The organism is Mesorhizobium sp. CO1-1-7 (genome assembly GCF_020164885.1).
In the GTDB taxonomy this organism is placed as follows: Bacteria; Pseudomonadota; Alphaproteobacteria; order Rhizobiales; family Rhizobiaceae; genus Mesorhizobium; species Mesorhizobium australicum.
The window spans coordinates 167,295-389,841 of the sequence record NZ_JAIUHA010000006.1 but is presented as its reverse complement, the minus strand read 5'-3'; the positions used below and the strand labels follow the sequence as shown (position 1 = coordinate 389,841).

General features: G+C 64.5%; 224 protein-coding genes and 5 pseudogenes (2 of these 229 only partly in view). 120 read left to right on the top strand and 109 right to left on the bottom strand.

Annotated features, from left to right (window positions below; all coding sequences use genetic code 11):
• The 7 genes from LB516_RS15855 to LB516_RS15825 form a co-directional block, all read right to left on the bottom strand.
• A protein-coding gene (locus tag LB516_RS15855) for a glycoside hydrolase family 127 protein (protein WP_224719919.1) crosses the window boundary here: on the bottom strand, positions 1–1,369 show its 5' portion. 614 nt of this gene lie to the left of the window's left edge; 1,369 of the gene's 1,983 nt are visible here — the first part of the coding sequence; the start codon lies at positions 1,367–1,369; its stop codon lies off the left edge, out of view.
• An 85-nt stretch (positions 1,370–1,454) separates the two neighbouring features.
• Positions 1,455–2,312, bottom strand: coding sequence for a carbohydrate ABC transporter permease (locus LB516_RS15850; protein ID WP_140617877.1), 858 nt, complete (start codon positions 2,310–2,312; stop codon positions 1,455–1,457).
• On the bottom strand, positions 2,312–3,241 hold the full coding sequence (locus LB516_RS15845; protein ID WP_140876526.1) for a carbohydrate ABC transporter permease: 930 nt from the start codon (positions 3,239–3,241) through the stop codon (positions 2,312–2,314). Before LB516_RS15845 ends, LB516_RS15850 begins: the two co-directional genes overlap by 1 nt.
• Positions 3,242–3,413: 172 nt before the next feature.
• Positions 3,414–4,691: an ABC transporter substrate-binding protein gene (locus LB516_RS15840; RefSeq protein ID WP_140716548.1), complete on the bottom strand. Its 1,278-nt coding sequence runs from the start codon at positions 4,689–4,691 to the stop codon at positions 3,414–3,416.
• A gap of 74 nt (positions 4,692–4,765) precedes the next feature.
• Positions 4,766–5,809, bottom strand: coding sequence for a LacI family DNA-binding transcriptional regulator (locus LB516_RS15835; RefSeq protein WP_224719918.1), 1,044 nt, complete (start codon positions 5,807–5,809; stop codon positions 4,766–4,768).
• Between the two features lie 383 nt (positions 5,810–6,192).
• Complete coding sequence (locus tag LB516_RS15830) at positions 6,193–6,426, bottom strand: hypothetical protein (protein WP_015316770.1); 234 nt, start codon at positions 6,424–6,426, stop codon at positions 6,193–6,195.
• The gene (locus LB516_RS15825) at positions 6,389–6,769 is read right to left on the bottom strand and encodes a hypothetical protein (protein ID WP_140824329.1); all 381 of its coding nucleotides are present in this window, start codon (positions 6,767–6,769) and stop codon (positions 6,389–6,391) included. The genes LB516_RS15830 and LB516_RS15825 overlap by 38 nt, the downstream gene beginning before the upstream one ends.
• Between LB516_RS15825 and LB516_RS15820 the strand changes: the two genes are divergently transcribed.
• The gene (locus tag LB516_RS15820) at positions 6,750–7,247 is read left to right on the top strand and encodes a GAF domain-containing protein (protein WP_224719917.1); all 498 of its coding nucleotides are present in this window, start codon (positions 6,750–6,752) and stop codon (positions 7,245–7,247) included. The genes LB516_RS15825 and LB516_RS15820 overlap by 20 nt on opposite strands.
• Here LB516_RS15820 and LB516_RS15815 read toward each other — a convergent pair whose 3' ends face one another.
• The 4 genes from LB516_RS15815 to LB516_RS15800 all read right to left on the bottom strand — a co-directional run bounded on the left by LB516_RS15815 (position 7,248) and on the right by LB516_RS15800 (position 11,340).
• Positions 7,248–8,312 carry a YeiH family protein gene (locus LB516_RS15815; RefSeq protein ID WP_224719916.1) on the bottom strand — a complete coding sequence of 355 codons (1,065 nt, stop codon included), beginning with the start codon at positions 8,310–8,312 and terminating at the stop codon, positions 7,248–7,250.
• Between the two features lie 133 nt (positions 8,313–8,445).
• Positions 8,446–8,832: an ester cyclase gene (locus tag LB516_RS15810; RefSeq protein WP_224719915.1), complete on the bottom strand. Its 387-nt coding sequence runs from the start codon at positions 8,830–8,832 to the stop codon at positions 8,446–8,448.
• 111 nt (positions 8,833–8,943) lie between these two features.
• A complete protein-coding gene (locus LB516_RS15805; RefSeq protein ID WP_224719914.1) occupies positions 8,944–10,383 on the bottom strand; it encodes a PAS domain S-box protein in 1,440 nt (479 codons plus the stop codon).
• 63 nt (positions 10,384–10,446) lie between these two features.
• Positions 10,447–11,340, bottom strand: coding sequence for a LysR family transcriptional regulator (locus LB516_RS15800; RefSeq protein ID WP_140876518.1), 894 nt, complete (start codon positions 11,338–11,340; stop codon positions 10,447–10,449).
• Positions 11,341–11,485: 145 nt separating this feature from the next.
• Here LB516_RS15800 and LB516_RS15795 point away from each other — a divergent pair, with 145 nt between their 5' ends.
• The 6 genes from LB516_RS15795 (at position 11,486) to LB516_RS15770 (ending at position 15,979) form a co-directional block, all read left to right on the top strand.
• Positions 11,486–11,881: a cupin domain-containing protein gene (locus LB516_RS15795; protein ID WP_224622602.1), complete on the top strand. Its 396-nt coding sequence runs from the start codon at positions 11,486–11,488 to the stop codon at positions 11,879–11,881.
• 45 nt (positions 11,882–11,926) lie between these two features.
• Positions 11,927–12,268 (top strand): carboxymuconolactone decarboxylase family protein, encoded by a 342-nt coding sequence (locus tag LB516_RS15790; protein WP_224719913.1) that lies wholly within the window; start codon positions 11,927–11,929, stop codon positions 12,266–12,268.
• 2 nt (positions 12,269–12,270) lie between these two features.
• Positions 12,271–13,260 carry an aldo/keto reductase gene (locus LB516_RS15785; protein ID WP_140617884.1) on the top strand — a complete coding sequence of 330 codons (990 nt, stop codon included), beginning with the start codon at positions 12,271–12,273 and terminating at the stop codon, positions 13,258–13,260.
• 269 nt (positions 13,261–13,529) lie between these two features.
• A complete protein-coding gene (locus LB516_RS15780) occupies positions 13,530–13,994 on the top strand; it encodes a GNAT family N-acetyltransferase (RefSeq protein WP_224622598.1) in 465 nt (154 codons plus the stop codon).
• Positions 13,995–14,010: 16 nt separating this feature from the next.
• Positions 14,011–14,394 (top strand): ACT domain-containing protein, encoded by a 384-nt coding sequence (locus LB516_RS15775; RefSeq protein ID WP_140824338.1) that lies wholly within the window; start codon positions 14,011–14,013, stop codon positions 14,392–14,394.
• 151 nt (positions 14,395–14,545) lie between these two features.
• Entirely contained in the window at positions 14,546–15,979 is a 1,434-nt protein-coding gene (locus LB516_RS15770) for an aldehyde dehydrogenase family protein (protein ID WP_140716529.1), read from the top strand.
• A 64-nt stretch (positions 15,980–16,043) separates the two neighbouring features.
• Here the strand turns inward: LB516_RS15770 and LB516_RS15765 are convergent, their stop codons facing one another.
• Complete coding sequence (locus tag LB516_RS15765) at positions 16,044–16,928, bottom strand: GyrI-like domain-containing protein (RefSeq protein ID WP_140618069.1); 885 nt, start codon at positions 16,926–16,928, stop codon at positions 16,044–16,046.
• A 282-nt stretch (positions 16,929–17,210) separates the two neighbouring features.
• Between LB516_RS15765 and LB516_RS15760 the strand changes: the two genes are divergently transcribed.
• Positions 17,211–17,621, top strand: a complete 411-nt coding sequence (locus LB516_RS15760) for an MbcA/ParS/Xre antitoxin family protein (RefSeq protein WP_015316785.1) — start codon at positions 17,211–17,213, stop codon at positions 17,619–17,621.
• Positions 17,615–18,313: an RES family NAD+ phosphorylase gene (locus LB516_RS15755; RefSeq protein ID WP_140663555.1), complete on the top strand. Its 699-nt coding sequence runs from the start codon at positions 17,615–17,617 to the stop codon at positions 18,311–18,313. The genes LB516_RS15760 and LB516_RS15755 overlap by 7 nt, the downstream gene beginning before the upstream one ends.
• Before the next feature lie 33 nt (positions 18,314–18,346).
• Here LB516_RS15755 and LB516_RS15750 read toward each other — a convergent pair whose 3' ends face one another.
• Positions 18,347–18,913 (bottom strand): DUF308 domain-containing protein, encoded by a 567-nt coding sequence (locus tag LB516_RS15750; RefSeq protein ID WP_224719912.1) that lies wholly within the window; start codon positions 18,911–18,913, stop codon positions 18,347–18,349.
• Between the two features lie 204 nt (positions 18,914–19,117).
• On the opposite strand from LB516_RS15750, the gene LB516_RS15745 reads away from it, so the two are divergent.
• On the top strand, positions 19,118–20,029 hold the full coding sequence (locus LB516_RS15745; RefSeq protein ID WP_224719911.1) for an AraC family transcriptional regulator: 912 nt from the start codon (positions 19,118–19,120) through the stop codon (positions 20,027–20,029).
• A gap of 37 nt (positions 20,030–20,066) precedes the next feature.
• On the opposite strand, the gene LB516_RS15740 is transcribed toward LB516_RS15745, so the two are convergent.
• Positions 20,067–20,516, bottom strand: a complete 450-nt coding sequence (locus LB516_RS15740) for a universal stress protein (RefSeq protein WP_140716523.1) — start codon at positions 20,514–20,516, stop codon at positions 20,067–20,069.
• Between the two features lie 171 nt (positions 20,517–20,687).
• Here LB516_RS15740 and LB516_RS15735 point away from each other — a divergent pair, with 171 nt between their 5' ends.
• Positions 20,688–21,269 (top strand): histidine phosphatase family protein, encoded by a 582-nt coding sequence (locus LB516_RS15735; RefSeq protein WP_140876506.1) that lies wholly within the window; start codon positions 20,688–20,690, stop codon positions 21,267–21,269.
• A 268-nt stretch (positions 21,270–21,537) separates the two neighbouring features.
• Here the strand turns inward: LB516_RS15735 and LB516_RS15730 are convergent, their stop codons facing one another.
• Positions 21,538–21,939 carry a VOC family protein gene (locus LB516_RS15730; RefSeq protein ID WP_015316791.1) on the bottom strand — a complete coding sequence of 134 codons (402 nt, stop codon included), beginning with the start codon at positions 21,937–21,939 and terminating at the stop codon, positions 21,538–21,540.
• A gap of 425 nt (positions 21,940–22,364) precedes the next feature.
• Between LB516_RS15730 and LB516_RS15725 the strand changes: the two genes are divergently transcribed.
• Together LB516_RS15725 and LB516_RS15720 are read left to right on the top strand one after the other, a co-directional pair.
• On the top strand, positions 22,365–22,754 hold the full coding sequence (locus tag LB516_RS15725; protein WP_224719910.1) for a hypothetical protein: 390 nt from the start codon (positions 22,365–22,367) through the stop codon (positions 22,752–22,754).
• A gap of 100 nt (positions 22,755–22,854) precedes the next feature.
• Positions 22,855–23,256: a hypothetical protein gene (locus LB516_RS15720; RefSeq protein ID WP_015316793.1), complete on the top strand. Its 402-nt coding sequence runs from the start codon at positions 22,855–22,857 to the stop codon at positions 23,254–23,256.
• Between the two features lie 17 nt (positions 23,257–23,273).
• Here LB516_RS15720 and LB516_RS15715 read toward each other — a convergent pair whose 3' ends face one another.
• Positions 23,274–24,047 carry a pseudouridine synthase gene (locus tag LB516_RS15715; protein WP_015316794.1) on the bottom strand — a complete coding sequence of 258 codons (774 nt, stop codon included), beginning with the start codon at positions 24,045–24,047 and terminating at the stop codon, positions 23,274–23,276.
• Positions 24,048–24,188: 141 nt separating this feature from the next.
• On the bottom strand, positions 24,189–25,073 hold the full coding sequence (locus LB516_RS15710) for an aldo/keto reductase family oxidoreductase (RefSeq protein ID WP_015316795.1): 885 nt from the start codon (positions 25,071–25,073) through the stop codon (positions 24,189–24,191).
• 95 nt (positions 25,074–25,168) lie between these two features.
• Here LB516_RS15710 and LB516_RS15705 point away from each other — a divergent pair, with 95 nt between their 5' ends.
• On the top strand, positions 25,169–26,071 hold the full coding sequence (locus LB516_RS15705) for a LysR family transcriptional regulator (protein ID WP_224719909.1): 903 nt from the start codon (positions 25,169–25,171) through the stop codon (positions 26,069–26,071).
• Between the two features lie 120 nt (positions 26,072–26,191).
• Positions 26,192–28,108, top strand: coding sequence for a diguanylate cyclase (locus LB516_RS15700; RefSeq protein ID WP_224719908.1), 1,917 nt, complete (start codon positions 26,192–26,194; stop codon positions 28,106–28,108).
• A gap of 99 nt (positions 28,109–28,207) precedes the next feature.
• Here the strand turns inward: LB516_RS15700 and LB516_RS15695 are convergent, their stop codons facing one another.
• Positions 28,208–28,429 (bottom strand): hypothetical protein, encoded by a 222-nt coding sequence (locus LB516_RS15695; RefSeq protein ID WP_015316798.1) that lies wholly within the window; start codon positions 28,427–28,429, stop codon positions 28,208–28,210.
• A gap of 281 nt (positions 28,430–28,710) precedes the next feature.
• Between LB516_RS15695 and LB516_RS15690 the strand changes: the two genes are divergently transcribed.
• Entirely contained in the window at positions 28,711–28,950 is a 240-nt protein-coding gene (locus LB516_RS15690) for a hypothetical protein (protein WP_015316799.1), read from the top strand.
• 61 nt (positions 28,951–29,011) lie between these two features.
• Here the strand turns inward: LB516_RS15690 and LB516_RS15685 are convergent, their stop codons facing one another.
• Entirely contained in the window at positions 29,012–29,239 is a 228-nt protein-coding gene (locus tag LB516_RS15685; protein WP_015316800.1) for a hypothetical protein, read from the bottom strand.
• A gap of 905 nt (positions 29,240–30,144) precedes the next feature.
• Between LB516_RS15685 and LB516_RS15680 the strand changes: the two genes are divergently transcribed.
• The gene (locus LB516_RS15680) at positions 30,145–30,441 is read left to right on the top strand and encodes a DUF1236 domain-containing protein (RefSeq protein WP_140716509.1); all 297 of its coding nucleotides are present in this window, start codon (positions 30,145–30,147) and stop codon (positions 30,439–30,441) included.
• A 137-nt stretch (positions 30,442–30,578) separates the two neighbouring features.
• Here LB516_RS15680 and LB516_RS15675 read toward each other — a convergent pair whose 3' ends face one another.
• Positions 30,579–31,427: a helix-turn-helix transcriptional regulator gene (locus LB516_RS15675; RefSeq protein WP_224583961.1), complete on the bottom strand. Its 849-nt coding sequence runs from the start codon at positions 31,425–31,427 to the stop codon at positions 30,579–30,581.
• 90 nt (positions 31,428–31,517) lie between these two features.
• Here LB516_RS15675 and LB516_RS15670 point away from each other — a divergent pair, with 90 nt between their 5' ends.
• A complete protein-coding gene (locus LB516_RS15670) occupies positions 31,518–32,402 on the top strand; it encodes an SDR family oxidoreductase (protein WP_224719907.1) in 885 nt (294 codons plus the stop codon).
• 18 nt (positions 32,403–32,420) lie between these two features.
• Here the strand turns inward: LB516_RS15670 and LB516_RS15665 are convergent, their stop codons facing one another.
• The gene (locus tag LB516_RS15665; protein ID WP_140725018.1) at positions 32,421–33,119 is read right to left on the bottom strand and encodes a RibD family protein; all 699 of its coding nucleotides are present in this window, start codon (positions 33,117–33,119) and stop codon (positions 32,421–32,423) included.
• Between the two features lie 140 nt (positions 33,120–33,259).
• Here LB516_RS15665 and LB516_RS15660 point away from each other — a divergent pair, with 140 nt between their 5' ends.
• The 5 genes from LB516_RS15660 to LB516_RS15640 all read left to right on the top strand — a co-directional run bounded on the left by LB516_RS15660 (position 33,260) and on the right by LB516_RS15640 (position 39,293).
• On the top strand, positions 33,260–33,820 hold the full coding sequence (locus tag LB516_RS15660; protein ID WP_224719906.1) for a dienelactone hydrolase family protein: 561 nt from the start codon (positions 33,260–33,262) through the stop codon (positions 33,818–33,820).
• Positions 33,821–34,083: 263 nt separating this feature from the next.
• Positions 34,084–35,031, top strand: a complete 948-nt coding sequence (locus LB516_RS15655) for a substrate-binding domain-containing protein (protein ID WP_140663528.1) — start codon at positions 34,084–34,086, stop codon at positions 35,029–35,031.
• 235 nt (positions 35,032–35,266) lie between these two features.
• Entirely contained in the window at positions 35,267–36,853 is a 1,587-nt protein-coding gene (locus tag LB516_RS15650; protein ID WP_263492549.1) for a sugar ABC transporter ATP-binding protein, read from the top strand.
• Entirely contained in the window at positions 36,850–37,866 is a 1,017-nt protein-coding gene (locus LB516_RS15645; RefSeq protein WP_023774610.1) for an ABC transporter permease, read from the top strand. The genes LB516_RS15650 and LB516_RS15645 overlap by 4 nt, the downstream gene beginning before the upstream one ends.
• 113 nt (positions 37,867–37,979) lie before the next feature.
• Entirely contained in the window at positions 37,980–39,293 is a 1,314-nt protein-coding gene (locus LB516_RS15640) for a hypothetical protein (RefSeq protein WP_224719905.1), read from the top strand.
• 45 nt (positions 39,294–39,338) lie between these two features.
• Here LB516_RS15640 and LB516_RS15635 read toward each other — a convergent pair whose 3' ends face one another.
• The 4 genes from LB516_RS15635 to LB516_RS15620 all read right to left on the bottom strand — a co-directional run bounded on the left by LB516_RS15635 (position 39,339) and on the right by LB516_RS15620 (position 41,617).
• On the bottom strand, positions 39,339–39,911 hold the full coding sequence (locus LB516_RS15635) for a hypothetical protein (RefSeq protein WP_224719904.1): 573 nt from the start codon (positions 39,909–39,911) through the stop codon (positions 39,339–39,341).
• Positions 39,908–40,528 carry a hypothetical protein gene (locus LB516_RS15630; RefSeq protein WP_224719903.1) on the bottom strand — a complete coding sequence of 207 codons (621 nt, stop codon included), beginning with the start codon at positions 40,526–40,528 and terminating at the stop codon, positions 39,908–39,910. Before LB516_RS15630 ends, LB516_RS15635 begins: the two co-directional genes overlap by 4 nt.
• A complete protein-coding gene (locus LB516_RS15625; RefSeq protein ID WP_140788388.1) occupies positions 40,525–41,151 on the bottom strand; it encodes a hypothetical protein in 627 nt (208 codons plus the stop codon). Before LB516_RS15625 ends, LB516_RS15630 begins: the two co-directional genes overlap by 4 nt.
• A 103-nt stretch (positions 41,152–41,254) precedes the next feature.
• Positions 41,255–41,617 carry a hypothetical protein gene (locus tag LB516_RS15620; protein WP_140725034.1) on the bottom strand — a complete coding sequence of 121 codons (363 nt, stop codon included), beginning with the start codon at positions 41,615–41,617 and terminating at the stop codon, positions 41,255–41,257.
• Between the two features lie 182 nt (positions 41,618–41,799).
• On the opposite strand from LB516_RS15620, the gene LB516_RS15615 reads away from it, so the two are divergent.
• Positions 41,800–42,102 (top strand): hypothetical protein, encoded by a 303-nt coding sequence (locus tag LB516_RS15615; protein WP_224719902.1) that lies wholly within the window; start codon positions 41,800–41,802, stop codon positions 42,100–42,102.
• Between the two features lie 160 nt (positions 42,103–42,262).
• On the opposite strand, the gene LB516_RS15610 is transcribed toward LB516_RS15615, so the two are convergent.
• On the bottom strand, positions 42,263–42,958 hold the full coding sequence (locus LB516_RS15610; protein WP_181166485.1) for an XRE family transcriptional regulator: 696 nt from the start codon (positions 42,956–42,958) through the stop codon (positions 42,263–42,265).
• A gap of 579 nt (positions 42,959–43,537) precedes the next feature.
• On the opposite strand from LB516_RS15610, the gene LB516_RS15605 reads away from it, so the two are divergent.
• Positions 43,538–44,176, top strand: a complete 639-nt coding sequence (locus LB516_RS15605) for a GcrA family cell cycle regulator (RefSeq protein ID WP_224719901.1) — start codon at positions 43,538–43,540, stop codon at positions 44,174–44,176.
• Between the two features lie 117 nt (positions 44,177–44,293).
• Here LB516_RS15605 and LB516_RS15600 read toward each other — a convergent pair whose 3' ends face one another.
• Together LB516_RS15600 and LB516_RS15595 are read right to left on the bottom strand one after the other, a co-directional pair.
• A complete protein-coding gene (locus tag LB516_RS15600; protein WP_140788394.1) occupies positions 44,294–44,650 on the bottom strand; it encodes a DUF982 domain-containing protein in 357 nt (118 codons plus the stop codon).
• 39 nt (positions 44,651–44,689) lie between these two features.
• Entirely contained in the window at positions 44,690–44,971 is a 282-nt protein-coding gene (locus LB516_RS15595) for a DUF982 domain-containing protein (RefSeq protein ID WP_140617911.1), read from the bottom strand.
• 81 nt (positions 44,972–45,052) lie between these two features.
• Here LB516_RS15595 and LB516_RS15590 point away from each other — a divergent pair, with 81 nt between their 5' ends.
• Genes LB516_RS15590 through LB516_RS15580 form a run of 3 tightly spaced genes read left to right on the top strand, consistent with a single transcriptional unit; the run spans position 45,053 to position 46,603 of the window.
• Entirely contained in the window at positions 45,053–45,679 is a 627-nt protein-coding gene (locus LB516_RS15590) for a YdaU family protein (RefSeq protein WP_224719900.1), read from the top strand.
• The gene (locus LB516_RS15585; protein ID WP_224719899.1) at positions 45,600–45,971 is read left to right on the top strand and encodes a hypothetical protein; all 372 of its coding nucleotides are present in this window, start codon (positions 45,600–45,602) and stop codon (positions 45,969–45,971) included. The genes LB516_RS15590 and LB516_RS15585 overlap by 80 nt, the downstream gene beginning before the upstream one ends.
• A 38-nt stretch (positions 45,972–46,009) precedes the next feature.
• Positions 46,010–46,603, top strand: coding sequence for a DUF6456 domain-containing protein (locus LB516_RS15580; protein ID WP_224719898.1), 594 nt, complete (start codon positions 46,010–46,012; stop codon positions 46,601–46,603).
• 33 nt (positions 46,604–46,636) lie between these two features.
• On the opposite strand, the gene LB516_RS15575 is transcribed toward LB516_RS15580, so the two are convergent.
• Genes LB516_RS15575 through LB516_RS15565 form a run of 3 tightly spaced genes read right to left on the bottom strand, consistent with a single transcriptional unit; the run spans position 46,637 to position 48,973 of the window.
• Complete coding sequence (locus tag LB516_RS15575; protein ID WP_224719897.1) at positions 46,637–47,380, bottom strand: GIY-YIG nuclease family protein; 744 nt, start codon at positions 47,378–47,380, stop codon at positions 46,637–46,639.
• A complete protein-coding gene (locus LB516_RS15570; protein ID WP_140725046.1) occupies positions 47,377–48,558 on the bottom strand; it encodes a DNA cytosine methyltransferase in 1,182 nt (393 codons plus the stop codon). Before LB516_RS15570 ends, LB516_RS15575 begins: the two co-directional genes overlap by 4 nt.
• Before the next feature lies 1 nt (position 48,559).
• Positions 48,560–48,973, bottom strand: a complete 414-nt coding sequence (locus LB516_RS15565) for a very short patch repair endonuclease (protein WP_140725049.1) — start codon at positions 48,971–48,973, stop codon at positions 48,560–48,562.
• A gap of 147 nt (positions 48,974–49,120) precedes the next feature.
• On the opposite strand from LB516_RS15565, the gene LB516_RS15560 reads away from it, so the two are divergent.
• Positions 49,121–50,047, top strand: coding sequence for an HNH endonuclease (locus tag LB516_RS15560; RefSeq protein WP_140725052.1), 927 nt, complete (start codon positions 49,121–49,123; stop codon positions 50,045–50,047).
• 63 nt (positions 50,048–50,110) lie between these two features.
• Here the strand turns inward: LB516_RS15560 and LB516_RS15555 are convergent, their stop codons facing one another.
• From LB516_RS15555 to LB516_RS15540, 4 genes are all read right to left on the bottom strand, one after another.
• Positions 50,111–50,464, bottom strand: coding sequence for a hypothetical protein (locus tag LB516_RS15555; RefSeq protein WP_224719896.1), 354 nt, complete (start codon positions 50,462–50,464; stop codon positions 50,111–50,113).
• Positions 50,465–50,715: 251 nt separating this feature from the next.
• Entirely contained in the window at positions 50,716–52,743 is a 2,028-nt protein-coding gene (locus LB516_RS15550; protein WP_224719895.1) for an acyltransferase family protein, read from the bottom strand.
• 268 nt (positions 52,744–53,011) lie between these two features.
• On the bottom strand, positions 53,012–53,314 hold the full coding sequence (locus LB516_RS15545) for a hypothetical protein (RefSeq protein ID WP_015316825.1): 303 nt from the start codon (positions 53,312–53,314) through the stop codon (positions 53,012–53,014).
• A 512-nt stretch (positions 53,315–53,826) separates the two neighbouring features.
• Positions 53,827–54,411, bottom strand: a complete 585-nt coding sequence (locus tag LB516_RS15540; protein ID WP_140824360.1) for a TetR/AcrR family transcriptional regulator — start codon at positions 54,409–54,411, stop codon at positions 53,827–53,829.
• A 103-nt stretch (positions 54,412–54,514) separates the two neighbouring features.
• Here LB516_RS15540 and LB516_RS15535 point away from each other — a divergent pair, with 103 nt between their 5' ends.
• Both LB516_RS15535 and LB516_RS15530 read left to right on the top strand, forming a co-directional pair.
• Complete coding sequence (locus tag LB516_RS15535) at positions 54,515–55,330, top strand: oxidoreductase (protein WP_140824361.1); 816 nt, start codon at positions 54,515–54,517, stop codon at positions 55,328–55,330.
• 27 nt (positions 55,331–55,357) lie between these two features.
• A pseudogene (locus LB516_RS15530) lies at positions 55,358–56,358 on the top strand (NADP-dependent oxidoreductase).
• Positions 56,359–56,411: 53 nt separating this feature from the next.
• Here LB516_RS15530 and LB516_RS15525 read toward each other — a convergent pair.
• The 9 genes from LB516_RS15525 to LB516_RS15485 form a co-directional block, all read right to left on the bottom strand.
• Positions 56,412–57,089, bottom strand: a complete 678-nt coding sequence (locus LB516_RS15525) for a GntR family transcriptional regulator (RefSeq protein WP_224719894.1) — start codon at positions 57,087–57,089, stop codon at positions 56,412–56,414.
• 48 nt (positions 57,090–57,137) lie between these two features.
• Positions 57,138–57,332, bottom strand: coding sequence for a hypothetical protein (locus LB516_RS15520; protein WP_224596980.1), 195 nt, complete (start codon positions 57,330–57,332; stop codon positions 57,138–57,140).
• A 190-nt stretch (positions 57,333–57,522) separates the two neighbouring features.
• Entirely contained in the window at positions 57,523–57,906 is a 384-nt protein-coding gene (locus LB516_RS15515; protein WP_224719893.1) for an FAD-dependent oxidoreductase, read from the bottom strand.
• Between the two features lie 113 nt (positions 57,907–58,019).
• Entirely contained in the window at positions 58,020–59,051 is a 1,032-nt protein-coding gene (locus LB516_RS15510; RefSeq protein WP_224719892.1) for a hydroxyacid dehydrogenase, read from the bottom strand.
• 46 nt (positions 59,052–59,097) lie between these two features.
• A complete protein-coding gene (locus LB516_RS15505; protein WP_140788408.1) occupies positions 59,098–59,298 on the bottom strand; it encodes a hypothetical protein in 201 nt (66 codons plus the stop codon).
• A gap of 118 nt (positions 59,299–59,416) precedes the next feature.
• Positions 59,417–59,623: a hypothetical protein gene (locus tag LB516_RS15500; RefSeq protein ID WP_041163398.1), complete on the bottom strand. Its 207-nt coding sequence runs from the start codon at positions 59,621–59,623 to the stop codon at positions 59,417–59,419.
• Between the two features lie 52 nt (positions 59,624–59,675).
• The gene (locus tag LB516_RS15495; RefSeq protein ID WP_140617918.1) at positions 59,676–59,879 is read right to left on the bottom strand and encodes a hypothetical protein; all 204 of its coding nucleotides are present in this window, start codon (positions 59,877–59,879) and stop codon (positions 59,676–59,678) included.
• 196 nt (positions 59,880–60,075) lie between these two features.
• Positions 60,076–61,284, bottom strand: a complete 1,209-nt coding sequence (locus tag LB516_RS15490; RefSeq protein WP_181166486.1) for an FAD-dependent oxidoreductase — start codon at positions 61,282–61,284, stop codon at positions 60,076–60,078.
• Between the two features lie 95 nt (positions 61,285–61,379).
• Complete coding sequence (locus tag LB516_RS15485) at positions 61,380–62,903, bottom strand: formyl transferase (protein WP_140824364.1); 1,524 nt, start codon at positions 62,901–62,903, stop codon at positions 61,380–61,382.
• A 282-nt stretch (positions 62,904–63,185) separates the two neighbouring features.
• Between LB516_RS15485 and LB516_RS15480 the strand changes: the two genes are divergently transcribed.
• Together LB516_RS15480 and LB516_RS15475 are read left to right on the top strand one after the other, a co-directional pair.
• Complete coding sequence (locus LB516_RS15480; RefSeq protein WP_140617920.1) at positions 63,186–65,318, top strand: GumC family protein; 2,133 nt, start codon at positions 63,186–63,188, stop codon at positions 65,316–65,318.
• Position 65,319: 1 nt separating this feature from the next.
• The gene (locus tag LB516_RS15475) at positions 65,320–66,666 is read left to right on the top strand and encodes a VpsF family polysaccharide biosynthesis protein (protein WP_224719891.1); all 1,347 of its coding nucleotides are present in this window, start codon (positions 65,320–65,322) and stop codon (positions 66,664–66,666) included.
• Positions 66,667–66,711: 45 nt separating this feature from the next.
• On the opposite strand, the gene LB516_RS15470 is transcribed toward LB516_RS15475, so the two are convergent.
• Together LB516_RS15470 and LB516_RS15465 are read right to left on the bottom strand one after the other, a co-directional pair.
• Complete coding sequence (locus tag LB516_RS15470) at positions 66,712–67,980, bottom strand: glycoside hydrolase family 5 protein (protein WP_224719890.1); 1,269 nt, start codon at positions 67,978–67,980, stop codon at positions 66,712–66,714.
• On the bottom strand, positions 67,977–69,146 hold the full coding sequence (locus tag LB516_RS15465) for a DUF1972 domain-containing protein (protein WP_140716463.1): 1,170 nt from the start codon (positions 69,144–69,146) through the stop codon (positions 67,977–67,979). Before LB516_RS15465 ends, LB516_RS15470 begins: the two co-directional genes overlap by 4 nt.
• A 440-nt stretch (positions 69,147–69,586) precedes the next feature.
• Here LB516_RS15465 and LB516_RS15460 point away from each other — a divergent pair, with 440 nt between their 5' ends.
• The 11 genes and pseudogenes from LB516_RS15460 (at position 69,587) to LB516_RS15410 (ending at position 81,723) form a co-directional block, all read left to right on the top strand.
• Positions 69,587–70,756, top strand: a complete 1,170-nt coding sequence (locus LB516_RS15460) for a glycosyltransferase family 4 protein (RefSeq protein WP_083883006.1) — start codon at positions 69,587–69,589, stop codon at positions 70,754–70,756.
• Positions 70,753–72,054, top strand: a complete 1,302-nt coding sequence (locus tag LB516_RS15455; RefSeq protein WP_224719889.1) for a hypothetical protein — start codon at positions 70,753–70,755, stop codon at positions 72,052–72,054. Before LB516_RS15460 ends, LB516_RS15455 begins: the two co-directional genes overlap by 4 nt.
• Positions 72,055–72,063: 9 nt before the next feature.
• Positions 72,064–73,284, top strand: coding sequence for a GNAT family N-acetyltransferase (locus LB516_RS15450; RefSeq protein WP_224719888.1), 1,221 nt, complete (start codon positions 72,064–72,066; stop codon positions 73,282–73,284).
• A gap of 34 nt (positions 73,285–73,318) precedes the next feature.
• Complete coding sequence (locus LB516_RS15445; RefSeq protein WP_224719887.1) at positions 73,319–74,542, top strand: GNAT family N-acetyltransferase; 1,224 nt, start codon at positions 73,319–73,321, stop codon at positions 74,540–74,542.
• Positions 74,543–74,654: 112 nt separating this feature from the next.
• Positions 74,655–74,879 (top strand): hypothetical protein, encoded by a 225-nt coding sequence (locus LB516_RS15440; RefSeq protein WP_015316844.1) that lies wholly within the window; start codon positions 74,655–74,657, stop codon positions 74,877–74,879.
• Between the two features lie 94 nt (positions 74,880–74,973).
• A complete protein-coding gene (ligD, locus tag LB516_RS15435) occupies positions 74,974–77,481 on the top strand; it encodes a DNA ligase D (protein WP_224719886.1) in 2,508 nt (835 codons plus the stop codon).
• A gap of 122 nt (positions 77,482–77,603) precedes the next feature.
• Positions 77,604–77,892, top strand: a pseudogene (locus tag LB516_RS15430) (GIY-YIG nuclease family protein).
• A 322-nt stretch (positions 77,893–78,214) separates the two neighbouring features.
• The gene (locus tag LB516_RS15425) at positions 78,215–79,120 is read left to right on the top strand and encodes a Ku protein (protein WP_015316846.1); all 906 of its coding nucleotides are present in this window, start codon (positions 78,215–78,217) and stop codon (positions 79,118–79,120) included.
• Entirely contained in the window at positions 79,117–80,253 is a 1,137-nt protein-coding gene (locus tag LB516_RS15420; RefSeq protein ID WP_224719885.1) for a tetratricopeptide repeat protein, read from the top strand. Before LB516_RS15425 ends, LB516_RS15420 begins: the two co-directional genes overlap by 4 nt.
• Positions 80,254–80,303: 50 nt before the next feature.
• The gene (locus LB516_RS15415; protein ID WP_224622565.1) at positions 80,304–80,948 is read left to right on the top strand and encodes an alpha/beta family hydrolase; all 645 of its coding nucleotides are present in this window, start codon (positions 80,304–80,306) and stop codon (positions 80,946–80,948) included.
• A 4-nt stretch (positions 80,949–80,952) separates the two neighbouring features.
• Entirely contained in the window at positions 80,953–81,723 is a 771-nt protein-coding gene (locus LB516_RS15410) for an exodeoxyribonuclease III (RefSeq protein ID WP_224719884.1), read from the top strand.
• Between the two features lie 134 nt (positions 81,724–81,857).
• On the opposite strand, the gene LB516_RS15405 is transcribed toward LB516_RS15410, so the two are convergent.
• The gene (locus LB516_RS15405; RefSeq protein ID WP_140617931.1) at positions 81,858–81,950 is read right to left on the bottom strand and encodes a lasso RiPP family leader peptide-containing protein; all 93 of its coding nucleotides are present in this window, start codon (positions 81,948–81,950) and stop codon (positions 81,858–81,860) included.
• Positions 81,951–82,195: 245 nt separating this feature from the next.
• On the opposite strand from LB516_RS15405, the gene LB516_RS15400 reads away from it, so the two are divergent.
• Positions 82,196–83,752, top strand: coding sequence for a WD40 repeat domain-containing protein (locus tag LB516_RS15400; RefSeq protein ID WP_224719883.1), 1,557 nt, complete (start codon positions 82,196–82,198; stop codon positions 83,750–83,752).
• Between the two features lie 687 nt (positions 83,753–84,439).
• On the opposite strand, the gene LB516_RS15395 is transcribed toward LB516_RS15400, so the two are convergent.
• On the bottom strand, positions 84,440–85,180 hold the full coding sequence (locus tag LB516_RS15395) for a sulfotransferase family protein (protein WP_140617933.1): 741 nt from the start codon (positions 85,178–85,180) through the stop codon (positions 84,440–84,442).
• A gap of 211 nt (positions 85,181–85,391) precedes the next feature.
• Here LB516_RS15395 and LB516_RS15390 point away from each other — a divergent pair, with 211 nt between their 5' ends.
• Entirely contained in the window at positions 85,392–85,637 is a 246-nt protein-coding gene (locus LB516_RS15390) for a hypothetical protein (protein ID WP_015316854.1), read from the top strand.
• A 477-nt stretch (positions 85,638–86,114) separates the two neighbouring features.
• The gene (locus LB516_RS15385) at positions 86,115–86,414 is read left to right on the top strand and encodes a DUF1236 domain-containing protein (protein WP_015316855.1); all 300 of its coding nucleotides are present in this window, start codon (positions 86,115–86,117) and stop codon (positions 86,412–86,414) included.
• Between the two features lie 85 nt (positions 86,415–86,499).
• On the opposite strand, the gene yghU is transcribed toward LB516_RS15385, so the two are convergent.
• The gene (yghU, locus tag LB516_RS15380) at positions 86,500–87,366 is read right to left on the bottom strand and encodes a glutathione-dependent disulfide-bond oxidoreductase (RefSeq protein WP_015316856.1); all 867 of its coding nucleotides are present in this window, start codon (positions 87,364–87,366) and stop codon (positions 86,500–86,502) included.
• Positions 87,367–87,612: 246 nt separating this feature from the next.
• On the opposite strand from yghU, the gene LB516_RS15375 reads away from it, so the two are divergent.
• On the top strand, positions 87,613–88,518 hold the full coding sequence (locus LB516_RS15375) for a S1C family serine protease (protein WP_023775064.1): 906 nt from the start codon (positions 87,613–87,615) through the stop codon (positions 88,516–88,518).
• 22 nt (positions 88,519–88,540) lie between these two features.
• A complete protein-coding gene (locus LB516_RS15370) occupies positions 88,541–89,497 on the top strand; it encodes a LysR family transcriptional regulator (protein WP_224527197.1) in 957 nt (318 codons plus the stop codon).
• Positions 89,498–89,521: 24 nt separating this feature from the next.
• On the opposite strand, the gene LB516_RS15365 is transcribed toward LB516_RS15370, so the two are convergent.
• Both LB516_RS15365 and LB516_RS15360 read right to left on the bottom strand, forming a co-directional pair.
• A complete protein-coding gene (locus tag LB516_RS15365; protein WP_224719882.1) occupies positions 89,522–90,250 on the bottom strand; it encodes an SDR family oxidoreductase in 729 nt (242 codons plus the stop codon).
• A gap of 153 nt (positions 90,251–90,403) precedes the next feature.
• Entirely contained in the window at positions 90,404–90,859 is a 456-nt protein-coding gene (locus tag LB516_RS15360; RefSeq protein ID WP_224719881.1) for a MarR family winged helix-turn-helix transcriptional regulator, read from the bottom strand.
• A gap of 65 nt (positions 90,860–90,924) precedes the next feature.
• Between LB516_RS15360 and LB516_RS15355 the strand changes: the two genes are divergently transcribed.
• A complete protein-coding gene (locus tag LB516_RS15355) occupies positions 90,925–91,398 on the top strand; it encodes a cupin domain-containing protein (protein WP_140617937.1) in 474 nt (157 codons plus the stop codon).
• A 24-nt stretch (positions 91,399–91,422) separates the two neighbouring features.
• Here the strand turns inward: LB516_RS15355 and LB516_RS15350 are convergent, their stop codons facing one another.
• Entirely contained in the window at positions 91,423–92,034 is a 612-nt protein-coding gene (locus LB516_RS15350) for a hypothetical protein (RefSeq protein WP_224719880.1), read from the bottom strand.
• A 258-nt stretch (positions 92,035–92,292) separates the two neighbouring features.
• On the opposite strand from LB516_RS15350, the gene LB516_RS15345 reads away from it, so the two are divergent.
• Positions 92,293–92,892: a YdeI/OmpD-associated family protein gene (locus tag LB516_RS15345; protein WP_140725121.1), complete on the top strand. Its 600-nt coding sequence runs from the start codon at positions 92,293–92,295 to the stop codon at positions 92,890–92,892.
• On the opposite strand, the gene LB516_RS15340 is transcribed toward LB516_RS15345, so the two are convergent.
• The gene (locus LB516_RS15340; protein ID WP_224719879.1) at positions 92,871–93,848 is read right to left on the bottom strand and encodes a LysR family transcriptional regulator; all 978 of its coding nucleotides are present in this window, start codon (positions 93,846–93,848) and stop codon (positions 92,871–92,873) included. The genes LB516_RS15345 and LB516_RS15340 overlap by 22 nt on opposite strands.
• A gap of 125 nt (positions 93,849–93,973) precedes the next feature.
• Between LB516_RS15340 and LB516_RS15335 the strand changes: the two genes are divergently transcribed.
• The 4 genes and pseudogenes from LB516_RS15335 to LB516_RS15320 form a co-directional block, all read left to right on the top strand.
• Positions 93,974–94,453, top strand: a complete 480-nt coding sequence (locus LB516_RS15335) for a carboxymuconolactone decarboxylase family protein (RefSeq protein WP_015316865.1) — start codon at positions 93,974–93,976, stop codon at positions 94,451–94,453.
• A 55-nt stretch (positions 94,454–94,508) separates the two neighbouring features.
• Positions 94,509–95,261: an SDR family oxidoreductase gene (locus LB516_RS15330; protein WP_140788450.1), complete on the top strand. Its 753-nt coding sequence runs from the start codon at positions 94,509–94,511 to the stop codon at positions 95,259–95,261.
• Between the two features lie 43 nt (positions 95,262–95,304).
• On the top strand, positions 95,305–95,733 hold the full coding sequence (locus LB516_RS15325; RefSeq protein ID WP_224719878.1) for a cupin domain-containing protein: 429 nt from the start codon (positions 95,305–95,307) through the stop codon (positions 95,731–95,733).
• 68 nt (positions 95,734–95,801) lie between these two features.
• Positions 95,802–95,986, top strand: a pseudogene (locus LB516_RS15320) (hypothetical protein); the annotation flags it as partial.
• Positions 95,987–96,068: 82 nt separating this feature from the next.
• Here LB516_RS15320 and LB516_RS15315 read toward each other — a convergent pair.
• Together LB516_RS15315 and LB516_RS15310 are read right to left on the bottom strand one after the other, a co-directional pair.
• Positions 96,069–96,557, bottom strand: a complete 489-nt coding sequence (locus tag LB516_RS15315) for an RrF2 family transcriptional regulator (protein WP_015316869.1) — start codon at positions 96,555–96,557, stop codon at positions 96,069–96,071.
• Positions 96,558–96,673: 116 nt separating this feature from the next.
• The gene (locus LB516_RS15310; RefSeq protein ID WP_224719877.1) at positions 96,674–97,303 is read right to left on the bottom strand and encodes a glutathione S-transferase family protein; all 630 of its coding nucleotides are present in this window, start codon (positions 97,301–97,303) and stop codon (positions 96,674–96,676) included.
• A 177-nt stretch (positions 97,304–97,480) separates the two neighbouring features.
• Between LB516_RS15310 and LB516_RS15305 the strand changes: the two genes are divergently transcribed.
• A complete protein-coding gene (locus LB516_RS15305) occupies positions 97,481–98,179 on the top strand; it encodes an SDR family NAD(P)-dependent oxidoreductase (RefSeq protein ID WP_224719876.1) in 699 nt (232 codons plus the stop codon).
• Between the two features lie 198 nt (positions 98,180–98,377).
• Here LB516_RS15305 and LB516_RS15300 read toward each other — a convergent pair whose 3' ends face one another.
• On the bottom strand, positions 98,378–98,665 hold the full coding sequence (locus LB516_RS15300; protein WP_140716425.1) for a hypothetical protein: 288 nt from the start codon (positions 98,663–98,665) through the stop codon (positions 98,378–98,380).
• 155 nt (positions 98,666–98,820) lie between these two features.
• A complete protein-coding gene (locus LB516_RS15295) occupies positions 98,821–99,135 on the bottom strand; it encodes an EthD family reductase (protein WP_015316871.1) in 315 nt (104 codons plus the stop codon).
• Positions 99,136–99,411: 276 nt separating this feature from the next.
• On the opposite strand from LB516_RS15295, the gene LB516_RS15290 reads away from it, so the two are divergent.
• Positions 99,412–101,034, top strand: a complete 1,623-nt coding sequence (locus tag LB516_RS15290; RefSeq protein WP_224719875.1) for an ABC-F family ATP-binding cassette domain-containing protein — start codon at positions 99,412–99,414, stop codon at positions 101,032–101,034.
• Positions 101,035–101,102: 68 nt separating this feature from the next.
• On the opposite strand, the gene LB516_RS15285 is transcribed toward LB516_RS15290, so the two are convergent.
• Positions 101,103–101,543 carry a hypothetical protein gene (locus LB516_RS15285; RefSeq protein ID WP_140663452.1) on the bottom strand — a complete coding sequence of 147 codons (441 nt, stop codon included), beginning with the start codon at positions 101,541–101,543 and terminating at the stop codon, positions 101,103–101,105.
• Between the two features lie 222 nt (positions 101,544–101,765).
• On the opposite strand from LB516_RS15285, the gene LB516_RS15280 reads away from it, so the two are divergent.
• On the top strand, positions 101,766–102,131 hold the full coding sequence (locus tag LB516_RS15280) for a hypothetical protein (protein ID WP_224719960.1): 366 nt from the start codon (positions 101,766–101,768) through the stop codon (positions 102,129–102,131).
• A gap of 55 nt (positions 102,132–102,186) precedes the next feature.
• Here LB516_RS15280 and LB516_RS15275 read toward each other — a convergent pair whose 3' ends face one another.
• Together LB516_RS15275 and LB516_RS15270 are read right to left on the bottom strand one after the other, a co-directional pair.
• On the bottom strand, positions 102,187–102,897 hold the full coding sequence (locus LB516_RS15275) for a hypothetical protein (protein WP_140663448.1): 711 nt from the start codon (positions 102,895–102,897) through the stop codon (positions 102,187–102,189).
• A gap of 153 nt (positions 102,898–103,050) precedes the next feature.
• On the bottom strand, positions 103,051–103,191 hold the full coding sequence (locus tag LB516_RS15270; RefSeq protein WP_224719874.1) for a hypothetical protein: 141 nt from the start codon (positions 103,189–103,191) through the stop codon (positions 103,051–103,053).
• A gap of 322 nt (positions 103,192–103,513) precedes the next feature.
• Here LB516_RS15270 and LB516_RS15265 point away from each other — a divergent pair, with 322 nt between their 5' ends.
• From LB516_RS15265 to LB516_RS15255, 3 genes are all read left to right on the top strand, one after another.
• Positions 103,514–104,488, top strand: a complete 975-nt coding sequence (locus LB516_RS15265) for a GlxA family transcriptional regulator (protein ID WP_015316877.1) — start codon at positions 103,514–103,516, stop codon at positions 104,486–104,488.
• Positions 104,489–104,618: 130 nt separating this feature from the next.
• Positions 104,619–105,947 (top strand): aspartate aminotransferase family protein, encoded by a 1,329-nt coding sequence (locus LB516_RS15260; protein WP_224719873.1) that lies wholly within the window; start codon positions 104,619–104,621, stop codon positions 105,945–105,947.
• A gap of 86 nt (positions 105,948–106,033) precedes the next feature.
• Positions 106,034–107,191: an NAD(P)/FAD-dependent oxidoreductase gene (locus tag LB516_RS15255; RefSeq protein ID WP_140788466.1), complete on the top strand. Its 1,158-nt coding sequence runs from the start codon at positions 106,034–106,036 to the stop codon at positions 107,189–107,191.
• Positions 107,192–107,363: 172 nt separating this feature from the next.
• On the opposite strand, the gene LB516_RS15250 is transcribed toward LB516_RS15255, so the two are convergent.
• The 6 genes from LB516_RS15250 to LB516_RS15225 all read right to left on the bottom strand — a co-directional run bounded on the left by LB516_RS15250 (position 107,364) and on the right by LB516_RS15225 (position 114,607).
• A complete protein-coding gene (locus LB516_RS15250) occupies positions 107,364–108,527 on the bottom strand; it encodes an ABC transporter ATP-binding protein (RefSeq protein WP_224719872.1) in 1,164 nt (387 codons plus the stop codon).
• Positions 108,520–109,662 carry an ABC transporter substrate-binding protein gene (locus LB516_RS15245; protein ID WP_224719871.1) on the bottom strand — a complete coding sequence of 381 codons (1,143 nt, stop codon included), beginning with the start codon at positions 109,660–109,662 and terminating at the stop codon, positions 108,520–108,522. Before LB516_RS15245 ends, LB516_RS15250 begins: the two co-directional genes overlap by 8 nt.
• Positions 109,659–110,501 (bottom strand): ABC transporter permease, encoded by an 843-nt coding sequence (locus LB516_RS15240; RefSeq protein WP_015316882.1) that lies wholly within the window; start codon positions 110,499–110,501, stop codon positions 109,659–109,661. The genes LB516_RS15245 and LB516_RS15240 overlap by 4 nt, the downstream gene beginning before the upstream one ends.
• A 13-nt stretch (positions 110,502–110,514) precedes the next feature.
• Complete coding sequence (locus LB516_RS15235; RefSeq protein WP_224719870.1) at positions 110,515–111,393, bottom strand: ABC transporter permease; 879 nt, start codon at positions 111,391–111,393, stop codon at positions 110,515–110,517.
• A 209-nt stretch (positions 111,394–111,602) separates the two neighbouring features.
• Positions 111,603–113,495: a molecular chaperone HtpG gene (gene htpG / locus LB516_RS15230; protein ID WP_224719869.1), complete on the bottom strand. Its 1,893-nt coding sequence runs from the start codon at positions 113,493–113,495 to the stop codon at positions 111,603–111,605.
• 227 nt (positions 113,496–113,722) lie between these two features.
• A complete protein-coding gene (locus LB516_RS15225; RefSeq protein WP_224719868.1) occupies positions 113,723–114,607 on the bottom strand; it encodes a hypothetical protein in 885 nt (294 codons plus the stop codon).
• 154 nt (positions 114,608–114,761) lie between these two features.
• Between LB516_RS15225 and LB516_RS15220 the strand changes: the two genes are divergently transcribed.
• Positions 114,762–116,780: an ABC transporter ATP-binding protein/permease gene (locus tag LB516_RS15220; protein ID WP_263492547.1), complete on the top strand. Its 2,019-nt coding sequence runs from the start codon at positions 114,762–114,764 to the stop codon at positions 116,778–116,780.
• Positions 116,781–116,826: 46 nt separating this feature from the next.
• On the opposite strand, the gene LB516_RS15215 is transcribed toward LB516_RS15220, so the two are convergent.
• Both LB516_RS15215 and LB516_RS15210 read right to left on the bottom strand, forming a co-directional pair.
• Complete coding sequence (locus LB516_RS15215; protein WP_224642923.1) at positions 116,827–117,549, bottom strand: haloacid dehalogenase type II; 723 nt, start codon at positions 117,547–117,549, stop codon at positions 116,827–116,829.
• Positions 117,550–117,599: 50 nt separating this feature from the next.
• Positions 117,600–118,535 carry a DMT family transporter gene (locus LB516_RS15210; RefSeq protein ID WP_224719867.1) on the bottom strand — a complete coding sequence of 312 codons (936 nt, stop codon included), beginning with the start codon at positions 118,533–118,535 and terminating at the stop codon, positions 117,600–117,602.
• A 205-nt stretch (positions 118,536–118,740) separates the two neighbouring features.
• Here LB516_RS15210 and LB516_RS15205 point away from each other — a divergent pair.
• Positions 118,741–119,607: pseudogene (locus LB516_RS15205) on the top strand (LysR family transcriptional regulator); the annotation flags it as partial.
• On the opposite strand, the gene LB516_RS15200 reads toward LB516_RS15205, so the two are convergent.
• The 3 genes from LB516_RS15200 to LB516_RS15190 all read right to left on the bottom strand — a co-directional run bounded on the left by LB516_RS15200 (position 119,523) and on the right by LB516_RS15190 (position 122,744).
• A complete protein-coding gene (locus LB516_RS15200) occupies positions 119,523–119,933 on the bottom strand; it encodes a DUF2200 domain-containing protein (protein WP_224719866.1) in 411 nt (136 codons plus the stop codon). The pseudogene LB516_RS15205 and the gene LB516_RS15200 sit on opposite strands and share 85 nt — an antisense overlap.
• Positions 119,934–120,037: 104 nt before the next feature.
• Positions 120,038–121,696 carry an acyl-CoA synthetase gene (locus LB516_RS15195; protein WP_224719865.1) on the bottom strand — a complete coding sequence of 553 codons (1,659 nt, stop codon included), beginning with the start codon at positions 121,694–121,696 and terminating at the stop codon, positions 120,038–120,040.
• A gap of 154 nt (positions 121,697–121,850) precedes the next feature.
• Complete coding sequence (locus tag LB516_RS15190; RefSeq protein WP_224719864.1) at positions 121,851–122,744, bottom strand: LysR family transcriptional regulator; 894 nt, start codon at positions 122,742–122,744, stop codon at positions 121,851–121,853.
• Positions 122,745–122,847: 103 nt separating this feature from the next.
• Here LB516_RS15190 and LB516_RS15185 point away from each other — a divergent pair, with 103 nt between their 5' ends.
• Together LB516_RS15185 and LB516_RS15180 are read left to right on the top strand one after the other, a co-directional pair.
• Complete coding sequence (locus LB516_RS15185; RefSeq protein ID WP_224583882.1) at positions 122,848–123,603, top strand: SDR family oxidoreductase; 756 nt, start codon at positions 122,848–122,850, stop codon at positions 123,601–123,603.
• 87 nt (positions 123,604–123,690) lie between these two features.
• Positions 123,691–123,903 carry a tautomerase family protein gene (locus LB516_RS15180; protein ID WP_015316894.1) on the top strand — a complete coding sequence of 71 codons (213 nt, stop codon included), beginning with the start codon at positions 123,691–123,693 and terminating at the stop codon, positions 123,901–123,903.
• A gap of 77 nt (positions 123,904–123,980) precedes the next feature.
• Here LB516_RS15180 and LB516_RS15175 read toward each other — a convergent pair whose 3' ends face one another.
• On the bottom strand, positions 123,981–124,511 hold the full coding sequence (locus LB516_RS15175; protein ID WP_411969393.1) for a DUF6428 family protein: 531 nt from the start codon (positions 124,509–124,511) through the stop codon (positions 123,981–123,983).
• A 42-nt stretch (positions 124,512–124,553) separates the two neighbouring features.
• Here LB516_RS15175 and LB516_RS15170 point away from each other — a divergent pair, with 42 nt between their 5' ends.
• From LB516_RS15170 to arsK, 4 genes are read left to right on the top strand one after another with little or no spacing between them, the layout of a single operon-like run.
• The gene (locus LB516_RS15170) at positions 124,554–124,907 is read left to right on the top strand and encodes an ArsR/SmtB family transcription factor (RefSeq protein WP_224719863.1); all 354 of its coding nucleotides are present in this window, start codon (positions 124,554–124,556) and stop codon (positions 124,905–124,907) included.
• Entirely contained in the window at positions 124,904–125,641 is a 738-nt protein-coding gene (locus LB516_RS15165) for an aquaporin (RefSeq protein WP_224719862.1), read from the top strand. Before LB516_RS15170 ends, LB516_RS15165 begins: the two co-directional genes overlap by 4 nt.
• Complete coding sequence (gene arsC, locus LB516_RS15160) at positions 125,638–126,051, top strand: arsenate reductase (glutaredoxin) (RefSeq protein WP_140617965.1); 414 nt, start codon at positions 125,638–125,640, stop codon at positions 126,049–126,051. Before LB516_RS15165 ends, arsC begins: the two co-directional genes overlap by 4 nt.
• A complete protein-coding gene (gene arsK / locus LB516_RS15155) occupies positions 126,032–127,258 on the top strand; it encodes an arsenite efflux MFS transporter ArsK (protein ID WP_224719861.1) in 1,227 nt (408 codons plus the stop codon). The genes arsC and arsK overlap by 20 nt, the downstream gene beginning before the upstream one ends.
• A gap of 163 nt (positions 127,259–127,421) precedes the next feature.
• Here arsK and LB516_RS15150 read toward each other — a convergent pair whose 3' ends face one another.
• Both LB516_RS15150 and LB516_RS15145 read right to left on the bottom strand, forming a co-directional pair.
• Positions 127,422–128,237: an oxidoreductase gene (locus LB516_RS15150; RefSeq protein ID WP_224719860.1), complete on the bottom strand. Its 816-nt coding sequence runs from the start codon at positions 128,235–128,237 to the stop codon at positions 127,422–127,424.
• Positions 128,238–128,288: 51 nt separating this feature from the next.
• Positions 128,289–128,585, bottom strand: coding sequence for a YciI family protein (locus tag LB516_RS15145; protein ID WP_015316901.1), 297 nt, complete (start codon positions 128,583–128,585; stop codon positions 128,289–128,291).
• Positions 128,586–128,699: 114 nt separating this feature from the next.
• Here LB516_RS15145 and LB516_RS15140 point away from each other — a divergent pair, with 114 nt between their 5' ends.
• Entirely contained in the window at positions 128,700–129,152 is a 453-nt protein-coding gene (locus tag LB516_RS15140) for a winged helix-turn-helix transcriptional regulator (RefSeq protein ID WP_140876400.1), read from the top strand.
• Between the two features lie 69 nt (positions 129,153–129,221).
• Here LB516_RS15140 and LB516_RS15135 read toward each other — a convergent pair whose 3' ends face one another.
• A complete protein-coding gene (locus LB516_RS15135) occupies positions 129,222–130,133 on the bottom strand; it encodes a transcriptional regulator GcvA (RefSeq protein ID WP_224642916.1) in 912 nt (303 codons plus the stop codon).
• Between the two features lie 216 nt (positions 130,134–130,349).
• Between LB516_RS15135 and LB516_RS15130 the strand changes: the two genes are divergently transcribed.
• The 3 genes from LB516_RS15130 (at position 130,350) to LB516_RS15120 (ending at position 132,627) form a co-directional block, all read left to right on the top strand.
• A complete protein-coding gene (locus LB516_RS15130; protein WP_140663408.1) occupies positions 130,350–130,547 on the top strand; it encodes a DUF1127 domain-containing protein in 198 nt (65 codons plus the stop codon).
• Positions 130,544–131,440 (top strand): NmrA family NAD(P)-binding protein, encoded by an 897-nt coding sequence (locus tag LB516_RS15125; RefSeq protein WP_224719859.1) that lies wholly within the window; start codon positions 130,544–130,546, stop codon positions 131,438–131,440. The genes LB516_RS15130 and LB516_RS15125 overlap by 4 nt, the downstream gene beginning before the upstream one ends.
• An 86-nt stretch (positions 131,441–131,526) precedes the next feature.
• Positions 131,527–132,627 carry a KamA family radical SAM protein gene (locus tag LB516_RS15120; protein WP_224719858.1) on the top strand — a complete coding sequence of 367 codons (1,101 nt, stop codon included), beginning with the start codon at positions 131,527–131,529 and terminating at the stop codon, positions 132,625–132,627.
• Between the two features lie 8 nt (positions 132,628–132,635).
• On the opposite strand, the gene LB516_RS15115 is transcribed toward LB516_RS15120, so the two are convergent.
• The 3 genes from LB516_RS15115 to LB516_RS15105 are packed head-to-tail and all read right to left on the bottom strand — an operon-like array spanning position 132,636 to position 137,901.
• The gene (locus tag LB516_RS15115) at positions 132,636–133,280 is read right to left on the bottom strand and encodes a 4'-phosphopantetheinyl transferase (protein ID WP_224719857.1); all 645 of its coding nucleotides are present in this window, start codon (positions 133,278–133,280) and stop codon (positions 132,636–132,638) included.
• On the bottom strand, positions 133,277–133,753 hold the full coding sequence (locus LB516_RS15110; protein ID WP_224683837.1) for a GNAT family N-acetyltransferase: 477 nt from the start codon (positions 133,751–133,753) through the stop codon (positions 133,277–133,279). Before LB516_RS15110 ends, LB516_RS15115 begins: the two co-directional genes overlap by 4 nt.
• A 29-nt stretch (positions 133,754–133,782) precedes the next feature.
• Entirely contained in the window at positions 133,783–137,901 is a 4,119-nt protein-coding gene (locus tag LB516_RS15105; RefSeq protein ID WP_181166448.1) for a Pls/PosA family non-ribosomal peptide synthetase, read from the bottom strand.
• Between the two features lie 628 nt (positions 137,902–138,529).
• On the opposite strand from LB516_RS15105, the gene LB516_RS15100 reads away from it, so the two are divergent.
• The 13 genes from LB516_RS15100 (at position 138,530) to minE (ending at position 153,311) form a co-directional block, all read left to right on the top strand.
• Positions 138,530–138,775: a DUF680 domain-containing protein gene (locus tag LB516_RS15100; RefSeq protein ID WP_224719856.1), complete on the top strand. Its 246-nt coding sequence runs from the start codon at positions 138,530–138,532 to the stop codon at positions 138,773–138,775.
• Between the two features lie 130 nt (positions 138,776–138,905).
• Positions 138,906–139,877, top strand: coding sequence for an MBL fold metallo-hydrolase (locus LB516_RS15095; RefSeq protein WP_140663398.1), 972 nt, complete (start codon positions 138,906–138,908; stop codon positions 139,875–139,877).
• Between the two features lie 31 nt (positions 139,878–139,908).
• Positions 139,909–140,388: a tetratricopeptide repeat protein gene (locus LB516_RS15090; RefSeq protein ID WP_140617977.1), complete on the top strand. Its 480-nt coding sequence runs from the start codon at positions 139,909–139,911 to the stop codon at positions 140,386–140,388.
• A 293-nt stretch (positions 140,389–140,681) separates the two neighbouring features.
• Positions 140,682–141,188 (top strand): DoxX family protein, encoded by a 507-nt coding sequence (locus tag LB516_RS15085; RefSeq protein ID WP_140725199.1) that lies wholly within the window; start codon positions 140,682–140,684, stop codon positions 141,186–141,188.
• A gap of 120 nt (positions 141,189–141,308) precedes the next feature.
• Positions 141,309–141,908, top strand: a complete 600-nt coding sequence (locus LB516_RS15080; protein WP_140663394.1) for a BA14K family protein — start codon at positions 141,309–141,311, stop codon at positions 141,906–141,908.
• A 120-nt stretch (positions 141,909–142,028) separates the two neighbouring features.
• Positions 142,029–142,352, top strand: coding sequence for a DUF2934 domain-containing protein (locus tag LB516_RS15075; RefSeq protein WP_015316915.1), 324 nt, complete (start codon positions 142,029–142,031; stop codon positions 142,350–142,352).
• A 194-nt stretch (positions 142,353–142,546) separates the two neighbouring features.
• Positions 142,547–142,834, top strand: a complete 288-nt coding sequence (locus LB516_RS15070) for a hypothetical protein (RefSeq protein ID WP_015316916.1) — start codon at positions 142,547–142,549, stop codon at positions 142,832–142,834.
• Positions 142,835–142,890: 56 nt separating this feature from the next.
• Positions 142,891–143,040 carry a hypothetical protein gene (locus tag LB516_RS15065; protein ID WP_224719855.1) on the top strand — a complete coding sequence of 50 codons (150 nt, stop codon included), beginning with the start codon at positions 142,891–142,893 and terminating at the stop codon, positions 143,038–143,040.
• Between the two features lie 181 nt (positions 143,041–143,221).
• Positions 143,222–148,972 (top strand): HAMP domain-containing protein, encoded by a 5,751-nt coding sequence (locus tag LB516_RS15060; protein WP_224719854.1) that lies wholly within the window; start codon positions 143,222–143,224, stop codon positions 148,970–148,972.
• A 2-nt stretch (positions 148,973–148,974) separates the two neighbouring features.
• Positions 148,975–151,032 carry a response regulator gene (locus LB516_RS15055; RefSeq protein WP_224719853.1) on the top strand — a complete coding sequence of 686 codons (2,058 nt, stop codon included), beginning with the start codon at positions 148,975–148,977 and terminating at the stop codon, positions 151,030–151,032.
• Between the two features lie 160 nt (positions 151,033–151,192).
• On the top strand, positions 151,193–152,056 hold the full coding sequence (minC, locus tag LB516_RS15050) for a septum site-determining protein MinC (protein WP_224719852.1): 864 nt from the start codon (positions 151,193–151,195) through the stop codon (positions 152,054–152,056).
• Between the two features lie 170 nt (positions 152,057–152,226).
• Entirely contained in the window at positions 152,227–153,042 is an 816-nt protein-coding gene (gene minD, locus LB516_RS15045; RefSeq protein WP_015316922.1) for a septum site-determining protein MinD, read from the top strand.
• Positions 153,039–153,311 carry a cell division topological specificity factor MinE gene (gene minE / locus LB516_RS15040; RefSeq protein ID WP_023774842.1) on the top strand — a complete coding sequence of 91 codons (273 nt, stop codon included), beginning with the start codon at positions 153,039–153,041 and terminating at the stop codon, positions 153,309–153,311. The genes minD and minE overlap by 4 nt, the downstream gene beginning before the upstream one ends.
• Positions 153,312–153,396: 85 nt before the next feature.
• Here the strand turns inward: minE and LB516_RS15035 are convergent, their stop codons facing one another.
• Positions 153,397–153,999: a sulfotransferase family protein gene (locus tag LB516_RS15035; protein ID WP_224719851.1), complete on the bottom strand. Its 603-nt coding sequence runs from the start codon at positions 153,997–153,999 to the stop codon at positions 153,397–153,399.
• Between the two features lie 271 nt (positions 154,000–154,270).
• Between LB516_RS15035 and LB516_RS15030 the strand changes: the two genes are divergently transcribed.
• Positions 154,271–155,731, top strand: a complete 1,461-nt coding sequence (locus LB516_RS15030) for a hypothetical protein (RefSeq protein WP_224719850.1) — start codon at positions 154,271–154,273, stop codon at positions 155,729–155,731.
• Between the two features lie 75 nt (positions 155,732–155,806).
• On the opposite strand, the gene LB516_RS15025 is transcribed toward LB516_RS15030, so the two are convergent.
• Together LB516_RS15025 and LB516_RS15020 are read right to left on the bottom strand one after the other, a co-directional pair.
• On the bottom strand, positions 155,807–157,048 hold the full coding sequence (locus LB516_RS15025; protein WP_224719849.1) for an ATP-binding protein: 1,242 nt from the start codon (positions 157,046–157,048) through the stop codon (positions 155,807–155,809).
• Positions 157,045–157,773: a response regulator gene (locus LB516_RS15020; protein ID WP_224719848.1), complete on the bottom strand. Its 729-nt coding sequence runs from the start codon at positions 157,771–157,773 to the stop codon at positions 157,045–157,047. Before LB516_RS15020 ends, LB516_RS15025 begins: the two co-directional genes overlap by 4 nt.
• A gap of 220 nt (positions 157,774–157,993) precedes the next feature.
• Here LB516_RS15020 and LB516_RS15015 point away from each other — a divergent pair, with 220 nt between their 5' ends.
• The 7 genes and pseudogenes from LB516_RS15015 to LB516_RS14985 all read left to right on the top strand — a co-directional run bounded on the left by LB516_RS15015 (position 157,994) and on the right by LB516_RS14985 (position 166,579).
• Positions 157,994–158,695 carry a hypothetical protein gene (locus LB516_RS15015; RefSeq protein WP_224719847.1) on the top strand — a complete coding sequence of 234 codons (702 nt, stop codon included), beginning with the start codon at positions 157,994–157,996 and terminating at the stop codon, positions 158,693–158,695.
• A gap of 103 nt (positions 158,696–158,798) precedes the next feature.
• Entirely contained in the window at positions 158,799–159,029 is a 231-nt protein-coding gene (locus tag LB516_RS15010) for a hypothetical protein (protein ID WP_224527071.1), read from the top strand.
• Positions 159,030–159,307: 278 nt separating this feature from the next.
• Complete coding sequence (locus tag LB516_RS15005; RefSeq protein WP_140617987.1) at positions 159,308–160,582, top strand: efflux RND transporter periplasmic adaptor subunit; 1,275 nt, start codon at positions 159,308–159,310, stop codon at positions 160,580–160,582.
• Between the two features lie 4 nt (positions 160,583–160,586).
• Positions 160,587–163,742, top strand: a complete 3,156-nt coding sequence (locus LB516_RS15000; protein ID WP_224719846.1) for an efflux RND transporter permease subunit — start codon at positions 160,587–160,589, stop codon at positions 163,740–163,742.
• Positions 163,743–163,784: 42 nt separating this feature from the next.
• A pseudogene (locus LB516_RS14995) lies at positions 163,785–163,973 on the top strand (RND transporter); the annotation flags it as partial.
• A gap of 230 nt (positions 163,974–164,203) precedes the next feature.
• Positions 164,204–165,286 carry a sensor histidine kinase gene (locus tag LB516_RS14990; protein WP_140792425.1) on the top strand — a complete coding sequence of 361 codons (1,083 nt, stop codon included), beginning with the start codon at positions 164,204–164,206 and terminating at the stop codon, positions 165,284–165,286.
• A 411-nt stretch (positions 165,287–165,697) separates the two neighbouring features.
• Complete coding sequence (locus LB516_RS14985) at positions 165,698–166,579, top strand: EamA family transporter (RefSeq protein ID WP_224719845.1); 882 nt, start codon at positions 165,698–165,700, stop codon at positions 166,577–166,579.
• A gap of 61 nt (positions 166,580–166,640) precedes the next feature.
• Here the strand turns inward: LB516_RS14985 and LB516_RS14980 are convergent, their stop codons facing one another.
• Together LB516_RS14980 and LB516_RS14975 are read right to left on the bottom strand one after the other, a co-directional pair.
• Positions 166,641–171,050, bottom strand: a complete 4,410-nt coding sequence (locus tag LB516_RS14980; protein WP_224719844.1) for an autotransporter outer membrane beta-barrel domain-containing protein — start codon at positions 171,048–171,050, stop codon at positions 166,641–166,643.
• Positions 171,051–171,257: 207 nt separating this feature from the next.
• Entirely contained in the window at positions 171,258–172,214 is a 957-nt protein-coding gene (locus tag LB516_RS14975; RefSeq protein WP_224527034.1) for an AraC family transcriptional regulator, read from the bottom strand.
• 46 nt (positions 172,215–172,260) lie between these two features.
• Between LB516_RS14975 and LB516_RS14970 the strand changes: the two genes are divergently transcribed.
• Complete coding sequence (locus LB516_RS14970) at positions 172,261–173,562, top strand: helix-turn-helix transcriptional regulator (RefSeq protein WP_224719843.1); 1,302 nt, start codon at positions 172,261–172,263, stop codon at positions 173,560–173,562.
• A 35-nt stretch (positions 173,563–173,597) separates the two neighbouring features.
• Here LB516_RS14970 and LB516_RS14965 read toward each other — a convergent pair whose 3' ends face one another.
• The gene (locus LB516_RS14965) at positions 173,598–174,524 is read right to left on the bottom strand and encodes a LysR family transcriptional regulator (RefSeq protein WP_224719957.1); all 927 of its coding nucleotides are present in this window, start codon (positions 174,522–174,524) and stop codon (positions 173,598–173,600) included.
• Positions 174,525–174,619: 95 nt separating this feature from the next.
• Here LB516_RS14965 and LB516_RS14960 point away from each other — a divergent pair, with 95 nt between their 5' ends.
• Positions 174,620–175,630, top strand: a complete 1,011-nt coding sequence (locus tag LB516_RS14960; protein WP_140617994.1) for a zinc-dependent alcohol dehydrogenase family protein — start codon at positions 174,620–174,622, stop codon at positions 175,628–175,630.
• Positions 175,631–175,724: 94 nt separating this feature from the next.
• Here the strand turns inward: LB516_RS14960 and LB516_RS14955 are convergent, their stop codons facing one another.
• The 6 genes from LB516_RS14955 to LB516_RS14930 form a co-directional block, all read right to left on the bottom strand.
• Entirely contained in the window at positions 175,725–178,040 is a 2,316-nt protein-coding gene (locus tag LB516_RS14955) for a xanthine dehydrogenase family protein molybdopterin-binding subunit (protein ID WP_224719842.1), read from the bottom strand.
• Complete coding sequence (locus LB516_RS14950) at positions 178,037–179,020, bottom strand: FAD binding domain-containing protein (protein ID WP_140617996.1); 984 nt, start codon at positions 179,018–179,020, stop codon at positions 178,037–178,039. Before LB516_RS14950 ends, LB516_RS14955 begins: the two co-directional genes overlap by 4 nt.
• Positions 179,017–179,499: a (2Fe-2S)-binding protein gene (locus LB516_RS14945; protein WP_015316943.1), complete on the bottom strand. Its 483-nt coding sequence runs from the start codon at positions 179,497–179,499 to the stop codon at positions 179,017–179,019. Before LB516_RS14945 ends, LB516_RS14950 begins: the two co-directional genes overlap by 4 nt.
• A gap of 229 nt (positions 179,500–179,728) precedes the next feature.
• Positions 179,729–181,987, bottom strand: coding sequence for a xanthine dehydrogenase family protein molybdopterin-binding subunit (locus LB516_RS14940; RefSeq protein WP_224719841.1), 2,259 nt, complete (start codon positions 181,985–181,987; stop codon positions 179,729–179,731).
• Entirely contained in the window at positions 181,977–183,035 is a 1,059-nt protein-coding gene (locus LB516_RS14935; RefSeq protein ID WP_224719840.1) for an FAD binding domain-containing protein, read from the bottom strand. The genes LB516_RS14940 and LB516_RS14935 overlap by 11 nt, the downstream gene beginning before the upstream one ends.
• Positions 183,032–183,562: a (2Fe-2S)-binding protein gene (locus LB516_RS14930; protein ID WP_140663361.1), complete on the bottom strand. Its 531-nt coding sequence runs from the start codon at positions 183,560–183,562 to the stop codon at positions 183,032–183,034. Before LB516_RS14930 ends, LB516_RS14935 begins: the two co-directional genes overlap by 4 nt.
• A 252-nt stretch (positions 183,563–183,814) precedes the next feature.
• Here LB516_RS14930 and LB516_RS14925 point away from each other — a divergent pair, with 252 nt between their 5' ends.
• Positions 183,815–184,432: a TetR/AcrR family transcriptional regulator gene (locus LB516_RS14925; protein ID WP_224719839.1), complete on the top strand. Its 618-nt coding sequence runs from the start codon at positions 183,815–183,817 to the stop codon at positions 184,430–184,432.
• A gap of 130 nt (positions 184,433–184,562) precedes the next feature.
• Here the strand turns inward: LB516_RS14925 and LB516_RS14920 are convergent, their stop codons facing one another.
• On the bottom strand, positions 184,563–185,516 hold the full coding sequence (locus LB516_RS14920) for a LysR family transcriptional regulator (RefSeq protein WP_224719838.1): 954 nt from the start codon (positions 185,514–185,516) through the stop codon (positions 184,563–184,565).
• 197 nt (positions 185,517–185,713) lie between these two features.
• Between LB516_RS14920 and LB516_RS14915 the strand changes: the two genes are divergently transcribed.
• The 3 genes from LB516_RS14915 (at position 185,714) to LB516_RS14905 (ending at position 188,500) form a co-directional block, all read left to right on the top strand.
• Positions 185,714–187,006 (top strand): MFS transporter, encoded by a 1,293-nt coding sequence (locus LB516_RS14915; RefSeq protein WP_411969397.1) that lies wholly within the window; start codon positions 185,714–185,716, stop codon positions 187,004–187,006.
• Positions 187,007–187,036: 30 nt separating this feature from the next.
• Positions 187,037–187,342 (top strand): hypothetical protein, encoded by a 306-nt coding sequence (locus tag LB516_RS14910; RefSeq protein WP_224719836.1) that lies wholly within the window; start codon positions 187,037–187,039, stop codon positions 187,340–187,342.
• A gap of 159 nt (positions 187,343–187,501) precedes the next feature.
• Complete coding sequence (locus LB516_RS14905; RefSeq protein ID WP_140716327.1) at positions 187,502–188,500, top strand: bestrophin family protein; 999 nt, start codon at positions 187,502–187,504, stop codon at positions 188,498–188,500.
• A 42-nt stretch (positions 188,501–188,542) separates the two neighbouring features.
• On the opposite strand, the gene LB516_RS14900 is transcribed toward LB516_RS14905, so the two are convergent.
• The gene (locus LB516_RS14900; RefSeq protein WP_140663353.1) at positions 188,543–188,806 is read right to left on the bottom strand and encodes a hypothetical protein; all 264 of its coding nucleotides are present in this window, start codon (positions 188,804–188,806) and stop codon (positions 188,543–188,545) included.
• A 99-nt stretch (positions 188,807–188,905) separates the two neighbouring features.
• Positions 188,906–189,652, bottom strand: coding sequence for a DUF899 domain-containing protein (locus LB516_RS14895; protein ID WP_140824076.1), 747 nt, complete (start codon positions 189,650–189,652; stop codon positions 188,906–188,908).
• Positions 189,653–189,942: 290 nt separating this feature from the next.
• Between LB516_RS14895 and LB516_RS14890 the strand changes: the two genes are divergently transcribed.
• The 3 genes from LB516_RS14890 to LB516_RS14880 all read left to right on the top strand — a co-directional run bounded on the left by LB516_RS14890 (position 189,943) and on the right by LB516_RS14880 (position 192,749).
• Positions 189,943–191,163 (top strand): helix-turn-helix domain-containing protein, encoded by a 1,221-nt coding sequence (locus LB516_RS14890; RefSeq protein ID WP_140824077.1) that lies wholly within the window; start codon positions 189,943–189,945, stop codon positions 191,161–191,163.
• Positions 191,164–191,197: 34 nt separating this feature from the next.
• Positions 191,198–191,830, top strand: coding sequence for a PQQ-binding-like beta-propeller repeat protein (locus LB516_RS14885; protein ID WP_140663347.1), 633 nt, complete (start codon positions 191,198–191,200; stop codon positions 191,828–191,830).
• A gap of 88 nt (positions 191,831–191,918) precedes the next feature.
• Positions 191,919–192,749: an aldo/keto reductase gene (locus LB516_RS14880; protein ID WP_015316957.1), complete on the top strand. Its 831-nt coding sequence runs from the start codon at positions 191,919–191,921 to the stop codon at positions 192,747–192,749.
• Between the two features lie 21 nt (positions 192,750–192,770).
• On the opposite strand, the gene LB516_RS14875 is transcribed toward LB516_RS14880, so the two are convergent.
• On the bottom strand, positions 192,771–193,079 hold the full coding sequence (locus tag LB516_RS14875) for a hypothetical protein (protein ID WP_015316958.1): 309 nt from the start codon (positions 193,077–193,079) through the stop codon (positions 192,771–192,773).
• Between the two features lie 198 nt (positions 193,080–193,277).
• On the opposite strand from LB516_RS14875, the gene LB516_RS14870 reads away from it, so the two are divergent.
• On the top strand, positions 193,278–193,985 hold the full coding sequence (locus LB516_RS14870) for a glutathione S-transferase family protein (protein WP_224719835.1): 708 nt from the start codon (positions 193,278–193,280) through the stop codon (positions 193,983–193,985).
• Between the two features lie 335 nt (positions 193,986–194,320).
• Complete coding sequence (locus tag LB516_RS14865; RefSeq protein WP_224719834.1) at positions 194,321–195,823, top strand: ATP-binding protein; 1,503 nt, start codon at positions 194,321–194,323, stop codon at positions 195,821–195,823.
• 134 nt (positions 195,824–195,957) lie between these two features.
• Here LB516_RS14865 and LB516_RS14860 read toward each other — a convergent pair whose 3' ends face one another.
• Entirely contained in the window at positions 195,958–196,236 is a 279-nt protein-coding gene (locus tag LB516_RS14860; protein ID WP_015316961.1) for an usg protein, read from the bottom strand.
• A gap of 391 nt (positions 196,237–196,627) precedes the next feature.
• Here LB516_RS14860 and LB516_RS14855 point away from each other — a divergent pair, with 391 nt between their 5' ends.
• The 7 genes from LB516_RS14855 to LB516_RS14825 all read left to right on the top strand — a co-directional run bounded on the left by LB516_RS14855 (position 196,628) and on the right by LB516_RS14825 (position 201,377).
• Positions 196,628–196,942 (top strand): co-chaperone GroES, encoded by a 315-nt coding sequence (locus LB516_RS14855; RefSeq protein ID WP_015316962.1) that lies wholly within the window; start codon positions 196,628–196,630, stop codon positions 196,940–196,942.
• A gap of 59 nt (positions 196,943–197,001) precedes the next feature.
• Positions 197,002–198,633, top strand: a complete 1,632-nt coding sequence (gene groL, locus LB516_RS14850) for a chaperonin GroEL (RefSeq protein ID WP_224719833.1) — start codon at positions 197,002–197,004, stop codon at positions 198,631–198,633.
• 61 nt (positions 198,634–198,694) lie between these two features.
• Positions 198,695–198,919 carry a hypothetical protein gene (locus LB516_RS14845; RefSeq protein ID WP_015316964.1) on the top strand — a complete coding sequence of 75 codons (225 nt, stop codon included), beginning with the start codon at positions 198,695–198,697 and terminating at the stop codon, positions 198,917–198,919.
• 116 nt (positions 198,920–199,035) lie between these two features.
• On the top strand, positions 199,036–199,344 hold the full coding sequence (locus LB516_RS14840; protein ID WP_140663343.1) for a DUF982 domain-containing protein: 309 nt from the start codon (positions 199,036–199,038) through the stop codon (positions 199,342–199,344).
• Between the two features lie 105 nt (positions 199,345–199,449).
• Entirely contained in the window at positions 199,450–200,052 is a 603-nt protein-coding gene (locus tag LB516_RS14835) for a cupin domain-containing protein (protein WP_224719832.1), read from the top strand.
• Between the two features lie 722 nt (positions 200,053–200,774).
• Entirely contained in the window at positions 200,775–200,999 is a 225-nt protein-coding gene (locus tag LB516_RS14830) for a hypothetical protein (protein WP_023782864.1), read from the top strand.
• 69 nt (positions 201,000–201,068) lie between these two features.
• Positions 201,069–201,377, top strand: a complete 309-nt coding sequence (locus tag LB516_RS14825; RefSeq protein WP_015316968.1) for a DUF1236 domain-containing protein — start codon at positions 201,069–201,071, stop codon at positions 201,375–201,377.
• Positions 201,378–201,493: 116 nt separating this feature from the next.
• Here LB516_RS14825 and LB516_RS14820 read toward each other — a convergent pair whose 3' ends face one another.
• The 9 genes from LB516_RS14820 to LB516_RS14780 form a co-directional block, all read right to left on the bottom strand.
• The gene (locus tag LB516_RS14820; protein WP_224583792.1) at positions 201,494–202,468 is read right to left on the bottom strand and encodes a nucleoside hydrolase; all 975 of its coding nucleotides are present in this window, start codon (positions 202,466–202,468) and stop codon (positions 201,494–201,496) included.
• 58 nt (positions 202,469–202,526) lie between these two features.
• Positions 202,527–203,525 carry an ABC transporter permease gene (locus LB516_RS14815; protein WP_224642224.1) on the bottom strand — a complete coding sequence of 333 codons (999 nt, stop codon included), beginning with the start codon at positions 203,523–203,525 and terminating at the stop codon, positions 202,527–202,529.
• A gap of 91 nt (positions 203,526–203,616) precedes the next feature.
• A complete protein-coding gene (locus LB516_RS14810; protein WP_224719831.1) occupies positions 203,617–204,591 on the bottom strand; it encodes an ABC transporter permease in 975 nt (324 codons plus the stop codon).
• The gene (locus LB516_RS14805; protein ID WP_015316971.1) at positions 204,588–206,135 is read right to left on the bottom strand and encodes a sugar ABC transporter ATP-binding protein; all 1,548 of its coding nucleotides are present in this window, start codon (positions 206,133–206,135) and stop codon (positions 204,588–204,590) included. Before LB516_RS14805 ends, LB516_RS14810 begins: the two co-directional genes overlap by 4 nt.
• A gap of 208 nt (positions 206,136–206,343) precedes the next feature.
• Positions 206,344–207,378: an ABC transporter substrate-binding protein gene (locus LB516_RS14800; protein ID WP_015316972.1), complete on the bottom strand. Its 1,035-nt coding sequence runs from the start codon at positions 207,376–207,378 to the stop codon at positions 206,344–206,346.
• Between the two features lie 89 nt (positions 207,379–207,467).
• Complete coding sequence (locus tag LB516_RS14795; protein WP_224642222.1) at positions 207,468–208,382, bottom strand: sugar phosphate isomerase/epimerase family protein; 915 nt, start codon at positions 208,380–208,382, stop codon at positions 207,468–207,470.
• Positions 208,383–208,417: 35 nt separating this feature from the next.
• On the bottom strand, positions 208,418–209,953 hold the full coding sequence (locus LB516_RS14790; RefSeq protein WP_224719830.1) for a mannitol dehydrogenase family protein: 1,536 nt from the start codon (positions 209,951–209,953) through the stop codon (positions 208,418–208,420).
• Positions 209,950–210,732, bottom strand: coding sequence for an SDR family oxidoreductase (locus tag LB516_RS14785; RefSeq protein ID WP_224642218.1), 783 nt, complete (start codon positions 210,730–210,732; stop codon positions 209,950–209,952). Before LB516_RS14785 ends, LB516_RS14790 begins: the two co-directional genes overlap by 4 nt.
• Positions 210,733–210,810: 78 nt before the next feature.
• Positions 210,811–211,704 carry a MurR/RpiR family transcriptional regulator gene (locus LB516_RS14780; protein WP_224719829.1) on the bottom strand — a complete coding sequence of 298 codons (894 nt, stop codon included), beginning with the start codon at positions 211,702–211,704 and terminating at the stop codon, positions 210,811–210,813.
• A gap of 201 nt (positions 211,705–211,905) precedes the next feature.
• On the opposite strand from LB516_RS14780, the gene LB516_RS14775 reads away from it, so the two are divergent.
• Positions 211,906–213,093, top strand: coding sequence for a Gfo/Idh/MocA family protein (locus tag LB516_RS14775; protein WP_224719828.1), 1,188 nt, complete (start codon positions 211,906–211,908; stop codon positions 213,091–213,093).
• Positions 213,094–213,138: 45 nt separating this feature from the next.
• Here the strand turns inward: LB516_RS14775 and LB516_RS14770 are convergent, their stop codons facing one another.
• The gene (locus LB516_RS14770) at positions 213,139–213,603 is read right to left on the bottom strand and encodes an NUDIX domain-containing protein (protein WP_015316978.1); all 465 of its coding nucleotides are present in this window, start codon (positions 213,601–213,603) and stop codon (positions 213,139–213,141) included.
• A 184-nt stretch (positions 213,604–213,787) separates the two neighbouring features.
• On the opposite strand from LB516_RS14770, the gene LB516_RS14765 reads away from it, so the two are divergent.
• Positions 213,788–214,321, top strand: a complete 534-nt coding sequence (locus LB516_RS14765) for a sterol desaturase family protein (RefSeq protein WP_224719827.1) — start codon at positions 213,788–213,790, stop codon at positions 214,319–214,321.
• An 80-nt stretch (positions 214,322–214,401) separates the two neighbouring features.
• Here LB516_RS14765 and LB516_RS14760 read toward each other — a convergent pair whose 3' ends face one another.
• The 3 genes from LB516_RS14760 to LB516_RS14750 all read right to left on the bottom strand — a co-directional run bounded on the left by LB516_RS14760 (position 214,402) and on the right by LB516_RS14750 (position 216,823).
• Positions 214,402–214,731: a YkvA family protein gene (locus tag LB516_RS14760; protein ID WP_263492545.1), complete on the bottom strand. Its 330-nt coding sequence runs from the start codon at positions 214,729–214,731 to the stop codon at positions 214,402–214,404.
• A 267-nt stretch (positions 214,732–214,998) separates the two neighbouring features.
• Positions 214,999–216,246 carry a DNA polymerase IV gene (gene dinB / locus LB516_RS14755; protein ID WP_140791310.1) on the bottom strand — a complete coding sequence of 416 codons (1,248 nt, stop codon included), beginning with the start codon at positions 216,244–216,246 and terminating at the stop codon, positions 214,999–215,001.
• A 160-nt stretch (positions 216,247–216,406) separates the two neighbouring features.
• A complete protein-coding gene (locus LB516_RS14750; protein WP_015316982.1) occupies positions 216,407–216,823 on the bottom strand; it encodes a winged helix-turn-helix transcriptional regulator in 417 nt (138 codons plus the stop codon).
• Positions 216,824–216,933: 110 nt separating this feature from the next.
• On the opposite strand from LB516_RS14750, the gene LB516_RS14745 reads away from it, so the two are divergent.
• The 6 genes from LB516_RS14745 to LB516_RS14720 all read left to right on the top strand — a co-directional run bounded on the left by LB516_RS14745 (position 216,934) and on the right by LB516_RS14720 (position 222,013).
• Positions 216,934–217,812: an NmrA family NAD(P)-binding protein gene (locus LB516_RS14745; RefSeq protein WP_224719825.1), complete on the top strand. Its 879-nt coding sequence runs from the start codon at positions 216,934–216,936 to the stop codon at positions 217,810–217,812.
• A gap of 37 nt (positions 217,813–217,849) precedes the next feature.
• A complete protein-coding gene (locus LB516_RS14740; protein WP_015316984.1) occupies positions 217,850–218,437 on the top strand; it encodes a dihydrofolate reductase family protein in 588 nt (195 codons plus the stop codon).
• Positions 218,438–218,560: 123 nt separating this feature from the next.
• On the top strand, positions 218,561–219,442 hold the full coding sequence (locus LB516_RS14735) for an SDR family oxidoreductase (protein WP_224719824.1): 882 nt from the start codon (positions 218,561–218,563) through the stop codon (positions 219,440–219,442).
• 104 nt (positions 219,443–219,546) lie between these two features.
• Positions 219,547–220,485 (top strand): alpha/beta hydrolase, encoded by a 939-nt coding sequence (locus tag LB516_RS14730; RefSeq protein ID WP_015316986.1) that lies wholly within the window; start codon positions 219,547–219,549, stop codon positions 220,483–220,485.
• A gap of 2 nt (positions 220,486–220,487) precedes the next feature.
• On the top strand, positions 220,488–221,165 hold the full coding sequence (locus LB516_RS14725; protein ID WP_224719823.1) for a dihydrofolate reductase family protein: 678 nt from the start codon (positions 220,488–220,490) through the stop codon (positions 221,163–221,165).
• Entirely contained in the window at positions 221,057–222,013 is a 957-nt protein-coding gene (locus LB516_RS14720; protein WP_224719822.1) for a sigma-70 family RNA polymerase sigma factor, read from the top strand. The genes LB516_RS14725 and LB516_RS14720 overlap by 109 nt, the downstream gene beginning before the upstream one ends.
• On the opposite strand, the gene LB516_RS14715 is transcribed toward LB516_RS14720, so the two are convergent.
• Positions 221,982–222,547 carry the 3' portion of an alpha/beta fold hydrolase gene (locus LB516_RS14715; protein ID WP_224719821.1) on the bottom strand. It continues 196 nt past the right edge of the window, so only the last 566 of its 762 coding nucleotides appear in the window; its start codon lies beyond the right edge, outside the window — the gene reads right to left on this strand; its stop codon occupies positions 221,982–221,984. The genes LB516_RS14720 and LB516_RS14715 overlap by 32 nt on opposite strands.

Below are 222,547 nucleotides of genomic sequence, written 5' to 3'. Positions count from 1 at the left end.
TGGAATCGCCATAGAGATGAACCGCCAGCGCGTCGTCCGCCAGGCTGTAGAAATAGCTGCCGATCGAGGCGACCATGCGCCCGATATTGGGCGGGCAGCAAGGGCAGCGGTGCCATTTCCAGCGGTTATGCTTGCCCCGGCTTTCCAGCGGGTTCTCGTAGAAGAACAGCGAACCGTCGAGCGACAGGCCCGAGATCGAGCCGTTGTAGAGCGCGCGCTCCATCATGTCGGCGTAGCGCGCGTTCGGCCCCATGCCGAGCATGCGGCTCGCCCAGAACACCAGCCCGACCGACGCACAGGTCTCGGCATAGGCGGTTTCGTTGGGCAGGTCGTAGTCGCTGGTGAAGCCCTCATTGTGCGCCGACGGGCCGAGCCCGCCGGTGATGTAGAGGTTCTTGGTGGTGAGGTCGTCCCACAGCCGGTCGAGCGCCACCCGCAGCGTGTCGTCGCCATATTCGGTCGCGATGTCGGCCATCCCCGAATAGAGGTACATGGCCCGCACCGCGTGGCCAACGACCTTGTCCTGCTCGCGAACCGGTATGTGCGACTGGCTGTATTCGTAGGTCTTGAAATGATAGGCCTTTGGGTCGGCGCCACGGGCGCGCGCCTCCTCGTCGAAATAGTGCGGCTGCTGCCCGCGCTGGTCGATGAAATATTTGGCCAATTCCATGTACTTTTGTTCGCCCGTCACCCGCGCCAGCTTGACCAGCGCCAGTTCGATCTCCTCATGGCCGCAATAGCCTTTTTTCTTGCCGGGCTCGGGTCCCAGCACCGAAGCGATGTGGTCGGCATAGCGGCACATGATGTCGAGCAGCTTGCGCTTGCCCGTCGCCTGGTAGTAGGCGACCGCGCCCTCGATGAGGTGGCCGGCGCAATAAAGCTCATGGCAGTCGCGCAGATTGGTCCAGCGCTTGCCCGGCTGGATGCGCTGGTACCAGCTGGAGAGATAGCCGTCCTCCTGCTGCAGCCTGCCGTACATGTCGATGACGGCGTCGATCTTCTTCTCCAGTTCGGGATTCTTGCGCCGGTAGAGCGAATAGGCCGCGGTCTCGATCGTCTTGCCGAGATCGGAATCCCAGAACATCTGCGTGGTCACCGTCGAGCCGGTGAAGCCGGCGGAGGCCGCCTCGTCGGGCGAGGGCGAGTGGAACGGAATGACGACGCCCGGCGAGGGCCGGTCCGGATCGATCTGCTCCAGCATGCGCGCCGCCACGCAACGGTCGTAAAGGATGTCGGCGGTGCGTGTGGCAACCGCCTCGGCGCGGTCGCCCCAGAAGCCGCGCACGTCGACCTGCGGCACCGGCAGCGGGCGGAAGGCGAGCTTCGGCTTGCCCGTCTTAGCCGTTTTTGCGGTTTGCGATCCGGTCATGAACTCACTCCATTCGATCTGACGTCTGTCTCTTGTTGGTGCATGATCTTTCCGAAAACCGGTTCCCACTTTTCGGGACCATGCTCTATTTGACGGCCCCGGCCATCAGGCCGCGGATGTAGAAGCGCTGCAAAGCCAGGAACAGGATCAGGCACGGCACCATCATCACGGTGACGCCCGCCTGCACCGCGCCCCAGTCGATGGCGCCGAAGCGGCCGGACTGAAGTGCGGTCATCATCACCGGCAGCGTGAACTTGGACTGGTCGGTCATCAGCACCAGGGCAGCAAGGAATTCGTTCCAGGCGCCGAGGAAGGCAAACAGCGCGATGGTGACGACACCAGGCCAGACCAGCGGCAGCATGACCTTTATGAGCATGGTGGCGTTGCCGGCGCCGTCCATGCGCGCGGCCTCCTCGATCTCGCGCGGCACCGCGTCGAAGGCGTTGCGCATCATGAAGATCGAGAACGGCAGCTGCAGCGTCACATAGACGCCGACCAGGCCGGTCAACGTGTTGTGCAGGCCAAGCTTGGTCAGCACCAGGAAGATCGGCGTCAGGATCGACTGGAACGGGATCATGATCGTCGACAGTATGAGGACGAAGAACAAGTCCTTGAACGGGAACCGAAACCGCGAAAAACCGTAGCCGGCGAGCACGCTGACGATGACCGACAGCATGACCGTCATCACCGAGACATAGATGCTGTTCTGCGCCGAGGCCCACAGGCCGTCGCCGAAACTGTTCAGCGTTTGATAGTTCTCCAGCGAGAAGCCCGTCGTCGGCCAGGGCGGCAGCGGCGGCAGGCGCGCCTCCTGCGCCGGCTTGAAGGCCGACAGCACCGTCCACACGATCGGCGCCACGAACAGCACCGAGGCGACGATGCCGGTGGAATGCCTGGCCAAGCGCGCGGCAAGCTTGCCTGTGCCCGATATCGCCTGCGCCATCAGTCGAGCCCCTCGGGTTTGCGCAGCAACCAGAGCTGGACGAGGCTGAGCGCCACCAGGATGACCAGCAGCACCATCGAGAGTGCCGCGCCATAGCCGAGCTTGAACGAGACGAAGGACTGGTTGAAGATCCAGTACACCGCCGTCAGCGTCTGGTTGCGCGGGCCGCCGCGCAGGATGATGTAGAACTGGTCGAAGGCAAGGATGGAGCCCGCGACCGACAGGATCAGCGCCAGCGCCAGGGTGCGGCGCATCAGCGGCAAGGTGATCGCCCGGAACCTGGCGAACGGCCCGGCGCCGTCGATGACGGCGGCCTCCTGCAGATCCTGCGGGATCGACTGCAGGCCGGTCATCAGGATGATCATGGTGAAGCCAGCGACCTTCCACACCACCATGGCGATGATCGACCAGAAGGCCGGTTGGAAGGTGGCGAGCAGGTTGAACTTCTTGTCGATCAGGCCGAGATCGTAGGCGGCGGGGCTGAACAGGCCGGAATCGACGTTGAGCAGCCACGACCACAAAAGGCTCGCCGAGGCAAAGCCGACCACCGCCGGCATGAAGAACATGGTGCGGTAGAGGTTGGTGAACGGGCGCGGCCGCTCGATGAAGATCGCCAGCGGAAAGGCGACGGCGAAGATCGCGATGGTGACGATCAGCGTGTAGTAGCCGGTGAATCTCAGCGCGTTCCAGAACCTGGTGTCGCGCAGGATTGCCCAGTAATTGCCGAGGCCGATGAAGGAGTGCTCGCCCATCAAGGGCCAGTTGTGCAGCGACATCCAGGCCGTCATGCCGAGCGGAATGACGAAGAACAGCATGACCAGCGCCACCGCCGGCGCCACATAGAGCAGGCCAATCCATTGCCGGCGGCCGACGCCGACCAGCCTTCGGGCGCGGGGCGGGGCGGTGGTTGAGGCTGTGATGGTGGTCATGGCTGTTTCCCTGGCGCTGCGTCCCCTCCTCCTCAAGGGGAGGGTCCGGCCGAAGGCCGGGGGTGGGGTCCTCCGCCAAGCGCGCCGACATCAAGGAACGTCGGAGCACTGCCGAGACGACCCACCCGGACCTGCGGTCCGACCTCCCCTCAAGGGGGAGGTGGAGGCGGCGCTACTTCTGCGGCGCCTGGTCGATGATCGACTGCATGGTCTCCTGCGCGTTTGCTATGGCGCCATCGACGTCGTCGCCGAAGAACACCTCGTTGATCATCTGCGTCCACGGGCCGTTGGCGGAGTTGATCAGGTCGTTGAACACCACCGAATACGGCGTCTTGCCCTTGGCCATCGCCTCGGCGGCGATCTGGTAGCGCGGGTCGAGCTCCTTCAGCGCGTCCTTGGCGATGTCGCCGCGCACCGGCAGGCTGCCGTATTTGGCGAGGATCGTCTGGCCTTCGAGCGAATAGGCGAAGTCCAGGAACTCCTTCACCACGGCGAGTTTCTTGGTGCCCTTGGTGACGACGAAATTGTCGCCGCCGGCAAAGGACGACCAGTTGCCATCCTTGCCCGGCAGGAAGGTGACGCCGTAGTCGACATCAGGATATTGCGTGTTGAGCGCGCCGATGGCGAAGGCGCCGGAGGGCGAGATGCCGATATTGCCGGCGGCGAAGGCGGCAAAGAAATTGGCGCCGGTGTCGGTCTGCGCGCCCGCCGGCACCAAATCCTTCTTGACCATCGAGCGGTAGAGATCGATGGCGCCGCGCAATTGCGGGCTGTCCAGCGTCGCCTTGGAGCCGTCCTCCGACAGGATGTCGCCGCCCGAGGCCCAGATCAGCGGCGTGAAGGTGAAGATGTTGCAGCCACCGCAATTGCCGGAGAAGTAGAAGCCCTTGATGTTGCCGCCAAGCGCGTTGACCTTCTCGGCGTCGGCTTCGATCTCGGCCCAGTTGGCCGGGCCTTTTTCAGGGTCGAGGCCTGCCTGCTTGAACAGCTTCTTGTTCCAGATCAGCACCGAGGCGTCGGCCGAGAAGGGCAGGCCGTAAATGCGGTCCTTGTAGGTGCCGGTCTTCACATGCGCGGGCGACAGGCTGGCGAAATAGGGAAGCGACTTCGCCCAGTCGGTGATGTCCTCCAACTGGCCGGCGGCCGCGAAGGAGGGCGTGTAGATCAGGTCGAGCGACAGCGCGTCGGGCGCCGTGCCGCCGGCCGCGGCCGCGCCATATTTCGGGATGATCTCGGCATTGGGGATGATGTCGAGCTTGACCTGGTCCTTGTTCGCCTTGTTGAAGGCGTCGACGATCCTCGGCATGAAGTTCGAGCCGTCGGCGCGTACCCAGATGTTGGCGGTTTCGGCGGCGGCAAATTGCAGGCCGCAACCCAGAACGGCAGCCGTCAACGTCAATTTGGTCAGGGCCAATTTGGTCGGGGCCAGTTTGGCAATCAAAGTCCTCATGTTCTCCTCCTCCTCATTTGGCCGCGATGCGCGGCTTGCCGCCGATCGCGGCGCTTCGTTTCTCAGCCGTCTTTTCAGCCGTCGGGCAGGCGGCCGCAGGACTGCCGCACCACCAGCCGGCACGGCAGTTTCCGGATGCCCGGCGCGGCGGGCTTGCCGCCGACCAGGGAAAGCAGGGTCAGCCCGGCCTCGCGGCCGAGTGCTGTCAGGTTCATGTCGACCGAGGTCAGCGGCGGACGGGTCGCCTCGGCCACGATCTCCCAATTGTCGAAGCCGATGACGCCGACATCGCCGGGAACGCTCAAGCCACGCTCGCGCAGGGCATCGATGACGCCGCGCGCGATCTGGTCGTTGCCGCAGAAGACGGCGTCTGGCTTTTCTCCCCCGCCATCGAAAAGGATCGTCACCGCCTCATGTCCCCAGGCTTCCGACCAGGCGCCGAGCATGGGTTCGATGACGGGCAGGCCGTTCTCGATCAGCGCGGCGCGATAGGCCAGCGCCCGTTCATGCACCACGGCAAAGCTGGCCGGGCCGGTGACATGGGCGATGCGCTTGCGGCCGAGCCGGCAGAAATGCTCGACGGCCAGCCGCGCCCCCCCGGCATCGTCGGAAACGAAGGCGACGGCGTCGGGATCGGGCTGGGTGAAGGCGTAGATCACCGGGATGCGCAAATTGGCGAGATCGATGGGCAGATGGCGGTCGATGCGCTTGCCGGTGGCGATGATGCCGTCGACGCGCTTGTCGAGCATGGCCTCGACATGGAGCTGGCCGAGGCGGGGATCCTCCTCGACATTGCACAGGAACACCGAAACGCCGGCATCGACCAGCGCATCCGAAATGCCCGACATCAGCGGCAGCGAGAATCGGCCATAGGTGTCGTTGGTGAGCAGGCCGACAGTGAAGGAGCGGCGCCTCAGCAAGCTCTGCGCCAGGCTGTTAGGCCGGAAGCCAAGGCTGCGCGCCGTCTCGCGAATGCGCTCGCGGGTCTCGGCGGTCATGCGCCCCTGGTCGTTGAGCGCCTTGGATGCGGTGGCAACGCTGACGCCGGCCCGCGCGGCCACGTCACGCAAGGTGACGGGTTTGGGAAAGACCGGAACTGGCTGATCGTCCGATGCCATCGCGGCAAAAATCCTTGGTTGGGAAAAGGTTTTCCCTTACCGACCGAAATAAAGCCCGGCCAACGGCCGAACCCCATCGGGACTGTCTGGAAAAACCTTTTCTCAACTTGAAGGCTAGGCCAGAACGGGGGACCGATCAAGAGGAAAATGGCCAGATCAGGGTTCCTCGGTACCATCCGCTATTTCGCGCGCGGCCGCGACGTTTCGCATCTTCGAGGCCGAAAGGCAGGTGAAAGGGAACGCGCCGCGGTGTGGAGCTGGACGCTCTTGCCCTTGGTCGGCAGGATCATTGCATGGCTGGAACGTCAGACGTGGCTTGAGCCGCCGCATTCCTTGACTTGGTGCAAGCCCAGCGGAAGACCGCTCACGTCCTTGGAGTGACTCTATGCCTTCTTGGCCACACGCTTCTTTTTCGGCGCCGGGTTCAGCGCTTCTGCCACGCGATCGGCTTCTTCCTTGGCCAGGCGCAATTCCCTCAGCCTTGCCGTCTTGATCTCCCTGGCCCTCGCCTCGGACATGTATTCGGCGGTTGCCTTGTTGCGCTCCGCGGTTTTCTTCTGCTTGTCGACAAAGCGGGCTTCAGCTTTTTGCATGATCGTCTGATTGCCGTCGGCCATTGAAGAAATCTCCTTCGCGCGTGAAATCGTGAAAATGAACTTCTCGATAAATAGGCGCGCGGAAGGAAAAATTCAATCTTTCGAATAATTTGGCCTCCTTGTCGGCGTCAGGAGACCGCGCTTCGAAATAATACTTTTGAAATTTTTCTCCCGCCGGAATCAAATCTTGCGCCGGGAATGGAGATAGCGCCAAGGCGCCAACGGACAGAATTTCGAACGGAAAACCGTTTCGCATTTTCCTGGAATTGCCTAGGATGGTCCGGTGGTCGTTTGGTGCAGGGTTTGCGGAAACGGAACCGCGATTCCCAGTTTGGAGACAAATCATGTTCGCGGCCCAGGCCATCGATATCTCAGACAAGGCCGCGTTCTACCGCGACCTTGCCAAGCAATTGAAGGCGCTGCTCGAGGGCGAGCACGATTCGATCGCCAACGCCGCCAACACCGCGGCGCTGATCTTCCAGATGGTGCCCGACCTCAACTGGGCCGGCTTCTATTTCCTGGCGTCGGACGAAGAGTTGGTGCTGGGACCCTTCCAGGGCAAGCCGGCCTGCGTGCGCATTGCCGTCGGCCAAGGCGTATGCGGAACGGCGGTCGAGCTCGGCACCTCGATGCTGATCAAGGACGTGCATGATTTCCCCGGCCACATCGCCTGCGACGCCGCCTCGCGCTCCGAGCTGGTCGTGCTGCTTGTGGACGAGGAGGGCGTTTTCGGCGTGCTCGATCTCGACAGCCCGCTGCCCGGCCGCTTCGACAGTGCCGACCAGGCCGGCATCGAGGCGCTGGCGGCGATCTATGTCGCGGCGAGTTCGTTCCAGGATTAGTTACCCTGAGACCTTCACCAGCATCAGGCTGAAGCCGCCGATGAACAGGAAGGCGCAGAAGGCGAGCGCCAGCGGGCGCAGGCCGCGCGAGCGCAGTTGCGAAATGTCCGCCTGCAGGCCCATGGCGGCCAGCCCCATGGTGAGCATGATGGTGGTGGCCAGCACTACCGCCTGCTTCACTTCGGCTGGTATCGTAACCAGGCTGTTCAATGCCACGACGGCGACAAAGGCGGCGACGAACCACGGCATGGGCGGGCGTGCAGCCGACTGGTCGTCACTTTTGCGGCGCGCCATCAGGCCGAGCGCGATGACCATCGGCGCAAGCATGGCGACGCGGGTCAGCTTGGCGACGGTGGCGATCTCGCCGGATTGGGTGCCGTTCTGGAAACCGGCGCCGATGACTTGCGCCACCTCATGGATGGAGGCGCCGGCCCACAGTCCGAAGGCGTGCTGGTCGAGGCCGAGCAGCGGCGCTAGCAGCGGGAAGCCGAGCATGGCGATGGTGCCGAACAAGGTGATCGAGGCGACGGCATAGGTGACGTCCTCGTCGCGCGCATCGGTGACGATGTTGGTGGCGACGATCGCCGAGGCACCGCAGATCGAGGTGCCGGCGGCGATCAACTGGGTGAGCTTGGCGTCGACGCCGATCAGCCGGCCGAGCGTGATGGTGAAGACGAAGGTGGCGCCAAGGGTCAGTGCGACGATGCCGACGCCGCCGGCGCCGATCGAGACGACCTGGCCAAGCGTCAGCTGGAAGCCGAGCAGCACGATGGCGAAGCGCAGCAGGCGCTTTTGCGAAAAGGCGATGCCCGCCTTCGCGTGCACCGGTGTGCCGAGCACGTTGGAATAGACCATGCCAGCGACGACGGCCAGGATCATCGGGCTGAACAGGGCAAAACCGGAGACATTGCGGGCCGAGAAGGCGACGGCCGTGATCATCGCCACCAGCACGATGCCGGGAATGATGCCGTTCCTCACGAAATCGAGGCGCTTGCGACCCTGCGCCAGCTCGGCGGAAATCAGGCCCTTCGGAATACCGTTCGCGGCGTGGGTCAGGGACGACAATGCAATTCTCCGTGCGAGGATGCCGGAGAAATGTCATTCCAAGACTAATCTTTCCAACGAATTATTTTCGTTAGAATGATCGATTTTTACGAACGGTCTTGGCCGCGCCTCGAAAGCTGAGGAAGGGGCCGGCCTAAAGCTGCGCTTCGATCGCCGCCTTGTCGATCACCGACCAGACGTGCCTGATCCTGCCGTCGAGAAACTCGTAGAAGACGTTCTCGCTGAAGGACACTTTCCTGCCGTTGACCGGCAGGCCGAGAAAAATTTCCTTCGGCGTGCAGTTGAATTGAAGGCGGCTCGCTATGAAGGGCGTATCGGCGATCAGCAGCTGGATGTCGAAATAGAGATCGGGAATTTCGCGAAAATCCCGCTCCAGCATGTCGCGGTAACCCGACAGGCCGACCCGGTCGCCATTGTAGTGCACCTCCTGGTGTACGAAGCGGTCTAGGCTCCGCCAGTCCTGGGCGTTGAGGCAGGCGATGTAACCACGATAGCTATTGGCAAGATCTTCATCGGTCATAGCATGCTCCGGTGCTTTGCCAACCGCATGTCTTCCACGACTGTTCCGGACGGCGAGAAATGCTTGTTCGGGGAAGACATAGAGCGGAGATGCCGGAATGCGAGTGCGGCATCAGGGAAGGACTTCGAATTCCGGTCCGCCGATCACCTCGTCGATCGCCTGTGGGTCGACGTGCTCGCTGTCGACCGAGGCTTCGAGCTGCGACAAGGGGGCTTCAAGGGTCCAGGTGACGCCGTGGCTGTCATATTCGAGAATGCCGGTGCCACTTACAGCTGCTGGAGCGACGCGCTGGAGCACGACGGTGCCGAAACCGCCATGGCCGATGTTCTGCACCTGAGGACCATCGCGCTCTTTCCAGATCAGCTGGAACCGTTTCAGGGCGCCTGCCTGGCTCACCTTCCATTGCACCGATATCGTTCCCTCGGCGGCCGAAAGCACGCCATATTTGGCGGAGTTGGTCGCCAGTTCATGAAAGGCGATGCCGAGATACTGGACGGCATTGGGGTTCAGCGTCAGGGAAGGGCCAGCCATGGAAATCCGTTCCTCGTTGCCGAACGGTTTGGCTTGTGCCAGGAGCAGCTCGAAAATCGTCGCGCCTCGCCAGTCGCCGGACACCAGCAGGTCGTGCGAGAGCGACAGCGCCATGATGCGCTCGCGCACCTGGCGTTCGAACTCCGCCGGTGTCGAGGACCTCTTGCTGGTCTCGCGGATCATAGAGATGATGACGGAATACTGGTTCTTGACCCGATGGTTGACCTCGCGCATCAGCATGCGGATGCGATATTCGCTCTCCTTGGCTATCGAGATGTCGCGGGCGATCTTGGAGGCGCCGATGATCCGGCCGACGGCATTGCGTACGGGCGAGATCGTCAGGGATACGGGCACTAGGCTGCCGTCCTTGCGGCGGCGGATGGTCTCGTAGGTCTCGACCCGCTCGCCTTTGCGGATGCGCTCCAATATGCGCGGCTCCTCGTCCAGGTGGTCATCGGGTATCAGCATCGTCACGGACCTGCCGACCGCTTCGTCGGCGGTGTAACCGAACAGGCGCTGGGCGCCTGAGTTCCAGCTCTTGATGACGCCGTTCAAATCCTTGCTGACGATTGCATCGAAGGAGGATTCCACGATGGCCGACAGATGATGCCTGGCCTCGTCGGCAAGATGCCGGTCGGTGAGGTCGAACAGCATGTTGACGGCCCCGACCAGCCTGCCTTGGTCGTCATGGAGCGGCGTGGGATAGGGAAGGAAGGGCACGCGCGTGCCGTCGGGACGCTGCGAGATGGCCGACTGGTTTCTGACCGGCCGGTTCTCCCGCAACGCAACGGCCATCGGGCATTGGTCGTGCGGCAACACCTGCCCGTCGGTCGTGAACAGCTTGTGCGTTACGCACCACTGGTCTTTTCCGAGCTCGGGCTCGCGCCCGGCAAAATCGGCCGCGGCCCGGTTGAAATAGGTGATCCTGCCTTCGCTATCGGTCGTGTAGATGGCGACAGGAAGATTATCGAGGATTTGATGGGATAGATCGAGTGTCGAACTGTTCGACAGGTCCGTCATGCGCAAGGTTCCATTTAACCACCGTGAACGCTGTCCGGCTGAATTGGTTCCTGGACCCGTAGGCTAGCCGCGATAACGCAGCGCATCAACCAGCAGCGTAAAGGCGGGCGTCGCCTGGCGGCGGCTGGGATAGTAGAGGTGGTAGCCGGGAAACGGCGGGCACCAGTCGGCCATGAGCCGCAACAAACGGCCATCGGCGAGATGCGCCGTCACTTGATCCTCCGGGAGATAGGCGAGGCCGACGCCGGCCAACACGGCATTCATGCGCAGCCCCGCCGTGTTGAAGATCAACTGGCCGTCGACGCGCACCTTCAGCTCGCGTCCGGCCTTCTCGAATTCCCAGGCATAGAGCCCGCCATGGGTCGGCAGGCGCAGGTTGATGCAATTGTGATCGGTCAGGTCCTGCGGCGTGCGCGGCTTCGGCCGGCTTGCGAAATAGGCCGGAGATCCGACCACCGCCATGCGCATGTCCGGCCCGATGCGCACCGCGATCATGTCGCGCGCCACCTGTTCGCCCAGCCGTACGCCGGCGTCGTAACGCCCGGCGACGATGTCGGTCAGGCCGTAGTCGACGACGATCTCGATCCGGATGTCGGGATATTGCGGCAACAGCCGGGCAATGGCCGGCCATAGGACCGTGTTGGCCGAATGTTCGCCGGCGGTGATGCGGATGGTTCCGGCGGGCTTTTCTCGCAATGCGCTCAAGGCGGCGAGCTCACTCTCGATCTCGTCGAGCCTCGGTCCGACGGTGCGGGCCAGGCGTTCGCCGGCTTCGGTCGGCGAGACACTGCGCGTGGTGCGGGTCAAAAGCCGTACGCCCAGCCGCTCTTCCAACGTGCGCAAGGCATGGCTGAGCGCCGATTGGGATACGCCAAGCTTGGCCGCCGCCCTGGTGAAGCTCTTCTCGCGCGCGACGGCGAGGAAGGCGGTCAACTCATTCAGATTGTCGCGTGGCATTGATGAATTTCTCTCATAAGTACATGCCGGATATAGCAGCTACTCATGACCATCGCAGCCCCTAAATAGAACGCAATCGGCCCAACAAGCCGGCGCTCCTGGCCTGGCGGCAATGTCCTCCCGGCATGACGAAAGGACGGAAAACGTGGAGATCACACGAAGCGGCTCGCAGCCCTCGGCGAAGGGGCCCGCCGAATATTTCACCGGGGCGGTGCGCATCGATGCACCCTTCAAGGGCAGCGACCTCGCGCGCGTCGGCGGGGCCACCGTGACCTTCGAGCCCGGCGCGCGCACGGCCTGGCACACGCACCCGCTCGGCCAGACGCTTATCGTTCTGTCGGGCGCCGGTCTGGTGCAATGCGAAGGCGGGCCGATCCAACAGATCCGTCCCGGCGACATCATCTGGTTCGCGCCGGGCGAAAAGCATTGGCATGGGGCGTCGCCGACAACGGCGATGAGCCATATCGCCATTGCCGAAGCGCTCGACGGCAAGGTCGTCGACTGGATGGAGCATGTCACCGACGAACAATACGGGATTTGACCGACCAGGCCGCGCACCCACCGATAGCACAAGAAGGAGACCCTCATGACCGATGCCCCAGCGCCTCCCAAAAGCCCGTTTTCCGACATCGCTCCAGCACTCGGCACCTATACCGACGAGGTGCTTTTCGGCGACGTCTGGAAACGCCCCGGCCTCTCGCCGCGCGACCGCAGCCTGGTCACCGTCGCCAGCCTGGTCTCGGGCTACCGGATCAACGAGATGCCGTTCCACATGAAGCGGGCGCTCGAGAATGGCGTAACCCCTGACGAGCTCATCGAGGCCATCACGCATCTTGCCTTCTATGCTGGATGGCCGCCGGCAAGCACCGCGATCGGCATCGCCCGCAACGTCTTCGAACAGGCCGACGCCGAGAAGAAGGGACACTGACGATGCAAAAGCGCACACTTGGAAACAGCGGCCTCGAAGTCTCGGCCATCGGCCTTGGCTGCATGGGCATGAGCCAGTCCTACGGGCAGCCGATGGAGACGCCGGATGCGGTCCGTCTGATCCGGGCGGCATTCGAGCGCGGTGTCACCTTCTTCGACACGGCGGAGGTCTACGGACCGTTCAGGAACGAAGAGGTCGTCGGCGAGGCGTTGCAGCCAATCCGCGACCAGGTGGTGATCGCCACCAAATTCGGCATCGACATCGCCGGTGCGGCCGGACATCAGGGCATGGACAGCCGGCCGCAGCATATTCGCGACGTCGTCGAGGCCTCTCTCAAGCGGCTGAGGACGGACTACATCGATCTTCTCTACCAGCATCGGGTCGATCCGGTCGTGCCGATCGAAGAGGTGGCTGGCGTGGTGAAGGACTTGATCAGCCAAGGCAAGGTGAAGCATTTCGGCCTCTCGGAAGCGGGCGTGCGCACCATCCGCCGCGCTCATGCGGTGCAGCCGGTCGCCGCGCTTCAGAGCGAATATTCACTCTGGTGGCGTGAACCCGAGGAGGCGATCCTGCCGGTCCTCGAGGAACTGGGAATCGGCTTCGTGCCTTTCAGTCCGCTGGGCAAGGGTTTCCTCACCGGCGCCATCAACGCCGGGACGACGTTCGATGCCAACGATTTCCGCAACAGCGTTCCGCGGTTCACGGAGGAAGCCCGCCAGGCAAACCAGGCACTGGTCGACGCCATCGTCGCGATCGCGGCTGACAAGAACGCGACATCGGCACAGGTCGCGCTTGCCTGGCTGCTGGCGCGCAAGCCCTGGATCGTTCCCATCCCAGGCACGACCAAGCTAAACCGCCTTGAGGAAAACATCGGATCTCTCGCCGTTGCCCTGACCGCGGACGATCTTCGCGATATCGAGAACGCGGTCTCCGCGATTGCCGTCCAGGGAGAACGATACTCCCCGCAACAGGCGGCGAGGATCGATCGCTGAGGGTCCCAGCCGTATCAGGCCAAGGCGTTGCCGACGGTTTGGCCCAATGACAGGCCGAGGCGTTGTCTTGACGCGGGAACGTTGCTGCTCCAGCTTGCCGCGATGTTCGTTCCCGCGCCCGTCATCGCCAAGCGACGCCGCTTCCGCCCAGCGTGGAGCGGCACGCTGATTGCGCGACGACAAAGGCCGGCAGGATAAATCCGCTTCGCTCGTTTCCAGCCCCGCCCGCGACAACAGCCGGCGGGGTTTTTCATGCCTGGAGCACTGTCATGACCATCGAGTCCGCCATCCGGTTTCGGCCGGCCGAACCCGCCGATGCCGCCGCCATCCGCGACATCGTGCGTGCCGCCTATGCCAAATGGGTGCCGGTGATCGGCCGCGAGCCGCTGCCGATGCGCGCCGACTACGAAAAGGCCGTCGCCGAGCATCCGTTCGACCTCGCCGTCGAGGACGGCCGCATCGTCGGCATGATCGAGACCACGCTGGCCGACGATCACCTGTGGATCGAGAACGTCTGCGTCGCGCCGGGAGCGCAGGGCAGGGGTATCGGCCGGCTCCTGCTGGAGCGTGCGGAAATCAAGGCGCGCGAGGCGGGCCGCAACGAGCTTCGCCTGTTGACCAACGGCGCCTTCGAAGCCAACGTGTCGCTCTACAAGCGGCACGGCTATACGGTCGACCGGGAAGAGCCGTTCATGAATGGCGTGACGGTCTATATGAGCAAGAGGTTGGCATGACGATCGGAGCGCGACGATGGCTGCGAGGATAACGCTGAAGCAACTGTCCGGGCTCTACGCGATTTCGCGGCTTCAGGCCGCTGACGGCATCCCTGGCTGGGCGGACGGACCAGGTTTCGTCAGCATCACCAGGACCGACGACGAGCTCTCGATCACCTGCCTTCAGGATCGCGTGCCCGATGCCGTCAAGCATGACCGCGACTGGGTCGCCTTCAAATTGCAGGGGCCGTTCGCGTTCGACGAAACCGGCATCGTGCTGTCCGTCATCAGGCCGCTGTCGGAAAACGGTTTGGGCATCTTCCTGGTATCGACTTTCGATGGCGATCACCTGCTGGTGAAAGCGGCTGACGAGCCTGCGGCAAGAGGTTTGCTGGGCGAAGCCGGGCATACGCTGCTATAGTCCGCTCATCGCTGGTCCAGCCCTCTGGCTCAACCACTGCCGCGTTGGCTCAACCAGTTCGGGGGTTGCGTTTGACAGCGCCGTTTGCGCATCGTTATTTCTAGCCAGATATCACGGCCTGACCGGCCATGCGGCACCCCAAGGAGAGACCATGTCACACGATCTGCAGTTCTACATCGATGGCGCGTGGGTCGATCCTGTCGTGCCCAACACGCTCGACGTCATCGATCCATCGAACGAGGACGCTTTCGCGCGGATTTCGCTCGGCTCCAGGGCCGATGTCGATAAGGCGGTGGCCGCCGCCAAGCGCGCCTTCAACACATATGGCTTCACCTCGGTCGAGGAGCGCCTCGACATCCTCAACCGCGTCATCGAGGTCTACAAGAAGCGCAGCAAGGACCTGGCGGTCGCCGTGTCGCGCGAGATGGGCGCGCCGCGCCAGATGGCGCTCGACAGCCAGGTCGGCATCGGCCTGGCGCATCTGGCCAAAATGGCCGAGACGCTGAAGAATTTCCAGTTCCGCCACGTCAAGGGCAACCATCTCGTGGTCAAGGAGCCGATCGGCGTCGTCGGCCTGATCACGCCCTGGAACTGGCCGCTGAACCAGATCACCTGCAAGGTCGGTCCGGCACTCGCCGCCGGCTGCACCATGGTGCTGAAGCCGTCGGAAATCGCGCCGCTCAACGCCATCATCTTCGCCGAGATCATCGACGAGGCCGGCGTGCCGAAGGGCGTGTTCAACCTCGTCAATGGCGACGGCCCTGGCGTCGGCCAGGCGCTGTCCAGCCATCCCGACATCGACATGATGTCGTTCACCGGTTCGACCCGGGCAGGCATATTGGTGGCCAAGGCTGCCGCCGACACCGTCAAGCGCGTGCATCAGGAGCTTGGCGGCAAGTCGGCCAACATCCTGTTCCCGGATGTCGACCTCGCCACCGCCGTTAGCAAGGGCGTCGCCGGCTGCTTCAGCAACAGCGGCCAGTCCTGCAACGCGCCGACGCGCATGTTCGTGCCGCGCGACCGCCACGACGAGGCCGCGGGATATGCCAGGACGGCGGCGGAAAGGTTCACGGTCGGTCCGGCCGACGGCGCCAACACCAAGCTCGGCCCAGTCGTCAGCCAGGTCCAGTTCGACAAGATCCAGGACCTGATCCAGAGCGGCATCGACGAGGGTGCCAGGCTGGTCGCCGGCGGCCCCGGCCGCCCTGCCGAACTCAATCGCGGCTACTATGTCAGGCCGACCGTGTTCGCCGACGTCACCCACGACATGCGCATCGCGCGCGAGGAGGTTTTCGGGCCGGTGTTGGCGATCCTGCCCTACGACACGGTCGAGCAGGCTGTCGAGCAGGCCAACGACACCGTCTACGGCCTTGCCTCCTACATCCAGGCCAAGGACCTACAGAAGGCGCGCGAGGTCGCGGCCCGCATGCGCTCGGGCAATGTCTACATCAACTATCCCCAATGGGACGCCGGCCTGCCCTTCGGCGGCTACAAGCAGTCGGGCAACGGCCGCGAATACGCCGAATACGGGCTCGAGGATTTCCTCGAGATCAAGGGCATCGCGGGGTACGAGGCGGCGGAGTAGTGCAGGACTTTCGGGCCGGCGCAACGCCGGCCCGGTCAGAAGGGACAGGTCCCGTCAGAAGGCCCTATTTCAGCGGCAGAAACAATTCGCAGACCACATCAGGCACCGGCACATTCGGGAACATCGAAAAGTGCCGTTGGCAATAGATCGGGAAGTCACGCGCTTCCTCGCCGCTGGCAGGAAGCCAGTCGCGATAAAGGTAGAGCGCGGCTGGCTCCAGGTTGTTGGTATTGTGGACGACGCGCAACACCGCGCAGCGTCCGCCGGGGATCACGCCAGCCATCATCTGCCCGTCATCAGCGTCGATCGGCAGGTCAGTCCCGACACACAGGTCCATGCTGTAATCGGCTGGGTTGGCGGGGATCCTCTCGGAACGGAAGACGTTGAAGGTCGGGCTCGTCTCCGGTGACAGGCCGGCGGCCTTGCGCCAGGCGATGAACCGCTGGATGGTGTCGCCGAGTGTCGCCCGGTCGCCTCGATGTTCCATGATCGCCACCGGCGTCGGGGGCACATCGCGGATCGTCACGTCGTCGTGGTCATAGGTAATGTGCATGAGCTTGCTCCTTGCATTGTCCATAGGCCCGAAGGCCGCAAGCCACGGTGCCCAGTCGGGCGACTTCCGGAACGATGAAGGAGACTGCCCGAACCGTTGCCGAAAGGCGCGGGCGAAGGCGTCCGGTGCATCGTAACCGGCATCCATCGCTATGTCCGTGACGCTTTCGGCATCCCTGAAGGCCAGCCGGTATGAAGCGCGCTTCATGCGGGCAAGCTGGACATAGCGATGCACGGACAGCCCGAAGGTCGCCGTGAACTGCCGGTGGAAATGGTATTTGGAAAATGCCGCGATGCCGCTCAAAGCATCCAGGTCCAGATTGCCGTTCAAATGCTGGTCGATATGATCCAACACTCTCTGCATCCGGGCATGGTAGTTTTGAAGCGCCGCCTTCATCATTCCGTTCTCCGTGGCAGCACCAGCTAAAGCGTATGCGGACATGACGCGCTCGACCGATCTTGCGGTTTGTCACGGGTCGCGGAACCGCGCCAAGGACCGTTTAGGGGCACGCGCGACCTTAGTTGGAAATCCAACTACCGGGAAATTCGACCGTAATTGTTGATGCAATATTGTTCGGACCATCTAATCGCCATCAGTGCGGTCTTCACTGGCAATGGCTCCCCGCCTTGCCAATTGGCATATACATGCTATATATCTGCCAATTAGCGAGGTCTAAACATGCAGCTTCAAGCCATCACCGCCACACCGGCCACTGTCGGCTCAGCCATTTCGGATGAAGAGGCAGGCGCTTTGGCGCGCACCACGGTCAACCTGTTCAAGGCCTGGAACCTCACCGACTTCGAGGCCTGCGTCCTGCTTGGCGGCATTTCGGCGCGCACCTGGGCGCGCTGGAAGGAGGGTGGCATCGGCCGGATCGACCGCGACCTGCGCACCCGCATGGCGCATCTGATGGGCATCCACAAGGGGCTGCGCTACCTCTTCACCGAGCCGGCGCGCGGCTATGCCTGGATACGCAAGCCCAATGCCACCTTTGGCGGGCAGTCGGCGCTCGACGTGATGCTGCGCGGCGACATTTCCGATCTCGCGGCGATGCGCGAATGGCTCGACGCGGAGCGTGGTGCATGGTGAGTGGGCTCGCGGTCCGGCGCCGCGTCCACTGGCCCCAGACCTATCGCATCATCCGCTCCATCCATCCGCCGATCGATCTGTTCGAGGACATCGCCGATCCGCGCGACTGGGAGGCGCTCGCCGCCGTCGAGGAGAAGACCAACCCGCGCATCCGGCTGGAGCTTGGCGATCTCGGCAAGGTGCCGGCCGCAAGGCGGGTTTCCGGTCCTGGCGCCAGCTTCGTCATGGCACCTTTCGTGCATTGTTCCGTCCTTCGGCCCGGCCGTTTTTCGGACGGCAGCTACGGCATTTACTACGCCGGCGACAGCGAGGACGTGGCGCTGGCCGAAACCATCCACCATCATCAGAAATTCATGCGTGCCACCAACGAGGCGCCCGGCTGGACGGCCGATTTCCGCGTGCTGATCGGCAGCGTCGATCGCGACCTCGACGACGTCAACGCCGTGCCCGGCGTGCTCGATCCCGACGACTACACGGCGTCGCAGGCGGAAGGGCGGGCGCTGCGGGCCGCCGGCAGCGACGGGCTGGTGTGGAACAGCGTGCGCATGCCCGATGGGGAGTGCATCGGCATCTTCTGGCCCGACGCCATCGGTGTCCCGGTTCAGGGCCGCCACTACAGCTACCACTGGGACGGCGGCCGCGTCGATTTCGTGCGCCAGCACGACACGGGCAAGGTGCTGGAAGTGGTTTGAGCGAAGGCCGCCGCGGCAACCAGTCCCAGGCCTTTACGTGGGCTTGCGTGCCTGCGTGACGGCCAGCCATACGGCCGAGACGAGGAAATAGAAGGCGCCGAACGCGGCATAGGGCGCGATGTCGGTGATGCCAGGCGTCGCGGTGCCGATTGCCTGTTTGATGAAGAAGCTACCGGCCAGCGCTGACTGCGCACCGCTCAGCACCATCGCCCATTGCGCGCCTGCCCGCCAACGGCGCACGCCGGTCGCAAGCTGGAACAGGCCGGCGAGAACCGCCCACGCACCGAACACCGCCAGAACCGCGTGCGGGCCCTGCTCAAGTGCGATGACGACGGCAATGGCCGTGATCGTGCTGACCGCAGCGTTGAGCGCCTGGCTGGGATTGGCTTTCAGGCCGCCGCTGCGCTGCGCGTCCAGAATATTGGCGATAGCGTCCCACAAGGGATAGGCGACCAGGAGTAGCGCCGCGACCGGCGGCACGCTTTTGCCAAGGGTGAAGGCCGCCGCCACCCAGGCGACCGAAAAGCCGGCCCGGAGGAAATAATAGGATTTCAGCCACTGCGATGCGGCGCCGGGCGCCTGGATGGTTTGAGTGCTCATTGGAATTTCCTGTCTTGTTGTTGGACGGTGATTGATCCGCTTGATCGATTTGGAATCACGCCCGCCGGGTTGGATGATTGGAACAGCCCGTTCTCGCAGCCTTGGCTGCGGGATTGGTTTTGATCCAACGAAAAAACGGCGCATAATCAGCACGAAAATGCGTTATCGTCGTAAAGAATGTAGGGGAGCCGGCCGGCCGCATCCATGATGGAATCGCCTGAAAATTTGACCATTCTTCCGGATGGAGGGCCGCGTGCCGGTGTCTCCGGGGACCTTCTCTCGCATGTGCTGGCGCAGATCAGGCTTACCGGCGACGAGGTTTTTTCACGCGCGCTGGCACAGGCGGAGCAACTCGATCTCGACGAGGGCCAAGCCCATATCGTCGTGGTGACCGTCGGCGCGCTGCGCATGGAGAGTGGGGATCAGGCCCCTGTCGTCATAGAGGCCGGCGACCTCGTGCTCCTGCCTCGTGGTCCCGGCGCGTTGCGGCTGGTGGCGTCGCATCCGCAGGTGGCGATCGTCGCCTGCCGCTTCTGGTTCGATCCTGACAGCCTGCGGGGAATGATCTTCGCCTTGCCACGATGCATCCATATCGAGCGTGCCCAGGGGGCAGGGTGGGTCGATGGAATGCTGCCTTTCCTGATGGTCGAAACCAGCGACGCCCAGCCCGGGGCGGCTTTGATGATTTCCCGCATCATCGATCTCATGGTCATCCGCACCTTGCGCAGTTGGGTCCACGAAGGACGCGCCACGGGCTGGCTCGGCGGGCTTTCGGATGCACGCATCGCCCGTTCCCTGAAAGCCATTCACGAAAGGCCGCTGCAGCGGTGGAGCATCAATGAACTGGCCGACAAGGCCGGCATGTCCCGTTCCAGCTTCTGCGAGCGCTTCGCCGCGCTCGTCGGGCGCTCGCCGCTGCGCTACCAGAATGAATGGCGGCTGGGCCTGGCCCGCGATCTGCTGGCCAGGCGAGACGCACGCGTGGGTGAGATCGGCTTGCGCATCGGCTACGAGTCCGAAGCCGCTTTCAGCCGCGCCTACAAACAGCTCTTCGGGCATCCGCCACGGGTTGAATATGCCCTGGCGAATGAAGCCGCACCGGTGAAACCGCGCTGACCGATGGCGCCAGCTTGAAAATATCGGGTTGTGGCCGCTACCGCACCACCAGCACCGGGATCTCGGTGTAGGACAGCACTTCCGCCGTCTGGCTGCCCAGAAGCAGCCTGCCGAGGCCCCGGCGGCCGTGCGAGGCCATGACGATCAGGTCGCAGCCTTGCGCCCGCGACAGTTCCAGGATCGCTTCGGCCGGCCTTTTGTCCTCGACATGGACCAGCGTGGCGGACACGCCGGCGGCGTCGGCGGATGCCTTGCACTTGTCGAGCACTTCCTTGCCATAGCGGCGCGCTTCCTCCCGATAGGTGACCAGTTCGTCGCCGGCGGCATAGCCGGCCATGGCGCCGCCCCAGGCGAAGATCGGGAATTGTTCCGAGACGGTAACGAAGGTGACGGCGGCGCCGATGCCCTTGGCCAGTGTGAGGCCCTGGGCGACACCCTTGCCGGCCAGGTCAGAACCGTCGGTGGCGATGAGCAGATGTTTGTACATGATGGTGTTGCCTGTCGTGCCTGATGACTATCCAGCAGAGATAGTTATGCCGCACGCTCAATCATTGTGCCAATGCGGCGGGAATCAGGGCCAGGCGAGGTTTCGCCAGTACCCCGGATTCCCCTTTGCCGCATCGTCCTCTAAGGTGCCGCCGACATCGAAAGGTACCCCATGAGCAGTGCGTTCCCCCAAATCCATCTGGTCCGGCATGGCGAGACGGCATGGAGCCTTTCGGGGCAGCATACCGGGCGCACCGACATGCCGCTGACGCCGGCCGGCGAGGCGGCCGCGCGGGGTGTTGCGGAGCGGTTGAAAGGCCTACCGTTCTCAGCCGTCTGGTCGAGCCCCTCGCAGCGCGCCTACAACACCAGCGTGCTTGCCGGCTTTGGCGCGACAAGCGTCAAGATGGACGATCTGCAGGAGTGGGACTACGGCGCCTATGAAGGGCGCACGACGAAAGAGATCCTGGCCGAGCGGCCGGGCTGGAACGTGTTTCGCGACGGCTGTCCGCAAGGCGAGCTGGCGGCCGATGTCGGCAACCGCGCCGACGGGATCATCGAGCGCCTGCGCAAGGCCAATGCCGACATACTGATCTTTTCCAGCGCGCACTTCCTGCGCGTGCTGGCCGCCCGCTGGCTCGGCCTGCCGCCGGAAGGCGGGGCGCTGTTCGTGCTCGACACGGCCAGCATCAGCGTGCTCGGCTACGAGCATGATTTCGGTGAGCCGGTCGTGCGCAAATGGAACGGGAAGTAGGGCGGGCACCGGCTCGGCGCGGAAGCGCCGTCTTTTCGTCATCCACGGGCGGAGCAAGGAGCGTAGCGACGCCGCGCAGACCCGAGGATCCATGCCGCGACCTCCGAGCGCGGCCACGGTGCGGAATCTGCTCCGCTGCACTCCACGGCCAGCATCGCGGCATGGATCCCAGGGTCTCCGCGACGCCGCTTTCGCGGCTGCTCCGCCCTGGGATGACGAACGCGGGGAGGCTTCGGCAATTCCAAACCCTAGCCAATCCCGACCGTCTCTATCTGTCAAACTTCCGGATCGCCTCGGCGCTGACGGGCTGGAAGAAATTCACCAGATTGCCGTCGGGGTCGCGGAACAGCAGCGAGCGGTTCCCCCAGGGCATGGTGGTCGGCTGCTGCACGGTCGTGCTCTTGATGAGGTCCGACAGCCGGGCGAATTCGGCATCGACGTCGCCGACGCGGAATTCGAGGATGGCCGTGTGGTTGTCGGCGGGGCGGGCGATGTCGCCGCCGAACAGCATCAAGGTGCGCGTGCTGCCGATCGCCAGCGTGCAGGCTGGCGTCGTCAGTTCGGCGAAGTCTTCGGTATAGACCGTCACCGGCATGCCGGTGACCTCACCGTAGAAGCGCACGAGGCGCTGGACATCCGATGTGATGATGCGGACTGAGACGAAATTCATCGCTTAGGTTCCTTGGTCGCTGAAGCCCGGGCCGGGCTTCCCAGCCGATGCATAGCCCAGGCCTCCTGACAGCTTTCTGTCAGGAGAGGGGGGTGCGATGGTCTATTCGGGCCTGAGCGACTCCTGGACGGCGCGAGGGAGAAATCATCGGCAGGTGTCAAACAGCGCAATCGGCAATCTGTTCTTGGCAAAGTTTATGGCTTGACGATTTTCATGGCGTTGTTTCGACAGGAATACTCCATTTCATTCGGCAGAGTGTTGATAAGGGCGATCGCCGGGCCTTTACTCGATTTTGTTCTGATAACCATGAATTGATTGGTATGGCTGTTTCCGTGATTTGAGCCTGGATTTGTGCCGTCATAAAATCGCCGGTGGGAAATTTCTGAAACGGGGGAAAAAACATGTCTCACCGCGCGACAAGCATCATGGCCGGCCTGGCGCTTCTGGCTTTTGCGGTTAGTCCGGCGGCTGCTTCCAACCGCATGTTCACCTCCCAAAAGACAGCGCTTTCGGGCCGCGATGTCTATTTCTTCGGCGGAGCGAGCCTGAACGTGGATTGTTCCAGCGCGGGCAGGGACGATGTGAGGGTGGTCTCGGGTCCAAGCCACGGAAATGTAAAACTCGTCCATGACGGGGTGTTTACGCATTACAACAAGTCGAACGACCGGGCAAAATGCAATTCCCACAAGGTGAATGGCATCAAGGCGCTTTACAGGTCGAGCCCTGGCTTCAAGGGCTGGGATCAGGTGACGATCTCGGTTCACACCTATGACGGCGACGCGTTCAAATACGTCACCAACATCAAGGTGGAGTAGTGCTCGCCCGAACGCTTTGTTTTACGCAATTCCGGACGGAAAACCATTACGCACTTTTCCTGGAATTGCCCTAAATCGCACAAGCAGGAGGATCGTTGAAATGAAGCGTCGGACGACAGGTGCGATAACGGCATTGGCGGTTCTGGGATGTGCCGCCTGGCCGGCGGCGGCGGAAAGCTATGGAAAGGTGGCGCTCTCCGGACAGGAGATCTATATTTTCAGGGATGCCAGCCTGAATGCCGACTGTTCCAGTGCCGGCGCGAACGATGTCAGGATCGTCGCGGGCCCAAGCCACGGGAAGATCAGGCTCGTGCATGCCAAGCTCTATACCGGTTTCAGCAAATCGAACGAGCGCTGGAAATGCAATGCCCACAAAGTGGACGGCATCAAGGGGTTTTACCGGTCGAACCCCGGATACAAGGGGCGCGACCAGGTCACGTTTTCGGTCCACACCTATATGGGCAATGCCCATCAGACCGTCGTCAGCATCAACGTCGAATAGTGGGCTTCGTCGCCCACTCACTGCGCCAGCAGCGCCAGTTCCTCCGGCGTGAGGTGCCGCGCGGCGCCCTTGGCGAGGTCGCCGAGGGGCAGGCGGCCGATGGCGACGCGGATCAGGCGCTTGACCTCGATGCCGTGAGCGGCGAGCAGGCGGCGGATGTGGCGGTTCTTGCCTTCGTCGAGCACGATCTCCAGCCAGGCCGTGCGACCGCCGCTGCGCAGGAATTCGATCGAATTGGCCGCCAAGGCCTCGCCGTCGATGGTGGCGCCCGCGCGGAGTTTGTCCAGCAGCGTTTCATCCGGCACCGTGGCGACCTGCACGTGATAGGTCTTGGGCAGATGCGAGGCCGGGTCCATCAGCCGGTTGGCGAAGCGTGTGTCGTTGGTCATCAGCAGCAGGCCTTCGCTGGCCTTGTCCAGCCGGCCGACCGGCGAAACGAAGGGCAGGTCGAGCCCTTCGAGACAGGCATAGACGGTGTCGCGCTCGAGCGGGTCGTGGCGAGTGGTGACCAGCCCACGCGGCTTGTTCACCATCAGATAGACCTTGCGCTCGGCAACCACCTCGACGCCATCGACGACGATCCTGTCGCGGTTCATGTCGACGCGCAGCGCGGCATCGCGCACCACCTTGCCGCCGACGCGCACGCGGCCTTGCGCGATCAGCGCCTCGCCCTGCGTGCGCGAGCACAGGCCGAGTTTTGAGAGCGCGCGGTTCAGGCTGACGCCGGGAGGGCCGGCGCTGCGTGGCTTGCCGGGTGGCGGCCTGCCGGGCGGTGGTGGTCGTGCTGCCATGCTGCTTGGGTCGATCCGTGGTATAGGACAGATGCCATGGGCAGCGTCAGCTTAGCAAGCTGCCGCCGAGGCCGCATCGAGGCCCCCGGCGGCAAGCGGCCAAACAGCAATGGTATATCCGGCAAGGGGCCTTTCGACGCGTCACGCAGCCTGCTCGGTCTCGCCTGCTATGCCGTTCAAGACCTGGACGGCATCCGCCGGCAGCTTAAGCTCGGCCGCCGCCAGGTTCTCCCTGAGATGCCCGACCGACGAGGTGCCGGGGATAAGCAGGATGTTGGGCGAGCGCTGCAACAGCCAGGCGAGCGCCACCTGCATGGGGGTAGCGCCGAGCTTTTGCGCGACGTCGGCAAGCGTGCTCGACTGCAGCGGCGTGAAGCCGCCGAGCGGGAAGAACGGCACATAGGCGATGCCGTCGGCGGCAAGCTCGTCGATCAGCGCGTCATCCTGGCGATGCGCGATGTTGTATTGGTTCTGCACGCAGACGATGTCGGCCATGCCGCGTCCCTGCGCGATCTGCTTGCGGGTGACGTTGCTCAGGCCGATATGGCGCACAAGTCCTTGGCGTTGCAGTTCGGCGAGCGTGTCGAGTTGCGGCTCGAGCGAGCCTTCGGTGGGCCCGTGGATGCCATGCATCGAGCGCAGGTTCACGACCTCGATCGCATCCACCCCGAGATTGCGCAGGTTGTCATGCACGGCCTGCGTCAGCTCCTGCGGTGACATCGCCGGGATCCACGAAGCATCCGCGCCGCGCCGCGCACTGATCTTGGTGACGATGGTGAGGTCCGCGGGATAGGGGTGCAGCGCCTCGCGGATGATCTGGTTGGTAACGTGCGGACCATAGAAATCCGATGTGTCGATATGGTCGACGCCGCTGACAACGGCCTCGCGCAGCACGGCTATCGCCGCGTCGCGGTCCTTCGGCGGGCCGAAGACGCCGGGTCCGGCCAGTTGCATGGCGCCATAGCCCAGGCGCTTCACGGTGCGGTCGCCGAGCTTGAAAGTTCCGGCCTTGCTGATGTCGGTCATGGGTCTCGATCTCCTTTGGATCGGCTCGATATAGACAGTCCCCGCCCGCGCGATAATATGGCGCAATCGGCACAGGCTGTGCGGAAAGGTGAACAATGGCATCGGATCTGGGTGACCTCCAGGCATTCATGGCGGTGGCGCGCGCCGGCGGGTTTCGGCAGGCGGCGCGGACGACCGGCTTCAGCGCCTCCAGCCTGAGCGAGACGGTGCGACGGCTGGAGAGCGGGCTCGGCGTGCGGCTCCTCAACCGCACCACGCGCAGCGTCGCGCCCACCGAAGCCGGCGCGCGCCTGCTGGAGCGGCTCGGTCCCGCGCTCGGCGAGGTCGAGGCGGCGCTCGACGTGGTCAACGGGTTTCGCGGCCGTCCGGCCGGCACGCTACGGCTCAACGTGCCGGCGGTGGCGGCGAAACTGGTGCTGCCGCGCCTTCTGCCGCCCTTCCTCGCGGCCTATCCCGACATCCGCGTCGAAGTAACGGCCGAGGACAGTTTCGTCGACATACTGGCGAGCGGTTGCGATGCCGGCATCCGCTATGACGAACGGCTGGAGCAGGACATGATCGCGGTGCCGATTGGCCCCCGCCGGCAGCGCTTCGCCACCGCCGCCGCACCGGCCTATCTCGATCGGCGCGGCCGGCCCGGCCATCCACGCGACCTGCTCGATCACGCCTGCCTGCGCGGCCGCTTCGTCAGCGGCTCCATGCCGCCCTGGGATTTCGAACGCAACGGCGAGACGGTGAGCGTCGACCCGACCGGCCCGCTGCTGGTCAGCACCGGCACGGCGATGGACCTCGCTGTCAGCGTGGCGGTCGACGGCGGCGGTATCGTCTCATTGTTCGAGGACTGGCTGCGCCCCTATTTCGACGATGGCAGGCTCGAGCCCGTGCTGGAGCCCTGGTGGCAGGAATTCTCGGGTCCGTTCCTTTACTACCCCGGCCGCCGCCTGACGCCAGCGCCGCTGCGGGCATTCATCGATTTTGTCGACGGGATGCGGTGGTGAGGGGGGCGCGACGGCCTGGCTCCTTCGACCAAAGGCAATCCCTGATGTAACACTTTGTTGTCATTGAGGGTCTATCGAGGAGGCGGTACGGCGAAAGCCCGGTAACAGGAAAGGCGCCCAATGGGTTCGCCCTGGTCCGAATTGCTGGCCAATCTGGCGGTCGTGGCGATGTTCGTGTCGGTCTGGATCCACACCCATGTGTGGCTGGACCGCTGGGCGCCCGCCGCAAAGGCGGCGACCTTCGGCCTGCTGATGGGCGCCGGAGCCATCATCCTGATGCTCACACCAATGCAGCTGCAGCCTGGCGTGCTCGCCGATCTCAGGGCGACGATGATTGCCGTTGCCGGCTTCTTCGGCGGTCCCGTCGCCGGCGTCGTCGCCGGGGTTATGGCCGGTGCGTTCCGGACTTTCGAGGGTGGCATCGGCGCCTTCGCCGGCGCGGTGGGGATCGCGGCCGCCATGCTGGTCGGTGTTGCCGGAAACCTTGCCCTTAGGGGCCGCCGGCCCACCATGGTCGACATCATGACCCTCGGCGCGGCGGCAGCGGCGGCGTCGCTGCTTGGCCTCAGCGTCCTGCCGCGGGATGTGCTGCAAACAGTCCTGCCGAAGGTTGCGCTGCCTTCCTCCCTGCTCATCTTCGTCTCGGTGGTGCTGTCGGGGCTTACGCTTTACCAGGAGCGGCGGCGCCTCGAGGCGCTGCAGTCGCGGCGCATCTACAAGGCCGTGGTGGAGACGCTGCCGGATTGCCTGAACGTCAAGGACCTCGACGGGCGGTTCATCGCGGCCAATCCGGCAACGGCCGAACTGATGCAGGCGCCAGACGCCAAGGCGCTGATCGGCAAGACGGACTTCGACTTCTATCCGCGCGAGACGGCGAAAGGTTTCCGCGAGGACGAGCTTGCCGTGCTGGCGTCGGGCGTCTCGTCCACCATCGAACAGCACCTTCATCACGAGGATGGAACCGAAGGCTGGCTGGCGACCTTGAAGGCGCCCTTTCGCGACAGGAGCGGGGCCGTCGTCGGCCTGATCACGCACAATCGCGACATCACGGCGCGCAAGCAGCTCGAGACCGAGCTGGCGGAAAGTCGGGTCCGGCTCGGAGACGCCTTGACACACATGGCCGACGGTCTGGTGATGTTCGACCCGGACGGCAGGCTGGTGCTGTGCAACGACCAGTATCGCGCCATGTTTCCTAAGACGGCTGAGATGAGGGTGCCCGGGGCCGACTATCGCGACATCCTGCGCGCCTCGGCGGCGCGCGGCGAGGGGACCACACCGCCAGACGCGGTCGAGGGCTGGATCGACGGCATCATGGCCTCGCAGAAGCTTGTCAGCCACCGCCAGGTCCGGCTCGCCGACGGCCGCTGGCTCGACGTACGCACCCGGCCGACAGGCGACGGCGGCAGCCTCAGCGTGTTTTCCGACATCACCGAGGCCAAGCAGGTCGAGGCCGAACTGCTGGCCGTCAACGAGAAGCTGAACCTTCTGGCGCACCGCGACGGGCTGACCGAACTGTGGACGCGCCGCGCCTTCGATGAAGCGCTGGCGCGCGAATTCTCGCGCGCCAGGCGCAATGCGGCGCCGCTCAGCCTGGTGATCATCGATGTCGACTGGTTTAAGCGGTTCAACGACCATTACGGCCATCCGGCGGGCGATGATTGCCTGCGCGCCGTGAGCCGCTGCATCCAGGCGACTGCCCGCCGTCCGGCCGACGCGGCGGCCCGCTACGGCGGCGAGGAGTTCGCGCTCATCCTGCCGGAGACCGACGCCCGGGGCGCCTTCGTCATCGCCGAGACCCTCAGGAGCAAGGTGCGCGACCTTGCCATGGCGCATGCCGGCAGCGAAAAGGGTATCGTCACGGTCAGCATTGGGGTGAGCACCCTCGATGCGGACGGCGCCGCGATGGAGATTGCCGATCTTCTGAGACGCGCCGACGAGGCGCTTTACGGCGCCAAGGCCGCCGGGCGGGACCGGGTGCATGGCTGGCGCCCGCATCTCAGCGACCAACGCTCGACCGCTTCCCGGCGCAAGATATGAGACTTGCGAGGCCACTGCCGGTGGATTTGGATCAAGGCTGAGCTTGCGATTGCCTGAACGAGGGTCCGGGCGGGAAGCTCTCTCGGTGGCGCGTAAGCTTCAGCCGGAGTGAACTGAATCCGTGCTGGCGCGGTCGAGCTTCACAAGACGAGCCTTCGCTTCGCCGACGCGTTGTTGCGCGGATCTTATCCTGTCACAAAGCCGCAGATTGATACCGACGCCACAGTCTTCGTCCAGCATAGCGTTTGCGCGTTCAAGGGCGAGTTCCGCCCGGTTAAGTCGCTGCCTCGCCCTGGCAAGTTCCAAGGTCAAAAGTTCCATTGCTGCTTCCGTGGTTTGCGGTCCCTTCCATTGGGAAACCGCTGCCGGGTGGTTTGGTTCCGGGCCGTTCGTGAAGCTGTATTCGCTGCCGGGGTCAGGCGTCTGCCTGGAGATGCGGCGGCCGCCACGCTTCCAGGATTGGGCTGGTGATTGGCAGTCATGTCTTTGTTTATTGACCCCGCCAATGGCTGGCGTAACTTGTCAAAGGCCGTCCGCGACGCGAAGACACGTGGGCGCTTGGGAGCGATCATCCTGCTTCCACCCAAATCCAGGAGGAAGCTGTGCGCAGGCTATTACAGACGCGCCCTGGCGAATATCTCGATCACCGATTGGAGTGCCCTTTTTGCGGCACCATCCGCCTGCAAATCCCGGCCGATGCGACACCATCGACGCGGATCAGTTGCGCCGAGTGCGGCAGATATCTTGGTATCTGGGATGAGCTGCAGACCGACTTCGAGCAACAAGGCGGCAACGATGGCGTGTTCCGTCTCGACAAAGGGCGCATCCAGAAGCTCGACTAGGCTTGCCGCGAGCAGCGCTCGATAGCGCCGGCCAGGGTCGGCTCACCATCGCCGATGCCCATCAGGACGGCCTTGGATGGGCAAGGCCGGTGTCGAAGGTGCCTGGCAACACAGGTGGGCCACTGCGGCTGGTCGAGGCTGTCGCCATCGCGTCAACCGGCACGATGATGATCATGCGGGCATGCTGCTCCGGCCACAATGGCTTTCCGAAAAGGAAGAATGTGCTGGCGAGAAAACAGACCAGCAAGAGGATGGCCAAGGTGTTGGCGATGATCTCACCAAGCTGCATTGCTCTTCTCCAATTCACGCGTCCCTCTCGGCAACGAGCGCCAGCAAACTATGTTCAATGTTTGGGACCAATGCGCCTGGTTCGCAGGACTTCAGTCCGAGTTGCGGGTCGAGCGATAAACGCACAACCTGCCTTTGCACCGGCCCGAGCCTCCGCCAAGTGTGGCAGCCGGAGCATAGCCCGGCCTGCTCGCAACGTGCCGAGCCCTCCGCCAAAGCAGGCCGGGCTCCTTTCTCGAAAGCGGAAAGCGCGCCGGTGCCGTCCGCCTTGCTCCACGGCGACAAAGGCGCGATTCTCCTCCCTTTGGCGGCTAGCCAGCATAGTCAGATTGGGCCAGCATGGTCAGATTGGGATTGTATGGACGGATTGGGATTGTATGGACGGATCTGTGGTCCCATAGCCAACTCGACCCCACGATTGGCGGTAAAGGCAGCAGGGCTGCTACCAGTTCAAAGTAAGGCTGACGAGCAGGACGGCGATCAAGGCCGACAACGGGACCGCCATCACCAGCGCCGCTTCCATAAGGCGGGTTTCCTTGTCGCTGAACATTAAACCTCCTCACTTATCGGCTGACGCCGAGGGTTTAGGGTTCGCTCACCGCCTGAAGCAGTGAGCGAACCCTATTGGCGCAGGAAGGGACGTAGCTGCGCCAATTCGCAAAAAACACACCCGCAGTACTGCCCGACATCCGTCAGGTATCCGCGATGAACTTGCAGCGAACAACGAGCGCGAAAGACGGCCGTTCCCGGCGGCGGCGCCGGCAGGACTATTGCGTTTTTCGATGGGACCTAAGTCCGGTGCTGGCCGGACCGAAGCCCAAGCCTGGAACATTCAATCATGCCTGAAGTTCGATCCGGCAGCGCGGTGACAATGTTGCGCTGTGCAGGTTTCAGATGGAGGTACTCATGAAAAAAGATCTTGCCGCCGTAGCCGCGGTTCTGTTGCTCGCAGGTGTCGGCGCAGCCGCTGCCGAGGACGTCGTCATCCAGCCCGAGCAGGAAACAGTGATCAAGGAGTATGTGCATAAGCAGCCGCTGGCTTCGGTCAAGCTTCCCGGCGTGGAACTCAACGTCGGCACGGCCTTGCCCGATACCGTCGAACTCCACGAAGTCCCCAACGTCAAGTATCGCTACACCGTGGTCGACAACCGGACCGTGATCGTGGATCCAAGCACCCGCAAGATCGTCAAGATCATCCAGTAGCGGCGCCTGGCCCGCTGCCGGCTGGCGGCGGGCCAACCGTGCAAATGCATTGCCTGACAATCAGAATTTGTGTGGGTGGATGCCGACCTTGCGCAAGCTGAACGGGTGTGCGAACGCCCGTTCAATGGGATCCAGAGTCAACGCGACAGGTCCGCCTCTCGCTCCTTGTGCCGCCGGGCGAGATCGCGGATCCGGTCGGCGACCTTGCTGTCCACCGGATTGTAGACGGTCAGGCTCAGATCCGGCCGCCCATCCACCGCGAAGGCTGAATATTCCAGCTCGATGTCGCCGAGTTCGGGATGCTTCAGGCGCTTTGTCCCGTCGCCATGGCTGAGCACGTCGTTTTCCCGCCACAGCGCGTCGAATTCCGGGCTGGCGCTGCAAAGCTCCTCCACCAGTTGGGCGACCTCTGACACAGCGCCGGCGCGCGCCGCATCGGCCCGGAACGCGCCGACCACGAAACGGGCGAGGTTCTCCCAATCGTGCTGCTTGGCGCGGATGGTGGGGCTCAGGAACATAAACCGCAGGATGTTGCGCTGGCCAGCGGGCAAGGTGCTGTAATCGGTCATCACGACTTGCGCGGCGCGGTTCCAGGCGACGACATCCCAGGTCGCCGTCTTGATCAGGGCCGGGCTTGCCTCGAGCGTGTCGATAAGGCGCTGCAGCCTGGGGCTGACGCCGTCGGCGCCGATGTAGCGGACCTCGGGCGGGCGCCCGAGCCCCAGCATGAAAAGATGTTCGCGCTCGGCCTCGGTCAGCAGCAGGCCCTTGGCGATCCGGTTCAGCACGTCGGCCGAAGGCGCGCCGCCGCGTCCCTGTTCCAGCCATGTGTACCAGGTCGGGCTGATGTTGGCGCGTTGCGCGACCTCTTCCCGGCGCAGTCCCGGCGTGCGCCTGCGCCCGGAAAAGCCGAACGAAGATGGGTCGAGCCGGGTGCGTCTGTCTTTCAGGAATGCCGCGAGCGAACCGGCGGAAGTGTTGGACATCCTGTTAGCCATTATACCATGATAAGATCACTACTTTAATGGAATAATAGAGCAGCGATAGTACGCAGGCAACTGTGCAGGAGATTTTGCATGCGTATCTTTTTAACCGGCGCGACCGGTTTCATCGGTTCGGCCATCGTTCCCGAACTTCTTCAGGCCGGCCATCAGGTCGTCGGCGTCACCCGCTCCGATGCCGGTGCCGAGGCGTTGGCCGCCGCCGGCGCCGAGGTGTACCGCGGAACCCTCGAGGATCCCCAAGGCCTGCGCGACGGCGCGGCGGAGGCGGAAGCCGTGATCCACACCGCGTTCGACCATGATTTTTCGCGGTTCGCCGAGAATTGCGAAAAGGACAGCCGTGTCATCGCCGCGCTCGGCCAGGCACTCGCCGGCTCCGACCGGCCGCTGGTGATCACCTCGGGCGTCGGCATGGGCAGTCCCGGCCATGGCCAACTGGCCGTCGAGGATGTCTTCAACCCCGATCACCCCAATCCGCGCATCGCCTCGGAACTCGCCGGGAATGCGTTGCTGGAGGCGGGCATCAACCTGTCGGTGATGCGCCTGCCGCAGGTCCACAACACCCTTAAGCAGGGGCTGATTTCGCCGCTCATCGAGATCGCGCGCCAGAAGGGCACCTCGGCCTATGTCGGCGAGGGCCGCAACCGCTATTCGGCCGGCCATGTCGCGGACGCCGCGCGTCTTTATCGGCTCGCGGTGGAGAAGCGGCAGCCCGGCGCGCGCTATCACGCCGTCGGCGAGGAAGGCGTCGAGGTGCGCGCGATCGCCGAGGCGCTTGGCCGGGGACTGAACCTGCCGGTGGTTTCGATCGCGCCGGAAAAGGCGGCGGAGCATTTCGGCTGGATGGCGATGTTCGCCCCCATGGACCTGCCGGCCTCCAGCGCGCTGACCCAGGCGCGGCTCGGCTGGCGTCCGACCGGCCCGACGCTGATCGCCGATCTGGACGCGATGCGATACTGAGGCGCGCAAGACGCGGCCTTAGCCAGGGGTGACGGCATAGCGCAAATGGACGAGCCCATGCGCGAGGGCTTTGCAATCCTTGAGCGACAACCGCACCTTGTCGGCAAGGCCGCTTTCACCGAACTCGACAAAGCCCTGGTTTGCCGCCCGCGCGTCGAGCGCGGGGGCAATGAGAAGGCTGAGTTCATCGACCAGCCCCGCCGCCAGGAAGGAGCCGTTGATGCCGGCGCCGCCTTCGAGCAGCAGACGGCGGATGCCGAGCTCACGGGCAAGCACGTCCAGCATGGCGGCGAGATCGATGCCGGGCGTTTGCGACACGATATAAGACACGCCGTCAGTGGCGAGCTCGGCCAGATGGCTGTCGGCCACATCATACCCGAGCAGCACCACGACATGGTCGCCGCCGATATCGGGTTTGGCGAAGTGCAGCTTGCCCGAGGCATCGAGCGCCACGGCAAAGCTGCCCGCGTCGCGCCGCGCGAAATGATGCGGCCGATCGACCTTGCCCACATGCTCGGGCGGATGCGCGGCGGCCTTGCTCATCTCGGCCATGGTGACGCGGCCGACGATCCAGGCGTCACCTTCGAGGTCGTTGTGGATCTTTTCATAGAGGCCCGACCACTCCGCCCGGCTGCCGTCGGGGCTTTCAGTATAGCGGCTTGGATGAAGGCTGCCGTCGAGCGAGGCAAGCATGTGGCAGATGATGCGCGGCTTCATATGGTGTCTCCATTTCGTCGGCCTAGCCGTCCCAAAGGTAGTGGCGCACCGGGAAAATGGAAGCCGCTGCGGTGTGCCTTGAGGCTGCACGCCCCGGCAGGTAAAAAATGACTGGATCTGCGCGACCTAGGGGCCGGTGCATGACGGACATCATCCTGTTTCACTCGGTTCTTGGCCTTCGCCCGATCGAGCGTCATCTTGCGGAATGCCTTCGCGCCTGCGGCCATGCGGTCGCACTGCCAGACCTCTATCAGGGTGCGGCGACGGATGATCTCGATGAAGGTTTCGCGATCAAGGCGCGGATCGGCTGGGATGCCATCTGCCTGAAGGCGCGAGAGGCTCTGGCCGCGATGCCGGGCGATGCGGTGCTGGCGGGGATCTCGATGGGAGCCGGCGTGGTGGCGGAATTCTGGGAGTCGCGGCCGCTGGCAGCGGGTGTTCTGCTGTTGCATGGTTTGGCGACCGTGCCTGCCAACACACGACCCGGCTTGCCCATCCAACTGCATGTCGCGGACACCGATCCACTGTTCCCCGAGCCCGACGTCAGCGCCTGGCAGGAAAGCGCGGAGGCAGCGAGAGCGGATGTGCAGGTTTTCCGCTATCCAAACGCGGGACATTATTTTTCCGACCCGGCACTGTCCGATTACAATGCAACGGCGGCCGCGCAGCTCTGGAGCCGCTCCTTGGCGTTCCTGACGTAGAAGGCCTTCGGACCGAAGAGTCCAAAATTCAGACAATTCCGACAAGTTGCTGTCCTGGCTGTTATATCGATGTTGCACAAATGGTTGACCCTGGGTTAGCATCCTCTTGTTGACGCCGATTGGAGGAATTTAGGCGGCTGTCAGCTGGAGCGGCATGCGTTCTTGGCGCAAGGAGGATGCTCCAACACTTTAACCGGCGCATGATCCTTCCTGAAACCGGTCCCGGTTTTTAGGGGCCGTGCGCTTCTGTGGAGGAGGAACCCATGAACAGACGCGAATTCCTGATGACGTCCGTGGCCGCGGGCGCCATGATGCTCGCCGCACGCTCGGCTTTCGCCGAGGACAAACTCACCATACTGGGCTCGGTGCCCAGTCTCGGCTTTCCGTTCTTCGTGCACATGCTGAACGAGATCAAGGCCGAAGCGCAGGCGCAAGGCGTCAACCTGACCGAGAGCGACGGCCAGAACTCGGCCACCAAGCAGACCGCCGACATCGAGGCGGCGCTGGTGCAGAAGGTCAACGCCATCGTCATCTCGCCGCTCGACGTGAACGCGCTGGCGCCAGCCATCGAGGAAGCGGTCAAGGCCGGCGTTCCCGTGGTGACGATCGACCGCCGCGTCGACGGTGTCCAGGGCATTCTGGCCCATGTCGGCGCCGATAATGTCAAGGGCGGCGAGGCGGAAGCCCAGGCCGTGGTGGCGGCGTTCCCCAATGGCGCCAAGCTGTTCCACCTGCAGGGCCAGCCGGGCGCGGGTCCCGCGATCGACCGCAACAAGGGCGTGCACAATGTGCTCGATCCGCTGAAGGACAAGTACCAGATCGTCTACGAGCAGACCGCCAACTTCGCCCGCGCCGAGGCGCTGACGGTGACGGAAGCCGGCCTTGCCGCCAACGGCAAGCCGGACGCCATCATCTGCGCCAATGACGACATGGCGCTCGGCGCGCTCGAAGCGTGTGCCGCGCGCAATTTCAGCGACGTCAAGATCTACGGCTTCGACGCGCTGCCGGAAGCGCTGGTGGCCGTGCGCGACGGCAAGCTCGCCGGCACGGTCGAACAGTTCCCAGGCAAGCAGTCGCGCACCGCCGTGCAGATCGCGGTCGCCTACGCCAAGGACAAGACGGAGCCGAAGGAGAAGCTGGTGCTGCTGACGCCCATCGTCATCGGCAAGGACAATCTCGACAAGGCGGAGAGGCTGAACGAGACGAAGTAGGGGCGGGTGGACATCGGCCGATTGGCGAGGCGGGCAGGACAGCACCCCCCTCTGTCCTGCCCGACATCTCCCCCGCAAGGGGGGAGATTGACTGTTCGTCTCCTTTCGCCAACCTCAAACGTTGCAGGAAAAGCGCGGTCAGAGACACTGGTGATCTCCCCCCTTGCGGGGGAGATGGCCGGCAGGCCAGAGGGGGGTGTTCAAGCACAGCCTGAACCGCATCAAGGAGCACTCCTTGTCTCCATCTGAAGCCGCATCCCCCGTCCTGCTTTCCGTCGAAGGCCTCACCAAGCATTTCGCCGGCGTCACCGCGCTGAGCGATGTCTCGCTCGATGTCCGCGCCGGCGAAATCCTTGGCCTGCTTGGCGAAAACGGCGCGGGGAAATCGACGCTTCTGAAAATCCTGTCGGGCGTCATGCCACCGTCCGGCGGCCGCATCACCTTCGACGGCGCCGACTACCAGCCGGTGAGCCCGCAGGAGGCCAAGCGGCTGGGCATCGTCACCATCTACCAGGAACTCAGCCTGATCCCGACGCTGACGGTGGCGGAGAACATTTTCATCGGCCGCGCGCCGATCGGTCGGCTTGGGCTGGTGAGCTGGCGCAAGATGGAACAGGATTCCCGCGCCATCATTGCCCGTGTCGGCCTTACCATCGATCCGATGACGCCGGTTTCGGCGCTGTCGGTGGCCGAGCAGCAGCTGGTCGAGATCGCCCGCGCGTTGTCCTTGAAAAGCCGGCTGATCATCATGGACGAGCCGACCTCGGCGCTGACCGAGACGGAGGTGCAGAGGCTGCTGTCTATCATGGACCGGCTGCGCAAGGACCATGTTGCCATCATGTTCGTCACCCACCGGCTGGAAGAGGCATCCGCCATCTGCGACCGCATGACGGTGCTGCGCGACGGCAGGCTTGCGGGGCATCTCGAGCGTCCGGGCGGGCCGATCAAGCTGCCCGCCATTATCGAAAAGATGGTCGGCCGCGCCGCTTCCGAACTTTACGCCCGTCCGGCGCAACGCGCGGCGGCCGGCGATGTGGTGCTGTCGGTTCGGGGCTTGCGCACCGTGCGCGATCCCGAAGCGCCGCACGCCATCGTGCTCGACGGTGTCGATATCGACCTCAAGGCGGGCGAGATCCTCGGCGTCGCCGGTCTTGTCGGCTCCGGCCGCACGGAACTGGCGCGCGCCATTTTCGGCGCCGATCGCATCGCGGCGGGAATGATCACGCTCGACGGCAAGCAGATCGCGCCCGCATCGCCGGCCGACGCCATCGCGCTCGGCATTGGGCTGGTGCCGGAAGACCGCAAGCACCAAGCGATCTTTGCAGCCCTTGGTATCCTGCCGAATTTCTCCGTCGCCTCCCTCGGGCGCTTCAGCAACGGCTTCGGCTTCATGGCCGAGCGGCGCGAGCGCGACGCGCTGTCAGGGTTCAGGAAGATGCTATCGATCCGCATGGCTTCGGCCGAGCAGGCGATTGAGGGCCTGTCGGGCGGCAACCAGCAGAAGGTGATCCTGGCGCGCTGGCTGGCGCGCGACCCGAAAGTGCTGATCGTCGACGAGCCGACGCGCGGCGTCGATGTCGGCGCCAAGGCGGAGGTGCACCAGATTCTGGTGCAGCTGGCGGCGCGCGGCATCGCGGTGATGATGATCTCGTCCGAGCTGCCCGAGGTGCTGGCGGTGTCGGACCGCATCGTCACCATGCGCAAGGGGCGTATCACCGGCGAAATGCCGGGCGTCGAGGCAAACGAGGAAAGATTGATGGAACTGATGGCGCTCGACAGGCAGGATACGCCGGCACAGGATGCGGAGGGGCAGGCACGATGAGCATCGCCGAGGAACAGAGCCAGCGCGGCGGCGTGACGATCGCGCGGCTTTTGATGAGCTTTGGGCCGCTGCTGTTCCTGGCGGCGCTGGTCGTCGTCTTCACCGTGCTGAAGCCGAGCTTCATCGACCCGATCAACCTGTTCAACATCACCAGGCAGATCTCGATCACCGGGCTGATCGCGCTCGGCATGACCTTCGTCATCCTCACCGCAGGCATCGATCTTTCGGTCGGCTCGCTGCTCGCCTTCTGTGGCATGGTCGCGGCCGTGGTCGCCAAGGGCGGCACCGCCAACACGCTGTCGCTGTCGACGTCAGGCACGCAAGGTTTTGGCTGGTTCGCGGCGTTGCTCGCCGCTGTCGTGGTCGGTGCGCTCGCCGGCGGCGTGCAGGGGTTCGCCATCACAAGGCTGAAAGTGCCGCCCTTCGTTGTCACGCTGGGTGGACTGACGGTGTTCCGCGGGCTGACGCTGACCATTTCAAACGGCGGCCCGATCTCCGGCTTCGACGCCTCGATGCGCTGGTTCGGCACGGGGCTGATCGGTCCGGTGCCGGTGCCGGCGATCATCTTCGCCATCGCCGCCATCCTGTGTCATATCGTGCTGCGCTACACCCGCTATGGCAGGGCCGTCTATGCCGTCGGCGGCAATGCCGAGGCCGCGCGGCTGTCGGGCCTCCGCGTAGACCGTATCCTGGTCTCGGTCTATGTCATCGTCGGCTTCTTCGCCGGGCTCGCCGCCTTCGTGCTGTCGGCCAGGCTGAATTCTTCCGAAGCGGTCGCCGGCATCGGCTACGAATTGACGGTGATCTCCGCTGTCGTCATCGGCGGCACCTCGCTGTTCGGCGGCATCGGCTCGGTCGGCGGCACGGTGGTGGGGGCTGCCCTGATCGGGGTGCTGCAGAACGGCCTGCAGTTCAACAACGTCTCGTCCTACACGCAAAGCATCGTCATCGGGCTGATCCTGATCCTGGCGGTGGCGTTCGACCGCTGGCTGAAGTCGCGGGTGAGGCGATAGGAGCGAGAGGTTGTGCGCTCACCCTAGCCATTTGCCAGGAAGCTGCCCCATTTCTTGCAAAACATCCGCGCCTTGCTAGAAAGGCTTCGCGCGGGGCAGCGTGAAAGAATCTCATGGTTGCCGACATCATCGGGCCGATCAGCTTGAGTTTTTCGCTGCTGCGGCGCTTCTGGCCGCAGCTCGTGGCACTGGTGCTGGCCGGGGTGCTGGCCGGCGATCTCCTGCTTCAGCTGGCTGCCAGGGTGGCGCTCGCCAACCATTTCGCCGGGCTTGCCATGCTGACGCTGGTGGCGCTGGCGCAGCTGGTGGTGACGGTTGCGATGTTCCATGTGCTGCGGCCGGGCCTGCCCAATGTGCTGGCCGCGCAGCGCGGCGCGGACAAGGCCGCGGCCTCCGAGAGCGAAGTCGCTGGCAAGGAGGCGAAAGGTACTGACCGGCGCGGCTCGCGGCTGGTGCGCATGATCACCATCGCGCTGCTGCCGTTCTTTGCCTATTACGCCGCCTGGGGGTTCCTCGGCGATATCGTGCGCCAATATTCGCGCGCCTCGCTCGAACAGGCCGATTTCGGCCAGAGCGGCAATGTGCTCGACGTGCTCGATTCGCGCTGGCTGCTGATTTCGGTCGCCGTGTCATGGCTGATCCGCCGGTTGGCCAAGTTCATGCAGACGAAGACGACGGCAACGTCGTTCTGGCAGATCGTGGTGGTGATCTGCGAGACCAACTGGATCTTCGTCGGTCTCTACGTCATCAGCCGCTGGAAGGACAGCGCGCTGCACTGGCTGATGAGCCGCAATCTCTGGTCCGTGCTGCAGGCGTCCATCGACGGGCTGGCGAGCCCGGTGACGGCGACGAGCGCCGCATCTGTGGTGCCGGTCGAGATCACCTCGATCGCGCCCTCGACGGTGGCGGTCAATCTGTTTTTCTACATGCTTTTGCCGCTGATCTGGCTGGTGATGGCGGCGCTGATCTATGGCTATGATGTGCGCGACGACGCGGCGTTGATGCGGGTCGACAGCCGCGTCGAGCGGTTCGGCCGGCGCTATGCCGGACTGCCGAAATTCCTGCGCGATTTCGTCGAGCATTTCATCGCCGGCTACCGTTCGCGCTACCTGCCGATCGCCAATGGCGTGCGGCTGACGGTGAGTTCCAGCCTGGTGCTTTTGTGCACGCTGATCGTCGGCTACCGCCTGCTCGACTGGGGCGCGGCCTGGCTGTGGCTTGGCGCGACGCGGCTGATTGGCCCGCACGAGCTCGATGTCTGGCAGATTTTCTCGCATGGACTGACGCTGCTGTTCGGCAGCCCGTTCCAGGATTCCTCCACCGGCATTTTGATCGAGCCGATCAGGATATGTTTTCTCGCCGCCGTGCTGGAGACGGCGTTCTCGCTGCCCAAGCGGGTGACCGGGACTGTCGAAGCGCGGAAGTAGAGGATTTGTTGGCGCCGGCCTTGCAGAGCCGAGCCTGGGGCGCTGTCACTTCGGCGGCCGCTGGAAACGCAGATACCACGGCCGTTCGCTGCCCAGCCCGACGGCGGGGCGAATGGTTTTCACCGCGTCCTCGGGCACGATGAAGGTGTCGCCGACGGTGATGACATCGCCTTTTTTGGCGCCGGAGAAGATGGCCGAAGCGCAATTCATCACGCCGTCGGGCAGGCTGACGCCGCTGATGAACTCGGGCAGCCATCGGCGCCCGGCGGCGTCTGTCAGCATCAGCTTGCAGCCCAGCCATTGTTTCTGCAGGTCTGGGTCGCCAATGGTCACGGTGAAGGTAGCGATGACGGCGAAGGCGTGGTTGGGCAGGCGGCCGGCCTTGCCGCCGCGCAAATCGGCCAGTTTCCAGCCGCTGCCGCCGAACGGCACGGATTGGCCGAACTCGACATCCCTGGCGATAAGGTCCTCGCCATGCAGCCATTCGCGGACGCTGTCATGGCTGGTCTCGGCCAGTGTCAGCGGCAGCAGGATGGCGAGCGCCATCAAGCCGCGCCGGCGCCATCGTCGCTCGGATTGCCGGTCCACGGTCGGGGTGTCTGTCGAAACGGCGCTCATGTCTTGCCCTGCGGTGTCTTGTCCTGCGGTGTCAGACCCGGCGCCGCGTCGAGGTCGAATTCCGGCAGGATGTCGGCCGGCTGGCCGTCAGCGCCGGTCGGCAGCGCGTCGAGGCTGATGCGGGCCTGCCCGTCGAGCGGGCCGAACTGGCGCGCCGATATCAGCAGCCTGGCGCCGCGGATCTGGTCCGGTGGTACCTCGAAAACGAACAGGCTACGCTTGTCCAGGCCCGGATCGACGCCGTGCGGCGGCATGTCGGGGCGGTAGCCCAGCCGCTCCGTCTGGTGATAACGCAGCCCGGTCGGGCCTTGCCAGAAGCCGTCGGCGACCGCGGTGGAGGTGCTGGTCGCGGTGAGGTTTGTTGTTACCACCGCCCATAGGCCGCTGGTCGTCAAAAGCTTCTCCTGGCCGAACTGATTGGTCTTGAGCTGGCGCGCGAAGATCACCTTGTCCAAGCTGACAGCGAAGCTGCGCGCGCGCACCGTGTCATGCATCGAACCATCGATGGGGATAGGTGCGGTGAGGTCGGCATAATGCGGCTTCGTCACCTGCATGCCGTAGCTCAGCACCACGGCGGCGCAAAGGATCGCGAGATTGCCAAGCACGCGTATCCTCATGGGCCGCTTTCCGGCTGCCCACTCTGAGACTGCCCACTCTGCGACTGCCCGGCCGCCGGCAGGTCGGCGACCGGCAAGGTGACGGTGCCGAGCCGGTAGGGGTTGTACCAGCCTGGTGTGCCATAAAGATTGTCGCGCGGCTTGAAGATCTCGGCGGTGACGCCGAAGGCGAGGCTTGCCGGCACGGCGGCGTCCCCGGCAAGCGGCCAGACATAGGCCATGCGCTCGGTCATGCCGGGATGCAGTTCCGGCGTCATCGTGGGATCGCGTGTCAACACGATCATCGGCACGGGATCGGACAGGATGACGCCGTCCGGCGCGAAGACGTTGAAATAGCCCTTATCGGATTGCGCGGTGCGGTTGGTCATGTCGACTTCCAGCACCAGCGCCTTCTGGCCCGGCTTCAGCGGCACGCCGTGGACCCTGGCATGGCCGACATAGGCGCGCACCGGCTGCAGGCGCCAGCGACCGGCCTCGATGACGGCATCTGGCGGCAATTGTGGTGGGCCATGGGCGGGCAGGGCGCCGAATGCCCCCATCAGGCCGGCGACGAACAAGGCGGCAATGGTTCCCGCGCCGGCCGTTATCCAGGTCTGAACTTTTGAGCGGGCAGTCTTGAACATTCCAAATTATGTGCGTCGAACGAACAGGCACCCCAGACGCAATCTAGAAAGAAAAATCAGGGATTGAAACCCGCAAATGGCTCGGTCCAGCCGTGCTCGGGCCTCAGGCTGCTTCAAGTGCCCAAAGACGATGGCCGAAACGGCGGAAGAAGCGCGCCACGAGCCGCTGCTGCTTCGCCCTGGCGAGATCGGCCAGGCGCCGTTCCTGGCGCCAGCGCGGCATGTTGCGCCAGCCGGCGATAAAACGGGCTGTATCCTCGACAGCCTCGTGCGCCGACAGCGCCGGGCCGATCGCGGCCAGGAACAGCGGCTCGGCGCGCTTCAACTCGTCGATGACGGCCTTGCGCCTGAAATGATCCAGGCGGGCCTGCGCGATGCCGGTGCGGCGGATCGCCTCGAAGGCTTCGAGCAAGGCGGGACTGTCGCCGGTGTAGCCGCAGGCGCGGGCGAAATCGGCGGCATCCATTCTTGCTCCCGGATCTGGCGCGAGGTGATCCCGCACCGACTCACATTTGCAAGTGTGATATAAGCATAACTCAAACATACATAGAAGGGAGACTTTTGGAGGAGTTTGGAAACTGCGACTCGACTCCTGCTTCGAAACACGGGAAGATAAGAACAAAGCACGAACAGAAGGACGGAGAAGTGATGGCGTTGCCAGGCAGGGAAGCAGTGATCGCGCAGGTCGCCTCGCTGTCGGTCGAGTGCGCCGACTGCGGCCGCAACAGGTGGTGGCGGCCCGATCAGTTGAAGCGCTTCGGTGTGAATGGGGGCACGCCGCTGGCCGCGCTGTCGGGCCGCATTGTCTGCTCGGCCTGCCGGGCCGACGGGCTGCCTGGCACGGCGATCTCGATCCAGGCCGCTTTCATCGACGAGCGCCAGCGCGTACGCTCGGAAGCGCGCATGCTGAGCGGCCGCGACGTGCCGCTGGAGGGGTCGAGGCGGGCTTGAGGGGCGCGCCGGCTGGCGAAGTCGTCAGCAGACGTCGTCTTCGTCGAAGAGGGCAACGTCTCGCCCGCCGTGAAAGGCTTGCAAGACCGTCACGGTGTTGTCCTTGACGCTGAATGCTATCGTGGCTCGCCGGCGATAGCCCGCGGTACGCAGGCCCGGTCTAGTATCCCAGCAGTTCCTTCAGCGGAATCACCCGCCAGACGTGCTTGATGGCGTAGCGGTTGAAGGTCAGCGTCTTGGGCGGATTGTACTGCTCGACCACCAGCTCGCCCGCCGTGCGCCGGACCAGTTTCTTGATGAAGGCCTTGCCGTTCTTCTCGTTCTCGTCCGGAAAGGTCTCGATCACCACATGGTCGCCCGGCACCGCGTCGCGGCCGCCGCAATAGATCATGTCGCCGGGTTCGTAGCGCGGCACCATGGAATCCGAGAGGACATGGAGCGCGAATACTCTCGGCAGGTTGCGGACCCCTGGCGGGCGCTGCACGTATCCTGCCGGCTCGCCGTTGAAGGTGAAGTCGCCGTCGTCGCCGCCGACGGCGGCGCCCAGCACCGGAATGTCCATCGCTCCGGCCGGCAGCGGGCCGGCGTCGGTGACGATCTCGGCGTCCGCCACCGGGCCGGCATCGTCGAGGAAGACAACCTGCCCTTGGCCCAGCGCCACGGGGTCGACGCGCAGGAAGGCGGCGGTCTTTAGCAAGTTCTCGGTCTTGGGCAGGTTGCGCCCGGTTTCCCAGTTGCCGACGGCGGCGACATCGGTATCGTTGTGCTCGGCGATGTGGCGCATGACCAGGCCACGCTGCTTGCGTGCCTGGCGGATCGCGGCCCCGACCCTGATCGACAGTTGCGTTTTCACCATGGCCTCATGTGAGCGGCAAGTCCTGCTTTCGTCCATGAAAGAATGGCTTGCATCAATTTTTGAGTTATGCTTATATCAACTCATGCAAAAGCTCAACCCTCTCAGAGTCGACAGCACCTCCAGACCGGCCTTGCCGGCCTGCCCTTTCCCTTCCGCCCCGGCCGCCTCCTCCCCGGCCGGGGCGAAGCGCGAAGCCGATTGCCTTGGTGCATCGGCCTTGCGTCCGGTCCGCCCGTTCCCGGCGGCCGGAACGGCCGGAGCCGCCGCTCCCCGCGGCTCCGGCCCCCCATTCGACCCGGCCGCGGGTGTTGCCTGTCGCACGCAGAACGGCACCGTAGATCCTGTACGAGCCGATGACGGGCAGGGCTGGTTCGGCCCCCCGATAGAGACCTGGCGCGGGCGCGGCTTGCGCGCCTCGCCGCAGGTCGCCCGGCGAGGCTGAGAGCCGGCTCGTCCACAGCAATCCCAGCGGCCGACAGGCCGACCAGGCCCGACAGCGCCCATGACGGCCGCAGGCAAACCGACGCTTGCCTGACGGCGCCGTCCACGGTGGCCGCTGGCCGCGCAATGGAGACGGACATGGCAAGCTACAGTGACAGCGAATTGCAGGCGATTGCCGCCTGGCTCGGGGATGGGCTTTCGGCCTCCAGGATCGCGGCGGCGTTCAGCGCACAGCGCGGCAGCCCAGTATCGCGCAACGCCATTATCGGCATCGTCCATCGCAATGCCATGCTGGGCGCGATCGGCTTCGCCAATGGCAAGGGCCCGTCGGCAGCCGGCACGGCGATGGCCAAGGCGGCGAGCCGAGCCGCCAAGGCGGAACCTCCAACGAGCCGTGCCGGCGCCATCCCGCAGCCGGGGAGCACACCGGCCGTGCGGCCGAAGCAGGCCCCTTCGCCCGTCCGGCCACGGCTTTTCCAACGCGAGGCGGGCGTGCTGATCGCTGATGGGCAAACCTACCGCTTCAAGGTGCCGGCGTCGCCGCGCGGTCCTATCGGCCGGCAGCCGCATGGCGTGGCCATGCGCTTCATCGATTGCCTGTTCACCCGCTGCCGTGCTCCGCTCGACCCAGCGCCGGAGGAAGATGCTAAAAATGGTCAGCCCGGCGGACAGCCCGGCCAGGACATGCTGTGCTGCGGCATGCGCACCACGGCGTTGAAAAGCTACTGCAGCTATCATCAGGCGCGCTTTCACCGCCCTGTTTGCGAAGCCGGGTGAAGCTCGGTCCCTTCTCCCCGTTGAATGGAGGAAAAGGCGCTTCTCACGCCGCCGTCACCAGTTTCGATCGCCGCCAATACCGGGAGAATTACCGTGAACGCCTATCGCGCCGCACCGCTATTTCGGCATCTGGCGCCCTTGTTTGGGCGGCTGCACCGCCCGTCGCTCCAGCATCGTCGCCGGGCCGCCGCCGGCAACCAGAATGCCGGCAACCCGGGCAAAGCCGGTGAACACTTTCATCGCATCGGATTGCGAGATCTGCGCCGCGATGGCGGCGCTGCAGGCGTTGAGGGCGCTGCGATAGACGTGGCCCCGCCGCTCGATCGGCCAGCGCTGCAGGAAATCGGCGGCCTCGCTGACAGTCTCGATCTCCTCGACATGGCCGTCCAGGGAGACTTTGAGCGGCACTCCGGTCTTCATCGTACCCACGGCATTCACCTTCGGTCCGGGCGCGGCGTTCGAGCCGACGCTCATAAACGCACAAGGCCTGCCGCCGGTTGCATCGCGGCCGTCTCAGGGGCTCGCCGCCGCGTCGAGCCACTCATGCGCGCGGCTTCTTGGCTTGGCCACCAATATGCCTTGTTGCCTGGCCGCCTCGCGGAAGGCCTCGAAGGCGGGGCGTGGACAGCAAGTACCCTCGACCGCGAGCCGGACGAGCCGCGCCGCCTCGAGATAGCCGGGCGCGGTTTTGTCGGGCCATTGGTGACGAAGCGCTGTCGCCGCATCGGCCACCGAGCCGACCAGCATGGTCTTGTTGTCGCAGAAACGCAGGGTCACCGGCATGAAAGCCGTCATGGGCAATCCTCCCCTTGGGCATGGACGCGTCACAACGTCCGGACCGGCGGCGGGTTCCATTAGCGCGGCTGTAAGAACGAGGTGGTGCGCGGCATGAGCGAACGGCCCTTCATGCAGCTCTACGTCTCCGATTTCGTCGGCGACACGCTGCAACTCTCGACCGAGCAGATCGGCGCCTACATGCTGCTGCTGATGGCGATGTGGAACGCCGGGGGAAGCCTGCCCGAGGATGACGCGAGGCTGGCGCGCGTGGCGCGCCTGCCGTTGAAGCGATGGCGCGCGATCAGCGCCGAGCTGCTCGCCTTCTTCGAGCGCGAGGGCGACGAGATCGGACACAAGAGACTGACGAAGGAGCTGCGCAAGGCGCGGCTCAAGAGCGAGGCGAGAGCGGCCGCCGGGGCGCGCGGCGGAGCCGCCACCGCCTTCAAAACAAAGGCGCATACCCAAGCAAACGCCGATGTTTTGACGCGGCATTCTCCAGAGTCCAGAAACCAGATGGAAAAAGCTTCGGCTTTTTCAGCGCGCGAAGGGCGCGAAAGACCGGGCCGGCTCAAAAAGCCGCCGGGCTGGACCAGGCCGAAAACCCACGGGGACGCCGCCAACGCCATCATCGAGGAGATCCGCGGATATGACCACGGCCGAACTGCAGCAGGCAACGAAGGCGCTGGCGGCAATGTTCTCCTGCTTCCCGCAATCCGCCCTGACTGACGTCGAGATGCAACTGCGCGGCTACCTCGGCGCGATCAGGGATGCCGAACTGGGCGACCTGCAGGCCGCCATCCAGCGCTTCGTGCGCGGCGAGGTGAGGAGCGGCAACGCGCAGTTCTGCCCTTCGAGCGCGCAGCTCTGCATCGAAGTGCGCGAGCGGCGGGTGATGCGGGAGTTGCTGGCGCGGAGGGGCGCCGGCCTGGTTTCCTCGCCTGTGCGAAGCGGCGGGCAGGTGGCCCGGCGAAGCCGGGACGGAGAGGGGGACGCCCTCGGCCACGCCAGAGCCGACTGAGAATTGGCCACCACTCGAACACAACCAAGGAGCCACCCATGCCCAAAAAAACCAAGGCCGCCAGGCCGCAAGCGCCGAAACTGCCGAGAGGCGAGGCCGAGCAGGTGCGCATCCGCCGCGAGGTCGGCCATGATTTCGCGCTGAAGGACGATGCCTTCGGCCGCAAGCGGCTGACACCGGGCACGGCCGAGGCGCGGCGCGTCTACGAGGTGTCGAATGACGGCCACACTTCCACCGGCGGCATCGTGCGGGTGCGCAATGTCGACCCGCTGCTGGGCATCACCTCGCTGACCCGCCAACAGCGCGAGGCCGGCATGCGCTACCGCGAGCACTTCCGGTGCAGCCAGCAGGCCGATATGAAGCCGATGCGCTGGACGGAGCGCGTCGACGGCGGCCGCATCGGCGGCGGCATCGCCGACAGCGTGCTCAACGCCGGCCGCGCGCACGCCGCCGCGACACGGGCCCTCGGGCATTGGGATGTGGCGGCAATCGTGCATAAGGTCGTGTGCCTGGAACAGCCGGTGAAGACCGTGGCCGAACAGGATGGCGAAGGCCGCGACGTGGTGACGAGGCTGCTGAAGGTAGGGCTCGACCTGCTGGCCGTGCACTATGGGATGATGATGGGACGGTGAGCAGCGAAGGGCGCGGCTGTTTGATAGGCCCTTCTACCCCTTTGAAACCGCGATTACTTCAGCCTGGGGGTAATCACGTTTCTCTTTGTAGAGGATGATGTAACCGGGCAGGGCGGTTGCCTGCCATCCTTGAGGCAAGGGATTCACGATATGACGGATCGCTGCCCTTGGAGTTATAGGGCCGCTCAACGCCGCCAGCTTGGTTGCATCGAAATCCGAGTCAGCTTTCTGGAAACGGAACGTGTACGGCAAGGCCTCTTTGAGCCGAGCGAGGGCGCTTGACGCGGTCTCGCCATGGTCGATGGCGAACGCCATTTGCCGGTCAATGTCGATCGGGAACTTAGCGTCATAGTTCTTGGATTTGACCTTAGTGGTGTCGCGCTGCCTGCCTGGATCGTTGGAGCCGAACCCGCTTCCATTCCAATCTATGGCCTTTACGCCGCCATAGTGGCGTATGAGATTCGCCTCCAGATCCATGGCTGTGAACACGAAAATGCGCACGGCCTTGAAGCTAACGCGCACTGGATCCAGGTCAACCCGATGCATGATCTTGCGGGCATGGCGGGACAGGCGCTTCTGTAGTCCGGCCTCGGCGTCAGTCTTGCCCACATAGACGAGCTGACCATCAAGCAGGAGTTGATAGACGCCCTGTTCCTCGGGGACCGCCTGCAAGCTCGCGGTGTTGAGCGGGGCAGTATCAAGCCTGTCAAGCACGTCGATAAGTCGTGCCAACAGTGCGCCTGGAAGGTCGAATTCGAATTCGACATAACCCTTCATTTCAAGAAATCCGACCCACCGAAGTCGAGATGGCGTTTCACGCTGCGCGCGACGATGTTCGCCAGTTCCACCGGGACAGCATTGCCGAGCTGACGCATGGTTTCGGACCATGCGCCATGGAAACGGAAATTATCCGGGAATGTCTGCAAGCGCGCGCTTTCGCGCACGGTGAAGTAGCGCACGCTGCCATCTGGCCGTAGCAGCATGTTCTCGCCACCCGGAACGCCATGGACACCTGCTTTCAGCGTCTTGGCCGGTTCGTCGAGTGGGCTTCCGGTGTGCCCGGGATAGGATCGCGCTCCCGGTTGGAACCGGTGGTTGTTATGGTTCGCGGCTTTTCGCAACTCATGCTCGGGATCGGGCAGATCGCCTATCGCGTCTCGCGTTGTCCGCCACGGCGCGGTTTTGGGTTTGACGTCGAGTCGTGCCGCGCGCTCGGAATGCCTATCGCCAACCTTGCGATCAGCATTGCGGACCTTGTGTCGATCCCAGTAGTCCCCTTTTTCCTGATCCCACAGCAAGGCCTCGAGAGAGTGCGTCTCCAACGGGAAAGCCCATTTGATGTCGAGGTCGGCTCGGAAGCCCACGAAAATTACCCGCTCCCGACGCTGCGGGATACCGTAGTTCGCCGCGTTTAACGATCGTGGAACAACCCGATATTCAAGGCCTCTTGGTCCACGACGGCCGGTATGATGCTTTTCAAGCCGCCGCAGATGGCTTTCCCAACCCTCGTCGGATTCGGCGACCAGCTCCGGGTAGGTCATTTGCAGCACGATGTGCGAAAAATACGTCGCGAAGGTTTCGCGAGTCAGCCCTTTGACATTCTCGAAGATGAAGGCGCGTGGCTTGGCTTCCCGAACCGCCCGGACCGCTTCCGGCCACATATCACGCGAATCCAGATGGGCGCGATGCTTGCCGCCCAACGAGAATGGTTGGCAGGGCGGGCCGCCTGTCACCAGATCTATCTTGCCCTCGTGTGCCCGAAAATCCACGCCGCGAACATCGCCCTCGATAGGCTCCGGCCAATCACCGACCAGGCCGAGGCCATCGGCCCGGTTTTCGCGAATGGTGTCGCAGCACCACCGGTCCCACTCGATTACGGCTTCCGGCGTGAATCCGGCACGGCTCACACCCATGCCAAGCCCGCCAGCGCCCGCGAACAGCTCGATCGATTTCATGCTATTCCCCCACGAATTGGCGCAGCTTGTTCTCTAATTGTTCACTTTGCCGCAATTCGCATTCCCAGACAACCAGGACGTTCCAGCCGAGCCGCTTTAGTGCATCCTGTTTGAGCGCGTCGCGCTCCGCGTTCGCCGACAATTTAGGTTCCCAGAAATCCAACCGGGACTTTGGAAGACGGGCGAGCCGGCACGCCGGATCGTCGTGACGATGCCAAAAGCACCCATGAATGAAAATCGCTTTTTTGCGTTTTCCAAAAACAATGTCCGGTTTTCCAGGCAGGTCGCCACGGTGGAGCCGGTAACGATAGCCCATCCCGTGGAGTAGCCGGCGCACGACCATCTCCGGCTTCGTATCCCTGCCATGGATACGCGCCATCCGTTCACTTCGTTCGGTGGTCGAGAGGGTGTCCACTTTTCATCGTCTCATGATTCGGGAAGATGGTGTTGCGTTTTGGCACGAAAGTGAAGGGCCAGAGGTGCAACCATTGTTGGAAGGAGCCATCTCGCACGATGTTCGAAACGCGGCTAAATTCCAGTCCGTGTAGTGCCGAGGGGAATCGTGAAAGCCATTTTCGATTTGAAATCGGGGTCTGGTTATAAGGATGGCCAAGGCCATTATCACTTTCCGGCTCGCTATCTGGAAGTGGCTCGAAATTCGGTTGGTGATTGGGTGCTTTACCGTGAACCTCGACGCAATAATGGTAGCCAAGCTTATATTGCCGTCGCTCGGGTGGCCGATATTGAGCCGGATCTGGAACTGGCCGGCCACTACTATGCCAATGTGACGGACTACCTGGACTTTCCGACACCTGTGCCTTTCAAGAAGGACGGCCGCTACGCAGAGACAGCGCTACGCCATGTCGGTGACCCGCGCCGCGTTGGTCGGGAGATACAAGGCAGATCGATACGGTTGATCCCGCAGGAGGATTTCGACGAGATCGTCCTGGCTGGCTTGCGGGAACCACTCGACCCCGCAAATGCCAGAAGACTTAGCCCTGATATGCTTCCGCTCGACGTTCCATGGTCGATGCAGCCTCGTTTCGGTGGACAATCCGGTTTTGCCGAGACAGTCGATCGTCGGGTCGAGCGGATTTTGCTAAACCGCAAAGTCCGTGACGCGACTTTCCGGCTGGAGGTCTGTCGCGCCTACGAGGATACCTGCGCCGTCACCGGCTTGCGCATCATCAATGGTGGTGGTCGAGCTGAGGTTCAGGCCGCACATATCAAGCCGGTCGCGGCTGGTGGTCCCGATGTTGTGCGCAATGGCATCGCGCTATCAGCCACCGTGCACTGGCTATTTGACCGACACCTGATTTCGATAGACGAGAACCATCGGCTGCTGGTCGCTCATAATCGGGTCCCCAGTGAATTGAGAAATCTCTTTCGCCCTGAATCCCAAGGTTTGCACTGGCCCAAGGATTCGCGATTGATGCCCCATCCGGCGTTCTTGGCTCACCACCGAGAGCGGTTCGCGGGCGTGCACTGATCTTGAGGCACACTCCTTTATCCGCCACCGGCCGGCTAACGCCGGCCGGGCCAAATCCCAAGGTCAGTAGCCGCAGACCCGCACTCTCTCGATTACACGGTGGTGGTGGCGCCAATGCTTCACCACCTCGGTGTGGCAGCGGCGATGGTACATGCCGTAATAGCGCGGCCGGTAGCCGTCGTCGTACACGCCATAACGATAGTGGTGACGGCGGTAATAGGCTCCATCGTCGGAGTAGCCACCGTAATAGTCGCTATCGTCGGAGTAGTGACGGTAATAGTCGCGATGTCTGGGAACGTAGTAGTCGTCATCATAGCCGTTCCCGATGCCGAGCGTGATGCTGGCGGCATTTGCCGGAGCGATCACCGCCACCGCCGAAGCGACCGCGATCACGGATGCAAGCAAGAGCTTTTTCATGACAACCTCCTTCTTAAGGTGTGCCTAATAAACGCTGCAGCCGCGGCCCTGTTCCCATAAATCGGTGGATCGATCGTTCGAGCTGTTTGCCGGGACGCGAAAGGACCTGTCCGGCGATGCCGCCCTGGCCATACCTTCAACATGGTGGGGCGCGTTTTGAACCTTGGCCGCCGCTGTCCATTTCCCCTGGATGCAACGGGGGCCGAGTAAGCGGGCGCCTCTTCTTTCTTCCGCAGGAGAAAGGAAACCCTCTAGAACAGCGCCTTTTCCAGCGGTGCTGTCAGTGTCTCGGCAAAGGCCGTCGCCAGATGATGCCTGTCGCGGAAGGCGAGTTTGCCGTCGATGAAGACGTGGCATTCGGTCGGGCCGCAGAAGCGGTCGGTGAGGTCGACATAGAGCGTGTCGGGGATGCTTTTCACCACCGCGCGCTCGGCGGCGGCCACGTCGTCATTGGCGGCCTCGGCCCTCGGCGTGTCGCACAGCGACGGCGCCTCGCGCCACCACAGCGCGCGGGCGACGCAGGCGTTCGCGAAGCTGTCGCCGATCGGCGTGTCGCGGATGACGGCGGCCTCGACGCCGGCCTGGCTGAAGGCCTCCAAGGTGGAGCGCAGGCCAGCCTGCCAGCGAGCTATCTCGGCCTTGCGGCTGGCGGCGGACATGTCGCGTGTCAGATTGCCGATCGAGAACTCCGAGATCACCACCAGGCGCGGCTTGCTGCGGATAATGTCTGAAATCGCCTGTTCGCGCCAGGCGTCGCATTCGGTGTAGTCGCGCTTGAGCACGGCGTTGAAGGTCGACAGGCGTGAAGCGCGGCACGAGGATTTGAGGTAGGTGATCACTTTGGTGTCGTTGCGTTTTGCTGCCTCGACCAGCGGCGTCGACCAGTGGTCGGCATGCGAATCGCCGAACAGCACGATGGTGTGGGCGGCGTCGGCCGGCCCGAAGGTGCAAGGTTTCGGCTCCACCGTGTGAAAATCGAGCAGGCAGTCCTTGTCGACGGCGCGCGCGATGGACGGCTGTTCGGCGGCCTCTTCGATGCCGCGCTGGGTGGGGTCGATGTTGCGCGTGGCCAGATGCGCGTTGGCGTAGGCCGCAGCCACGCCGGCGGCGGTCAGCACGAGGGCCGGGGCGAGGGCAAGCCCGGGGAAAAGCCGAAGCAGTCCTGCGGCCGGGCTGGCGTCGAAGCGAAAGGCTCTGGCTGTCGCCGCCAGCCAGTCGCCGCGCCGCGCGGGGTTTTCGATCAGCCGGTAGGTGGCCGCCGACAGCGCCAGCGCCAGCACGGCGCAGCCGATGCGCTGCGCCACGCCGAGGTCGGGCTGCAACATGGTGGCATAGACGATGACGGGCCAATGCCAGAGATAGAGCGAATAGGAGAGCGTGCCGACCCACTGCAAGGGCGGCAGCGAGAGCATGGCGGCGGGCGCCAAGGCCCGCCAGCGAGTCCTGGCCGGGGCATCGCCCTGCTCGCCGGCGCCGTTCAACAGCACCAGCACGGAGCCGGCAACCGGCAGCAGCGCGTACCAGCCGGGGAAGGGCAGGTCTTCGCTCAAACAGAGATAGGCGACGGCGATCAGCGCCAAGCCCAGCCATCCCTGTGCCGCCCGCAGCCAGGACTGATGCCGCCACAAGATTGGCGCGGCAAAGGTCGCCAGGCCGCCGGCGGCGAATTCCCAGGCCCGCAGCGGCGAGAAATAGAAAGCCCAGGCCGGCGAGAGACTGGTGAGCCAGAGACAAGCCGCGAAGGAGGCGAGGCCGACGGTACCGATCACGACCACCGTCATGCGCCGGCCCCGATGCAGCCAGGCGGCGAAGACAAGCAGTGCCGGCCAGACGAGATAGAACTGCTCCTCCACCGACAGCGACCAGAAGTGGATGAAGGGGTTGCTCAAGGCATCGGCGGCGAAATAGTCGAACGACCAGCGCAGCAGCCACAGATTGATGGTATAGGCCGCGGCATACATGGCGCCGCGCGAATAGAGCGCCTGTTCCTGCGGCGCCATGATGAAGGTGCCGACGGCGAGCGTGACCAGGATGACGAAGATGGCGGCCGGCAGAAGGCGCCGTGCGCGCCTAGCATAGAAGCGCCAGAGGTCGAGCCGGCCGGTCTCGGTGATCTCCTGCATCAGATGCGTGGTGATCAGCCAGCCGGAAATGACAAAGAAGATGTCGACCCCGGCAAAGCCGCCAGGCAGCGCCGTCAGGCCGAAATGGTAGGCGACGACGCCGCCAACCGCCAGCGCGCGCAAGCCCTGTATGTCAGGCCGAAACGATGCCGCCACGACAGCTCCTTCGTTTGCGCCCAGCCGTCACCTGTCCGGCCGGGTAGCCGATATTGCAATGCAGCATATATTTCGCAGTGCAACATGGCCAGAGCAAGGACGCTGTTTTTTCCTCTTCTTGAAAAAAGCGGGAAATGTGTTGATCGAGGCAAAAACTCGTGGGATCAGGCACTTGGAGTGGGGGCCGAATGAGTAGCGGCAGGGCAAAGCACGGCGGTCACGAAAACAGCCCCGCGAAAGGGGCTGTTTTCACGGCTGCGGCGCGTTATCAACTGCCACCGTTCAATTTCACGCTGCTGCAGAACTCCGGATGCGTGTTGGTCGGGTTGGCGTTCTTGGCCTCGTCGGCGCAGGCGGTCTTCATGGCGGTCTGGTCCTCGGGCGTGAGGGCCTTCCAGGCTTTGACGAAGTCATCATTGCCGACCATCTTCTTCATGCCTGAGTCCGTGTAGAACGGCTTCATCTTGGCAGGATCGTCGAGAGCGGATGTTCCCGTGCTGCCTCCCGCGAGAGCCGAACCGGTGGCCATCGAAAGCGCCATCGCGCCAAGACAGATCATCTTGATGTTCATGACTGGATCCTTCCCTGTTGCTTTGTGATCGTCGAAGCAACGATCAAGGTTATAACGAAACAGTTTGCCCGAAAGTTCCGGTTTATCAGACCAAAATTCCCTAATTCCGCCAAAATGTGTTCTGTCTAGCCTTAGAAATATTTGCAATATTTGGAACGCGAGCCACGGCTCCAGGCGACTGCTTGGTTTTCAGCAATCTTCCCCGCTGCTGCTCATCGCCGCTGACGCTGGACGACCAGGCTTCAGGTCGTCTGGACAACTTCGCGGCTCGCGGATGGTTCCGGGTTCCGGCAGGACGGCCTTGTCGCCGCACAAAAAAGGCCTCGCGGGCGCAGCCAGCGAGGCATTGATTGGAGGGACTTGTCATCGCCTCAGGAAGCGATTGCGCAGCAACGAGGCCGGCTTGCGGAAAGTTTCAGCGCCCAGCGACCGTCAAGCGCCTCTGCTACGAGAGCCGAGATCAGCTTGCCGGCACCTTGCAGACTTCGTCTGAGCTACAGCTTCGCTCGAACCTAGGAGGAAGCCTCGCTATCCCGCTGGATCAGCGTGCGCGCCGCGTCTGCCCCTGCCGCGAGGATGCGTTCCGAGAGTTCCGTTCCGTCCACGGCGCGGGCCATCTGAAGGGCGCCGATAAGGGTCGCAAAGATGCCCAGCGCAACGCTTTCCCGATTCCGGGTCCGCGGCGGCAGTTCCGCCGCCACTTGGCGCACCTGGGTCAGCAAGCGCTCGGTATAGAGTTGACGTGTTTCGGAAGGCTCGCGTGCGATCTCCGGCAGCAATGCGGCGGACGCGCAGCCCTGTCCCGGATTATCCCGGTGTGCCGTCGACAGATAAGTGTCGATGGCCATATCCAGGCCGCCGGCAGCCAAAGCTTCGCGGATCTGGTCCGACTGATCCTCCAAGGCCGCTGCCACGGTTTCACGGACAAGCGCCGCCTTGGATTGAAAGTGCGGATAGAAGGCCCCGTTGGTCAGGCCGGCGTCTTTCATGATGGTTGCGAGCCCGGACGCGGCGATACCGTCACCGCGAAAACGGTTGGCGGCAACCTCCATGATCCGGCTGCGCGAGGCGTCCTTCCGGCCTTTTTCATAGCGCATGGCTGCGATTCCTTTCTTCTATTGCATTATGAGTGTAATATGATATTACGAGCATAATTCTAACGAGGCGAAAAAGCTAGCCCTCATGATTTTGGAGCACCAAATGAACAGGAATTCGGGAAAGACCGCGCTCGTCACGGGAGCCTCCTCGGGCATCGGCCGCGCCAGCGCGGAAGCGCTGGCGCGAGCGGGATTTACCGTGTTCGGCACAAGCCGCCGCAAGCTCGGCGACAGCCCGAACGGAGTAACCATGCTGGTTTGCGATGTGACCGACGACAAGGCCATCGATGCACTCGTTTCAACCATACACGCGCAGACCGGCCGCATCGATCTGCTGGTCAACAATGCCGGCGTCGGCATGTTTGGAGGAGCCGAAGAATCCTCGATCTCGCAGGTGCAGGCGCTGTTCGACGTCAATCTGTTCGGCGTCATGCGCGTGACCAATGCGGTGTTGCCGTCGATGCGGCGGCAGGGCGTAGGACGCATCATAAATATCGGCTCGATCCTGGGATTGGTACCCGCGCCATATTCGGCGCATTACTCCGCGGTCAAGCACGCGCTCGAAGGTTATTCGGAATCGCTCGATCATGAGATTCGTGCTTTCAATATTCGCGTCTCGGTCATCGAGCCGGCATTCGTGCGCACCGTCTTCGACCAGAATGGAATAGAACCGGATTCCGTGCTGAAGGAATACGATCGGGCGCGAGCCGGCTTCAAGGCGTTGCTTGCCGATGTGATGCCCAAAGCCGATCGGCCGGAAGTGGTGGCGGATGTGGTCGTCAAAGCGGCGACCGCCAGCCAGCCGCGCCGGCGCTACACCGCGGGCAAGGCGGCCCGGCAGGTCAGCCTGCTGCGTCGCTTCGCGCCCGCCGGGATGTTCGACAAGATCTTGCGCAAGCAGTTCCGCTTGCCTGCCTGAGCAAACGATTTTCAGAAAGTGACCATGATGAAAGCCTTTGTCGTCGACAAATATCAGAAGAAGGGCGCCCTGCGGCTGGCCGAAATGCCAGAGCCGGATCCGCGGGACGATGATGTCCTGGTCGAGATCCATGCCGCCGCCGTGAACCTCCTGGATGCCAAAGTCCGGGACGGAGAGTTCAAACCCATCCTGCCCTATCGCCCGCCCTTCCTTCTGGGCCACGACGTGGCAGGGATCGTCGTGCGGGTCGGATCGAAAGTCCGCGGCTTCAAGCCAGGCGACGAAGTCTATGCCGGCCGCGCGATGGCCGGATCGGGACATTCGCGCAATCCATAGCCATGAACGAAGCCGACGTGGCTCTGAAGCCAAAAAACCTCAGCATGGAAGAGGCCGCCTCGATCCCGCTCGTCGGCCTGACTGCCTGGCAGGTGCTGGTCGAGAAAGCCAAACTGAGGAAGGGGCAGAAAGTCTTCATCCAGGCCGGTTCCGGCGGGGTGGGGACCTTCGCCATCCAGCTGGCGAAGCATCTCGGCGCGACGGTCGCGACAACAGCGAGCGCGGCGAGCACCGATCTGGTCAAAAGTCTCGGCGCCGATATCGTCGTCGATTACAAGAAGGATGATTTCGAAAACGTCCTGCAGGGCTACGACGTTGTCCTGAACAGCCAGGACGCCAAGACGCTCGAAAAATCGCTGCGCGTTCTGAAGCCGGGCGGCAAGCTGATCTCCATCTCCGGCCCCCCGGATTCCGACTTTGCCAGGAAACAAGGCCTCAACATCGTCCTGAGGCTGATCGTGGGCCTGCTCAGCCGTGGCATACGCCGCAAGGCAAAACGCGCCGGTGTCGACTATTCGTTCCTGTTCATGTGGGCGCAGGGCGACCAGCTGGGCAAGATCACGTCGCTCATCGAATCCGGCGCCGTACGCCCCGTCGTCGATCGGGTCTTCCCATTCGAACAGACCAACGAAGCATTGGCCTATGTCGGGACCGGACGGACAAAAGGCAAGGTCGTCATCAAGGTCAGATAGAATGGCGCGGCAGCGGCGCGTCACCTGTACCCCGGCACTGTCCGTCATCATCCTTAGCCGGCGTCGCGGCCCACCCGTCCCATCTCGACCTCCCTGAGATAAAACGCCTTGCTCGGCTGCAGGTGGTCGACGCAGAGCTGCGCCAGCACCCAATTGTCGCTGCGTTTCAGCGCCTCGATCATCATCAGATGATGCTGGCGCGAGATTTCGAGCTTGTCCCGGTCGGCCAGCGAATTCGCCCGTACCGGCAGGCTGAGGCGCATATAGTGCTCGATCGAGGACACGAGATAGGCGTTGCCGCAGGCCGAGAACATGGTGAGGTGGAAGCGGTCGTTGGCCTCATGGATGCCTCTGAGGTAGCCGGCGTCGACATGGGTGCTGTAGACGCGGTGGATCTCGATCAACTCGGCGATCAGCGCCTCGCTCGCCGGCAGCCGGATCATCAGCGCGGCCTGGCGCTGCAGCATCTCGCGCACCTCATATATCTGGCGGACTTCCTCGGGGGCGAGCCGGCGCACCGTGGCGCCCTTGTTGCGCTCGCGCGTGGCGACGCCAAGCCTTTCCAGCTGGTAGAGGGCCTGGCGGATGGTGTGGCGCGAGACCGGGAAGCGGGCCAGCAGCACGTCCTCGACCAGCCGCGTGCCGGGCGCCAGCCGGCCAAAGATGATGTCTTCCTCCAGCGCATGGACGATATCGGCTTCCTTGCCGCCATAGTCGACCGTGTTGAGCATCGCGATCCTCTTGCTGGCCCGGCCAAATCGTCATTGGCCCAGACCACTCTAGCGTTCGCGCGCGAGGCTGGCCACAAGCTGGTCGAGGCTGACGACGCCGCACATCCGCATCGCGTGGCGCAGGCTGATCCTGCCGACTTGCTGGCGCATGATGACCGGCAGGCAGGCCTGCCCCGCTCCGGTCAGCACGAAGGCCTGGCCGACCAGGACCGGTTCGGAGAAGGGCGCCCACTGCACGGCCACGAATGGGACCTTCGGCCAATATCGCTGCTGGACATGGAAAGGCCCGCCACCGACGCGACTCGTGACGGGCCTTCCGAGTACGCCGGGCTTCCCACCGCCCGGCCATTTGCAAAACCAGCCGGCGGCGCGATCGTTCCATCAGGAAGCGCGGGCGTCTCTGGGAGACGGGCTCACGGACCTTTGCGGGTCACTATTTGTGGATGAGCCATTCTATCAAGCCGGTCTCGACCAGCTCGCAGCCGGTAAACTCGTGAACCAGGCTTTTGGCCAGATCGCGCCATTGACACTCGGGCACGTTCGCTTCGGAGACCAGATCTCGAAACACAGCGCGCAGAATGTCGGCATCGAACGCTGAGACGGCAAAGGGAACCGGGTCTGTAGCTTCCCAAGCTCGACTGTTGCCACCGCGCTGGCGTTGGCGAAGGCGTTTCAGAAGCTCGCGCGATTGCGCGATCGCGCGCCTGGAATGGTCCATTTCGCGGCGAAAGGCGATGTTTCCAGCAATGGAACGATGTCGTAGCAGGAAGCTGGCTTCGATAGCTGCCCGCGCCACGTCTATATGGCTTCCAACCATCGCTACCTCCCTGAGGTTGTTTTTTACGCCTCCGAAGGTGCATCTCAAAGGGGATTCAGCGTACGGTTTGGTACAAAACCCGCCTATGCGGTTGAGCACACCCGCGCGGTTGCTCAATTCCTGTCGGACGGCTTCGAGCGCATCCTCGACACCGTCTCGCGCTCGGCGCGTTTGGAGCGCAGCGGCGGCAGGCCACGGTCGATCAGGTCCATGTCCTCCAGCACCATGTCGCCCATTCGTTTGAAGGCGATGTCGAGGGCGCCGGCGCGATGGGCGGAGCGCAGGAAGCCGGGCAGCGCGCGCACGGGATGGTCGACTGCCAGCGGCTCCTCGGGAAAGACATCGCTGGCGGCAAGGATGTGGCCGCTCTTCACAGCCGCCATCAAGGCGGGGAAATCGACCACGCCGGCACGGCTGAGCAGGATGAAGGCGGCTCCCTTGCGCATCTTGCCAAAAGCATCGGCGCCCAGAAACCCTTGATTCTCGGAGGTTACCGAGGCGACGACGAAGACGAAGTCGCTTGATGACAGCACCTCGTCCAGCGAGGCCGGCTCGACGCCGTTTTCCCTCAGGATCGACGGCGGCAGCCAGGGGTCGAACACCTTCGTGTGGGTGCGGAAGCCCGACAGCAGGCGGTTGAGGGCGCGGCCGAGATCGCCAAAGCCGATGATGCCGACATCGGCTCCTGAAAGCAGCCGCGCCGTCTGGTTGCCGTCGCCGCCCCACAGTTCCCCGCCTTTGCGGAAAGCAAGGTCGGCATCGACGATGCCGCGGGCAAGGTTGAGCGCCATGGCCAGGCCGAGCTCGGCTACCGGCTCGGCGAAGACCAGGCCCGTCGTGACGACATGGACACCCCGGGCGAACAGTGTTTCGTAGGGCATGTTGTCGAGGAGGTTGCTCTCGACATTGAAGACGCAGCGCAGCGCCTTCATCGCTTCAAGCGTCCGCGGCGAGATCGGCGGCTGGCCGACGATGTAGCGGGCCTCGGCCAGCACCTGGGCCGGCAGCCGCGCCACGCCGTCCGGCGTCGTCTCGACGATGCGATAATGCGCCTTGAGGCGCGCCAGCTGCGGCGGCGTGAAGATCAGTTCGAGCGTGCGCGGCTCGGGCGCGCTGATCACCAGTGGCAAGGCGGTGTCTGACATGGCAAAGTCCTCCCAGGCGGCTTGTGGCGCTTTCTCGATCCTAAATCTATCCCGTGCCGGCGGATTTGAAAGCACGGTAGACCAATTCACCCGGCGCAGGCGTTCGAACAATCACCACGGCCATCCTGGTACGATTGACATTGGCGGCGAAGCCGGTGTTCTCTACGGTTTCCAACAAGGGGAGATGGCTGGTGAAGAAATACGAGAAGCCAACCTGGCAGAAGCGCGAACGGCTTTCGGCCGTCACTGCTCTCGCTGGACCTTCAGGGTTACCGACCACGCTCTGAATGGGCTAGTGCATTCGCCGGTCGAACAAAGGCGCGATCGACCGATCGCGCCTTTTGCCTTTGCGAACGAGCAGGCCGTCACCCGCGCCGCTTCGGCGGTGCGGGCTTCTGTCGCTCGCCGCTTGGCTCGGCGGACAGCCGCTGCTTGCGAAGGCGCTCGGTCTTTGCGTCGCGGGCCTGCCGTTCGGCGTCGAGGATGAGCCGCGACTCGCGATCGGCTCTCTCAAGCTTATGCTTGTCGACCAATCGGGCCACTTTGTCCTCCGGCAGCGTGTCGCATTCCATGAAACCAACGCCGTTCGGCAAGGTTCCGTTGGGTCCGAGCTTTGAGATCGCGTCAGGATTCTGCGTGGTCCGACCGCTCGGCGCGATGACCGGTCTGCCAACTGGTGAGTTGGCGCTCGGCCTCCGATATGGTCACGCTCATCAAGCCGTCAAATTCGGCCATGGCTTCCATATGCCCATGATCAATGATGGATTTGCGAAGAATGCGCATTGCCAGAATAGCATCCTGCAACGCGCGGTCGATATTCTTGACCATGACAGGATCTCCTGCGGGAATAACCTGTCGGCAAGCCGCTTGTTCCCACCGAACGGCACTGGATCTGCTTTTTGAGCGCCCGGTGAAGCGCTCCGGCGGTTTCCTTCTCCGGGAGGGGTGGAGGCCGGTAGGGGTGCTGCCTCTGGAGCATAACCACGGAAAGTGCCTTTGATGACGATAAAGGGTGGAAAGCCCCTCACGCCATGCCCGGCTCCCGCCGCATTCCCAAATGGCGCACCTTGCGGCCGATGATCATCAGCCTGCGTGCCGTATTGTTGCGCAGGCGCCGCGCGCGCCATTCCAGCCCGGTTTCGGTGGTGATCCGCCTGGCGTAGACACTCACACGCATGCCGGCCTCATCGGAGGCCAGCTTGACCGGATCGTCATAGAAAGCGGCAATCTTGTCCGCCGCCATGCCTGGCGTTTCCAGCCAGCGTGGAATGTGAACGGAATGGAGCTGATCGACGTCGATCATGACCCGCCCTATGCCGACGCCCGGCGTCGGGCATGTCGTCCAGAACGCGTCACCGATGAAGACGACCCCGTCGCGGCGATGGCCTTGCGTCGTGGTCAGGTTGATCTGCCGGACCTCGACGGGACTTGAGACAGCGAAGTTGCCGCATTGCGCCGATATTTCAGGCATCAATTCGCAAAGCATTTTCTGCGGATTGGCCCGAAAGTCCCTCGTCCATTGTTCGGCCACGGTGCGATAGACGAACATGTTGGCCCGCATCTTGTCGCCGAGAGGAAAGACGGTGATGTAGGCGACGCGGTCGCTGGCCCGCCTGCCGTAGCAGGTGACGGCCTGGTAGCCGCATTCGCGCGGCGGAATGGCGAGGTCGAAACCCATCGACAGCGAATGAGCTTTCGATTGCTCGACCCGCTCGACGCCGATGGCGCGCCGCACCGCTTCGCTGTGACCGGTGGCGACCACCAGCAGGCGAGCCGTGATGACCCTGCCGTCGTTCAGCACAAGGCGCTGCCGGTCCGGTCCGGTCGAGACCTCGGCGACCTTGCCGACCGTTATCGGCACTTGCGGGGGAAGGGCATCGCGCAGCCCGTTGATCAACGCTCCATAGGAAAATGCGTATTCGGGCCTGCGCTCACGCGCGAACAACTGGCCAAGGCGGAAGACATGAATGTCGTCAAACGGCGTGACGAGCCGCATGATCGTTTTGTCGAGGCCGAGCTTCTCGAACAGCCGTATCTGATCGGTACCGATTTTTTCGGCCCGGAACTCGTCGTGATGAACGCGGTGCGGATCGATCAGTGCCACCTTGCGGCCGGCTTTTGCCAACACGGTTGCCAGCGTGGTGCCGGCCATTCCGGCGCCAACGATCGCCACGTCGACTTCGATGGGGTCAGCGTCGGCGGGGGTGATTTCGCTGCCCTTCATGCTGGTCATCTTCTGTCTCCACAATCCGTGGTGGAAAATATCTTCCGGACCATAATCAACCTCAAGCAACCAGCGCGGGTGGCCGGTAGTAACAAACGTTTAGGTTAACCACCGCCACCTCTTTTCCAGCGCGGCGCGATCGCCGAGCCGTCGATGAACTCCAGGCCGCCCGCCTCGTTGAGCGTGTGCAGCTTACGCCCACTCCATAGCGCGCCGGGGGTTAAGATCGTCTCGACACGCTGCTCCATGCCGTTCAAATCAAGGTGAGTGACGCGTGCGATGCCAAGGGCGCCGCCGTAGCTCCTGCGGCAGTCCTGTACCGGACGCAGCAACTGGCCGTCACGTTCGACCATGCGTCCGGCCGGCCGCGCCGAGGCGATGTCGATCAGCACCGGATTCCTGGGATGCGGCGTCCAGGGGCCGCGAAAGTCAGGCGCCGACCACAGATGCAGCGCGTCCGAGAAGGCCCCGCCGCCGTCCCGGGCGCTGCCTTCACCGTCCCGGACGGTGGCGAACAGCCACCACGAGCCGCCATGCTCGACCAAGGTGGCGTCGCTGGCGACGATGTCGGACAGCAGCGTCGCTTCCTTGACCCATCCGCCCGGGAAGGCCGTGGCGCGGTAGAGATCCACCGTCCGGTTGGCGCAGCTTTCCGGCACCATCCAAACCTCGCCATCACGCTCGAAGACGAAGGGGTAGGAGAGATGGTAGGGCAGATCGAGCACCGGCTCCGGACGGCCGATCGGCCCCGACGGACCAAACGGCACGGCGGAAATGATGGCTCGGCCCAGGCGGTGGATATAGTCCTCGACGAACAGGGTTACCTGTCCCTGATGAAGGATCGGGAACGGATCGGCGTAGAAGCGGCTGCCGTCGTCGGGCAATTCTCGCCAGCCAGAGGCCGGATGCGCGCGCAGGTCGAACAGATCCCGCCCGCCGGTCTGGCGCCAGCCGACCTTCCAGTGCGGGGCGTTGTAGCAGAGATGGTAGATCTTCTGGACGACGCGGCGCGCCAATGCCTTGCCCGCCCTGACGCCGAGCTTGCCGGCCGAGGGCAGCGATGGCGGCCCCCTGCCGTCCTCCGGCTCGGGCAGGGCGGGCAGGGCGCCCCGCGCCGCGCCCGTCACCGCCGCCAGGATCAGGCTTGCCGTGCGCGCCAGCATGTCTTGGAACGAGGCGAGCGCGATGCCGCCATATTCGGTGCCCAGGCGTCCTTCGGCGACGACGGCGCCGTTCTCCTCGATGCAGGCCCGCGGGGTCCGGCCATCGAGGATCGACGCCAGCAGGGCCGCTTCGCCGCCGGCGCCATCATAGGTCACATGCCAGACGCGTGTTCCTTCCATTCGCACATCGCCGCAGAGGTCGAGCACGAGGTCGGGCGCGGCGGCGGGCTGCGTGCGGTAGGGTGCCAGCGCCGACAACGGCAGGCGCTTGGCCAGTCCGTCCGCGGGCAAGCCATGGATGACCGTTTCAAGCTGGAACAGTGCCGCGACGCTGCCTGGAATGCCGCTCCCGGCTGGGCGTGCGTCGACGCTGACCGCGACCTCGGCGAGCGCGGCCAGGCGCTGCAGCAGCAGCAGGTGAAAGGCACGGAGGCAGTCGCTGTCCAGGCGCAGGCTCACCTGCATGTCGCACCCCTAGAATTCTGATATTCGGTATTGGCCGGTGTTCGATTTTTAGGCACGATCGGTGGGCGACGGTCGGACTGGAGGAAGATGTTGCTCCATTCCATTCGTTTCCCGCTCGCTCGCGCCCTGTCAACACGGCCCATGCCTCTGCTACGCAAACTCCGTGCCAAAAATCAGAAGAGCTCCCAACATAATTAACAGTGTTTTAACAGTTGGAGTAATAGCTAAGCTTAAGCCGCAATTTAAGCTTTTGGGGCACATGGAGTGTTGTCGGAGCGACCTTTGCAATCATCCCTGCTCTCGTTGCCGCAACAACACGCTCCAGAGGTGATGCAATATGCGCCGGAGCCACCGCCGGCCGCGTCCTATCCGTCCTCGACCGTCGAGCTGGGTGACCTGAAGCGCATTCTGGTGCGCCGCCGTTTCCTGATCCTCGCCACCGCCGCGCTGCTGACCCTCGGGGCGCTGCTCTATGGACTGTTCACGCCGGCGCTTTACAGCTCGGTGGCGGAGATCATCGTCGATCCGCAGGACCTGCAGGTGGTCACCAACGACGTCAATCCGAGCCGCGTTCCGCCTGATGGCGGCATCACCATGGTGGAAAGCCAGGTTGCCGTCGTCCAGTCGAGCGGCGTGCTGCTCAGGGCAATCGCGGCGACCAACCTGACCGAGGACCCGGAATTCAACGGGCAGGGCGGGTTGTTGAGCCGCCTGCTCGGCGGCGTGCTGGGCTCGGGCTCGGCCGAAACCGACAAGGCGGGCAAGACGCTCGATGCGCTGCGCCGGCGGCTTGCGGTCAAGCGGGCCGACAAGGTGCTGGTCCTCGACGTGATCGTTACCGCCAAGAGCGCCGACAAGGCGGCGAAGCTCGCCAATGCCATCGCGCAGGCTTACCTGGCGGATCAGGCGAGCGCGCGCGCGAAGATGGCCACGGATGCTTCCGACTCGATCACGGCGCGGCTGGACGAGCAGCGCAAGCGCGTCCAGCGGGCCGAGAATGCGGTCGAGGCCTACAGGTCGGCCAACAACATGGTCATGGCCGCCGGCAATCTGGTCAGTGACCAGGAACTGACCGAGATCAACACGCAGCTCGCCGCCGCGCAGAGCCGCACCGCGACGCTGAAGGCGCAGGTCGACCAGTTGCGCCGGTCCGGCGGCGCGCCGGACGCGACCTCGGAAGCGATGCGCTCGGCGGTGATTTCGAGCCTGCGGGCGCAGGAGGCGACACTTGTCGACCAGGTTTCGCAGCTCGGCACGGAGCTCGGGCCGCGCCATCCTTCGATGATGGCGGCCCAGCAGCAATTGCGCGACACGCGCGCGCTCATCGCGCGCGAACTCGGTCGAATCGCCGCCGCCGCCGAAACCGACTACGAGCGCGCGCTGGCCAACCAGCAGGCGCTGGAAGCGAAGGTCGCGGGCATGAAGAGCAAGTCGCTCGACACCGACCAGGCCTCGGTCAAGCTGCGCGAACTGCAACGCGATCTCGAGGCGGTGCGCTCCGTCTATGCCACTTATCTGCAACGGGCGCAGGAAACGCGCGAGCAGGTCAATGTCGACAGCACCAATGCGCGCATCATCTCCGACGCCATGCCGGCCCTGAAGAAAAGCTGGCCGCCGCTGTTGCTGCTGGTGTTCGGCGCGTTCTTCGGCGGGCTGGGGCTCGGCACCGGCATGGCGCTGATCGCGGAATATTCATCGCCGACGGTGCTTTCCAGCGCGCAGATGCAATCGGCCATCGACGCGCCCGTGGTGGGCGTGCTGCCGGCAAAATCAGCGCGCCGCCGCTGGTGGCCTTTCGGCGGCGCCGCCGCGCCGGCCGGACAGAAGATGGACGCCGTCGCCGGCCTGGCGTTGAGACGCCTGTTCTCCTCCAGCCGGCGTCCGCCGAACTGGCCACTGGTACCGTCGATCCTGGTGACGTCGGCGCCAGAGGACGCCGCGCAGCGGGGCCGGGTGGCGCGCCTGCTGGCCAACGCGGCGGCTGCCAGGGGCAGCCGTGTCCTGTTCATCGACACCAACAATGCCGGCGGCAGCCAGAAGGAGCCGCAGCCAGGTCTCCTCGACGTGCTGCGCGGCGAATACGCCTTCGAAGCGCTCAGCCAATACGCGCCCGGCAGCAACGTCGCGCTTCTCGGCAAGGGTCGGCCGAAGGCTGCTTTTTCCGAGGCGCAGGGCGTCTATTTCACACAGCATATGCTGGCCCAGGCGAGCCGCAATTTCGAACTCGTCGTCGTCGATGGCGGCGCGCTGGCCGACAATCTCAACGCCTCACCGCTGGTCGCCATGGTCGACGAGATAGTGCTCGTCGCCACGCTGAACGCGACGCCGATGCGCGACGTCACGGCGGCCTCGCAAGCCATTTCGGTCATGGGGCGGTTGCCGACCGGCGCCTTGCTGGTCGACGAGGCGGCCTGACATGGCTGCCATCCGGGGCGCCGCCCGGTCCGCCACCCCGGCGGCCGGCTGGGCTGGCCAGGGTCAAGCCCCGACCGCGCCCCGCACCGGCAATTCCGTCGACTGGGTGACCGGCTACGGCCTGGTCGCGGTGGTGGCGCTGCTGTTCAGCATTTCGGGCGGCATGCTGTGGCTGGTGGGCTACAATTACGACGGCCTGACCGGCAATCCGGCGACCAAGATCCATCCTTCCACCTATCTGCTCGTGCTGATGTTTGCCTGGCGCGCCTGCACGCTCGGCAACCCGGTAGGCTATACGCTGGCCATCGCCGACAGGCGGCCTGCCAGCGCGCTGCTAGCCGTCATGTCGATCATGCTGCTGGTCGTCGTCATCGTCAGGCAGCGCCCCGGCATGGCCGGCATGATCGACACGTTCGTGGCGGCGGCGCTGCTGGCGATGATGCTGGCCGAGGCCGACGAAAAGACGTTCGCCCGCATGCAAACCGTGGTGCACGCGGTGATGACGGTCAACGCGCTGCTGGCGCTGTTCGAGTTCGCCACCAAGACGCTGGTCTTTCCCTACCGGCTCGACGGCGAGGTGTTCATGAACGACCTGCGCTCGACGGCGCTCCAGGGCCATCCTCTGTCCAACGCCACGATCACCTCGATCTATGTGCTGGCGCTGCTCTCCGGTTCGAAATCCCTGTCCATGCCGCTGCGGCTCGGGCTGATCGGCCTGCAATGCGCGGCGCTGGTGGTATTTGGCGGGCGCTCGGCGATGGTGACGACGATCGCGCTCGGCGGCATCTATCTGCTTTTCAGTGGCGTGGCTTATCTGCGGCGAGGACGCATCAGCCTGCCGGGTGCCGCCCTTGCCGTCATGCTCGCCTCGCTGCTGCCGGTCGTGGTGGTCATGCTGTTCTCCTACGGCTTCTTCGACGCGCTGCTGGAGCGCTTTGTGTCCGACAGCGGCAGCGCCAATGCCCGCGTCGAAATGTTCGAGTTGTTCAAGCATTTCGAACTGCGCGACTTGATCGTGGGGCCCGACATCGATCTCATCGAAAGCCTGCGCCGCATCAACGGCCTCGAACAGGGTATCGAGAACCCGATCATCCGCCTGCTCCTCTATCAGGGCGCCTTCTTCACCCTGCTGTTGTTTTTCGGCTTCGCGCTGTTCATGCACGAAGTGGCACGCCGCTGCCATCCCGGCATCTGGCTGCCGATGCTGGGCTGGCTGATCCTGCTCAACACCTCCGAAAGCCTGGCGTCCAAGACGACGCTGATGACCAAGTTCGTGGTGATCGCGCTGGCGCTTTACAGGCCGGTGAAGGTGGCGGGGCGTCCGGGCGCACAAGGGGTGCCGAGGTAGCGCTGCTCTACGGCGACAAGGAACTCGGCCGCATTTGGAAGGCGGTTATTCCGGCATCCTCAACCCGAGTGCATCCACCATCGCCGGGTCGAGCGAGCGGGTTTTGTCGTCCATCATGCCCATGCCGTCGAACAGGTCCCAGAAGGCCCAGGGGAAGCCGGATGCCTCGGCGCTCTGCCTGACATCGGCGATGTAGCGGGCGCGGTCGGGATTGGGGGCGGCGACGTAGCGGGCGTCGGTGCGCAGCGCGCCGAATTCGCCCATGATGACGCGCGTCGGGGCGATGCCGTGGCTGTCGGCCCAATCGCGCGCCTGGCCGATATATTTGTCGACGAACCAGCGATCTGGCCTGGCGTCGAAATAGACCTTCAGCACGCGTTCGGTTTCGGCATAGGCGGCCTGCTTGTCCGCTTCCGAGGTTTCGGTGTCCCCGGCCATGCGGGCCCTGACCGAGGCCAGCGTCCGTTCGAGCGAACCGGCGGAGGCTGGCCATGGCACGTTGTTGAGCGCGCGGTAGACCGGCTCGCGCATCCAGGGTGCGCCCTGATGGCTGAACAGATAGGGTTCGTAGAAATGGAAGGTGAACAGGATCGGCTCGAAGGCCACCAGCGGTTCCGGATCGAGCGCGGCAAGCCCGCTCACCATCGAGCCGCAGCCGCCGGTGACGACCAGCGGCAACGTCTGGGATGACGCCCTGGCCGCCGTCAGGAGGGCCGCCTGGACGTTCGACCAGACGTTGGAGGAGCAGGATTGCGGCGGTTCGTTGACCGGCTCCAGTGCTACCATGCCCGACGGGAACCGCTGCAGCCTGCCGGCAAGCGTGCCGACCAGCGCGCGATAGGCTTCGAATTCGGGCGCGGCCGTGCTGGAGACCATGCGGTCGGGATTCCAGTAATGTGTGGCGCCGTTGGCCTGCACGTTGACGATGATGCCGAGATCCGCATCGATGACTGCCGCGACGGCATCGTCCAGCATCGCCAGCAATTTTGTGCGCGTGGCGGCATCGGCGGCCAGGAACGGGCCGGGATCGACCGGCAGGCGGACGAAGTCGAGCCCGGTCCGGCGCAGCCGGCGAAGGTCGTCCGGTGTCGGCACCGGCCGCTGCGACTGGAAGGGCGGCCAGTCATAGTCGGTGCGCGGCGCGGGAAACTCACGCGTCAGCGCGAACCAGGGCCAGGCGTTGACGCCGCGGCGAAAACGCCGTTCGCCGGTGGCGGCCAGCGCGGGCGATGCGGACGAGAGTGCTGCCGTTGCGGGCACCAGCGCCGTCGACAGCGCGGTCCTCAGCAGCCGCCGTCGCGACCAGCCCGTCATACGGCGCCGGGCGAGGGACGGTCGACCGGCTGGGCTGCGGCGGCGCTCACGCCCAGAAGCCGGTAGGCTTCGGTTTCATAGGCAAGCAGGACATCGTCCCAGCGGAAAGCTTCGTTGGCGCGGGCTCTCGCGGCCGCGCCGCAGGTCCTGACCAACGCGTCATCCTCCATCGCCTGCCGCATCCGCTCGGCGCAACTCTGCCGGTCGGTGAAATAGATGGCGGCCGCGCCGGCGGTCCATCTGTTATAGGGGTTGTCGTGGGCGATCACCATGTTGCCGGCGGCCAACGCCTCGACCAGCGACGGGTTGGTGCCGCCGACGGTGTGGCCATGCAGATAGGCGCGCGCGTGAAAACGCAGCGCCTTCACCGCCGCCTGGTCGTAGATGGCGCCGGGCAGCACCACCGAGGCGTTCGCCGCCTTGCGGACGGCGACATGGTAAGGGATATCGGGGGAAAGCGTGCCCAGGACCACCAGCTTCATGTCGCGCTTCTGGCTGCAGAAGGCTTCGACCATGGGCAGAATGTTGTTGTCGGGCTCGATACGCGCGATCGAGATCAGGTAGGCGCCAGGCTCAAGGCCGAGCGCGCGCACCGGCGCCTCCGGTGCCGATGTCACCGGGTCGGCGCCATAGGTGATGGTGGCGATGGCGCTGCGCGGCCGGCGCGTCGCCAGGTGATCCGCGATCACCGGATGGTCGGCGACCAGGCGGTGCGAGGCCCAGGCGCCGATCCATTCGTTTAGCCAGAACCATGTGCGCGCAGCCATACCCCATTTTGGCCGGCGCCACTCGATGCCGTCCATGTTGGTGATGATCTTGCGCCGCATCAGCCTCAGCCAGGTCAGGAAGACCGCGCCATTATAGCCGAGCACCAGGCAGATGCCGGGCCGCCGGGCGGCGTCGAGCACGCATTGCCAGTCGAATTCCAGCGTCGCGCGGGGACCTTTCGAGGCGACCTGGACATGGATGAGATCGATGCCGTTCCAGGTGTCGACACGCACCCTTTGGTCGACCCGCTCGACCTCCTCCTGGCAATAGACGCCGACCTTCCAGCCGCGCCCGGCAAGAAACAGCGCCAGCCTCTCGGCGAAGGTTTCAAAGCCACCATGGGCCGCTGGAATGCCGCGCGTCCCGAGGATCAGGATGGTGGGCATTTCAGGTTTCATGGCTGCTGGCGCTTTCAAGTCCGCTCGATTCCGCAATGCGCGGCCGTCCCTCTGGAAACACAGCCCAGCGAATACCCGTGCCAGACTCAGTTCCAGCCATCATCGCACCGGGGTGTAAAATATTTCTTCCAGCGGCCGGAGTTGTTTCACTATCGGTCAACTATCCCAGCGTATGTGTATCGAAACAAGGCAATGCCGCGACCGGGCGACCTGCAGACGGAGAAATCAGGGCCGGCATGATCCTTGCTCATGGACTTCTGTGCGCCACACCGGCGGAGGACGTGCAGCATTTGGTATGGTGATCCGGGTTCTACATCCGCTCGTCACCATGCCGGCAACAAGTGAAGTCCAAAGGGGTGTTGGGCTTGAAGTCTCCAGTCGCCTGTTCTGTCAGGCGGCGGGATCGTCAAACTACCCCTGGCAGAAAGATGCATGGGAATATGCGGATTGCATGCGTCCATCAGGGCTATGAACTCTATGGTTCCGATCGCAGCTTCGCGGAGAGCGTCGCCGCGTTGCGCGCCGCGTTTCCTTCAGCCGATATCGAGGTCGTCCTGCCGCGCAGCGGACCGATCGTGCGGATCCTCGAACCGCATGCGACCCGGATCGTCTTCGAGCCGCTCTGGGTGCTGAGGCGCCAGGCGATTGCGCGCCTTGCCACCATCGAGATGGCGCGGCTGCCGGTCGCGGTGCTGAGGGCCTGGCGGCGGCTCCGGGATTGCGATCTCACCTATGTCAACACCTCGATCGTGGCCGACTATGCGCTGGCCGCGCGCCTGCTGCCGCACAAGGCCGTGCTGCACATCCACGAAATTCCCGAAGGCGCCATGCGCAGGATCCTAGTCGGCCTGATGCACTGGAGCCATGCCGATCTCATCTTCAACTCGCGCGCCACACGCGCCGCGTTCGGCGAGCCCAGATACGCGCGCTCCCATGTGGTCTATAACGGCGTTGCCGGCCCGGCCGCGGCCGAAGCGACGACCTATGACGGCAAGCGGCCGCTCAAGGTGCTGCTGCTTGGCCGCATCAACAGGATCAAGGGCCAGGAAGTGCTTTTGGAGGCGATCGCCTCGTTGCCGGCGGAACTCAAGTCGAGGATCGAGGTGCGGCTGGTCGGCGGCGCCTTCGAAAGTACCGAGCGCGAACGCGCGCTCGCCGAACTGGTCGGCAGCATGGGGCTCGGCGGACGCGTCAGCGTGCTGCCCTTCATCCCCGATCCCTCCGAGCATTATCGCTGGGCCGATATCGTCACCGTGCCCTCGCGGCGTCCCGAATCGCTCGGCCGCGTCGCCATCGAGGCGATGGCCTACGGCCGGCCGCCGCTGGTGTCGGCGATCGGCGGGCTGGTCGAGGTGGTGAGCGACGGTGAGACCGGCTGGCATGTTCCGCCCGGCGATGCCGCCGCCCTTGCGGCCAAACTCGAGGAGATCATCCTGCGGCCCGAGGCCTGGCGCTCCTTTGTCGCTGCCGGGCGGGCGCGCTACGAGGCGGTCTTCAGCGAACCGGTCGCGGCGGCGGCGATCGCGGCGATAGCCGCCGACAAGCTGAAGACAGCCATCGCCAGGCCGGGGCGGACGGCAACCACCCGCCAGGCGGAGACACGGCCGTGAAACTTCCTGGCCATCTGGTGCGGCGTCTCGTGCTGATGATCGGCGGCGAGGCGATGCAGAGCGGCTTCCACTTCGCCCTCAACATCGCGCTGCTGCATATGCTTTCGGCGCAAGGCTACGGCCTCTTTGCCATCGGCATGGTGATGGGCGGCGTCGGCCTGTCCTACATCAGGTCGCTCACCGCCGTTCCGGCCTCGATATGGATGGGCAAGAGCACCAACAGCGCCGGCGTCGATGCCTATGACGTTGCCTTCGGGACGGCGGCGCTGGTTGTTGCCTTGCTGATGGCCGTCGGCACGGCGATCGTGATGCGTCTCTTGGGCGACCCCAGCGGAATTGCCGCGGGCTGTTTCGTCGGCGCATGGTCACTGCGCAGCCACATGCGCACGGCCTTCTTCGCGCGCCGCCAGCAGGTGATCGTTTCCGTCAGCGATGCCGCCTTCACGATCGCCGGCACGGTCATGGCCGGCCTGGCGATCTGGCTGGCCAAGGACGCGCTGCAGACCGTGTTCTATGCGCTCGCGGCGGCCAATGTGTTTGGCATCTTCGTCCTGGTCAGGCTGGCGCGCCGCACGATGCGCATCAGCTTCCGCATACCGACACGGCGGCGCTATGCTAGGCTGTGGTCCCAGCTCTGCTGGTCGGCATTCAGCGCCACCACCACCAACATCCAGGGGCAATGCCTGGCGCTGCTGGTCGCGGGCATTGCCGGGCCGGCCGCCTATGCGCCGCTGGCGGCGGTGCTGGTGCTGTTCGCGCCGCTGCGCATCAGCAGTCTTGCCTTCGTGAACATGACGCAGCCCGAACTCGCCAAGCTGATGCGCAACAACGAAACGCGCCGTGTCTGGGCGCAGGCAAAGCTGTGGGCCGTTGTCATGGGCCTTGGCGCGGTTGTCTATGGATGCGCCATCCTGTTCGTCCTGCCGATGATAAAGTCCCAGGCTCTCCAGGACGCGTCGGTGGGATTCATCGGGTTTTTCGTGATCGCGAATTTCGTTCCGATCATGCTCTACATCATGCCCCGCATCGTGCTCGAGATAATGGGTGACTTCCGCATCGTCGCCTTCATCACCCTGGGCGGCGCCATCGTCGGGCTGGCGTTGATCGCCATCCTGCTGTCGATCGCCTCCCCGCCATGGGCGCTGCTGGGTTCGGCGGTGTCCGAGATCTTCGTGCTCGTGGCATCATGGTATTTCGTGCATCACCGCATGTGGAACATCGAACACCCGGACCAGCAGCGCGACAGCCGCCTGGGCTCCTGGCGACGGGCGGTTTCGTTCGCCGCGGTCAAGCGATAGGAGAAGGATGTGACAGGCCACGCAGTGCAAATTGCCGCGATGACCGACTTGCCTGGCGGGCAGGTCTCGCATCCCACCTCCGTCGCGGCGAACGACGCCTATACGGCAAAACTGCACACCAGCCTCGAGGCGGTCAGGCCACTCTGGCTGCGCCTCCAGGAAAGCGGTGTGTGCACCGGCCACCAGAATTACGCCTGGGCGGAAGGGATCGCCACGCGGCTGCTGCCGGAAGGCGCCGAACTCCTCATCGTCGAGGTGGGCGACGCCACGACTGGCGAACCCAGGATGCTGGTGCCGCTGATGCGGCGCAGGGCCTTCCAGCATTGGGTGGTCGAATGGTTGAGCTGTGGCGTCTGCGACTATTCGGCACCGCTGCTGGCCGATGCCAGCCCGTGGACGCGACAATCCGCCCAGGCTGCGTGGGCGGCGGTGCGCTCGGCGCTGCCGCCGGCGGACCGCGTCCACATCGTGGGGATTCCCCGACAGATTCAGGGCGTCGCCAATCCGCTGGCCTTGCTGTCGGCCACACGCGATTCCATCCAGACCACTTTCGGCCTCGCCATCGACGGCGATCCCGAAACAGTGCTCAAGCGTCTCTGCAGGCCATCCTTCGTCAAGGAATTCGGCAAGGACTGGCGCCGCCTCGAACGGCTTGGCAGCGTGGAACTGGTCGAGGCCGGGGCGCCGGCCGAGGTTGACCGTATCTTCGGCGAACTGGTGCGGATGCGGCTCGACCGCTTTCGCGAGCTTGGTCGCTTCGATCTGCTGACCCAGGAGAACATCGTCGATTTCTACCGGAACGCGGCTATTCAGGGCCTGTTGGACGGCTCTGTACGGCTTTTCGGGCTGCTCGTCGGCGAGGCTCTGATCGCGGTACAATATCTGCTCGTGCATCAAGGGACTGTTCATGCTCTGCTGATAGCAATGGACCAGGGCGTCGTGCCCAATGTCTCGCCGGGGCTTGCAATCATGGGCAGGTTGATCGGCTGGGCGCGCGAACGAGGCTTTGGATATTTCGACCTGTCGGTCGGCAACCAGAGCTACAAGGAACATATGGGCGCCAAGGGTTCGGTATTGGTCGAACTCTGCCATGGGTTCACGATGCGGGGCAGTGTGGCGACCACCGCCATCGAGTTCCGCAGGCGGGCCGAGGCTTTCGTACGGTCCAGCCCAAGGCTGCTCAACGCGGTCCAGGGAACAATGCGGGGTTTTCGGCGCTTGCGTGGATAATGCCCATGCGCCCCAGAACGAATGGGAGAGGCATGTGGCAAGCCAGGCAGTGCGGTTGGTCGCGACGGCGGATGCACCGGTTCAACCGATTTCGCCGGTTAGAGCAGGCATGGGCGCCACCGCGCACTATACGGCGCGGCTGCACACCAGCTTCGACACCGTAAGGCAGCTCTGGCAGCGTCTTGAGGAGACCGGTTTGTGCACCGGCCACCAGGGCCTTGCCTGGGTGGAAGGGATCGCCGGGCGGCTGATGCCCAAAAGCGCCGAGCTGCTCGTCGTTGAGGTCAATGATGCCGCCACGGGCGCGCATGTCATGCTGCTGCCGCTGATGCGGCGCCGGGCGCTCGGCCACTCCGTGATCGAATGGCTGAGCTGCGGCGTGTGCGATTATTCGGCGCCGCTGCTGGCCGATGCCAGGCCTTGGATCAGGCAAAACGCCGACGCCGCCTGGGCCGCGGTCCGCGCCGTGCTGCCGCCGGCCGACCGCATCCATATTGCGGGGATTCCGCGGGAAATCCACGGCGTGGCCAATCCGCTGGCGCTGCTTTCGGCGGCGCGCGACTCCATTCAGATCGCCTCGGGTCTCGTCATGGATGGCGAGCCGGAGACGCTGGTCAAGCGTATCTGCAAATCCTCCTTCACCAAGAATTTCAACAAGCACTGCCGCCGCTTCGAACAACTCGGAGGCCTCGCACTGGTCGAAGCCGAGACGCCTGAGATGATCGAGGAGCAGTTCGGCAGACTGCTCGACCTCAGGCTCAACCGCTTTCGCGAACTCGGGCGCTTCGACCTTTTGACGCAGGCGCCGATCGTGGAGTTCTACCGCAACGCCGCCCTGCAGGGGCTTTCCGACGGCTCGGTGCGGCTGTTCGGGCTGCGCGTCGGCCAGGCCTATCTCGCTGTCATGTACGTGCTGGTCATGAAGGGCACCTTGCACGCCCTGCTGCTCGGGATCGACCAGGACGCGGTGGCCAACGTCGCGCCGGGCCTGACGATGATCGGCAAGCTGATGGTGTGGGCACGGGCGCAAGGGCTCGGCTATTTCGACCTCTCGGTCGGCGGACAGGGATACAAGCAGCATATCGGCGCCTCGAACTCGGTGCTGGCCGAACTGTGCGAGGCGATGACGCTGAAGGGCAGGGGCTCGACCGCCTATATCAGGCTGCGCTGCAAGGCCGAGCTGTTTGTGCGCTCCAAGCCGCGGCTTTACAAGGCCGTGCAGGGCGTGATGCGCCGTTTCCGGCGGTTGAAGACCTGAAGGACGCCGCCCGCGAAATTGACAGGCGCGCGTGTCTCCGCCATCCTTGGGGCCAGTCGCCGGGCCGCCAAAAGCGGCCGAGTTCCGTGTCAGGCGACCGAGGGCGAAGCGCATGTCCACTGCCGTGAACGGCCAGAACTCCAAGCGCGCCGCGGTGCGCAAGGCACTTGACCGCCACAAGGTCTACGTCACCGCGCAGCGTTTCTCAGGCGGCACCTACAGTGCGCGCGTGCTGGTCGACGGCGAGGCCTACTGGGTGGATGAGTTCCGGCTGAGCCAGTTGCAGCAGGGTTTGTCGCCGGCCGAGCTGGAGCTGACGCCGGCGACGGACGACTGAGACCACGTGATAAATCGCGAGCGGTGCCAAGATAGCGCCCCACGGCGCGAAGGAACGAGGCGGTTGTTGGTTTCCGCCAGGCTCGGCTTTTGACATGCCGCCCGCCAAGCTCGGATCCTATCGCGCCAAGCGCGAATTCTCGAAGACGCCGGAGCCGGCCGGCGGGCTGATGACTGGGGGCGGCAACCGCTTCGTCATCCATAAGCATCACGCCACGGCGGACCACTACGATCTGCGCCTGCAGGTTGGCGATGTCTTGAAAAGCTGGGCGGTGCCGCGCGGGCCATCGCTCAACCCAGCCGACAAAAGGCTGGCGGTGGAGACCGAGGACCATCCGCTCGAATACATCGATTTCGAGGGCGTCATTCCCGAAGGCGAATATGGCGGCGGGCCGATGATCGTCTGGGACACCGGCAGCTGGGCGCCGATGGACGACGTCGACAAAAGCCTGCTCACCGGCGCCTTCAAGTTCCGGCTGGCCGGCGAAAAGCTCAATGGTGGCTGGATGTTGACCCGGCTGAAGCCAAAGCCCGGCGAAGACGAGAACAAGAAGAACTGGCTGCTGTTCAAGGAGCGCGACCTCGCCGCCGACACGGGGCTGAATATCCTCGAAGCGCGGCCGGAAAGCGTGAAATCCGGCTTGCGCATCGAGGAGCTGGCAGCGCCACCTAAGCCGGCCGCGAAGTCCGCGCAAAAGCCCGGTTCGCTGAAGCCGGGCGACCTGCCGGGCGCGGCCAAGGCGCCAGCGCTGAGCCGCATCGAGCCGCAACTGGCGAGCCAGGTGCCGAAGCCGCCGGGCGGCGAAGGCCTTGCCGAGAATACGAACGAGCTCTGGCTGCACGAGATCAAATTCGACGGCTACCGCACCATGGCGCATATCTCCGACGGGCAGGTGCGGCTGATCACGCGCGGTGGCATCGACTGGACGAGACGCTATGGCGACTTGCCACATGCGTTCGCCAAGCTGCCGTGCCGCGAGACGATCATCGACGGTGAGATCGTCGTGCTCGATGCCAAGGGCATTTCCCGCTTTGCGCTGTTGCAGGACGCGCTGGCAGCGGGCGCCGGCAGCAAGCTGCATTTCTACGCCTTCGACCTGTTGCATCTCGAGGGCTGGGATCTGATGAAGGTGCCGCTCATCCGGCGCAAGGCGCTGTTGGCCGAACTGCTTGGCGGGCTTGGCGCCAACTCCGCGATCCAGTTCTCCGACCATGTCGAGGGTTCCGGGCAAGCGCTTTACGACCAGGTGACGGAACTCGGCCTGGAGGGCGTGGTCTCCAAGCGCGCCACCGCGATCTATCAGAGCGGCCGCACCAAGAGCTGGACCAAGACCAAGGCGCTCGAAAAGGACGATTTCGTCATCGCCGGCTACACCATTTCGGACGCGGCCGAGGGGCTGGCCGCGCTCGGCATGGCCGAGTGGGTGGATGGCGAACTGCACTATCGCGGCAAGGTCGGCACCGGCTTCGATGCCGGGACCGCGGCAGACCTGCTGGCCCGGCTTGAGCCGCTCACATCCGGCGCCACGCCGCCGGAAGGCGTGCCGCGCGAAATCATGCGCGAGATGCACTGGGTCAAGCCGCTGTTTTCGGCGCGCATCCATTTTGCCAACCGAACCGCGGACAATTCGTTGCGCCACGGTGTGTTCCGGGGCCTCAGGGATGTCGGCCTGTCGACGCCGGTGTCGGCCAAGCGCAAACGGCTGATCTCCGAGGCCGACCTCGCCACCATCTGGGTGACCAACCCGACGCGTCGGCTGTTCGGCAAGACCGGCCCGACCAAGCTCGACATCGCCGTCTATTACGCGCTGGTCGGCGACTTCATGCTGCCGCACATCCTTGGCCGCCCGGTGTCGCTGGTGCGCTGCCCGACCGGCCTGCCCAAGGACTGCTTCTTCCAGCGTCATGCGTTCACCGGCATGCCGCCTTCGGTGGTGACGTTCCAGGCGACCAATTCCGAGGGCGAGACCAAGTCCTATCTCTCGGTCGAGGGCGCGAAAGGATACCTGGCGCTGGCGCAGTTCGGCGTCGTCGAGTTCCACACCTGGGGCACGCATCGCTCGAGCCTCGACAAGCCCGACCAGATCGTCCTCGACCTCGACCCGGGCGAGGGGATTTCCTGGCGCGAGGTGGTGGAGGCCGCCGTGCACATCAAGGGCGAGCTGGAGGGGCTTGGCCTGGTGCCGTTCGCAAAAACCTCCGGCGGCAGCGGTATCCACATCACCGTGCCGGTGACGCAAAAGCAGAACTGGAAGAAGCTGCATCAGGCAACCAGCGCCATATCAACGCATCTAGCGGCCACCGCGCCCGACACCTTCACCACCACAATGGGCAAGGAAAACCGCAAGCGGCGCATCTTCATCGACTATCACCGCAACGCGCGTGGCCACACCTCGGCCGCGCCCTATTCGCTGCGCGCCCGAACCAACCTGCCGGCCTCGACACCGGTGAGCTGGGCCGATCTGGAGGCGATCGATGCACCGCAGGATTTAAATTATGCGTCGCTGCCGGGGTTGCTGGAGACGTCGGGCGATCCGTGGGCTGAGATCGATGACTTCGCCAGGGATCTGCCGGTGGTCTCGGGAAAGGTAAACGGGCTTTGAGGCGCCCTTCGACGACCAGGGTTCCTGAACTTCGTCATCCTAGGGCGAAGCAGGAGCGAAGCTCCGTCGCGAAGACCCTAGGATCCATGCCGCGACCGTTGTTGTAGAATGCACCTGTTCAGATGACCGGATACGTCTACATGACCGCGAGCCAGAAGCGTGGCACAATCTATATCGGTGTCACCAATGACCTCGGTCGCCGTATGCCAGAACACAAGTCGGGCCAAGGCTCGCGTTTCACCAGCCAATACGGCGTGCAACGGCTGGTCTGGTACGAGGAATATTTTCGACATTACCGATGCAATCCAGCGCGAGAAGTCACTTAAGCGCTGGCCGCGCCTATGGAAAGTTGAACTGATCGAGAAGGCCAATCCAGACTGGTTCGAACTCTTTCGCGGGACTGGATGGTGAGCTTTCCTTCACCACGGCAACGCTTGTAGGTCACGGCATGGATCCTAGGGTCTGCGCGCGGCGCTTCGCTCCTTGCTACGCCCTAGGATGACGAAGCGTGGAGCGTTCGCTGTGGTCGCCGGCGTGTCGGCTCAAACGCCATCGACGCTTTCGACAATTTGAATTATCTTGTCGCCGGTCCTCTCGCAGCCCCGGCGGGAAGATTTCGTCAGGGATTTGTCGGTATTGTGCGGGGTCGGTGTAGGATTCGCGCAGCGTTGTTCGTCCTTCGGACGAAGCGCTGCGAAGCAACAGTCAGTGCATGGCCGCGTAGGAGTTCATCATGGCGCCCAGGGCAAGTTGGAAGGGTTACCTCAAACTCAGTCTCGTCAGCTGTCCGGTGCGGCTATACCCCGCCACCAGCGCCAGCGAGCGCATCTCGTTCAACCAGCTGCACAAGAAGACCCACAACCGCATCAACATGAAGCCGGTCGACCCTGAACTGGGGCTCGTCGAGCGGGCGGATCTGGTCAAGGGCTACGAGTACGAGGACAAGCAGTACATCATCATCGACGATGCCGACCTCGACGCGGTGCGCATCGAATCCAACCACACGATGAACATCGAAGCCTTCGTCGATGAGGACGAGGTCGACGTCATCTACCAGGACGCGCCCTATTACATGGCGCCGGACGGGGCGATGGCGGAAGAGACTTTCGCCGTGCTGCGCGAAGCGATGCGCAAATCCGGCAAGCTCGCCATCGCCAGGCTGGTGCTGTCCAGCCGCGAGCGCGTGGTGACGATCGGCGCGCGCGAGAACGGGATGTTCGTGTGCACGTTGAGGAACCCGAACGAAGTGCGTGGCACGGCTGAATATTTCGGCAACATTCCAGCCGGCAAGCCTGACCCGGAAATGCTGCAGCTTGCCGAAGCGCTGATCAAGCAGAAGGAAACCACCTTCGATCCGAAGAATTACGAGGACCGCTACGAGGTCGCGCTGATGACGATGATCCGCGAGAAGCTGAAGGGCCACAAGCCGATCATCGCGGCGGCACCGGAGCGCGGCAACGTCATCAACCTGATGGATGCGCTGAAGGCCAGCCTGTCTCAGTCGAAGCCGCCGGCCAAGTCGAAGAGCAAGGCCGACGAGCCCGCCAAGCCCGCCGCGAAGAAGGCGGCCGCGGGTGGTGCGCCTGAAAATCCGCTCAAGGCCAACCTGCTCAAGGCGGTCGGCAAGAGCAAGAAATGACGGCTCCGGCCGTTCCGGGCGCTGTCTTCGGCACGATCGGCGCACTGGCGGCGTTTCCGCTCAGGCTTGCCGCCCGCGAGGTGGAGCGCCAGCACGGCCAGCTCAGGCGCGGCGTCACCCGGCGCACCACGCATGTCGTGTTCGGACGCGCATTGTTGGTCAAGGCGGGACTAACCAAGGCCGGACTCACCAAAAATAGCGATAGCGAGATCGAACGCCGCCTCGGCGCCGAGCGCGCGGCCGGGCGCATTCTCATGAGCGAGAACGGTTTCCTGCGGCTGCTCGGGCTGATGAAGGCGCCCGAGGCCTCTTCGCTGTCGCGCCAATCGCTGATCGATCAGTCAAAGCTGTCCGGCGCCGATCTCGACAGGCTCAGCCTGTTCGACGCCTTCGAGCATGATGGCGAGCCCTTTTCCTTCCGCGACCTGATCCTGGCGCGCAAATATGCGGGGCTGATCGCCGGGGGCGCGACATGGGGCGCGATCGCGCGCTCCGTCCACCGCTCCGGCCCGGTGGCTTCGCTGACCGCCAAGTCGCTCAATGTCGGCTCGCAGCACGGCCGCCCCGACGCGATCTACCTCGAAGGCGGCCAGAGCGAGCTCGACGGGCAGCTGCTGTTCGATCTCGGCGCCGCGGCACAAGGCGACGACACGCTGGAAGATTTGTTCGCCGAGGCGGAAGCCGCCGAGGAGGGCGGCGACCATGACGGGGCCGCCGCACTCTACCAGCGCTGCCTCGCCATCGATCCCACCGACGCCATCGCCGCCTTCAACCGCGCCAACTGTTTGCGCGGGTCCGGGCGCGTGGCGGAAGCCGCGCATGATTATGCCAGGGCGATCAAGCTCGATCCGGTCTTCGTCGAAGCCTGGTTCAACCTGGCCGGGCTGATGAGCGAGCAAGGGCGCGACGCTTCGGCGCGAAGGCATTTGCAGAAGGCGATCGCGCTCGACAAGACTTATGCCGACCCGGTGTTCAATCTGGCGCGGCTGGAGTTTGACGCCGGCAATCTGCTTGAGGCGCGGCGGCTGTGGTCTCGTTATCTGGAACTCGACTCCAAGTCCGAGTGGGCCGGGGTCGCCGCCAAAGGCGTGCAGTTCGTGGATATGGAGCTGGCGCAGAAGTCGGCGGGCTGAAATGTTTGCGCTTGAACACCGGGAACTCGGCCTTCATGAGGAAGACACCCATGACCAGCTTCCTCTTTGACGGCCACGACACCGCTCCCGTCACCATCCTGCTTGCCCATGGCGCCGGCGCTTCAATGGACTCTCCTTCCATGACAGCCACCGCAAAGGCGCTGGCCGCCGCTGGCTTCCAGGTCGTGCGCTTCGAGTTCCACTATATGGCCGCGCGCCGCTACGGCCAGCGCAAGCCGCCACCGCGTGCCGAAACGGTGAACCCGGAATACATCAACGCGATCGCCGACCTCAGGGCGAAGGGCGTGACGGGCAAGCTCATCATCGGCGGCAAGTCGATGGGCGGGCGGGTCGCGTCGATGATCGCCGACGAGATGTTTTCCAAGGGCGAAATATTAGGACTGGTCTGCCTCGGCTATCCCTTCCATCCGCCTGGCAAGCCCGAGCAATTGCGGACAAAACATCTCGCCGGGCTGAAGACGCCGACGCTGATCTTCCAAGGCACGCGCGACGAGTTCGGCACGAAGGACGAGGTTGCGACCTACAACCTTTCCAATGCAATCGAAGTGATCTGGCTGGAGGACGGCGACCATGATTTGAAGCCGCGCAAGAGTATTTCGGGTTTCTCGATCGCGGATCATCTGACGACGCTGGCGGAGACGGTGAAGGCTTGGATGGGCAGGATCGCGCCCTGATCCAATGAAGATCGCCAGCTTCAACATCAACAACATCAACAGCAGGCTGGACAACCTGCTGGCGTGGCTCGGCTCCGCAAAACCCGATGTCGTCTGCCTGCAGGAACTGAAGGCGCGCGACATGCAGTTTCCGCGCACCGCGCTTGCCGATGCCGGCTATGGCGCGGTGTGGAAAGGCGAGCCGACCTGGAACGGCGTCGCCATACTCGCGCGCGGTGCCGAGCCGGTGCTGACCCGCGATGTGTTGCCCGGCGACGATGCCGACCGGCAGAGCCGCTACATCGAGGCTGCGGTCAACGGCATCGTCATCGCCTGCCTTTATGCACCGAACGGCAACCCGCGGCCGGGACCGAAATTCACCTACAAGCTCGCCTGGCACGCAAGGCTGGAAGCGCATGCCGAACAACTCATCGACACCGGCCTGCCCGTGGTGCTGGCCGGCGACTACAACATCGTGCCCGAGCCGCGCGACATCTACGCCACACGCTCCTATGACGACAACGCGCTGGTGCAGCCGGAAAGCCGCGCCGCCTTCGCCGCGCTGCTCGAACAAGGCTGGACCGATGCGTTGCGCAAGAAATACCCGAAGGAAACGCTCTACACCTTCTGGGATTACCGCCGGAACCGCTGGCCACGCAACGCGGGCCTGCGGCTCGACCACATCCTGTTGTCGACAACGCTGGTGCGCAAGCTCAGGGCCGCCGGCATCGATCGTGACGTGCGCGGGCAAGATGGGGCCAGCGACCACGCGCCGGTCTGGGTGGAATTGGGGTGAAGGCCGTCGCGACAGTCTTCGCGTAAACCACGCGACGGCAACGCTGTCACGGCCTCAAGAAAGACAGAGCATCCCTGCCTGCCGATCGGACAGTGCCCCCAACATTATTGGCGGATATGTTCCGGGTACTGAAATCAGCCCGGCAGTATCGGCGCCGAGGGCCCGGCCGTGACCGACTTCAGATTACCCTTCTTGACCAGGACGGGTCGTTCATAAATCTTCTTCATAGTGCAAGCTCTCCACTATATCCCGTCGCGATAGTGACACATTACGGTCATCTGTCAATGTTGTGAGGGCGATAGTCGAGGTTATCCCACCGAAGCATCGCGGACTCTGGGCTCCAGGAGGCCGGGTGCCCTGGCGCAAATCCGAATCCTGCGATCGGTATACATCAGGGCAGGAAACAAGAGCGGCGCTTTGCGGCATCCACCGACGCTGATAATCTTGTCCAGATCGGCGGGCGGAGGGCGCGATGAACAGGTTGGCTGACAGGTCGCTGGCGCTTGTCCTGGCTGTGGTCGCGGCCGCCTGTCTGGCCCCTGTCTATCCGCTGATCGACATCCTGGCCGGGCGTGGCCTTGCCGGGCTCGACGTTGCCATGCTGCGGCCGGCGGCATATTCGGCGGCGGCACTTGCCTGTTTCATCGGTGCGTTGCTGTTCCTGGCGGGCCAATTGCCCGGCCGGCCCGTGCACGCGGCCGGGGTGCCGCTGTTCGGCAGGGACGCCGAATTGGAGCCGGCGGGCCGCCCACGCCTGCGCCAAACTTTCCTGGTGCTGCCAGTGGTTGTCTTGCTGGCGCTGCTTGGCGACGGGTTCGGCTCGTGGCGGCCGCATGAGGGTGGCGAGCATGTCGCCAGCGCGCCGCCCATGGAATCCGTGCCAAAGCCGGAATCGCCGGCGCCGGTTGCTCGGACACCGCCCTTGCCGCCGGCCCTGCCGCCCGAGCAGGCGGCCACGCCGCCAGCCGCTGCAAACCCGCCGGCTTTGCCGGTGCAACCAGCTCCGCCGGTGGCCGAGCCTGCTGTTCCGCCGGCGTCTACGGCCCCGATGCCGCCGGAGGTCACGGTCATTCCGCCGCCGACGGTGGCGCCGTTGCCGCCGTCGCCGCCGGCGGCACCAACGCAGCCCGACGGCCATCGCGATGCGGTCGTCTGGCTGGCGGTGGCGCCGGATGGGCGTTCGATCATGAGCGCCAGCACCGACCACACGATCAAGCTCTGGGACATGGGCGGCAAGCACCTGATGCGCAATCTCGGCGTTCACAAGGACATGGCGCGCACCGCGCTCTACATGCCCGACGGCGTCAGTGCGCTGACGGCCGGCGACGACGGTGAGATCGTGCAGCGAAAACTCGCCGACGGGGCGGTGCTGCACGTCTTCCAATCCGGCCAGAATGGTGGCGTCAACAAGCTGGCGATCAGCCCGGACGGCAGGCGCGCCGTCAGCGGGCACGACACCGGCAACGTCATTATCTGGGACCTCGTCAACGGGTCCGTGCTGCATGTGCTGACCGGCCACGACTGGTCGATCAGCGCGGTCGCCGTCTCGCCCGATGGCAAGCAGGCCCTCTCGGGCAGCATCGACGGGACGCTGAAACTCTGGGACATCGACAGCGGCAAGCAGTTGCGCAGCTGGCACGGCCATGAGCAAGGCACCTATGGCGCTGTCTTCACCGCCGACGGGCATCATCTGATCACCGGTAGCGGCGACCTGACGATCAAGGTCTGGGACGTCGACAGCGGCCGCGAGGTGAAGCGCTTCGAGGGCCACGAGGGCACGGTCTACGCGCTGGTGCTATCGGCCGACGGCAAACACCTGCTGTCCGGATCGCTCGACGGCACTGCAAGGCTGTGGGACATGGCAAGCGGCAACCAGATCGCCATGTTCGACAGCCAGACCGGACCGATCTACGCAGTCGCCTTCGCCGCCGATGGCACGGTGCTGACCGGCGGCTCCGACCGCACCATCAGGGATTGGCCGGCGGCCGGTGGTGACGGCGTCGTGCTGTTTGCAGGGGCGCCGGGGTGAGTGCCTGGAGAGGCTGGGCCGGGGCATGGACGCTGGTCAAGTAATCGGGGCGCTTGCCATGGTCGACGCGGACGAGGGGGCGCATTGTTGGGGTGTGCTCGGCGCCCGCGCCAACCAGGGCGGCTCGTACCGCCGCAACAACACCATCGCACATCGCCCACACGTCGGAAACTTCCGCGAAAGCGGAATAGGCAGGGGCTGCAAGACCCGGCATTCTAGCCGGGCATGATCGGCCAACCCCAGGCGGCTGGCGAGGCGGTAACGCAGTATGGCAAAGTGCTGGTCCATGGATTGACCGGGGACGTTGCGTTGCTATCTGACTCGATGGGCTGCGGCCTGCGGATCGAACTGATCGGTTTTCCTTGTAGGACCAAGGTCTTGTTTCGTGCGCCCGAAAGTCCGAGAGGCCCCGTTCGGTTCCGGCAATGTCCATTGGACGTTCCGCTATTTTATCCAATCGAGATATGATCATCCGGCCTCGCCGCCAGGTTCAAGAACGGTAGCCTGCTCGGACAGGCATGGGCTGGTGGCTGCCCGGCAGGCAAAGACAAGCGCAAAATTCCGGCGAGAGCCGCTTGTCAGCCAGCCTGCCCGCGTGAAAGCGGGTAGCTCTTGAGGTCGTTTGTTTCGGAGCGAAAAACTTGACCGCTCCATGCAGGCAAGGGATCGAACTGCCTGGGCTTGCCGTTACCCCAGCCACCACCACAATGCCGCGATCACCGCCGCGATGGCGGCCATCGTCAGCCCCAGCATGATGTAGGAGCCTTTGATGATGTCGCGGATGATCTTCTTGATCGTTTCGCGGTCGTTCAGGTTGGGGAAGGTTTCGTTTGGCTGGGCGACGTCGAGGAAATGGCAGAGCGGCCCCCAGCCTTCGCTGACGTTGAACACCAGCAGCTTTTCCGGCGGCACGGCTGCTCTCACTTCGTCGACATAGCTGGCGTAGCGGGCAACCGCCTTGTCGCGGTCACCCATGACGCCGGCCAATGTGCGGCCCCAGATGAGCTTGCGCGACATGTCGCCGAACTTGCGGCCGAACGGTGTGAGCCATTCCAGGACCTTGAACTGCCACAGGTTCTCGGTGAAGTAGATCGTGTCGATGGTGCTTTCATACCAGGCCTCGGCGCCGCGTGGGTGTAATGTCAGCAGCACCTTGGCGTCGGGGTAGGCAGCCATCAATTCCTTCCAGACGCAGCAGCCTGGATTGTCGACGGTGGCCGTATAGCTTGCGAACACGCGGTTCCAGTCGTGCTGGGTGCCGGGCGGGCTGTTGGCCACCGCGCGCCAGAAATCAAGATGGCCCTTATTGGCCTTGTTCATGATCACTTCCTGCATGTGATAGCAGGGCAGGCCGAGCCTGTTAAGCGCTGCAAAGGTCGACCATGTGCCGGTGCGGCCGAAACCGGCGCCGATAAGCTTGAGCGTCATTTCCAATCCCCACCGGACTTCTTTTCCCTGATATCGCGGTCCGTGAGCATCAAACTGCTCCTGCCGGGGCCGCCCCGCAACAAACTTCTACATGGATGCCTAGGCGGACGCCATACTTGCGTAGTTGCTAAAATAATGAAAGCCTGTGCGCGGGTGTGGAGATGGGCAGGGAGTCGCCGGACCGGAATCGGTTCGGCGATCTTGATGGTCGATGTATTTTGGGTCTTTTCTCGTCGGGATGTCGGCGACCACGATCGTTGTCGCAGTGTGGACCTATATTGCTACCGGTTCGTTCTGGGTGGCGCTTGGCTGGACAGTGGTGGTCCTGGTCGTCCTGCAGGTCGGCTATTTCGTGCTCGTCGTGGGGCTGATCTACAGGCGCGCGCAAAACGTCGCGATGAGCCCGGATGCAGTCAACCCGGTGCCGCCGCTCCATCGGGACGGCGTCCGATTCTGACGAAGAGCTCCCGCTCCGGTATCGAGCGTTGCGCACCTTCCGCCAAATCGCGGCGGCCGGTGGAACGAAGCTGTGATGCGTGCGTTTTTCCTGCCTCGATCGGTGAGGCGCCACCTCCACCGGTCCGTTGAAGGCCCGTTCTGCTCCCGGCAGGGCGGGCCTTTTTTGGAGGCCCGGTAGAGCATTTGGAACGACACTCTTCGCTATACGTTAGTTGTTCCTAAGGAGCGGGTAATCCGAGAAAGAGGCGACATTGCTTGCGCTGCAACGCGCGATGCTTTTGCTATTTCCGCAAATTAGAAGAAGTTTCTTCAGAAAAGCAAAGCATACCATTGCTTATCTTCACATGTGTGCATAATAAAATGTGGCATGTTTCTGGTTGCGCGCCACATTTATTTCACAAACAAGGATGGAACCTCCCAGTTGCGTGAGAGTTTCCCCTGAGGCGGAGCGAAATACCCAATCATGGAGGTTGTTATGAAGCATTATCTTACGAGCGCCGCGGCTGCCATCGTCCTGCTGGGCGGCGTCGGAGCGGCCCTGGCGGACACGATCGTGGTCCAGCCGGAACAGGAGACGGTGGTTCGCGAATACATCAAGAAGGAGCCGCTAGCGTCGGTGAACCTTCTGGGCGTCGAGCTCAAGCTCGGCTCGTCCGTGCCGGACAAGGTCGAACTGCGCGAGGTCCCCAACGTCAAGTATCGCGTTGCGGTGATCAACGATCAGACCGTGCTGGTCGACCCGGACACCCGTCAGATCGTGGAAGTTCTTCACTGATCCGTCTCATGCATCAAGCAAAAAGCCCATCACCGATTTAATCCGGTGATGGGCTTTTGTTTGTCGCCCGCCAGTTCTCCAGAATTTACTCGGCGGCCAGCTTGTCCTGCGTCCTGGTGTCGAAGTCGCTGGCGTCATGGCGTTCGTGCAGTTGCATGGACGGTTCGCCAAAGGCGCGGTTGACCATGCGGCCACGCTGGACAGCGGGCCGTTCGTCGATCGCCTTTGCCCAGCGCTGAACGTGCTTGTAATCCTGAACCGACAGGAATTCGGCGGAATCATTGTACATCCGGCCGAGCGCCAACCCGCCATACCAGGGCCAGACCGCCATATCGGCGACCGAATAGTCCTTGCCACCGAGATACTCGACCTCGGCCAACCGGCGGTCGAGTACGTCCATCTGCCGCTTCACCTCCATCGAGAAGCGGTCGATGGCGTATTCGAACTTCTCCGGCGCATAGGCGTAGAAATGGCCAAAACCGCCGCCGAGATAAGGCGCAGAACCCATCTGCCAAAACAGCCAGGACAGCACTTCCGCCCGGGCCGGCTGTTCAGTGGGCAGGAATTCACCGAATTTTTCGGCGAGATAGACCAGGATCGAGCCGGATTCGAAGACGCGCAGCGGGGTCTTGCCGCTGCGATCCATCAGGGCGGGGATCTTGGAATTGGGATTGACCTCGACAAAGCCGCTGCCGAACTGGTCGCCATCGTTGATCCGGATCAGCCAGGCGTCGTATTCGGCGCCCTTGTGGCCAAGCGCCAGAAGCTCCTCCAGCATCACCGTCACCTTGACGCCGTTCGGCGTCGCCAGCGAATAAAGCTGCAGCGGGTGCTTGCCGACGGGTAGGTCCTTGTCATGCGTCGGACCGGCGATCGGCCGGTTTATGCTGGCAAAGGTGCCGCCATTGGCCTTGTTCCAGGTCCATACTTTCGGCGGGGTGTATTCAGTCATTGCGCGGCCTCGTGTCGTGGGAAGGATGGATAGGCGTTTATAGGTAGGGCTGTGGAGGGGGAAGTTCAACTTGTGTTGAACTATGTTAATCTTGGGCCGCCGCATTGTCCTGCCGGGCGTTCGAACCTCGAAAGGCCAAGTGATTGGCTTCGTGGTCCATGGCCACCGTTCTCACCCCTTGCGCCTTCTCCCGCGTGGCATACCTATACAACAAGCCGCCAGGCATTCGCATCGCAGGACAAAATCATGACCATCAATCCCAATCCGCGCTCCGTGGTTGCCGTGCGGGCGACCGTTCCGGAGGATGCCTTCACGGCCGGGGCCCTCGGCACGCTCAGGGAAGGCAGCGGCGTCGTCATCCGCGATGACGGGCTGGTGCTGACCATCGGCTATCTCATCACCGAGGCGGAAGAGGTCTGGCTGACCTCGCATGACGGCCGTGTCATCCCCGCGCACGCGCTGGCCTACGACCAGGAATCAGGCTTTGGCCTCGTCCAGGCGCTGGCTCCGACGGGCCTGCCGGCCGTGGCGCTGGGCGATGCCGGCAAGGCCAGGATCGGCGACGCGGTGGTGCTTGCCGACGGCATCGGCCGGGCAGTCGAGGCCAAGATCGTCACCAAGCAGGAATTCGCCGGCTATTGGGAGTATCTGCTCGACGAGGCGATCTTCATCGCGCCGGCGCATCCGTCCTGGGGCGGCGCGCCCTTGTTCAGCGCCGAGGGCGCACTGCTCGGCATCGGTTCGCTGCGCCTGCAGATGAGCCGCGCCGGCGAGGTGGCCGATATCAACATGGTGGTGCCGATCGACCTGTTGCCGCCGATCCTCGACGATCTGCTGACGCGTGGCCAGGTGGCCAAGCCGCCGCGCCCGTGGCTCGGGGCGCTGTCGGCCGAAAGCGACGGTAAGGTGGTGGTGATGAGCGTGACCGAGGGCGGCCCGGCCGCCAAGGCCGGCCTGCGCGAAGGCGACGTCATCTCCGAGGTTCGCGACGGCGCGGTCGACGGGCTCGCCGATTTCTATCGCAAGCTGTGGGAAAGCGGTTCGGCCGGTGCCGAGATCCCGATGCGGGTGGTGCGCGACGGCCGCGAAACGTGGCTGCGTGTGAAATCCGCCGACCGCGGCAGTTTCCTGAAAAAGCCGCAGCTGCAGTAGGCCGGGCGATTTCGGCCAGCCGATGCATCCAAGACTGCTCAAGACCTTCCTCGCGGTGGCGCGCTGCCGTACCGTCACGCGCGCCGCCGAGACGGTTCATCTCGCCCAGTCGAGTGTGAGCGACCAGGTCCAGTCGCTGGAGGCCGAGCTTGGCGCTGTCTTGTTCACGCGCTCGAAGTCGGGCCTGGAACTGACGCCGGCGGGACTGGTGTTGAAGCCTATCGCCGAGGAATTGCTGCGGCTCGATGCCGAAGCGCGGGCGGCGGTGCTCGCTGTGGCGGGACAGACCAGCGGAGCGCTGACCATCGGCGCGCTGGAGACGATCGCCTCGGCCCGGCTGGCGCCCTGGCTGCCGGGGTTCCAGGCCAGTTATCCTGATATCGCCGTGCGCATGAAAGTGACTGATAGCGGCGCGCTGCTGCGCCTGCTGGAGGAGGGCGACATCGATGTCGCCTTCTGTTTCGAGCGCCGCGATATGTCCAACGGCGGCGCCAATCAGCGCTTCGCCAGGCGCACGATTTTGGCCGAACCGCTGGCGCTGGTCACCGCGCCGGGGCAGAAGCCGGTTCCGTGCGACCTGGCCGCCCTTGCCGCGCTGCGCTTCGTGGCAACGGAGCCTGGATGCATCTACCGGCACATGTTCGACACCGCCTTTGCCGAGGCGGGCACTGGTACGCCTGAACTTGCCGCCGAAGTCGGCAGCATCGGTGCCATTGCCCGGCTGGTGGCGGCCGGCGCGGGGCTGGGCCTCATTCCACGTCTGGCGGTCAGCGACGCGCTCAAGCGTCGTGAGCTGATCGAACTGCCTTGGCCTGGCCCGGAACAGGCGGCGCCGCTGACGATGATCTGGCGGCGTCGGCGCGTCCAGCCGCCGGCATTGCGCCGACTGCTCGCCGCCGCGCGCGACATGCAGGCGCCGGCATCCTCGAAAGCCAGTTCAGACGCTGAATCCTCAAGCCGCTCCAAGGCCCTGCTTTAACAGCATTTCGCAGAGCCGTCCGTTTTAGACGAGACGATGTCCGCCCTCGACGTGGAGCGTCGTGCCGGTGGCAAAGCCATTGCCGATGAGGAAGGCGATCGCGTCGGCGATGTCCTCGGGCTGGCCGATCCTGCCGACCGGCAGCCGCTCGGCCATCGCCGCAAGCATGTCTGCCTTCCTGTCGCCCGCCACTTGCGCCCAAATTTCGGTATCGACCCAGCCGGGTGACACCGCGTTGACGCGGAGCGGCGCGAGTTCTATGGCCAACGCCCGCACCAGCCCTTCGAGCGCGGCATTGACGGCGGCGACGACCGAGCCGCGCGCGGCCGGCCGGTAGGCGGCGATGCCGGAGACGAAGGTCATCGATCCAGCCACTGCCAGCCGTGGCGCACCATGCTTGGCAAGCAGCAGCGGGCCGAAGAGCTTGCTGTCGACCACGCGTTGCGCCGCCTCGAGGTCGAGCTCCGGCAGCAGCCGGTAGGCGCCTTCGATGTCGGCGGCGGTGCTGACGATATGGTCGAGGCCGCCGATCCCGGCGAACAACGCCCCGACCTGGTCTTCCCGCGTAATGTCGACAGTGGCCATCCCCAGCCCTGCGGGATTGCCCAGCGCCTCACGCGCCTGCCGCAGCCTGTTCTCGCCGCGCCCGGCGATGATGACTTCGGCCCCGGCTGCCAGGCAGCGCCTTGCAAGCGCGAGGCCCATGCCGGATCCGCCGCCGACGATCAGGATTCTCTGGTTCGAAATGCTCATTCCGCTCTGCCTTCGTTGGTTGGACAAGGGCAGGGAATTGGCAGCTCGATGCGGTGAGGGGAAACGGAAGAAACCGATGGTGCTATCGGAGATGCCGATTGGTCCGACGCCGTGCGGTTTGGAAACCCGATTGCCTCGATGGCCGGAGCTTGGTCAACGGGCCAGCGGGCTATCCCAGACTGCGAACAAGAGCGCCTTAAGTTCGGCGAAGCGCTTCGGCCCAAGTTCGGTGCGCCAGTCCACCTCGATGTCGCGCAATATGTCGACCATTTTCCAGAAAGCGGCGTGGCCGCGCTCGGTGGACCGCACCACGCGCGCGCTGCCTTCGCCGTCGGAGCGGACGAGATAACCGTAGCCTTCCAGACTGGTGAGCAGCTGGTTGATGGCCTGCTTGCTCATGCCGGCACGCTCGGCGATCGTGCCGGGCCGCGCGCCGTCCGGGCCGGGAAACTGCAGCACGGCCATATGCGGCAGACGCAGTTCGTCGAAGCCGGCGGCATTGAGCTCCCTGATCAGCCGGCGCTGGATCGCCTGGGCTGGCACGCGCAGCAGGGCGCCGATCAAAAGGTCCTCGGTCTTGGTCTGCAGAACTTCGGTGGAGGTGGCCATTGACGATCCGGTAAATTGAATTTACTGATAGCTAGTAAATGTAATTTACCGGAGGGGTTTGCGCAATGTCATCCATGAATCCTGGGGTCAACCCAGCCGATGAAACCATCGGCACCAAGGGGCTGTCGGTCCGTTTCCTGGTGTCGGGCGAAAATTCGAACGGCAGCGTCGCCGCTTTCGAACTGATGGTGCCAAGCGCGCAGCGCTTGCCCGCGCCGGCGCACAGCCACGACCATTACGAGGAAACGATCTACGGCATTGACGGGGTTTTGACCTGGACCGTGAACGGCAAGCCGATCGAGGTTGGGCCGGGGGAGGCGCTGTGCATTCCACGCGGCGCCGTCCACCGCTTCGACAATAACGGCACCCGGGATGCCAAGACGCTGTGCGTCATCACGCCGGCGGCAATTGGTCCGGACTATTTCCGCGAGGCATTCGGTCTGCTTAACGCCGCTGCCGGCGGGCCGCCCGACAAAGCTGCCATGATGGAGATCATGCGCCGCCATGGCCTGACGCCGGCAATGCCGCCACCGGCCTGATGCCGGCCGAAGCCCAGCGAGCCATTATTCCTGGCAAGCAGCGAAGGCGTCGCCCGAGTTCCAGTCCCGGAATGCGATGGTCTTGCCTTCCGCCGACACGGTCTTGTGCTTCGTGCTGCCGTCCGGCTGCTGCTTCGAGCTGGTGCCCTTGCCGGTCAGCACATTGTAGTCACAGGCGCTGGCGGCATTCTCCTGCAGGTAATCATCGGAATCGTAGGCGAAGCCGGCAACGATGAAGGCGCCGTTGCGGTAGGCGACGGTCAGCGTCTGGTTGGTGCGCTCGCTGCCGATCTCCGGCGCCGGCAGATGGAATTTGATCGACCCGTTGGGCAGCATTGTCAGCTCCGGCTCGGCGTCGGAGTTTTCGTAGCCCGGCCGGTCGTAGCCGTTCCACTCGCCACCGATCTGTTCGCGCACGATCTCGACAGGCTTGAGGTAATTGTGCTCCTTGTCCCCGAGGAAGAAATGGATGTCCATCGGGTCGGTCGGGCCGGTCTCGACCACCATGGCAAGGTCGGGAGCGCCGTCGCCGTTGAAGTCGCCGGTCAGCGCGGTGATGATCTTGCGGGTTTCGATCGGTTCGGCCAGCGCCACGCCCGGCAGCAACAAGGCAAGGCCGAAGAGCAGAGATTTCATTGCGGCATATCCCCCCGCGTGGCATTTGTGGTCCTATAGCACGGTGGGGAAGCGTCGTGCTCCTCCATCTGGTCGGGCGCGCTTCAGCCGCAACGCGGCAATCCATGGTGTGTTTCCAACTTCATGACAGCGTCTCCACTGCTGACGGGAATTGGGTGTGATGCCATGATGCCGGGCCGCAGGATGACGGAGGCAAGATGACGGAGGCAAGATGACAGGGGCCCCAGCGACAACAATTCTGAACCGGCAGGCCCGCTGATGGCTCCGGTCAAGGTCGATCCCGAAAAGGTCAGGGAATTTCCCGACGCGGCCAGTTTCCATACCTGGCTCGGCCAGCACCACGCCACGGAAACCGAAGTGTGGATCAAGGTTCACAAGGTAGGCTCGGGACTGAAGTCGATCACACCGAAGGAAGCCATCGACGTCGCGCTGTGCTTCGGCTGGATCGACGCCGTGCGCAAGGGGCTGGACGAGAACAGTTTCCTGCAGCGCTACACGCCGCGCGGCAAAAAAAGCATCTGGAGCAAGATCAACATCGACAATGTCGCGCGGCTCATCGAGGAGGGCCGCATGACCGAGCACGGGCTGAAACAGGTCGAGGCGGCCAAGGCCGACGGGCGCTGGGCACGTGCCTATGGCAGCGGCAAGGAAATGAAAATCCCCGATGATTTGCAAGCGGCGATCGATGCCGAGCCGGCGGCCAAGGCGATGTTGGAAAAGCTCAGCGCGCAGAACCGCTTCTCGCTCGCCTTCCGCACCCACAACATGAAGACCGAAGCCGGGCGCAAGAAGAAGATCGAAGCCTTCGTGGCGATGCTGAAGCGCGGCGAGACGATCTATCCGCAGGGAAAGAAATAGGAGCCTTCAGACGCGGTAGTGTGGGTCAAGGGTCCGGGAATTGTCCGCACGGGCGCCGACGACGCCATCAAGACATCGCCGCGGACGGCCTGGATAAGAAAGTCGAGCACCGTTGTCACACGCAGCGGGATATTCCGGCGGGACGGGTAGACGACATTGATCGGCAGGCGCGTCGGCGGAAAATTCGGCATCAGCTTGACCAGCCTGCCCGCTTCGATGTCCGATCCGGCGAGGATGTGGGAAAGCACCGCAAGCCCGGCTCCCGCCAGGGTCGCGCGATGGACGGCCATCGAATTGTTGGCGACGAGGCGGGGCTCAATCCGCAGAACCACTTCCTCCGCTCCGCTGGAGAACGACCACGACCGGCCGTCCCCGCCACGGCTGTAGCAAATGCAGGAGTGATCCTTGATGTCTTGCGGCGTTCGCGGTGTGTCGCGTCCCTCGATGTAGGCTGGCGAGGCCACGAGAAAGGCTGTTGTCCAGCCGATCCGGCGGCAGATCAGGCTGCTGTCACAGACCGGCCCGAGGCGTACCTCTAGATCGATCGCATTCGCGACCACGTCCGACGGTTCATCCCGAAGGAGCAGTTCGACCTGAAGTGCCGGATGGCGCTCCAACAGCCCTGCCAGACGGTCGCTGAGGAAGAAGCCGAGGGGCGTCGGCAGGCTGAGCCTAACCTTTCCGGATATGGCTGCCGCTTCGGCGCCGCTGGCTTCGCCGAGCGCTTCGACCGCTTCGATGACGCGCAGCGCCATCGGCAGCATCCGTTCACCCTCCGCCGTCAAGGCGAGCGCGCTCGTCGTGCGATGCAGGAGGCGCGTCTTGAGATGCGATTCCAGCGCGGAGACCTGCCGGGATACAGCCGGCTGCGTCAGATTGAGGTCGATGGCGGCCGCTGAGAAGGATTTTGTCTGCGCCACCCGCAGGAACGTTCGCAACGCCGATACGACGTCCATCCTCGCCCTCATACTTTTCGACATAAGCCTTATGTTCGCATCGTAGGCGGGTGGCGCTTTACTGTCCAGTCATTATGGATATTAATTGTCCTTAAGGACACAAGATATCCAAAAAAGGAAAAGCCATGACGCAGCGCCTGAACGCCGCCCAGCAATCGCCTGAACTCTTCAAGAAGCTCCTCGATTTCAGCATGGCCGAGACACATGGCGCGATCGAAGAGAAGCTCCGCGATCTGGTCCACGTCAGGGCATCCCAGATCAATGGCTGCGCCTTCTGCCTCGACATGCACGTCAAGGAAGCAAAGATCCACGGCGAGAGCGAGCTGCGGCTGTACCATCTCGCCGTCTGGCGCGAATCGATCCTATTCATTCCCCGAGAACGTGCCGCCCTTGCCTGGACCGAAGCCGTCACCAAACTCCCCGAAGGCGGTATCCCGGACGAGCTCTATGAACGCGTGCGCGGGCAGCTTTCGGAGAAGGAAATCTCCGACCTCACCTTCTCGATCATGGCCATCAACGCCTGGAACCGTGTCAGCGTCGCCTTCAAGACCGTGCCCGGCTCCGCGGACAAGCTCTATGGCCTCGACAAGGCCGGCCTGAACTGACCTCTCCCTCAACGAAACCAGCAACGACGCGGCGCGACCGCGAACGGAGACTATCATGAAAATCGTCATCATCGGGGGCACCGGGCTTATCGGCTCCAAGACGGTCGAACGGCTGCGCAAGCAGGGCTGCGAGGTGGTTGCCGCCGCCCCGAATACCGGCGTCAACACCATCACGGGCGAAGGCCTGGAGGCGGCGCTGGCTGGCGCCGAGGTCGTCATCGACCTCGCCAATTCACCTTCGTTCGAGGACCAGCCCGCCATGGATTTCTTCACCACTTCGGGCCGCAACCTGCTCGCCGCGGGCAAAGTTGCCGGGGTCAGGCACCACATCGCGCTCTCGGTTGTCGGGACCGAACGCCTGCAGGACTGCGGCTATTTTCGCGCCAAGCTCGTCCAGGAAGAGCTGATCAAGGCCTCCGGCATCCCCTACACCATCGTTCATTCGACGCAGTTCATGGAATTCCTGGCCAGCATCGCCAAGTCCGGCACGGTCGGCGAGGCCGTGCACCTGTCGCCGGCCTATGTGCAGCCTATCGCATCGGACGACGTCGCCGATGCGATGGCCGGGATCGCGCTCGGCGCGCCGATCAACGGCATGATCGAGATTTCCGGTCCGGAGCGTGCGCGCATGAGCGAACTCGTCGCCCGCTACCTCAAGGCTGTCGGCGATCCCCGCGAGGTCGTGGCTGATCCGGAGGCGCTCTACTTCGGCGCGAGGCTGAACGACACTTCGCTCGTCTCCGACAACAATCCGCGCCTTGGCCGCATCACCTTCGAACAATGGTTCGCCACCGCGGCGCGGAAATGACCGGCAGGATGCGCCGTAGCTCAACACACAAAGGAGTTTTCGAATGATCAAGTCAATCGCCATCGCGCTCGCCCTGACGGCGGCACTGGCCGGCCCGGTTGGAGCCAAGGAGACCCATCGCGCCGGCGAGAAGGCCGCCAAGGTCACCCTCGTCTATGAGCATGAACTGCCGAATGCCCCCGGCAAGAGCATCAAGGGCATCCTCGTCGAATATGGCCCGGGCGGCTATTCGGAGGCGCATACGCATCCAAGCTCCGCCTTCATCTATGCCACCGTTCTGGAAGGCTCCATCCGCAGCCAGGTCAACGACGACCCGGTCAAGGTCTACAAGGCCGGCGAGAGCTTTTCGGAGATGCCGGGTGATCGCCACAGTGTTAGCGAAAACGGCAGCGAGACGAAGCCCGCGAAGCTGCTGGCGGTGTTCGTGGTCGATAGCGCCCAGAAGGAATTGACCTATCCGGCCAAGAAATAGGGGCGCAAGGCCGGTCGCCCTTCCTCGCGTCCGGCCCTGCCGCCAGCCAAAATACTGTCGGTGAGCCCATGTTCGGCGATCATCATTTCCTGGCTCTGGTCTTGATCAACCTTCTCGGGCTTGCCGGCATCGTGTCTGGTATTTCCAGGGCCGTGGGCGTCCCATGGCACGCCTGAGGCCGCGAGAAGCGCGCCTGCTCCAGGACCTGGTGGTCGCCGCCATCTATCTCGGCGTGGCGCTGTCGATAACGGGTGCCCGGAACGATGCGGGCATGACTAGCCGCCTGCATGCCGGCGACGGGAGACCGGCCGCCCGCGACGGTCATGCGGCCACGTTCATCCGGCGCGCTCTAGCACCCATTCGAAGCTGTTTTTCCAAAGCTCCGCGGGGATGTCGAGCGCCAACGCTTCGGTGAGGTCGGAAAGCCTGACGGCGCGCAATTTTGCGCGCCAGGCCTCATCGGCCTCCCACATGATGCGCGCCACCGGGCAAGGATTGCTTTCGCAATAGCCCTGGGGACGACACGGATTGTTCTCGCGGATATTGTTGCAGACAAACGTCCGCGCCTTGCCCTCAACCGCCTCCACGATGTCGAGGAAGGTCAGCTCTGCCGGCGTCCGCGCCAACCGGTATCCACCCGACGGCCCCAGCGTCGTGTGCACCAGTCCCGCCTGCGACAGGCTTTGCAGTGCCTTGGAGAGATATTCCTTGGGAAGGCCGTGGAACTCGGCAAGCGCTTTTGTGGAGAGATACCGCCCCTCGGGCAGACCGGCGAGAATGGCGCAGCAGTGCAGTGCCCATTCGACTTGGCTTTTCAGGATCATCCACGGGTTCCCGGGTCGGTACCGACCGACTTATTAAGGATAAAAAGTATCCCTATTCCACCGTGGTGTAAACAGAGACGGATTCTGGCGGGAGCCAGATCCGTCAGCACATGCGCTCAGGCTCCGGAATGCGGATCGATACCGTAGGGATGGACGGGGTAGCCGGGTCCGATGGCATCGCGCACGCGGTCCGTCCATGCGGCGAACGCTGGATAGTCAGGCAGCGAAAAGCCGCAATCCCCGGCGCGATGGCTGTAGGCATAGACGGCGATGTCGGCGACGGTGAAGTCGCTGCCGGCGAGGAACGGCGTCTCGCCGAGGCTGCGGTCCAGGGCGGCGAGCGTACGGGCTGCGGCTTCGCGTTTTCCGGCAACCATGGCCTGGTTGCGCTCGAGCCGTCCCGTCAAGGTCCAGAAGCGCAGCGAGCCGATGACGGGCTCGATATTGTACTGTTCGAAGAACAGCCATTGCATGACCTTGGCACGCCGATAGCGGTCCGACGGCAGGAAGGACGTGCCTTCGGCGAGGTAGGTGAGGATCGCATTGGATTCAGCAATGGCGCTGCCGTCTTGGAGTTGAAGTACGGGAACAGCGCCTGCCGGGTTGAGCGCCAGGAAGGCGTCGGTATGGCTCTCGCCCTCGAAAATCGAGACGGGATGACTGTCGTAGGGAATCTCAAGCAATCCGAGCAGGACCCGGACCTTCCAGCCGTTCTGCGATGGCAGATAATCGTCGAGCGTGAGCATGACCGGTCCTCATGATGGATCAACGATCGCATGGCGCAGCGCCGGCCGACACCCGATTCCTGCGCAAACCAATCCATGCAATCGATCGCACAATGACTGCGATCTCCGCCGCCTAATAAATCAATTCCCTCCGTGCCATCTTCGCTTCGATGATCGGCAGCCACAAAGGCATGACAGATGAACACCCATTCCGACAAAGTCGCCCTCGTCACAGGCGCCAATCGCGGCATCGGTCAGGAAACCGGCCGGCAATTGGCCAAGCTCGGCTTCACCGTACTGCTCGGCGTGCGCGATATCGCCAAGGGCGAGGCGGCGGCCAAGGCGCTCGATGGCCATGTCGAGGTCATCGCGCTCGATGTCGCCGCGCCTGACGCGGCTCAGACGGCAGCCGAAGAGGTGCAGCGGCGGTTCGGCCGGCTCGACGTGCTGATCAACAATGCCGCCCTCCATTACGACACCGGCTCGCGCGCCTCGCGGCCCGACTGGACCGTCATCCGCGAGGCGTTCGAGACCAACGTCTTCGGCGCCTGGCGGGCGGCCGCCGCCTTCGCGCCGCTGCTCGGGGCGGGCGGCCATGGCCGACTGGTCAATGGGTCGTCCGAAGGCGGTTCGCTAGCCTCGATGGGGGCGGGGACGCCGGCCTATTCGACCTCGAAGGCGACGCTCAACGCGCTGACGCGCGTGCTGGCGGCGGAGCTGCGCGGCTCCGGCGTGCTGGTCAATGCCGTCTGCCCTGGCTGGGTCGCCACCGACATGGGAGGACCGGGCGGACGCCCGGTCGCGCAAGGGGCGGCCGGCATCGTCTGGGCCGCGACCTTGCCGGACGACGGCCCGACCGGCGGCTTTTTTCGCGATGGCGAGAGATTGCCGTGGTGACGGCAGGACTGCCGTGGTGATGGCGTGCAGAATTCCTCGACCGCGTTCTACCCGGATTCCACCCAGATCCGTCATCAGGACTTTGCCGCCATCCAGCAAGGGCAAGACATGCTGCGCGAGGGCGGACCGCTCGCGGCATTGCCCGCGGGAAAAAGCCGCCCTTTTTCGTGACGGGTCTTCAAGGGTGGTGACTGCTCGTCACTGGTTGAGGTCGACCGGTGTCACACCGAGGAGCTTCAGGGCGTTGGCGTAGGTCCGGATGCCTTGCGCCTGCTTGCTCTCGGCACAGAACCGGTTCGCCTTGTCCTGCAGTGCCGTTGCCTGCGCGATCTGGCTCGCACTGGCACCGGGCCTGGCCCTGGTCTGGATGGCGCCGTCGAGTTGAAGACCGAGCCGGCTGCAATATTCGCTTCGGGTGACCGCCGCCTCCGCACCCGACTGTGCGACCGCGAGCATGGCCAGCGAAATGCCTGCGAGGGCACTCATCCATCCGGTCGAATGTCGTTGCATCGCGGGCAGCATCCCTTTGCATTGGTGGCGACCGCTGCCCGGTTGCCACGAGCATGTTATGCCCGACGATGTTTTCCTCAGTTTTTCCCGGATGTTGAATCTTGTTTCTGGAGTGTTTCTGGCGGTCGGGATCACACCTCGTCGGCGTCGAACAACAGCATCGTCAGATCGTCGTCGCCCGGAGCCAGTATCCGCCGGTCGGCGGCGCAGGCGACGCCGACTTCCGAGGCGAAGGCGGCGCGGATGTCGTCGAGGCTGTCGAAATACAATGTTCCCACCAGATAAGGCATCTCGCCCGCCGAGAGCTTGACGATGGGCCGCCTGCTGACATCATAGCGCCGCAGCCCGGGAAGCTTCTTGGCAAGTGGTATGTGCACGTCGAAATAGTGGCGGTCGAAGGCGGCCGGATCGGCCGGGGTTTTGTAGATCACGAGCATCTTGGCCATTGCCATGGTCCTGTCCTGTTGGCGTTTCTGGTCTGGCCGTGCAGGCCACCGCGTCAAAGTCGTTCGACAAGGGCGGATTTCGACCGCCCGCCGATTTTTCATGGACGCCGGCAGGCAGGAGCAGCCATGCAAACAGCGGATTTCCCCCAGCCGAGGAGATCGGCGCCTCGTGCTCCGCCAGGCATCTGCGGCGCTTCTGCCTCTTCCCCTGGCATCTTCATTCGCGTAAGGGCGCGGGCAAATCCTCCAATCTCCTTTGAGCCTCCCCGGATCACCATGATCAGACTTGAAAACATCGGCAAACAGAACGGCCGTCAGCTTGTCTTCATCGAGGCGTCGGCCACGCTGCAGAAGGGCGAGAAGATCGGCCTCGTCGGGCCGAACGGCGCCGGCAAGACGACCTTGTTTCGCATGATCACCGGCCAGGAGCAGCCTGACGAGGGCCAGGTGCAGGTCGATTGTGGCGTCACCATCGGCTATTTCAGCCAGGATGTCGGCGACATGGCCGGCCACAGCGCGGTCGCGGAAGTGATGAACGGTGCTGGGCCGGTGAGCGACGTGGCGGCCGAAATGGCGGAACTCGAGGCTGCGATGGCCGACCCCGACCAGGCCGACCGGATGGATGAGATCATCGAAAAGTATGGCGAGGCGCAGCATCGCTTCGAGGAACTCGACGGTTATGCGCTGGACGGGCGTGCCCGCGAGGTGCTGGACGGTCTGGGCTTCAGCCAGGAGATGATGGACGGCGACGTCGGCAAACTCTCGGGCGGCTGGAAGATGCGCGTGGCGCTGGCCCGCATCCTGCTGATGCGGCCCGACGCCATGCTGCTCGACGAACCGTCGAACCATCTCGACCTGGAAAGCCTGATCTGGCTGGAGCAGTTCCTGAAAGGCTATGACGGCGCGCTGCTGATGACCTCGCACGACCGCGAGTTCATGAACCGCATCGTCAACAAGATCGTCGAGATCGATGCGGGATCGCTCACCGCCTATTCCGGCAATTACGAATTCTACCAGCAGCAGCGGGCGATCGCCGACAAGCAGCAGCAGGCTCAGTTCGAACGTCAGCAGGCGATGCTGGCCAAGGAGATCGCCTTCATCGAGCGCTTCAAGGCGCGTGCCTCGCATGCCGCGCAGGTGCAGAGCCGGGTGAAGAAGCTAGACAAAATCGACCGCGTCGAGCCGCCAAAGCGCCGCCAGGTGGTGAATTTCGAGTTCCAGCCGGCGCCGCGCTGCGGCGAGGACGTCGTCACCTTGAAGAACGTGCACAAGGCCTATGGCAGCCGCACCATCTATGAAGGGCTCGACTTCCAGGTCCGCCGCCGCGAGCGTTGGTGCATCATGGGCGTCAATGGCGCGGGAAAATCGACGCTGCTGAAGCTGGTGGCCGGCGCTTCCGATCCCGATACCGGCACGGTGGCGCGGGGACCGAGTGTGAAAATGGGCTATTTCGCCCAGCACGCCATGGAGTTGCTCGAAGGCGAGCGCACCGTGTTCCAGACGCTGGAGGATAATTTTCCGCAGGCCGGCCAGGCGCCGCTTCGGGCACTTGCCGGCTGTTTCGGCTTTTCCGGCGACGAGATCGAGAAGAAATGCCGGGTGCTGTCAGGCGGCGAGAAGGCGCGGCTGGTGATGGCGCTGATGCTGTTCGACCCGCCCAACCTCCTGGTGCTGGACGAACCGACCAACCATCTGGACATCACCACCAAGCAGATGCTGATTGAGGCGTTGTCGCAGTATGAAGGCACGATGCTGTTCGTCTCGCACGACCGGCATTTCCTGGCCGCGCTGTCGAACCGCGTGCTCGAACTGACGCCGGAAGGCATCCACACCTATGGTGGCGGCTATACGGAATATGTCGAGCGCACTGGACAGGAAGCGCCGGGGTTGAGGAGCTGATTTCCAGTTTCAAAATGTGCGCCGGAGCGCGTCGCACGGTCATGGCGACGCGCTTCACGCCACGAGGCTTATCTCAGCGAGATGGCGAGCCCGCTCAGATCGGCGTTGACCTGCAGGCCAACCTGTCGGCCCGTGAGTTCAAGCTGGGCGCCCTTGTCGTTGGTCATCACGATCACCTGGGCGCCTTTGCCGAGCGTGCCGCCGCCGCCGGCGGCGCCGTACACGCCAGTCACGTCCCGGACGCGCTTGATGTGGCGCACGGTGCCCTGGAAATAAGTCTTGGAGACGCCGAAGGCGAGGCCGCCCGAGACGCCGCCGATCGAGATCGGGTATTTGCGGCCATGAAAAGTCAGCGTGCCCTCGCCACCGGAGCCTCCGACAAAGAAGGCCGCTTTGTAGACGGAGAAGCGGATTTTACCACTGTCGGCATGCGCGGCGCTGGCCAGGCTGACGCCCGCAGCGGCGATCGCGGCAATGGCGATTGAACGAAATCCGGACGAAATAGTCATGATGGGAACTCCTGAAGATGTCCGCCTTGCCCGCCGGCAAGAATGTCAGCGTCGTATCAAGTTACAACTGAACAGTCTCGCCCATCATTGGTTCCCAGCCGCGGTCCAAATCTGGCGACGGGCGGGCCCCAGGAAACGAGGCCGGCTCTCTGGTCGCAACGCTTCCCTTGTGAGATGAAGGCGTCCATGTACTCTCCACGGTGGTTGGCAAAGGGCTTCTGGATGAAAATTGCGGTGGGGCTTGCAACGTCCGCATTGGCCGCGACGATGGCCGGATGCGCGACCTCTCCAGTCGATTACGGAGCCTCTCTTTCGCAGCAGGACCAGAAATGGGCGTCGCCGCAATGCCAGCAAGCTCGAGCGGCGGCTTCGGACTACGCGGTCCGCGAAAAAACGCATCCGGGTTGGGAATTCGTCGCACTTGGCCCGTATGGATTGGGGATCATAGCAGCCACCAAGGAGCACGAGCAGAAGCAGCGAAAGCTGCTCGCCCGCGACGTCCATCTGCAATGTTCGAGCCTTCCCCTGCCCAAGGAGTTGCAAGGCGATCTCGGCGCTGCCGGCCCCGGTAAGGCGCAATATCCGTAGACGAGTGGGGCGCGAGCGCGACCCTCGCCGGAAAAATCGCTTTCCTGGGGTTGCTCTACCGCAGCAATCCTTCCGCCTCGAACGTGTCCCAGCCCTCGAGCTTGGGCGCGTCGTCTTTTCCCGAATTCCTGGTCTTGCGGGCGTTGCCCGTCCGCTTGCCTGCTCGCGTCAGCGCGGCCTTGCCGGCTCCGCGCCTCCTGTTTTCGGATGTTTCCCGCGCATCCTCCTCCCGCCAGGCGGTCGCCAGGTCACGATCAAGAACGTCCTCGATGTGGCGTGGATCGAAGACATGGAAGGTCACGGCCTTGGATCGCCCGCGCATCTTCACGGTGCGCGTGCCGATGCTTTTCAGGCGACCGTCCCTGAGCCACCTGTGCCGCTCGCGCGACGAGATGGTGAGAATGTCCTCCGCTTCTCGCGGAAGCACGGCCAGCGCTTCGATCCCCTCCAGCGTCCTGGAGATGGTCGCCGAGGCGGCCCGGAACGCATCCGCGTCGGCCTGCAGCATGCGCAAGACGATGCGGCCGGTCTCGGCCTTGGCAAATTTCCTCACTGTCCAGGGCAGCCTGGCCCGTACTTCGCGTTCGATCCCTTTCAGGCGCAAGGAGGAGCCAAGCGTCGCCGACGGCGGCAGCGGCCATTCGGCAACCATTGACGCGGTGCTCGCGCCTTGCTCGGCCCTCCGGTCAGGGGTGGTCGCAATCGCCGCTGCGATGCCACCTAGGACCTTCCGCAGGGAACCGCGCCGCTTGGCTGCAGGTTTCATATTTTATCTTCGCTCGTCAGGTGCCTGCCGTGCAACGATCGTTCGCACAACAGACAACCGAAATCAGGCTCGATCAGTTCCCCTGGCATGGGACCCGGCGGGTGTTCGGCTTCATCGGCGGGGCAGTTGGATTCGCCGCCCGATGGACACGCTTCATTCGGGTTCGCCAAACCACCGCGCCGCGGCCTTGGCAACTCCCTCGAGGTCCGGATCAGCGTCGGTGGCCCAGCGGCCGCCACCGCAGCCAATAAGCCAGCGCGCGCGAAGTGTCTCGCCGCCGGCGCGGACGGTCATGTGCTGATCCGACTTGCTCGAAGTCCTCGACGCCGAGGCCGCGCCTGATCTCGGCGCTGATCGCGCTTGCCCGCGCGGCGAGAAGGGTTGCGATCGCCTTCATGTCGGACGCGACGGGCGCTTGAGCAGCGTCCGATGTTCGTCGCGGGGATCTCGTGCACGAAGCCGAAGACCAGAACTTTCCCGGCGAAAGGAATTCGCTGGCGAAAGGAGTTGGGCTTGCCAAACCAACTCTGCCTTTTCCGACACGGGCTATATAAGGGGTGGCGAGTGATGCGCAACAGGGTGCAATCAGAGGGCACGAGGACGGTTCCGAACAACAATGGCCAGGCGTTTTGCGTTTCTCCTCGTTCGCGACTTCACGCTGTCGCCGCTATCGTTGTTCATCGACACGCTGCGGCTGGCGGGCGATGAGGGCGACCGCAGCCGCAGGATAGAGTTCGACTGGGAGATCGTCGGCGAACGCGGCCTGCCGATCCGGGCAAGTTGCGGCGTCGAATTGCTGCCGACCGGGGGGATCGGCAACCCCGAGGATTTCGATAACGTGGTCGTGGTCGGCGGCCTGCTCGACACAAACCGCAGCCTGAGTTCCGAGAAGGAGGCGTTTCTTTTGCGTGCCGCCGGCAAGGGAGTGCCGCTGACGGCGCTCTGCACGGGAAGCTTCGTGCTGGCGCGCTACGGGTTGCTCGACGGCTACAGCGCTGCCGTCAGCTGGTTCCACATCAAGGATTTCCGCAGCCGGTTCCCGGAGGTCAACGCCCATGCCGACAGCCTTTTTACCGTCGACCGGGGCCGCGCGACATGCGCGGGCGGCACGGGTGCCGCCGACCTCGCGGGCCATTTCGTGTCCCAGTTCATCGGCCAGAAGGCGGCCGAGAAGGCCGCCAAGATCCTGGTGCTCGACCGGATCAGGAGCAGCCGCGACGTGCAGCCCGTCGGCGACCTGTTTCCGGCGGCGTCGAGCCGGGCGGTGAAGCGGGCCTTGCTGTTGATGGAGAGCAACCTGCAGGAGACGCTGTCGGTGGCCGAGATCGCAAGCCGCCTGAACTGCTCGCGGCGCCAGCTCGAACGGCTCTTCGGGTTGGAACTGGGAATCGGCCCGATGGCGGCATATCTGGCGCTCAGGGTGCATCATGCGAAGTCGCTGCTGGAAGGCAGCGACTTGCAGATCGGCGACATCGCCTACCGCTGCGGCTTCACCAATGCCGGCCATTTCAGCCGTGTGTTCCGCCAGCAGACCGGCATCACGCCAACCCACCTCAGGCATCCGAACCGGGCAGTGGCGGCGGGAGGATAATGGTCGGTGACGGCCTGGTCGTGTCGCATACTCCGCCTGGCCGATTGCGTCGGTGCAGAAGCTGGCCATAGCATTGCGACGAGCGGCGGTGCCGCCGCCGCCTTGACGGTCAAATTCGCCAGCGAGAGCCATGCCGCATTATCCCGACGCCATGCCTGGATCAAAGAGCCTCTTCGAGCGCGCCAAGGAGGTGATGCCGGGCGGCAATACGCGCACCACCGTCTTTGTCGATCCGTTTCCGATCTATGCCGCGCGAGGCGAGGGGTGCAGGGTCTGGGATGTCGACGGCAACGTCTACTATGACTGCATCAACAATTTCACCTCGATGATCCATGGCTACACGCATCCCGATGTCGCTGCCGCCGTGGTCGAGCAACTGCCGTTCGGCACGGCCTTCGGCGCCCCGACGCTCAGCGAGATCGAGCTTGCCGAGGTTCTCGTCGACCGGCTGCCCTCCGTCGACCGGATCCGCTTCACCAACTCCGGCACGGAGGGGGTGATGATGGCCATCAAGGCCGCGCGCGCCTTCACCGGGCGGCCGAAGATCGTCAAGATCGAAGGCGCCTACCATGGGTCGTATGATTTCGCCGAGGTGAGCCTGGACAGTTCCCCGTCCAATTGGGGCGACATGCCAAGATCGACGCCTTACGCAATGGGAACGCCGCGCGGGGTGCTGGACGATGTGATTGCCGTGCCCTTCAACGATGTCGAGGCGCTTCGCGCCGTCTTCGCCGCCCAGGGCGACAGCATAGCAGGCGTGCTGATCGATCCGATGCCCAATCGTGCCGGCCTCATCCCGGCACGCCGGGACTATCTGCACGCAATGGTCGAGATTGCCCGCGCGGCCGGGACCCTGATTGTCTTCGACGAAGTCATCTCGTTTCGCCTTGGCTGGTCGGGCGCGCAGGGGTTGTGGGGCATCGAGCCCGACCTGACCGCGCTCGGAAAGATCATCGGCGGCGGCTTCCCCGTGGGCGCCGTTGGCGGGCGCGCCGATGTCATGGCGGTGTTCGATCCGACCAGGGGCAAGCCCGCTCTTCCCCATGGCGGCACGTTCACCGCCAATCCGGTGACCATGCGGGCCGGGCTCGCCTCGATGCGGGCGCTGACGAAGGAGAGCTTTGCCCATCTCGATACACTGGGCGCATTCCTGCGCGAAGGGGTGTCCGCCTCGTTCGACAGGCATGGCCTTGCCGGCCAATGCGTGGGCCTCGGTTCGCTGTTCAAGGTTCATTTTACCTCGCATCCGGTTACCGACTATAGATCCGTCTATCCGGGCCAGGCCGAGCACCGGAGGTTCGATACATTCCACAAGGGCTTGCTCAGCCGCGGCGTCCTGTCTGCCAGCTACGGCCTGTTCGCGCTCTCGACGCCAATGACACAGGCGGACGCGCGCAGCATTCTGCATGCGATCGACGACACCCTGGGCGAGATCGCAGCGCAGCGTGGATCAGGATGACGTTTGGTCGATTCGCCTCCCTATCTCTTTGTCGAAGCATGAGCTCTGGAACATCGGGGATCATGCCTGAAAGCAGGTGACCCTATATGACAGCTTCCTTCCATGTCGTGGTGATCGGTGCGGGCACGCTGGGCCTATGCACGGCGCTCACCCTCCTCGAACAGGGCGCGCGCGTGACGGTGCTGGAAGCGCAGTCGATCGCTTCAGGCTCGAGCGGCAGGTCGGTCGGCGTTGTCGGGTCGCAATTTACCGATCCGTTCGAGATCATGCTTCGCGTTCAATCGTTCCGCCGGTTTCGCCAGTGGGAGGGGCAGGGGCTTCAATTCAACCACATCGGTTATCTTCGGCTCGCGCGCACGCCCGCGCAGATGGAGCTGTTCGCGAAATCAGTCGAGATTCAGGGCGGGGCCGGCCTGAAGTCGCGCCTGATCCGCGCGAACGAACTCAGGGACCTTGTTCCCCACCTCAGCCCCGACGGGCTCGAAGGCGGTTTGTTCGGACCCGACAACGGCTTTCTCGATCCCTATGACATGTGCAATTTCCTGGCGCGGATCGTCCGCGAAAAGGCCGGCGACATCCGCCAGTACCGCAAGGTGCTCGGGGTGGGAAGGCGGCCAGGCGGCTACAGGCTGGAGACCAATGGCGATCCGGTCGAATGCGATGCCGTGGTCAACGCAGGCGGCGCCTGGGCGCCGCGGGTCGCCGAGCTCTTCGGCCAGCGCCTGCACATATGGCCCGAGCGCCATGAGGCGGTCGTCATCCATCTGGACAGGCCGCTCGACTATACGATGCCGATGGTCATGGACCTCGTGGACGGCGAGGGCAGCGGCCTTAATTTCCGCCACGACAAGCCAGGCGCGCTGATTGCCGAGATCCACAAGGTGACGTCCATCGCTCCCGAGGATCCGGACAATTACAACGACCAGTGCGAGGAGCAATCGAAGGTCCACCTGGCCGAACTGCTGCTGGAACGGCTGCCCGATCTGCCGGGCGCGCGGCTTGGCCGTGGCTGGGCCGGCCTTTATCCTGTCACGGCCGATCATCGGCCGCTCGTCGGACCGATCGATGCCTCGGAACCGGCATTGGTCACCGCCGCCGGCGCCGGAGGCTATGGCATCCAGCTGGCGCCGGTGATCGGGCAGATCGCGGCGGATTGGGTTCTTCAAGGCGCGCCGGCTTCAGTGCCCGGAGCCGGGAGCCTTGCACCCACGGCCGAGCGCAACATCCGCAAAGTCGATCACTGACCGGTGCGAGTTGAAACCAGACCGGCGCTGCCGGAATTGCGGAAACAAGCGTTTAGAGCCCCGATGGGGATCTGCAGACCCCACGCCTTCAGGCGGCTGGGATCTGGGCTGTTGCGCGAGACGGCACGGGCGCGTCAAATGGTGGCTGAACCGCACCAAGCGCCCGCGACCTTCAGGAAATCCGCTTCCCGGCCCCGTCCAGCAGCACGCAGCCGTCCGGGGCAAAACCCAACTCGATCGTCTCGCCTTCGCGAAGCACGCGGCCAGTGATCGGTGTATTGGCGCGGAGGCTGGTCTTGCCGCCGATGTCGATCTCGTAGATCGCGCTGCCGCCCAGATAGGAGGCCGAGATCACGCGGCCGGACAGCCGATTGGCGCTCGTTCCAGCACCGACCGAAAATTTCTGCGGCCGCACCACGACGGTGACCTTGCTGCCGTCGGCAAGCGGCCTTGGACAAGCCACGCTGACCGTCTGGCTGGTGCCAAGCACCACCGTTACCGTTCCTTGGCCGGACCGGCTCACGGTCCCTGCAAGCATGTTGGCCTTGCCGAGGAAGTCGGCGACGAAGGCTGTCGCCGGCGCCTCGTAGACCTCCTCCGGAGTGCCGATCTGCTCCACCGCGCCCGCGTTCATCACCACGATACGATCCGACATGGAAAGGGCTTCTTCCTGGTCGTGCGTGACGAAGATGGCGGTGATGCCGGTTTCCTTCTGGATCTTCTTGATCTCGACGCGCATCTCCTCGCGCATGTTGGCGTCCAGCGCCGACAACGGCTCATCCAGCAGCAGCACCTGCGGCTCGAAGACGATGGCGCGGGCAAGCGCGATGCGCTGCTGCTGCCCGCCCGACAGTTGCGACGGCAGCTTCTTCTCGCTGCCCGGCAGCCGTACCATCTCGAGCGCCTTGCCGACCTTGCGCACGATCTCGGGCTTCGGCACGTTGCGGTACTTCAGCCCGAAGGCGACGTTATCGAACACGTTCTTGTGCGGGAACAGCGCGTAGCTCTGGAAGACCAGCCCGATGTTGCGCTTGTAGATCGGAACGTCGTCGACCCTCCGCCCGTCGATCATGATCTGGCCGCCCGAAATGTCGACCAGGCCGGCGATGGAGCGCAGGATCGTGGTCTTGCCGCAACCCGAGGGCCCGAGCAGGGTGACGAAGCTGCCCTTGCGGATCGACAGCGAGAAATCGCGCACCGCGACGAACTTGCCGTAGGCGATGTCGATGTCGCGGAACTCGACCGCCGGGCTGTTCGCCTCGGCGGCCGCGCTCGCGCCGGCTGCCCCGGCCCGGACAGGCCGGGGATGGAGTGTCGTGTCCTGGCTGTCAGGCACCCTTCGAGATCCTGTTCCACTGCTTGGTCCAGGCGTCCTCGTTGGTCGCCCAGTAGGTCGGATCGGCAAAGGTCAGCGACTTCATCGTGCCCGTCTTGTCGAATGCCGGCAGCTTCTCGATCTTCTCGGTCAGCTTGACCTTGTTAGGATCGAGCGACGGCGGATAGCTCTGGCCTTCGGCCACCGCGATCGAGGTCGCCGGGTCGAGCATGAAGTTGATGAGTTCCTCGCATTCGGCCATGGGCGAACCCTTCAGGATCAGCATGTCCTCCATCCAGGCGTAGGAGCCGGCCGGATCGAGATAGCCGATAGGATGGCCCTGGTCCTGCAGCGCGGCGACGCGGCCCGACCAGGCATCGGTCACCACGATCTCACCCTTGGAAAGCAGGTCCATCAGCTCCGCGCCGGAACTCCAGAACTTCTTGGCGAGGTCGCGCGTTTCGCGCACCTTGGCCCAGATGGCGTCCATGTCCTTGAGGTTGTTGGGGTCCTGCCCGGTGGCGATCGCCGCATACCAGACGCGCGTCGTCATGTCGGAATAGCCGCCGACCTTGCCGGCATATTTCTTGTCGAGCAGGAGCCCGGCGCCCTTCTCCTTGGCTTCCTCCGGCGAGATCACCTTGGTGTTGTAGGCGATGCCGGTCGTGCCGTAGTCGTAGGGCACGGCGGAGAGCTTCGGCGTCAGCTTGCGGAATGGCTCGATCATCGGCTGCAGCACGTTCGCCATGTTGGGAATGTTGGCCTCGTTGATTTCCGAGGTCAGGCCGGCGTTCACGTATTTGATGTAGTAGTTGACGCCGGAGGAATGGATGACCTGGTAGTCGCCGGGCTTGGCGGTCTTGATCTTGGTGATGATCTCGTCCTCGTCGCCGAACGTGCCCTGGACCACCTTGATCTTGGTCTTGGTCGTGTAGGGCTGGAAGGCGAACTTGTCGATCGCATCCTGCACCGTGCCGCCCCAACCGTCGAAGCGAACCTCCTGGACCGCGGCGAGCGCCCGGCCCATCCAGGGCATGGAAAGGCCCGCCGATGCTGCCGCGGCTGCGGTCAGCGTCAGGAACGTGCGGCGGCTCAGGTCGCCATTGGCGTATCGATCGTGCAGCCGTTCCAGCCGCTTGGTGGTGGTGAGTTTCATTGTATTTCCTCCTTTGGTTCGCCACGTCTTCTCAGTTTTGTCAGGCTTTGCAGGATCAGGCCACCGATCAGCGGGATGCCGACGGTCACCAGGATCATCACGGTGCCGAGCGCGTTGATCTCCGGGCTGATCGAAATCTTGAGCATGGAAAGGATCTGGGTCGGCATGGTCTCGACGCCGGCCGGCCGCCAGAACAGGCTGGCCGAGGTGTTGTCGAACGAAATGGTGAAGGCGAGCAGGGCGCCGCCGACAACGGCCGGGATGAGCAGCGGCAGCGTGATCTCGCGGAAGGACGAGAAGCGAGAGGCGCCAAGCGACAGTGCGGCCTCCTCGTAGACGCGCCGGATGCCGATCATGCGCGCCTGGGCGATCAGCACCACATAGGGCACGGCGAGCAGGATATGGCCAAGCACCAGGAGCAGCATGGTCCTCGGCTGGTCGATGGCCTTGATCAGCACCAGCAGGCCGACGCCGAGGATGGTTTCCGGCACCAATGCCGGCAGGATCACCAGCGTGCTCAGCGCCTGCTTGCCGCGAAATTCGAAGCGGACCAAGGCAAACGCCGTGGTGACGCCGATGGCGGTGGTGACGATGGCGGTGACCAATGCGATCCACAAGGATGTTCGAAAGGCAGCCAGCACCGCCTCGTTGGCCATCAGCTTGCCGTACCATTGCAGGCTGAAGCCGGTCATCGGGAAGCCGCCGAACATCGAGGCGTTGAACGACAGGACCACCGTCGCCACGATCGGCGCGAACATGAAGACGTAGACGCAGACCGTGACAAAGCCGGTCAGCCGCCAGGCCCATCTCCCTTCCTGCCTGCGCCGTGTTCCCCTCATCCTGCAAGCCCCGTCATCCGCCAAGCCCTTTGACGATCTGCGACATGCCCATGTAGCGCGTGTAGACGGCGGCGAAGAAGCCGAGCACGATGAACAGCACGATCGAAAGCGTGGCTCCCATCGGCCAGTTCAATTCGCCCATGATGGTGTCGTAGATCAGGTTGCCGAACAGAGCGTCGCGGCCCGAGCCGAGAAGCTGCGGCGTCACATAGCTGCCGGCGGCCAGCACGAAGCAAAGCAGCAGGCCCGCCGCCAGGCCGGGCAGCGACAGCGGCAGCGTGACCTCCCGGAACGCCTGCGCACTCGTGCAGCCCATCGAGCGGGCCGCCGAAATCAACGTGCGATCAATGCTCTCCAGGCTGACATAGACGTTGAGGATCATGTAGGGCAGCAGGAAGTGCAGCATGCCCAGGATGACCGCGCCTTCGTTGTAGAGCATCTGCAGCGGCTCATGGATGATGCCCATTTTGAGCAGCGCGACGTTGATGACGCCCTGTTCCCCCAGGATGTTGATCCAGGAAAAGGTGCGGATGGTGAAGCTGATCCAGAACGGCACGATCAGCAAAAGCAGCAGCAGCCATTTGTGCTTGAAGGTCGTGGCCCAGATGAAATAGGCGGGGAAGTAGCCGAGCACGCCGCACAGCAGCGCCGTCATGGCTCCGACCCTCAGCGTCTTCAGGAGGAAGCCGTGATAGTAGCTGTCGGTGAGGAATTCGTGCCAGTTCGCGGTCGTCAGCGCGCTCGTTTCCACGCCGGCGGTGACAAAGGTGAAGAAGGTATAGCCGGCCATCACGGCGATCGGCAGCACCAGGAAAATAATCAGCAGCAAGAGCACCGGCGCGACCAGCATCCAGGCCAGCCGTGGATCATACAATGTCCATCGTCGTTCCATGAGCACCCGGAAGTCCGCGCCTTCTTTGAAGGCCTGTTTTGTTCCCGGGCCAAGATTGGGTGATTGGCGGCCCGATGTCTACAGTCGGCGATTGAGCCAGCGGACTTCAGCGCGTTGCCGGGTGCGAGAGATGCCGAAATTTGTCGGGAGACGGGGTCGCCACGCAACCCCGTTCGACCACACGTCGGGAACGGCTGGCCGGCGTCTCCTCAGCCCTTCGAAATACCGCGCGCGATCAGCCGGGCGAGGCGCTCCGAAAACGCCCTTGCGTCGGCCGGCTTGTCGCCGTCGAGGACGCGCGCCTCGTCGTAGAGAAGGTGGGCGGCATCCTCCTTGAAGGCTTGCTCGTCTTCGCCGAGGTTGGCGAGTGCCAGGACGCGCTCGTGGCGGGGGTTGATCTCGAGGATCGGTTTGGCCGTCTTGTCGAGGCGGCCGGCGGCGTTGAGCAGCCGCTCGAACTGCCGGTCGGGACCGTGTTCGGGCGCCACCAGGCAGACCGCGCTTTCGGTCAGGCGGTCGGAGGCCTTCACGTCCGACACGGCATCGCCAAGCGCCGCCTTGACGAAGGCCAGGAAGCCATCGACCTCGGGCGCCGCCGCCGCATCCGGCTTGTTCGCCTCGTCGAGCAGCGGGATCTCGGAAAGTTCAGCCACGCCCTGCGTCACCGACCTGAACGGCTTGCCGTCGAATTCGGGCGCCATCGACGTCCAGAAACTGTCGACCGGGTCGGTGAGCAGCAGCACCTCGATGCCGCGTGCCTTGAAACCTTCGAGCTGCGGCGAGGCTTCGAGCCGTGCACGGTCGTCGCCGGCCATGAAGAAGATCGCCTTCTGGCCTTCCTTCATCGCCGAGACGTAGTCGGCAAGGCCGCGCCAGCCTTCGCCGGAGGCGGTTGAGCGGAAGCGGGCGAGCTTCAAGAGCTGCTCGCGCCGCTCATGGTCCTCGTAGAGCCCTTCCTTGAGGACGACGCCGAAGTTTTCCCAGATCTTCGCATAGGCCTCGGTCTCGTTCTCCGCCAGCTTGGCGAGATCGCCAAGCACGCGGTTGGTCAGGCCCTTGCGGATCGCGGCAAGCAGCGGGCTTTCCTGGATCATCTCGCGCGAGACGTTGAGCGGCAGGTCGGCGGAATCGACCAGCCCGCGCATGAAGCGCAGGTAGCGCGGCAACAGATCGGCATCGTCGGTGATGAAGACGCGGCGCACATAGAGCTTCATGCGGCCCTTCCGGTCCTGGTCGAAGAGATCGAAGGGACGCGAGCCGGGCACGAAGGCCAGCACGCTATATTCCTGCCGGCCCTCGGCGCGGAAATGGATGGTGGCGGCCGGCTCGTCATACTGGCCGGAGACGCCGCGGTAGAAATCGGTGTATTCCTCGGGCTTGATCTCGCTTTTCGGCCTGACCCAAAGGGCCGTGCCGTCGGCAATGTCGCGCGCCTCGGCACCGGGCTTCTCGATGAGCGTGATCGGCACCGGCACATGGCCCGACTGCGACTTGGCCAGTTGCTCGAGCCGATAGGATCCGGTGTAGGACGCGGCGTCGTCCATCAGATGCAGCACGACGCGGGTGCCGCGTTTGGGCGCTGCTTCGAGCGGGGCGGGCGCGATCTCGTAGGAACCCTTGCCGTCGGACGACCAGCGCCAGGCTTCTTCGCTTCCCGCCAGGCGGCTGATGACGTCGACGCGGGTCGCGACCATGAAGGCGGAGTAGAAGCCGACGCCGAACTGGCCGATCAGCTGCGTGTCCTCGCTCGAATTGCCGGCGCCGACGCGCTCGATGAAAGCGCGCGTGCCCGAGCGCGCGATCGTGCCCAGCGCCTCCGTCATGTCGTCGCGGCTCATGCCGATGCCGTTGTCCTCGACGGTGATCAGCTTGCCGTCGGGATCGGCTGCAATCGAGATGCGGGGCTTCGGATCGTCGGCCAGCAATTCGGGGCGGCTGACGGCCTCGAAGCGCAGCTTCTCGCAGGCGTCGGCGGCGTTGGAAATCAGTTCGCGCAGGAAGACGTCCTTATCGGAATAGACCGAATGCACCATCATGTGCAGCAGCCGCGAAACATCCGCCTCGAATGCCTTGGTTTCCGTCGCTTTCGTGTCTGTCGTCATTCCGAGTTTCCCACGCTTTCATCCGCCCGTCGCGCCATGCGCGATCGGGACTTCCTTTCACCAATTTTCAACGGTGCTGGCAACTGCCGTCAGCAAGACCAGCGCGCCGGCAATATCGTGATGGCGTGCGGAGGCCGCAAGGGGTGGAAACGGTGCTGACGACGAAACAGCCAATCTTCCCCCCAAGGGGGAGATTGGCAGCGTCGGCGCCGCGTCCGCCTTGCGCCCTACTTCCCAGCCATCTGGTCGGCAAGCGTCTGCGCCTGGGCAAGCAGCGTGGGGAAGGCCGGGTTGTCGCGCAGGTTCTTGCCCATGCAGGCGCGGAAGTCGCTGTCGCCTTTTGCCCAGGCGGCGTCGGCGGCATCGGATGTATTTTCGTCGCTGTCGTCGGTGGCCTGCTTGACCAGTTTCTGGGCGGCGGCGTCAGCCGCGGTCCACACCGCGTCGCAGGCCGCGATCCTTGGGACGGGCGGTGTCGCGGGCGCCTCGGCGATCATGACACTGTTGCCCTTGACCAGCGTGACGACGATTTCCTGGTCGTAGTTAGGTCCGACATCCTGTGCCCAGCCGCCAAGGCGGGCGATCGCCATGTCGGCGCCGTCGGGCGTCTTCAGGTTGAAGTCGAGCGTGTCGGTGAAAGCGGCGTCGCTGCCGATCGCCTGGGTGTAGAACGCATCGAGCTTCAGCGCCGCGTCGAAGCTGGTGGGCAGTTTGAGATCGGCGTCCGTCTCCGCCGCACGCGATTGCAGCCAGCGCTCGACCAACCCGCGTGTCGACGCGACGATGCTGGGGCCGTCCTCGGTGCCGTGACGCAGCCCGTCCAGCATGCCGAAGCCGACATCGGAGGAACTGAGGCTTTCGATATTGATCCTGCCGGCCGCCGGAAAACCCTTGACCGTGAAAGGTCCAAGAAGCGTCGAAAGGCGCTGTTCGAGATCGGCGCGGGCCTTCTCATTGGCGGCGTCGAGCGTTTCCACGGGAGCGTTCGCGCTTTCCATCGCGGCGATGGCCGCGATCGCCTTGTCGCGCGCGGCGATGTAGTCGTCCTCCGGCGAAGCCGCATACGCCGCACCGCTCGCCAGCGCGAACACCAAAGTCCAGACCAGACGCATCGTGAAAACCTCCGTTTTACAAGCTCTTCGCGTGGCTTGGTGGCGATTGTGCGGCGGTGAACTCATGGCGAGACGTGGCGGATATCGGGGCACCAGGACAGCCCTGGCAAGGTCGCAAGCCCTCATGATGAAACCTTCCGATACCCAGGCCGTTATGGCCGTTGTGGCAGACATCAAACCCAAACAGAGGCCGGCCGGCGGCGCCAAGCCAAACGGTGCCAGGAAGCCCCGCCGGGAGAAGGTACCCGATGTCGAGGCCGCATCCGAGGTCGTCGGCGAGGCGGCGCCGCCGCCAGCGGCGGTGGAACCTGATCCGCAGCTGAGCCCCGAACAGGCCGAACAGGCGCGCAAGAAATACCTGCTGAAGCGCTTCTGGATCAGCGCGCGCGGCTATTGGAGCCGGCGGGGCGACAAGCTCGCCTGGCCATGCACGATCGCGCTCCTGATCCTGATCTGCGTCAATGTCGGCTTTCAGTACGGGATCAATGTCTGGAACCGCTCGATCTTCGACGCCATCGAACAGCGCAATGCACCGACCGTGTATTTCCTGAGCGCCGTGTTCGTGCCGCTGGTGCTTGGAAGCGTCAGCCTCGTCGTTGCGCAGGTCTATCTGCGCATGACGATCCAGCGCCGCTGGCGCTCCTGGCTCACCACATCCGTCATCGGCCGCTGGCTCACCAACGGCCGCTACTACCAGCTCAATCTCGTCAGCGGCGATCACCAGAACCCGGAAGCCCGCATCGCCGACGATTTGCGGATCGCCACCGAATCGCCTGTCGATTTCGTCTCCGGCGTTCTCAATGCCTTCCTGGCGGCCTCGACCTTCATCGTCGTCTTGTGGACCATCGGCGGCGCGCTGACACTGCCGATCGGCTCCTCGACCGTCACCATTCCGGGCTTCCTCGTCATCACCGCGGTTATCTATGCCGGCATCACCTCCACCTCGATGGTGGTCATCGGCCGGCATTTCGTCGAACTCTCCGAGCAGAAGAACCAGGCGGAAGCGGAATTTCGCTACACGCTGATGCGCGTGCGCGAAAACGGCGAGAGCATTGCCCTGCTCGGCGGCGAGGAGGAGGAGCGCAGCGGCATCGACAGGACCTTCGCCGGCGTGCTGGGCAAGTGGGCGATGCTTGCTGGCCAGCACATGCGCACGGCGCTGGTCTCGCAGGGATCGAGCCTGTTCGCGCCGGTGGTGCCGGTGCTTTTGTGCGCGCCAAAATTCCTCGACGGCTCGATGTCGCTTGGGCAGGTCATGCAGGCGGCATCCGCCTTTGCCATCGTGCAGGGCGCGTTCGGATGGCTGGTCGACAATTACCCGCGCCTGGCCGACTGGAACGCCTCGGCACGGCGCATCGCCTCGCTGATGATGTCGCTGGATGGGCTCGAGCGCGCGGAAGAGAGCGACGCGCTCGGACGCATCAATCGCGGCGAGACCAAGGACGACACGATGCTCAGCCTCAACAATCTGTCCGTGTCGCTCGATGACGGCACCGCCGTGGTCAAGGAAACCGAGGTCGTGATCCAGCCGGGTGAGCGGCTGCTGGTGGCCGGCGAATCCGGTTCGGGCAAGAGCACGCTGGTGCGGGCGATAGCGGGCTTGTGGCCGTGGGGCGGCGGCAGCGTCGATTTCCACCCGGGCAAGCGCATGTTCATGCTGCCGCAGCGCCCCTACATCCCCTCGGGCACGCTGCGCCGGGCCGCTGCCTATCCGGGCGCCGCCGAGGATTGGACGATCCCGCAGATCAGGGCTGCCCTCGACAAGGTTGGGCTCGGTCATCTTGGCGACCGGATCGAGGAAGACGCGCCGTGGGACCAGACCCTGTCGGGCGGCGAGAAGCAGCGCCTGGCCTTCGCGCGGCTGCTCCTGCACGCGCCCGATATCATCGTGCTGGACGAGGCGACGGCGGCACTCGACGAGAAGAGCCAGGACAGGATGATGGAGACCATCATCCACGAATTGCCTAATGTGACCATCTTGAGCGTGGCGCACCGCGCCGAGCTGGAGGCCTTCCACAGCCGCAAGATCACGCTCGAGCGGCGCAAGGGTGGCGCCAAGCTGGTCAGCGATATCGACCTCGCCCCGCGCAAACGCAGGGGCTTGCTCGGCCGCGCCCTATGGGGTTCCGGCACTTCCGCCGAAAAGCGCGGCGCCGCCCGTAAAAAGAGTTGATGGCGCTCAGGCGAGTTCTGATTTCAGCTCGAGGGATGGCCTTCCATCAGCCGTGCAATTCCTCCCGATGCGCCTTGGCGAGGTCGGCCATGCTGTCGAAGCGGAAGTCCACCTTCGGCATCTCGCCGGGATCCATCGTGGCGCCGAAACCCTGATCGGCATGCCGGCGGTGGATCCAGCACGATTTAAGGCCCAGGCGGTTGGTCACGGCATGGTCATGAAACAGGCTTTCGGCCGTGTGCAGGACTTGCTTGTCGCCGATCCCGAGCGTCGCCAGTTTTTCCAGCATATAGTCGAAATTCCGGGGCGACGGCTTGTAGGAGCCGATGTCCTCCGCCGTGTAGATCGCATCGAAATCGACGCCGAGCTTCCTGTTGCTGAAGGAGAAGCTCGTATTGTCGACGTTGGAGAGGATGACGAGCTTGTAGTGCTGCTTGAGGTATTGCAGGGCGGCGGCGGTATCGGCAAAGGCCGGCCAGTCCTTCACGCTTTGGCCATAGGCGATGCATTCCTCCGGCGTGGTCACGACGCCCCATTCCTCGGCGAGCCGCTTGTAGACGACAGCCAGAAGGTCGCAGTAGCGCTTTTGCGGCGTCCAGTCCTGCTGGCTGGATTCGTGCCTGGCATGCGCCTGCAGGATCTCGTCGCGGCCGAGGCCGCGGCCAACCCGCCCGGTCAGCGGCTTCAGGGCGTCGATCATGCCGGATTCCCAATCGATTAGCGTGCCGTAGCAATCGAAGGTCAAGGCCTTGAAATCAGTCAGCTTCATGGTTCACTCCCTTGAGTTGGATAATTGGCTGGCGTTTGCGTGGATCGCGATCAATCGGCCGGCTGCCCGGCTGGGCGCAAACCTGCCTCGCCCTTCGATGTGGTGCCACGCGACGATGTCAGCCAGACGCCGAACAGCGTAACCGCGAGGCCGAGGACCATCGCCGCCGAAAGCGGCTCGCCGAAGAGCAGCCAGGCCCAGAGCATCGTCACCGGCGGGCTGAGATAGATCACGCTGCTGACCTGCGCGGCGCTATGGAGGCGCAGGCTCGCATAATAGACGCCGTAGCAGAAGAAGGTCGAAAACAGCACCAGCCAGGCGATGCCGAACTCGAACCGGCCATCAAGGGGCGGCATCAGCCCGCCTTTCCATTCGGCGCAAACGGCAAAAAACAGCGCCGCCGTCAGGCATTGGATGCACAGGCTCTGGTGGATGGGCATGTTGATCGTCCCCATCCGCTTCTGCAGCACGGTCGCCAGAGCGAAGACCATCATGGAAGCGATCGTGACCACGTACGCCCAGGCCGGCGCGCTGCCGAGGCTGAGGCTGTTCAGCGAAACGATCAGGACGCCCAGCACGCCGAGAGCCGTTCCGGTCCACTGCCTCGATGTCAGCCGGTGGCCGAGAACGGGGTGCGACAGTGCCGCGATGGCGAGGGGGACGAGGTCGGAGATCAGCGCGACAAGGCCGGTCGGCACGCGCTGGCCGATGGCAAGCGCGAAGCCGCCGAGATAGAGGAACATCATCGCCACGCCGAACGCCATCTGCTGGAGCAGCGCCCGGACGCCGATGCGCGGCCCGACCATGAGCACGAAGGGCAGGAGGACCAGCCCTGACATCAGAGTTCGCCAGAACAGCACCAGCATGACGTCGGCGCTCTCGCTGGCGTAACGGATGCCGACAAAGCCCGAACTCCAGCTTACGACCAGGGCTGCCGCCAGAAGCGGCCAGGCCAGGCGACGGGACGGAGGTTTCGAGAGCGTCATGCAGTCTCTTCGTCGAAGCGGGTTCGCCAGCGGATCACGGCCGATCTCGGATGCGGGATTTATGGCGGCGCACAAGCGCCTTTGCACATGACAAATTTCGATATATCCATGAAATAGGCGCGAGATGTGGCATATCTGATTGCCCTCAAAGCCCGTTCTCTGCCGAGACCCTGGAGCACTGCTTTCGTTTCAAACGAGGATTGTCATGGCTGGAGTGATGAACCGCCGCCTGGATGTCGATGCCTTGCGGGCGATGGTGGCGATCGAGAAACATGGCGGCGTTACCCGGGCGGCCGAGATGCTCGGCCTGTCGCAATCGGCCGTCAGCCACAAGATCAGGCGGCTGGAAGCGAGTCTCGACTGCGAAATCCTCAGCCGCAAGGCGAATGCGCCGATGTTCACCAGTTCAGGGCAGGATCTGCTGGGCTATGCCAGGCGCATCCTGGGCATCCATGACGAGGCGATCCTGAGCCTGTCGAAGAGCACGCTGCAAGGCAAGATTGCATTGGGGATGACCGAGGATACGACCTGCACGGACCTTTCGCGCATCCTTGGCCGGTTTCGTCGGCTATACCCCGAGGTGAGCGTGCGCACGCAGGTGCGCATGAGCCTGGCCTTGCAGAAGCTGTTGGGCGAGGGCGCGCTCGACGCTGCCATCATCCAGGTGTTCCAGCACGATGTCCGCCCCACCGATGTCCTGCTGTTCCGCGAGACCCTGCATTGGGTGAAGTCGCCCGAGCTGACCCTGGCGAAAGGCGACCCCGTGCCATTCCTGTCCTTCGACGAGAACTGCTTCTATCGCCGTTGGGGCCTCGATCTCGGCCAGGACGAGGGAACGGTGTTCGAGATCGTGTTCGAATGTTCGAGCGCCGCCGGCATCATCGCCGGCGTGACCTCCGGCCTCGGCGTCGCGCTGCTCAGCCAGCGGCATCTGCGGCCCGGCATGGAGATCGTCGACAAGTCGTTCCCCAAGCCTCCGAACCTCGCCTACGTCATTCGCCGCGCCCGCAACGTCCGCAATCCCGCGCTGGAGACGCTGGTGCGGGAGATAGAGGCTGAGGTGAAGCGCCACCGCTTCCCCTTCGCAAGCTCGTCGATCAGCTTATCGAGGTAGCGAATTTCCTTCATCAGTGGATCCTCGATATCTCCCACGCGGACGCCGCAGACCACCCCTGTAATCAAATTCCGCAAAGGATTCAGTCGAGAGGCCTGGCCAAAGAAATCCTCGAAGCTGGTTTTCTTCTCCAGTTCGGCCTCGAGTTCCTTCTCGGTGTAGCCCGTCAGCCAGCAGATGATCTCATCGACCTCGGCTCTGGTGCGTCCTTTCCTTTGCGCCTTGGCGACATAGTGCGGATAGACGCTGGCAAAGCTTGTGGAATAGATTCGATGCTCCGTCATGACGTGCCCTTACCGGTGGCGCCTATCGCCCGCACTCAACTTTGCCTCCAATGCGCAGGTCTCAGCAATTGGCGCAGGACCGACTCCAATCTTCCCGCCGCCCTTCACCCGTTCCTTTTCTCCACCTCAGCCTTGCGCAACAAGAACCGTTGGATCTTGCCGCTAGGGGTCTTCGGCAATTCCCCGACGAAGTCGATCTCGCGCGGATAGGCATGGGCCGAGAGGCGTTTGCGGACATGCTGCGCCAATTCTTCGGCGAGTTCCGGGCTGCCCTCGTAGGCGGGCGCCAGGATGACGAAGGCCTTGACGATCTCGGTGCGCTGCGGGTCGGGTACGCCGACCACCGCCGCCTCGTTGACGGCGGGATGTTCGATCAGCGCGCTTTCGACGTCGAAGGGGCCGATGCGGTAGCCTGACGAGGTGATGACGTCGTCGGCGCGGCCGATGAAGGAGACCGAGGCGTCCGGCTCGTATTCCACCGTGTCACCGGTGCGGTAGTAGCCGCCCGATATGGCCGGCGTTTCGGCCTGGTGGTAGCCGTCGAACCAGCGCAACGGCGAGTTGGCGATGTCGACGGCGAGGATGCCGGGCTGGTTGGGGCCGAGCTCGTTGCCGGCCTCGTCCAGCACCACCATGCGATAGCCCGGCATGGCAAAGCCCGCCGAGCCGGCGCGGACAGGGTGCGCCAGGCCGTGATGGTTGTTGACCATCATGCCGTTCTCGGTCTGGCCGTAATGGTCGTGGATGGGTGCGGCGAGATGGGCGTCGAACCAGCGGATCACTTCCGGGTTGAGCGGCTCGCCGGCGCTGCTCACCACACGCAGCCGGCCTTTTGCACGCGCGGCGGCGTCGGGACCTTCGGCGAGCAGCAGGCGGAAGGCGGTGGGCGAGCCGGCAAGGCTGGTGACGCCAAGCCGCTCGATGACATCATAGGTGTTTTTGGCGGTGAAGGCGCCCTCGTTGAAGGTCGTGGCGATGCCGAGCAGCAGGGGTCCCGTGATGGCGTAGTAGAGGCCATAGGCCCAACCCGGATCGGCGATGTTCCAGAAGATGTCGCCGGGGCGCAAGCCGATCGCGTCGCGCATATAGGCGCCGAAGGCGAGCAGCGCGTTGAGCGGCACCGGCACGCCCTTCGGCAGGCCGGTGGTGCCCGAGGTCGACATCATCATGAACAGGTCTTCGCCCTTGCGCATCACCGGGTCGCAGTTGGGTGAGGCGGCGGCAAGCGCGGCACGGAAATCGATGTCGCCCGGGGACAGGGCGTCGCCAGCACCGAGGATGGTGGCGATTTGCGGAGGGTTCGCGACCTCGTCGAGCTTGCCGCGATTGGCCGGATTGGTCACCACCAGCCTGGCGCCGCTGTAGCCGAGCCGGTGTTCGATCGCCTTCGGGCCGAAGGCCGTGAACAGCGGCTGGTAGACCGCGCCGATGCGCCAGGCGCCGAGGATCAGCGCCACCAGTTCGGGGATGCGCGGCAGCATGCCGGCCACGACATCGCCGGGGCCGACGCCCAACTCCTTCAGCAGAGTGCCGACGCGGCCCGACATGTCGGCGAGATCCTCGAAGCTGAATTCGCTGAGTTCGCCCCCGGCAGAGATGGCGCGCAGGGCCAGGCGGTTTCCGCCGGTGTGCCGGCCGCAGCATTCGACATAGGCGTTGATTCCGGTCGCGGGGTCGCCCTGCAGTCGAGCGATCTCATCCTCAATACGAAAGCTTGCAACGGCATCGTCATAGCGCGGCAAGCCGGCTTGCTGCTTGGTCATGAAAATCCTCCCTGGCGGTGCGCCATCTCCCCATGGCGCGCTGTCGCGGCGACATTGACATCAGATGGCGCCGATGGGCAACGGCGAGTGCCTGTTCCTTTGTGCTGACGCGTTCCGGACGGAAAACCGCTACACACTTTTCCCGGAATTGCTCTTACAAGTTCGCCTCGGCGAAAATGCGTGCCGCCCAGTCGAGAAAGACGCGCAGGCGCGGCGAAAGCTGCCGGTTCTGCGGATAGAGCGCCGACAGCGGTGTCGGCGAGGGCGGATACTCGGCCAGCACCTCGACCAGTGTTCCCTCTGCCAAATCCTTCTCGAAGCGATAGCGCGGCGCCTGGATGAGGCCGAGGCCAAGCCGGGCGAGGTCGGCGGCGGTGTCGGAATTGTTGGCGGCGACGCGGCCGGGCAGCCTGACCTCGCGCGTCTTGCCGCCGACGGTGAATTCGAAGGGCAGCACTTCGCCGGTGCGGGAGGAGACGAAACCGATCGCCTGGTGGCCGTCCAGCGCATCGGGGGAGGCGGGCGTGCCGTGGCGGGAGAGATAGGCGGGGCTGGCGCAGGTCATCTCGCGGATCATGCCAAGGCGGCGCATGATCATGCCGCTGTCCGGCGGCTCGCCGACGCGGATGACGCAGTCGACACCCTCGCGCACCAGGTCGACCAGCCGGTCGCTCTGTCCGATCTGCAGGTCGATGCGAGGAAAGCGGGCGAGGAATTCCAGCAGGCGCGGCAACAGGAAGGTGCGGGTGAGCACCGTGCTGGCGTCGATGCGCAGCAGGCCGAACGGTTCGGCATTGCGGAAGGCGGCCTCGGCATCCTCGATCTCGGCCAGGATGGACAGGCAGCGCCGGTAATAGGCCTCGCCATCCTGCGTGGCGTTCACCTGGCGCGTGGTGCGCTCGAGCAGCCTTGCGCCGAGATGTTCTTCCAGCCGCCGGACCGCTTCCGTCGCGGTCGAGCGCGGCAGGCCGAGATCGGCGGCGGCAGCGGTGAAGCTGCGCCGCTCCAGCACGCGAACGAAGAGTCGCATCGTGTCCAGGCGATCCATGCTCTTTGTTCGCAATTTCCGAATAGTGATGTCAAGACAAGGCTGATTGTCCGGAAGCTGGCTCCGCCTATATCCGTCTCACCAACAAGAAGGAGAGACTTCCATGACTTCAGGCCAAACGAGCACGGGCCAAACCAAAGCGGCGATCGTGACCGGCGCCTCCAAGGGCATCGGCGCGGCGATCGCGCGGAGGCTGGCCCGCGACGGCATCGCCGTCGTCGTCAATTACGCGCGGGGACAGGCCGAGGCCGAGGCGCTGGTGCGCGCCATCGAAGCCGATGGCGGCAAGGCGATCGCCGTGCAAGCCGATATCGCGGTTCCGGCCGGTATCGCCAGCCTCTTCGACGCCGGCGAGAAGGCGCTCGGAGGCATCGATATACTGGTCAACAATGCCGGCATCATGAAGCTTTCGCCGATCGTACAGGCCGATGATGCCTTCTTCGACACCCAGGTCGCGATCAATTTCGGCGGCGTGTTCCGTGGCATGCGCGAAGGCGCAAAACGCATTCGCGATGGCGGCCGCATCGTCAATTTTTCGAGCAGCGTGGTCGGCCTCTACCAGCCGGGTTACGGCGTCTATGCCGCCACCAAGGCGGCGGTCGAGGCGATGACGCACATCTTGGCCAAGGAGCTTGGCGCGCGCGGCATCACCGTCAACGCGGTGGCGCCCGGACCGGTCGAGACGGCGCTGTTCACCGATGGCAAGAGCGCGGCGCAGATCGAGGCCACGGCCAAGATGATCCCGCTCGGCAGGCTCGGCCAGCCCGACGACATTGCCGGCGTGGTCTCGTTCCTGGCAGGGCCGGACAGTGGCTGGGTCAACGGGCAAATCATCCGCGCCAATGGCGGCGTGATCTGAAGGAGGCTGGCCGCTGCTGCTGTGGCGGTCTGCCTCCCGTTCCATTCGAAACCTAGCCCAAATGATTGAGAAGACAAGGAAAACACCATGCCATTCGCCAACATCAAGATGCCGCAGGCGGCGCTCTCCAAGGCACAGAAAGAAGACCTCATCCATCGCACGACCGCCATGTTCGTCGACTTTTTCGGCGAGGGCGTGCGGCCCTACACGATGGTGCTTGTGGAGGAAGTCGCCGATGGCGGCTATGGCCGCGCCGACGAAGTGTTCGTGGTGCCGGACGCTTTTCGCGCCAAGGACTAAGGTTGCCGATGTCCGGCCGGCCTGCACATGGCTCACGCCCGCGCTTCCGGTACTCACATGCTCAAAAGCACCCTCCGTTAGCCGCAGCATGGCCCGGCGGAGGGGCCACAGCAGGCCTTGGCCTTCTTTTCCTCCTCCAGCCAGCGGTCGTGCGGCTTGCAACTCGCTGGCCGTGGCGCAAGCGCGACATGCACGGCGCCGTCGGCCAGCCGGGGCAGGGCGGCCCGGTAGAGCTGCATCGGGCGCACGCCGTCGCTGACCTCGAAGGTCAGCTTGGCCGCCTGGTCGAGACCGACATGCTCGGTCACTTTCCGGATGATCGCCGCGAATTTTCCAGCCGGCATATGGGTGCGGTCCTCATTGACGTCCCATAGCTGCACGAAGATCTCCGACCATGATTCCGGATTCCCGCCGCAGTCGAGCGCGTCGAAGCGGCCGGCCTTGACCTCGGTGACATGGTAGCCCGGCAACACTGGCCTGCCTTCATGGAAAAACACCAGTGGCTTTTCCCTGTGATCCGCCAGAAAGCCCAGCAAGCCGGCCATGGTGATGTCCCGCGGGTCGGCCGTGATCACGGGATCAAATTCCCGATTGTCAGAGGCGAGCATGTGCGATAATCCTTGCTTCAATATTCATAGGATTGTTGAAATATGAATGAACGTCAAGCCCTGTCGGCCTTCGCGGCGCTGTCGCAGGAAACACGGCTGCGCGTGCTGCGCCATCTGGTGATCGCCGGCCCCGACGGCATCGCCGCCGGGGCGATCGCCGAAAAGGTCGAGGTTTCGGCGTCCAACGTCAGCTTCCACCTTAAGGAGCTTGAACGCGCGGGGCTGGTGAGCGTGCGCCGCGCTTCCCGCTCCATGGTCTACAGCGCCGAGTATGACATGCTGAGCGGTCTTATCCGCTTCCTGATGGAGGATTGTTGCTCCGGCCGGCCGGAAATCTGCGCGCCGGCGGTGTTGCCGGGCTGCTGTGCGGCCGACACGCGGGAGCCTGCCCGATGACTGGCGGCCACACTGTGTCTGGCGCGTCCTCCATCAGGGACACGGCCGGTTTTGATTTGCCGCGCCGGCTCACGGCGGAAGCTCTCGGCACCGGCTTGCTGGTGGCCACGGTGGTCGGCTCCGGCATCATGGCGCAGTCGCTGACGACCGATCGCGCGCTGGCGCTGCTTGGCAACACCTTGCCGACGGGGGCAATCCTCGTGGTGCTCATCACCATACTGGGGCCGGTCTCGGGCGCTCATTTCAATCCGGCCGTTTCAATGGCCCTGGCGCTGTCGCGCCGGCTGCCGGCGAGCGACTGCGCCTGGTATGTGCTCGCCCAATTCTCGGGCGGCGTCGCCGGCACGGTCGGCGCGCACCTGATGTTCGGGCTTTCGCCGCTCGCCCTGTCGACGCATGACCGAACGGGACCCGCGCTCTGGCTTTCGGAAGGGATTGCGACCTTCGGGTTGCTGGCGGTCATTCTCGCCGGCCTGCGTTTCAAGCGCTCGGCCATCCCCTGGCTGGTCGGCCTCTATATCACCGCCGCCTACTGGTTCACCGCATCGACATCGTTCGCCAACCCGGCGGTCGCGGCCGCACGGTCACTGACGGACAGTTTTTCCGGAATCAGTCCGGCAAGCCTGCCGGGCTTCATCGCCGCCGAACTGGCCGGCGCGGGCATTGCCCTGGCGCTGACGACATGGCTGCTGCAGCCGCACGTTCAACCGTTCCCCATCGAGGCCAGGCCATGACGATCACCATCTACCACAATCCGGACTGCGGCACCTCGCGCAACACGCTTGCCATGATCAGGGCGAGCGGCGAGGAGCCGACCATCGTCGAATATCTGAAACACCCGCCGCCACGTGCGCGGCTGGAGCAACTGATAGCGACGCTCGAAATTCCCGTGCGCGCCCTGCTGCGTGAAAAGGGCACCCCCTATGCCGAACTGGGCCTGGCCGATCCAAAATGGTCCGACGGCCAACTGCTCGATGCCATGCTCGAGCATCCGATCCTGATCAACCGGCCGATCGTCGAAACGCCGAGAGGGACACGGCTGTGCCGTCCGTCCGAGCTTGTGCTGGATCTGCTCGACCACCCGGTGAGCCGGTTCACCAAGGAAGACGGCGAGGTGGTGAGCCATGACCGCGGTGGGCAATGATGGAAGCCTTGCAAAAGCCGAAACCGCGGAGCGTGCCCCGATAGCGGCTGTCGCCGCGCTCGGGATCACCCAGATTATCGGCTACGGTACGCTTTACTACAGTTTCAGCATCCTTGCCGGCGACATGGCGAAGGATATGGGCTGGCCAACCGAATGGATATTCGGCGCGCTATCGGCCGCGCTGCTGGCCGGCGGGCTAACCGCCCCCTTGCTCGGCGGCTGGATCGACCGTTTTGGCGCGGGACGGATCATGACCGCGGGCTCGGCCGTTGCTGCCGCTGCGCTTGCCGCCTGTGCCTATGCGCCCAACGGTCCAGCCTTCGTCGGCGCGCTGATTGCGCTGGAGGCAGCATCGAACCTTGTCCAATACGGCGCGGCCTTCGCGCTGCTGGTCCAGATACGGCCGCGTGCCGCGCAGCGCAGCATAACCTATCTCACCCTCGTCGCCGGTTTCGCATCGACAGTCTTCTGGCCGATCACATCGGCCATGCATGCGCATTTGCCTTGGCGAGACGTCTACCTCGTCTTTGCCGGGCTGAACCTGCTGGTCTGCCTACCGCTGCACGCCTGGCTATCGCAGGGGCTGGCCAGGAGCAGGCGCGCGGCGATCGAGCCGCCACGGCACGTCGCGGGATCGCTGCCGGCCCCGGCGCGGCCGCTCGGCTTTGCCTTGATGGTTGTCGCTTTCTCGCTCCAGAACCTGGTCAGCGCCGCCGTGCTGGTCCATATGGTGCCGCTGCTGTCCGGGCTCGGTCTGGGTGCCGCCGCCGCCATCGTTGGAACGCTGTTCGGGCCGTCGCAGGTGCTCAGCCGTTTCATCAATATGGTCTTCGGGATCAACCTGCCGCCGCTGCGGCTCGCCATCATCTCGGCCGTGCTGATGACGGCGGGCGTGGTCATCCTGCTTGGCACCGCGCCTTCGATCGCCGGCGCGATGGCGTTCGCCGTCGTCTTCGGAATGGGCAACGGGCTGTTCAGCATCGTCACCGGGGCACTGCCACTGATGCTGTTCGGCAGCGAAGGCTATGGCCGGCTGCAGGGACGCGCCATGTCCGCCCGCCTGATCGTCTCGGCGGTCGCGCCGTTCGCCCTGGCATTGGCGATGGCCCATATCGGCATTTCCTGGTCGCTGGGCCTGATGGCGCTTGTTGGCTGTCTGGCTCTGCTGGTGCTGGCGGCGATCGCGAAAGTGTCGAGCGCCACCTGAAACCGGGCAGGGATGCCCAGAGGCGGTTTGGCGCCACTCCGCCGGCTCAATTTCCCCTCTCGGAACCGTCGTGGATCGGCTTGTGATGCGTCAAATCGTCGGCCGCAGCAGCGAATGTCTGGCGTCTCAAAACTGGCCGCCGAACAGTGGCTACGCGCCTTTGTCACGACGGCAGGTTCATCTGTTTTCGGAGGCTTTTGTCGAAGGCATGCGCGGGAACAAACCGTCGCAGCAGGTATAGGCGATGCGCCTGCTTGCTGGCGGGATAGCGCAGCTTCGGCGATGTCGCGGTGGCCGCGGTGACGACCGCCTGGCCGACGACCTCGGGAGCATCGCCGGTTTCGATCGCCCTGTTCCAGACCGCGGTTGCCGTTGCCCGCGCCTGGTCATAGACACTCATCATCCTGTCCGGCTTCGTCGCATTGTGATCGAGAGCCGTACGGGTGAAGGCCGGTTCGACCAGCAGGACGCGAATACCGAAGGGGCGGACCTCATGGTCCAGCGACTCGGAGTAGCCCTCGACGGCATGTTTCGTGGATGTGTAGAGCGCGCTGAACGGGCTGGGGACAAAGCCGACAACCGAGCTGATGTTGACGATCCGGCCGCCGCCCTGACGTCGCATGATCGGCAGCACCTCGTTTGTGACGCGGATGAGACCGAAAACGTTGACGTCGAAAAGGGTCTTTGCCTGTTCGACGGACGATTCTTCCGCACCCGCGATCAGTGCATTGCCGGCATTGTTGACCAGCAGGTCGATGCGCCCGGCCTGGCTTATCACTTGCGACACCATGCTTGCGACGGAGTCTGCGTCGGTCACGTCGCAGCTCAGCATCGTGATCCCGGGCGGTGACCCGGTCGCGGCTTTCCGGCTCGTGCCGAAGACGCGGTAGCCGGCCGACTGAAGGGCTTTGGCTGTCGCAAGCCCGATGCCGCCCGCTGCTCCGGTGACGACGGCGACGCCGCGATTTTTGTTGTTCATTTCAATATCCTTCGAGATGCATGATCATGACGCTTTGTGCCGACGGACTTGTCAGCCGTGTACGCTCAGATGAAGCATGGGGTGATGTTCGTAATGGCCGGCGCCATTTCTCACGATGGGGTCTTGTGAGGTTATCGCCTGGATGTCCTGGTCGTCGGCGATCCGGTATAGTGACAAGCCATAGCCGCCGCCTGGATCCATCACCGGACCATGGGCGACGATCAGTCCGCGGTCGAGCAACTCGTCCAAGAAGGCGCCATGCTGCCTCATCCATTCCCGCTCGTCGCCGGTCATGGATGCAAGAAAGTCGGCACGGGGCGGGATGTACTTGCACAGATAGAATTTCATTTGGGACTCCCAGCGGCGCGATGACCGGCCGTCACCATCATTTTTCGGTGGAACGGCCTCGCGAGATCAGATACTATCAAATTAATAGTAAGTCACTATCAAAATGGTATCGACGTGAAGAATCTTTCCAACCAGCCCTGTTTGATCGCCCGCAGCCTCGGCACGGTGGGCGACACGTGGAGCATGCTGATCATGCGCGATGCCCATGCGGGGCTCAGCCGCTTCGACGAATTCCGCAAGAACCTCGGCATCGCTCCGACGATGCTGACCAGCCGGTTGGCGACCTTGACGCAGGAAGGGCTGCTGGAGAAACGGCGATATTCGGAGCGGCCGCCACGGGATGAATATGTGCTGACCGAGGCCGGTCGGGATTTGCTTCCGGTGCTGTTCTCGCTCGCCGCCTGGGGCAGCAAGCACCGGGGCGGTGGCAATTTCACTCGGTTCTTCGACGCCGAGACAGGAACCGAAATCGACCCAGTCAGCATCGATCGCGGGACCGGAACGCCGATCGGGAGCCGTCCCATACGGATCGTGATGCCCAAGCTGCCTGACGGCCCGTCGGACTGACTGGATGCGCCGGAGCGAAAGGCGATAGCTGGCCGGCAAGAGAGGGAATTCAGGTGGGCGCTCCTCGGATCAGCCGCTCTTCTTCGCGCCAATCCAGTCGGCCGCCACTTCGGCGAACAGCCAGTCGCGGAACGCCCTGATCTTTTTCTGGCGCAGCGCGCCTTCGGGATAGACGACGTAGTAGCTGGCCGCCGATTTCAGCGCGAGATCGAAGGGCCGGACCAGCCGGCCTGCCGCGAGGTCGGCCGAGACCAGCGCGCTGCGGCCGAGCAGTACGCCTTCGCCATGCACGGCGGCCTCGACGGCGAAGGTGGCGGAATCGAAGCGCACGCCGCGTGTGGGGTCGATGCCTTCGACACCGGCGTGCTCAAGCCATGTCGCCCAGTCGATGCGAAAGGCGTCGTGGATCAGCTTGTGGTGCCTCAAATCGTCCGGCTGTCGCAGCGGATGCTCGCCTTGCTGCAGTTCCGGGCTGCAGACGGGGAAAACCTCCTCATCGGCGAGGAACTCCGCCGTCACCCCGGTATAGCCGCCGCGGCCGTAGCGGATGGATATGTCGATGCCGTCGCTGACGAAATCGGCCAGCACGCCCGAAGTCGCCAGCCGCACGTCGATATCGGGATTGGCGCGATGGAAACGATGCAGCCTCGGCACCAGCCAGCGGCCGGCGAAACCGTCGGACGTGCTGACATTGAGGATGCGCGTCGAGCGGTCGGGCGTGGCGGCGATGGTGGCGGCGGCGATCTGGTCGAGCGCCTTGCCGACCTCCGCCGCATAGGCCGCGCCGACGCCCGTAAGGCGCACGGAGCGTGTGCCGCGATCGAAGAGCTGGATGCCCAGCCTGTCCTCGATGTTGCGGATGGCGCGGCTGACCGCGCCATGGGTGAGGTTGAGCTCCTCCGCGGCCTTGGAGAAACTCAAATGCCTGGCCGCCGCGTCGAAGGCGGGCAAAGCGGTGAGGGGCGGCAGTCTGCGCGGCATCGGATCGACCTGTGAGTGTTACTCACAAATCCTGCACAAAGAGTCGCTTGTCGTCCAGCCCTTAATGGCCCAATATTCAGGCGTACCAAGCATCCACACCGGCTTTCCGGTTCATCGATGCGCTGAATTGACCAGACAAGTGTGAGCAATCGTCATGCTCGCCCCACTCGGGCGACATCGGCAGGCTTGCGCCCAGTGAAACACAGGAGACGGATTATGACCTTGACCCTTCGCCCCATCGGCGCCGCGATGAGCGGCCTTGCCATGCGAAGCGCGGCAGCGTTCGAGCGCCGCCGCACGTTGCGCCGGATCTCCCGGCTTTCCGATCGCCGTTTGCATGACATCGGCCTCGAACGCGACTGGGACGGTTCCATCCTTGCTAACGGAATTCTGGCCAATGGGAGGACGATATGACCAGCACCCTGATCATCGGCGCGACCGGACTGCTCGGCAGCGAGATGGCCAAGGCCAGCGCGCGCAATGGCGACAGCCTCCATGTCTTGGTCCGGCAGGCAACGTCGGCCAATGAAGCGCGGATGCGCCCGCTGAAGGATCTCGGCGCCACGGTGCATGTCGGCGATCTCGACGACTATGACAGCCTCGTGCGCGCCGTCGGCAAGGTCGACCGCGTCGTCAGCTCGGTGCATGTGGGGTCGGCCAGCGAGATGACGCTGGTGCGCGCCATCAGGGATGCCGGTATCTCCCGCTATGTCCCGTCCGCCGGCTTCGGCCTCGACTTTGCCGCCGCCGCACCCGGCTCGATCGAACCGCTCGACATCAAGCGGGCCGTCTTCGACGCGGTCCGGGAGGCCGACCTGCCCTATACGGTGATCTACACCAACGGCTTCTTCTCGACCTGGGTGGCGACGCTGGGCGACCTGACGCGCTTCGGCTCGTCGCCGCTGCCGCCCGACGAGGTGACGCTCTATGGCGAGGGCAACGTTCCGGCGACCTTCGTCAGCGAGAAGGATATCGCTGCGGTCACCATGCGCGCACTGGAGGATGCCAATGCTGTTCGCAGCGAGATACGGATCGCGCAAAACAAGATCACCCAAGGTGAAATGATCGAGCTGTGGCGGCAAGTGAGCGGCCGTTCGCCCCGCGTCAAGCAGATGAGCGCCGAGGAGCTGGAGGCGCTGATCGCGGCGGTTCCCGGCCTTGGATTGCTGCGCGCATTCTGGATCCGCGGCGAGACCGCGCTCGAGACGGCCACCCCGGAAGCCGGGACGCTTTATCCGGAGCTGAGGTTCGAGGCGATTGAAAGCGCTTTTGTGGCGATGGCTGGCGCGGGTGGGCACAGGTTGTGAAGGCGGCGGATATGGTTGGCGTTGCGACAGCGGTTGACCGCGCTGTCCATCCGGCCGATAGGTCCGCGCAAACAGCCGAGACGCCGATGCCCAATCTCAAAGATGCGACCCGCGCCGCCGACACCGCCTGGCAGGACGATGTCCGCGCCGGCGTGCGCCATGTGCGCGACCTCGCTTCCCTGCCGCTCTCGCCGGCCGAGCGCGAAGCCGCGCAAGCCGCCGCGGCGCTTCACAAGGTGCGGGCGCCAAAGGCCTATCTCGACTTGATCGACTGGAACGATCCCGCCGATCCGATCCGGGCGCAGGTGATCCCGTCGCCTGGGGAATTGGACAAGACTGAGGGTGAGCTTGGCGACCCGATCGCCGATCACGAATTCAGCCCGGTGCCGCGGCTGACGCATCGCCATGCCGATAGGGTGCTTTTGTTCCCGACCTATCAATGCGCGGTCTATTGCCGGTTCTGCTTCCGCAAGGAATCGCTGACGTCGATCGGTCGTGGTTATACGCGCGAGGCGCTGGAGCCGGCGCTGGCCTATATATCGGAGCATCCCGAAATCCGCGAAGTGATCCTGACCGGCGGCGATCCGCTGTCGCTGCCCGACAAGGCACTGGCCGAGATCCGAGCGCGCATCGAGGACATCGCCCATGTGCGATTGCTGCGCCTCCACACGCGCGTGCCGGTGGCACTGCCGTCGCGCATCACGCCAGGGCTGGTCGCGGCGCTGCAGGGCCGGCTTATGGTGACGGTGGTCACCCACTTCAACCACGCGCGCGAGATCACCGACGCCACCGAAGTGGCCTGCCGCGCCTTGCGACAGGCCGGCTTCGTGATGCTCAACCAGAGCGTTCTGCTGAAGGGCGTCAACGATACGGTCGAAGCGCTGGAAGAGCTCTGCCGCGAGCTGATGTACCGGCTGGGGATAAAACCCTACTACCTCCACCATGGCGATCTCGCACGCGGCATGGCACACAGGCGCACCACGATCGCGCAAGGCCAGGCGCTGGTGGAAGCGCTGCGCGCGCGCCTGTCGGGCATCTGCAACCCTGTCTATGTCCTCGACCTGCCCGACGGGGGAGGGAAAGTGCCGCTCGGACCTTGCCATGTCGAGGAACAGGACGGGCAAAGCTGGCGCATACGTGGGCTGGATGGCGCGGTGAGGGCCTATCGAGAGGTGGTTGGCGAATAGGCCAACGCCTATCTGGCAACAAACGCCAGCACGACCACGCGCGGGGCGATACAGTGTGCGAGGCTGACCTTGCGACCGGTCCTCGTTGTCGCGTGGCCGGTTTCGAGGTCCACGGCGATATCCTCATAGCCCAGCACCTCGCGATCCAGCGGATAGGCGGCCTTGTAGACCGCTTCCTTGGCGGCGAAAAGGATGCGGCCGGCAAGCTGCCGGTCGGCGGCGTCGATCCGGTCCTGGGGAATTGCCACGAGCGAGAAAATCTCATCGGGCAGGGGCAGCGCCGGCTCGACGTCGATGCCGAGCGAGATAATGCCGGCAACAGCCGCGACCGCCGCTACGGCCATGTCGTCGTCATGCGCGAGCGAGCCCGTTATCCCGTTCGGCCATGCGGGTGCACCGGACGGCGTGCGCAAGAGGGCGAAACCGTCGAAGCCGCCATCCGCGAGCAGCCGGTGCGCGAGCAATCGCGCCGCGCCGCTGGCCCGCCGCATGGACGGCTGGCGAGCGGGGATGGAGCTTGCTTCCGCCGGCAACAGATGGGTCTCGTCACCTTCGCGGATGATCCGGCAACCGGTGCGGACCCCGGCCGGAGCCATGGCGGCCATGGCGCGCGCCAGGGCGATTTCCTCGGACGGATCGGCGGGCGGCGTCATCGGTCGCCGGTTGGCAGAATGAGATCGGCGATCATTTCGCCGTCCTCGTCGAGCCCCTGTTCGACGAAACCGGCACTGCGATAAAGCTGCCGCGCCGCCTCGTTCTCCGGTTCGTAGCAGATCGACACGTGGCTGATGTGGCCGAGCCCGCCGATTTCCTCCAGCACTTCACGCAACGCGGCCTTGCCGTAGCCCCGGCCTTGCCAGGCGCGGTCGATCATGAAGCGGTAGATGCGCGCCTCGTCATCGTCCCGCGGCGCCTCGTACATCAGGAACCCGACGATCTGGTCGCCTGCCATGACGGCGCGTGGCCGCGCGTCCCGATCGGATCTGGCCTCACGCAGGGAGGCTGCGTTGCTGGCGACGAAATCGATCTGCTCCGGCGCCAGCTGCAATGCGGTGACCAAAGCGCGATTGGCTGGGGTCACCGGGCCGATCCGGATGTCCACGGTGCTTCCGGATCGCTCTGCCATGTGGCCTCCGACGATATCGGGATCGAGCGTCAGGACGACGCCCTGGAGCCGTCTTCCATGACCGGCTCGACGAACCGGTGCAGCTTGGCCGGATTGCCGCGCCAGATCGAGTTCGGCTCCAACTCCTCGCCCTTCATCACGAAGGAATCGGCATCGACCATCGATCCCTTGCCCATCACCACGCCGTAATGGACAAAGGCGGACGGTCCGAGCGTGCAGCCATCGCCGATACGGATGAAGTCGGACTTGAACGCACCTTCTTCCAGCGAGTGGGCCTGGATGACGCAGCCTTCATTGAGCGTGACGTCATCGCCGATCACCACGAGGGAACGCTCGGTCAGGTTGGCGCCGCCGTCATAGACGCGCTTGCCCACCTTGACTCCAAGCATGCGCAGGATCATCGGCCGGAACGGGGTGCCGGCGAACAGGCGCACAACAGGCGAATCCGCGAGCTTCCAGTGGCGCTCGTGGCGCCAGAATGTGACGTCGTAGATCGTCGTTATCTGCGGCTTCAGCTTGCGAAAACCGAGGCTTGCCCGCTCGACGAAGATGTAGAACGGAATGGTGATCGCCGAGGTCAAAAGCACCGCCACGAAGAGGGCGATCTCAGCCCATTCGGTGTAGTAGTTCAGTGCCCGGTCCCAGATCGCCAGCGTGGCGAACAGCATGATCCATTGCGTCGCCATGAACAGGAGGATCGTCACCAGGTTGTGACGGTTCTTGAGCGGGATGCGCTGGCGTCGGTCTTGCTCGTCGATGCCGGCGATGAGTTCCTTGTCGCGGTTCACCATGCGCGGGATTTCAAAGGGCGGCGAGCCGAGAAGGCCGACATTCTCGCGCAATGACCCGTCGATGGGGACCATCACCTTGGTGCCGAGCAGGACGTTGTCGCCCGTGCGTCCATCCGGCGGATAGTAGATGTTGTTGCCGAGATAGTTGCGCTCGCCGATCCGGGTCGGCTCGAGCCGGAACGCGGAAGCGGACTTGTGCATGTTGATCATGAAAAGCCCGTCCGACACCATGGTCTGGGTGCCGATCTCGCACAGGAGCGGGTTTTCGTGCTGCTGGTTGGAGCCGAAATTGGAGCCCGTCTGCACCACCTTGTTGAGGTTCCAGCCGATGGCGCTCATGTAATGGACGATGGCCGAGCTGTCACCGAACAGCAGCCCGAGCACGCGGGAGTTGCTCGAGAACTCGGCAACCGTCTGCAGCCAGTAGCGGAAGCCATAAAGCGTGTAGGTACGGCCGGGTTTCAGGATCAGGCTGAACAGGCGCGGCACCACCGTGGCGGCGAAAAAGGCCGCGGCGATGTAGCCGAACAGCGTGACCGTGGTGCCGATCGCCACAATGCCGATCGTCTCCTGATAGTCGTCCCCGACATTCTCCCAATAGCTGTGGAACAAAAGCGGCAGCGGGGTGACGATGGCAAACAGGCCTATCAGCTGCACGGCCTCGTAGAGGAAGCGCCGGATGCGGGGAGGATTGACGTTGCGCACCTTGCAATAGTCCGCCGTGGTCGGCACCGCGGGCGATCCATGCCAGTGTTCGCCGTCGGGGATGCTTTGCCCGTGCTGCAGCGAGGAGGAATGACCGAGCTGGCCGCCGTCGCCGATCGCGGTGTCGATGTCGAGCGTGCAGCCGACGCCGACGAAGGCGTCGCGGCCGATGGTCAGCGGCCCGGTGTGGATATAGCCGGCCTGGGCGCGATAGCCGAGGATCAGCGATTCCTTGCGCAGGATCGTTCGGTCGCCGATCGAAATCAGGTCCGTGCACACCGGCACCGCCCGGGATTCGATGACCACGTTCTTGCCGATCCTGGTTCCCAGAAGCTGCAGGTAGAGGCTGTAGAGCGGGCTTCCGCGGAACAGCACGACGGGTGCCGTGCGGATCAAGGTTTTGACCACCCAGAAGCGATAGTAGCGCAGGCCCCAGATCGGGAACGCTTCCGCCTTCCAGCGGCCCACCAGCAGCCATTTGGCGGCAATGGCGAAGCCCGACATGCCGAAGAACACGCCGGCAGAGAGCACCACGCACCTGACGTAAAGCTGCAGCGGGTCGTCGAGCGTGTCATAGACCCAGTTGAGGCCGTCATTGATCGCCCACAGCGCCACGTAGCTGTAGAGCGCGTAAAACAGCAACTGCGCCGCGCCGCAGGTCCAGTAGACGAAATTGGACGCCTGGCGGGTGAGAACGGGCTCGTTGGTGGCCGTCGTCATCTCTTCCGCCACGCTCAGGTGCTTGGCCAGGCGCGCCACCGTCGGATAGAGATAGATGTCGCGCATCGACGTCGTCGCCCATTCCTTGCGGGTGCGCACACGCGCGCAAAAATGCGCCATCAGCAACGAGTTGGCGCCGAGATCGTCGAAGAAATTGTCCTCGACGGACACGTCGTCGAACTTCAGCACGGCGCATAGCGCGTCGGCCAGGAAACGCTCGCCGTCATTGCCGGGCGGCACCATGGCGCGATCGGCCGAGAGCCGGACGCTGGTTGGTTTGGGCAACTGGCGAAGGTCGACCTTGTTGGAGACCGTCATCGGGATTGCCGGCAGTTCCTCCAGATAGGAGGGCACCATGTAGTCGGGCAGCCGCCGCTTCATCGTCTGGGCAATGTCGGCGCGCGAGAGCGCCGGCTGGCCGACCTTGGGCGCGTAATAGGCAACGAGTTCGACGCGGCCGGGCTCGATCTCCCAGGTGGTGACGGCGGCCTGCGCGATCTCGGGCTGGTCGAGCAGCACGGCCTCGATCTCGCCGAGTTCAATGCGATAGCCGCGGATCTTCACCTGGGTATCGATGCGCCCAGCATACTCGATCTCGCCGGCGTCACTGATCCGGCCAACGTCGCCGGTGCGGTAGATGCGCTTCGACGGGTTGTTCGGCAGGCCGAGGAAATCGGCGATGAATTTCTGTTCGGTCAGGTCCGGCCGGTTGAGATAGCCGACCGCCAGCCCGATGCCGGCAATGCCGATCTCGCCCAGTTCGCCAGGTTTGGCGAGCCGCGGCAGCGAAGGGTCGAGAATGACGATCGAGTAGGTGGGCAGCGGCGCGCCGATCGTCACCGGCCGGTCCGGCGTCAATGCACCCATGGTTGCCGTGACGGTCGCCTCGGTCGGGCCATAGGTGTTGAGGATCTGCCGGCCGGGCTTCGACCAGCGCACCACCAGATTGTGCGGGCAGGCCTCGCCGCCGACCAGCAGCGTGCGCAGGCTGGGCACGTCCGATGTCATGGACGACAGAAGCGTCGGGCTGCAGGCCATGCAGGTGATGTCGTGATGGCGCAGGAAATCGGCGAGCTCTTCGCCCACGAGAGGCATCTGGCCTGGTGCCGGCACGACCGTCGCGCCGGCGACGAACGGCACCCAGATTTCCTCGGAGGAAAAGTCGAAGGCGATGGTCATGCCCTGATAGACGCGATCGCCCGGCCGGTAGCCGTAGGATGCGGCGGCGACGCGGATGAAGTTGACGAAGCTCTGGTGGCGGATGGCCACGCCCTTCGGCCTGCCGGTCGTGCCGGACGTATAGAGGATGTAACAGATGTCTTCTGCCGCAGTGGGGGCCGGCGTCTTGTGCGGCTTCAGCGGCGCGTCGGACTGGGCTGATATTTCGGCGGCGGCGCTGTCGATCAACAGGTGCGGAACCGGCAGCTGGTCGGCCCGCGAAGCGTAGGTGGCGATGGTGACGACCAGGCTGACGCTGGCGTCTTCGATGATGAGCGCCATGCGCTCTTGCGGAAAGGCGGTGGCCAGCGGCACGAAGGCGGCACCCGCCTTCACCACGGCGAGCAGGGCCACATAGGTTTCCGCGGACCGGTCGAGGATGAGCCCGACACGGTGACCCGGCCGTACGCCGCGCTTGACCAGCAGACGGGCGAACTGATTGGCGCGCTTGTCCAGCTCCCGATAGGTCCAGGCGCGGCCCTCGGAGATCACCGCCGGCAGCGTGGCGAATGTCTCGGCGAGTTGCTCGAAGACCTTGTCGAGTCGCTCGTCCGGTTGACCCGCCCGGGCAAAATCGGCGCCCGCCAGGACCTGGCCGTGTGCTCCGGAGGCAATTCCCGCAAGTGCATCGACGCTGTCGGAGCTGGTCTCGGGTCCTGCGCCCGATCTTGCCGCTTCCCTGTCCAGTTCGGCGATATCGATACCGTGGTCCATTTCCAAACTTTCTCGTCCTGGCAAGCCGTTACAGGCACATCTCGGTCACGCCGCCGCGCCGGCGGGCATTGCCGGCTGTGCCGTCGCTGCAATTTGATCGTTGTTCATGGAGGGGGAATGACTGAAGCTTCCAGAACGGAAGATTCCGGAATTCAGACCGGCGATCGCCGGCCGCACCCTCTTTGGCCGGGCGGTTATCACGGAATCGACCGTCCTGTCTTCACAGTTTCGGGAGCATGGGCGTGGGGCGAGAGCGCGCATTGCCTGGGCGCTGCCGGCGGCGAGCGACATGCCGGGCAGGCCACCCATCGATCCGTTCGAACCTCGTTGCATTTGCCCTTACCCAATTCGGTGCGCCTGTGTCCGTGCGCTTGTGCGGCGGCCAGATTTCCGGCCATTGAGGGATGCTTATGCCATCCGATCTTTTCGCCAGTTTTTCCGAACTGTTGAATCTTGTTTCTGAATTGTGTCTGGGCAGCTTTCCGTAGGGCCGCTTTCTGCGGTTTCAGCCCTTCCAGAAAAATCTCATAGCGCCCGGGAATAAAGCGCGGCCCTTGCGGGTCTTCTCTGCAAGCGGGGCAATCTTGCGGTCCGCGACCCATAGAAAACGAAACAAGGATTTACCGAAATGACCAAGCTCGCTCTCAGCGTGGCTGCGATGTTGCTTGCCTCGACTTCTGCCTTTGCCGGCAGCGACCATTTCAACGCCAATGCCCCCAACCAGCCGGGCGTCGCCGTCGACACCAATGCCACCGCCTCGATCCCCTACACGGCAGGTCCTCACGGCGTCGACACCAAGGTGACGACCAAGCCGAGCCGGCCGGCGACCAAATCCGATGCGGACGAACCCGGCCAGGGCATCTGGGGCAACTGAGTTCACGGGTCGACACCCGATCCCGGCGGCGCCAATCCGATCCGCGACCAGCGACGGAGGGCCAGGGCTTGGCGCTCCGTCATTCCCTTCGACCTTTCGCCTTAGCCACCACTCAACAGAGGAGATCACCATGTTCAGCATGTCACGCCGCACAGTGCTTCAATCCGCCGCCGCCGCTGCCGCCTTCGGCCTTGCCGGCAAGCTGGAATTCACCCGTCCCGCTTTCGCGCAGACGCCGGTGGAACCCACCGTCGGTTTCTACAAATACACGGTCGGCGATATCGAGGTGACCGCCGTCTATGACGGCATCTGGAAGAAGCCGCACGACCCGGCCTTCATCAAGGATGTTTCGGTCGACGATACCAAGGCAGCGCTCGCCAAGGCGGGGCTGACGACCGACTTCATGCCCATTCCGCTCACCGTAGCCGTGCTCAAGATGGGCGGCAGGCTGATCATGATGGATGCCGGCTCGGGCGTCGGCCAGTGGCAGGCCAACGCCACGCACCTGCCGGCCAACATGGCCGCCGCCGGAATCGACTACAAGGCGATCGACACCATCATGATCTCGCATTTCCACCCCGACCATGTCTGGGGCCTCATGGAGAAGGGCACCAACACGCCGGTGTTCCCCAATGCCGAGCTCATCGTCAACGCCACCGAATACAATTGGTGGACCGACCCGAGCAGGCTGGCGAAGCTGCCCGAGGGCCGCAAGCCGGCGGGCAAGCGCATCGCCGAAAACTTCCCGAAATGGAAGAACTGGAAGCTGGTCGAGGATGGCGCCGAGGTCGCGCCCGGCATCCAGATCATCGCCGCCCCCGGCCACACGCCCGGCCATTCGGTGTACCTCGCCAATTCCGGCAAGGAACAACTGATGATCTCGGCCGACACCATGTATGTGCCGGCGCTTCTCGCACCGCATCCGGAATGGCAGGGCGCCTATGACCAGGACGGGCCGACGGCGATCGCCACGCGCCACAAGATCATCGACCGGGTGATCGCGGACAACATCCGCATTTCCGGTTCGCACTTCCCGTTCCCGGGCACCGGCGTCTTCGTCAAGGACGGCAATGCCTACGGCTTCACGCCTGTCGAAATCTGAGCGCGAGCTCCCAACCCAAGCGAGACAGACAATGAAACAATCCTTTTTGGGCAAGCACGCCCTGTTCGGCCTGCTCGGCGCCATTGCCGTGCTGACCGTGGTTCCCGTCGCAACCATCATCCCAGCCTATGCGGTCGACGACATCGAGGGCGCCGACGCGCCCGACCTCACCGCCGTCAAGGCCAAGATCGACGCCAAGGATTACAAGGGCGCGCTGGCGGACCTGCGCGACCTCGCGCAGGACAACCAGCAGGCCGACGTCTACAATTTGCTCGGCTTCACGCTGCGCAAGACCGGCGACTTCACCACCGCGCTGACCTACTACAACAAGGCACTGGAGCTGAAACCCGACCACAAGGCCGCCCGCGAATATCTGGGCGAGCTCTATGTCGAAACCGGCGACATGGCCAAGGCCGATGAGCAACTGGCCTCGCTGCAGAAACTGTGCCCGACCGGCTGCGACGAGCTTTCCGACCTGCGGAAAGCCATCGATACCAAGGTGACGAAGTAAGTTCTCCCCCCGGATTGCCCCCACTTGCGAAGGGCAATTCGGGGCAATCCGACCTCCCCCTCGGGGAGAGGAGGCGCCGCCTTTCTCTTCTCCCCGCTGGGGAGAGGTGGCCGCGAAGCGCCCGGATGAGGGGCTTGGCGCTAACCCACCAAAGTTCGGGCGCTCGTGGCTGGCGCCCATTGCCGGAGCCGGCGCCTCTCCCTCGAGCCGGCTCCGGCCCTTTCAAGCATCACATTCGGCAGGCGCCGTCCTCGCGCGGCGCATGCACGGTGTCAAAATATCGGAGGCTGACCATGACCCTGAACGAACGCGCAGAGAAGCTGCACGCCCTCGCCATCAAACTCTATGTCAGGGATCTGACCCTGCTTGTCGGGCGCCTGCTCATGTCCTTCATCTTCCTGCATGAGGGGGTGACACTGGCCACCCATTTCGACGGCGCCGCCAAGGCGATGGCCGCGCAAGGCGTCGGTCTGCCGCTGTTTGTCGCCACCATCGCGTTGCAACTGGGGGCAGGGCTCTCGGTGGCAACGGGCGTGCTGACGCGGCTGGGGGCGATCGGCCTCGGCCTCTTCTGCCTGGCAACGGCCACACTGTTCCACACCAACTTCGCCAGCCAGAGCGAGCTGCTGAATTTCGAAAAGGATCTGGCGATCGCCGGCGGCATGTTCGTTCTGGCCGTAGCCGGCGCCGGCCGGATCTCGCTGGATTGGCTGCTGGCCTGCACTCTGCAGCAGCGCCAGCGCGATCGGGAAACGGTGGCGTCGCTGCTGGCGGTCGAGAACCAGTTTTCCCAGAGGTGAGGCTGCCGGTCTGAGGAGGAGCTGAGCGCGCGCGACCCGTTCAAGCGCCTGCGACACGTACTTTGCTGGAACCAGCCTTGATGCTCCGCATTCTATAAGCAGGGGCTGAAGGAGCGTGACGTGAAAGCGATTTTGGCATTGGTCGGCGGCTTTGTCTTGACCCTTGCGGTCTTCGGCAGCGGGCTGGGCTTTGCCGCCTGGTTGCTCGCCGCCAAGCCCGCGCATGAGGCAAGGCCGACCGTCAGCGTGGCGGAACTGTGGACCAGGGACGCGCGGCCGGTGAACAAGGCGGCGCAAAATCTGCAACGCTTGCCGGCCGACCAGCCCGCGCCGCCCGATATCGCCGTCAAGCCGCGGGCACCCGATCCGGCCGCGACCGGATCGATCGCGCCGGCGGCTGGAGCCGACGCGCTGCCGGCGTCCCATGTCAGTTGGTGCGCGAACCGCTACCGCTCCTACAATCCGGATGACAACAGCTACATGTCCTATAGCGGGCAGCAGCGCCCCTGCGTCTCGCCCTATCTCGACGCCGGCGACGACCAGGGCGCGCAGCCATCGGCAGCCGTCAGCTATGTCGAGGGCGGTGTCGCCCCGGCGGTCGCGACGACGGCGCTTTCCGCCGACCATGTCGATTCCTGCTTCAGCCGCTACCGCTCCTACAGGCCCGACGACAACAGCTATCAGCCATATTCCGGCGGACCCAGGCGCCAGTGCGAGTAGCCGCCGTTGCCGTGCAGGCCTGGCTGAAGGGTTGCATCTTGTCGTCCCGACGATCACGCAGATTTTTTGGATCGTTCGCACCGGCGCGGCGTTCATGCCTCACATGAGTGGAGGAATGACATGAGCGACGACCGCGACGACAAGATCAGGAACCGCGCCTACGAGATCTGGCAACGCGAAGGCGGCGGCCATGGCGACCATGAGCGGCACTGGAGCCGGGCCGAGATGGAGATCGACAGGGAAGCCGCCCTGCCGCTGACGGCGGATGACGCGCTGCCACAAACCGGCGAGATCGCGAGCTCCGACGTTCTGACGGTGGAGGAACTGGCGATCCGCGCGGGCATATCGGGCGAGGAGGCGCAGGAGCTGATCGACCGTCTCGGCACCGACCGCGCCGCGATCGAGCAAGCCGCGCGCAGCCTCAAGCCAAAGCGCGGGCGCTGAACGCGCGAGCCTTTCGAAACAACGCGTTGGTGCAACTCGATGACAAGATGATTCATCGAGCCACCGAGCGCAAAACCATGATCGCCCCGAAGCCGGCGCTCTCTTGGAGCGCTATCCCTGGTCATCTCCGACAATGTCGGAACCCTTGGCCGCCTCGGAGGTTCACCCTGTCCCACCGCAAAGGAGATGCACTCATGGACCACGCCAATCACGTAAGGCTCAGCCGCGCCGAACTGACCCCGGATACGCTTGAAGGCGCGACCATCTACGGCCCCAACGACGAGAAGATCGGCTCCGTCGACCATATGCATGGCAGCAGCCAGGTCGTCATCGACGTCGGCGGCTTCCTCGGCATCGGCGCCAAGCCGGTCGCCGTCGCCGCCAACGAACTCGATTTCATGCGCGACGAGGACGGCGACGTTCACGCCGTGACCAGCTGGACCAAGGATCAGCTGAAAGCCATGCCCGAACACCGCGACTGACAATAGGAAGGGCTCGGCGATCGCCGGGCCCTTCGTCCTTTCCTGAGGAGAGACCAATGATCAGGAAGCTGAAACACGGAAAATGTCGGCTTTATTCAAGGAAAAAGGACGAGAAGACGGGCAAGCGGCGAAATCTGGGCACGTTCGACAGCCGCGAAGCGGCGGAGAAGCACGAAAGGGAAGTGCAGTATTTCAAGCGGCATTGATGAGGATCGCAGTGCGCAGCGGTACACAGAGGCCGAGACCGCTGTAGGCCAACCGGCCTTCTTCGTCCTCCTAGGGGGCCAGCAAAGCGCGGCGGACCTTTCAGCCGCGCTTGCAAGCCATATGGAACCAAATACGCGGCCACGCGTTAAGGGCTTCGGCCCGATCCGGCCGGGGGTTCGCGTGGAGGGGTTTTTGGGCGCATCTCGGTTACCAAAAGAACAACTGGACTCTCGACAAATCCTTAGCGCTCTCAAAGCTTTTCGAAACGGCGATTTCTCCGTCCGCATCGAAAACGTCTATGATGGGCTGAGTGGCGAGATTGCAGACACGTTCAATCAAATCGTCGAACTCAATGACCAGGTGACGCGGGAATTCGCGCGGCTCAGCCGGGTGGTCGGCAAGGACGGGCGCATCAGCGAGCGCGGCCATGTCAGGAACGCCAAAGGTAGCTGGGAATCGAGCGTCCGATCGGTCAACGACCTGATCGAGGACATGGTGCAACCGACCGCCGAGGTGGCCCGGGTCATCGGCGCCGTCGCCAAGGGCGATCTGTCCCAGACCATGATGGTGGAGATCGACGGCAGGCCGCTGCGCGGCGAATTCCTGCGGATCGGCAAGATCGTCAACACAATGGTCGAGCAACTCGCCTCGTTCACTTCGGAGGTGACGCGCGTGGCGCGCGAGGTCGGCACCGAGGGCAAGCTAGGCGGTCAGGCCCGGGTCAAGGGGGTGGCGGGCACCTGGAAGGATCTGACCGACAATGTGAACGCGATGGCGACCAACCTGACGAGCCAGGTGCGCAACATCGCGGAGGTGACCACCGCAGTCGCTTCGGGCGATTTGTCGAAGAAGATCACCGTCGACGTGAAGGGCGAGATCCTGGAGCTGAAGTCGACCATCAACACCATGGTCGACCAGCTCAACTCGTTTGCCGGCGAGGTGACGCGCGTCGCGCGCGAAGTCGGCACCGAGGGAAAGCTCGGCGGCCAAGCCCGCGTCGAGGGCGTCGGTGGCACCTGGAAGGACCTGACGGACAGCGTGAACCTGATGGCCGCCAATTTGACCGGCCAGGTCCGCAATATCGCCGATGTGACGACCGCGGTGGCGCTCGGCGACCTGTCGAAGAAGATCACCGTCGACGTGAAGGGAGAGATTTTGGAGCTGAAGTCCACCATCAATACGATGGTCGACCAGCTCAACTCATTTGCCGGCGAGGTGACGCGCGTTGCACGCGAGGTGGGCACGGAGGGAAAGCTCGGCGGGCAGGCGCAGGTGCGGGGTGTCGCCGGAACCTGGAAAGATTTGACCGATAACGTCAATTCTATGGCGGCCAACCTGACCGGCCAGGTGCGCAACATCGCCGAAGTGACCACCGCGGTGGCTCTTGGCGATCTGTCGAAGAAGATCACGGTCGACGTGAAGGGCGAGATCCTGGAGCTTAAGAACACCATCAACACGATGGTGGACCAGCTGAATTCCTTCGCCTCGGAAGTGACGCGCGTCGCGCGCGAAGTCGGCACCGAGGGAAAGCTCGGCGGTCAGGCGGAAGTCCGTGGCGTCGGAGGCACCTGGAAAGACCTGACCGACAACGTCAATCTGATGGCCGCCAATCTCACCGGCCAGGTGCGCAACATCGCCGATGTGACGACGGCCGTCGCGCGGGGTGATCTCTCCAAGAAGATCACGGTCGACGTGAAGGGCGAAATCCTCGAGCTCAAGAACACCGTCAACACGATGGTGGACCAGCTCAACTCATTCGCCTCCGAAGTCACGCGCGTTGCCCGCGAAGTGGGCTCGGAGGGAAAACTCGGCGGCCAGGCCCATGTCGAGGGGGTCGGCGGCACCTGGAAGGACCTGACCGACAACGTCAACGCCATGGCCGGCAACCTGACCGTGCAGTTGCGCGATGTCTCCAAGGTCGCGACCGCGATCGCGACCGGCGATCTCACCCAGAAAATCACCGTCGATGCGCTGGGAGAGATTCTGCAGATCAAGGACGTCATCAACACGATGGTGGACCAGCTGAACTCCTTCGCATCCGAGGTGACGCGCGTTGCCCGCGAAGTGGGATCGGACGGCAAGCTTGGCGGCCAGGCACAGGTCCGCGGTGTCGCCGGCACGTGGAAGGACCTGACGGATAACGTCAACGCCATGGCCGCCAATCTGACGGGCCAGGTCCGCAACATCGCGGAAGTGACGACCGCCGTTGCGCTGGGCGACCTGTCGAAAAAGATCACGGTCGACGTTCGCGGCGAAATTCTCGAGCTCAAGGACACCATCAACACGATGGTGGATCAGCTCAACTCTTTCGCCTCGGAAGTGACGCGTGTCGCGCGCGAAGTCGGCACCGAGGGGAAGCTTGGCGGCCAGGCACAGGTGCGCGGCGTCGCCGGCACCTGGAAGGACCTGACCGACAACGTCAATTCGATGGCCGAGAATCTGACCGGCCAGGTGCGCAACATCGCCGATGTGACGACCGCGGTGGCGCGAGGCGATCTGTCGAAGAAGATCACCGTCGACGTCAAGGGCGAGATCCTGGAGCTGAAGTCCACCATCAACACCATGGTAGACCAGCTCAACTCATTCGCAGGCGAGGTGACGCGTGTGGCGCGCGAAGTCGGCACCGAGGGCAAGCTCGGCGGCCAGGCACAGGTCGAGGGCGTGGCGGGCACCTGGAAGGACCTGACCGACAACGTCAACCTCATGGCGACCAACCTGACCAACCAGGTGCGCGGCATCGCCGATGTCGTCACCGCCGTGGCGCAGGGCAATCTCAAGCGCAAACTCGCCGTCGATGCCAAGGGCGAGATCGCGTCCCTGGCGGACACCATCAACGGCATGATCGAAACGCTGGCGACCTTCGCCGATCAGGTGACCAACGTCGCCCGCGAGGTCGGCATCGAGGGCAAGCTCGGCGGCCAGGCGAGGGTGCCTGGCGCCGCCGGCCTGTGGCGCGACCTGACCGACAACGTCAATCAGCTGGCGGCGAACCTGACCACACAGGTGCGGGCCATCGCCGAGGTGTCGACCGCGGTCACCAAGGGCGATCTTACCCGTTCCATCAGCGTCCAGGCTTCCGGGGAGGTCGCGGCGCTCAAGGACAACATCAACGAGATGATCCGCAACCTGAAGGATCAGACGCTCAAGAATGCCGAGCAGGATTGGCTGAAGACCAACCTCGCGCGGTTCTCGCGCATGCTGCAGGGCGAGCGCGATCTGGCCACGGTGTCGCGCATGATCATATCGGAACTCGCGCCGCTGGTGAACGCGCAGTATGGTGTTTTCTACGTGACCAATCGCGACGAGGAAGAATCTTATCTGGAACTGGCCGCGTCCTACGCCGCCGAGGGCAAAGCCAAGATCCGCCAGCGTGTGGACTTCCGGGAAGGCCTGATCGGTCAAAGCGCGGCCGACAAACGGGCGATCATGCTCGACGAGGTTCCCTCGAGCTTCCTGCGCATCAGCTCGGGCCTCGGTGAAGCGCCGCCGGCCAGCGCCATCGTTCTGCCGGCATTGTTCGAGGAAGAGGTCAAGGCGGTCATCGAACTCGCTTCGTTCAGCCGCTTCAGCGACACGCATCGCCTGTTCCTCGAGCAATTGATGGAGTCAGTCGGTATCGTGCTCAACACGATCGCCGCGACCATGCGCACGGAAGGGCTTCTCAAGCAGTCACAGCTTCTGACGTCCGAACTGCAGTCGCGCCAGACCGAGCTCACCAAGAAACAGGAAGAGCTTCACGCCACCAACGAGGAATTGCAGGAGAAGGCGCAGCTTCTCGAGAACGAGAAAAAGCAGGTCGAGAACAAGAATCTCGAGATCGAAATGGCCAGACGCGCACTCGAGGAGAAAGCGGAACAGCTGGCGCTGACGTCCAAGTACAAGTCCGAATTCCTGGCCAATATGAGCCACGAGCTGAGAACGCCGCTGAACTCGCTGCTGATCCTGTCCAACCTGCTCGCGACCAACCAGCAGGGCAACCTGAACGACAAGCAGATCGAGTTCGCTCGCACGATCAACTCGGCGGGCACGGACCTGCTCAGTCTCATCAACGACATACTGGATCTTTCGAAAATCGAATCCGGCACGGTTTCGATCGAGCTCAACGACATGCCGCTCGCACATCTGCGCCAGCATATGGAGCGGACCTTCCGGCAGCTTGCGGCCGACAAGGGGCTTGGGTTTACGATCAAGATCGATCAGATCCTGCCCGAGACGATCCGCACGGACGAAAAACGGCTGCAGCAGATCGTCCTCAACCTTTTGTCCAACGCCTTCAAGTTTACCTCTCAAGGCGACGTGACGCTCAGCATCCATGCCGAGCGGACCGGCCGCGCAAACGGCGCGGCGGCACTGCCGCAAGCGCTGGCCATCGCCGTCACCGACACGGGCATCGGCATTCCGGAGGACAAGCAAAAGCTGATCTTCGAGGCGTTCCAACAAGCCGACGGCACCACCAGCCGCAAATATGGCGGCACTGGTCTCGGCCTCTCGATCAGCCGTGAAATCGCCCGCCTGCTCGGCGGCGAGTTGCGCGTAGAAAGCCAGCCTGGAACGGGATCGACCTTCACGCTTGTCATTCCCTTCGACGGCCCGCGCAGCAGCAGTCTTGCACCGCAGATCGAGCTTTCGCCGGCCGCCGTTTCCGTTGCGGCCAGCAGCACGACAGGAACGCCGGAACTCGCCGACGACCGTGATGCGATCGGTCCATCGGACAGGGTGGTGCTGATCGTGGAGGACGACCCCACTTTTGGCGGGCTGCTGCTTGGTCTTGCGCGATCGGCCGGATTGAAAGGCGTGCTCTCCACGGCCGGCTCGGGAACGCTGGCGCTTACGCGCAAGCTCATGCCCGATGCGATCACGCTGGATCTCGGCCTTTCGGACATTGATGGCTGGGTGCTTTTCGACCTTTTACGGCACGATCCGAAGACCAGGAACATACCCATCCACGTTATCTCCGGCGCCGAAGACATCGAGCTCCTCACGCGCCGAGGCGCCGCAAGCGTTTCCAGCAAGCCGGTGTCCGCCGGCGAGCTTTCGCGTGTCTTCGACGACATTCAGTCGAGGACGCTCAGGACACAACGCAATGTGCTGGTCGCGGATCCGGACCCCGAGCGTCGCCTGGCGCTGGTCGAAGCCATTCGCGACGGCGTCACGTCGGTCACCGCCATCGGCCGCGTCGCGGCCAATGCCGACGGGGGTGGTATTGCCGGATATGATGCCGTCGTGTTCGGTTTTGGCCGTTCGGCCAAGGACAACGCCCAGATGCTCGATGAGATCATGTCCCAGTTCGGCGATTTTGTCCCGCGCCTGCTCTTCTTCACGCCCCATCCGGACGCCTTTCAACAGCAGATCGCCTTGCATCCGCCGCTCAGCGATGTTCCACGTGCCGACAACTTTGCCCAGCTTGGCTTGTTGATGTCCGCCGCCCTTCCAGGCGACAGGCCCGACAAGGAAATCCTGGCTTCCGAGCAACTCGACAACGCCGATCTGGCCGGAGCCAAGGTTCTGATCGTCGACGACGACATTCGCAACATCTATTCGCTGACCAGCGTGCTGGAGACCTACGGTATCGAGGTGCAGCATGCCGAGCGGGGGCGGGACGGCATAGCCATGCTTGAAGAGGCGCCGGACGTCGACGTCGCCCTGATCGACATCATGATGCCCGAGATGGACGGGTACGAGACAATGCGCCGGATACGCTCCCAGCCGGAAATCGCGCACATTCCGCTGATTTCCGTCACGGCCAAGGCGATGAAAGGAGATCGCCAGAAATGTCTGGACGCCGGCGCGTCCGACTACATCGCCAAGCCCGTCGACCTCGACCTGCTCCTCGCCCTGCTGCGGGTTTGGGTCGGTCGCTCGCGCTCGCGAGCGGGGACATCGCGGGCAGACGGCGACGACCGCAATCTGATCGCGCCCCGGCGGATTTAGCAATGGCGGCGATGGAAGCAGAAAGCAGCGAACCGTTCGAAAAGCTGGGGCCGGTTCGCGTTCTGGCTGTCGACGACGACGCGCGAAATCTCCTTGCCATTGAGGAGGCACTTGACGGGGTCGGGCAGGTGATTTGCGCCCAGTCGGGCGACGAGGCGCTGCGCTTTCTGCTCAAGGACGACTTCGCCGTCATTCTGCTGGATGTGCTGATGCCCGGTCTCGACGGCTACGAAACCGCTTCGCTGATCCGGAGGCGCGAACGTTCGAACGGCACGCCGATCATCTTCCTGACGGCCATCAACAAGGAAGAAGCACATATGCTGCGCGGCTATGACGCCGGCGCGGTGGATTATCTGTTCAAGCCATTCGACCCGTCGATGCTGCGGTCCAAGGTCATGGTCTTCGTCGATCTCTATGAAAAGACGAGGGAAATCGAACGGAATGCGGCCAGGGAGCAACTGCTGCTTGAGCGAGCGCTGAAGGCGACCTCCGACAAGCTCGACGCCGAGCGGGCGCTGCGGCATTCCGAGGCCCGGCAGGAGACGATCCTGGCTTCGCTGCCGATCTGTTTTCACGCCCGCGTGGCCGAGGCGCCATTCGCCGCAAGCTATGTTTCCAAGGGGGTCGAGCGGTTGACGGGATTTTCTCCGGACCGGTTCATGGCGGATCCAGATTTCGGCATCAGCCGGGTCCATCCGGCTGACCGGGACGCGGTGACAAGATCGCTTTCGGCCGCCCACGAGACCGGCTCTTATGCGTGCGAGTTCCGCTGGCGATGCGCCAATGAGGAATACCGGATATTCCTCGACCAGGGAGTGGTCGCCAGGGATGGCGCCGGGCTCGAACTGCTGGGCACCATGCAGGACATCACCGAGCAGCGCCATCTGGAAAGCCAATTGCTGCAATCGCAGCGGCTCGATGCGATCGGCAAGCTGACCGGCGGACTTGCCCACGATTTCAACAATCTGCTTGCGGCGATCCTCTCCGGGCTGAGCCTGCTCGAAAGGCAAGTGAGCCTCGACGGCAAGGCGGCCCAGGTTCTCGACATGACGCGCCGCTCCGCTTCCCAGGGCAAGGACCTCATCCAGCGCATGCTCGCCTTTTCAAGGCGCCAGGATCTGAAACCGGTTGCCGTGCGGATGTCGAGCCTGGGAGACACGATGACCGGCCTTGTGGCGCCGATCCTGGGCGGCCTGGTGCGCTTCGACTGGCATGTCGGTGACGACATATGGCCGGTGCATGCGGACCCGGCGCAGCTTGAGCTTGCTTTGATGAACCTGGTCTTCAATGCCCGCGACGCGATGCCTTCCGGCGGGACAATCTGCGTCAGGGCCCACAATCGCAGCGTCGGCCATTCCGGCCAGGGGCTTGCCGCGGGCGATTATGTCAGGCTTGCGGTCGAGGACACCGGGACAGGTATCGCCGCGGATGTCATCAGCAAGGTGATCGAGCCGTTCTTCACGACAAAGCCGATCGGGAAGGGCACGGGTCTGGGCCTCAGCACTGTCTATGGTTTCGCCAAGCAGTCGGGTGGCACGCTCAGGATTGACAGCGAGCTTGGCCACGGCACCACCATGGAGCTCTGGCTGCCCCGTTCACGCGAGGCGCAAGACGTTACCGCCAGGGATGAGCTCGTTTTCGAAGCCAGTGCCGCCAACAATGCCGGCACGGACCTCCCGACGGCGGTTGAGGATCAGTTGCCGACTGTTCTGCTCGTCGACGACAGTCAATCCCTGCGGGAGTTGACGGCGATGTCGCTGCGGCAATCGGGCTTCGACGTGACGGCGTTTTCCGGCGGCGCCCAGGCACTGGCCGCCATCGAAAAGGAACCGGACCGTTTCGACGTCATCGTAACCGACTTCGCCATGCCGCTCATTTCGGGCATCGACGTCATCCGCTTCGCCCGAAGCCTGCGCGCGGATTGGCCGGCACTCATCGTCACGGGCTACGCCGATGCCGAGAAGATCTCGGACCGCCCTCACGACGTGGCGTTGATCAGCAAGCCCTTCGAAGATGCTCACCTGGTAGCAGCCATTCGATCAGCTTCGCGCCGCCGCTGAAGGCCGTGGTTCGTGGGGAGCCGCACTTGTCGTCGATCCTTGGAGGGCGCTTAGCCGACCTCCCAATTTCTCGCACCAGCTGCCGAGTTGCCCCTTGCCGTTAACCATTCGTTAACCATTAACCCCCTAGCGTTTACCTCTCAGTAAGGATTCGCTGGCCGTGACCTTTGCCACCCCCGTCGAAACAAAATCCATTCGTTTTCGCGCCCGTTCTTTCGTGGCCTTTACGCTCACGCCGGAGGCGCCGATTTCCGCCTGGCTGGAGGGGCTGGATCACTGGATCGGCAATTCGCCGGGGTATTTTGCGGGACGGCCGGTGGTGCTCGATCTGAACGTGCTGAAGCCCGAAATCGCCGACATCGGGCTGCTGGTTGCTTCGCTCGGTGCGCGAGGCATCCGGGTCTATGCGATAGAGCTTGAAGGCGCCTCGCTCGGGCTTGACCTGCCGCCGTTGCTTGGCGGCGCCAAGGAGGCCACCACGGATGGCCTGCTGTCGCAGCCCGGCCGCAAGGGCAAGGCGGAGGCGGCTGATGAAGCCGGCAAGCTGGAAACGGTGTTTTCGGATCGCGGCAAGGATGCCGGCAAGGCCGGCGAAGTCAAGGCAGGCGAGGGCAAGGCCGGCGAAGCCAGGGCCGAGGCGGGCAAGGGCAAGGCAGCCAAGGCCGCGGAAGCAGGCGCGATCGAAACGGTCCAGGCCGGCACGCTGATGGTCAAGTCGCCGATCCGCTCGGGTCAGTCGATCTTCCATCCGCATGGCGATGTCATCGTTTTGGGCTCGGTCGCGTCCGGCTCCGAAATCATCGCGGCGGGCTCTATCCATGTCTATGGCACCTTACGCGGCCGCGCCATCGCCGGCTCGCAGGGCAATCGCTCGGCACGCATCTTCTGCCGCAAGAACGAGGCTGAGCTGATTTCGGTCGACGGCTGGTACACCACCGCCGAAGAGATGGAAGGCGTCTCGCGCGGCAAGGCCGTGCAGGCCTTCCTCGAAGGCGACATGCTCGCCGTCGTGCCGCTGAACTAGGGCGGCGCGATGCTGACGCCCGGCTTCACGGTTCCGGCCCGGACAAGCGCCGAGGCACCATCGCCGCGCGCAAGCCTCGGACCGGTTTGGGATGGCATGATGGCAGGCTCTGACAACAGCCGTGCGGCGCACGGCACAACAAACGACAACAGGCAACGGAGGCTTTTTCCATGGGCAAGGTAGTGGTCGTCACATCGGGCAAGGGGGGCGTCGGCAAGACCACCTCGACGGCCGCGCTGGGTGCCGCGGTCGCCAAGACCGGCAAGAAGGTGGCGCTGGTCGATTTCGATGTAGGCCTGCGCAATCTCGACCTGATCATGGGCGCCGAGCGGCGCGTCGTGTTCGACCTCGTCAACGTCATCCAGGGTCAGGCCAAGCTGTCGCAGGCACTGATCCGCGACAAGCGCGTCGACACGCTGTTCCTGCTGCCGGCGTCGCAGACGCGCGACAAGGACGCGCTGACCGAGGACGGCGTCGGCGAGGTGATCGACAAGCTGCGCTCGGTCTTCGACTATGTCTTCTGCGACAGCCCGGCCGGCATCGAGCGCGGCGCGCAGCTCGCCATGCGCTTTGCCGACGAGGCCGTCATCGTCACCAATCCGGAAGTGTCGTCGGTGCGCGATTCCGACCGCATCATCGGTCTGCTCGACGCCCGCACCATGCGCGCCGAACAGGGCGAGCAGATCGCCAAGCATGTGCTGGTCACGCGCTATGACGCGGCGCGCGCCGCGCGGGGAGAAATGCTCTCGATCGACGACGTGCTGGAAATCCTGTCGGTGCCGCTGCTCGGCATCATCCCGGAAAGCCAGGATGTGCTGCGCGCCTCCAACCTCGGTTCGCCGGTGACGCTGTCGGAACCGCTCAACAACGCCGCCAAGGCCTATCTCGAAGCGGCACGGCGGCTTGAAGGCGAAGACTTGCCGGTGGTGGTGCCCTTCGAACGCAAGGGTTTCCTCGACCGTCTGCTCGGAAGGAGGGCCGCATGAGCATCCTCGACCTCTTCAAGCGGCGCACCAGCGCGCCGGTGGCGCGCGAGCGGCTGCAGGTGCTGCTCGCCTATGAGCGCCGCAGCCGTGGCCAGCCCGACCTCGTCTCCATTCTGCGGGAGGAGATCATGGCTGTGATCGCCAAGCATGTGCAGATCGACCAGGACTATCTCCAGGTGTCGATGGATCGGGGCGAGACCATGTCGACGCTGGAAATCGACATCCAGATCCCCAACAAGAGCGCCGTGCCGCTGGCCATGGCGGGGTAAAAAACGGTGCGCCTTTTCCTCGCCCCGCTCCACAGGGGGCGAGGAACCCGGATTGCCGGGCCGGCACCGCCGGTTTTCGTCCAGATCAGTTCAGCGAAAATCTCGACCTGAAGCCCGCGGCGCTGTTGCGATTGGGATAGTCCTGATCCGGTATCGCAACGTCCAGATGGGTGCACAGCGGTTCCCAACCGTCGCCAAGAGCGTGGACCAGCAGCCGCTCCCGTGGCACTTCGGCGTACACCGCACGGGCATTGGCCTCGTAGCAGGCAATGGCATGCGCTCGATCGCCGGGCCGGCCGCCGAACACCTGCCTGGCGATCAGGGCGAGGCCCAGCGATTCTTGATCGACGCTTTGCTCAAGTCCCCTCGCGATCGTTTTTTCAAAACTTTCCCACCAGCTTTCGGCCGAGCGGTAGGTCAGGATCACCCTGGCATTCGGATAGAATTCGATCAGTTCGCGCCAGTAGTACGCCGAAGGCCAGTCCAAACAGGAGACATAGCCCGACAGTAGCTGGTTCCAGTCCGGCGCGGCACCTTGGGCCACCGCACGCCACATCCGCTTCTGCTCCTCGTTGCCGATCACTTCATGCATGTGGTGACAGGGGCCGTAGCCGAGAATGGCCAGCGCCTCGCGCATCGAATCCGTGCCCGTTCGGCCAAAGCCGGTTCCGATCACCTTGATCGACATCTCCATCCCCTCCCGTTCGACCTGCAAGCCGTTTGCTGGCAGCATATCAGGCTGCACACCGAATATGCACGAGAAGCGTTGACATCGCCGCGAACGCTACGGTCTGTGCCAGCCCGGGACCCGGCACTGGCTGTCGCGGCGGTGCAAATCCCCAAATGTCTGAAATTTACATTTCCCTAGGGGGGCTTCCCCTGCGGAATAAGCGGATGTAAGGATACATATTAGCAGTTTGTTAAATATCTGGTTTTCTTTGCGTAAGAGGGAGTTCCGTATGAACTTCAAGAGCCTGATCAAGCGTGCTGAAGACGTAGACGACGCACTCCAGGAGTTGCAGGACGATCTGGCGGACGCCCTGGATGCCAGCCTCGACAGCGAATTCGAGGCACCGCCGCAGGGCGACGATATCCCCGATGACGCGTCAACCGTCTCGCCACCCCAAGCCGATGCGGCGCAAGCGGAGGGCGCGAACAATCCCGACGATGCGGGCAACACCGACACCGCCGAAACCACGCCACGACTGACGCCCCATGCCCAGACCCGGCTCGCGGCGTTGAACGCCTTCGAAGGAATGTTCCACGACGCCAGGGATTATCTGGATGAGATCAACGGCAAATTGTCGGAAATCTCGACCTCGCATCATCTGACGCGCGAATTCCTCAACATCCTCCACACCGACATTCTTCGCGCCAATGAGCTGGAGCTCGCAAACGCCGGCCTGATCGCCGAGCAAAGAGCGCTGTCGGAAAAGCTGCACGACACGGCGGCGAAGCTGCGCGAGCGTGACAGCACGTGCGAAGTGCTGCAGCAGCGCGAGACAGACCTGGTCCAGGACCGGGATGCGCTTCGCACAGCGCTCGCGGCGGCAAGGCTCGAGCTCGCCGAGATGGGCAATGCCAGCGCCAAACGCGACGCGGAATTCGGCGACATCGCCAACCGGCTGACCGCCAGGACGGTCGAGGCCAACAGGCGCTTGCGCGAGAGCAAGATGCTGCGGGAAAAACATGTCAGCCTGTCGGTCGAACTCGACAAGGTGCTGAAGCGGGAGAGCCAGGCGCGCCATAGGCTGGACGAGCTTTCGGCAGTCCACGCCAGCGAAGCGGCGCGCCTTGCCGAACTGATGGCGGCGCTCGGCAAGAGCGAGAAAGAGGAGATCCGGCTGCAGAAGGCGCTCGAGGCCACACAGGCGAAGCTGGCGGAAAAGACCGAAACGGCCAGCCTGATGGAAGGCGACTGGGAAGCCGAACGGGCTCGCGGCCAGACGGAGATGCGCGGATTGCGGTCCGAGATCCAAGACCTGGAATCGCGGCTGGAACGGGCCTCGAACGAGAACAGTGCGGCCGCCGCCGAAATCGCCAGGCTCAAGACCGATCTGGACGACGCAGTGGCCGAAAAGAAAATCGCCGATGAAAGATTGTCCGCGCTCACCGACGAGAACGAAGCCGACAAGCTGAGCCTTTCGAAAGCGAACGCCAATCTTTCGCAACTTGCGCTGCAACAGGCATCGGAGGACATACAACGGGATGTCCAGCGGCAGGAATGCGAGGATTTGCGGGCCGAAATCGCGTCGCTCAATGCCCGGATCAAGGAATTGCTGCCCTACGAGCGGCTCCACAAGGCCACCAACGGCAAATCGCGCGAGGGCGAGGTGGTGGAGATCGCTGGCGTGGTGGCCGAGAAAGCCCGTGCAACGGGCAGGCGTCCCATCCGCAGGAATCTGCGCGCCACGTCGTAGCGCGCTTCGCAGACCTCGTTGCTTGGCAGTCCCCGCATTGGGCTGCCTTTCGCGATGTGGACGGGCCTGACCCAATCACACCGCCGCGAACACCACCGTCTGCGCCAGCCCGCCGCCCTGGCGGTTCTCCAGCGTCACGGTGCCGCCGTAGCGCTCGATGATCTCCTTGGCGATGGCGAGGCCGAGGCCGGCGCCTGGAATGGATTGCTGGCGGCCGGGGTCGACGCGGAAGAAGGGCTCGAAGGCCTTGTTGATGAGGTCGGGCGGAATGCCCGGGCCGACGTCCGATATAGAGAGCACGGCGCGCCTGTCGGCGAGGTCGAGCGCGATCGTGCAGGCCCTGCCGTGGGTGACGGCGTTGACGACCAGATTGCGCAGGGCGCGGCGCAGGCCGAGCGCGCCGGCGCGGACCGCAACCCTGTCCAGATGCCCGATCGAGACGGAATGGCCGAGCGTGACCATCTCGGCAGATATGTCGCGCACCATCTTTTCCAGGTCGAGCGGCTCGACGGCATCCTGGTTCACCTCCTCGCGCACCAGGCGGATGGCGCTGTCGGCGATGCGGTCGAGCTCGTCGAGGTCGTGCAGCCACTTGTCGCGCTCCTCGTCGAGGAATTCGGCGCGCAGCCGCATGCGCGTCATCGGCGTGCGCAGATCGTGGCCGGCGGCGGCCACCAGCCGCATGCGGCTTTCCATGGCGGTCTTCAGCCTGGACGAGAGCTGGTTCAGTGCGTGCGCCGTGGCCTTGACCTCGGCCGAGCCTACCTCCGGCACTGGCGCCAGCACGCCGTCGCTGCCGATCTTGGAGACGGTGGCCTCCAGCATTTCGAGCGGCCGGATCAGCACCGAGGTGAAATAGACGGAGACTGCGGTGGCGCCGGCCACGATCAGCGAGATCCAGCCGGCCAGAACCAGCCATTCGCGCCTGGGCGGGTCGATATGTGCTATTTCGAGGATCGCCCACCGGCTGTCGGGCAGGCGCATCGAGGCACGTTGGCTGGGTTCACCCGGTTTGTCGCTGACGATGGCCAGCACGTCGAAGCCGCGGCGGCGCAGCAGATCATTGAGCATCGCCGTCTCCTGCCGGTCCACCTTGCCATCCGCCGGCCGGTCGCTGAATTGCACCCGCAGCACATCGGGTATGGGCCCCGGCAGCAGCCGCACCACGAGTTCCATCTGCTGGGCAACCCATGGCACGACGAGTTCCGGCGGCGGCCCGCCGCCGCGCACGCTGAGGACCGCCGCCGTCGCCAGGCCGACGACACCGACGATGGAGGCGACCAGCAAAAGGATGAGGCGGCGGCGCAGCGAGTTCACGCCTGCGCCTCCACCGTCTCGACGCGCGCGGTCAGCTGGTAGCCGCCATTGCGCACCGTCTTGAACAGCGGCCCGTCGCCGGTGTCGGTGAATTTGCGGCGCAGCCGGCTCATCAGCACGTCGACCGAGCGTTCGAGCGGGTCGCGTTCGCGGCCTTGTGTGAGATCAAGCAGCTGGTCGCGCGACAGCAGCCGGCCGGGGCGGTCGAGGAACACCTGCAACAGGTCGAATTCGGCGCCGGTGAGATCGACGGCCGCGCCCTGCGCATCCGTCACCTTGCGGGTGTCCGGCTCCAGCCTGTAGCTGGCGAAGCGGTAGGCGCGGGGCGGAGGCGCGGGCGCCGCTTCTTCCGGCGTCGAGCGCCTGAGCACGGCGCGGATGCGGGCGGTGAGCTCGCGGGGGTTGAACGGCTTGCCGAGATAGTCGTCGGCGCCGAGTTCCAGCCCGATGATGCGGTCGACATCCTCCTTCAGCGCCGTCAGCAGGATGACGGGAATATGCGGCTTGCGATCGCGCAAGCCCCGGCAGATGTCGAGCCCCGAACCATCCGGCAGCATGACGTCGAGCACGGCCAGGTCGAACTGGCCAGCGGCCAGCTTCTGCTCGCATTCGCGCCTGTCGGCCGCTACCGAGACGCGAAAACCCTGGCCGTCGAGATAGCGCCCGAGCAGCGTGCGGATTTCGCGATCGTCGTCGACGACGAGGATGTGGGGTTGTGACTGCATTATCGTGCCCTTGCCCATGATCCCGGGCTTGTCCTGATTATAGGGAGCGCGCGTGCAAGCGGCATCGAAAATTGCAACCCAATGTTTCTGGCCGGGGGATGGCAACATTCGGAAACAAATTGCCCTTTTGCGGAAACCTTCGGCAACATGCCGACGCGAAACAGACAAACACGCTTCCTATCCTCCTGACGTCCAAAGCATGGATGAAAGGAATACCGTCATGCGAAGCAGACTTCTTGCGCTCGGCCTGTTTTCCGCCGCCGTCATCCACCCCGCGCTGGCGGCGCAGCCCGACCCGGGCGCGGCGCCAGGCGAGCCGCCGCCTGCCATGGCAATGCAGGATGGAACGGATCATGGCTCGATGCCGCATCCTCCGCAAGGATGGGGTCCGCGAGGTTTTGGCCCGCACAGTTTCGGCCCGCAAGGCTTCGGCCCCCGCCGCGTGGGGCCGCCGCCGGAATTCATGCTGGCCGCCCGGCTCGCCGCGCTCGAAACACGCGTCGGCATCCGCAGCGAACAGCTCGACGCCTGGCGCGACTACACCAGCGCGCTGCAGGCGGTGCTTTCGCCACCGCGGCCGGATCGTGGTCCGGGCGGCACTGGCCGGCCTGGAGGGCCGGATGGCGGGCCGCAGGCGAGAGGCCCCGATGCAGGGCCGGCCGGCAAGCCCGATCCGTTCGCCTTCCAGGAAAGGCTGGCAGACGACGTCACGGCGCGTGCGGCTTCGGCCGCCAAGCTGAAGGACGCGATCGCCGAGCTGCGCGCCAAGCTCACGCCTGAACAGCTCGAAATCCTCGTTTCGGCGGAACGCCCCCATGGACCACCCCCCGGTCCATGGGGCGGCCCGCCGAATGACGCAGTCGGTCCGGCAGGCCCGCCCAATGATGGCCCGATGCCGCCGCCCCAGCCCGGGAACGGCTGACAACCGACCGGCTGCGCCGGCCGGCCCCGGTACCCAACCGGTTCCCGGGCCGGCCGGGTTTCCTTCTCCGGGATGGCGGATCGCGCCTTCCCGGATTCACCCCATGCAACAAGGCACGACAATGTGGGAAGCCCTGATGCTGCTGCGGCTGATCGCATCGGCCAGCCCGAAATATTCGTTCGGCCGGCGCATCGATCATGCCGCAACGCCGCCGGCCTTGCCGGTCGACACGCTGCAAGGCGCGATCCGGCTGGAATTCGCCGCCTGGCGCCTGTCGCTGCCGATCTCGCGGCACGCCGATGGCCACGGAAATCATGACCGCAAGATCGCGTGAGACCTGGCAAGGCGCTTGGCATGTCGGTGCTGATCGGCATAATGGCGCGGAGGGCATCGCGGCCAGCCATCCGATCCTCGGGTGCGCTCCAGCCAGGAAGAAGGAGCGCGACATGAGCCGCTTCGAAGCACTGCTCGACGCCGCCCGCAAGTGGGCGCGACCCCTCGTCACGACATCGTCCGTCTCAAGCCTCACCTGCGACCGCCGGCGTTCGCCCTCGCTTTGTATTGGCCAACGCCCAGGCGGTCACCGCACCTCCAGCGAAAGATCATTCAGCCATGTCCATGCAGTCTAGGCAGTCCTCCCCGCCAGTTCGCCGGTTCGCGTCCTGGACGGCGCTTGCCGCGGCTCTTCTCCTGGCGGCCTGCTCACAGGAGGGCGGCAAGGCTCCCGCAGGCATGGGCGGCGTCGGCAAACCGGAAGTCGGCGTCGTCACGCTGCATCCGCAATCGGTGGCGATCACAGCCGAACTGTCGGGGCGCACGGCGGCCTCGCTGATCGCCGAGGTGCGTCCACAAGTGAACGGCATCATCCAGCAACGACTGTTCAAGGAAGGCAGCGAGGTGGCGGCGGGACAGCCGCTCTACCTCATCGACCCGGCGAGCTACAAGGCGGCTTATGACAGCGCGGTCGCGGCGCAGCAGAAGGCGGCGGCGGCGGTGCCTACCGCGCAGGCCAAGTTCGACAGATACGCCGGCCTGTTGAAGCAGAACGTTGTTTCCAAACAGGATTATGATGACGCCGCCGCCACGCTTGCGCAGGCGCAGGCGGATGTGGCTTCCGCCAAGGCGAGCGCCGAAACCGCGCGCATCAGCCTCGACCGCACCTCGATCACCGCGCCGATCGCCGGCCGCATCGACAAGTCCACGCTGACACCGGGCGCGCTGGTGACCGCCAACCAGGAGACGGTGCTGACCACGATCCGTTCGCTCGACCCGATCAATGTCGACGTCACGCAGTCGAGCACCAATTTGCTCAACCTGCGCCAGGCGATCTCGGAAGGGCGGCTGAAGTTCAGCGGCCCCAATGTCAGCGTCAAGCTGAAGCTCGAGAACGGCACCATCTACGCGCAGACCGGCAAGCTGGAATTCGCCGGCGCCAATGTCGACCAGACCACCGGCACGTTCGCGCTCAGGGCCGAGTTCCCCAACCCCGACCGCCTGCTTCTGCCGGGCATGTATGTGCGGGCGCTGGTCGAGGAGGGCGTTGCCCAGAACAGTTTTCTCGTGCCGCAGCGCGCCGTCACCCGCAACACGAAGGGTGAGGCGACGGCCATGGTCATCAATGCGCAGGGCAAGGTCGAGACGCGCGTGCTCGCCGTGCGCAACACCGTCGGCAACAGCTGGCTGGTCGACAGCGGCGTGGGCGATGGTGACCGTGTCATCGTCGAGGGCCTGCAGCTCGTGCGCCCCGGCGGCGATGCGACCGGCGTCGAAGTGACGATTGACGAGGCGACCGGTGAGATCAAGGATCGCGGCCAGACCTCCGCCTTGCCGGCCCCATCCAAGGTGGCCAGCACCGGCCGGCAACCCGCCGCGTCGACCGGGAACTGAGACGATGTCAGCATTTTTCATCAACCGGCCGATCTTCGCCTGGGTGATCGCCATCGTGATCATGCTGGGCGGTCTGCTCGCACTCACCACGCTGCCGATCTCGCAATATCCGCAGATCGCGCCGACCACGGTCAATATCAGCGCCACCTATCCGGGCGCGGACGCCCAGACGGTCGAGAACTCGGTGACCAAGGTCATCGAGCAAGGCATGACCGGCATCGACAACCTCGATTACATGACGGCGACGTCGACCTCGACCGGTTCTGCGTCGATCACGCTGACCTTCACCAGTTCGGCCGACCCCGACACCGCCCAGGTGCAGACGCAGAACAAGCTGCAGCTGGTGCAGTCGCAACTGCCGCAGGTAGTGCAGAGCAACGGCATCACCGTCTCCAAATCCTCGACCGGCTTCCTGATGGTCATCGGCTTCGTCTCCAGCGACGGCAAGATGAACTCGACCGACCTCGCCGACTATGTCGACGCCACCGTCAACGACACGCTGAAGCGCGTCGAAGGCGTGGGCTCGACGCAGCTCTTCGGCTCGGGCTATGCGATGCGGATCTGGCTCGACCCCGACAAGCTGGCCAAATACGCGCTGATGCCAAGCGACGTGGCGAGCGCCATCGAGGCGCAGAACACGCAGGTTTCGGCCGGCCAGCTCGGCGGTCTGCCGGCGCGCAAGGGCCAGCAGCTCAACGCCACGGTGACCGCCAAGAGCCGGCTGCAAACCGCCGAACAGTTCCGCAATATCATCCTGAAGAGCCAGACGGACGGCTCGCTGGTCCGCCTCAACGACGTCGCCACCGTCGAACTCGGCGCCGAAAGCTATACGACGCAAGCCAACTACAACGGCAAGCCGGCGGCGGGCGTCGCCGTCAACCTGGCGACCGGTGCCAACGCGATCAGCACCGCCGAAGCGGTGCGCTCGACGATAAACCGGCTGAGCTCGACCTTCCCGCAAGGCGTCGAGGTCGTCTATCCCTACGACACCTCGCCCTTCGTGCGGCTGTCGATCGAGGAGGTGGTCAAGACGCTAGCCGAGGCGATCGTGCTGGTGTTCCTGGTGATGTTCATCTTCCTGCAGAACTTGCGGGCGACGATCATCCCGACCATCGCGGTGCCGGTGGTGCTGCTGGGCACGTTCGGCGTGCTGTCGCTGTTCGGTTATTCGGTCAACACGCTGACCATGTTCGCCATGGTGCTGGCCATCGGCCTGCTCGTCGACGACGCCATCGTCGTGGTCGAGAATGTCGAACGCGTCATGCAGGAGGAAGATCTGTCGCCGAAGGAGGCGACGCGAAAATCGATGAACGAGATCACCGGCGCGCTGGTCGGCATCGCCACCGTGCTGTCGGCGGTGTTCGTGCCGATGGCCTTCTTCGGCGGCTCGACCGGCATCATCTACCGGCAGTTCTCGGTGACCATCGTCTCGGCCATGGTGCTGTCCGTGTTGGTGGCGCTGGTGCTGACGCCGGCATTGTGCGCCACGATCCTGCGGCGGCCGAAGGACCATGCCGCGCAGACCGGTCCGTTCGGCTGGTTCAACAGGATGTTCGATCGCGGCACGACGGCCTATCGCGACGGCTCGCACGGCATCATCAACCGGTCGTGGCGATTTCTTGCCATCTTCCTCGCCATCGTCGTCGCCATGGGCTGGATGTTTGCGCGGTTGCCGAGCTCGTTCCTGCCGGAAGAAGACCAGGGCATCCTGATCACCAGCGTGCAATTGCCGGTCGGCGCCACGCAGGACCGCACGGAGCGCGTGCTGAAGCAAGTCACCGACCACTATCTCAACGACGAAAAGGACGCCGTCGACGGGGTCTTCACCGCGTCGGGCTTCGGCTTCGGCGGAGCCGGGCAGAATGTCGGCATCGGCTTCGTGCGGCTGAAGGATTTCGCCCAGCGCAAGTCATCCGCAATGGCCGCGCAGGCGATCGCCGGCCGCGCCATGGGCGCGTTCTCCAAGATCAGGGATGCGCAGGTCTTCGCGCTGGCGCCCCCGGCCATCCAGGGTTTCGGCAACACCAACGGCTTCGATTTCTACCTGCAGGACGTCAACGGCGCCGGCCATGACGCGCTGATCCAGACGCGCAACCAGCTTCTGGCCTTGGCTGGGCAGAGCAAGGTGCTCGCAAACACGCGTCCCAACGGCCAGGAGGACCAGCCGCAATTCTCGGTCGACATCGACCAGGAGAAGGCGAGCGCGCTGGGCGTCAGCCTTGCCGACATCAACAACACGTTGTCCAGCGCCTGGGGCAGCGATTACGTCAACGACTTCATCGATCGCGGACGGGTGAAGCCGGTCTACATGCAATCGGACGCGAATTTCCGCATGCAGCCGGAGGATCTCGACAAATGGCAGGTTCGCAATTCAAGCGGCGCCATGGTGCCGTTCTCGGCCTTTGCCTCCAGCCACTGGACATTCGGTTCGCCCCGGCTCGAACGCTATAATGGTTCGGCCGCGGTCGAGATCCAGGGCGCGGCGGCAGCGGGCGTGAGCTCGGGTGCGGCGATGGACGAGATCGACAAACTCGTCGCGCAACTGCCGGCCGGCTATTCGCATGAATGGACCGGGCTGTCGCATCAGGAGCGGCTTTCGGGCAACCAGGCGATGTCGCTCTATGCGATCTCGGCCTTGGTCGTGTTCCTGTGCCTGGCCGCGCTCTATGAGAGCTGGTCGATCCCGTTCGCGGTGATGCTGTCGGTACCGATCGGCATCTTCGGCGCGCTGCTGGCGGCAAGCCTGTTCGGCCAGACCAACGACGTCTATTTCAAGGTCGGCCTGCTGACCACGATCGGCCTCGCCGCCAAGAACGCCATCCTGATCGTCGAGTTCGCCATTGAACGGCAGGCGGCCGGCATGGGGCTGGTGGAGGCAACGCTCGAGGCGGCGCGACAGCGGTTGCGGCCGATCCTGATGACGTCGCTGGCCTTCATCCTCGGCGTCACGCCGCTTGCGATCGCCAGCGGCGCCGGCTCGGGCGCGCAGAACTCCGTCGGCATCGGCGTGATGGGCGGCATGATCGCCGCGACCGTGATCGGTGTGTTCCTGGTGCCGCTGCTGTTCGTCACGGTGCGGCGCATCTTCAAGGGCAGGGTGGCCAAACCAGATCCCGGGCAGGATAAGGGCGAAACGCCGGTGACGGCCAACCAGCAGTAAGGGTTCTTGCATGAGAGGTTTTGAACGTGGCTCGGTGGCCGCGACGCCCAGCGCTCGCTCTACTCGGTCGAGGATTCGCTGTTGCAGAGCCGCGTCCTTCTGGCGACCGACTACATCGCCCTCAACAAGGCGCTCTGCGGCGGCTGGGACGGCGCGGTCGACAGCGCCAGGCCCGAGATCGTCGACGGCAAGACCGGTCCGCGGCTGGCGAAGGTGGCCGGCCAGAGTTGACCGGTTCGGGTTCCTGCAGGGTTCCAGGCTGGGGAAGGCTTGCAATGCGATGCCATCATCAAGCTGAATTATCTTGGCGACGGCCTGGATTTCACCATGGCGCTGCCGTTGCGCGGGACCAGGCCGGCGCGGGCCTAGTCCTGATGCCGGTGAAAGTGGCACTTTTGGCGATAGCTCGCGCATCGCTTCGCTGATATTGGTGGCGTCCAGAAAATTCCTGGATGCAAGAGATGACATCGAATTCAGATAAGGCGGAAACGGTCGAGCAGTTGCTGGAAACGCCCGACCTTGCCAGCGCGCTGGAAAGCGAACAGTTCAAGAAGTTCCTCGACCAGGTGCCGATTGCCATCGCCGTTTCGGACCTCGGCGGGCAGGAACGTGTCGTCTATGCCAATCCGGAGTTCGAGAAACTGTCGGGCTTGAAGGCGGCCAGCCTCGCCCAGAAGCATTGGGCGGCACTTTCCGGCATTGGCCTGCACCAGCAGAAGGACAGCGCGCTGTCCGATGCGGTGGTCGACGGGACCGATTTCGTCGGCACGTTCCGGCTCGAGCGGGCCGAGGACAAGCCTGCGATCGTCGACGTCTATTCCAACGTCATCGAGGATGACAACGGCAAGGCCTGCTTCCGGCTGGTGGCACTGGTCGACGTCTCGGCCCATGGCGAGACCGAAGATGCGCGCTCGATCGAGGAGCGCGTCCGCGAGAAAGACACGCTGCTGCGGGAATTGCAGCACCGGGTGAAGAACAATCTGCAGATGATCACCGCCCTGATCCGCCTCGAAACGCGCAATGCGACCGAGCCGGACCGGAAACGCTTCGAAAGACTGGCCGGCCGCGTCGACGCCTTGGCCATCCTCTATCAAACGCTATCGGGCGAGGAGCACAAGGAGGAGGTCGATCTCGGCGTCTATCTGAGCCAGATCGCGTCAGCCGTGATGAGTTCGCATGCTGTCGAGGGCATTCGCCTCGACATGAAGGTGGACACCTACCCGGTTTCGATCAACGTTGCCATGCCCACCGGCCTGGTGGTCAACGAATTGCTGACCAACGCGCTCAAGCATGCATTTCGCGGGCGTGACAGCGGGACGATCACGCTGCACAGCGTCGTGAACGGGGATGGCTGCCGCGTCGTCGTCGCCGATGACGGGATCGGGTTGCCGGAAGGCGAGAGCTGGCCCAAGCAAGGCAAGCTCGGCGCGCTCATCGCACAATCGCTGACAGAGAACGCCAAGGCTGAGTTCGACGTGACTTCCAGCGCCGACGAAGGCACCCGGGTCACGATCGTGTTCAAGCGCTCCGCCGCCGCGGCCTAGGGCAATTCCAGGAAACCAACTGGTTAGGGCGGGTTCGGCGTTCTGCCAAATCCAGTCTGGAGCGGCGATCCTGCGCATGCTGCGCGACGACGGTCCGCAGTCGTGCCGAACTGAAGCGGCGCACGGCGCTTTCGCCCACCACGCTGACCGACTACGGCGCATCTGCTCAGGGCAGGGACCGTCGTCGAACTCAACCAGGCCGCCGCCAGCGACGCGTCCGTGGGCCGGCGGCCATCGGTGTCGCGCCGGTGCCCGATGCCCTGTCGGTGGCGGAATCGCCTTACGGCATCGACCGTTTCTGGCCGTGCCCCCATCGAGGCATCCGCGCTGTCTCACGACAGCCGGGCCGGTTCATCCTATTGCATGCTGCCGGGCAGGTTTTCGCCTCGCGGCATGGAGGATGAAGCACAAGTGACATCAATGCCGGTTGCCAGCCGCGAAGCCGCACCCTTGCCGGTCGCGGCGCTGATGGGGGCCATGGTGTCGATCCAGATCGGCGCCACCTTCGCCAAGACGCTGTTTCCGGTGATCGGCGCGCAAGGCACGACGGCGCTCAGGCTGGTCATCGGCGCGCTGATGCTGATCGCGGTGCTGCGGCCTTGGCAGGTACGGCCCTCGCGCGCCACCATGCCGTGGCTCGTCGCCTATGGGGTGACGCTGTGCGCGCTCAACCTTCTGTTCTACGCGGCACTTGCCAGGATCCCGCTCGGCGTCGCGGTGGCGCTGGAGTTTTCCGGTCCGCTGCTGGTGGCGACACTGACCTCTCGGCGGGCCAGCGACTTTGCCTGGATCGCACTTGCGGTCGCCGGCATCGTGCTGTTGTCGCCCTTCATCCACTCGCTAAAGCCGCTCGACCCGATCGGCGTGATGCTGGCGCTGGCGGCCGGCGGGTTCTGGGCGCTCTATATCGTTCTGGCGCAGAAGGCGGGCGCGGAACTCGGCACCCGCACCACCGCCTATGGCATGGCGATCGCCGCTGTGCTGGTGCTGCCCTTTGGCATTGCCGAGGCGGGAAGCGGCCTGCTCGCGCCGTCGATCCTGGTCAGCGCGCTGCTCGTCGGCCTGTTCTCGAGCGCGCTGCCGTTCTTCCTGGAGATGGTGGCGCTGACCCGCATGCCGGCGCGCATCTATGGCACGCTGACCTGCCTCGAGCCGGGGCTCGGCGCGCTGGCCGGGTTCCTGTTCCTGCGGGAAAGCCTGACCACGCCGCAATTGGCCGGCATCGCCGCCGTGATCGTGGCCGCCGCCGGCACCGCGCTGACCTCGAAGCCGCCGGTGCCGTCGCCGGAGTAGGGGGCGGACGCCAGGACCGCCCGGCGACGTCAATTTGGCGCGAGCCGGCGGCCTGTTGTCGTCAGAACTTGACACTGAGGTTTGCCTTGGCGCCGTTGTCGAAGGCGCCACCACCGAACTGCCCGGAATAGGACAGGCCGAGCGTGGCATTGGGCGACACTTTCATGTCGATGCCGGCTTCGACTACCGCCGCGTCCCTGGCGATCGGCACGCCGGCGATGGTGAAGGCGTCGCCGCCGGTGAAGGCGAAACTCGAGTTTGGCGTGACGTCGCCGAAAGCGTGGCGCCAGCCGAGCATGCCGCGCGCGGTGGCATTGACGCCGCCAAGCGCAAAATCGGTCGAGCCGCGCAGGCCGAGCGTGGTGAAGGTGGCGTTGCTGCTCGTGCTGGGGCTGGTCAAGGCCGCCGCACCGCCGGTTTCGCTGAAGCCGTCAGTGTGCAGGCTGACATAGGCGAGGTTGGCGAAGGGTTCGAACTTGAAGCCCCCGCCGGTCTCGGCCTTGTAAGCGAGTTCGCCGAACATCTGCGCGGTGCCCGCATCGTAGTCGGCCGAGAGCTTATCGGCAAAACCGGTGAAAGCGACGGAGCGCTTGGTCGAGAGGCTGCTCCAGCTGTAGGCCGCACCGGTGCGGAAGGCGATGACGCCCCAATTGGTGCCGCCATAGAGGCCGAGATGGTAGCCGTCGCTCTTGCCGGAGGAATTGCGACCGTCGGCGTCGAAGGAGGAATGGCTGTAGCCGCCGAGAACACCGACGCGCCAGCCGCCGACCAAAGCGTCGGCGCCGGCCAGTAGGCCGCCGGTCGAGCGGTCGAAGGCGGCGGCGTTGCCGTCGCTGTCGCTACTGCCCCAGGAACCGAACGCCTGGCCCCAGACGGCGAAGCGGTCGGTATCGGCGGCGACCATTTCCGGGCCGCCCTCGCCATAGGCCATGACCGGAAGCGCCGCCGCGCCGGCATCACCGAAGGCGGCAGCGATGCGGCTGTTGGCGGCGTCGCGGATGAAGCCGGAGTCCTCGATCAGCAGCCCCTTGGCCGAGGCGTGGATTTCGCCGGAAAGCTGGTCGAAGGCGTCCTGGGCGGCTGCCTCGCTCGGCAAGGCAAAGATGGCATCGAAGAGCGGATTGCCGGCGCCAAGGCTTTCGGCGCCGCCGCCGGTGGCGATCTGGTTAGGCGTCAGGCCTACACTGGCAAAGCTTGCCTTGGCCAGGTTGAGATAGACATTGTTCGCGTCATAGGTGAGCGTCGGCGCAATGAAGATCGAGCCGCTTTCGAGACTGGCCTTGTCGAAGGTGCCGGTGACACCGCCTGCCGCCGTGACGATCGTATAGGTCGTGCCGGTCGCATAATCCGGATAGGGGATAACGTCGACCGTGCCGCCGCCGATCGTCACGGTACCGGTGGCGCTGATCCGATCGGATGTGCCGCCGCTTTCGACTTCAACTGCATAAGTCGAACCGGCCGAGAAGGCTGTGTTGCTGACATTGATCGTGCCGATCGAATTGCCCGGTGCAAAGGTGCCGCCCGAAGCAATGGTCACGTTGCCTACCGTGCCCGACCCGCCAAGCAGGCCGCCGGTGACATTGATCGCGCCGCCGAGCAAGCCGTTGACATAGAGGCCGCCGCCGAGAACGTTCGCCGTCCCGGTGAAGCCGGAGGAATTACCGGTCAACTTAGTGTTGCCGGCGATCTGGTTGATCGTCCCCAGTCCGCTGATCGCCGAAGCGAAGCCATTGTTCGCGCTGGTATGATTGAAATTGAGCGTGCCGGTGCCGGCGCCGAACTGCAATGTGGTCGAATCGAGGACGCCGGCGCCCGCCGCCGCGGAGCCCGCCGCGCCGCCGATGTTAAGCGCGCCGACAGAGCCGGCCTGCCTGGCGATCACGGTAGAGCCGTCCACCAGAGCGGTGCCGCCGTTGGAGAGCGTCACCGAAGCAGTGCCGCCGAACCCGATATCCAGGTCGCCGTGCATCTCCCACAGTGAGGCCGGGCCATCAACGGTTGCCTGGCCGGTCGCACCGGCGGCGAACGCCATGTAGGTGCCGCCGCCGGATGCGACGCCGCCATTGGTGACGGCAAGAGTGCCGATTCCCAGACCGCCAAGGTACATGCCGTTCTTGTTGGTCCATTTCGAGCCCACGCCGTCGACGGTAACCGCACCGTTGGCTGTCGCCGCCTGGCCGACAAAGACGGAATCTGCATCCGCTGAACCGCCGCTGGAGATGGAAAGTGCCGCGTGACCGACGCTTCCCAGGATAAGATTGTCATCGGTGCTCCAGGAGGATCCCGCCCCGTCCACCGTCACGGTGGCGGTTGCGGTTTCAAACACTGCGAGGAGCGCGGCCTGGTTGAGGACATGGCCGCCATCTGCCACCTGGAGCGTGCCGGCGCCCTTGAAACCGAGGAACAGGTCGCCGGTATTCGTCCAGCTCGAACCCGGTCCATCGACCGTGACGGTGCCCATGGACCCGACGTCGTAGCCCGCAGAGCCAGTCTGGTTGCTAACGGCGCCGCCATTGGTGATGTCGAGCGTGCCGGTTCCTGATTGGCCGACAATGAGTTCGCCCGTATTCGCCCAGGTCGAGCCGGTGCCGTCCACCGTCGCCGTCCCGGTCGAGCCCGCGGCATATCCGAGATAGCCAGCAAGGTTGCTCACGCCGCCACCGTTCGTGACAACTAGCGTGCCCGTGCCCGCAACCCCAACCTTGAGGTTTCCGCTGTTGGTCCAGGTCGAGCCTGCACCGTCGACCATTGCCGTGCCCGTCGAGGCCGCCTCGAAGCCAAGGTAGCCCATGGCATTGCTGACTGCGCCACCGTTCAGGATTTTCAGCGTGCCAGTGCCTCCATCGCCGACATAGAAGTCGGAACTGCTTGTCCAGGTCGAGCCCGCACCGGTGATAGTGGCAAACCCCGTCGAGCCCGCCATGGTGCCCACAGCGCCTACAGTGTCGCTGACCGCGCCGCCGTTCGAGATCGTCAGCGTGCCCGTGCTGAGACCCCCGAGGTAGAGATTCCCGCTATTTGTCCACTTTGATCCCGCGCCGTCGACGAACACTTCGCCAGCCGAGCCCGCCGAGTTGCCGACAAAGCCCCAGGCGTTGGTGACGGCGCCGCCATTGCTTATCGCCAAAGTGCCGGCGCCGAAATCGCCAATACTCAGGTTTCCGCTGTTGGTCCAGGTCGAGCCGGCGCCGTCGACGAACGCCATGCCGATGGAGCCCGTCTTCGCGCCGACAGCGGCCCAGGTGTTGCTGACCACGCCGCCGTGAGTGATCCCCAGTGCGCCGTTACCCAAATTGCCCACAATCAGGTTGGAGCTGTTTGTCCAGATCGAGCCGGCGCCATCGACGAACGCGATGCCGGTCGAGCCCGTCTGCCCGCCGATCATACCGATGGTGTTGCTGACCGCGCCGCCATTCGAGACCGTCAGCATACCCTGGCCCTGGAAGCCGATGAAGAGGTCCGAAGTGTTGGTCCAGGCCGAGCCGACGCCGTCGACCGCCACCAGGCCCTTGGAGCCCGCGGCATAGCCGGCATAGCCCACCGAACTGGTGACCGCGCCGCCATTCGTGACCGTCAGCGCGCCGAAGCCCGCGTTCCCAACCGCAAGGGCCGCGTTCGCCCAGGTCGAGCCAGCACCGTCGACAGTTGCCGTGCCACTGGAGCCCGCCAGGTTGCCCAGGATACCGCTCAGATTGCTGACCTTGCCGCCGTTCGAGATTTTCAGCGCACCGGTGCCCTGATCGCCGACGTATAGGTGGGAGGAGTTTGTCCAGGTCGAACCCGCTCCGTCGACCGTCACCGTGCCGGTGGAGCCTACATGCCAACCGATGGTGCCCATGGCATTGCTGACCACGCCGCCATTGGTGATGTCCAGCGTGCCTGTGCCAAATTCGGCGATATAAAGATCTCCGCTGTTGGTCCATGTCGAGCCCGGGCCGTCCACCGTTACGGTGCCGGTGCCCGGGCCGTAGCCGACATGACCCACTTTGTCGCTCACAGCGCCGCCGCTGGAGATCGTCAAGGTGCCGTTGCTGTTCGTACCCAAGGCAAGGAAAAGGTCCGAACTGTTGCTCCAGACGGAGCCTGCTCCAGTGACGCTCACGGTGCCGCTCGCGTCCGAAGCGTAGCCGAGATAGCCGGCAGTGTCGGAGAGGGTGCCGCCATTGGTGATCGTCAGCGAGCCCGAGTAACTCGAAATGGTGCCGACAAACAGATAATGAGCGGCCGCATTCGCCGCATTGACCACGGTCGGGTGCGGGAACACCGGATCGAGCATGACATCGTCGCTCGATGTCGGAACAGCGGCGGGGTTCCAGTTTCCGGCGGTAAACCAATCCGTGGAGGCGGCGCCGGTCCAGATCTCGGCTGCCGATGCGGGGATCGGCAGGCCAAGGCAGACCAGTGCCGTCGACGCCAGCGCCAGGTTTTTCAATGCGTTGGCCTTGCGGCCTCCAAATGCATTCCGCGGCATTCGATCCCCTGACATGACGTTTCACCCTGAGGCTGACATGTCATTGGAGCCCGGCCTTGTCTTGGGCAGGGCCGCACCGGAATTGGACTGGAGTGAAAAGCAGCGTGTTTTGCGCGCATTGTGGCAGTTCGGCGTCATCGGTGGCGCAAGCCGCTGCGGAACGGCCTCGCACGGGCGGTACCGGACTGCTGGCGAAGGCTGCAAAACTTATCTGGCGCTTGTCGGCGTATAGCCGAAACGGCGACGAAAGCAGCGGTTGAAGTACGATACGTCGCTGAATCCGCTTGTCAGGGCGATGTCACTGACCCGCATGTCGCTGTGTTTGTGCGAGAGCATCCTGTGGGCGCTCTGCAGACGCAGTTCGAGAACGCGTTCGGAGAAACTCATTCCCGTCTCCTGAAGGAGGTCGTGGACGTAGCGCACCGACAGGCCGAGTTGTAGAGCGACACTTTGGGCGGAGATGCCGGGGTCGATAAAATCCTCGGCGATCCTTGCGAGGACGGCCTCCAGCCTGGCAGCGCGCAGGCCCCGAAGCCCGGCCAGTTCGGCAGCCCGACCTTTTGCGCCGGTCGCCAGGCCGATCAGATCCACGATCGTGTCCGTCGCGTGCGTGATCAGATCCGCGGAGGCAAGCGGGCTGCCGCTTTCAAGAAGCAGGCAATAGCGTTTGAGAAGCTCGAGGGCTTCGCTGTCGGCGCCGATCTTCAGCCCCAGCCTGTCATCGATCTGCGGGAAGGCGCGCAGGAGGATCGCGCGTGGGACCACCACATTCGTCCAGACATTGCTGTCGGCACCGTTCATTTTCAGAGCTTCCGATGCGGTGACAAGCACGGCCTCTCCCCGGCCGACGGCATATTCGCGGCCGGCATGTACCCCTGACAGCATGGTGTCGGCCTTGTTGATCATCAGCAGATAGCCGTCCTCGTCGTCATTGGCGATGTTGCTCGCTTTGCGTGTAGCATGCTTGACGGGTCCGGACATCTGGCCGAGAACCGCTGAACCGACGGCCGTGGCTTCGATGGCTTCGAAGTGCAGGTTTTCCGGACTGTCGTATTCGGCCGACCGTATTTCCGCGACAGGGATGTCTTGCCACGGGGAAAATCGTTCTCGTTCATCAAGATGCGGTGGCAACCGAGCCGATGAAAGCACCGTCTTTCGCGACAATGGGGAACCTCGACAACTGTCCACGGCTTAAAAAATATCGAACGCGATGCTTTCCATTGCGACAATAACCGGCAACAGTGGCGGCCCGGCGTTCAAGCGACCAAGTTCAACCCATAGTCGAGAGCGGCCGCGACTTGCGTCATCCAAAAGTATGATGTCACAAATTCCTCCGAGGCGAGATCGGGGCGTGCCTGGAGGTGTGATGGAAAGGCTGAGCAGCGAAGTCCTGAGTTCGATTATCGGCGATATCTACGATTGCGTTTTGAACCCGGAAGGCTGGGCCGGAGTCATGACCCGCGTCACGAAAGCTGTCGACGCGGCCTATACCACCATCGCGCTTGCCGGCACCGCCCATAATAGCGGCCGTTTCGCGGCTCAGTCGCCCTGGGATCCCGTGCAGATGCGGGCCCTCGAAGAAGACTATGACTTTGATGGAATTCCCGGACTGAAGGCAGCGGTCGTCGGCGATGTCGACCGGCCCGTTGCGACGCTGTCGCTCATGAGCGAAAGCGAACTCCAACTGACGCCGTTTTTTCAGAACTGGGCCAAACCGCAGGGACTGCGCGAGGCTTGCATCACCAAATTCGTTCATACGCCGGACCGAATCGGGCTTCTGGGCTGCACCACGCGAGCCAGCAGGGGAGGCATCTCGATCGAAGAGCAGCATTTCCTGGCATTGCTCTCGCCGCATCTGCGCCGTGCTTCGCTGATCGGCGATCTGCTCGACCAGGGCCGCATCACCATCGATCTTTATCGTCAGGCGCTCGATCATTTGGCTGTGCCTGTCGTGCTTACCCACGCCAATGGAGCAATCCTCCATGCGAATGCGGCCGCCGAACAGATGTTTTCGGTGCAGGGGCCCATTCTCTCCAGGAACGGCCTGCTCCAGGCACAGAATCGGGTCGTGGCCCGCGCCCTGCTCGACGCGATCGCCAGCACGGCGAGCGCGGATGCCTCGCTTGGCGCGCGCGGCATAGGGCTGCCGGTTTCGGCCCAAGGCCAGCCGCCCGCCGTTGCCTATGTGTTGCCGTTGACTGAAGGAACGGTGCGCGCGGTTTTCCGGCCGGCATGCGCGGCTGTGTTCATATCGACGACGACATCGGCTTCTCCCCTCCCGGAGGCCGTTCTGACCACGCTGTTCGATCTTACGCCCTCGGAGGCGCGGGTGCTGCTGCGGATCGGCAGCGGATTGTCAGCGTCCAAGAGCGCGTTGGCGCTCGGCATTGGCGAAAACACCTTGAAGACCCACCTCAACCGAATCTTTGCCAAAACCGGCACGAGACGCCAAGCCGACCTCGTCAAACTCGTGTCGGACATCGGCATGCCGCTGGCGGCTCATGGGCCCTGAAGCGCGCAGTCTCTACCGCGAGCGGGTCAGCGGCTTTACCGCCAGGGCGGTTCCGGCGCGAAGCGCTTGCCGATCCAGTCGGTGAAGGCGCGGGTCTTGGCGGCTTTTCCCTTGGCCGAGGGCGTGACGACATAGACGGCGCCTTCATCCGCCAAGGTCCACTCCTCCAGCACAGGCACCAGCCGTCCATCGGCAAGCTCGCGCCCGACCAGCCAGTCGGTGCTCATCATCAGGCCGAGCCCCTGCACGGCGGCCTCGACCAGCACCTCGGCATCGTCGCTGACCAACGGCCCGGAAACCTCGACGCGCGCGCGCGCGCCCTCGCGGTCGGTCATTTCCCAGGCCGGAAAGGTCTGGAAGCCCGAGAAGCCCAGGCAGGAATGATCGAGCAGCGCCTGCGGCGTCTCCGGCGTGCCCCTGCGGGCGAGATAGGAGGGAGCCGCGCAGAGCAGCCTGCGTCGCGTCGCCACCTTGCGTGCCACCAGGCGCGAATCCTCCAGGCTGCCCAGCCGCACGGCGACGTCGAAATTCTCGGCGACCAGATCGGTGAAGCGGTTGGAGAATTCGGCCTCGATGCGGACATCGGGAAATTCGGCAAGGAATTGAGGCAGCAGCGGCCCGATCCACATGCGCCCGAACGTGCCGGGCAGCGCCAGCCTGAGCACGCCGCGCGGGCGGCCTCCGGCATGCGCGGACGCGACGGCCTCGGCCTCGCCGACGGCTGCAAGGATGGCGCGCACGCGCATCAGGAATTCGGCGCCCGCTTCGGTCAGCGAGACGCTGCGCGTCGTGCGCGAGAGCAATCTCACCCCCAGCCGCGTTTCCAGCGATTGCAAGCGCCGCGACAGAATGGTCGCGTCGCGCCCGACCCGCGCCGCCGCTTTGGTGAAGGAGCGCGCCTCGGCGATGGCCGCGAACGCAGCCATCTCGGCAAGGGCAGCGGGTTCGTGAGATTGCTGCATCATTCACAGTTCTCAATTTCGCGAAACGAGGATTATCCAGAGATAACGCAGCAAATAGGTTCACTCAACCACCAATCGTCCACCGGAGTGAAACCATGAAAGCCATCGAACTCAGCCAGCCCAGGCTGGACGCCTTCCGCGCCGCCACCGTTGCAACCCCCGAACCGCAACGCGGAGAGGTGCTGATCCGCCAGCGTGCGGCGAGCCTCAATTTCGTCGATGTGGCGGTGGCAAGCGGCAATTATCCCGGACCGAGCTTTCCGCTCATCCCCGTAGCCGACGGCGCCGGCGAGATCGTCGCGCTGGGCGAGGACGTTGCGAGATTCGCCATCGGCGATCGCGTCATCGCCCATGCCAAGCCGCGCTGGATCGGTGGGCCGCCGCGGCCTTACGAAATGACGCAGATGCGCGGCATTTCGCTGCCGGGGTCACTGGCCGAATATGTCGCGTTGCCGGCCAATTCGCTGGTGCCGGTGCCGGCGCATCTTTCCTCCGAGGCGGCGTCGACGCTGCCCATCGCCGGCACCACCGCCTGGAACGCCATCCGCGCCGCCGATGTCGGGCCGGGCTCGGTCGTCGTGCTGCTTGGCACTGGCGGCGTCTCCATCTTCACCCTGCAGCTCGCCAAAGCCGCCGGCGCGACCGTCATCATCACCTCGTCGTCGGACGAAAAGCTGGAGCGGGCGAAGGCGCTCGGCGCCGATCATCTCATCAACTACCGCGCGACGCCCGAGTGGGATGGCAAGGTGCTGGAGCTGACCGGCGGCCTCGGCGCCGACCTTGTCGTCGAGACCGGGGGCAGCGCCACCTTCGCCCGCGCCGTCAACGCCACCGCGCCCGGCGGTACGCTGTTCACCATCGGCTTCGTCACCGGTGCCGAAGCCACGATCAATCTGCTGCCGATCATCATCAAGGCGCTGAAGGTGGTCGGCAACAACACCGGATCGGTGTCCGATCTCAGCGACGCCGCCCGCGCCGTCGGCGCGGCCCGGATCGAGCCGGTGGTCGACAAGGTGTTTTCGCCCGACGAAGCGGCCGAAGCCTACGCCCACATGGCCGCCGGCGGCCTGCACTTCGGCAAGCTGGTGTTCGGGCTGGAGTGGTGATCGGCGCAGGCGCTTTTTTTTCAATGTTGAAAATTGGCGGAACCGCCGCGACATCCAATCTCCCCCACGAGGGGGAAGATTGGCAGCCTCACCGTCAGATCAGCTTCTCCAGCGTGATCGGCAGATCCCGCACGCGCTTGCCTGTGGCATGGAACACCGCGTTGGCAATGGCCGGCGCCATGCCGACGATCGCCAGCTCGCCGACGCCCTTGCCGCCGAGCACCGAGGAGTGCGGGTCGGGAATCCCCACCGAGATCACCTCGATGTCGGGGATGTCGGCATTGGTGGGGATGAGATAGTCGGCGAGGTTGTTGTTGACGATGCGGCCGTGGCGGCGATCGACGATGCCTTCTTCGAGCAGCGCCTGGCCGATACCCATGATGATGCCGCCCTTCCACTGGCTCTCGGCGAGTTTCGGATTGTAGAGGCGGCCCGAATCCAGCGCCGACACGACGCGCGACACACGCACCGTGCCGAAATCCTCGTCGACGCGCACCTCGACGAAATGCGCGCACCAGGAATGGCGCGAATAGTCACCCTCCGTGTGTGGCAGCGCCATGGCGATGGTGGTGTAGTTCTTGTAGCGATCCTCGACGCTCGAATTGGCCGGCATGGTGTCGCCCGTCGCCTCGATGCGGTCGCGGCCGACGCTTTTGAGCAGTTCGGCGATCGAGACGTCGGGGCCGTCGCCCCGCGGCGCGGTGATGCGGCCATTGACGACGACCAGCGTGTTGGCCTGCAGCGCATGGAAGGGCGAGCGCGGATCGCTGATCGCCAGGCCGACCAGCTGGTCGAGCGCCGAGGTCGCGGCCTTGTGGACGGCGCCCGTCATCACGCCGGCCAGCCGCGAGCCGCCGGCGACGCCGGCGCGGGGGAAGCGCGAATCGCCGAGCTTCACCACCACGTCGTCGGCCGCAACGCCGACCGTTTCGGCGGCCGTCTGCGCCAGGATGGTGTAGGTGCCCTGGCCCATGTCGATGGAGGAGCTTTCGACCTCGACCGAGCCGTCGGCCAGGATGCGCACGATCGCCTCGCCATAGGCGCGCCGCACCGGATAGGTGCCGGCGGCCACGCCCCAGCCGACCAGATGGTTGCCGTCGCGCATCGAGCGTGGCTCGGGCGTGCGCCTGGCCCAGCCGAAGCGTTCGGCACCCGCTGCGAAAGCCTCGCGCAACTGCCTGGTCGACCAGGCTTTTTTCGCGTGCGGATCCTGTTCGGCGTAGTTGCGCAGCCGGATTTCCAGCGGATCGATGCCGATCTCGTAGGCGAGCTCGTCGATGGCACTTTCGATGCCGAAGGCCGACGGGTTTTCACCCGGTGCGCGCATGGCGCCCGGCACCACCGAATTCACCCGCACGACATTCTGTTTCGAGGAGAAGTTCGGCGTCGCGTACATGATCGAGGTGACCGAGCCCAGTGGCTCGACCCACATGCCGTCGATGGAGGTTTCGTTGACGCCGCGATGCACGATCGACTGGATTCTTCCGTCATGGTCGGCGCCGATCGTCACCGTCTGCCGCGTCGCGGCGCGGCCGCCATAGCCGGTGAAGGTCTGCGGCCGCGTCATGACCAGCCGCACCGGCCGGCCGAGCATTTTTGCCGCACTTGCGGCAATCGCGCCATGGCTGAGCGCCAGCGCCTTGGAGCCGAAGCCGCCGCCGACATAGGGCGACACCAGCCGCACATTCTCGAACGGCACGCCGAACCATTCGGCATAGGTGCGCGCCATGCCGTCCAGCCATTGGCTCGGCTCCCACACGGTGAGACGGTCGCCCTCCCAGCGGGCGATCAGGCCATGCGGCTCCATCGGCGCCTGGTATTCGCGCGGCGTGTTGTAGGCGGCGCAGATGCGCACCGGGGCGGAGGCGAAGGCGGCGGCCGCGTCGCCCCATTCCTTGGTCATGGCGTCGACCGGGATGCCGTCGCCGGCCTTGCCGTCGCTGAGGTCGACGATGGCCGAAGCCTCATCATAGCTGACCTTGACCATCGTCGCGGCGGCCACGGCCTGCTCGAACGTCTCGGCGATGACGGCGGCGACGTGCTGGCCCGAGAAGGTGACGTCGTGCGCCAGCGGACAATAGGGTTTGTCCGGCGGTGGCGTGCCGAACCAGTCCGAGGCGGTTTTCAGGCTGATGATCGTGTCTGGTGTCAACACCTTGAGGACGCCCGGCGCAGTCTCGGCCTCCGCCGTCTCGATGGCGCGCACCTTGCCGGATGCGATGGTGCTTTCGACCAGCACGGCATAGGCGAGCCCTTCGAGCTGCTGCTCGACGGCGTATTTCGCCGCACCCGTGATCTTGGCCGGGCCGTCGACGCGCGACAGCCGGCCGCCGACGGCCTCCACCTGCGCGCCGTCGGACGCGTCGCCATGTCTTCCGACGTAAACAGTGCTTGCGATGTGAACGGTCATGCCGCTTCTCCCAATTTGAGGATGGCGCGTGCGACGACGCGCGGCGCGAGTTCGATCTTGTAGCGGTTGGCGCCATGGTCGACGGCGCCTTCGACGGCGAGCAGGCTGGCCGTGCGAACGGCTTCCGGCTCCAGCGCCTTGCCTTTTAGCGCGGCTTCCACGGCTCGCGCCCGCCAGGGTTTGGTCGCGACGCCACCGAGCGCCACGCGCAGGTCGCGGATGGTGCGCCCGTCGGCCTCCAGTTCGAGCCCGACAGCGGCACTGGCCGCGGCGAACTCATAGGACTGCCGGTCGCGGATCTTCAAATAGGTCGAACGGCGGGCGACGGCGGAAGAAGGGATTTCGATGGCGGTGATCATCTCGCCCGGCTCGATCGCGTGTTCCCTGTCGGGCGTCGTGCCTGGCAGCAGGAAAAAGTCCTCCACCGGCACGCGCCGTTCGCCGAGATGGACCGTTGCGTCGAAGGCGACGAGCGCGGTGGCGAGGTCGCCGGGATACATGGCGATGCAAGCCTCGCTGGTGCCAAGCACGGCATGGCCCCTGGTAACGCCGCCGATCGCCGAACAGCCGCTGCCTGGTTCGCGCTTGTTGCAGGCGGCAAAGTTCGAGGGATCGCGGAAATAGGGGCAGCGCGTGCGCTGCATCAGATTGCCGCCGATGGTCGCCATGTTGCGGATCTGCGCCGAGGCTGCCTGCCAGAGCGCTTCGGAGATGGCGGGGAAGCGGCTCTTGATGTCGTCATGGTCGGCGACATGGCCCATCCTGGCGAGCGCGCCGATGACGGCGCCGCGCTCGTCGATCTCGATCTGGTCGAACCCCTCGAGATGGGTGATATCGACCAGCGTGTCGGGCTCGGCGACACCGCATTTGGCGAGGTCGATCAGCGTGGTGCCGCCGGCCAGAAGCATGGCGCCGGGCAGCGCGGCCGCCTGGCGGGCGGCATCAGCCGAGGTGGCGCGAAAATAGGAAAAATCCCTCATGACGCGGCCTCCAGCGCCGCCTGGCGCACGGCGGCGACAATGTGCGGATAGGCGCCGCAGCGGCAGAGATTGCCGGCCATGTATTCGCGGATTTCCTCGTCCGAGCCGGCATGGCCCTCGCGGATGCAGGCCACCGCCGACATGATCTGGCCTGGCGTGCAGTAGCCGCACTGGAAGGCGTCCTGCTCGAGGAAAGCAGCCTGCACGGGATGCAGTTCGCCCTCCCGTGCAAGCCCCTCTATGGTGGTGATGGCGCGGCCCTCGGCCTGTGCGGCCAGCGTCAGGCAGGCCAGCACGCGCTCGCCGTCGACATGGACGGTGCAGGCGCCGCACTGGCCGTGGTCGCAGCCCTTCTTGGTGCCGGTCAGGCCGAGCCTGTCACGCAAGGCGTCGAGCAGCGTGACACGCGGCTCGAGTTCCAGCGTGTGATGCTGGCCGTTGATATCGAGATGGACGGGAATCGTGGTCTTGCTCGTCATGGGCGTCTGGCTCCAGTTGCTTGACGCTGGGGGAATGAATTGAAACTGGGCAGGGCGCTCCAACCGACCGCTTGCCTGCCCTAGAGCCGGATGATTTCAGGTCCGTTCGACCTGAAATCTGAATCCGCGTCTAAATCAAAGAGATAGAGCATGATGTCGTCCGAAAACCGGTTCCCACTTTTCGGCATCATGCTCTGGCGCAGGCCTGTCGTTTCGGGCGGACCGCTCGTCACCCCAGCAGGTCCTCGATCCGGATCGGAAAGCGCCGTGGGCGCACGCCGGTCGCGTGCCAGACCGCATTGGCGATGGCGCCGGCAGTGCCGGTGATGCCGATTTCGCCAACGCCCTTGATGCCGAGGGCGTTCACGTAAGGGTCGTCCTCGTGAACCAGCAGCGCCTCGACCGAGGGCACGTCGGCATTCACCGGGACATGATAGTCCGCCAGGTTGGCATTCTGAATGCGGCCGGAACGCCGGTCCGTGACGGCTTCCTCATGCAGCGCGAAGGAAACGCCCCAGATCATCCCGCCATAATACTGGCTGCGCACCAGCCGCGGATTGATGACCCGTCCGGCGGCGAATGCGCCGACCAGCCGGGTGACGCGGATCTGGCCGAGATCCGGGTCGACCTTCACCTCGGCGAAGACGGCCCCATGCGCGTGCTTGGCGTACGTCTCCTGGGAGGCCGGGTCCGGAGCGCCTTTGCCCCGGCCCTCGATTTCGGTCAGGCCCGCGCGGACGAGGATCTCGGTATAGCTTTCGCCGCGGCTTTCGTCATCGCGCCGGTAAAGGCGTCCGCCGCGTGCAACAACGCCTTCATTGCCGGCGCCGAACAGCGGCGAGGCTTCGTCGCCGGTGGCGAGACCGGCAAGGTTGGCGATGACGGCCGCACCCGCATTGTGGATGGCCATGCCGGCCGTCGCCGTGTGACCCGAACCGCCGGCGATGCCCGCATTGGGCAGGTCGGAACTGCCGGCCCTGAAATCGACCTGGTCGATGTCGAGCCCCAGCCCGTCTGCTGCAATCTGGGCAAAAGCCGTCCAGGCGCCTTGGCCCATGTCCTGGGCGCCGGTCTCCATCAAGCCGGTGCCGTCGGCCCTCAGCACCGCGCGTGCCTCTGCCTGGAACATGAGTGCAGGGAACGTCGCCGTGCCCATGCCCCAGCCGGTGAGGAAACCGTCGGCGTCGCGCATCCGCCGCGGCTGCAGCGGGCGACTCGCCCAGCCGAACGCCTCGGCGGCCTGTTCGTAACATTCGCGCAGCGCCTTGGAGGAGAACGGCTTGCCGGTCATCGGTTCGACCTCGGCGTAATTCCTGAGCCGGAATTCCAGCGGGTCCATGCCGCAGGCATGGGCCGCCTCGTCGATGGCGCTCTCAAGCGCGATCGATCCGGTGGCCTCGCCTGGCGCCCGCATGAACAGCGGCGTGCCGGTGTCGAGCCGCACGGCATCGTGCGAGGTGGCGATGGCCGGGCTGGCATAGAGCGTGTGCGAGGCATCGGCCGCCGGTTCGAAGAAATCGTCGAACGTGCTCGACGTGGTCCTGGCGTGATGGGAGATCGCGGTCAGCAGCCCTTCGCCATCCATGCCCATGCGCAATGTCTGGCGGGTCGGGGCGCGGTGACCGACGGGGCCGTACATCTGCTCGCGCCGGAGCACCAGCTTGACCGGGCGGCCGACGAGACGCGCCGCCAGGATGCCGAGCACTTGCGGTCCGGAAATCATGCCCTTGGAGCCGAAGCCGCCGCCCAGGAAAGGGCTGCGGATATGGACGTTTTGCGGCGCGATGCCGAACAGGCCGGCGATGCGGCCCTGCGCCATGGCCAGGCCCTGGCTCGGCGTGTCGATCGACAGCCGGTCGCCATCCCAGGCAGCGACGATCGCGTGGGGCTCCATGGCGTTGTGGTACTGGGCCGGCGTCTCGTAGGTCGCCTCGATCCGCGTCCTTGCCGATTTGAGGCCGGCCTCGACATCGCCCTTCTCCTGCACAGCCGGATTGCCGACGCCGACGCCGCGCGGCACGAAGCTTTTGGCGCCGTCCAGACCAACGCGCGCCGGCAACTCCTCATAGCGAGGCGACAACAGTGCCGCCCCTTCGGTCGCCGCTTCCAGCGTCTGCGCGATTACCACGGCAATGCTCTGGTTGGGGTAGCGAACCCCATCGTTCTGCAGCAGGTCGAGCCGGAACATGAAGGGATGGTCCTTGGCATCCGGATCGACGGCGAGCGCCGGCCGGTTCAGTGGCGTCATCACCTCGACCACGCCCGCATGCGCCTTGGCCGCCTCGACATCCAGCGAGACAACCCGGCCGCGTGCGATGCTGGAGACGGCAAGCACGGCATAGAGCATGCCGGGCGGATTGTTATCGGCGGCAAAGCGCGCGGCCCCGGTGACTTTCAAAAATCCGTCGCGACGCGTCAGCGGCTGGCCGATGCTGGAGCCCTGGCGCGTATGGGCAGGCTGTTGGTTGAGGCCGAGTTCAAGCGTCATGACGCACTCCGGGAAGGGAGGAAAAAGGGGAAGCAGGCAAAGCGGGCATCAGAGCGGGCGTTCCCGCCTGTGCGGACATCAGCGCCCTGACGACAATGCGGCGGGCAAGCTCGATCTTGAACGCATTGTCGCCGGAGGGGCTGGCGTCGACCAGAGCCGCATCCGCGGCCCGAACGAAGCTCGCTTCATTGGCATCGGCGCCGAGCAGCACCGCTTCCGCCGAGCGCGCCCGCCATGGCTTGGCCGCGACACCGCCGAGCGCCAGCCGCGCGGCGCGGATCTTGCCGTCGGCGACCGTCAGGGCCGCGGCAGCCGAAACGACGGCGAAGGCGTAGGAGGTGCGTTCGCGAAGCTTCAGGTAGCGGGCGTGGGGGGCGAAGGACGCTGCTTCCGCCGGCAGGCGCACCGCAACGATCAGGTCGCCCGGCTGCAGCACGGTTTCCCGCTGCGGCGTGTCGCCCGGAAGCCGGTGGAATTCCTCCAAGGTCACGTGGCGCCGGCCTCCCTTGCCCTCGATCTCGACGACGGCGTCCAGCGCCACCAGCGGCACACAGAAATCGGAGGGATGGGTGGCGATGCAGGCATCGCTCCAGCCAAGCACCGCATGCAGGCGGTTCTCGCCGCCAAGCGCCGAGCAGCCGGAACCGGGTTCGCGCCTGTTGCAGGCGCTGGCGGTGTCGTAGAAGTAACTGCACCGCGTGCGCTGCAACAGATTGCCGCCGACAGTGGCGGCGTTGCGAAGCTGCGCAGAGGCGCCCGAAAGCAGCGCTTCGGCCACCGCCGGATAGGCTCTGGCGAAGGCCCGATCATGTGCGAGATCGGCATTGCGGACCAGCGCGCCGATGCGCAGGCCGCCATCATCGAGCGTTTCGATGCGATTGAGTTCCGGCAGGCGGGTAATGTCGACGATCCGTTCGGGGCTGGTGATGCCGCCCTTCATCAGATCGAGCAGATTGGTGCCGCCGGCGAGATAGGCCGAACCCGGTTCGGCCGCCGCCGCTATGGCGTCGGAGACGGTGGCCGGCCTGATGAAATCGAAGTCTCTCATGCCGCGGTCCTCCTGCGTGCCTCGGTGGTGGCGGTGTCGGCCATGTTTTTCTGGGCTTCCATGTTTTTTTGGGCTTCCAGGACGGCCTCGACGATGCCGCCATAGGCCGCGCAGCGGCAGATGTTGCCGCTCAGCCCCTCGCGGATGCGCTCGGGATCATCGCCAGCCTGTCCTTCGGCGATCAGGCCGAGCGTGCTCATGATCTGCCCGGGCGTGCAGAAACCGCACTGGAAACCGTCATGGGCGATGAAGGCGGCCTGCACAGGGTGCAGTTCGTCACCGTGAGCGATACCTTCGATGGTCAGCACCTCGGCGCCGTCATGGCTGACCGCCAGCGCCAGGCAGGAGTTTATGCGCTTGCCGTCGACCAGCACCGTGCAGGCGCCACACTGGCCGCGGTCGCAGCCCTTCTTCGTGCCGGTGAACTCAAGCCGCTCGCGCAGCAGGTCAAGCAAGGTGACGCGTGGGTCGACCTCCAGTTCGTGTCGATGTCCGTTGACGGTAAGCGAGATGGGAAGGCTGGTCATGGGCGTCTGGTTCCAGTTGCTTGACGCTGAGGGGAATGAAGTGGGGTAGGGGCGGGGAAGGGCAAGGTCAGGCGACGGCCAATCTCCTGCGGGGTGGGAAAGTGGCGGGTTGCGGCTTCGAAAGACGTGACATACCGGTTCCCCTGATTATATGATGAGGGTTCTCCACTAAAAGCGGAGGTGCCTCCGTTTATTTACGTGGGGGCTGGCCAGGCGTGGTTCAAGCCCCCATATCCCTGGTGGAGAAAAAAATTGGCTTTTGCGCCCGTCACAACCGCTGACCAAAAAATCGCCGCCGCCGACAAGCCGTTGCGTGCCGATGCACGGCGCAATCGCGACCGGCTGGTCGAGGCGGCGGCTGTGGTCTTTGCCGAGCGCGGCATCGACGGCTCGCTGGAGGAGATCGCTCGGCGCGCCGGCGTCGGCATCGGCACGCTCTACCGGCATTTTCCGACACGCGAGCACCTGGTCGAGGTGGTCTACCGCCGCGAAGCGGAGGGGTTGTGCGCGGCGGCCGGCGAGCTCGCTGCAAGATATCCCTCCGATGTGGCGCTGGAAGAATGGATGCGCCGCTTCGTCGACTACATCGCCACCAAGCGCGGCCTGGCGACCAGCCTGCGCATCCTGTTCACCACCAATTCGACGCTGTTTTCCGACACGTCGGGACGGGTGTCGCAGGCGCTGCGGCAACTGGTCGAGGCGGCGGTGGCCGACGGCACCATCCGCGGCGATGTCGATGCCTCCGACGTGCTGCATGCGCTCGGCGGCATCTACTCGGCGCCCGACACGCCCGAATGGCGCGACCGCTCGCGCCGCCTGGTCAAGCTCCTGATGGACGGGTTGCGGTTCGGGGCGAGGAAGGCTGGATGAGAGGGCGAACGCCGCTTGCCCCGGCATGAGGGCGAGCGATGACAAACGCTGATCGTGCGATCGTGTTTGGGGGCGGCTGAATTTGGCTCCGGCATGGCAGCTCGGCGACTGCTCCGGTCCGGAAACAGGATCAGTCGGTCCGCCGTCGATCCGCCACCAGACTCCCTGCCGTCGCCGGCTGCTCGAGCCGGCGAACCGCGCCCGGAAACTCCTTGAAGATCAACGATCGCAGCCAGCGATGCACGGGATCGGCATCCATGCGGGGGTGCCATGCCTGGGTGATGGTGAAGCCTGGGCTTGCCACCGGCAGATCAAACATCTGGGTACGGCCTGTCGCACCCAGATGGTACGAGCGCGGCACCAGTCCAACGAGATCGGATGCGGCCGCGACCGCGACGACCGCCGGATAGCTCGGCACCACCAGATCGACCTTTCGCGAAAGGCTAAGTTCGGCGAGTGCTTCATCGATCGGTTCGATGAAATGGCCTCGCCGGGATGAGACCACGTGCCGGCACGCGGCGTAACGCTCAGCGGTTATTTCGGTCTCCAGAAGCGGATGCCCGGTTCTCGCCACGCCGACAAAACGGTCCTCGAACAACGCCTGACCGCGCAATTCGGCACCATCACCCGAAAGCACGCCAATATCGAGGTCGATCGTGGCTTCTCTCAGCAGTTCGATGCGCTTGTCCGGTCGGGGCGCGAAGCGCAGCCTTATGCCGGGCGCGGCACTGGTGACAAGGGCATGGAGACGCGCGGCGTAGAGCAGCACGAAGGCTTCATTGGCCCGGATGGTGAAATCGCGCCGCACCTGGCTGATGTCGATCTCCGGCGAGGGGCTGAGCACGGACCGGACCTCCGACGTCAGCGTGTGCACCTGTTCGGCAATCGCTTCGGCATGAGGCGTCGCCACCATGGCGCGTCCCGCCGAAACCAGGATGGGATCACCTAGAGCCAGCCGCAATCTCGACAGTGTGCGGCTCATCGCGGACGTGCTGAGGCCAAGTTTTTTGGCGGCGCCCGAGACGCTGCGCTCCCGCAGCAAGGCGTCAAGCGCCACCAGAAGGTTCAGGTCGAGATCAAGCATGAGAGAGCCTAACGAGATGAGGCGTTTGACGCAACTGTCAATTTACTCCGTTGCGTCTGGTGCAATCATGGGGTGAGCGGTATCGATCCGGCGACACCAACGAAGCGGAGCCTCCGATGTCCATAGCCGCAACGATCAATCCCGCCCATGACGGCCTGCCGTCGCCACGCCGCTACCTGGCCATCGCCGTCCTGCTGATGACGCTGGTGCTCGTCGTGCTGGACGGCGCCATCGCCAATGTCGCGCTACCATCCATCGCGGCCTCGCTCAATGCCAGTGCCAGCAGCACCGTTTGGGTGGTGTCGAGCTACCAGCTTGCGGTCCTTGTGGCTCTTTTGCCTTGCGGCGCGCTGGGCGAGATCCACGGCCCCCGGCGTGTCTTTCTTCTGGGTGTCGCGCTGTTCACGGTGGCTTCGGCGGCCTGTGCCTTCGCCGGCAGCCTGCCTGTTCTTGTGGCTGCCCGGTCCATCCAGGGGCTGGGGGCGGGCGCCATCATGGCGACCGGGCCGATGAACCTGCGCGTTTCGGTGCCGCAGCGGCTGCTCGGAACCGTCATCGGCTTCAACGCGATGACGATCGCGATTTCGGCGGCCGCCGGCCCTGGTGTCGCCGGCGCGATCCTCTCCGTTTCCAGCTGGCCGTGGCTGTTCGCCGTCAACATCCCGATCGGCATCATCGTCCTGTTGTCTGGCGGGTTGCTTGCGCATATGGATGGCGTGAAGCGTCACCTCCACCTCGTGGCATTGCTGGCCAACACACTGATGTTCATCCTGTTCTTCACGGGCGCCGACCGCATCGCCGGTGCGCCGGTCAGCGGGTCGATCCTGATCGGTTGTTCCGTCCTGTGCCTCGTCATCTTGTTGTCTCTCGAACGCAGGAGTGCCGCACCGATCGTGCCGACCGACCTCTTGGCCGATCCAGCCTTCCGGGTAGCCGTCATCGCTTCGATCTCGTGCTTCACCGGGCAGATGCTCAGCTACGTCGCGCTGCCATTCTACCTGCAGCACACCTTGCACATGAGCCCGGTCCAGGCGGGCCTCTACATGATGCCATGGCCCATCGCGACGATCATCATCGCTCCGATTTCGGGGCGGCTGGCCGATCGTTTCAAGACAGCGTGGCTGTGCGCCGCCGGCGGCGGGTTGCTGGCGATCGGCCTTCTGATCGCGGGCCTGACACCGCCCGGTCCAAGGGCGATTGCCTTCCTGGTCGGAACCGTCGTCGCGGGCACGGGTTTTGGTCTTTTCCAGACGCCGAACAATCGCATCCTGCTTCTCTCCGCACCCAAGGCGCGCAGCGGTGCGGCGGGAGCCATGCAGGGCACGGCACGGCTGTTGGGACAAACGCTTGGCGCCATTTCGATGTCGATCATTTTCGCGACCGTGCCGCTGACAGGCGCACCCAGCCTCGCGCTGGTCCTGGCCGGCGTCTGCGCGGCCATCGCCTGCCTGGTCAGCCTGAGCCGCGCCCGCTACGAGACGGTGGCATGAGACCAGCTGGCGCTCGACACGCTGTCCTCGATGCGCGCGCAAGGCATCGACATTCCGATCACCACGGTCGATCTCGGCCTGCGGTCGGCAAACGAGATCGCCAAGGGCGTTCCGCTCAAGGCTATCGGCTCGTGGCGTCCCGATGACAAGGGCGTCGCCGAGGCGCTTGCCATGATGAAGGCGCTTATTGGCGAACCCACGCCGGCGTCGATCGGAGTCCAGGCCTTGCCGCGGTGCAGTCCGGTGCTGCTGGAATCCTTCAAGACGGTCTTCCACAACCACTCGCCGGGCGGAGCTGGCGGACGCCTGCAACTCGCCAAGCCGAAGTGCAATTGAGATAGGGGGAACGATCACGGGCGCGGGCGAGATCCCGTGCCCATGGCGGCGTCCTGCGCACACCGCGGTCGACGGCTCTTCGCCCTGTGCAAACGATATGATAGGCGTCAGGCTACCGGTGGTCCGATTGCCGCCCGTTCGTGATTGAGGGGCATTTCAATGTATGTAGGCCGTTCCTACAAGGTGATCGATTTCGCACTGTGGTCACGGCGCAGCGTCCTCTACATGGTGGTGGTGAGTGGGCTGGCCGTGGCTGCCTACCGCTTTCCGGGCATTGCCGGGTTCTCCGTGCCATGGTCGGTGGTGCTGGTGCTCGGCACCACGGTGTCGCTGGTCGCCGGCTTCAAGAACTCGCAGGTGTTCACCCGCAGCAGTGAGGCGCTGCAGGCCTTCACGCAGATCACGGCCAGCAGCCGCGTATGGTCGAATTTCTGTCGGGATTTCCTCGATGCGCCGACGGCCAGGCAGCTCATCTACCGCCATATCGCCTGGATGACGGCGCTGCGATACGCGCTGCGGCGGCCGATGCCGTGGGAATCCATGGGGAAGGCCGCCAATATCGAATACCGACGGCGTTACCACATTCAGGAGGACAAGGGTTCGATCGCCGACGAATTACGCCCGCTGCTGGGCGACCAGACCGCGGATGTCCTGAAATCGCCTCGTCCGGCGATAGCCCTGCTCGAATTGCAGTCTGTCCAGGTCAATGCACTGTTCAAGGACGCCAAGGTCCCGCCGCAGATCCATGGCGAACTGACGAAGCTGATCCGCGACTTCCACGACCAGCAGGCGCGCTGCGACCGCATCAAGAACAATCCCTATCCCCGGCAATACGCCATCGTCAGTTCCATGTTCGTCATGATCTTCTGCACGCTGCTGCCGTTCGGCGTGGTTCCGGTGTTCGCCGACATGGGCAAGCTGGGGGGAATGCTCGGCTCGATCGGCATCTGGCTGACGATCCCGTTCAGCACGCTGCTGGGCTGGGCCTACATGTCCCTCGACCAGGTCGGCGAGAGCAGCGCCAACCCTTTCGAGGGCAACGCCAACGACGTGCCGATCTCGCAAATCTGCCGCGACATCGAGATCGAGATGCGCGCCGGGCTCGGCGAGAGCGATCTTCCCAAGCCATTGCTGCCGGTCAATGACATCGCGACGTGAGGTCGGGCGCCGGAGTCGGGCAGAGCCATGCCTTCTCAGCGCCTAGCGGCGGGACATCACCCTCAGCCACGGCGCCAGATGGAAAGCGCTCATCAGCAGATACATGGCCGGCATGCCGGTCAGGATCGAGCCGGCCAGCGGCGAGGCGCCCATGCACAGCATGGTCCCGTCGCCGCCGTGAAGACGGGAAAGCAGCGCCATCACCGCAAAGGTCGGCGCCGCGGCGAGGCATAGCCAGTCGGCTATGCCATGGGGGACGACATTTTCGGGGGTCACGCTGCCGATGCCGGAAGGGATATCGCTCATGATCTTATTCCCTTGATGGTTGCGGCCCGTCATGACCTGGGGTCCTCGGCCCTGCCGGAGGCGGGAAGAGGAACCCAGGCTGGACGGACTTGCGCCAGCTTACTGGTTGCCCTTGTCGCGGAACGCGGCCTCGCCGGCAGCTGACACTTCGGCCCATTTCTTGTCGGCTCCGGCATCGTAATTGTCGTGCCAGTTCCACCAGCTGTAGAGTGGCGTCTGCGGGTAGCCTTCGGGCGAGTCTTCCCACACCTCCTGGCGGCCGAGCGGCGTGATGTCGAGATAGCTCCAGACGGTGCCCAAAGCCTCGTCGCCGCGGTTGTTGATGAAATAGGTGCGGAAGATGCGGTTCCCGTCATGGATGAACACGTTGTGGCCGTGCCATTCGTCGACGCCGAAGTCCTTGTCGAAGCTATCGGTGATCGTATACCAGGGCATCTCCCAACCCATCCGTGTCTTCAGCCGCTCGATGTCTTCCTGCGGGGCGCGAGAGGCGTAGGCGAGGGTGGTGTCGCGGGCGTTGAGATGGGCGAGGTGGCCGACCTGGTCGGCGCCGAGCGAGCAGCCGCGGCAGGCATGATCGGGCCAGCCATAGACGCCGGGCTCGAAGAAGGCGCGGTAGACGATGAGCTGGCGGCGGCCTTCGAACAGGTCGAGCAGGCTCACCTTGCCGTCAGGGCCCTCGAAGACATAGGCCTTGTCCACTTCCGTCCACGGCATGCGCCGGCGTTCGGCCGACAGCGCGTCCCTGGCGCGCATCGTCGCCTTCTCCTTCACCAGCATCTTTTCGTGCGCGGCGTTCCAATCCTGCTGTGAGACGATCGGTGGGGTCTTCATGGTCATGGTCATTGGTCTTCTCCTTTGCCAGTCGTGGCGTCGTTGCGATGTGGTGTTGCCTGGGCGTGTGGGGGAGCCGCAGGCGCGGCGAAATCCGAAAGATCCGGCCCGGCGCAGCAGGGGTGGCGTGCGGCGTGCTTGGCCGTATCATTGGCCGCGTCGAGGTCGAGGTCGGTGGAGGCAGGCATTTCTGGTTCTCCCTTGCTGCCGTCATTGCCGGCACATCTTGCTGGTTGACGGTACTGACGTAAGTTAGGGCGGCGCGGCGACGAGGTGGGAGTTACAAGTGTGACGGGATTTGAATGGACTCGCTGATCACCGCGGCAGCGCTGGCGCTGGCGGCCGGCGATCCACTCGGCGCGCTCGACCGCGTCGCCCTGCGCGAGGATGCGCCGGCGCTGGCGCTGCGCGGCATTGCCATGGCTCAGCTCGGCGACTTCGATCGCGCCAAGCTCTTGTTGCGGCGGGCCGCGCGTGCCTTCAGTCCGAAAGAGGCGGTGGCGCGCGCCAGATGCGTCGTCGCCGAGGCCGAGATCGCGCTGGTTTCGCGCGATTTGGGCTGGCCGGCCAAGGCGCTCGACGCGGCCCGCACGGCGCTGGAAAAGCATGGCGACCGGTTGAACGCGGCGCATGCCGGTCACCTCAAGATACGGCGCCTGCTCTTGATCGGCCGCCTCGACGAGGCCGAGCAGGTGCTCGCCGGGCTCGACCCGGCGCCGCTGCCGCCGGCGGCAAGAGCCGCGCACGAACTCGCCGTCGCCGGCATCGCCATGCGGCGCCTGCGGACCAGGCCGGCGCGCGCGGCGCTGGAGTGGGCGCGCCATGCCGCTCGCAAGGCCGGTATTCCCGGCCTCATCGCGGAGGTCGACAGCGCGTGGCTGGCACTGGAGACACCCGCGGCGCGGCTGATCGCGCAGGGCAGGGAGCAGCCGCTGCTGCTCGAAGAGGTCGAGGCATTGCAGGGATCGCCGGCGCTGGTCGTCGATGCTTTCCGCTACGCCGTGCGCGTTGGGCGGACCACGGTTTCGCTGGCGAGCCGGCCTGTGCTGTTCGCCTTGGCGCGGACGCTCGCCGAAGCCTGGCCCGGTGATGTGTCGCGGGGGGAACTCGTGGCGCGGGCTTTCGGCGGCAAGCATGCCGATGAATCGCATCGCGCGCGCCTGCGCGTCGAGATCGGGCGGCTGCGTGCCGAGTTTCGCGCATTGGCCGGCATCAGCGCCACCAGGCATGGCTTCACGCTGGTGCCGCGCCAGGCCCATGCAGTGGTGGTGCTGGCGCGGCCGATCGAGGAACGGCACGCGGCCGTGCTTGCCTTGCTGGCCGACGGCGAGGCCTGGTCGAGCTCGGCCTTGGCGCTGGCACTTGGAACCGGCCAGCGCAGCGTGCAGCGGGCGCTTGAGCCGCTTGCCGAGGCCGGCAAGGTACAATCCTTCGGCCATGGCCGGGCGCGCCGCTGGATGACGCCGCCGGTGGCGGGTTTCACGACCACCTTGTTACTCCCCGCGCCGCTTCCCAATGGCTAGAAAGTGACGACGACCACCATCGAGGGACAAGGACATGAAACATTCGGCAGCCGAAATCTTGAGGGAATACGGGCCTTTTCCCGGTGCCAATACAGTGGCCGGGGTAAGCTTTGATGGCAAGAATGTCTGGTTCGCCTCAGGCGACAGGCTGAACGCCTTCGATCCGGAGAGCGGGCAGGCCCTGCGCTCGATCGATGTCGCGGCACATGCCGGCACCGCCTATGACGGCCGGCATTTCTTCCAGCTCGCCAAGGACCGCATCCAGAAGATCGATCCCGACACGGGCGAGGTGCTTTCCACCATTCCAGCCCCCGGCAATGGCGGCGATTCCGGGCTGACCTGGGCCGAAGGCACGCTATGGGTCGGCCAGCACCGGGAGCGCAAGATCCACCAGATCGACCCCGAGACCGGCGCGATCCTGCGCACCATCGAATCCAACCGGTTCGTCACCGGGGTGACCTGGGTCGACGGCGAATTGTGGCACGCCACCTGGGAGGGCGACGAAAGCGATCTGCGCCGCGTCGACCCGCGGACGGGCAAGGTTCTGGAGAAGCTCGACATGCCTGCCGGCATGGGCATCTCGGGGCTGGAATCCGATGGCGCCGACCGACTGTTCTGCGGCAGCGGAAACGCCGGCGTGGTGAGGGCGGTGCGCCGGCCGAAATAAGGGTCCGCGAATTTTCCCCAATCGACTGGCCGTTGTGCGATGCCAAACCTAGATAGGCTGGACCATCCCCCCACAAAAGGATTCTCCCATGCCCGAACAGATCACGTTGAACGACGGCACCGCCATTCCCCAGCTTGGCCTTGGCGTCTGGCAGGTCGATCACGACATCACGGCGCAGGTGGTGGGCTGGGCGATCCAGGCCGGTTACCGGCTGATCGACACCGCCGAGGGCTACCGGAACGAGGAAGGGGTCGGCGAGGCGATCCGCGCCGCCGGCGTGCCGGCGGCAGAGCTGTTCATCACCTCGAAGCTGCGCAACGGCGCCCACCAGCGCGATGCGGCGCTTCGGGCCTTCGACGACACGATGAAGAAGCTCGGCGTCGAGCAGCTCGACCTGTTCCTGATCCATTGGCCGGTGCCCAGCCAGGACAAATATGTCGAGGCGTGGAAGACGCTCGTCGAGCTGCAGCAGGCCGGCCGCATCAAGTCGATCGGCGTTTCGAATTTCAACAGGGATCATCTGGAGCGCATCATCGGCGAGACGGGCGTGACGCCCGTCGTCAACCAGATCGAGCTGCACCCGCGCTTCCAGCAGCGCGATCTGAGGGAATTTCACGCCCGGCACGACATCCATACGGAAAGCTGGAGTCCGCTGGGCAGCGGCCGGTTGCTGAGCGACCCGACCATATCAGGCATTGCCCGCAAACACGGCAAGTCCACAGCGCAGACAATGATCCGCTGGCATCTCCAGCAAGGGCTGATCGTCATCCCGAAGTCGGTGCGCCAGGACCGCATCGCGGCCAATTTCGATGTCTTCGATTTCGAACTGGACGCACAGGACCTGGAGACGATCGCCGGCATGGATTCGGCTGACGGCCGTAACGGTCCGAATCCGGTGACGGCGGCGTTTCTGTTCTGAGAGGACGAAGCGGCCGGCGCGCTAAATCCCCGAGCCGTCCAGCTGTTGCGCGTCGTCGCCTTCCCACGGCGCTGGCATCGAGGCGCCCCGGCTGAGATTGGCCGAGGGCATCGGCATCCAGCACTTCAGCTCCGGCTCGGCATATTCGACGACGCGGCCGGGCGAGGAATCGGAGGCGCGCCAGCCCTCGTCACCGAACTGATCGGCGCGTGACCAGTAGGCGAGGTCGACTTCCGCCGGCCCCTGCTCGGATGGGCGGACCGTCACGAGGATCCGGCTGCCGTCTTTTGGCGCGCTCGACATGTGGCGCCAGCGGTCGGGCTCGTCCATCGTATTTCCTCCTGCCTTGCTGTGGGATGAAGTGTCGCCTCGTCGTCGGAGACGGTCAACCCAAACTTTGCGCAACCCATCCTGTTTCGATAGGCTGCTCGTTCCGCCCGGCGCGCGGGGAGTGGATGATTTGTCGGATTGCACCAGCCGCATCCGTCCTTGATCTGGCGACGGTCGCCGAGACAAGGAGAGGCATTCATGAGTGACGAAGTCGAGCCGATGCCGGCTGGGGTGGAAACAAAACTGTACTTCAGCCGCAACCCCAATCCGCGCCTGGGGGTCGCGGCGGCGCGTCATCTCGGGGCGAGGGTGACCTTCGAATTCGCGTCGCCGTTCGCGCCGGGGCAAGCGGACCGATTCCGGCCGCTCAATCCCAACCTTTCCCTGCCCATACTGGTCTGGCCCGGCGGAAGCCTGTGGGAGGCCGACGCCATAGCCTGCCGGTTGTCGCGCGACATGGGGTCCGATTTCTGGCGCAGCGGCGACGATGAGCCCGAGATGATCCGCTGGCTGAGCTGGGGCAAGGAGAATTTCATGCGGGCCTGCGACATGGTGCATTTCGAGCGCGGCACCAAGCAGCGTTATCACATCGGGCCGATCGATCACCAACTGGTCGAGGATGGGCTGAAACTGTTTCACACGACGGCGGCGATCCTGGAGACCGCGCTTGCGGGCCGGCAATGGCTGGTCGGAGACGAAGTTTCTTATGCCGACTTCCGCATGGCGACCTTCCTGCCTTTCAACGATGTCGCGGGCCTGCCGCTCGGCGACTATCGACTGGTCGATCGCTGGTATCGGCGGCTTGAAGCGATCGACGCCTGGCGTGATCCCTTCGAGGGTCTGGACGCGCCGCGATTGCCGCCAGTCCCAGGACAGGTCGAGCCGCATGAGGCGCCGAGGCTGTAGTCGAAAGGGTGGCGACCGGCGTATACGTTTGGAGAGAAACTTGAAACGCCGGCCGCCATTTGGGGGCGTTGGGGTGCATCGCTTTGGGGGGCGATGCAGAGGCCAGGCTAAGCGGATGACCGGCCGCCGCAATCGAAACGCCGGCCCATGGTGAACAGGCGGTTACTATCCACAGGTCAGGGCCGTAAACGGCAGGCCCGCCGGATTGCGGCCGTCCATCGCGGCCAGATCGTCATTGTCTCGGCTGTGCGCAACGCGAATCGCCGGCCATGCCACGCTCGACGGGCCGCGATCGGATTGCTAAGCCCGTCCGCGAAGGAGCTGATGAGTCTGGCATGACCGTTGCGATCGAGATGGGACACACGACAGCGGGCGCGCCGGCGAAACTCGATCTCGAGGAGTTGCTGGCGACCCGCCTTCTGGTGCAGGGCAATTCGGGGTCCGGCAAGTCGCACCTCTTGCGGCGTCTCCTGGAACAGAGCGCGCCTTGGGTGCAGCAGACCATCATTGATCCGGAAGGCGACTTCGTATCCCTGGGCGAACGCTACGGCCATCTGGTGATCGATGCCGAGGAGCACACCGAGCGCGGCCTGCAGGCGGCCGGCGAGCGGGCGCGCATCCACCGGGTCTCGACCGTGCTCAACCTCGAAGGCCTCGATGCCGAGAACCAGATGCGGCGCGCCGCCGCTTTTCTCGGCGGGCTGTTCGAGGTCGCGCGCGACCACTGGTACCCGATGCTGGTGGTGGTCGACGAAGCTCAGCTTTTCGCGCCGGCGGTGGCCGGCGAGGTGTCGGACGAGGCGCGCAAGCTTTCGCTCGGCGCCATGACCAACCTGATGTGCCGGGGCCGCAAGCGCGGGCTTGCCGGCATCATCGCCACGCAGCGGCTGGCCAAGCTCGCCAAGAACGTCGCGGCGGAAGCCTCCAATTTCCTGATGGGCCGCACCTTCCTCGATATCGACATGGCGCGCGCGGCCGATCTCCTAGGCATGGAGCGGCGGCAGGCGGAGGCGTTCCGCGATCTGGAGCGCGGCCAGTTCATGGCGCTGGGGCCGGCACTGTCGCGCCGGCCGCTCGGCCTGCGCATCGGCCCGACCGACACCAGCCCGCGCAACGGCACGCCCAAGCTGATGCCGCTGCCGGAGGCGGCGCTCGAGGATGCCCGCGCCATCATCCTGGCCGCCCCGCCGCCCGAGACGATGCGCGCGCCGCGCCGGGTGGCGTCGCCGGACCTGCTCGACCAGTTGATGGCGGCGAAGTCGGCTGCGCTGGAAATCCGCCCCGAACCGGCGGAGCCGCAAGTCAGCGCCGAGGATCTGGCGGAGCGGCGCGAGCGGGTGGACCGCGTGCTGCGCGCCATTCTTGCACAACCTGACGCGGGCTTCCGCGTGATCGGGGTGCTCTACCAGGAGTTTGTCGTGCGCTGCCGCATCGAGGGCCTCGCCTCGGTCGTGCCTGACCTGCCCACCTTCCGGCGCATGTTGACGCGCGCCCGTGCCGGGCTGGGGGCCGAAGCCAGCGAGGACGATGTGTGGCGCGACGTCTCGGTGCGCGCTTCGTTGCTGCCGGAGGACATGCAAGGCGTGTTCATGATGATCGCGCGCGCGGCGAAGGAGGGCTGGCCGTGCCCGAGCGATGGCGCGATTGCCCGCGCCTACGGCTCGCACTCCATGCGCCGCGCCCGGCGGCTGCTCACCTATATCGAGGAGCAGGGCCTCATCGTCTGCCAGCTCGACGGCACGGGGAAGCGCACCGTGACGCTGGTCGAACTCGCCTGGGCAACGGCGCCCGGCGATCCCAATGCGGAGGGGGCGGAACAGGGAAGCCTGGCTTTGTGAGGGCATCCAACGCTGCCGTGGCGGCATTGCGATCTCATCGACAAACGCTGATCCGCTGGTTCTCGATGGCGGACCTGATGGTGAGGTCGCTGGTCGGCTTCTGGTAAGGTCAGCACCGCGCGATGACGCCGCCCTTACTGGACCGTGATGACACCGTCGACCGCCCGCCATTCCGATGGGGTGATGAGCCGGTGGTGGGCGATGTGGACGGAGTGAAGCGGCCCGTCCAATTCGCGCTCCCAATAGGAGAGAAAGCCCTTGAGTTCGGGGAACTCCGGCGCCAGGTCGTAGTCCTGCCAGACATAAAGCTGCAGCAGGCTCCGATGGTCAGGCAGACGGTAATGTATTTGTGCGGTGGTCAGGCCATAGCCTTCCATCTGGAGGCGGAACTCCTTGCTGACGCTTGCGATCATTCGTGTCTCCTTTCGGCGGCAGCGGTGGCCGCAACGGCGAAAAAGTCTCTCGGCCCATCAATGTGCGCCGTCGGTAAACAACTCCTTCAGAGGGTGAGCGGTTCCGGCGCCGGCGATGGTACCGGCTCGGATAATTTTGCCGGATCTAGGCGTAAATTCAAGGGGCGGCTCCCGACGCAGAGCGAATAAGACCGCTATAACAGTGAGTTGGCACTCCGACGGCGTGAGTGCTAAAATTTTCTGGCCGGCCTCTTGAAACCGAAAAAAGGGAAAACTAGCTCGATATGCGCGCGCGATGCCTGACAAAGGGTCGCCGCATTCCGCATCGGCCCGAATTGCCGGTCCGGTGTGGAGGAAGCTGAAAACCTGTTTGTCCCAAGAGGAGAACGACATGGCGTTCCGTCCATTGCATGACCGTATCCTGGTCCGCCGCATCGAGGCCGAGGAAAAGACCTCCGGCGGCATCATCATTCCCGATACCGCCAAGGAAAAACCGCAGGAAGGCGAAGTCATCGCCGTCGGTCCCGGCGCGCGCGACGACAGCGGCAAACTGACCGAGCTGGATGTCAGGGTGGGTGACCGCATCCTTTTCGGCAAATGGTCCGGCACCGAGATCAAGCTCAATGGCGAGGATCTGCTCATCATGAAGGAAAGTGACGTGATGGGCGTGATCGAACAGACCGCGCAAGTGAAGAAGGCCGCCTGACGGCTTCTTAGAAAATCCACCAGTCAACGAATGCTGCCTAGAGATAGAGGAGTGATCCAATGGCTGCCAAAGAGGTAAAATTCCATACCGAAGCGCGCGAGAAGATGCTGCGCGGCGTCGATATCCTGGCCAATGCGGTGAAGGTGACGCTCGGCCCCAAGGGGCGCAATGTCGTCATCGAAAAGTCGTTCGGTGCGCCGCGCATTACCAAGGATGGCGTCACTGTCGCCAAGGAAATCGAGCTTGAGGACAAGTTCGAGAACATGGGCGCGCAGATGGTGCGCGAAGTAGCCTCCAAGACCAATGACCTTGCCGGCGACGGCACCACCACCGCGACCGTGCTGGCCCAGGCCATCGTCAAGGAGGGCGCCAAGGCCGTTGCCTCGGGCATGAACCCGATGGACCTGAAGCGCGGCATCGACAAGGCGGTGGACGCCGTCGTCTCCGAGCTGAAGGCCAACGCCCGCAAGGTGACCCGCAACGACGAGATCGCGCAGGTCGGCACCATCTCCGCCAATGGCGACGCCGAGATCGGCCGCTTCCTCGCCGAAGCGATGGAGAAGGTCGGCAATGAAGGCGTCATTACGGTGGAGGAAGCCAAGACCGCCGAGACCGAGTTGGAAGTCGTCGAAGGCATGCAGTTCGACCGTGGCTATCTCTCGCCCTATTTCGTCACCAACCAGGACAAGATGCGCGTCGAACTTGACGAGCCCTACGTGCTGATCCACGAAAAGAAGCTCGCCAACCTGCAGGCGCTGCTTCCGGTGCTGGAAGCGGTGGTCCAGTCGGGCAAGCCGCTGCTGATCATCGCCGAGGATGTCGAGGGCGAGGCGCTGGCGACGCTGGTCGTCAACAAGCTGCGCGGCGGCCTCAAGGTCGCGGCCGTCAAGGCGCCGGGCTTCGGCGACCGCCGCAAGGCCATGCTGGAAGACATCGCGATCCTCACCGGCGGCACCGCGATCTCCGAGGATCTCGGCATCAAGCTCGAGAATGTGACGCTGGAGATGCTGGGCCGCGCCAAGAAGGTGGTGATCGAAAAGGAAAACACCACCATCGTCGACGGCGTCGGGCGCAAGGAAGAAATCCAGGGCCGCGTCGCGCAGATCAAGGCCCAGATCGAGGAGACCACCTCCGACTATGACCGCGAGAAGCTGCAGGAGCGGCTGGCCAAGCTTGCCGGCGGTGTCGCGGTGATCCGCGTCGGCGGCTCGACCGAGGTTGAGGTCAAGGAGCGCAAGGACCGCGTCGACGATGCCTTGCACGCGACCCGCGCGGCTGTCGAGGAAGGCGTGCTGCCCGGCGGCGGCGTCGCGCTGCTTCGGGCCGCCAAGGCGCTCGATGCTGTCCAGACGGACAATGCCGACCAGAAGACCGGTGTCGAGATCGTGCGCCGCGCCATCGAGACGCCGGTCCGCCAGATCGCGGAAAATGCCGGTTCTGAAGGCTCGATCATCGTCGGCAAGCTGCGCGAGAAGAGCGAATTCGGCTGGGGCTGGAACGCTCAGACCAACGAGTTCGGCGATCTCTATGGCCAGGGCGTGATCGACCCCGCCAAGGTGGTGCGCACCGCGCTGCAGGATGCCGCGTCGGTCGCCGGCCTGCTGGTGACCACCGAGGCAATGGTGGCCGAGAAGCCGAAGAAGGAAGCCGCCAGCCCGGCAATGCCGGCCGGCGCCGGCATGGACTTCTGAGGTCCGACCAGTCCGCCCGCTCCCTCGACAGGGAGCGGGCATCGGTTGAAGGGAGAGAGATATGGATGCGCTTGCTGACCTTGGGCCCGTGCCCGCGCCGACACATCAGGCAAAGGAGTTCCTGGCCTATGAAAGCGAATGCCGCGGTGCGTTGAAGCCGCTGCTGGCGGAACTGCTCGACAGGGCCGAAGCCGCCGGCTGGAAGCGGCGGACCGTTGCCGCGACGCTGATGTTCCTGGCCGCGCAACAGGTGTCGGAGGCGTCCGAGGCCTCGGCCGGCGGCTGAGCGCTGACATTCAGTCCCATAAACTTACGGGCAGTCCCATGAACCTTACGCGGCCGGCCGCGCCTTCCGGTGTTCGGCCCGCCGCGGGTCCGCACAATCGAGAGGAGGCACAAGCCATGAATCGCTGGCAGTTTGAAGAACCGGTGACCATTCTGGTCGGAATGGGCTTTCCGAGGAAGATCGAAAGCGTGATGGAAGCCTACGCGCTGTTGCAGGACTGGCCGGCCGCCAGCCGCAACGGCGCTCATGCTGTCGCCCTCAATGCCTGCAAGGCGGGCATCGCCGGTGAGATCGACCCGGAGACGGTGCGCGCGACGCTGGTCACCTTCGCACGCCGCAACGACATATTGCTGCCGGATATGGTTTCGCCGGCCGCTGCGATGGACAATGCGCTGCAGGCGGGGCGAGGCGGCAGGTCCGTCTGATCTTCAGCGATCCGCCTCGCGGCGGTGGCGGGCGCGAGCCCGCGGGGAACCAAGCGATGGCCATCGGGTTGAATCAGCGTTGGTTCCCCGAGGCGAGGCGACGTCATGAGCATCCTGCAAAGCATCAAGAAAGTGGCCGAACAGGTGACCGGTGCCGCAAGACCGGACAGCCGTCAGGCGGCCGACCTTGTCAGGCCGCGCAAAGCGAACGAGTTCAGGTTTGGCGATGATGGCCTGGTGCCCAACCATCCGTCCTGGCCGCTGGTCGTCTATCGCGGCGCAGTGAGATTGCCGGAAGACTTCGATCCCGCGGCCGTGTTAGAGGCGCTTTTCTCGGCCAATGGCTGGGGAGACAGCTGGCGCAACGGCATCTACGATTATGTTCACTACCATTCGCGCATCCACGAAGTGCTCGGCGTGGCGCGTGGCACGGCGAAGGTCCGGTTTGGCGGCAAGAAGGGCCGAACGCTGGCGCTGAAGGCCGGCGATGTCGCGGTTCTTCCGGCCGGCACGGGGCACCAGCGCATCTCCGCTTCGGACGACTTTCTCGTCGTTGGCGCCTATCCGCCGTCCGGCACCTATGACGAATGCACGACCACCGCCGATCACGCCAAGGCGGTGGTGACGATCCCCAAGGTCGGCCGTCCGCGCAAGGACCCCGTCTATGGAAGCAAGGGCCCGCTGCTGGCGGCGTGGAAGAAAGATTGAGTTCGCCGAAAGAGAGCAAAGCTTGCCGGCGCAAGCCCTGCCTCGACGGGCAGATCGAAGCATAGTTCATCACTCCGGTGGAACGCTCTCGGGCATTGGAGGTTGATAGCCGTCGAATGCTTTATCAACGGACTGGAAAACGGAGAGAGCCCGCCTTCGGTTGACGCCGGGGCGGGTTCTTTTTTGTCTGAGATTCTCGGGATTGATGGCGCGCGGGAACATGTCCGGCATGCGCCTGCCTCGGAGCGGACAGACGGCTGATACCGTCTACATTCCGTAGGTGAGGGCAACATAGATCGCCGGGATAAGCGTCAGGCAGATCGCCATTCCCACGACAACGGCGATGGCCAAGCGCTCGGTTCGCCTGACAAGATCGACCATGTTGGCGTCCTCACTCAGACAGACGGGCGGGCCCGACGGGATTTCCGGGGCCTGAACATCATTGTCATTTGCGGGGCGATTGTCGTCGTGGATGCTCGGTCTCTGGGCTGATGTCACTGCTTGCCTCGCTCTCAGAATATCCGGCGGTCGAGCTGGATTCCGCGATGATGGATGATTGGCTGCGTTGCTCCGGCGCGAAACCCAACGTATCGGCAAGAAATGGGTTGCCGCATACGACTTCAGTCTTGCCAATTCTTAGACCTAAGCCTTGCCCGGGAACGCAATGCAGCGGGAGCCGTTGGTGACCGGTGACAACTCAAAGAATAGGAGAGGAGAAAGTCATGGCTGACGGTCCAACTGTTGTTAATTCTGGAGGTGGTGGCGGCACTGCGGTCGCTATTGTTCTTGCGATAATCGCCATCGTTGTCCTGCTGATATTTACCGGTGTCATCAACATTGGTGGCGGCGGCGGGAAGGACATCAACGTGAAGGTTGAGGCGCCAAAGGTGGAAGCTCCGGCCACTTCAGCGCCCGCGAAGCCCGCGGCACCTGCCAATGGTGGCTGATTGGCTGCGGCAGAGGCCAGAATAATTCTGGCCTCTGAAAATGTTTCTTAGTTCACAAAAGGACTTGTCATGAAAAGATATCTTGTCGGCGCTGTCGCGGCCCTCGCGCTTATGGCTGGAATTGGTGCTTCCTTCGCGGGAGACGTCGTAATTCTCAAGCCCGAGCAGCAGACGGTCGTCCGCGAATACATCCACAAGCAAAAACTCGCGTCAGTCAGCCTGCTCGGCGTCGAACTCAACGTCGGCTCCGCTCTCCCTGACACAGTCGAGCTTCATACAATCGACGTCCCCGACGTCAGATACAAATACACTGTTGTCGGCGATCATGCGGTTCTGGTTGACCCCGATACACGCAGGGTCGTGCAGATCATCGAGTGATGCCGGTAGTTCGTCCCTGGCCAACGGGGGCGGCCCGCCGTGCCGCAAAAATGGCGCGGCGGGCTTTCTATACGGAGCCACTTAATCCCTGTGAACATCGCCGAAACCTTCACCCGTCAGGCCTTGGCGTGGGTTAACCGCTCCAGCGCATCGACGATCAGGCCGCAGAATTTCGGATGGTCGAGTTTCATCGCCACGGTATGGCGGAAGTCGACCTGCTCGCTCGCCGTGCCGCCAAAATGGTGCATCCCGCCCATCTTCTCGAAATTGCAGACCGTCATGCCCTTGGTCCACCGCCCGGCGATTTCGACGCGGATATCGGCCTTCTCGGTGGTGAAGACGGTCGGGTCGATCATGGCCGCGACGCAGCACGCGTCGTGGACGGCTGGATACTCGATCTGCAGGAGGCCGCCATGCGTGGTCGCTATGAACTCCCAGATATCGAGGATGAACTTGGCGATCGGGCCGCCGACGGCGCGCACCCTGTTTTGCAGGTCCGGAGTGGCCAGCGCCTGGTGCGTGAGGTCGAGGCCGACCATGGTGACATCCCAATCGGCGCGGAACACGACGTCGGCGGCCTCCGGGTCGCCATAGACATTGAACTCCGCCGCTGGCGTGATGTTGCCGCGCGTGTAGGCTCCGCCCATCGCGACGACGCCCTTCACCCGATCGATGATGCGTGGGTCCTTGCGGATGGCGAGCGCGATGTTGGTGTAGGGACCGACCGGCACCATCGTGATGGTTTTCGGCTCGTGTGCCATGACCGTGTCGATGATGAAGTCGACGGCATGCCGCTTGTCGAGTTCGAACGAGGCGGGCGGCAGGACGGGGCCGTCGAGCCCGGTATCGCCATGGATTTCGACGGCCAGCACCTGCTCGCCGATGAGCGGGCCGGGTGAGCCCTTCGCCACCGGCACCTTGATGCCGTAGGCCGTGCATACGGCCAGAGCATTGCGCGTGGTGTTCTCGACATTGTGGTTTCCCGAAACCGTCGTGATGCCGAGAAGGTCGATATTCGGGTTTCCCGCCGCAAGCAGGATGGCGATGGCGTCGTCGTGCCCGGGATCGCAGTCCAGGATGATCTTTTCCATGACTTCGTCTCCCTTGTCGGCGGGGCGGCTGCCCCGTGCCAATAGTCCCGGCCCGCGCCTACTTGTCCTCGACAATGCGCAGATAGGCCGCGGTCACGAACAGGACGATCAACCCGAACAGTATCCGCCTCGCACCCTCCGGCATCTGCAAAATCGTCAGCAGCGTCGTCAGCACCGTGAGGATCAGCGCGCCGATGATGGTGCCGGTGTAGCCGCCGCGGCCGCCGAAGATGGAGGTGCCGCCGATGACGGCGGCGGCGACCGAGGGCAGCACCAGCGGTTCGGCGAGCGACAGCGACGGCGCCTTGATCAGGCCGATATAGAGCAGGCCGGTGACGCCGGCGAGCACGCTGGAGGTGACGTAGAGCGCCGTGATGACCTGCCAGTATTGCACGCCCGACAAGCGCGTCGCGCGCTCATTGTCGCCGACGGCGTAGAGCAGGCGGCCGAAGCCGGTGCGGGCAAGCGTGAAGACGATGAGGGCCGCCAGCGGCACGAACAGCAGCAGGGCGTTGGGGAAGGCAAAGCCGAGTACCGGGGTGACACCGGTACCCAGCCAGGCGAGAAAGTCGGGGATCTTGGCGCCGGACGCGATCACCGTGCGCTGGTAGACCTGCAGGCAGCCGGTGCCGATCAGGCTGGTGCCCAGCGTCATGATCAGCGGGTGGACGCGGAAGACACCGACGCCGATGCCATTGACGAGGCCGATCAGCACCGCCGGCATCATCGCCAGGAGGAAGGCCACAGCCGGGTCCTGGCTGACGATCTGCGTTGCCATGATGAAGGCGCTCATCGTCGCCACCGTGCCGACCGAAAGGTCGATGCCGCCGGTCAGCATTGTCATGGTCTGGCAGCCGGCGAGGATCGCCAGCGGAATGGCGAATTTGATGGTGTTGGCGATCCAGCGCTCGTTGACGATGCCGGGGCGCAGGATCTGCAGGATCACCACCAGGATGACGAGCAGGATGATCAGCGGGATGAGGGGCCGGTCGGCCATGAAGCGTTTTATGCGGCGGCCGAAGGGGACCGGCGCGGGCGTGATCGCGGTGGTGCTCATGGGTTGGCTCCTGCTCGCGAGGAGGTGGGCTTGGTGGTGGCGTTCTGGAAGGATGGTGCTCTACGGCGCCGTACAGCGCTGCGGGTGAATTTCATGATTGCCGCCCTCGCATCGTGATGAAGGCGCCGAACATCACCACGGCGACCATGATCAAGCCTTCGATGATGGCGGTGACGTTGGGGTCGATGGCGAGCAAGGTGAGATCCGTGCGCACCAGCCGCAGCACGAAGACGGCGACGATGGGGCCGAGCAGGCCGCCCTTGCCGCCGCCGAGCGCCACGCCGCCCAGCACGACCGCGGCGACGCTGGCCAGGAGATAGGGGCCGGGGATCGGCGCGCCGATGCCTGTGCTCATGGTCAGCGCCAACCCGCCCATGGCCGCGAACAGGCCTGACAGCGCGTAGGCGATGACCCTGGTGCGGGCGACAGGCACGCCGCTGCGGAACGCCGCCAGTTCGCTGGAGCCGATGGCGTAGATGGAAAGGCCGAGGCGCGACCGTCGAAGCGGTATCCAGACGATGCAGAGGCAGACGATCAGCACCAGCAGCGCCTTGGGCAGCCACGCGTCGACGGCGTCGGGCAGGCCCGGTATCGGCACGGTGCCCGAGATCAGCGCCTTCAGCCATTCGGCCGCCGCGCCGCCCGGGGCGCCGAGCACCAGAAGGGCCGCGCCTTGCAGCACGAACAGCATGGCGAGCGTGACGACGATGTCCGGCACGCGGGTAACGACGATGAGCAGGCCGTTGAGCGCGCCGAGCACGAACCCCATGGCGAGCACGAAAGGCACCACGAACAGCGCGTATTCCTCGCTCGCGCCCGCCATCATCGAGGCGGCGGTGACGCTGGTCAACGCCATCATCGCTGCGACCGAGAGATCGATGCCGCCGGCGATGACGACGACCGTTTGCGCGGCGACGGCAAAGGCGTAAGGCAGCACGGCGCGAGCGAGCGAGCCGAAATCGCCGCTGCCATAGCCGGGCTGGATGATCTTGGTGGCGATGAACAGGATGACGAGGAGGGCGAACAGGCCTGTTACCCAGCCCTGCCGGCGCAGGAAATGGCTCATGGCGTTGCCTCCGGCGCATCGGAGGCATTCGCCGTGGGTGCGGCCAAAATACCGATATCCGCTTTGACGCCGCGCGGCAGGCCGTAGGCGGCGCGCATCAGCGTCGGCTCGTCGGCCTCCTCGACGGGGAAAATATCGACCAGGCGGCCGCCGAAGATGACGATGACGCGGTCGCAGACGCGCTGCACTTCTTCCAGTTCGGAGGTGTAGAACAGAACCGACTTGCCGTTGCCGGCGAGCTCGCGCAGCAGACGATAGATCTCCTGCTTGGTGCCGACATCGATGCCGCGCGTCGGGTCGAAACACAGGATGGTGCGCGCGTCGGCCGCGATCCAGCGGGCGATGGTGACCTTTTGCTGGTTGCCGCCGGACAGGCGCTGCACCTCGCCTTGAGCGCGGGTGTCGATCTGCAGGCGCTGGATGGCGCTCGCCACGGTGGCGCGCTCCTTGCGCATACGAATAGGCCCCCAGTTGCGCAAGGCGGCACTGAAGGGGAGCGCAATGTTCTCGCGCACCGAGCGCTGCATGGCGAGCGCCTCGGAACGGTCGCCCGGCACATAGGCGATCCCCGATCGGATGGCGTCGATCGGGTGGGCGAATTTCACCGGGCTGCCGTCGACCTCGATCGTGCCGCCCGATGGTTTGATCGAGCCGGCAAGGGCGGCGAACAGTTCGTCCTGGCCCTGGCCTTCCAGCGCCACGACGCCGGCCACCTCGCCATCGCGGAGATCGAAGGAGACATCGCTGAGCTTGGTCCCGACGCGCAGGTTTCGCACGGCGATGCGCGGGCGAGCAGGGGGGCGGGCCTCTTCGCTGGCGCCGCGGGCGGCGACATGGGTCTTGACAATGCGAGTGCCGAGCATCAGCTCGACGATCTTTTCCTCGACGCCCGGCACGATGTCGACGACGCCGACGGTCGCGCCGTCGCGCAGCACCGTGGCGCGGTCGCAAAGGGCCGAGATTTCGACGAAGCGGTGGGAGATGAAGATCACGGCGCGGCCGGCGTCGCCCTGCCGGCGCACCACTTCCAGCACCTTTTCGGCAAGGTTGGCGGGGAGTGCGGCCGTCATCTCGTCGAGCAGCAGCACGTCGGGCTCGACGGCCAGCGCGCGGGCCAGGTCGAGCACGCGCAGGATGGCGAGCGGGATGTCGCGCGCGGTGTCGCGCAGGTCGAGGTCAGGTATGCCGAGTTCGCGTACCCAGGCGCGGAACGGCTCGACCGGCGTGCCGGTCAGCCGCAGATTGGACAGCACATCGAGATCGGGGATCAGCGACGGCTCCTGGTAGACAGGCAGCAGCCCGGCCCGGCGCGCGGCGGCCGGCGAGCGTATGTCGCGCGCCTCGCCACGGATCAGGATGCGTCCGGCATTGGCTGATATCGCGCCGGTCAGGATCTTCACCAGCGTCGACTTGCCGGCGCCATTGGCACCCATCAGCGCATGCACCTCGCCCGGCAGCACGGAGAGCGACGCATCGCGGAGAGCCGCGACCGCGCCGTAGTTCTTGGCGACGCCTGACGCGTCGAGGAGGGGACTGGTGGTCAAATGATTTGGGTCTCGATTTATATGCCTAATAACCGCGAATGTCAGCGCCGCCCCTCACCTGCCTGCCGGCATCCTCTCCCCATATAGAGACGGGGAGAGGGGGCTTGCCTCCGGCGTTGCGGCCAGCGTCTCTCGCCCCGTTTTACCGGGAGAGATGTCCGGCAGGACAGTGAGGGGCGGCGCCGACCATGGTCAGCAAAGCCGCTGCTTACTCGCCCGGGCCCTTGCAGGCCACGATCTGGTCCTTGGTATACGTCGTCCAGTCGGGGATCATGATCGAGACCGGCCATTCGGGGCTCAGCGACGGGTCGGCGGCGGCTTTCAGCTTGGCCTTGCCTTCCTCGGTGGCATTCTCCCACAGCTGCGGGTCGACCAGCACGGTCTGCTGGGCCGGCTTCTTGCCGTCGAGGATCTGCAGCGCCAGCGTCACGCCGGCACCACCGATCGAGCCGGGGTTGGTGACGGCGGCACCCACGAGGCCCTTGACCGAGCTCAGCTGGCCGACGAAGCCGGCATTGTCGGCGCCGACCACGGGCACCAGCGGCGCCTGCGATTCGACCAGCGCGTCGACGATGACGTTATCGATGCCCGACGTCCACACGCCGTTGAACGGCGTGCCGGTGGCCAGGAAAGACAGCATCTGCTGCTTGGCCTGGTCCTGCTGCCAGCCGGTGAAGACCTCCTGCGCCACCTTCACGTCGGGGAATTCGGCCAGTGCCTTCTTGAAGCCTTTGTCGCGATCGCTATCGGCCGAAGCGCCCGCCGCGCCGCGCATGTAAAACACCTCGCCCTTGCCGCCCATCTGCTGGAACAGCCATTTGGCGCCGAGATACGCATACTGCTCCTGGTTGTTGGAAATGATGTAGGCCGACGGCTCGGTGACCGCCTGGTCGACGGCGACGACGACGATGCCGGCCTTGGTGGCTTCTTCCAGGCCGGCCTTGATGCCGGCCGGGTCGGCGGGGTTGACGACGATGGCGTCGACCTTGGCGCTGATCAGGTTGCGGATGTCTTCCAGCTGGCCGGCGGCATCGGTGTTGCGGTGGGCGATGTTGAGCTTGGTCACTTCGCCGGAGGCGAGCGCCTGCGCCTTCATGGCGCAAACCATTTCCTCGCGCCAGCCATTGCCCTGCACGGTGTTGGAAATGCCGATCGTGTATTTGCCGGCAGCGGACGACACGCCCACCGAGGCCAGCAGCGCCGCGCTGGCAAGCAGCGGGACCATGGTCAGATAGTTCTTCATTTCAGTCTTCCTCCACATTGTTTTTCAGTTCAGTTTTAACCTGTTGGGCCGCGCCACTCACAATCAGAGTCAAGTGGCTCGCTTTGCCGTTACTTGACGAAGGGACGCAGCACGTCGCGGGCGAGCAGAAAACCCCGCTTCACCTGCTCGTCGCTGCCTTCAAATCGCCTGTCCTCGTGTTCGATGATGACCGATCCGTCATAACCGGCGCGGTAGAGGCCCGAGAAGAAGCCGCTCCAGTCGACATCGCCCAGCCCCGGCATGCGCGGCACCTGCCAGCCTATCCCCGCCGACAGAATTCCGCGCTCGTACAAACCATCACGATCAATCATCAGGTCCTTGGCGTGGACATGCAGCATATAGGGGCCGAATTCCCGGATGAAACGGGCCTGGTCGATCATCTGCCAGACCAGATGCGAGGGGTCGAAATTCATGCCGACATCGCCGCCCCAGGCTTCGAGAATGCGACGCCAGACCTGCGGCGAATAGGCGATGTTGTGCCCGCCCGGCCATTCATCATGGCTGAAGATCATTGGGCAGTTTTCGAAGGCGAGTTTTACCCCGTGGCCGCGCGCATGGGCAACGATTTCCGGCCAGACTTTCAGCGCGTCCTGCCAGTTGACGTCGACTGTCTTGGAGGCATCGCCGCCGCAGAAGGTGTTGACCAGGGGAACGCCCATGTTGGCGGCCAGGACGATGACCTTCTTCAGGTGGCCGATGACCGCCTCGCGATGGGCGGCATCCGGGTGCAGCGGGTTGGGGTAATAACCGAGACCGGAGACCGTGAGGTTCTTTTCCGCCAGCGATGCAACGATTTCTTTCGCCCGCGAGACCGAAGTGCCATCAGCATCGATATGGCTGGTGCCGGCATAGCGGCGGGTCGCGCCGGAGGTTTTCGGCCAGCAGGCGATTTCCAGTGCCTCGAAGCCGACAGAGCTTGCCCAGCCGGCGACCTCGCCAAGCGGCGTGTCCGCGAACGGTGCGGTGAGCAGTCCAAGTTTCATCATGCCTCCCCTGACCGCGAACCCGCGATCGATGCCTATAATGCCGATTGTTTGGATCGCTTCAACCTCGCGACCTCATCTTGTTCGAGACTGTGACGGACTGCCGCCATCGGATCGCCCGAAAGCAGTTCGCCAAGCGCTGACGTGACGGCCCGCCGGAACGTCTCGTCCGCGGCAAGGCCCGGGTCGAATATCGTGTCGATGGCCAGGATGGCGGAAGCCAGCGCCCGCGCATCGTGGCCGGTTTCGTCCGCAATCGCGGCGACCTTGCCGGCATAGGGATCCGACACCGGCCAGCGCTTGCCGAAGCGCGCCGAGGCCAGGATCAGATAAGCCATCCAGCCGGCGACCGGCACCGACAGCAGGCCGATGCTGGCCGCCCCCAGGTTCAGGCGGTCGCGGATCGGGTTGAGCAGGCGCTGCACGATTTTTTGCGAGCCGTCGGTGGCGATCTGGTGGTTGCGATGGCGGATCGCGGTGTTCTTCAACCGGCCAAGGCTCTGCTCGACATAAGCGGATGGATTCATGCCAGCCACCGGCATCAGTGTCGGCAGGGTTTGCTCGACCAGCATGCGCCTGACAAAGACCGAAAGCAGCGGGTCGGCGATGGCATCCGACGTGTGCTCGAGGCCGGCCAGTACGCCGAGCGTGGCGAGTGTCGTCTGGGCGCCGTTGAGCACCCGCATCTTGAGATGCTCGAACGGGGTGACGTCGTCGACAAAGGTCGCGCCGGCCAGGTCCCAGCGCGGCATGCGGCCGGCGAACTTTTTCTCGATCACCCATTGCCGGAAGGGTTCGCCGACGGCGACGGCGGCGTCGCGATAGCCGAACCGTCGCTTGACGCTGTCGAGATCGTCCTGTGTCACCGCCGGAGCGATGCGGTCGACCATGGCCGAGGGAAAGGCGGCATTGGCCGCGATCCAGTCGGCCAGGCCATTGCCGCGCCGTTCGGCAAAGCTCCGCACGACATTTTCCAGGATGACGCCGTTGGTCGGAATGTTGTCGCAGGAGAGCAGCGTCAGCTTCGGGCCATGCGTGGCCCTGCGTTGCTCCAGCGCCCGCGTGAGGATACCGGGCACGCTGCGGGGAGCTTCCGGGTTGGCGAGGTCGTGGACGATGTCGGGATGATCGAGGTCGAGCGCGCCAGTCGAGGGGACATGGCAATAGCCTTTTTCGGTCACCGTCATCGTCACCAGTTCGATATCGGCGGAGACGAGCACCTCGAGCGCCGGTGCGGCGCTGTCCTGGCTGTCGACCACCTTCACGATGCTGCCGATGACGCGTGCCTCGACATCATCGTTCTCGCGGATCAGCCTTGTGTAGAGGCCGTCTTGCCGGCCAAGTGTCTCGGCCAGGGCGGGCGGGCGAATGTTGATGCCGACGATGCCCCAGCGGTCGAACCGTCGCGAAAGCAGGTCGTCGGTGTATTCGGCCTGGTGACAGCGATGGAAGGCGCCGACGCCCAGATGCGCCATGCCTGGTGAGAGCACCGCGCGGTCGTATGACGGCTTTTGCACGGCTGCGGGGAGCCGCTCCAGCAGTCTGGGCCCGAGCCTTTCGATGGCGTTCACCGGTTCGCCCCGATCACCGACTGTTCCTGGTCGATCACCGCGCCGGTCATCGGCCCGGCCGCGTCGGAAAGCAGGAACACGGCGAGATTGGCGATATCGTCCGGCTTGAGCAGCCGACCGAAGGGCTGCGCGGCATTGGCGGCGTCGAGCCATCCCGGGCCATTGCCCAGCGTCCGCGCCTGCATGATGCGTTCGGCCGGCGTGTCGGTCCAGCCGACATTGATGCCGTTGACGCGGATGCGGTCGAAGCGGTGGGCGTTGGCGGCGTTCTTGGTCAGCGTCGCCAGCGCGCCCTTGGTGGCGGAATAGACGGCGAGTTCCGGCGAGCCGCAATGGGCGTTGATCGACAGGATGTTGACGATGGCGCCGCCCTGGCCACGCTTCTTCATGTCGGCGATCGCGGCCTGCATCAGGAAGAAGGGCGCACGGGCGTTGACGGCAAACAGCGCCGACCAGTCGTCCGGTGTCGCGTCGAGGAAGGAGGCGCGGTCGGTCAGGCCGGCGGCGTTGACCAGGCCATCGATGCGGCCGAAGCGGTCGATGCAGGCCTGCGCCAAAAGCGCGGGAGTTTCCGTGTCTCCAAGGTCGGCGGCGACGAAGAGCGTCGGCGTACCCAGGGCCGACAGTTCCGCGGCCACGGCCTCGCCGCGCTTGCTGTCGCGCCCGGTGATCAGCAGGCCGGCAGCGCCGGAGCGCGCCAGCGTCTCGGCGATGGCACGGCCGATGCCTTGCGTCGACCCGGTGACCAGCGCCACCTTGCCTTCGAGCCTGATCTCCATTCCTCCACCCGGAACAAAGTTTCTATTTCTTGAAATATGGAATGCTAATTCCCGATAGTCAATTGTACCAGCGGCGTCTCATGTGCCGCGGCGCGCCGCGACGCCTTGGACCAGCGCCATGCCCACCGCCAGCGACGCCGCCAGCGAGCGGAAGCCGGCGAAGTCGGATTCCACCACTTCCAGCCAGCTGTCCGACAGGCGGATCAGCGGCGAAAAGGTGCTGTCGGTCATGGTGACGATGCGCGCCTTGCGCTCATGCGCCACGGCCACCAGGTCCGGCGTGATCGAATTGTAGGGGCTGAAGGACACCGCCAGCACGGCGTCGCGTGCGCCAATGCAGCCGACCTGATCGAGCGCGGTCGAGCCGACATTGTCGACCAGCACATTGCGCACGCCTTGCTGCGAAAGCGTCAGCGAAAGATAGGTGGTGACGGGGAAGGCGCGCTTGGAGCCGATGACGTAGATCAGGTCCGCCTTGGCCAGCGTCGCCACCATCTTCTCGAAGCTTTCGATATCGAAGCCGCTTTCGATGCGGCCGAGCGAAGCCTGCGAGGCGCCGACCATGCCGCGCAGGAAATGCGTGGCGGCACTGGGCTCGGCCTCGGCGCGCTGCTCGCCGCGGCCTTCCGGCCACGATCCCTTGACGTGGTCCTTGAACAGGCCCTGGAAATCGGAAAAGCCGGAATAGCCGAAGATCTGGGCGAAGCGCACCAGCGTCGAGGGCTGCACGCCGGCCTGTGCCGCCACTTGGGCAATGGTGCCGAGCGCCACCTCGCTCGGGTGCTGCCACAGGAAGATCGCCACCTGGCGCAGGCGCTTGGGAAAATGCACGGTGCCGGAAGACAGCACCGCGCGCAGCTCCTCATAGGTTCGCGGCTGTATATAGCCAAGTGCCGCCAGCGAACGGCCGCGTTTGCGCGTCGCTGCCTCGTCGGCACTGGATCGTCCGGATGGTTTTCTCGCCCCGCTCATGAATTCAGGCTAGCGCGATACGATCGTTTTACAATATGGAAATTGGAAATGGTGTTCGATGGGGATAGGGCGAGGGCTCGGCGATTTCGTCATCCCAAGGTGAAGCAGCCGCGCAGATCCTGGGGTCTGCGGCGCGTCGCTTCGCTCCTTGCTACGCCCTGGGATGACGACCCCGCTAGTGATCAGCCCCGAGGAGAAAACATGGTCTATGCAACATCGGATGGATCGACGCGCCAGCGTCTGCGCGTCGGCATGGTCGGCGGCGGCCGCAATGCCTTCATCGGCGCCGTGCATCGGCTGGCCATGCGCCTCGACGACCAGATCGCGCTGGTTGCTGGCGCGCTGTCGTCCGACCCGGACAATGCCGCCGCCTCGGCCGCCGAGATCGGCATCGCGCCGGAGCGCAGCTATGCCGATTACCGCGCCATGGCCAAAGCGGAGGCCGCGCGGCCGGATGGCATAGAGGCGGTCGTCATCGTCACGCCCAACCATCTGCACGCGCCGATCGCCACCGCCTTCCTAGAGGGCGGCATCGACGTGATCTGCGACAAGCCGCTGTCGACGACGCTGACGGACGCCGAGGCACTGGTTGCACTCGCGAAGGCGAAAAACCGCCGCTTCGTCGTCACGCTCAACAACACCGGCTACGCGATGGTGCGCCAGGCGCGCGAGATGGTGATGGCGGGCGAGCTTGGCCGGGTCGTGTCTGTGCATGGCGCCTACATCCAGGACTGGCTGACCAAGCCGATCGATGCCGACGGCCAGAAGCAGGCGGAATGGCGCACCGATCCGGCGAGGGCGGGGCAGTCGGCGGTGCTGGCCGATATCGGCGTGCATGCCTTCAACCTGGCAGGCTTCATTTCGGGCCGCGAGGCCGAGACGGTGTCGGCCGACCTGTTCACCGCGGTGCCCGGACGCCGGCTCGACGACAATGCCCATGTGCTGGTGCGCTGGACCGATGGCGCACGCGGCACGATCCTGGCCAGCCAGACGTCGCCCGGCCACTACAACGACCTCTCCGTGCGCATTTATGGCGACAGGGCCGGGCTCGAATGGTCGGGCGGCCGGCCGGAGGAACTGCGCTTTTCCAGATATGGCGAGGAAACCCGCACGCTGGTGCGCGGCGGCCATGGCTCGACGGAGGAATCCCGCCGCGTGTCGCGCATGCCGGCGGCGCATCCCGAAGGCTATATCGAGGCCTTCGCCAATTTCTACCGCGACGCCGCCGACATCATCCGAGCCCACCGCTCGGGCGGCGCGGTGGATCCCGCCCGCGCGGCGCGGGTGCCAGACGTGATCGACGGCGCGCGCGGCGTGAAGTTCGTCGCCGCCGCGGTGGAGTCGAACGCGGCTGGCGGGGCTTGGACCGCGGCCAGGTTTGCGGGATGAACAGCCGACCTCCGAGGGGAGATCGGCGGCTTTTGCCGTCGGCAACTATTCGATACCCAACTGTTCTGCCAAATCCGACAGCATAGGGCGCTGACCCTGCAGAATCTTCACCCCGGCCTCGGCCAAGGTGAACCAGCCGGCCCTGTCGACCTCCGGGAATTCCTTCATCGATCCCGACCGCGGCGGCCATTCCATGGTGAAGGTGTTGCTCTTGATGGCGGTCACATCGATGTCGGCCTCGACGGACCAAGCCATGACGATCTTGCCGCCCGGTTGCCGATAGTCGCCAAGGCGAGCGAAGGGGCCTTCGACCTTCATGCCGAGCTCTTCCTCGGTCTCGCGTCGTGCCGCCGCCAATTCGTCCTCGTCCTCGTCGATGAGGCCCTTCGGGATCGACCAGGCGCCATCGTCCTTCTTTGCCCAGAACGGGCCGCCGGGATGAACCAGCAGCACCCCGATACCGTCATCGCTCCGGCGATAGATCAGCAGACCCGCGCTGCGTTTTGCCATGTTTGCATGTCCGTTTGCGGCACCGGTGCGAAGCCGGCCGATTCTGAGCGATCATGGCTGCCGATCTTGCACCTGAAAATTGCGACGCTATGTCAGATGCATCCGCATTGCACCTCATACGCGAGTCCGGCAAACTGATAGCATCGTTTCTGGGGCGGCGTCGAAAATCAGGTGAGGCGTCCGAATGCAGCTGGGTCTGATCGGCTACTACAGCGACTTCGTGGTCTATCCCCTGGTGATCGCCATACTGGGGGTGGCCGGACTGATCGAGGCCGGAGAAGAAAGCGCGCCGGACTGGGTCGGCACGATGCTGATCTGCCTTGGCCTGTGGACGCTGATCGAATATGTGCTGCACCGTTTCGTGCTGCACCACGTCCCCTGGATCCGGGACCTGCACGACCGTCACCATGTCGAGGAGCGCAGTCCGGTGGGCACGCCGACCTGGCTCAGCCTGGGCGTGCATGGCCTGGTGGCGTTCCTGCCCGTCTGGATGGTCTCCGACTTCGCGACCGCCAGCGCGGTGAGTTGCGGGTTGATGCTGGGCTATCTCTGGTACATCAGCGTCCACCACATGATCCACCACTGGCATCCGGCCCATCCGAGCTATCTCTACACGCTCAAGCGCCGCCACGCGGTGCACCACCATATCGACGACAACGCCAATTTCGGCGTGACGTCGATATTCTGGGACCGGATTTTCGGCACCGCTAGGCTTTGACGTGGGGAACCTTTCGACCAGGCGACCAACTTCATTCGTGGTCTGCCGGGCGACGGGAAACGCCCAGCCTGAAATCCATATCAGGCCGAGCGATCTGGCCAGAATAACCAGATGAGCGCGGCGGCCATCAGAACCCAAATTCCGACGATGAATGCGAGGCCGCCGCGGCTGGTCGGCCTCGATCGGCGAATGGCCTCCGCGCGAAACTCCGCCATCAGATCGGCGGGGATCAACTTCACCGCAAGCAGGATGCCAAGCGGTACGATGATCAGATCGTCCAAATATCCGAGTACGGGAATGAAATCGGGTATCAGATCGATAGGACTGAGGGCGTAGCCGGCGACCATGCCGGCGGCAAGCTTGGCGTACCAGGGAACGCGAGGATCGCGGGCGGCCAGCCATAGGGCCATCACATCGCGCTTGATGGCTCTCGCCCATTGCTTTGCCTTGTCGAGGACAGTCACCCGGCAACTCTCTTTAGAAGGCCCCGAACATCGGCGTCTCCGCTCCTTCCCTCGATCATTGCAGCGATGTCGACGATCTGCAAACTGACCCCGCCGCGCAACGGGCGTGCCGTGAAGAAGACCTATTGAAAGCCGGCGCTGGTGACGACCACCGCGCCGCCTGGTTCGGGACATCGATCCGCAAAGCGTGAGCGACGGGAAGGGCTCCTCCGCTCACAATTCCTTCTCCGCCAGTTCCCTGAATGCGTCGGGCACCGAGCGGGCCGCCTCCAGCGCCACCGTACCGTAGCCGACCGCCTGTTTGCCGAAACGCTGGCGGATCTTGTCGATGGCGCGGTCGGCGCCGAAGCGCGCGAGACCTTTTTGGCTGCCCGGGCGGCGCTTCTCGTCGGCGAGGCCGAGCGGCAGGTCGAGCTGCAGTTCGGTGCTCTCCTCCAGGTGCGAGACCGAGATCGCCAGCAGCGAGATCGTTTTCTCCCGGGGATGCTCGGCGAGCACGCCGCGCACCAAATCCCCTGCGATCTCGGCCAGCATGGCGGTCGCCGAGATCGGCTGTTCCAGCGTGATCGAGCGCGTGACGGCGCTGAGATCGGCAAAGCGCACGCGCACGGTCACCGTGCGGCCGGGGCGGTTCTTGGCGCGCAGCCGGCTGGCGACGCGATCGGCCAGATGCAGCAGTGTGGGCACGATCACTCGCGCCACGGCCGGCTTTTGCCCGAGCGCCGATTGCGCGCCGGCCGAGTGCGCCCGGCGCTTCGTCTCCAGCTTGCGCGGATCGCGGTTCCACGACAGCGCCGCGAGCTTTTCGCCGGCCGCGGGGCCTAGCAGCCGGGTCAGGGCGCCGCTGTGGGTCCGGGCCAGCTCGCCGATGGTCTCGACGCCGATCTCGGCCAAGCGCGCCCTGGTTGCCGGGCCGACGCCCCACATCAGCGAGACCGGCAAATCGTGCAGAAAGGCAAGCTCGGTGCCGGGCTCGACCACCACCAGCCCGTCTGGCTTGGCGACTTGCGAGGCGATCTTGGCCAGATGCTTGGTGCGAGCCACGCCGATCGAGATCGGCAGGCCGAGTTCGGCCCGCACACGGCCGCGGATCGCCGTCGCGATTTCCCGCGGGGAGCCGAACAGATGCGTGCAGCCGGCGACATCAGCGAAGGCCTCGTCGATGGAGATGCGTTCGACCACCGGCGTGAAATCGTCGAGCACCTTGATCGCCGCGTCGCCCAGCCGCTGGTAGTGGCTGAAATTGCCGCCGACGAAGATCAATTGCGGGCAAAGCTCGCGCGCTTTGCGTCCAGGCATGCCGCCGCGCACGCCAAAGGCGCGCGCTTCGTAAGAGGCGGCGAGCACCACGCCGCCGCCAACCGCGATCGGCTTGCCGCGCAGCGACGGGTCGAGCAGTTGCTCGACCGAGGCATAGAAGGCGTCGAGATCGGCATGCAGGATGGTGGCCGTCGTTTCCATCCTGTTCCGCTCATCCGCGATTGCTGATAGACAGGAACCTATAGTGAACAAACAGAGATCGTTGTCAATTGGGTCTTTGCTGCATCGGTGTCCTTTGGGCGTAACCGAGGCGCGTAAAGTGCCTCCTTTTCCCACAAGGCGGAGGAGGCAGCGCCACTTCCTAGACAACATGCTCCGCCCGCAGTGCCGCCTTCATCCGTTCCAGCGCCGGCTCGCCGCCGGCCGCCAGTTCGTCGGCGATACGGGCGAGTTTGTCGTCGGATTTGCGGTGCTTGCTGCCCCAGGCGCCGAGCGTGGCCAGCACAGGCAGGAGATCGATGCCGGCTTCGGTCAGCCGGTAGATCGCCTTCAGCCCGTGGCTAGGGTCGTCGCTGCGGGTGAGGATGCCTTCGTCCTGCAGCGTCTGCAGCCGCTCGGCCAATGTGCGCGAGGAGATGCCTTCATCGGATTGGAGGAACTCGCGAAAATGCTTTTTGCCGGCGAAGACCAGGTCGCGGATGATGAGCAACGTCCAGCGATCGCCGAGCAATTCCAGCGACAGGCTGATCGGGCAGCCGGATCTTTCACGCGTCGACATCTCTACGGTTCCATTTTTAAATCACTTTACTATTGACATCGTTCTTTCCATCAGTCAAATGCTTCCAAAAGTAAATCGTTGGGCCGCAACTTGGCCAGCAGGAGGACGTCATGAGTCAGGCCGTCGGGAAAATCAGCTCACCAAGAACCGTCGTGGTCATCGGGGCCACCAACGAGGTTGGCAAGGCGGTCGCCCAGGTCCTGACCAGGCAGGGGCATATTGTGCGCGGCGTGGCGCGCAGCCTGGGTGTCGCGCTTGACGATAGCGACGCGCTCGCCTCCGCCTTTTCCGGTGCCGACAGCGCCTATGTAATGATTCCGTTCGACGTCACGGCGCCAGATCTTCATGGCTTCGAGGATGAAGTCGGCGCGCGGCTGGCGGCGGCGATCGCGAAGTCAGGCGTGCGCCGCGTCGTGCTGCTCAGCGGCCTCAACGCCCATCTCAGGATGGGAACTTCGCTCGGCGCCGCCTTGATGGAGGACCGGCTGGCGGCGCTCGGCCTCGACGAACTGGTGTTTTTGCGCGCCTCGTTCTTCATGGAGAACTTCGCCAAGGGCATGGGCTTTGTCCAGCAGGCCGCTTCCGGCATCTTCATGACGCCGTTCCGTGGCGATCTGCCGATGCCTTTGATTGCTGCCAGCGATCTCGGCCAGCGCGCCGCCGCCCTGCTGGACGCTACGCGTTTTCCAAGCGAGCGGATTATCGAATTGCATGGCGGCGGCTATTATACCTTCGAGCAGGCCACCACGATCCTGGGCAGCGCGATGGGGAGGCAGGTCACTTACAAGGCGGCTCCATTCACTGAGGCGCGCGCCGGGATGATCGCCAACGGCTTGTCACCGAGCTTTGCCGATGCGCTCGGCGAAACGGCGGCGAGTTTCAACAAGGGTGAACGCTGGGCACTTGAGGCACCGTCAATCCGCAACGCCACGCCGACCACTTTCGAGAGCTGGGCACAAGTCTTTGCCCGTTCGCAAAGCGCGGCGTGATCCTTCCTGCCTGGAATCCGGAAACGAGGAGAACCCCATGAAAAAGCTCATCCTTCAGATGCAGATGTCGGTCGACGGCTTTGTCGGTGCCAATGAGAACCACCCCTGGCAACTTTGGGGATGGGGCGACGACATCGGCTGGGACGAGGAACTGAAGCGTGATTTCAACGCGGTGTTTGCCGGCATCGACACCATCCTGCTCAGCCGCAAGATGGCTGAGGAAGGTTACCTCACCCATTGGGGCAACGCGGCGCGGAAATATCCGGCCGATCCGTTCTATGCCTTCGCCCAGCGTATCGTCGAAGCGCGCAAGGTGGTGCCGAGCGACAGGCTCGAGACCTCGCGATGGGAGCGCACGACGGTGGTGAGCGGCGACCTGCCGCGCGAGGTCAACGCATTGAAGGCGGGTGAGGGCGGCGACATGGCCGTCTTCGGCGGGGCGGGCTTTGCGTCGGCGCTGATCGCGGCCGGGGTGGTCGACGAGTTCCAGCTGTTCGTCAATCCGGCCGTGCTGGGCGCCGGCCGCCGCATCTTCGACCAAGGCGGGTTCCGAAACCTGCTTCTGCTCGGCTCGAAGGCTTATGCCTGCGGCATGGTGGTCAGCCGCTACGCGCCGGCAGGCTGATCGCCGGTGTGCAGGCCGCACGCTGGTAAAAAGACGTTTGGCCGGAATCCTTTGCCCGCTTCTCTTCGTCTTCAAGGTGGGTCGCCGGAAGGGCGGTCGCATCAACGCTGAATGGAGAGACAGATGATCCTGGTGACAGGCGCCACCGGCCTGAACGGCAAAACAATCGTGCGCGAGTTCGCGCGGCAGAAGCATCAAGTGAGGGCGCTGGTTCGCGATCTTAACCGGGCATCCGCGGCTGGGCTCGGCGGACTTGCCGGCGTCGAGCTGGTCGACGGCGACATGCGCCGGGCGGAGACGCTTGGCGCGGCTCTCGATGGTGTCGATCGCGTGCTGATGATTTCGACCGCCGCGCAAGACATGGTCGAGACGCAGTGCCGTTTTATCGACGCCTGCAAGCAGGCCGGCGTCGCGCATGTGGTGAAGTTTTCCGGTGCCGAATCCAACATCGGCTATGACGCGACGAAGTTCCGCTTCACGCGCATGCATGAGGAGGTCGAGCGTTATCTCGAAGGAGCCGGCATGGCGTGGACGCATCTGCGCCCCAGCCAGTTCATGCAGGCCTATCTGCGCGACGCGCCGACCATCGCCGCCGAGGGCGCCTTCTATCTGGCGCTTGGCGGCACCGAACTGTCGCCGGTCGATGTCGAGGATATCGCCAAGGTCGCCGTCCGTCTGCTGCGCGGTGGCGGCCATGAAGGCGAGAGCCTCGACATGACCGGACCCGAGGCGCTGACGATGAGCGACATCGCGGCGCGGATTTCGCAGGCGATCGGCAAGCCGGTCCGCTACGTCGACATCAGCCCGCAGGACCGCCGGCGCAACCTGCTGGCCGCCGGCGTCCCCGCCGACTTCGCCGATGCGCTGGACGAGCAGTTGACCGAGCGCCTGCGGCGGCCGAAATCGCGGGTGCATCTTGCCACCCACGATATGTTCGGCGTGCGCGCGACGCCGTTCGTCGAATTCGCCCAACGCCACGCGGCAATGTTGCGGGGCGGGGCGTAGGCCGCCGAAAAAACGCGGGCCGGCACGTATCCTTTTTGCCTGCCCGTCCGTCTCTTGCCTGAAGGTCGCGCCGGACCGCGATCGGCCACCACGGAGAAACGGTCATGGCGAGCATGCAAAGTCAGGCAAACAGGAACCATTACGCCGCGCTCGCGGCCAATGCGGGCAAGTTGACCAGCCCGCAGGCGGTCATCGACTACAACGACGTCAATTGGACGGCGCTGACCGGCGAACCGGGCGGCGTCGATTATATCGAGGTCGATGCCGGCGGCGTGCCGGCGATGTGGATCGTGCCGAAGGGCGCCGACGAGCAGCGGGTGCTGTTTTACGCGCATGGCGGCGGCTTCATCGGCGGCTCGATCTACACGCACCGCAAGCTGGTCGGTCATCTCGCCAAGGCCATCGGCTGCCGGGCGCTGCTCTACGACTATCCGCTGGCGCACCAAGCGAAGCATCCGGCCCAGATCGAGGCCGCGACATCGGCCTGGGACTGGCTCGTCGACCAAGGCTTCGACCCCAAGCGGATCGTGATCGCCGGCGACTCCTGCGGCGCGGTGCCGACCTATGGCGTCCTGCAGCGGCTGCGCGCGCAAAGGCGGCCACTGCCAGTCGCCACGCTGATCATCTCCGGCTGGTTCGACATGGCATTGACCGGCGCCAGCTACGAGACCAACCGCGACAAGGACCCGGCCTTCGCCAGGGAAGCCGTCGACTGGCTGGCGGCCAATTTCATCGGCGATGCCGATCGGCGCGATCCCGAAGTCAGCCCGCTCTACGCCGACCTCTCCGGCTTTCCGCCCGTCTTCCTGCAAGTCGGCGCCGACGAGACGCTGGTCGACGAAAGCCGGATGTTCGCCGAGCGGGCGAGGCAGGCGGGCGTCGAGACGCGGCTCGACGTCTTTGACGGCATGCTCCACTCCTTCCAGATGATGGCAGGGCGGGCGCCGGAGGCCGATGACGCCATTGCCCGCTTCGCCGCCTGGGTGCGGCCGAGACTGGGGCTGCCGGCTCCCGGTGAGAAGACCAGCGAAAAGGCGGCGTGAGCATGCGGCGGCTGATCGTGTCGAGTTTCGTCTCGCTGGATGGCGTCATCGAGGCGCCGATGACGTGGGCGTCGCCATTCTTCGTCGGAGAGAATGTGGACCATGCCTTGCGGGCGCTTTCGAACGTCGAGTTCTTCCTGCTTGGCCGCGCCACCTACGAGATGTTCTTCGCGCGCTGGCCCGGGACCAAGGGTCCGTACATGGACCGCATCAACGGCCTGAAGAAGCTGGTCGCCTCGACGACGCTGAAGACGGTGTCGTGGAATGCCGCGCTGATCGAGGGCGACGTCGCCGAGGCGCTCGCGGCGCTGAAACGCCAGCCGGGGGGCGACATCCTGAAATATGGCGTGTCGCAGCTCGACCGCACCTTGCTTTCCACTGGGCTGGTGGACGAGTATCATCTGTCGATCGTGCCGACATGGGTCGGGCAGGGCAAGCGCGCCTTCGACGACGTCGGGCCGATCGATCTCGAACTGGTCGACATCAACCGTTTTGCCAATGGCGTGGTGACCCTGACCTATGTGCCGCGATTAACCAGCAGATCCGCAAATCCCCCGACACGGCACGAGGCATGCGGGTCTGGCCTGAGCCCGACCGCGTGTTCGACCTGCGCTATGCCGCGTTCCTGGAGACGGTTTCGCATCTGCGCGCCAGGCTGCATCGCTATTGCGCCCGCATGACCGGCTCGGCGCTGGATGGCGAGGACATCATGCAGGAGGCGCTGTTCGAGGCCTATCGCAAGATCGAGCTGCTCGACGATGCGCAGGCGCTGCGGCCGTGGCTTTTCCGCATCGCGCATAACAGGTGCATCGATTTCATCCGCAATCGCCGCACGCGGCACGCGGCAGAGGCCTTCTATGCCGACGACGACGTGGTGCAGCCGGTCGAGCCGGCCGGTCCGGGCGCCGGCCGCGCCATCGAGCGGTTGGTGGTGCATCTGCCACCGAAGGAGCGCGCCTGCGTGCTGCTCAAGGATGTCTTCGACCATTCGCTGGAGGAGATCGCCGAGATGGTCGGCTCGACACCGGGCGGCGTCAAATCGGCGCTCAATCGCGGCCGCGCCAAGCTCGCCGCTCTACCCGCGCAACCGGCCGCGGCGCCGCCACACGATCCCGAACTGGAGCGGCTGCTTGATCGCTATGTCGCGCTCTTCAACGCCAGGGACTGGGACGGCGTGCGGGCACTGACCAGCGCCGATGCACGCCTCCAGGTGTCGGACTGCTACAGCGGCTTGCTGTCGGGTTCGCCCTACTTCGTCGAATATGAGCGCAGCGAACTGCCCTGGCGCGTGCGGCCAGGCGCGTTCGAAGGGGAGATGGTGCTGGTCGTCGACAGGCAATATGGCGAGGTCTGGCGGCAGGCATATCTGGTCCGGATCGGCGCCACGGGCGGGGTGATCGACAGCATCAGCGACTATTATGCCTGCCCGTGGATCCTGGAGATGGCAAACGTGGAGGGGATCTATCCTGGCCTCCTCGCCGGTATCGTTTCCCTGCCTACTTCACCGAGTCCACCGCCGCCAGGATAACATCGGCGACTTCGCGGGGCTTGGCGAGCATGGCGACGTGGCTGGTCGGCAACTCGGTGACCTTGGCGCCGATCGCCTTCGCCATCGCGGCCTCGGCCGCCGGCGGGATCATTCCGTCGTGCCTGGCGACGATGTACCAGCTCGGCTTTGTCTCATACGCGGCCGCGGTGAGCTTTTCGTCGAAGATACCGGAGAAGGCTGGTCCCTGGGTGGCGGCGATCACCCCGATTTCCGCCGGCGGCAGGTCTTGCGCGAAATATTTGGCGACACCCTCGGCGCTCAACCTGAGATAGCCGCCGCTGTCGGGTTGCAGCGCGCTTGCCCAGGGCGGCGGCGGCTGACCCTTGCCAAGCTCGTTGATCGACACGCCCTTTGGCGGCGCGAAGGCGGCGACGTAGACCAGCGCCTTGACCTTGTCGTTCACGCCGGCCTGGCTGATGACGACGCCGGCCCAGGAGTGACCGACGAGAATGACCGGACCCGGCTGGGCATCAATGACGCGCATGGTTGCGTCGACATCGGCGGCAAGCGAGC

Bases quoted from the DNA above. Each gene is read 5' to 3' on its own strand.
- LB516_RS15850 (WP_140617877.1), bottom strand. From the start codon at position 2,312: ATGGCGCAGGCGATATCGGGCACAGGCAAGCTTGCCGCGCGCTTGGCC.
- LB516_RS15845 (WP_140876526.1), bottom strand. From the start codon at position 3,241: ATGACCACCATCACAGCCTCAACCACCGCCCCGCCCCGCGCCCGAAGG.
- LB516_RS15840 (WP_140716548.1), bottom strand. From the start codon at position 4,691: ATGAGGACTTTGATTGCCAAACTGGCCCCGACCAAATTGGCCCTGACC.
- LB516_RS15835 (WP_224719918.1), bottom strand. From the start codon at position 5,809: ATGGCATCGGACGATCAGCCAGTTCCGGTCTTTCCCAAACCCGTCACC.
- LB516_RS15830 (WP_015316770.1), bottom strand. From the start codon at position 6,426: ATGGCCGACGGCAATCAGACGATCATGCAAAAAGCTGAAGCCCGCTTT.
- LB516_RS15820 (WP_224719917.1), top strand. From the start codon at position 6,750: ATGTTCGCGGCCCAGGCCATCGATATCTCAGACAAGGCCGCGTTCTAC.
- LB516_RS15825 (WP_140824329.1), bottom strand. From the start codon at position 6,769: ATGGCCTGGGCCGCGAACATGATTTGTCTCCAAACTGGGAATCGCGGT.
- LB516_RS15810 (WP_224719915.1), bottom strand. From the start codon at position 8,832: ATGACCGATGAAGATCTTGCCAATAGCTATCGTGGTTACATCGCCTGC.
- LB516_RS15805 (WP_224719914.1), bottom strand. From the start codon at position 10,383: ATGACGGACCTGTCGAACAGTTCGACACTCGATCTATCCCATCAAATC.
- LB516_RS15800 (WP_140876518.1), bottom strand. From the start codon at position 11,340: ATGCCACGCGACAATCTGAATGAGTTGACCGCCTTCCTCGCCGTCGCG.
- LB516_RS15790 (WP_224719913.1), top strand. From the start codon at position 11,927: ATGACCGATGCCCCAGCGCCTCCCAAAAGCCCGTTTTCCGACATCGCT.
- LB516_RS15785 (WP_140617884.1), top strand. From the start codon at position 12,271: ATGCAAAAGCGCACACTTGGAAACAGCGGCCTCGAAGTCTCGGCCATC.
- LB516_RS15780 (WP_224622598.1), top strand. From the start codon at position 13,530: ATGACCATCGAGTCCGCCATCCGGTTTCGGCCGGCCGAACCCGCCGAT.
- LB516_RS15775 (WP_140824338.1), top strand. From the start codon at position 14,011: ATGGCTGCGAGGATAACGCTGAAGCAACTGTCCGGGCTCTACGCGATT.
- LB516_RS15770 (WP_140716529.1), top strand. From the start codon at position 14,546: ATGTCACACGATCTGCAGTTCTACATCGATGGCGCGTGGGTCGATCCT.
- LB516_RS15765 (WP_140618069.1), bottom strand. From the start codon at position 16,928: ATGAAGGCGGCGCTTCAAAACTACCATGCCCGGATGCAGAGAGTGTTG.
- LB516_RS15760 (WP_015316785.1), top strand. From the start codon at position 17,211: ATGCAGCTTCAAGCCATCACCGCCACACCGGCCACTGTCGGCTCAGCC.
- LB516_RS15755 (WP_140663555.1), top strand. From the start codon at position 17,615: ATGGTGAGTGGGCTCGCGGTCCGGCGCCGCGTCCACTGGCCCCAGACC.
- LB516_RS15750 (WP_224719912.1), bottom strand. From the start codon at position 18,913: ATGAGCACTCAAACCATCCAGGCGCCCGGCGCCGCATCGCAGTGGCTG.
- LB516_RS15745 (WP_224719911.1), top strand. From the start codon at position 19,118: ATGATGGAATCGCCTGAAAATTTGACCATTCTTCCGGATGGAGGGCCG.
- LB516_RS15740 (WP_140716523.1), bottom strand. From the start codon at position 20,516: ATGTACAAACATCTGCTCATCGCCACCGACGGTTCTGACCTGGCCGGC.
- LB516_RS15735 (WP_140876506.1), top strand. From the start codon at position 20,688: ATGAGCAGTGCGTTCCCCCAAATCCATCTGGTCCGGCATGGCGAGACG.
- LB516_RS15730 (WP_015316791.1), bottom strand. From the start codon at position 21,939: ATGAATTTCGTCTCAGTCCGCATCATCACATCGGATGTCCAGCGCCTC.
- LB516_RS15725 (WP_224719910.1), top strand. From the start codon at position 22,365: ATGGCCGGCCTGGCGCTTCTGGCTTTTGCGGTTAGTCCGGCGGCTGCT.
- LB516_RS15720 (WP_015316793.1), top strand. From the start codon at position 22,855: ATGAAGCGTCGGACGACAGGTGCGATAACGGCATTGGCGGTTCTGGGA.
- LB516_RS15715 (WP_015316794.1), bottom strand. From the start codon at position 24,047: ATGGCAGCACGACCACCACCGCCCGGCAGGCCGCCACCCGGCAAGCCA.
- LB516_RS15710 (WP_015316795.1), bottom strand. From the start codon at position 25,073: ATGACCGACATCAGCAAGGCCGGAACTTTCAAGCTCGGCGACCGCACC.
- LB516_RS15705 (WP_224719909.1), top strand. From the start codon at position 25,169: ATGGCATCGGATCTGGGTGACCTCCAGGCATTCATGGCGGTGGCGCGC.
- LB516_RS15700 (WP_224719908.1), top strand. From the start codon at position 26,192: ATGGGTTCGCCCTGGTCCGAATTGCTGGCCAATCTGGCGGTCGTGGCG.
- LB516_RS15695 (WP_015316798.1), bottom strand. From the start codon at position 28,429: ATGGAACTTTTGACCTTGGAACTTGCCAGGGCGAGGCAGCGACTTAAC.
- LB516_RS15685 (WP_015316800.1), bottom strand. From the start codon at position 29,239: ATGCAGCTTGGTGAGATCATCGCCAACACCTTGGCCATCCTCTTGCTG.
- LB516_RS15680 (WP_140716509.1), top strand. From the start codon at position 30,145: ATGAAAAAAGATCTTGCCGCCGTAGCCGCGGTTCTGTTGCTCGCAGGT.
- LB516_RS15675 (WP_224583961.1), bottom strand. From the start codon at position 31,427: ATGTCCAACACTTCCGCCGGTTCGCTCGCGGCATTCCTGAAAGACAGA.
- LB516_RS15670 (WP_224719907.1), top strand. From the start codon at position 31,518: ATGCGTATCTTTTTAACCGGCGCGACCGGTTTCATCGGTTCGGCCATC.
- LB516_RS15665 (WP_140725018.1), bottom strand. From the start codon at position 33,119: ATGAAGCCGCGCATCATCTGCCACATGCTTGCCTCGCTCGACGGCAGC.
- LB516_RS15660 (WP_224719906.1), top strand. From the start codon at position 33,260: ATGACGGACATCATCCTGTTTCACTCGGTTCTTGGCCTTCGCCCGATC.
- LB516_RS15655 (WP_140663528.1), top strand. From the start codon at position 34,084: ATGAACAGACGCGAATTCCTGATGACGTCCGTGGCCGCGGGCGCCATG.
- LB516_RS15645 (WP_023774610.1), top strand. From the start codon at position 36,850: ATGAGCATCGCCGAGGAACAGAGCCAGCGCGGCGGCGTGACGATCGCG.
- LB516_RS15640 (WP_224719905.1), top strand. From the start codon at position 37,980: ATGGTTGCCGACATCATCGGGCCGATCAGCTTGAGTTTTTCGCTGCTG.
- LB516_RS15635 (WP_224719904.1), bottom strand. From the start codon at position 39,911: ATGAGCGCCGTTTCGACAGACACCCCGACCGTGGACCGGCAATCCGAG.
- LB516_RS15630 (WP_224719903.1), bottom strand. From the start codon at position 40,528: ATGAGGATACGCGTGCTTGGCAATCTCGCGATCCTTTGCGCCGCCGTG.
- LB516_RS15625 (WP_140788388.1), bottom strand. From the start codon at position 41,151: ATGTTCAAGACTGCCCGCTCAAAAGTTCAGACCTGGATAACGGCCGGC.
- LB516_RS15620 (WP_140725034.1), bottom strand. From the start codon at position 41,617: ATGGATGCCGCCGATTTCGCCCGCGCCTGCGGCTACACCGGCGACAGT.
- LB516_RS15615 (WP_224719902.1), top strand. From the start codon at position 41,800: ATGGCGTTGCCAGGCAGGGAAGCAGTGATCGCGCAGGTCGCCTCGCTG.
- LB516_RS15610 (WP_181166485.1), bottom strand. From the start codon at position 42,958: ATGGTGAAAACGCAACTGTCGATCAGGGTCGGGGCCGCGATCCGCCAG.
- LB516_RS15605 (WP_224719901.1), top strand. From the start codon at position 43,538: ATGGCAAGCTACAGTGACAGCGAATTGCAGGCGATTGCCGCCTGGCTC.
- LB516_RS15600 (WP_140788394.1), bottom strand. From the start codon at position 44,650: ATGAGCGTCGGCTCGAACGCCGCGCCCGGACCGAAGGTGAATGCCGTG.
- LB516_RS15595 (WP_140617911.1), bottom strand. From the start codon at position 44,971: ATGACGGCTTTCATGCCGGTGACCCTGCGTTTCTGCGACAACAAGACC.
- LB516_RS15585 (WP_224719899.1), top strand. From the start codon at position 45,600: ATGACCACGGCCGAACTGCAGCAGGCAACGAAGGCGCTGGCGGCAATG.
- LB516_RS15580 (WP_224719898.1), top strand. From the start codon at position 46,010: ATGCCCAAAAAAACCAAGGCCGCCAGGCCGCAAGCGCCGAAACTGCCG.
- LB516_RS15575 (WP_224719897.1), bottom strand. From the start codon at position 47,380: ATGAAGGGTTATGTCGAATTCGAATTCGACCTTCCAGGCGCACTGTTG.
- LB516_RS15570 (WP_140725046.1), bottom strand. From the start codon at position 48,558: ATGAAATCGATCGAGCTGTTCGCGGGCGCTGGCGGGCTTGGCATGGGT.
- LB516_RS15555 (WP_224719896.1), bottom strand. From the start codon at position 50,464: ATGAAAAAGCTCTTGCTTGCATCCGTGATCGCGGTCGCTTCGGCGGTG.
- LB516_RS15545 (WP_015316825.1), bottom strand. From the start codon at position 53,314: ATGAACATCAAGATGATCTGTCTTGGCGCGATGGCGCTTTCGATGGCC.
- LB516_RS15540 (WP_140824360.1), bottom strand. From the start codon at position 54,411: ATGCGCTATGAAAAAGGCCGGAAGGACGCCTCGCGCAGCCGGATCATG.
- LB516_RS15535 (WP_140824361.1), top strand. From the start codon at position 54,515: ATGAACAGGAATTCGGGAAAGACCGCGCTCGTCACGGGAGCCTCCTCG.
- LB516_RS15525 (WP_224719894.1), bottom strand. From the start codon at position 57,089: ATGCTCAACACGGTCGACTATGGCGGCAAGGAAGCCGATATCGTCCAT.
- LB516_RS15515 (WP_224719893.1), bottom strand. From the start codon at position 57,906: ATGGTTGGAAGCCATATAGACGTGGCGCGGGCAGCTATCGAAGCCAGC.
- LB516_RS15510 (WP_224719892.1), bottom strand. From the start codon at position 59,051: ATGTCAGACACCGCCTTGCCACTGGTGATCAGCGCGCCCGAGCCGCGC.
- LB516_RS15500 (WP_041163398.1), bottom strand. From the start codon at position 59,623: ATGGAATGCGACACGCTGCCGGAGGACAAAGTGGCCCGATTGGTCGAC.
- LB516_RS15495 (WP_140617918.1), bottom strand. From the start codon at position 59,879: ATGGTCAAGAATATCGACCGCGCGTTGCAGGATGCTATTCTGGCAATG.
- LB516_RS15490 (WP_181166486.1), bottom strand. From the start codon at position 61,284: ATGACCAGCATGAAGGGCAGCGAAATCACCCCCGCCGACGCTGACCCC.
- LB516_RS15485 (WP_140824364.1), bottom strand. From the start codon at position 62,903: ATGCAGGTGAGCCTGCGCCTGGACAGCGACTGCCTCCGTGCCTTTCAC.
- LB516_RS15475 (WP_224719891.1), top strand. From the start codon at position 65,320: ATGGCTGCCATCCGGGGCGCCGCCCGGTCCGCCACCCCGGCGGCCGGC.
- LB516_RS15470 (WP_224719890.1), bottom strand. From the start codon at position 67,980: ATGACGGGCTGGTCGCGACGGCGGCTGCTGAGGACCGCGCTGTCGACG.
- LB516_RS15465 (WP_140716463.1), bottom strand. From the start codon at position 69,146: ATGAAACCTGAAATGCCCACCATCCTGATCCTCGGGACGCGCGGCATT.
- LB516_RS15460 (WP_083883006.1), top strand. From the start codon at position 69,587: ATGCGGATTGCATGCGTCCATCAGGGCTATGAACTCTATGGTTCCGAT.
- LB516_RS15440 (WP_015316844.1), top strand. From the start codon at position 74,655: ATGTCCACTGCCGTGAACGGCCAGAACTCCAAGCGCGCCGCGGTGCGC.
- ligD (WP_224719886.1), top strand. From the start codon at position 74,974: ATGCCGCCCGCCAAGCTCGGATCCTATCGCGCCAAGCGCGAATTCTCG.
- LB516_RS15425 (WP_015316846.1), top strand. From the start codon at position 78,215: ATGGCGCCCAGGGCAAGTTGGAAGGGTTACCTCAAACTCAGTCTCGTC.
- LB516_RS15420 (WP_224719885.1), top strand. From the start codon at position 79,117: ATGACGGCTCCGGCCGTTCCGGGCGCTGTCTTCGGCACGATCGGCGCA.
- LB516_RS15415 (WP_224622565.1), top strand. From the start codon at position 80,304: ATGACCAGCTTCCTCTTTGACGGCCACGACACCGCTCCCGTCACCATC.
- LB516_RS15410 (WP_224719884.1), top strand. From the start codon at position 80,953: ATGAAGATCGCCAGCTTCAACATCAACAACATCAACAGCAGGCTGGAC.
- LB516_RS15405 (WP_140617931.1), bottom strand. From the start codon at position 81,950: ATGAAGAAGATTTATGAACGACCCGTCCTGGTCAAGAAGGGTAATCTG.
- LB516_RS15400 (WP_224719883.1), top strand. From the start codon at position 82,196: ATGAACAGGTTGGCTGACAGGTCGCTGGCGCTTGTCCTGGCTGTGGTC.
- LB516_RS15395 (WP_140617933.1), bottom strand. From the start codon at position 85,180: ATGACGCTCAAGCTTATCGGCGCCGGTTTCGGCCGCACCGGCACATGG.
- LB516_RS15390 (WP_015316854.1), top strand. From the start codon at position 85,392: ATGTATTTTGGGTCTTTTCTCGTCGGGATGTCGGCGACCACGATCGTT.
- LB516_RS15385 (WP_015316855.1), top strand. From the start codon at position 86,115: ATGAAGCATTATCTTACGAGCGCCGCGGCTGCCATCGTCCTGCTGGGC.
- yghU (WP_015316856.1), bottom strand. From the start codon at position 87,366: ATGACTGAATACACCCCGCCGAAAGTATGGACCTGGAACAAGGCCAAT.
- LB516_RS15375 (WP_023775064.1), top strand. From the start codon at position 87,613: ATGACCATCAATCCCAATCCGCGCTCCGTGGTTGCCGTGCGGGCGACC.
- LB516_RS15370 (WP_224527197.1), top strand. From the start codon at position 88,541: ATGCATCCAAGACTGCTCAAGACCTTCCTCGCGGTGGCGCGCTGCCGT.
- LB516_RS15365 (WP_224719882.1), bottom strand. From the start codon at position 90,250: ATGAGCATTTCGAACCAGAGAATCCTGATCGTCGGCGGCGGATCCGGC.
- LB516_RS15360 (WP_224719881.1), bottom strand. From the start codon at position 90,859: ATGGCCACCTCCACCGAAGTTCTGCAGACCAAGACCGAGGACCTTTTG.
- LB516_RS15355 (WP_140617937.1), top strand. From the start codon at position 90,925: ATGTCATCCATGAATCCTGGGGTCAACCCAGCCGATGAAACCATCGGC.
- LB516_RS15350 (WP_224719880.1), bottom strand. From the start codon at position 92,034: ATGAAATCTCTGCTCTTCGGCCTTGCCTTGTTGCTGCCGGGCGTGGCG.
- LB516_RS15345 (WP_140725121.1), top strand. From the start codon at position 92,293: ATGGCTCCGGTCAAGGTCGATCCCGAAAAGGTCAGGGAATTTCCCGAC.
- LB516_RS15340 (WP_224719879.1), bottom strand. From the start codon at position 93,848: ATGGACGTCGTATCGGCGTTGCGAACGTTCCTGCGGGTGGCGCAGACA.
- LB516_RS15335 (WP_015316865.1), top strand. From the start codon at position 93,974: ATGACGCAGCGCCTGAACGCCGCCCAGCAATCGCCTGAACTCTTCAAG.
- LB516_RS15330 (WP_140788450.1), top strand. From the start codon at position 94,509: ATGAAAATCGTCATCATCGGGGGCACCGGGCTTATCGGCTCCAAGACG.
- LB516_RS15325 (WP_224719878.1), top strand. From the start codon at position 95,305: ATGATCAAGTCAATCGCCATCGCGCTCGCCCTGACGGCGGCACTGGCC.
- LB516_RS15315 (WP_015316869.1), bottom strand. From the start codon at position 96,557: ATGATCCTGAAAAGCCAAGTCGAATGGGCACTGCACTGCTGCGCCATT.
- LB516_RS15310 (WP_224719877.1), bottom strand. From the start codon at position 97,303: ATGCTCACGCTCGACGATTATCTGCCATCGCAGAACGGCTGGAAGGTC.
- LB516_RS15305 (WP_224719876.1), top strand. From the start codon at position 97,481: ATGAACACCCATTCCGACAAAGTCGCCCTCGTCACAGGCGCCAATCGC.
- LB516_RS15300 (WP_140716425.1), bottom strand. From the start codon at position 98,665: ATGAGTGCCCTCGCAGGCATTTCGCTGGCCATGCTCGCGGTCGCACAG.
- LB516_RS15295 (WP_015316871.1), bottom strand. From the start codon at position 99,135: ATGGCCAAGATGCTCGTGATCTACAAAACCCCGGCCGATCCGGCCGCC.
- LB516_RS15290 (WP_224719875.1), top strand. From the start codon at position 99,412: ATGATCAGACTTGAAAACATCGGCAAACAGAACGGCCGTCAGCTTGTC.
- LB516_RS15285 (WP_140663452.1), bottom strand. From the start codon at position 101,543: ATGACTATTTCGTCCGGATTTCGTTCAATCGCCATTGCCGCGATCGCC.
- LB516_RS15280 (WP_224719960.1), top strand. From the start codon at position 101,766: ATGAAAATTGCGGTGGGGCTTGCAACGTCCGCATTGGCCGCGACGATG.
- LB516_RS15275 (WP_140663448.1), bottom strand. From the start codon at position 102,897: ATGAAACCTGCAGCCAAGCGGCGCGGTTCCCTGCGGAAGGTCCTAGGT.
- LB516_RS15270 (WP_224719874.1), bottom strand. From the start codon at position 103,191: ATGACCGTCCGCGCCGGCGGCGAGACACTTCGCGCGCGCTGGCTTATT.
- LB516_RS15265 (WP_015316877.1), top strand. From the start codon at position 103,514: ATGGCCAGGCGTTTTGCGTTTCTCCTCGTTCGCGACTTCACGCTGTCG.
- LB516_RS15260 (WP_224719873.1), top strand. From the start codon at position 104,619: ATGCCGCATTATCCCGACGCCATGCCTGGATCAAAGAGCCTCTTCGAG.
- LB516_RS15255 (WP_140788466.1), top strand. From the start codon at position 106,034: ATGACAGCTTCCTTCCATGTCGTGGTGATCGGTGCGGGCACGCTGGGC.
- LB516_RS15245 (WP_224719871.1), bottom strand. From the start codon at position 109,662: ATGAAACTCACCACCACCAAGCGGCTGGAACGGCTGCACGATCGATAC.
- LB516_RS15240 (WP_015316882.1), bottom strand. From the start codon at position 110,501: ATGAGGGGAACACGGCGCAGGCAGGAAGGGAGATGGGCCTGGCGGCTG.
- LB516_RS15235 (WP_224719870.1), bottom strand. From the start codon at position 111,393: ATGGAACGACGATGGACATTGTATGATCCACGGCTGGCCTGGATGCTG.
- htpG (WP_224719869.1), bottom strand. From the start codon at position 113,495: ATGACGACAGACACGAAAGCGACGGAAACCAAGGCATTCGAGGCGGAT.
- LB516_RS15225 (WP_224719868.1), bottom strand. From the start codon at position 114,607: ATGCGTCTGGTCTGGACTTTGGTGTTCGCGCTGGCGAGCGGTGCGGCG.
- LB516_RS15220 (WP_263492547.1), top strand. From the start codon at position 114,762: ATGGCCGTTGTGGCAGACATCAAACCCAAACAGAGGCCGGCCGGCGGC.
- LB516_RS15215 (WP_224642923.1), bottom strand. From the start codon at position 117,549: ATGAAGCTGACTGATTTCAAGGCCTTGACCTTCGATTGCTACGGCACG.
- LB516_RS15210 (WP_224719867.1), bottom strand. From the start codon at position 118,535: ATGACGCTCTCGAAACCTCCGTCCCGTCGCCTGGCCTGGCCGCTTCTG.
- LB516_RS15200 (WP_224719866.1), bottom strand. From the start codon at position 119,933: ATGACGGAGCATCGAATCTATTCCACAAGCTTTGCCAGCGTCTATCCG.
- LB516_RS15195 (WP_224719865.1), bottom strand. From the start codon at position 121,696: ATGACCAAGCAGCAAGCCGGCTTGCCGCGCTATGACGATGCCGTTGCA.
- LB516_RS15190 (WP_224719864.1), bottom strand. From the start codon at position 122,744: ATGGATCGCCTGGACACGATGCGACTCTTCGTTCGCGTGCTGGAGCGG.
- LB516_RS15185 (WP_224583882.1), top strand. From the start codon at position 122,848: ATGACTTCAGGCCAAACGAGCACGGGCCAAACCAAAGCGGCGATCGTG.
- LB516_RS15180 (WP_015316894.1), top strand. From the start codon at position 123,691: ATGCCATTCGCCAACATCAAGATGCCGCAGGCGGCGCTCTCCAAGGCA.
- LB516_RS15175 (WP_411969393.1), bottom strand. From the start codon at position 124,511: ATGCTCGCCTCTGACAATCGGGAATTTGATCCCGTGATCACGGCCGAC.
- LB516_RS15170 (WP_224719863.1), top strand. From the start codon at position 124,554: ATGAATGAACGTCAAGCCCTGTCGGCCTTCGCGGCGCTGTCGCAGGAA.
- LB516_RS15165 (WP_224719862.1), top strand. From the start codon at position 124,904: ATGACTGGCGGCCACACTGTGTCTGGCGCGTCCTCCATCAGGGACACG.
- arsC (WP_140617965.1), top strand. From the start codon at position 125,638: ATGACGATCACCATCTACCACAATCCGGACTGCGGCACCTCGCGCAAC.
- arsK (WP_224719861.1), top strand. From the start codon at position 126,032: ATGACCGCGGTGGGCAATGATGGAAGCCTTGCAAAAGCCGAAACCGCG.
- LB516_RS15150 (WP_224719860.1), bottom strand. From the start codon at position 128,237: ATGAACAACAAAAATCGCGGCGTCGCCGTCGTCACCGGAGCAGCGGGC.
- LB516_RS15145 (WP_015316901.1), bottom strand. From the start codon at position 128,585: ATGAAATTCTATCTGTGCAAGTACATCCCGCCCCGTGCCGACTTTCTT.
- LB516_RS15135 (WP_224642916.1), bottom strand. From the start codon at position 130,133: ATGCCGCGCAGACTGCCGCCCCTCACCGCTTTGCCCGCCTTCGACGCG.
- LB516_RS15130 (WP_140663408.1), top strand. From the start codon at position 130,350: ATGACCTTGACCCTTCGCCCCATCGGCGCCGCGATGAGCGGCCTTGCC.
- LB516_RS15125 (WP_224719859.1), top strand. From the start codon at position 130,544: ATGACCAGCACCCTGATCATCGGCGCGACCGGACTGCTCGGCAGCGAG.
- LB516_RS15120 (WP_224719858.1), top strand. From the start codon at position 131,527: ATGCCCAATCTCAAAGATGCGACCCGCGCCGCCGACACCGCCTGGCAG.
- LB516_RS15115 (WP_224719857.1), bottom strand. From the start codon at position 133,280: ATGACGCCGCCCGCCGATCCGTCCGAGGAAATCGCCCTGGCGCGCGCC.
- LB516_RS15110 (WP_224683837.1), bottom strand. From the start codon at position 133,753: ATGGCAGAGCGATCCGGAAGCACCGTGGACATCCGGATCGGCCCGGTG.
- LB516_RS15105 (WP_181166448.1), bottom strand. From the start codon at position 137,901: ATGGACCACGGTATCGATATCGCCGAACTGGACAGGGAAGCGGCAAGA.
- LB516_RS15100 (WP_224719856.1), top strand. From the start codon at position 138,530: ATGACCAAGCTCGCTCTCAGCGTGGCTGCGATGTTGCTTGCCTCGACT.
- LB516_RS15095 (WP_140663398.1), top strand. From the start codon at position 138,906: ATGTTCAGCATGTCACGCCGCACAGTGCTTCAATCCGCCGCCGCCGCT.
- LB516_RS15090 (WP_140617977.1), top strand. From the start codon at position 139,909: ATGAAACAATCCTTTTTGGGCAAGCACGCCCTGTTCGGCCTGCTCGGC.
- LB516_RS15085 (WP_140725199.1), top strand. From the start codon at position 140,682: ATGACCCTGAACGAACGCGCAGAGAAGCTGCACGCCCTCGCCATCAAA.
- LB516_RS15075 (WP_015316915.1), top strand. From the start codon at position 142,029: ATGAGCGACGACCGCGACGACAAGATCAGGAACCGCGCCTACGAGATC.
- LB516_RS15070 (WP_015316916.1), top strand. From the start codon at position 142,547: ATGGACCACGCCAATCACGTAAGGCTCAGCCGCGCCGAACTGACCCCG.
- LB516_RS15065 (WP_224719855.1), top strand. From the start codon at position 142,891: ATGATCAGGAAGCTGAAACACGGAAAATGTCGGCTTTATTCAAGGAAA.
- LB516_RS15055 (WP_224719853.1), top strand. From the start codon at position 148,975: ATGGCGGCGATGGAAGCAGAAAGCAGCGAACCGTTCGAAAAGCTGGGG.
- minD (WP_015316922.1), top strand. From the start codon at position 152,227: ATGGGCAAGGTAGTGGTCGTCACATCGGGCAAGGGGGGCGTCGGCAAG.
- minE (WP_023774842.1), top strand. From the start codon at position 153,039: ATGAGCATCCTCGACCTCTTCAAGCGGCGCACCAGCGCGCCGGTGGCG.
- LB516_RS15035 (WP_224719851.1), bottom strand. From the start codon at position 153,999: ATGTCGATCAAGGTGATCGGAACCGGCTTTGGCCGAACGGGCACGGAT.
- LB516_RS15030 (WP_224719850.1), top strand. From the start codon at position 154,271: ATGAACTTCAAGAGCCTGATCAAGCGTGCTGAAGACGTAGACGACGCA.
- LB516_RS15020 (WP_224719848.1), bottom strand. From the start codon at position 157,773: ATGCAGTCACAACCCCACATCCTCGTCGTCGACGACGATCGCGAAATC.
- LB516_RS15015 (WP_224719847.1), top strand. From the start codon at position 157,994: ATGCGAAGCAGACTTCTTGCGCTCGGCCTGTTTTCCGCCGCCGTCATC.
- LB516_RS15010 (WP_224527071.1), top strand. From the start codon at position 158,799: ATGCAACAAGGCACGACAATGTGGGAAGCCCTGATGCTGCTGCGGCTG.
- LB516_RS15005 (WP_140617987.1), top strand. From the start codon at position 159,308: ATGTCCATGCAGTCTAGGCAGTCCTCCCCGCCAGTTCGCCGGTTCGCG.
- LB516_RS15000 (WP_224719846.1), top strand. From the start codon at position 160,587: ATGTCAGCATTTTTCATCAACCGGCCGATCTTCGCCTGGGTGATCGCC.
- LB516_RS14990 (WP_140792425.1), top strand. From the start codon at position 164,204: ATGACATCGAATTCAGATAAGGCGGAAACGGTCGAGCAGTTGCTGGAA.
- LB516_RS14980 (WP_224719844.1), bottom strand. From the start codon at position 171,050: ATGCCGCGGAATGCATTTGGAGGCCGCAAGGCCAACGCATTGAAAAAC.
- LB516_RS14970 (WP_224719843.1), top strand. From the start codon at position 172,261: ATGCTTTCCATTGCGACAATAACCGGCAACAGTGGCGGCCCGGCGTTC.
- LB516_RS14965 (WP_224719957.1), bottom strand. From the start codon at position 174,524: ATGCAGCAATCTCACGAACCCGCTGCCCTTGCCGAGATGGCTGCGTTC.
- LB516_RS14960 (WP_140617994.1), top strand. From the start codon at position 174,620: ATGAAAGCCATCGAACTCAGCCAGCCCAGGCTGGACGCCTTCCGCGCC.
- LB516_RS14955 (WP_224719842.1), bottom strand. From the start codon at position 178,040: ATGACCGTTCACATCGCAAGCACTGTTTACGTCGGAAGACATGGCGAC.
- LB516_RS14950 (WP_140617996.1), bottom strand. From the start codon at position 179,020: ATGAGGGATTTTTCCTATTTTCGCGCCACCTCGGCTGATGCCGCCCGC.
- LB516_RS14945 (WP_015316943.1), bottom strand. From the start codon at position 179,499: ATGACGAGCAAGACCACGATTCCCGTCCATCTCGATATCAACGGCCAG.
- LB516_RS14940 (WP_224719841.1), bottom strand. From the start codon at position 181,987: ATGACGCTTGAACTCGGCCTCAACCAACAGCCTGCCCATACGCGCCAG.
- LB516_RS14935 (WP_224719840.1), bottom strand. From the start codon at position 183,035: ATGAGAGACTTCGATTTCATCAGGCCGGCCACCGTCTCCGACGCCATA.
- LB516_RS14930 (WP_140663361.1), bottom strand. From the start codon at position 183,562: ATGACCAGCCTTCCCATCTCGCTTACCGTCAACGGACATCGACACGAA.
- LB516_RS14920 (WP_224719838.1), bottom strand. From the start codon at position 185,516: ATGCTTGATCTCGACCTGAACCTTCTGGTGGCGCTTGACGCCTTGCTG.
- LB516_RS14915 (WP_411969397.1), top strand. From the start codon at position 185,714: ATGACGCTGGTGCTCGTCGTGCTGGACGGCGCCATCGCCAATGTCGCG.
- LB516_RS14910 (WP_224719836.1), top strand. From the start codon at position 187,037: ATGCGCGCGCAAGGCATCGACATTCCGATCACCACGGTCGATCTCGGC.
- LB516_RS14905 (WP_140716327.1), top strand. From the start codon at position 187,502: ATGTATGTAGGCCGTTCCTACAAGGTGATCGATTTCGCACTGTGGTCA.
- LB516_RS14900 (WP_140663353.1), bottom strand. From the start codon at position 188,806: ATGAGCGATATCCCTTCCGGCATCGGCAGCGTGACCCCCGAAAATGTC.
- LB516_RS14895 (WP_140824076.1), bottom strand. From the start codon at position 189,652: ATGACCATGACCATGAAGACCCCACCGATCGTCTCACAGCAGGATTGG.
- LB516_RS14890 (WP_140824077.1), top strand. From the start codon at position 189,943: ATGGACTCGCTGATCACCGCGGCAGCGCTGGCGCTGGCGGCCGGCGAT.
- LB516_RS14885 (WP_140663347.1), top strand. From the start codon at position 191,198: ATGAAACATTCGGCAGCCGAAATCTTGAGGGAATACGGGCCTTTTCCC.
- LB516_RS14880 (WP_015316957.1), top strand. From the start codon at position 191,919: ATGCCCGAACAGATCACGTTGAACGACGGCACCGCCATTCCCCAGCTT.
- LB516_RS14875 (WP_015316958.1), bottom strand. From the start codon at position 193,079: ATGGACGAGCCCGACCGCTGGCGCCACATGTCGAGCGCGCCAAAAGAC.
- LB516_RS14870 (WP_224719835.1), top strand. From the start codon at position 193,278: ATGAGTGACGAAGTCGAGCCGATGCCGGCTGGGGTGGAAACAAAACTG.
- LB516_RS14865 (WP_224719834.1), top strand. From the start codon at position 194,321: ATGACCGTTGCGATCGAGATGGGACACACGACAGCGGGCGCGCCGGCG.
- LB516_RS14860 (WP_015316961.1), bottom strand. From the start codon at position 196,236: ATGATCGCAAGCGTCAGCAAGGAGTTCCGCCTCCAGATGGAAGGCTAT.
- LB516_RS14855 (WP_015316962.1), top strand. From the start codon at position 196,628: ATGGCGTTCCGTCCATTGCATGACCGTATCCTGGTCCGCCGCATCGAG.
- groL (WP_224719833.1), top strand. From the start codon at position 197,002: ATGGCTGCCAAAGAGGTAAAATTCCATACCGAAGCGCGCGAGAAGATG.
- LB516_RS14845 (WP_015316964.1), top strand. From the start codon at position 198,695: ATGGATGCGCTTGCTGACCTTGGGCCCGTGCCCGCGCCGACACATCAG.
- LB516_RS14840 (WP_140663343.1), top strand. From the start codon at position 199,036: ATGAATCGCTGGCAGTTTGAAGAACCGGTGACCATTCTGGTCGGAATG.
- LB516_RS14835 (WP_224719832.1), top strand. From the start codon at position 199,450: ATGAGCATCCTGCAAAGCATCAAGAAAGTGGCCGAACAGGTGACCGGT.
- LB516_RS14830 (WP_023782864.1), top strand. From the start codon at position 200,775: ATGGCTGACGGTCCAACTGTTGTTAATTCTGGAGGTGGTGGCGGCACT.
- LB516_RS14825 (WP_015316968.1), top strand. From the start codon at position 201,069: ATGAAAAGATATCTTGTCGGCGCTGTCGCGGCCCTCGCGCTTATGGCT.
- LB516_RS14820 (WP_224583792.1), bottom strand. From the start codon at position 202,468: ATGGAAAAGATCATCCTGGACTGCGATCCCGGGCACGACGACGCCATC.
- LB516_RS14815 (WP_224642224.1), bottom strand. From the start codon at position 203,525: ATGAGCACCACCGCGATCACGCCCGCGCCGGTCCCCTTCGGCCGCCGC.
- LB516_RS14810 (WP_224719831.1), bottom strand. From the start codon at position 204,591: ATGAGCCATTTCCTGCGCCGGCAGGGCTGGGTAACAGGCCTGTTCGCC.
- LB516_RS14800 (WP_015316972.1), bottom strand. From the start codon at position 207,378: ATGAAGAACTATCTGACCATGGTCCCGCTGCTTGCCAGCGCGGCGCTG.
- LB516_RS14795 (WP_224642222.1), bottom strand. From the start codon at position 208,382: ATGAAACTTGGACTGCTCACCGCACCGTTCGCGGACACGCCGCTTGGC.
- LB516_RS14785 (WP_224642218.1), bottom strand. From the start codon at position 210,732: ATGGAGATCAGGCTCGAAGGCAAGGTGGCGCTGGTCACCGGGTCGACG.
- LB516_RS14780 (WP_224719829.1), bottom strand. From the start codon at position 211,704: ATGAGCGGGGCGAGAAAACCATCCGGACGATCCAGTGCCGACGAGGCA.
- LB516_RS14775 (WP_224719828.1), top strand. From the start codon at position 211,906: ATGGTCTATGCAACATCGGATGGATCGACGCGCCAGCGTCTGCGCGTC.
- LB516_RS14770 (WP_015316978.1), bottom strand. From the start codon at position 213,603: ATGGCAAAACGCAGCGCGGGTCTGCTGATCTATCGCCGGAGCGATGAC.
- LB516_RS14765 (WP_224719827.1), top strand. From the start codon at position 213,788: ATGCAGCTGGGTCTGATCGGCTACTACAGCGACTTCGTGGTCTATCCC.
- LB516_RS14760 (WP_263492545.1), bottom strand. From the start codon at position 214,731: ATGGCCCTATGGCTGGCCGCCCGCGATCCTCGCGTTCCCTGGTACGCC.
- dinB (WP_140791310.1), bottom strand. From the start codon at position 216,246: ATGGAAACGACGGCCACCATCCTGCATGCCGATCTCGACGCCTTCTAT.
- LB516_RS14750 (WP_015316982.1), bottom strand. From the start codon at position 216,823: ATGTCGACGCGTGAAAGATCCGGCTGCCCGATCAGCCTGTCGCTGGAA.
- LB516_RS14745 (WP_224719825.1), top strand. From the start codon at position 216,934: ATGAGTCAGGCCGTCGGGAAAATCAGCTCACCAAGAACCGTCGTGGTC.
- LB516_RS14740 (WP_015316984.1), top strand. From the start codon at position 217,850: ATGAAAAAGCTCATCCTTCAGATGCAGATGTCGGTCGACGGCTTTGTC.
- LB516_RS14735 (WP_224719824.1), top strand. From the start codon at position 218,561: ATGATCCTGGTGACAGGCGCCACCGGCCTGAACGGCAAAACAATCGTG.
- LB516_RS14730 (WP_015316986.1), top strand. From the start codon at position 219,547: ATGGCGAGCATGCAAAGTCAGGCAAACAGGAACCATTACGCCGCGCTC.
- LB516_RS14725 (WP_224719823.1), top strand. From the start codon at position 220,488: ATGCGGCGGCTGATCGTGTCGAGTTTCGTCTCGCTGGATGGCGTCATC.
- LB516_RS14720 (WP_224719822.1), top strand. From the start codon at position 221,057: ATGCGGGTCTGGCCTGAGCCCGACCGCGTGTTCGACCTGCGCTATGCC.